This window comes from Aminobacter ciceronei (assembly GCF_014138625.1).
Classification (GTDB): Bacteria; Pseudomonadota; Alphaproteobacteria; order Rhizobiales; family Rhizobiaceae; genus Aminobacter; species Aminobacter ciceronei.
On the sequence record NZ_JACJHY010000006.1, the window covers coordinates 1 to 211929 of the forward strand.

Below are 211929 nucleotides of genomic sequence, written 5' to 3' on the forward strand. Positions count from 1 at the left end.
GCAGCCGCCGCCCAGAACATGAAAAAGATCGCAATCAGCCTCTGGCCAAAGCCAGAACCAAGCCTCGCATGAGGCCAAAGCCGGCTCGCAACGGCCTTGGCATCTGCTCCCCGAAATCAATCCAAAAGCTCAATCAACCCACAAAACAAAACCCCGCCGAAATTCGACGGGGTTTGTCAGCAGTCTGAGGCCGCCCGAAGGCGGCCTTTTCCAAAAATCCGGACTGCGAAACGCTTAGCGCTTCGAGAACTGGAACGAACGGCGGGCCTTGGCCTTGCCGTACTTCTTACGCTCGACGACACGGCTGTCGCGGGTCAGGAAGCCGCCCTTCTTGAGCACGCCGCGCAGCGTCGGCTCGTAGTAGGTCAGCGCCTTGGAGACGCCGTGACGAACAGCACCGGCCTGGCCCGACAGACCGCCGCCGACGACGGTGGCGATGACGTCGTACTGGCCGACGCGAGCAGCCGCAACGATCGGCTGGTTGAGGATCATCTGCAGCACGGGGCGCGCGAAGTAAGTCGCGAATTCCTTGCCGTTGACGATGATCTTGCCGGTGCCCGGCTTGATCCAGACGCGAGCAATGGCGTTCTTGCGCTTGCCGGTGGCGTAAGCGCGGCCGCTCTTGTCGAGCTTCTGGACGTGGACCGGAGCTGCCGGCTGTGCGGCTGCAGCGACGGTGCCGAGTTCTGCGAGCGAGCTGAGATCAGCCATGATTACGAGGCCTTCTTGTTCTTGGCGTTCAGCGCGCCGACGTCGAGCGTCACAGGCTGCTGGGCGACATGCGGATGGTCGGCGCCTGCATAGACGCGGAGATTCTTCATCTGGCGACGACCGAGCGGGCCACGCGGGATCATGCGCTCAACGGCCTTCTCGAGCACGCGCTCAGGGAAGCGGCCTTCGAGCAGCTGGCGCGCGGTGCGCTCCTTGATGCCGCCGGGATGGCCGGTGTGCCAGTAGTACACCTTGTCGGTGAACTTCTTGCCGGTGAACGCGACCTTGTCGGCGTTGATGATGATGACATTGTCACCGTCGTCGACGTGCGGGGTGAAGGTCGGCTTGTTCTTGCCGCGGAGGATATTGGCGACGATGGTAGCGAGACGGCCGACGACGAGACCTTCGGCGTCGATCAGCACCCACTTCTTCACCACGTCCGCAGGCTTCTGCGAAAAGGTTGTCATGGTTTTATGCTTTCGGTTCGGACCTTCAAGAGAAGGCGTTTCTTGTTGCTTTCATTGGCGTCCGGCCAAGGCCCGCCGCCAATAACAAAACGGCGGCCATTGCGGGCCGCTGCTTTGGATGGGCTTATAGGCGAGGGCTGATGGCCCGTCAAGCGAACCGAAATAGGCAGTCGTCTTGTAATGCATAGCAAAAACAAGATGTTATGGATGTGGTATTATTTTACCGCGTCGTTTGGCGCTTCGGCGGGATCGAATAGGTGCCGGTGGCGTGCGCCACGGTCTGCTGGTCCGGGCCGGCGACGATGTCGATGTCGAACACCATCAGGCTCTTGCCGAGCTTGAGAATGCGGCAGTGGCCGTCGATCGGGCCGGCTTCGGCCTTGCGCATGAAGTTGATGTTGAGATTGGTCGTCACCGACAAGGCGTCTGGTCCGGCGTGGCTCAGCACGCAGACATAGCCGCCGATGTCGGCAAGCGTGAACAGCGACGGGCCCGAGACGGTGCCGCCGGGCCGGAGATGGCGTTGGTCGGCGTTGAGGCGCACGGTGCATCCACCCGGGAAAACCTCCGTCACCTGGTAGAAGTCGTAATGTTCGTTGAGCTGAGGGTAGACCTGCTTGAGGAGATCGTTGACCTCGTTCGCCGTCATCGTCGGCGTCAGTCCGTGCTGCTCGGGCATATAGCTCTTTCCATCGACTTTCCCATCATGCGCCCGGCCCCATTTTTTAGGCTTGCCGGATGAACCGTCGAGTTCGCCACGTTCACATGGTTGGGAACCAAGTTTGTGTGCAAACGTATATGGCTGAGGCTCGACTTTGGCGATTCGTCTTTCGCCGCACTGAACTCGCTCAGGGGACACCATGGCAGAAATCGTCGCCATCAAACGTAGCACACCGGAAGGTCCGGTTTGGGCCAGTCTGGATAAGGGCGTGCTGCGTCTGGTGCTCTCCAATCCGCCGGCTAACGTGCTCTCGGTCGCGACCATGGCAGCACTTCAGGCACAGCTGGATGGCGCCATGGACGACAAGGCGATCCGGGTGATCGTCATCGCCGCCCAGGGCGGCGTGTTTTCAGCCGGCCATGACCTCAAGGAACTGACGGCGCACCGAAGCGATGCCGATCGCGGCCGCGCCTTCTTCGAGCTCACAATGTCGCGCTGCTCGGCGCTGATGCAGTCGATCGTGCGCCACCCCAAGCCTGTCATCGCCGAGGTCGACGGCCTCGCCACCGCGGCCGGCCTGCAGCTCGTCGCCAGTTGCGATCTCGCCATTGCCTCCGAGCAGTCGACCTTCTGCACGCCCGGCGTCAATATCGGCCTGTTCTGCTCGACGCCGATGGTCGCGCTCTCGCGCAACGTCTCGCGCAAGCAGGCGATGGAGATGCTTTTGACCGGTGAGACCATCGACGCCACGACAGCGCGCGACTTCGGGCTGGTCAACCGTGTCGTGCCGCGTGAATACCTGAATCACATTGTTGGCAAATATACGCAAACCATTGTTTCGAAATCGCCTTTGACGCTGAAGATCGGCAAGGAGGCGTTCTACGCCCAGGCCGAGATGAGCCTTGCCGAAGCCTATGACCATGCGGCGAAGGTGATGGTCGACAACATGCTGGCAAAGGATGCCGAGGAGGGGATTGGCGCATTCATCGACAAGCGCCAGGCCGACTGGACAGGAGAATAGGTTTGGAACAACGCCTTTCGCTTGTGACACTTGGAGTGGACGATCTCGGCCGCGCCGTGCGCTTCTATGAAGCAATGGGGCTCAGGCGGAACCAGTCGATCACCGAGGGTGTCGCCTTCTTCCAGATGGGGGGCATCGTGCTCGGTCTCTGGAGCCGCGACCAGTTGGCTGCCGACGCCGGCGTTCCCGGCGGCAAGGGCGGTTTCTCCGGTGTGTCGATTGCCTACAACACGCGCTCCGAGGCGGAGGTCGACGAGATCCTGGCGACGGCCGAAAGGGCAGGCGGCCGCATCGTCAAGCCGGCGCAGCGCGCCTTCTGGGGCGGCTGGTACGGCTATTTCGCCGATACCGAAGGCCATTTGTGGGAAGTGGCCCACAATCCCGATTTCCCGATCGCCGAGGATGGCTCGATCTCGCTGCCGTGACGTTTGCGCTCGCTTTCGAAAGCCGGTATCCAGTGCCGTTGAACGAGGCGGCCATGAACAACGACAGATGAACCACGACAGCTACGACAACGCCTACATCGCCGGAATTCTGAATGCGGTGAAGACGATCGCCGTCGTCGGCGCGTCGGCTAATGACGTCAGGCCGAGCTACTTCGTCACCAAATATCTGATCGACAAGGGCTACGAGGTCTTTCCGGTCAATCCCGGACATGCCGGCAAGGACATCCTTGGCCGCATGACATATGCCAGCCTTGCCGACATCCCCGCGCCGATCGACATGGTCGATGTTTTCAGGGCGTCGCCTGCCGTGCCAGGCATCGTCGACGAGGTGCTCAAGCTCGATCCGCTGCCCAAGGTGATCTGGACGCAGTTGACCGTTCGCCATGACGAGGCCGCCGCGCGCGCTGAGGCCGCGGGCATCAAGGTCGTCATGAACCGCTGCCCCAAGATCGAATATGCGCGGCTTGCCGGCGAAATCGGCTGGAACGGCGTCAATTCCGGCGTGCTCTCCTCGAAGCGCCCTGTCATGCGCGAGGGTTTCCAGAGTTTCGGCATCCGCGCAAAATAGTCCGGCATTCGTCCGGGTTTTTGCAATGCCGCGCAAATAATCTCTGCCTGCCGCGGCAGATGTGAAATTTTCGTCTTTGCTTTCCGCCGCGGCCTTGGCCAAAGATGCCAGCTGATTTGACGAACCTATTCTTTGGAGGAAAAAGATGTCCCAGCGCGCACCTGGTTTCAACACGCTTGCCGTCCACGCCGGCGCCAAGCCCGATCCGGCAACCGGCGCACGCGCCACGCCGATCTACCAGACGACGTCCTATGTCTTCGACGATGCCGACCACGCAGCCTCGCTGTTTGGGCTCAAGGCCTTCGGCAACATCTACACCCGCATCATGAACCCGACCCAGGCCGTGCTCGAGGAGCGCATCGCAGCGCTTGAAGGCGGCACGGCGGCGCTTGCCACCGCCTCCGGTCACGCCGCCCAGCTTTTGGTGTTCCACAACCTGATGCGCCCGGGCGACAATTTCGTCGCCGCGACCCGCCTCTATGGCGGCTCGATCAACCAGTTCGGCCATGCCTTCAAGAATTTCGGCTGGGAAGCGCGCTGGGCCGACACCAACGACATCTCGAGCTTCGACAAGCAGATCGACGGCAAGACCAAGGCGATCTTCATCGAGAGCCTGGCCAATCCCGGCGGCACCTTCGTCGACATCGAGAAGATCGCCGACATCGCCCGCAAGCACGGCCTGCCGCTGATCGTCGACAACACGCTGGCAAGCCCCTACCTCATCCGCCCGATCGAGCATGGCGCCGACATCGTCGTCCATTCGCTGACCAAGTTCATCGGCGGCCATGGCAACTCGATCGGCGGCGTCATCGTCGACGGCGGCACCTTCGACTGGTCGAAGTCGGGCAAGTATCCGATGCTGTCGGAACCGCGGCCCGAATATGGCGGCGTCGTGCTGCACGAGACCTTTGGCAACTTCGCCTTCGCCATTGCCGCCCGCGTGCTCGGCCTGCGCGACCTCGGCCCCGCCATTTCGCCGTTCAACTCGTTCCTGATCCTCACCGGCCTCGAGACCCTGCCGCTGCGCATGCAGCGCCATTGCGACAATGCGCTGACCGTCGCCGGCTGGCTGTCCGACCACCCCAAGGTCGAATGGGTGGCCTATCCCGGCCTCAAGAGCGACAAGAACCATGCGTTGATGAAGAAGTATTCGCCCAATGGCGCCGGCGCGGTCTTCACCTTCGGCCTCAAGGGCGGCTACGAAGCGGGCGTCAAGTTCGTCGAGGGCCTGGAGCTGTTCTCGCACCTCGCCAATATCGGCGACACCAAGTCGCTGGTCATCCATCCCGCCTCGACAACCCATCGCCAGCTCTCCGACGAGCAGAAGATCGCCGCAGGCGCCGGACCCGACGTCGTCCGCCTCTCGGTCGGCATCGAGGATGTCAGCGACATCATCGCCGACCTCGAGCAGGCGCTGGCCAAGGCCTGACCGGCCGTGCAAGACTTGGCCCCGGCAGCACGTGCTGCCGGGGCCCTTTGCTGTTTGGGAGTGCGATCTTGCCGCTGTTTCTGACCATCGACGTCAATGGCATCGAGCCGGAAGCAGGCGCGCCGGCAGGCGGCCGTCTGATTTCGGGAGACCCGAAATTCACCACCTGGAATGCCGAGGAGGCAGACGGCGGGCTCTATGCCGGCATCTGGCAGTCGACGCCGGGCAAATGGCGCATCGAATATGACGAATGGGAGTTCTGCCACATCCTGTCGGGTGTCTCCGTCATCTCGGAGGAGGGCGGCGAGGCCCGCACGGTGCGGGCCGGCGACAGCTTCGTCCTCAGGCCCGGCTTCAAAGGAAGCTGGGAAGTGCTTGAAACGACTCGCAAGCAGTATGTGATCCGGCTCTGAGCGTCAGCTTCGCCCCGCATCGAATTTTTCCGACGCCGATGCCAGCGCGTCGATCTCGTTGGCACATAGCAGCGGCTTCAGCGCCTCGAACTTCTCCGCGGGCCATTCGTAGACCTTGAGCGCCAGCAATCTGTCGACAACGGCCTGCGCAAAACGCGTCTTGATCGGCACGGCCGGATTTCCGGCAACGATCGTGTAGGGCGCCACGTCCTTGGTCACGATCGCGCCCGAGGCGATGATGGCGCCTTCACCGACGGTCACGCCCGGCATGATCATGGCGCGCATGCCGATCCAGGCGCCATCGCCGATGATCGTGTCACCCTTGCCGGCATAGGCATCCAGAATGAACTCCGGGAACGGATAGAGACTGAACCAGTCGGTGCGGTGCGTGTGGTTGCCGCCCAGCAGGATCACCGCTTCTGCGCCGATGCAGACATAGTCGCCGATGTGGAGCTGGTCGATCGGCCAGGCCGGCTGCCATGCCTTGAGGCTGTAGGCGTCGCCATAGAGATACCGCACCACGCTGTCCTCGAACGATCCCGACCAGGCATCGCTGTAGTAGCTGTGCGTGCCGCGAACATGGATGTTCGGATTGGTGACGGTCTCGTGCAGCAGTTCCACCTTGGACCAGTGCCTGGCGTCGTTTTTCATTGCTTTAGATCCTCGGGGCGCACCCCAGCCACTCAGGCTTTGGTGGCGAATACATGAAGCCAGTCGGTTGGCTGGCGGTCGTAGCCGCTGCCTCTGCGGCTGGTGATTTCGATTTGCCCGTTCCAGCCGCGGTCGCCATATGCGCCTGCCAGCCATTCCGGGGAAGGGTAGTTGTAGTACCTCCCGAAGCGGTCACGCCCCTCGGCCTCGCCCGCCTTGAAGCTTGCATAAAACACCCCTCCGCGGACCAGTGCCCGCTGAACACGGGAAATGATTGCCGGTAGATGTTCGCGCGGCACATGCAGCAGGCAGGCATTGGCCCACACGCCGTCATAGGCGTCGATTTCGTCGATGTCGTCAAACAGAAGGACCTTGACGGTTCGGCCAAGGCGTCTCGCGGCCGCCGCCGCGATTGCCTCCGTACCATCTGACGGCGTTACGTCGAAGCCCTCGGCAAGCATGGTCTCGCTGTCTTGTCCCGCGCCGCATCCGAGTTCCAGCACGCGGCCGCCGGCGGGCAGGCGGGCCATGAAGTCGTGGAGACGGTGCCTGCTCGCCGGCTGGCCCCTTGCCGTGTAGGTTTCTGCCTCGTTCGAGTAGAACCGGATCGTTTCCTGGTCTTTGGCTTCCCTCACGATCGCTCCGATAGCTGGTGTCCGCAAAACAGGCCATCGAGATCGTCATCAAGGCCGGATATCCGCTCAACCGACAGCCGAGCGTCATTTGAGAGGAGCCACTACCGCAGCAGGCATGGAAAGTTCCAGTGCCGAGCATTGAGCCAGCTGTCGCAGCGAAAGTTAGCAATAGCTGAAATCACGGGTGTTCACCGGCCTTGCGCAATGGTGAGGCGGCATCCTATTTACAGGGCAAAGCCTCTGAACCGATTCTGCCCGTCCGGCGCCGGAATCCCCTCACGATAAAGGGACAGTCGATGAAGAACCCCGTCGAAACATACATGAACCTCGTTCCGATGGTGGTCGAGCAGACCAATCGCGGCGAGCGCGCCTACGATATCTTCTCGCGCCTGCTCAAGGAGCGCATCATCTTCATCACCGGTCCGGTCGAGGACGGCATGGCGACGCTTGTCTGCGCCCAGTTGCTGTTCCTCGAGGCCGAGAACCCGAAGAAAGAGATCAATCTCTACATCAACTCGCCGGGCGGCGTGGTGACCTCGGGCATGGCGATCTACGACACCATGCAGTTCATCAAGCCGGCGGTATCGACGCTGTGCATCGGCCAGGCCGCCTCGATGGGCTCGCTGCTGCTCTGCGCCGGCCACAAGGACATGCGCTTCGCAACCCCGAACGCCCGCATCATGGTGCACCAGCCCTCCGGCGGTTTCTCCGGCCAGGCTTCGGACATCGAACGCCACGCCCAGGACATCATCAAGCTCAAGCGTCGCCTCAACGAGGTCTACGTCAAGCACACCGGCAAGGACTATGACACCATTGAACGGACGCTCGACCGCGACCATTTCATGACTGCCGACGAGGCGCGTGACTTCGGTTTGATCGACAAGGTCATCGAAAGCCGCGACGTCGCTGAGGGTGCCACGGCTTCGTGATTGGACGCTGCGACCTGCCTGCAGGGCCACATCTCGCATTTTTGAGGTGCCCTGCGGCATTTCGGACACATTTTGCTGTTCCCTCGATGGAAGCGTCGGCCTACGTTAAGGTGGCGTTGAGCTTCGACGGCTTAGCGTTGTTCAAGGGTGCCGCGACTCGTTGCAGCGACTTCTGGAATGTGAGTGTACGGAAATCGTTGCGGCGGCCAGGGAATGGCGGTGGCGGCGTCCGTCGTTAGATTGCATATGCGCCCCGGAGCCAGACCTTCGGCCGGGCGGCAGTGAAAGGACTTGGACAAGATGAGCAAGGTCAGCAACGGCGGCGGCGACTCCAAGAACACGCTCTATTGCTCGTTCTGCGGCAAGAGCCAGCATGAGGTACGCAAACTCATCGCCGGCCCGACCGTCTTCATCTGCGACGAATGCGTCGAACTGTGCATGGACATCATCCGCGAGGAGAACAAGACCTCGATGGTGAAGTCGCGCGAGGGCGTGCCGACACCGCAGGAAATCCTCAAGGTTCTGGACGACTACGTCATTGGCCAGCCCCACGCCAAGCGCGTGCTGTCGGTGGCCGTCCACAATCACTACAAGCGTCTCGCGCACGCTTCGAAGAGCAACGACGTCGAGTTGGCGAAGTCCAACATCCTGCTGATCGGCCCGACCGGCTGCGGCAAGACGCTGCTGGCCCAGACGCTCGCCCGCATCATCGACGTGCCGTTCACCATGGCGGATGCGACGACGCTGACCGAGGCCGGTTATGTCGGTGAGGATGTCGAGAACATCATTCTCAAGCTGCTGCAGTCGGCCGACTACAATGTCGAGCGCGCCCAGCGCGGCATCGTCTACATCGACGAAATCGACAAGATCAGCCGCAAGTCGGACAATCCCTCGATCACCCGCGACGTCTCGGGCGAGGGCGTCCAGCAGGCACTGCTGAAGATCATGGAAGGTACAGTCGCTTCCGTGCCGCCCCAGGGTGGCCGCAAGCACCCGCAGCAGGAGTTCCTGCAGGTCGACACCGCCAACATCCTGTTCATCTGCGGCGGCGCCTTCGCCGGCCTCGACCGCATCATCTCGGATCGCGGCCGCAAGACATCGATCGGCTTCGGCGCCAATGTCGCTTCGCCTGAGGACCGCCGCACCGGCGACCTGTTCCGCCAGGTTGAACCAGAGGATCTGCTGAAGTTTGGCCTGATCCCCGAATTCGTCGGCCGTCTGCCCGTGCTGGCGACGCTCGAGGACCTCGACGAGCCGGCGCTGATCCAGATCCTGACCGAGCCGAAGAACGCCCTGGTCAAGCAGTACCAGCGCCTGTTCGAGATGGAAAATGTCGACCTGACGTTCCACGAGAACGCACTCTCGGCGATCGCCAAGCGCGCCATCGAGCGCAAGACGGGCGCCCGCGGCCTGCGTTCGATCATGGAAGCGATCCTGCTCGACACCATGTTCGAGCTTCCGGCGCTGGAAGGCGTCCAGGAAGTCGTGATCTCGGAAGAGGTGGTGACCGGCAGCGCAAGGCCGCTCTACATCTACTCCGAACAGAAGGAAAAGAAGGGCAGCGTCAGCGCCTGAGGCTTGGCGACCCAAGGCTTGGCGACCCAAGGCTTGGCGACCCAAGGCTTGGCGAATTGCCTGCCGCATGATGCGGCGATACGAACTACCGCTCCAGCGAACGGCGCCCCAGCGGCGCCGTTCCGCATTCTGGGGCTTCATTTTGGGACTTCAGGGAAACGTGTGCCATACCTGTTGGGGATTGGCCTTGATGTTTACCCGGCGAAGCTCCAACTAACGGAGAAGAGGCGATGGGTGGGTTTTCGTGCTGTAATGCCGCGCGGTAATCGGCGGTAGGCGGAACCGTCCATGGTCGTTAATATGAGATTCGCGGTTGGCGCTCGCGCGGCTGCGAAATGAAAGGTTGGACAATGGCCAAAATATCCCGCTCTTCCAGCGAAGGTACCTTCGCAGTCCTGCCGTTGCGCGACATCGTCGTGTTCCCGCACATGATCGTCCCGCTGTTCGTGGGCCGTGAAAAGTCGATCAAGGCCCTGGAAGAGGTGATGGGTCAGGAAAAGCAGATCTTGCTTGCGACCCAGATGAATGCCGCCGACGACGATCCCGAGCCCGATGCGATCTACGACATCGGCACGCTTGCCAACGTGTTGCAACTGCTGAAGCTGCCCGACGGCACCGTCAAGGTGCTGGTCGAAGGCACGACGCGCGCCAAGATTCAGTCCTTCACCGACAAGTCCGACTTCCACGAGGCCCACGCGCTCATCCTAAGCGAGCCGGAAGAGGAAGAGGTCGAGGTTGAGGCGCTGGCGCGTTCGGTGGTTTCCGACTTCGAAAACTACGTCAAGCTGAACAAGAAGATTTCGCCCGAAGTGGTTGGTGCTGCCAGCCAGATCGAGGACTATTCCAAGCTCGCCGACACGGTGGCCTCGCATCTCGCGATCAAGATCACCGAGAAGCAGGAGATGCTCGGCACGCTGTCCGTCAAGGAGCGGCTCGAGAAGGCGATGGGCTTCATGGAAGCCGAAATCTCCGTCCTGCAGGTGGAAAAGCGCATCCGCAGCCGCGTCAAGCGGCAGATGGAGAAGACCCAGCGCGAGTACTATCTCAACGAGCAGATGAAGGCGATCCAGAAGGAGCTCGGCGAGGGCGAGGACGGCCGCGACGAGGCTGCCGAGATCGAGGCGCGCATCAAGAAGACCAAGCTGACGAAGGAGGCCCGCGAAAAGGCGGATGCCGAGCTCAAGAAGCTGCGGTCGATGTCGCCGATGTCGGCCGAAGCCACCGTCGTGCGCAACTATCTCGACTGGATCCTGTCGATCCCGTGGGGCAAGAACTCCAAGGTCAAGCAGGACCTGCACTTTGCCCAGGAGGTGCTCGACACCGACCACTACGGCCTCGACAAGGTCAAGGACCGCATCGTCGAGTATCTCGCCGTGCAGAGCCGCCAGAAGAAGCTGAAGGGGCCGATCCTGTGCCTCGTCGGTCCTCCCGGCGTCGGCAAGACCTCGCTCGGCAAGTCGATCGCCAAGGCGACCGGCCGCGAGTTCGTGCGCATGGCGCTCGGCGGCGTGCGTGACGAGGCCGAGATCCGCGGTCACCGCCGCACCTATATCGGCTCGATGCCCGGCAAGGTCATCCAGTCGATGAAGAAGGCGAAGAAGTCCAACCCGCTCTTCCTGCTCGACGAGATCGACAAGATGGGCCAGGACTTCCGCGGCGATCCGTCGTCGGCGCTGCTCGAGGTGCTCGATCCGGAACAGAACGCAACGTTCATGGACCATTACCTCGAGGTCGAATACGACCTGTCGAGCGTGATGTTCGTGACGACGGCGAACACGCTGAACATCCCTGCGCCCTTGATGGACCGCATGGAGATCATCCGTATCGCCGGTTACACCGAGGACGAGAAGGTCGAGATCGCCAAGCGGCACCTGATGCCGAAGGTCGTCCGCGACCACGCGCTCCAGCCCAAGGAGTTCTCGGTTTCCGAAGATGCGATCCGTGCCGTGATCCAGCTCTACACACGTGAAGCCGGCGTGCGCAGCCTCGAGCGCGAGCTGATGAAGCTCGGGCGCAAGGCCGTCACCGAGATCATCAAGACCAAGAAGAAGTCGGTGAAGGTCACCGCTGCCAATCTGGACGATTATCTCGGCGTGCAGCGCTATCGCTTCGGCCAGGTCGAAGGCGAAGATCAGGTCGGCGTGGTCACCGGGCTTGCCTGGACCGAGGTCGGCGGCGAACTGCTGACGATCGAAGGCGTGATGATGCCCGGCAAGGGCAAGATGACGGTCACCGGCAACCTGCGCGACGTCATGAAGGAGTCGATCTCGGCTGCGGCATCCTATGTCCGTAGCCGTGCCCTCGACTTCGGCGTCGAGCCGCCGCTGTTCGACAAGCGCGACATCCACGTGCACCTGCCCGAGGGCGCCACGCCTAAGGACGGTCCGTCCGCAGGTGCCGCCATGGCCACCGCGATCGTTTCGATCCTGACCGGCATTCCTGTCAGGGCCGACGTCGCGATGACCGGCGAGATCACGCTGCGCGGTCGCATCCTGCCGATCGGCGGGCTGAAGGAGAAGCTGCTTGCAGCCCTGCGCGGCGGCATCAAGAAGGTGCTGATCCCGGAAGACAACGCCAAGGATCTGGCGGAGATTCCGGAAAACGTGAAGAGCGGCATGGAGATCATCCCGGTTTCGCGGGTTGGCGAAGTGTTGCGTCACGCACTCGTCAGGATGCCGGAGCCGATCGAGTGGACCGAACCGGTCGATGTTCCCGCGGCCAAGTCGGATGCCGGCGAGGATGCCGGCAAGGGCTTCGCTCATTAGTTGTATCTAAAGTCGCCGTCAAAACAAAAAGCCGGGCTCGCGCCCGGCTTTTTCATGTGAAAAAACCCCGGAATTCCGGGCTTTTTGCCCCTTTTCGACTTGGTTGTGCTCGAAGTTTTTCCTAAAGTCCGTGTCCTACCGGCTGAGTCTAATGTCCCGGTTTTCTCATGGAAGGGAATTTGAATGAACAAGAACGAACTAGTGTCCGCCGTCGCCGAAGCTTCCAAGCTTTCCAAGGGCGATGCGCAGTCCGCAGTTGATGCGGTGTTCTCCGTCATCACCGGCGAACTGAAGAATGGCGGCGATGTCCGGCTTGTCGGTTTCGGAAATTTCACCGTGTCAAAACGCGCGGAGTCGACCGGCCGCAACCCGCAGACCGGCGCAGAAGTGAAGATCCCGGCTCGCACCGTGCCGAAGTTCTCGGCCGGCAAGGGCCTCAAGGACGCGGTCAACTGATCGCTTTCCGGCCAATATACTGATCGAAAAGCCGGGCTTGCCCGGCTTTTCTTTTGCCTGAAGCCAGGCGCGCGGCGGGTGGTCTCGCGCTTCAGTAGACCTGGGTTTTCGACCGGCTGATGAAGAAGCCATGGCCGTCATTGCGGCTGCAGCGCAGCCCGGATCTGTCCGACGTGCAGCTGAAGGGGCCCTTCCTCCAACTGTTGCCATAGTCGAGCGTGTGCGAGCCGTCGCAGCATCCGCTGTCGCCAACATTCTGATAACGCTTGGCTTTTCCCGATTTGCCGAGGATGAACCTGAGATAGGTCGGCTCGATGCGATCGCAGCCGAGCTCCGGCCCGCCATCTTCGGGTTCGTAGACGTCCGAGCCGCCTACCGGCGTGTACTGGCAGCCGACATTGCCAGAGGGCATGTTGAAATAGACGAGGCCGCCGTCGGCCGGGAAGCTCTGTTCCGCAGCCTTTGCATCGATCGAGATCAGGGCGATCACCGCCACCAGCACAGAACGCATCGCCCCTCCAGCGCAACTCCAACGTCCCAAGGCGCAAGATTGCACCGGAACGCGGCAGGTCGACAATGGGGCGTTGATGGGGGGCCCGGGTTCAACAAAAATGGGCCGCTGCGGCGGCCCTTTGCGAGTTTGGCTGTATTGGCAAGCGCTCAGGCCTTGACCAGGAATGCCTCGCGCGGCAGGTCCGACAGCACCTCGGCGCGGTTGCCGCGGAGGATGACGATCTCTTCCAGGCGCAGTCCGAAGCGGCCCTGCAGATAGATGCCGGGCTCGATCGAGAACACGTTGCCCTCCTGCAGGATCGTTTCCGACGTGCCGGTGATATAGGGCTGCTCGTGAATGTCGATGCCCAGGCCGTGGCCGGTGCGGTGCAGGAAGTTCGGACCGTAGCCGGCGGCGGTGATGACGTCGCGGGCGGCCTTGTCGACCTCCTTGGCGGCAACGCCGGGCTTTGCGGCGGCGATTGCTGCCTGTACGGCACGCTCAAGCACGCCGTGCACCTCGTCAAAACCTTCCGGCTTGTCGCCGAACACGCCGACGCGGGTCATGTCGGAGGGATAACCGTCCTTGCGGCCGCCGATATCGATCAGCACGGCCTCGTTCGCCTTGAGCTTGCGGTCGCCGGTGTGATGGTGCGGGAAGGCGCCGTTCTCGCCGAAGCAGACGCTGACGAATTCTCCGGTCGCACCATTGGCTGTGTAGAAGTCACGGATGGCCTTGCCGACCTCGAGTTCGGTCACGCCTTCCCTGAGCGCGGCGAAGCCTGCCTTCATGGCACCGTCATTGAGCACTGCGTTCATCTTGAGCAGCGCATATTCGGCCTCGTCCTTCTTGCCGCGCAGGAAGCTCACCGTATCGTTCAGGAAGCTGCGCGCAGCACCGGGCAGGGCATCGAGCGCAAGCAGCGCGAAATCGGCGCGCATGGTCTCGTCGAGGGCAACCGAGACGGTGCCGCCCTTGAGGCCACAATCGGCGAGAAGCTGCACCAAGGCCGCCTGCGGACCATCGGCATCGGCCCAGGGATAGAAGGGCAATTTGGTGAAGGGGCGCTGGCTGTCGGCATTCAGCGCCGGCATCAGGAAGCCGGCATGCGTCTGCGACACGATCAAAAGCACCGGGCGTTCGTCGCCATGCGGCGACATGCCTGCGAGCCAGACAAGGTGCGAGGAGGGGCCGACGACCACCAGGTCGGTTCCCGTCTCAGCCATGCGCTCGCGCAGCCGCGCCATCCGCTCTTCGTACATCGTCTCTGCCTTCTTCGGATTTGGGGAGGGGTAATGTAAGGTGAGGGCGATGGGACCGCCCGCAAATGGGCGGTCCCTGCCAGGCCGGTTCGTCAGTTCTTCTTGACGAGGCGGTAATAGACGAAGTCGGAGGTTGCGCCGTTGACATAGCCTTCGACGTTCTTGGCACGCGCCACCTGGGTCGCGGCCTGGAACATGACGACGATCGGCGACTTCTCCTGCACCTTCTTCTGCAGGTCGACATACATTGCGCTGCGCTTGGCCGGATCGGCCTCGGCGAGAGCTGCCTTGGTCTCGTTGTTCAGCTCTTCCGGAACCGCCCAGCTGTTACGCCAGGTGGTGGTCGACTGGTAGTTTCCGTCGGAGTTGTCGGTGTTGTAGGCAAAAGCCTTGGCGTTGGAGTGCGGGTCCATGAAATCGGGACCCCAGTACAGCAGCATCGCCTCATGTGTGCGGGCGCGGTACTTGGTGATCACCTGCGAGCCGGTGCCCGGTACGATGTCGAAGTTGATGCCGGCTTCGGCGAAGCTTGCCTGCAGCGACTGCGCCATGTCGGTGAACGGCGTCGAATTGATGACGTCGAGCGTCACCTTGATCGGCGTCTTGATGCCGGCGTCAGCCAGGATCTGCTTCGCCTTGGCCGGATCGTAGCTGTAGGGCGTCTCGTCGAGCGAGCCCGGGAAGCCCTTCGGCCAGAAGGCCTGGTGCGTCTGCATCTGGCCCTTCAGGAACGTGTCGGTCATGCCCTTGTAGTTGACCAGGTAGCGGGCGGCGTCCCAGACGGCCGGCGGTGTCAGCGACTCCGTCTTCTGGTTGAACGACAGGAAGTGCACGGCCGCCTGCGGATAGGTCTCGGTGGTTACCTTGTCGCTGCCGGCAAGCGTTGCGATCTGGTCCGAGGTCAGGTTCTTGGCCATGTCGACGTCGCCCGACTGCAGCAGCAGTTGCTGGGTCGCGGCTTCGGCGACGTGGCGGATGATGACGCCCTTGATGGCTGGCGCGCCGTTGAAATAGTCGGGGTTGGCGGTCAGGTTGATCAGCTCGCCGGGGCGGAACGCCTTGAGCACGAACGGGCCGGTGCCGGCCGAGTTCGACTTCAGCCAGGCGTTGCCCATGTCGCCATTGGCCTCGTTGGCCTGCAGCGTCACCGCGTCGACGATCGAACCCGGACGGGCGGCCAGCACGTTAAGCACGAAGGCCGAAGCGAAGTCGCCGGCATATTTGATGACGACCTTGTTGCCGTCGGCCTTGACCATCGAATCGAAATTCTCGGGCGTCCAGCCGAGCTGGGTCAGGATGAAGGCCGGTGCCTTGTTCAGCACGATGACACGCTTGAACGAATAGACCACGTCCTCGGCGCGCAGCGGGTTGCCCGAGGTGAACTTGACGCCGTCGCGCAGCGTGAATGTGATGGTCTTGTTGGCGTCGTCGACGGTCCATTCCTTGGCGAGGCCGGCGGCCAGCGTCTTGGTGTCGGCGGCGTCGTACTGGACGAGGCGGTCATAGGTCTGGGAGACATATTCGCCCGACGAGAACTCGTAGGCCTCGGCCGGGTCGATGCTGACGATGTCGTCGATGTTCTGTGCCACCACGAGCACGCCTGCGGGCGTGGCTGCAAGGCTGATGGCGGGCGTCATCGGCATCGCCAGCGCCGCGGCGAGCAGCGCGGCTTTGAACAGTTTCATCATTTTCTCTCCTTTTTGGTTCCCGTTGTCTTCTCTTCGGCCCGTGAACCGCGCAGGGCCGGATGCTCCGTGCGCGACCTGAACATCGGCAAGGTGCCGGTCCACAGCATGCGCGCGAACTGTTGGGTGTCGTTCGACCAGGAATGCGGACGATTGCCGCGGAAATGCAGGCTGTCGCCGGCCGAAAGCACCATCTCTTCGTCCTCGAGGCGCTGGGTGATCGAGCCTTCGAGGATGAACAGGATTTCCTCGCCTTCATGGCTGACCGTCTCGGAGCGGTAACCCGGCGGGACATTGAGGACGAAGGACGAGAGCACGTTGCCGGTGAAGTCGGCGGCGATGCGCTCATAGACGATCGACGAGCCGTCGACCGAGAATCGGTTGCGCTCGGCCGCGCGGGTCAATCCGTCCTCGGCGCTGGGCGTGGCGATGAAATAATCCACACCCACGTCGAGGCTGCGGGCGATCTGGGCGAGGGTGCCGAGCGAGGGGGTGGCATGATCGCGTTCGACCTGGCTGAGGTAACCGACCGAAATGCCTGCGGCGTCACACAATTCCTGCAATGTCATCGACAGCTGGCGGCGGCGGGCACGGATCAGCGCGCCAACCTTGGGCTGGCTCGACGGCGTGTTTTTGCTGGCCTCCGAGGACACGCTTTTTTGCTCCCATCAAAATTTTTTTGATCTAACCAAAATTTTTTGTATAGTCCAAGCAGAATTTTGCTCGACAGAAAACATCCGTGCCGCATCCGCGACGCGGCCAATGTGGTAGGAACAAAGACCGCGTGGCATCAGAAACCTCTACCGCCGCCAAGGCGCTTCCAACAGGGCCTGGCGGCTCGTCGCCCAATGCGCGGCACGCCTGGAAAACGGTGAAGGGCCTGCTCGGCGTCATCGTCGCCGTTGCCTTCACCTTCCTCGGCCTCCTTGCCATCACCTTCTTCATCGGCCGCGTCGTGCCGATCGACCCGGTTCTCGCCGTCGTCGGCGACCGCGCCCCGCGCGCCGTCTACGAGGCTGTGCGCATCGAGATGGGGCTGGACAAGCCGCTGATCGTCCAGTTCTTCCACTATGTCGGCAATGTGCTGACGGGTGACCTCGGCATGTCGGTGTCGACGGGCCGACCGGTCGCCGAGGATCTGGCCCGCGTCTTCCCGGCAACGCTGGAGATGGCGACGATCGGCATCATCATCGGCGTGCTGATGGGCGTGCCGATGGGCGTTTATGCCGCCAGCCGCCAGGGCAGCCTGCTCGACCAGGTCATCCGTGTCGTCGGCCTGCTCGGCTATTCGGTGCCGGCGTTCTGGCTCGGCCTCGTTGGTCTCGCGCTGTTCTATGCCAAGCTGCAATGGGTCGGCGGTCCCGGCCGCATCGACATCTTCTACGATGGCCTCGTCGAGCCGGTCACCGGCCTGCTTCTGATCGACAGCCTCATTGCCGGCGACACCGAGATCTTCGTCAACGCGCTGACCCATATCGCGCTGCCGGCTGCGGTGCTCGGCTTCTTCAGCCTTGCCTACATCGCCCGTATGACGCGCTCCTTCATGCTCGACCAGCTGGCGCAGGAATATGTCACCACCGCCCGCGTCAAGGGCGTGTCGGAGAGGCTGGTGCTGTGGCGCCATGCCTTCCGGCCGATCCTTGTGCCGCTGATCACCGTCATCGGCCTGTCCTATGCCGGCCTGCTCGAAGGCTCGGTCATGATCGAGACCGTGTTCTCGTGGCCGGGCATCGGCAACTACCTGACGACAGCGCTGCTCAATGCCGACATGAACGCCGTTCTGGGCGCGACGCTGGTCATCGGCGCCGTCTTCATCGGCATCAACAAGATTTCGGACGTGCTCTACCGCGTCCTCGACCCGAGGGCACGCTGATGGCTACTGGACGTGACTGGCTTCTCGACGATTCGCCGTCCTCGCGCCTGCAGGCCCGGCTTGGCCGCAGCTACCGGCTGAGCCGCGCGCTGGCGCGCAATCCGCTCGCCATGGTCGGCGCGGTCATTGTGCTGACGCTGATCCTGGTGGCGCTGTTCGCGCCCTGGATCGCCACCCATTCGCCTGTCGGCCAGGATCTCGCCATGCGGCTCAAGCCGCCGAGCTGGGACAACTGGATGGGCACCGACGAGCTTGGCCGCGACATCTGGAGCCGTGTCGTCTACGGCGCGCGCATCACGCTGATGATCGTGGCGCTGGTGGCAGTCCTTGCCGCGCCCGTCGGCCTGATCATCGGCGCCGTCGCCGGCTATTTCGGCGGCTGGGTCGATCGCATCCTGATGGGCATCACCGACATCTTCCTGTCGATGCCGAAGCTGATCCTGGCACTGGCATTCGTGGCAGCACTTGGACCCGGCATCCAGAACGCCATCATCGCCATCGCGATTGCGACCTGGCCCGGCTATGCCCGCATCGCCCGCGCCGAAACCCTGACCATTCGCAATTCGGAGTTCGTTGCCGCCGTCGAGCTGCAGGGCGCTTCGTCGTTCCGCGTCATCGTCAACCACATCCTGCCGCTCTGCACCTCCTCGATGATCATCCGCGTCACGCTCGACATGGCCGGCATCATCCTGACCGCCGCCGGCCTCGGCTTCATCGGCCTCGGCGCCCAGCCGCCGCTGCCGGAATGGGGCGCGATGATCTCCCGCGGCCGCTCCTTCATCCTCGACCAGTGGTGGGTGGCGACGATGCCCGGCTTTGCCATCGTCATCGTCAGTCTCGGCTTCTGTTTCCTCGGCGACGGCCTGCGCGATGTGCTCGACCCCAAGCATGGAGATCGGCAATGAACGCGCTGCTTGAAATCCGCAACCTGAAGGTCACGTTCCCGACGGCGCGTGGTCCTGTCGACGTGGTCAAGGGCCTGTCGCTGACGCTCGGCCGTGAGCGCCTCGGCATCGTCGGCGAGAGCGGCTCCGGCAAGTCGATGACCGGCCGCTCGATCCTGCGGCTGATCCGCTCGCCCGGCCGGGTCACCGCAGATGAGATGACCTTCAACGGCACCGACCTCCTGTCGCTGTCGGAAAAGCAGATGCGCTCGATCCGCGGCGCGCGCATTTCTATGGTGATGCAGGACCCGAAATTCTCGCTCAACCCGGTCATGACCATCGGCGATCAGATCGCCGAGGCATTGCTGACCCACCAGAATCTGGCGCGCAGCGACATCCGCAGCCGCACGTTCGCCATGCTGGAAGCGGTGCGCATCAACGATCCGGAGCGGGTGCTCGGCCTCTACCCGCACGAGGTCTCGGGCGGCATGGGCCAGCGCGTCATGATCGCGATGATGCTCATCCCGGAGCCCGATCTTCTGATTGCCGACGAGCCGACCTCGGCGCTCGACGTCTCGGTCCAGGCCCAGGTGCTCGAAATCATCGACGACCTGGTCAAGCGCAAGGGCATGGGGCTGATCCTGATCAGCCACGACCTCGACCTCGTCTCGGCCTATTGCGACCGCATCCTGGTGATGCGGAGCGGCGAGGTGGTCGAGGAGTGCGATGCCGGCGAGCTCAGGAACGCCAGGCATCCCTATACGCAGGGCTTGCTCGCCTCGATCCCGCGCCTCGACGAGAGCCGCGACGAGCTTCCTGTCCTCGAACGTACTGGGGCTTCGACATGACGGCGCTGGCGATCGACAATCTCGACATCTCCTATGGCGATTCGAAGGTCACCCACGGCATCGGCTTCGAAGTCGCCGAGGGCGAGAGCTTTGCGCTTGTCGGCGAGAGCGGCTCGGGCAAGACCACCGTGCTCAAGGCCATTGCCGGCATGGCCAAAAGCTGGACCGGCTCGATCTCGGTCTTCGGCGAGCCGCGCACCCATGGCATCGACCGTGCTTTTGCCAGGCAATGCCAGATGGTGTTCCAGGACCCCTATGGTTCGCTGCATCCGCGCAAGACTGTCGATGCGACGCTGAGCGAGCCGCTGACCATCCACGGCATCGGCAACAGCGGCGAGCGCGTCGACGAGGTGATGCAGTCGGTCGGCCTCGACCGCCGCTTCCGCTTCCGTTTTCCGCACCAGCTCTCGGGCGGCCAGCGCCAGCGCGTGGCGATTGCCCGTGCGCTGATCCTCAAGCCGAGGATGCTGTTGCTGGACGAGCCGACCTCGGCGCTCGACGTCTCGGTGCAGGCGGAAATCCTCAATTTGCTCAAGCGCCTGCGCCGCGAGCAGGGGCTGACCTATCTGATGGTCACGCACAATCTGCCCGTCGTGTCGTTCCTGTGCGACCGCCTTGCCGTGATGCGCCATGGCCGGGTCGTCGAGGTAGCTGATGTCGACCAGCTCAAGCGCGGCGAACTCGTCGATCCCTATTCGCGCGAACTGACCAGGTTCAGCGCGTCTCTTCCCAAGACTTGAAATAGAGGTACACCATGACAGAGACCAATTTCGCCGGGGCGCTGGCCGCCTTCGATGCCGCAATTGCGACCACATCAGAGGTCGAGGGCGTGTGGGCGGCGCTGCAGGCTCTGGCCGACGTGATCGTCGGCGCCAAGCTGTTCACCGTGATGAAGCTCGACTGGGCGACCGAAGTTTCGGGCCGCACCTACACCAGCCATCCCGATGCCTATCCCGTCTCGGGCACCAAGCCGATCAACCGCACCCACTGGTTCGAGACGATCCACGTCCAGCGTAAGCCCTTCGTCGCCAACACCATCAAGGACATTGCCGACGTCTTCCCCGATCACGAGCTGATCTGGTCGCTCGGCTGCGGTTCGGTGCTCAACTGGCCGGTCTTTGTCGGCGACACCATGCTGGGCACCGTCAACATGCTGCATGAAGAGCATTATTACACGCCGGCGCGCGTCGAAGCCGCCAGGCAGCTGTCGCTGGCCGCCAAGGCTGCCTTCCTCGCCGTCGAGCATCTCGAACGCCGCTAGAACCAGATTGATGCCGGGCCGTCTGTCGGCCCGGCTCTAAGGCATGATCCCGAAGAGCGGGACCGGTTTTCGGAAAAGATCATGCGACGGCAAAAAGACAGAGCCCCGTTCCGGTTCATCGGAATGGAACAGGCTTTAATGACTGCTGACCAGTGCCGGGATCGGAAGCCTGGCACTGGCTTCGTCAAGGATCGAGAAGCTGTAGCGGCCGGCCTGGTCGCGCTCGACCGAATAGGTCAGCCGGTCGGCGATGCGGTTGTCCTTGTCGAAGGTCAGGACGCGGGGCTTGAGCGCGGTGATCTCGCTTTCGTTCAGATAGACGGAATTGCAGATGATGACCTGGTCGCCAGCCTGGCATGTGCGGGCGGCAGCGCCATTGAGGATGCAGCAGCGTGAGCCGCGCTCGCCGAGGATGACATAGGTCGAGATCCGCGCGCCGGAGCTCTTGTTCCAGATCTCGACGAACTCCATCGGCAGAATGCCGGCTTCTTCGCAATGATCGGGGTCGAGCGTGATCGAGCCGTGATAATTGAGGTTGGCTTCTGTGACATGGATGCCGTGCAGCTTGCCGGCGACGATCTTGCGCATTGTTCCTCCCTGATCCGCCAGCCGGCGCGACGCTACATTCCAACCACCAACGCACCGCCGGTCATGCCGGCGCCTGCCGCCGAGAGCAAAAGCGTCTCGCCCGGCCGGAACGGCATAGTCCGATGCGCCAGGGCCAGCGACAGCGGGATCGTCGCCGCCGACGAATTGCCGTAGTCGGCGATCGTCTTGACGATCCTGTCGTCGGCGATGCCGAGCGACTTGCCCACCGCATTGAAGATGCGGGCATTGGCCTGGTGCGGCACGAAGCGGCTGACGGCTGATGTCTCCAGGCCTGCCGCAGCAAGCGCCTCCGTGGAGCAACGGCTCATCATCTCGACCGCCTTGGCGAACACCGCGCGTCCATCTGCGATGGTCATGCGCGTCTCTGTGATGTCGAGTTCGTCCGAGAAGGGCCGGTTGCTGCCGCCGGCGGGGATCTGGATCAAGCCGTAGCCGCCGCCATCGGCGGAAACGGACGCACCCAGAATGCCGTGGCCCGCGTCGTCGGAAGGCGTCAGCACGACCGCTCCGGCAGCGTCCGCAAACAGCACGCTACTTGCCCGCTCGGCCGGATTGATGCGGCGGCTCAGGATGTTGGCGGCGATGACGATCGCCGGCTTGTTGTGCAGCCGCACGAAACCGTCGGCGAAGGTCAGCGCATAGATGAAACCGGCGCAGGCGCCGGCGAGGTCGATGCCGCCCGACCTGGCGAGGCCGAGCTTATGCGCCACCAGAGGTGCGCTCGGCGGCAACAGGTGGTCGGGCGTCGAGGTGGCGAGCAAAAGCAGGCCGACATCCTCGCGCGCGATTTCAGCCTGCTGCAGCGCCATCTCCCCGGCATGTGCCGCGAGGTCGGACAAAGTGTCCTCAGGCTCGGCCCAGTAGCGCGAGCGGATGCCGGTGCGGCCTTCGATCCAACCGGCATCGAGGCCGAGGCTCGCCTCGATTTCGGCGTTCTCGACCTTGCGGCCCGGCACATGGTGGCCGAAGGCTGAAATGCGCGCGGTCCGGCTCATCCGCTCTTCGCCAGCTCGGCGGCCTCGTCGACGGCGTCATAGAGCCGGTCGAGCTCGGCTGCGGTGACGCAATAGGGTGGCAGTACGTAGATGACGTTGCCGAGCGGGCGGACCAGGTGGCCGCGCTCGAGGAAGAATGCGCGCAGCTTCGGCCCGACTTCGGCGAGATAACCTGCCTTGCCGACAAGCAGGTCGACGGCGGCGATGGTGCCGGCCGTCCGAACATTCTCAAAACGTGCATCGCCGTTGAAGCGCGCGATCTTCTCCGCCTGCATCTTCGACAAGGCCGCCACACGCTCAGTCACCGGCTCGTCGCGCCAGATCCCGACATTGGCGAGGGCCGCAGCGCAGGCGATGGGGTTCGCGGTGTAGGAGCTCGAATGAAAGAAGGTCTTGGCGCGATCGGTGGAGAAATGCGCCCGGAAGATCGCGTCGGTGGCGAGCGTCGCTGCCAGCGGCACCGAGCCGCCGGTCAGGCCCTTCGATGTGCAGAGAATGTCGGGCGAGATGCCAGCCTGTTCGCAGGCGAACATGGTTCCGGTGCGGCCCCATCCGGTCATCACCTCGTCGGCGATGAACAGCGTGCCGGACTTTTCGGCGATGCGCTTGAGCTCGGTCAGCACCCGGGCCGGATAGATCAGCATGCCGCCGGCGCCGAGCACCAAGGGTTCGACGATGACGGCAGCAGCCTTGCCGTCGCGGGTCAAAGCCTCGAAGCGGTCGAGCGTCTCCTGTTCGCGGCCGGCTGCGGGGAAGGGGATGGTGTCGACCTCGAACAGCAGCGGGTCGTAGGCGGCGTTGAACACGCCGCGTTCGCCGACGCTCATCGTGCCGATGGTGTCGCCATGATAGCTGTGCTCCATCACGACGAGGCGCGAGCGCGGAGAACCATTGTTGCGGTGGAAACCGAGCGCCATCTTCAGCGCGACCTCGACGCTGGTCGAGCCGCTGTCGGAAAAAAACACCCAGTCGAGGCCTGAGGGCGCCATCTCGACAAGTGCCGAGGCCAATTTTTCCGCTGGCTCGTGGGTCAGGCCGGCGAAGATGACCTGATCGAGTGTTTCGGTGGCATTTCGGATCGCCTCGACGATTTTCGGATGGCGGTGGCCATGGGTGATGACCCACCAGGAGGAGATCGCGTCGAGGATGCGCTTGCCCTCTGTCGTTTCGACATAGGCGCCCTCGGTGCGCGCGATGACGGGCGGCACGGGCTCGGCGGCGTGCTGGGTGAAGGGATGCCAGACGGCGGAACGGCTCATGGCTTTGCCTGCAAGAACTGGGCCTCCAGGAAGTCGGCCGCGTTGAAGCTCGTCCGCATGGCCTCGGCGAGCGTTTCGGGCGTCAGCGGGTCGAGCCGGGGCAGGCGGCCAAGCACACGCACATTGCCCATCTCGGCGATGGTGCGCTGGGTGTCTGCCATCTCGTCGCCGATGAAGGCGACGCCCAGCAGCGGCACCGAGCGGGCGCGCAGCGCCTCGATGGACAAAAGCGTGTGGTTGATCGTGCCGAGGCCGGTGCGGGCGCAGAGTACCACCGGTGCCGCCCAGCGCGCGAAGACGTCGATGTAGAGCGTGCGCCGGTTGACCGGCACCATCAGCCCGCCGGCGCCTTCAACGACCAGTGGCCGTGCGGTGGCGGGCAGGGCGAGCGCGTCGGTGTCGATTTCGACGCCGTCGAGTTCGGCAGCGCGGTGCGGCGACAGCGGCTCCTTCAGCCGCCACGCCTCGGGCAGCATCCGTTCAGGCGCAAGGCCGGCGAGGCGTGTCACGATCTCGCTGTCGGTCTCTTCCTTGATGCCCGACTGCACCGGCTTCCAGTAGACGCCGTCGAGCAGGGCGGTCAGGCCCGCGGCGAAGACGGTCTTGCCGATGCCGGTGTCGGTGCCGGTGACCACGATCGTGGGCTGCGCCGTCATTGCGAGCATTCCTCTTGAAGGGCTGCAAACAGCGAGGAAACATCGTCCTCGCCGATATTGAGCGTCAGCGAGATTCTCAGCCGCGCCGTGCCCTCGGGCACTGTCGGCGGGCGGATGCCGCGGACGTCGAAGCCGCGCGCCTGCAGCGCTTCGGCAAGCTGCATGGCGCGCGCATTGTCGCCGATGACGATGGGCAGGATCTGCGATCCGCTCGGCACAAAGCCAAGCGTCTCCGCCTTGTCGCCGGCGAGCTTCACCAGCCGGGCCAGCCGCTCGCGCCGCTCTGGTTCGTCGGCGACGATGTCGAGTGCCGTGGCAGACGCCACCGCCATCAACGGCGAGGGCGCCGTGGCATAGATGAAGGGCCGGCAGCGGTTGACGAGATAGTCGCACAAAACCGCCGAGGCCGTGACCAGCGCGCCCGATGCGCCCAGCGCCTTGCCGCATGTGTGCAGCACGACGACATTGTCGCGGCCTTCGAGATGGTGAGCCAGCCCGCGCCCCTCGGGGCCATAGACGCCCGTCGCGTGCGCCTCGTCGACGAACAGGAAGGCCTCGTGCCGGTCGGCGACGGCGGCGAGGTCGTCGAGCGGGGCGAAATCGCCATCCATCGAATAAAGGCTTTCGGTGACGATCCAGGCACGTCCGCTGCCGCCGCCCGTGCGCCAGCTCCGGATGGCGTCGTCCACAGCGCTGGCGTCATTGTGCTTTGCTTCCACCACCTCGGCGCGGCCGGCGCGCGCGCCTTCATGGGCGCTGGCATGGATCAGCTCGTCGAGCACGATCAGATCGCCTTTTTGCGGCAAGGTGGTGAGCACGGCGAAATTGGCGACATAACCGCCGCCGAAGAACAGCGCCCGTTCGGCGCCGAAGAAGCTCGCGGCCTTCTCTTCCAGTGCCTCATGCTCGGGGTCGTTGCCGCGCAACAGCCGCGAGCCGGTGGCGCCGACCGATGTACCGTTGGCGAGGGCAGTGGCAACCGCATCGGCCATGCGCTTGCTGCGGGCCAGCCCGAGATAGTCGTTGGAAGCGAAATCGAGCCCGGCACGGCCGCTCAGCGCACGCAGCCGACTCTTGCGGGCCAGCCCGCGCAGGCTGGCCTCGTAGCGGTCGAGCAAAGCCCGCCCTGTCACCCCGCGTCGAGCTCCATCGGCTGGATGCCGAGACGACGGAACAACGCCGTGTCCTTGTCTTCGCCGGGGTTTTCGGCGGTCAAAAGCGTGTCGCCGACGAAGATCGAGTTGGCACCGGCAAAGAAACACAGCGCCTGCATCTCGTCGCTCATCGCCGTGCGGCCGGCTGACAGGCGCACATGCGACTTCGGCATCATGATGCGGGCAAGTGCGATGGTGCGGACGAATTCGATCGGCTCGATCGGATCAGCTTCGCCGAGCGGCGTGCCCTCGATCGGGATCAGCATGTTGATCGGCACCGAGTCGGGATGCTCGGGCAGGTTGGCGAGCGTCAACAGCATGTCGACGCGGTCGGCCTTCTCCTCGCCCATGCCGACGATGCCGCCGCAGCAGACCTTGATGCCGCTGTCGCGGACATTGGCCAGCGTATCCAGCCGGTCGGCGAAGGTGCGGGTGGTGATGATCTCGTTGTAGTAGCGCTCGGAGGTGTCGATGTTGTGGTTGTAATAGTCGAGTCCGGCCTGCTTCAGGCGCTGGGCCTGGCCGAGATCGAGCATGCCGAGCGTCATGCAGGTCTCCATGCCGAGTTCCTTGACGCCTTCGATCATGGCGACGACGGCATCCATGTCGCGCTCCTTGGGGCTGCGCCAGGCTGCACCCATGCAATAGCGCGTGGCGCCGCCGTCCTTGGCCTTCTTCGCCTCGGCCAAAACACGCTGCACCTCCATCAGCTTGGAGGCCTTGAGGCCGGATTCATGCCGCGACGACTGGCTGCAATAGCCGCAATCCTCGGGGCAGCCGCCTGTCTTGATCGACAGCAGGCGCGACATCTGCACCCGGTTGGGGTCGAAATTCTCGCGATGGACGGTCTGTGCCCGAAACAGCAGGTCGTTGAAGGGCGAATCGTAGATCGCCTGGGCTTCCGCGCGGCTCCACTGCGGACGCGCGGCATTGATCTCGGTTGCGGCTGCGTTCAGGTGCAAATCGGCGTTCATGCGCTCTCCATTGCCAAGACGTGTCCTTGCCATCCCCACCCGGGGCGGGACCTTTGCCCCGGTCAGGGTGCCGTGTCCAGTCCTATATCGAGGATCGGTGCGCTGTGGGTCAGCCAACCTACGGAAATCAGGTCGACACCGCTGGCGGCGATGGCGGGGGCGGTGGCGAGGTTGACCCGGCCCGAGGCTTCGGTGATCGCCCGTCCGGCGACCATTTTGACGGCCGTGGTCAAGGTATCAGGGGACATGTTGTCGAGCAGGACGGCGTCGACACCGAGTTTCAGCACGTCGTCCAGCTGTTCCAGCGTGTCGACCTCGACCTCGATCTTCACCAGATGGCCGACATTGGCCCGGGCGCGCTCGATGGCCGGGCGAACACCGCCCGAAATGGCGATGTGGTTGTCCTTGATCAGCACCGCGTCGTCGAGGCCGAAGCGATGGTTGGAGCCGCCGCCGCAGCGCACGGCGTATTTCTCCAGCGGGCGCAGGCCGGGCGTGGTTTTCCGGGTGCAGACGATGCGCGCTCTATGGCCGGCAACCGCATCGACGATGCCTGCCGTGGCGGTGGCGATGCCGCTGAGATGGGACAGGAAGTTCAGCGCCACGCGTTCGCCGGTCAGCAAGCCACGCGCAGGCCCGCTGAGTGTGGCGATGACGTCGCCCGGAACCAGGCGGCTGCCGTCGGGTTTCTCGACCTTCATCTCGATTGCGGGCTCGATCAGGCTGAAGGCAAGCGCTGCCAGGTCGAGACCAGCCACGACGCCCTGCTGGCGCGAGGCGAGCACGACTGTCGCCCGGTGGTCCGCCGGCACGATGGCATCTGTGGTGATGTCGCCGGCGCGGCCGAGGTCTTCCAGCAGGGCGGCGCGCACCAGTGGCTCGAGCATGATCCGGGGCAGGGGGGTGAGGTGCATCGTCAGGCGCTCCGGGCAATGGGCAAGAAATCGAGCGAGGCCGCGGCCTGCTGTGCCGCGTCGAGCGTGATGCGCGATCGGCGCGCCGCGGCGCTGCGCAGGGGGAAGTCGCTGCGGCTATGGGCGCCGCGGCTTTCCTCGCGGCCGAGCGCCGAGACGGCCATCATCAGCGCCACGGCGGCGGGATCGGCTGCCGGCGAATTGCCGCTGGCAATCGGTAGCAGTGCCGCAACTGCCTCGCGCAGGCTTTCGCCGTCGCGCAAGACGCCCAGCGAGGACGAGACGATGTCGCATGCAAAAGCCGGATCGGGGCGTACAGGCACCGGCGGCAAGGCGTTTGCCACATGGTGCGTATCGGCGGAGGCGGCGACGCTGCGTGCCACCCAGCCGGCCACGACGACGGCTTCGGTCAGCGAGTTGCTGGCCAGCCGGTTGGCGCCATGCAACCCGGATGAGGCGACCTCGCCGCAGGCCCACAGGCCAGGCACGGTGCTGCGGCCTTCGCGGTCCACCGCCACGCCGCCCATGTGATAATGCGCGGCGGGACGCACCGGGATCGGCTCGCGCGCGGGGTCGATCCCGGCGTCGTTGCAGTAGCCCGCAATCGTCGGAAAGCGGTCGGCAAAACCTGCGCCGAGGCAGGCCCGGGCGTCGAGAAACACCCGGTGGCCGCGGGCGAGATGGCGATGGACGCCGCGCGCAACCGCATCGCGCGTGGCAAGCTCGGCGCCCGGCAGCTCGGCGAGGAAGCGCCGTCCGGTTTCGTCGATCAGTACAGCGCCTTCGCCGCGCACCGCCTCGCTGACCAGCCGCATCGGCCGCAGCACGCCGTCGAGCGCGGTCGGGTGGAACTGGACGAATTCGAGGTCGGCAAATGCTGCGCCTGCGCGCGCTGCGAGCGCCAGGCCCTGGCCGAAGCAGCCGAGCGGGTTCGTCGTGTCGCGAAACAATGCGCCGACCCCGCCCGTGGCGAGCACGACGCGGCCGGTGGCGAGCGCCATGCTGCCGGTGCCGCCGGCGGCGAGAACGCCTGCGATGACACCGTTTTCGACGAGCAGCCGGCGCGCCGCGAAGCCTTCCACGACTGATATCGACGCGGTGTTGCGGACAGCGGTCACAAGCGCGCGCATCAGTTCGCGTCCGGTCGCCGCCCCTGCCGCGTGCACGATGCGCCTGCGCGCATGGGCGGCTTCGAGCCCAAGCTGCAGGGTGCCGCCGGCATCGCGATCGAAGGCGACGCCCAGCGCGGCGAGCCTGTCGATGGCCCGTGGCGCCGCCTCGACGATCCTGCGGACGATTGCCTCGTCGCACAGGCCGTCGCCGGCAGCCAGCGTGTCGGCGAGATGCAGTTCCGGCGAGTCGTCGTTGCCCATTGCCGCCGCGAGCCCGCCTTGCGCGATCGCGCTCGAGGCGTCGCTGCCCAGCGGGGCTGCGGACAGCAACACGACCGGCTCCGGCGCCAGCTCGAGCGCCGTCATCAGGCCGGCGAGCCCGCCGCCGATGATGACGGGGCGTCCGGCCAGGCGGGCGACGTCGGTCATACCGCAAGCATCCGTTCGACGGCGAGGCGGGCGCGCTCGGCGACGGCCGGGTCGATGGTCACGGCGTGTTGGTTGCGTTCGAGGGCGGAGCGGATATTGCCGAGCGTGATCAGCTTCATGTGCGGGCACAGATTGCACGGCCGGATGAACTCGACGTCGGGATGGTCGACGGCGACGTTGTCGCTCATCGAGCATTCCGTCACCAGGACGACGCGGGCCGGCTTCTCACGGCCGACATAGTCGGACATCGCGGCCGTCGAGCCGGCGAAATCGGCTTCGGCAACGACCTCGGGCGGGCATTCCGGGTGGGCCAGCACGGTAACGCCGGGATGGGCGGCGCGCATCTCGCGGATGTCTTCGGGCGTGAAGCGCTCATGCACCTCGCAATGGCCTTTCCAGGCAATGATCTCGACGTCGGTCTGGGCGGCGATGTTCTGCGCCAGATATTCGTCGGGCAGCATCAGCACGCGCGGCACGCCGAGCGATTCCACTACCGCCTTGGCATTGCCCGAAGTGCAGCAGATGTCCGATTCCGCCTTCACCGCGGCCGACGTGTTGACATAGGTGACAACAGGCACGCCGGGATAACGCTGGCGCAGCAGGCGGATGTCTTCGGGCGTGATCGAATCGGCCAGCGAGCAGCCGGCGCCCATGTCGGGGATCAGCACCGTCTTGGACGGGTTCAGCAGCTTGGCGGTCTCGGCCATGAAATGCACGCCGGCGAGCACGATGACGTCGGCCTCTACCTCCATCGCCTTGCGCGCAAGCGCCAGGCTGTCGCCGACGATGTCGGCGACACAATGGAAAATTTCCGGTGTCTGGTAGTTGTGCGCCAGGATGACGGCGTTGCGCTCGCGTTTGAGGCGCAGGATGGCGTCGATGTCATCGGAAAAGACCGGCCACTCGATGGCGGGAATGACGCGCTGGACGCGGTCATAGAGCGAGGCGGCGGAAGGGGTCATGCCAGACATCGTTGCTCCTATTATGCTCGAACTGAGTATAATTGGGGCATATGCTTAGCATGAGCATAAGCTCTGTCAAGCCGCGAATTGGCTATTTGGTGCCGGCGACCAGACGTTCGTCGAGCACGGCGTGGCGGAAACGGAACAGTTTCGCCGGGCGTCCACCGGTGTCGGCGCTCATTTCGCCGGTTTCCTCGACCAGGTCCTGCTGCTCGATAAGGCGGCGGAAATTCTGCTTGTGCACGGTAACGCCTGCCAGTGCTTCGACCGCGCGCTGCAACTGCAGCAGCGTGAAGGCCGGCGGCATCAGCTCGAACACGACGGGGCGATATTTGATCTTGGTCCGGAGGCGGCCGATGCCGGTGGCGAGGATTCGCCTGTGATCGCCGGTCATGGTCCGGCCCGGCACGGCAGGGGCATTCGTGTCGCCTTTCGCGCGCACCGCCTCTTCGACCAGACCTGCCTCGAACAGCAACTCGTAGCGCTGCAGCACCAGCTCTTCGTTCCAGTGACGGTCGTCGAAGCCGAAAGCGCCGGCGGCGCGGCGCAGCCGGTTCTGCCGCTTGTCCTGTTGCTCGGCAGCATCAGCCCACTGACGCAGGCGCGGCACGATGATGTCGTCGATAATTGCGGGCGCGCCCGTACGGTGGTCTTCCCAGGGGAAGAATTCGTACCAGTTGCGCCAGCTGCCCGGCGGCGTGCGGTGCGAGGGCTCTTCGCGCGTCAGGCCGAGATAGCTGATCGAAATCACCCGACGGGTGGCTTCCTCGATGCTGCGGTCGCGGTCGGCGAAGGTGTAGAGCTGCTCGATGTATCCAAGCGGGTGGCCGGTCTGCTGCTCCACCCAGTCGCGCAGTCCCGATTGCAGCGAACGATGGCCAAGCGCGAATGGGCCCGAGGGCAGGGTGGTGCCCTCCTTGACGGTGAGCACGACAGGATTTCCGTTGGGGGCCGCGACGAGCACCGCAATCAGATCCGCGCTGATCGCACGACGCTCAGCTGCACCTTCCTTGTCCGCCCCTGGTGTCTTCAGCATCTTGCCCTTCGTCGATTTCCGGCTGCAATCGGAAAGCCAGATGGACCAAAGGTCAACACCCAATTGCCTGCCGCCGACCTTCATCACATCAAGTGTTTGATGGTTATTGGCCTGCAAAGCCAAGAAAATCCACATGCCGAAGGGGATTACCGCGTGACGATGGGTAAAGCTGTCTCGCCGGGCTGACAAGAAGCTGACGCGTGTGTGGGGAAATGCTGAACAGCCCCGAAAGCAGCATCGATACCAAGGACATCGCTTTGCTTGGCCGAGAGGTCTTCTACGTCGGCAGCCACGCTGCAACTGCCTGAGGCCAGTCGCTCAGCGGAGAGCCTGGCCACTGCTGCCGGGGCTGCAGGCCCCGTCGCGCATCTTGGTCGAGTGCGCGTCCCGGGACCACCCGCCCCGGGACGCGTGTCTCCTTTGTCGATCAGTCCGTCGGCATCTTGCAGTCGGCGGCGTAGCTGTCGCTGTGCGCCGTCAGCACCTTGCTCTCGGTCTTGAGCACCATCTTGCCGTCAGCGCCCTTTTCCGCCTTGAGCGAATACCAGTCCTGCACCGGATGCTGGTTGGGGCCGAACTTGAACGAACCGCGGACCGACGGGATTTCAGACGTCAGCAGCGCCTTGCGGAAGGCCGGCAGGTCGTCGACATCAGACTTTTCCAGGCCGGTGCCGATCAGAAGTGCCGCGTCATAGCCCTGGGCGGCGTAGTAGGTGATCGGACGGTCGCCGAACTTGGCCTTCCAGGCCGTGACGAAGTCCTTGTTCACAGGATTGTCGAAGTCGTCGTTCCAGTGGCTGGTGACCTTCACGCCGAGCGCGGCGTCGCCGACGGCACCGACGATGACCTGGTCGAGGGACGCCGGATGGACGACCATCGGGATGTCCTTGAGCAGGCCGGCCTGCTGGTACTGGCGCATGAAGGCGATGCCGAGGCCGCCCGGCTCGAACTCGTAGACGACGTCGGGTTTGGCGGCTCGGATCTGCGCCATCTCGGCGGCGAAGTCGGTCTGGTCGAGGCCGGTGTAGGTCTCGCCGACGACCTCGCCCTTGTAGAAGCGCTTGAAGGCGCCCATCGTTTCCTTGCCGGCCTGGTAGTTCGGCGCGATCAGGAAGGCCTTCTTGTAACCGAGCGACTGGGCAAGGGCGCCGGCGCTTTCGCCCTGGCTGTCGTCCTGCCACGAACTGACGAAATAGTTCGGGTGGCATTCCTTGCCGGCGAAGGTGGCGGATGCGGTGTTGGCGCTGACATAGATCGCGTCGCCGTCGAGAATGTCGGGCAGGGCGGCGAAGGCGACGTTGGCGAACACCATGCCGGTGAACAGCTTGATGCCCTGCTCGGACAGCATCTTGTCGGCGATCTGCTTGGCATTGCCCGGCTTCAGGCTGTCGTCCTCGACCACCAGTTCGACCGCCTTGCCGCCGAGCTGGCCCTGGTTGGCATCGATGGCGAGCTGGAAGCCGTCGCGGATGTCCTGGCCGAGATAGCCGGCGGGACCCGAAAGCGTCGTGATCATGCCGATCTTGAGCGGGTCCTCGGCATAGGCCGCACTGACCGACAAAGCCAGGACGGCGGCCGACAAGATTCCCTTGAAATGCATCAGATTATTCCTCTTCCCCAAAATTCCCGACCGCTCGGGCAAAGCCTCCGCAATCCTCGATCGCGGGCTGTGCCGGCCGTCGCAGTGGACGCTTCAAAGGGAGGGGCAGCAGGGCAGGCGGACGCTGCCCGTCGCCGGCGCATCAGCTCGCCGGTCGTCGTCGGGCAGAAACCGCAGGCAACAGCTGCTCCTCCGCAGTGTTGTCCAATCGCCCAAGCTTGGCCCAACCAGCATTCCGGTAAATGGAAAACTCGTCATCCAGCCATGACGTCTGGGAATATCAATCGTCCAGCGATTACTTATACGTCATGGCGCGCCAGGTCGGCGGCGGTGCGGCGCAGCGTCTCCACCAGCACTTCGGCCGCCGGCGACAGCCGCGCATTGGTCCGGGTGGTGATGCCCATCGGCATGGCCGTGGCGCGCAAGGTCACCGGCAGGATGACGATGGCGCCGGCGGCAGCCTCGCGGCGCGCCACCTGGGCGGGGAACACGCCGAGATAGTCGGCATCGATCAAAAGCGCCCGATTGGTCAGAAGCGAAACGGAATCCACCGCATGCGACGGCGGCTCGAGGCCTTCCTCGCGAAAGGCGATGTCGATCTGGCGGCGCAGGCTGGTTTCCTGTGGCGGCAGGATCCACTCCCAGCCAATCAGGTCGGCGAGGCTGAGCGCGCTGCGCTCGGCCAGCGGATGACCGCGGCGCGCGACGACACAGGCAATGTCGTCCATCAGCGTCTCCTGCACGACATTCAGCCGGTCGCGCTGCTCGGACAGGCGCCCGACCACCATGTCCAGCTCGCCGGCGCGCAAGGCCGGGATCAGCACGTCGTTGGTGCCCTCGACGATCTTGACCACCAGCTTGGGCCGTTCCTTGCGCAGCCGGGCGATGGCCGTCGGCAGCAATTCGGCCGAGGCCGACAGCAAGGTGCCGATGGCGACGCGGCCGCCGGTGCCGTCGCGCAGGTCGGCGAGATGCTCTTCGGCATGCGCCAACTGGGTGATGACGAGGCGCGCGTGCTCGGCCAGCGTGTCGCCGAACATCGTTGGCACGACGCCGCGATTGGTGCGGTCGAACAGCCTCGCCTTGGTCAGCGCCTCGATTTCCTGCAGCGCCTTGGTCACCGCCGACTGGGTCATGTTCAGCCGCTTGGCGGCGCGCACCAGATTGCCCTCTTCGACGATCGCCACGACCATGCGCAAATGGCGGATGGTGAGACGGCTGGTGACGAGTTTCATCGGAGCCTCACTTTCAAGTCGTTATGCCAGATTGATATTCCAAATCCTCATAGGAATTTCCAGAGAATTCACTTGTCTGAATGTCCAATCGCTGGAAACTTGGCTGGAGGAGGCGTTGGCGGCGCAAGGCGTTGCCAGCGCGCGGAGGCATTTTCGGCCTGAGGCGCCCCATTGCGGCCAGGCCCCAGACGTCGGCAGGATCTGCCGCACGGGGAGGACAATCCAGACATGACCGACAAAACCGGAACCAGGCGCCATGCGGAGATCGCAGGCGCTGGAATTGGCGGGCTCACCACGGCTGCCGCACTCGCCCAGCGCGGCTGGTCGGTGACGGTGCACGAGCGCGCGCCGAACCTGCGCACCTTTGGCGCCGGCATCTACATCTGGAGCAACGGCCTGCGCGTGTTGAAGGCCATCGGCGCTTATGACCAGGCCGTCGTCGGCGCCCATATCGGCCCGCAGTTCCACACCCGTGACCATGACAACACGACGATGGAGGAAATCCCCATCAACGGCCAGGGCGACGCCAGGCTGATCACCATCCTGCGCGAGCAGCTCATCAATTCACTGGTCGATACCTGCCGCCGCAGCGGCGTCGAGATCCTGACCAATTCGGAAGCGGTCGGCGCGACGCCGGAGGGCGAGCTGCTGCTCGCCGACGGCACGCGACGCAAGGCCGACCTCGTCGTCGGCGCCGACGGCATCAACTCGAAGCTGCGCGACTCGCTCGACCTGATGATGTACCGCAAGCATCTCGGCTATGGCGCCATCCGCATGCTGATCGGCCGCGACGACGCCGACGTGCCGGCAGAGGACCGCGACCGCTACATCGAATATTTCACCGGCACCCGCCGCATACTCTACACGCCGGCCAGCGCCACCGATCTCTATGTCGCGCTGTGCTGCGCCGCCGACGATGCGGCAGCGCTCAAGGTTCCGGCCGACCGCGCGCTGTGGACCCAATCCTTCCCGCATCTCGCCCATCTGGTCTCGCGCTTCGGCGATGCCGGCCGCTGGGACGCCTTCGAGGTGGTCAAGCTCAAGAAGTGGAGCAAGGGCCGCACGGCGATCCTGGGTGACGCAGCACACGCCATGCCGCCATATCTCGGCCAGGGCGGCGGTTGCGCCCTGATGAACGGCCTCGGGCTTGCCGCCGCCGTGGCCGATGCGCCCGACATCGAGCAGGCGCTTGCTGCCTGGGAAGAGCGCGAACGCCCGATCACCGAACATACGCAAGACACCGCCGAGCGGCTCGGCGACATGAATTTCTGGCCCGACGAATTGCGCTCCGAGGTGATGAAGATCACCGGCAAGAGCCGCGAACTCGGCGCCGAGCGCATGAAGACGGCGCGTTATCAGCCGACCGCCACCGAGCCGCTCGCCTGACCAGCAAACATCGGGTGCTGTGCGCCCCAGACTTCGGAGACTTCAGATGAAATCCATCCAGATCGGCGCCAACACGCTGTCCTACGACGAGGCAGGCGAGGGCGAGGTTCTCTTGTTGCTGTCGGGCTGGTGCCAGGACCACCGCCTGTTCAAGACGCTGGCGCCCGAACTCGCCAAGACCCATCGCGTCATCCGCCTGGACTGGCGCGGCCATGGCGAGCATCGCGAGCATGACGGCGACTTCACCGTCGACGACCAGGCGTCCGACGTCGCAGCCTTCCTCGACAAGATGAACATCGACAGGCTGGTGCCGGTGTCGACCTCGCATGGCGGCTGGGCCAATATCGAGGTGACCGATCGTCTTGATGTGGCGCGCATCCCGCGCACCGTCGTCATCGACTGGATCCAGACCACGCCGAACGAAGACTTCTTCCGTATGATCGACCACATCCAGGATCGCACCAACTGGGAAAACGGCCGCGGCGATTTCTTCAACTACTGGATCGGCGACACCGAGAACCAGGACATCGTCAATCACGTCAACAACGAGATGGCCAAATACAGCTTCGAAATGTGGGCGCGGTCCGGCCGCGAGATCGGCAAGGCCTACCGCAAATGGGGCAACCCGATGCAGCGCATGGCGGCACTGAAGGACAAGCGTCCGATCACCCACATCTATTCGCAGCCTTTCGAGCCGGAATATGCTGAGGCGCAGCTCGATTTCGCTGCCGGCAACGACTGGTACAAGCCCAACAAGCTGCCCGGGAGAACGCACTTCCCTACGCTCGAGCAGCCCAAGGTGGTGGCCGACACCATCCGTGCCTTCGTCGCCTGACAGGAGGTGTGCATGAGCGTGCTTGCCGAAGAAGCCAACTGGCCGCGTGACGTCCTCGACCGCGACTATGGCGCGCGGGCGTCCGTGACGCCCGAGGTCTTCGAGGCGGCAATGCGTGACTACCGAAGCCGTTCCGAGGAGATGCGGGACCATGCCACGCATCTCGACGTCGTCTACGACGAAGAGAGCGGCCAGACGATCGACATCTACGGCACCTCAGGCGAGGCGCGGCCGGTGTTCGTGTTCATCCATGGCGGCTACTGGCGCATGCTCTCCAAGCACGATTCCGCCTTCATGGCTGATATGCTGGCGACGAACGGCATCGCCACCGCCGTGGTCGATTACCGGCTGGCGCCCGAGGCGTCGCTCGACGAGATCGTGCGCGAGGTCAGGGCGGCGATCAGCTTCCTGTGGAAGAATGGCCGTGCGTTCGGCATCGATCCTGCACGCATCCATGTCGGCGGCAGCTCGGCCGGCGGACATCTGACCGGAGCGGTGCTCTCGCGCGGCTGGCATGACGAGGCAGGTGTGCCGGAGAACGTCATCAAGGGCGCGCTGCCGATCAGCGGCCTGTTCCAGCTCGCGCCGATCTCGAGATCCTTCGTGCAGGACTGGATCAAGCTGGACGACGCGGCGGTGAAACGGCTGAGCCCCGCCGCCAACCTGCCCAGGGTCGGCTGCCCGATCGTCGTTGCCTATGCCGATGGCGAGCCCGACGGCTTCCGGCGGCAATCGACCGCATATGACCAGATGTGGCGCGAGGCTGGTTTTGCCTCCGAGCTGATGGAAATCCCCGGCCGAAATCATTTCGATGTCCTGCTCGACCTTGCCTCGGAGGACACGGTCCTGTCTCAGGCCTTGCTCCGCCTGATCAAGGGCTGAGCCTTAGCTGGCGTCGCGCGGCGTCAATTGCTGCGCGTAGCGGCGCACGACACTGGCAAAGGCCGAGACGGCAGGCGACACCGAGCGCCCGGTGGCGTGGATCAGCGACACCTCGCGCGAGATGGTCGGTTCGGCCAAGGGCTTGCCGGCGACCTTCCTGAACCGCGCCGCCGCCAGCGCATAGGTGGGCAGAACGGCGATGCCGAGGCCGGCTTCGACAAGCGCGATGGCCGTCGTCACCTGCGTCACCTCGAAGGCCGGCTTGAACGGCATCTGCGCCATCTCGAAGCCGACCTCGACCAAGAGCCGGATGCCGCTGTCGCGCGTCAGCGTGATCAGCGGCTGGTCCGCCAGGGCCGCCCATCTGACCGTCTCCGCGCCAAAGAACGGACTGCGGTGGTCGCAGAACAGCATCAGGCTGTCGCGCACCAAAGACAGCCTTTCTATGCCGTCCTCGGCCGGAGAAAAGGTGCCGAGGCCGCAATCGGCCTGGCCGCTGCGCACGCTGTCGACAATCTGCTCGGTGCCGACGTCGGCAAGTTGCACCGATATGCCGGGATAGCTCTTCTGGAACTCGGCAATCGCCTGCGGCAGCACCACCGAGGCGAGCAGCGGCGGCGCGGCAATGCGCAGGCGTCCGCGCCGGCGTTCGGCCAGCATGTGCACGCCTTCCACCGCATGCTCCAGTTCCTCGATCACCTTGGTTGCAGAGTTCTGGAACTCGCGGCCGGCATCGGTCAGCTCGACCCGCCGCGTGGTGCGGTCGAACAGGCGCACCGACAGTTCCGCCTCGAGATCGCGGATTGCCTGCGACAGCGCCGGCTGCGCCGTGCCCAGCCGCTTCGAGGCGCGCGAAAAGCTGCCGAGCTCGGCGACCGCCAGGAATTGCTGGATCTGCTTGATGGTGATCTTCACTGATGTCTCCGCGCACGGCTCCGGCGGCCGGCCTCTTGCGTCGCAAACTTATACAGAAAACAGTCTTAATTTATCAGATAAATCCATCTTGTCGATATAATGGTTTCCGTCGATGTTGGCACCAAGACGCACGGGCCGCTGCCCGGAACCGTCGAACTGATGCCAATTGCGAAGCCGAGGCGCCCGATGTCCAACTACCCCGATCTCCAGCTTTACATCGGCGGCGCCTGGCGGCGGACGGCGGAAACGCTGCCTGTCATCAACCCGGCTGACGAGAGCGTGATCGGCGCTGTTCCCGTCGCATCCACCGGAGATCTCGACGCTGCGCTCGAAGCCGCCGAGCGCGGTTTTGCCGTCTGGCGCAAGACCTCGCCCGCCCGCCGCGCCGAGGTGCTGCGCAAGGCGGCTGCACTTCTGCGCGAGCGCATCAACGAGGTTGCCACCGACATCACCCGCGAGCACGGCAAGCCGTTCCAGCAGGCGCGCCTCGAAGTCATTCGCGGCGCCGAGTTCTTCGAATGGGATGCCGGCGAAGCGCAGCGCACCTATGGTCGCGTTATCCCGAGCGAACCGGGCATCCGCTACATCGTCCATCACCAGCCGATCGGCACTGTGGCGGCGTTCTCGCCATGGAATTTCCCGATGAGCCAGCCGGCGCGCAAGATCGCCGGCGCCCTGGCCGCCGGCTGCTCGATCATCATCAAGGCCGCCGAGGAGACCCCGGCAGGCTGCCTGCACATCGCACGCGCCTTCCATGATGCTGGCCTGCCGGCTGGCGTGCTCAACCTCGTCTTCGGCATTCCGGCGCAGATTTCCGAATATCTCATCCCGCAGGAGCAGGTGCGCCTGATTGCCTTCACCGGCTCGACCGCCGTCGGCAGGACGCTGACCGGCCTTGCGTCCCGTTATGTCAAGCCGACGCTGATGGAGCTCGGCGGCCACGCCCCTGTCATCGTCTGCGACGACGCCGATCCGGTGAAGGCCGGCATTGCCTCGGCCATCCGAAAGGTGCGCAATTCCGGCCAGGTCTGCACCTCGCCGACGCGGTTCTTCGTCCATGAGAGCGTCTACAAGCCGTTCACCGAGGCCTTCATCGAGCGCGCCCGCGCCGTCAAGGTCGGCAACGGACTGGAAGAGGGTGTCGAAATGGGCCCGGTGGCCAACCATCGCCGCGTCGAGGCGATGGAAATGCTGGTCGCCGACGCCGTCTCGAAGGGCGCCAAGCTTCTGCTCGGCGGCGAGCGGCCGCGCAACAGCGGTTATTTCTATCCGCCGACGGTCCTCGCCGATCTGCCCGGCGATGCCCGTGTCATGCGCGAGGAGCCGTTCGGCCCGCTGGCGGTGATCAATCCCGTCTCCTCGCTCGAAGAGGCGATCGAGAAGGCCAATGGCGTGCCTTTCGGCCTCGCCGCCTACGCCTTCACCAATTCGGCCGCCAATGTCGACCAGATCACCGACGATCTGGAAGCCGGCAACGTCTCGATCAACACGCTGGAGGCCTCGGTCGCCGAGACGCCGTTCGGCGGTGTCAAGGAGAGCGGTTTCGGTCGCGAAGGCGGCGCCGAAGGCATCCTGCACTACACCGTGATCAAGAACGTTTCGCACCGCATGGCAATCTAGCCGAAGCCCGCAATCGCCTCGTAAAGGTTCGCATTCGATGAAGTACGACAAGAAGACCGCCAAGGCCCATTCGAGGGCGACGATGAAGGGCATCTGGGCTGCCGCCCTGATGCCGTTCAAGGACGACCTCTCGATCGACGAGGACGGTTTCCGCAGCAATGTCGATCACTGGATCGGCGACCTCGGTATTGACGGCTTCTTCATTGCCGGCAAGCAGGGCGAGTTCTTCTCGATGTCGCTCGACGAGCGCAAGCGTTGCTTCGACCTCGCCGTCGACGCCTGCGCCGGCCGCGCCCAGACCATCATGTCCTGCTCCGACCAGAACATGGACGTCGTCATCGACCTCGCCAAGCACGCCCAGAAATGCGGCGCCGACTACATCGTCGTGCACGCGCCGATCCTGCATTTCTTCAAGGAGCAGGACGAGACGCTGCTCAACTACTATCGCACCATCGCCGACAAGGTGGACATCGGCATAGCCCTCTGGAGCCATCCCGACAGCGGCTATCTGATGAGCCCCGAACTGTGCAACAAGCTCGCCGACATCGAGAACGTGGTCGCCATCAAGTATTCGGTGCCGCGGCCGATGTATTCCGAACTGACCCGGCTTGCCGGCGACCGCATCCTCGTCAGCACCGCCTCAGAGGAGGAGTGGCTGGACAACATCCTCGAGCTCAACTGGCAGCTCTATCTCTGCTCGTCGCCGCCTTATCTGATCCAGACCAAGCACGACAGGCGCATGCGCGAATACACCGACCTTGCCTTGTCAGGCAAAGCCGAGGAAGCACGCCGCATCCGCGACAGCCTCGACCCGGTGCGCGCAGCACTCAAGAACACGCGCCCGGCCGAGAAGCCGCATTCGCACCAGAAGTACTGGCAGGAGCTTCTGGGGCAGGCAGGTGGACGCGTGCGTCCGCCGCTGCTCGAACTGACCGAGGACGAAAAGCGCGCCACCCGCGCCGCCTTCGAGGCATGTGGGCTGAAGACTTCAGCCTGACCGATCAATCCGACGCTCGCGCGCCGACCCAAAGGAGGAACGACAATGACCAGACGCCTTTCGGCCTTCAGCTTCTCGAAGTGGATCGACGAGCACGCCCACCTGCTCAAGCCGCCGGTCGGCAACCAGCAGATCTGGGAAGACGCCGACCTGATGGTGACTGTCGTCGGCGGCCCCAACAAGCGCACCGACTATCACGACGATCCGGTCGAGGAGTTCTTCTACCAGCTCAAGGGCGACATGATGCTCAAGGTGGTGGACAACGGCAATTTCTACGACGTGCCGATCCGCGAGGGCGAGATTTTCCTGCTGCCGCCGCATGTGCGCCACTCGCCGCAGCGTCCGCAGGAAGGCTCCATAGGCCTGGTCGTCGAGCCCAAGCGCAATGACGGCCTGCTCGACGCCTTCGAATGGTACTGCTTCGAGTGCAACGGGCTGGTCAAGCGCGTCGAGGTCACGCTGAAGAGCATCGTCCGCGACCTGCCGCCGATCTATCAGGCGTTCTACGCCGACGAGAAGGCGCGCACCTGCCCGCAATGCGGCGCGCTGCATCCGGGCAAGACCCCGCCGGAAGGCTGGGTGAAGCTCTAATCCGACCGCATTGTCACAACGGTTCGCCCAGGAGTGGGCCGCTCCAGCTCAGGATCCAGGCATGAAACTGAAGTCTTCGCTCATGGCCTTCGCGGCTGCGTCGCTTTTCGCCCCGGGGGCACTTGCACAAGACCCGGTCAAGATCGGTATGATCACGACGCTTTCCGGACCGGCTGGCTATCTCGGCCAGGACGTGCGCGACGGTTTTCAGCTGGCGATCGACATGGAAGGCGGCAAGCTTGGTGGTGTGCCTGTCACCGTGCTGGTGGAGGACGATGGCCTCAAGCCAGGAAATGGCCGGCAGATCGCCGACAAGTTTCTGAACGACGAGGGCGTGAAGCTGTTCACCGGCATCGTCTTCTCGAACGTAGCTGGTGCGACGGTGCCCGAGATCGTCGACGCTGACGCGATCTTCGTCAGCCCCAATGCGGGCCCGTCCGAATTCGCCGGCAAGGGATGCCACCCCAACTACTTCGTTCTCTCGTGGCTGACCGACACGATGCAGGGCAGTGCAGGCCAGAATGCCACCGATCTCGGCTACACCAAGGCCTTCGTGCTGGCACCCAACTATCAGGCCGGCAAGGACGCCATCGCCGGTTTCAAGCGCTACTTCAAGGGCGAGATTTCGGGTGAGATCTATACGCGTCTCGACCAGACTGACTTTGCCGCCGAGATGGCGCAGATCAAGGCGGTTAATCCGGACGTTGTGTTCCAGTTCCAGCCTGGCGGCCTGGGTATCGCCTTCCTGCGTCAATACCAGCAGTCGGGTTTGCTCGGTGCCGTGCCAATGGTCATTGCCGAGCCGTCGATGGACCACGCCATCCTCAAGGCCGTGGGTGAGGCGGCTGCAGGTTTGAACGTATCGGGTTCATGGAACACCGACTTGGACAACGAGACCAATCGCGAGTTCGTCGCCAAGTTCGCAGACACCTACAAGCGCACGCCGACCATGTATGCGGCGCAGGGCTATGATACGGCGCTCGCCATCGCCTCGGCGCTCAAGCAGACGGAAGGCGATGTCGAGGACATCGAGGCCTTCCGTGCGGCGCTGCTCAAGACCGAGTTCAAAACTACACGCGGCAGCTTCAGCTTCGGCAAGAACCAGCATCCGGTTCAGGACTGGTACGCCATGCAGGTGGTCAAGGACGCCGCCGGCGAGATGACTCTCAAGACCCGCAAGAAGCTGATGAGCGCGCATGGCGATCCGTTCGCCGGCGAATGCGACCTTTGAGGCGGCTTGCGGCATGAAGGTCACGCGTCAGCGCATAGGTGAACTTGGCATCGAACTGGAACAGCTTCACGCTGGTCCAGTCACGGTGACCTGCATTCCCGGCATGGCCAATGTCGCCTGGCCGGCAAAGGCGATCTTCGCGGGGCTTTCCCGCGAGGATCTGGAAGCCGCTGCCAGGCGCTCGCCCGCAGGCACTGTCGATCCGGAAGCCGAGACAGTGGCGCTCAGCTTCAACTGCTATGTCGTCGAGACGTCTGATTACGTCGCGCTGATCGACGGCGGCATCGGTGACGGCAAGGAGCGGCCGCACCGGCCGGCCTGGCATCGCCGCGAAACCCAGTTCCTCCAGACCTTGTCTGCGCTCGGCATTTCGCCCGAGCGCGTCGACATCGTCATCAACACGCATCTGCACGCCGACCATGTCGGCTGGAACACGAGGCGGGAAGGCGAAACCTGGCGGCCGACCTTTCCAAATGCGCGCTACGTCGTCGCCCAGACCGAACTAACCCACTGGACCAAGGTCCACGAGGCCTCGGTCGACGGCAATACGCTGCATGGCGCCTTCGCGGATAGCGTGTTGCCCATCATCCGGTCGGTCGGCTTCGAGGCGGTGGCTTCGGACGCCGAGGTGGCGGCAGGCCTGCGGCTGAAGCCGGCGCCGGGACATTCGCCCGGCATGGTGGTGGTCGCGCTCGACACTGAAGAGTGCGAGGTGCTGTTCCTGGCCGACGCCGTGCATCATCCGTTGCAGCTCGGTGACGACGGCATCGTCTGCAACTTCTGTGAGGATCCGGTCGAGGCGCGGACGACGCGGATCGGCCTGCTCACCGAGGCCGCCGCCAACGCGACCGTGCTTGCGCCCTACCACTTTCCCGCCCCTGTCTTCGGCCGGCTCAAGGCAGAGGCGGCTTCGTTCCTGTTCGTGCCTCTCGACATCGAGGCAACCGACCGGCTTGCGACCGACCTGGCAATCAACAATGCGCGCTGAAATGCGCCGATCAGAGGAGAACTGAGGATGAACGTGAGGACAACACTTCTTGCCGCATCGATCGCAGCCTTTGCGACGTTTCCGGCAATGGCTGCCGATCCCGTCAAGATTGGCATGATCACCACGCTGTCAGGCCCTGCCGGTTATCTCGGCCAGGACATCCGCGACGGCTTCATGCTGGCGCTGGAGGAGGGCAAGCTTGGTGGCGTGCCGGTCGAGCTGGTTGTCGAGGATGACGGGCTGAAGCCCGGCCAGGGCAAGCAGATCGCCGAGCGCTTCATGGGCGAGCAAGGCATCAAGCTGTTCACCGGCATCGTCTTCTCCAATGTCGCCGGCGCCACCGTTCCCGACATCGTCGACAACGACGCCTTCTATGTCAGCCCCAACGCCGCGCCGTCGAACATGGCCGGCAAGGAGTGCAACCCGAACTATTTCGTCGTCTCCTGGCAGAACGACAGCCTGCATGAGAGCGCCGGCCAGAACGCCACCAATCTCGGCTACAAGAAGGCCTTCGTGCTGGCCCCGAACTACCAGGCCGGCAAGGATGCCATCGCCGGCTTCAAGCGTTACTTCAAGGGCGAGATCGCGGGCGAAATCTACACCCGCCTCGACCAGACCGATTTCGCCGCTGAACTCGCCCAGGTTCGCGCCGCCAAGCCGGACGTGGTGTTCCAGTTCCACCCCGGCGGCCTCGGCATCACCTTCCTGCGCCAGTACGAGCAGTCGGGCCTGATGAAGGAAATCCCGATGGTCGTGGCCGAGCCGTCGATGGATGGCGTCACTCTTGCCGCCGTTGGCGATGCCGCCATCGGCCTCAACGTGACCAGCCACTGGAACGCGGACTTCGACAACGCCGCCAACAAGAAGTTCATGGACGCCTGGAACAAGGCCTACGACCGTCCCGTCACCTATTACGCATCGCAAGGCTACGATGCCGCCCTGGCTTACGCCTCGGCGCTGAAGGCCACCGGCGGCAGCCTCGATGATGCCGACGCCTTCCGCGATGCCCTGCGCAAGGCCGACTTCGAATCCGTGCGCGGCAAGTTCGCCTTCGGCCCCAACCAGCACCCGGTGCAGAACTGGTACGCGCTGAAGGTCGAGAAGGGCGATGACGGCAAGCCGATGCTGAAGACCGTCGGCGAGGTCCTCAAGGACCATGGCGACGCCTATGCCGCCGAGTGCAAGTTGTAACCTCTATCGGCTCGCGACGGCGGGCGGCAGCGGTGCCGTCCGCCAGTTTCCCCGTTTTTCCAATCGAAGCGACAGGCGATGACGCTCTTCCTCGAACAAATGCTGAATGGCGTGCAATTCGGCGTCATGCTTTTCCTGCTGGCAGCCGGCCTGACGCTGATCTTCGGCATCATGGGCGTGATCAATCTGGCGCATGGCTCGATCTACATGATCGGCGCCTATGCCGGCACATGGGCGGCCGCAGAGACCGGCTCATTCTGGCTCGGCATTCCGGCAGCGCTTGCGGCCGCAGCCGTCACCGGTGCCGCGATCGAATTCCTCGTCGTGCGCAGGCTTTACCAGCGCGACCATCTCGACCAGGTGCTGGCGACCTTCGGCCTGATCCTGATCTTCAACCAGACCATCACCATCCTGTTCGGGCGCCAGCCGCTGTTCGTGTCGATGCCCGAAATGCTCGGCGGGTCGGTCGAGCTTCTGCCCGGGCTGGTCTATCCGGTGTACCGCCTGGCGATCATCGCCGTCGGCCTGCTGGTGGCGCTCGGGCTCTATCTGCTGATCAACAAGACCCGCATCGGCATGCTGGTCCGCGCCGGCTCGACCAATCGCGAGATGGTGCGCGCGCTCGGCGTCGACATCCGTCTGCTCTACACGCTGGTCTTTGGCCTTGGCGCGCTTCTGGCCGGTCTCGCCGGCTTCATGGCCGGTCCGATCCTCGCCGTCCAGGTCGGCATGGGTGAGCAGATACTGATCACCACCTTCGTCGTCGTCGTCATCGGCGGTGTCGGCTCGATCCGCGGCGCCTTTTTCGCCAGCCTCATCCTCGGCGTCGTCGACACCGGCCTGCGCGCCTATCTGCCGGGCCTTTTGCGCCAGGTCATGGTCGGCCCGGAAGCCGATGCGCTCGGCGCCGGCATCTCGTCGATGGGCATCTATCTCTTGATGGCGATCGTCCTCCTCATCAGGCCGAAGGGCCTGTTCATCCGAAATTCCTGAACCAGGCGCCGACATGCCCATGGAAAAGTCACTCAAGCGACCCGCCTTGCTTGCCGGCGTGCTGATCGCACTGATCGCACTGCCCGCGGTCGCCGACGCAACCGGCTATGCCGCGCTGACGTCGCTCGCAACCCGCGTGCTGATCTACGGCATTGCCGCCGCCAGCCTCAATTTCGTGCTCGGCTATGGCGGTATGGTCAGCTTCGGCCACGCCGCGTTCTTCGGCATCGGCGGCTATGTCGTCGGCATCCTCTACCAGCATTATTCGCTGGGCGAGCCGCTGTTCGGCTTCATCCCCGGCACCAACCAGCTGTTGATCACCATTCCGGTCGCGCTGGTGATATCAGGCCTGATGGCAGCGCTCATCGGCGCACTTTCTCTGCGCACCGGCGGCGTGCAGTTCATCATGATCACGCTCGCCTTCGCGCAGATGCTGTTCTTCCTGTTCGTCTCGCTGAAAACCTATGGCGGCGACGACGGCCTGATCATCCGCCGGGCCAACGAACTGCCGGGCCTCAACATGCGCGACAAGCAGACCGTCTATTATGTCTGCCTTACGGTCACGGTGGCGTTCTTCTTCGTCCTGTGGCGCATCGTCAATTCGCGCTTCGGCAACGTCATCGTCGGCCTGCGCCAGAGCGAAAAGCGCATGGCCGCGATCGGCCTGCCGGCCTACCGCTACAAGCTGATGGCCTTCGTCATCTCGGGCATGGGCTGCGGCCTTGCCGGCGCGCTGATGGCCAATTTCCTGCGTTATGCCAGCCCCGACATGATTCACTGGACCAAGTCGGGCGAACTGATGGTGATGGTCATCCTCGGCGGCGTCGGCACGCTGTTCGGCCCGCTGCTCGGCGCCGCCGTGTTCATCGTGCTCGAATCGATCCTCGCCTCATGGACGGAGAACTGGCAGCTCGGCCTCGGCCTGATCCTGTTGTTCGTCGTGCTCTACACACAAGGCGGCGTCCAGGGGCTGGGCACCAGGCTTTTCGGGAGGCGCGCATGACTCCGGTCCTCAACGTCCAGGGCATGGTCAAGCGTTTCGGCGGCCTGCTTGCCACCGATCACGTCGACCTGACCGTCAAGCCGGGCGAGATCCACGCCCTGATCGGCCCCAATGGCGCCGGCAAGACGACGCTGATCTCGCAGCTGATGGGCGAGCTCAGGCAGAACGAGGGCACGATCGAGCTCGATGGTGTGCCGATCACCACGCTGCCGACTGCCAGGCGCGTGTCGATGGGCCTGGCGCGCACCTTCCAGATCACCTGCCTGCTGCCCGACTACACCGTGCTCGACAATGTCGCCATTGCCGTCCAGGTGCGGCAGGGCCACAGCTTCCGCTTCTGGGGCAACGTCCGCCACGAGCACCAGCTCGGTGAAAGCGCCCGCGGCTTCCTCGATGCTGCCGGTCTTGGCGACCGGGCCGGCGAACTTGTCGCAAACCTGTCGCATGGAGAGCAGAAGCAGCTCGAGCTTGCCGTGGCGCTGGCCACAAAGCCGCGCCTGTTGCTGCTCGACGAGCCGATGGCAGGCCTTGGCCATGTCGAGAGCCAGCAGATGATCGAGATGCTGCGGGGTCTCAGGAGCCAGGTCTCGATGCTGCTCGTCGAGCATGACATGGAGGCGGTGTTCGCGCTGGCCGACCGCATCTCGGTGCTGGTCTATGGCCGCATCATCGCCACCGGCACCGTCGACGAAATCAGGGACAATCCCGAGGTTCGCACTGCCTATCTGGGGGAGGGAGACGAGTTATGCTGAGCGTCGCCGGACTGCAGTCGGCCTATGGCCGCAGCCAGGTGCTTTTCGACGTCGCGCTCGAGATCGGCGATGGCGAGGTGGTGACGCTGCTCGGCCGCAACGGCATGGGCAAGACCACCACCGTCAAGTCGATCATGGGGCTGCTCAAGCCGCTGTCGGGCGAAGTACGATTCACCGGTCGCGACGTCTGCGGCGCCACGCCCGAGACGGTCGCCCGGCTCGGCGTCGGCCTGGTGCCCGAGGGGCGACAGACCTTCTCGACACTGACGGTCCGTGAAAATCTCGTTGCCACCGCCGCCAATCGTCTCGGCCGCAAGGACCCGTGGACGCTGGAACGCGTCTATGCGCTGTTTCCAAGGCTGAAGGAGCGCGCCGGGCAGGCTGCCGGAACCCTGTCGGGTGGCGAGCAGCAGATGCTTGTCGTCGGCCGCGCGCTGATGACCAATCCCAAGCTGCTCATCCTCGACGAGGCGACCGAGGGCCTGGCGCCGGTCATCCGTGCCGAAATCTGGGGCTGCATCGAGGCGCTCAAGGCGGAAGGGCAGTCGATCCTTTTGATCGACAAGAACCTCAACGTGCTGAAGCGCCTGGCCGACCGCCACTATATCCTCGAAAAGGGCCGCACCGTCTGGTCCGGCACCGGCGAGGACCTGACCAACAATGCCGAGCTGGTGCAGAGCTATGTCGGTCTCTGAGTCTCGCCGGTTGCGGCTGTGCTTCGTCGGTTGGGGGGCGATCGCCTCGCGGGTGGGCGAGCTGCTCGCCGAGCGGCAGCCGGCGGGCGTGGAGATCGTGGCGGTTGCCGTGCGCGATCCCCAGCGCCAGCGCACCGCGCTGCCGCAAGGTGCGCGCCTGATCGGCGGGCCGGACGAGCTCGCCGGGCTCGACGTCGACATGGTGATCGAGGTGGCCGGCCGCCCGGCGGTCGCCATCTGGGGCGAGGCGGCCTTGCGCCATGCGTCAAGTTTCGTCGTGTCCTCGGCAAGCGCATTCACCGATGACGCGCTGCTTGGCCTTCTCCTGGCTGTCGCCGAGAAAACGGGCAGCCGCATCGTCGTTCCCTCGGGCGCGCTCGGCGAACTTGGCGCGCTCGCTGCTGCCTCGGCGCTGCCGCTGGACGAGGTCCAGCACACGATCGTCAAGCCGCCGCTTGCCTGGAAGGGCACCCGGGCCGCCGAGATGATCGACCTGGACAGGCTGGCCAGACGCATCGAGTTCTTTGCCGGCACGGCGCGCCAGGCTGCGGAGGCATTTCCGCAGAATGCAAACGTCGCCGTCATCTCGGCCTTGTCGGGCATCGGCCTGGACCGTACGCGCGTCGTGCTGGTCGCCGATCCCTCGGCCGCGCGCAACATCCACGAGATCAGTGCCGCCGGCGCCTTCGGCAAGCTCGATCTGAGACTGGAGAACGAGCCGCTGAGGACCAATCCGAAGTCCTCCGAGATGACTGCGCTCAGCCTTGTGCGCCTGATCGAAAACGCGGTTGCGCCGTTGGTGCGCTGAGCGCCAAGCCAGGGTTCTGCCCGCGCGCCGAGGCGACGATTTCCTCTGCTGGTTGCCTTCTACCTGATGATGAGCGTGTTGCGCACCGGGATGGTGTCATCGAACGACATCTGGACGCCGGTGCCGGAGCCCGCATCGACGGCGTGGACGTGCAGATGCGGTTCGGTGCTGTTGCCGGAATTTCCGACCTGGCCGATCGGAGCGCCGGCAACGACCCTGTCGCCGGCCGCGACCGCAACGCTGCCCTTGCGCAGATGGGCAAGCTCGACATTGAGATCGCCGCAGGACACCACGACATGGTTGCCGGCGGCATTGTCGCGGTCGGCCGCCGGTGGTGCAAGGTCGGGCAGCCCGTCCACCGCGGCAAGGATCGTGCCTTCGCACGGGCTGACCACCGTCTTGCCGAAGACGACATAACGCGCGGGATCGTCCGGCAGCAGCCCCGACGCCCGGAACCCCAGTGCGTTGACGGCGGTGATGTCGAGGGCATGCCGTTGTGCGGCGTGGTCGCTGTGATGGTTGAGCACGCCGATCGTGCCGCCATGCGCGACCACGAAGTGCCCGCCCTCGAGCGGAAAAGTGAAGTCGCGCGGATCGTGCAGGCCGACAACACCGATCATGACATTGGCGAGTGCGGCGCCGAAAACCACTACCGAGGCCAATGCCGCGATATGCCTGCTGGAGATCGGGGAGCCGTCCGCGGGCAGCCAGGGCTTGCGCAGGTGTCGCCAGGCCGAGACCGCAGCCACAGTCGCGAACAGGCCGACCAGCGCGATGCGGCTCCACATCCCGGCAATGTCCCATCGCGCCACGATCACGACCAAGGTCACCAGCACAGCACTTTCAACCAGCACCAGCAGCCAGCCCAGTCGGCTGGGCTCGTCGAGCCGCCACAATCGCCAGCAAAGGGCGAGCGGCACGGCGAGGGAGACGAAGGACATCACGGCGACGACAGCAAACATCGCCTGGAGATAGGAAGCGGGGGCAGCGTTGCGAGGGTGAATTGTGGGCGCGCGATCACGGCAATATGCGCGCTGGTTCCTGGGTCGCAGCAGTCATCAGGGCTCTGATTCCGCCTTGCTACAGGGCAGCGGGTGCTGGAGTTTCGGCAAAGAACGCAACCAGCAGATCGCTGACCTCGCGAGGCTTGTCCACTGTCAGCGTATGTCCGGCCTGTGCCAGCAGCGAAACTTTGCAGGCTGGAGCATTGGCGCGGATACGCGCCGCTGCTTTGTTGACGTCGTAGAGCGCATCATCTTGCCCCAGCAGGAACAGGGTTCGCGCCGGCAAACGTTGCAGATCCTCTGCTGACAGCCTTGGCGGCGGCGGTGGGCTCTGCCGCTGCGACTGCCAGCGCGTGACGAAATCCTGCATGACCAGCCCAGTCGGTTGCGGCGCGTGCGGCGATGAGATCAGGCGATAAAAGCTGCGAATCCTGGAGTCTGTTGGAGCAATGGTCGCCACAACCGCCCTCAGCATGAAGCTCAAACGCAGCGGCTCGATAGGGGCGGCGCGAGCAATGCCAGTCCTGACACGCGTTCGGGGTGTTTGAGCGCAAAATCGGCGGCCAACCATGAGCCGAAAGACGCACCCGCCAGCGCCGTTTGTCCAAGACCGATGCCGTCGAGCACTTGCGCCAGCCAGCGGACATGGCCGCCCGATGCATAGGCTGGTCGCGCGCCTGTGCTCCTGCCGACGTCGCCGATGATGTCGAGAGCATAGACGCGGAACGTCGCAGCGAGCGCAGTGATGTTGTGAAACCACATCGTCGCGTTGCCACCCCCGCCATGCAGCAGCACCAGCGGAGACGCCGTCGGATTGCCGGAAGCGATGAGATGGGCCTTGCCGAATTCGGTATCGATGAAACGGCTTTCATAAGATACCGGCCATCGCGCCAGCAGTGCATCATAGTCGTCAAGAACCCTGTCCCTGGCCGCGTCGGATTTGAAGGGCGACTGAACTGGCATCAGAAATTCTCCCAAAGCTTGCGGCGGCAGCCAAAGCTGCTTCATGCTGTCGAGTTGTTCGAGGGTGTAAAACAGCGTCAATTTGCTCATATGGCGCCATCAACATTGCGAGTTCATTGCGGTTCTTGCCTTGCCAACTGCCGATGCACACACCGTGGATTGTGAAATGCACCGTTCCGCGGACGAGGCGAATGCGCCCGGCCAAAATCAAGGATCTGCAGGGGCTATTGCGAAAGGCTGATCAATCAGACAGGCAGTCGCTTGGCAGACAAAGCCGCATTTCGAAGAGATGCGGCCTGCCTTTCCAATGTCGCGTCAACGGCTTTCGCTTCCGGCTATGACGCTGCCTTGCCCAGGGCCTTGCGTGCGTCCTCGACCAGCCAGGCCGGGGCGCTGACGCCGGGCTTTGCGGGCAGGTAGACAAGCTGGATCGGCCCGCCTTCCTCAAGCTCTGCCCATTTGCTGCTGGCCACCGTGGCCGCCCGGCGATGCTCGACCCCGTCGGCTCCGACATAGGAAAAGGCGATCCGCCGCCCCATTGATCCGGCCTTGCCCGTCCCGGTGCGGAATTTCCTGACCACAATGCCTGTCACCGGCAGGCCATGACGCGCCAGCTCGCCAAACTGCATGCCGCGCCACACCAGCGCGCCGACAATGGCAAGCGTGATGATGATGACCGGCAGGAAGGCATAGAGGAGAAAGCCCATGGCGGCAGTCTAGCGCCGAGTTTGGGGGAGGCAACGTGGAGATGCCGATGTCGCCTGGGCGATGCCATGCCGGCAGTTGCCGCCTTGTCAGGTCCGGCACTTCGCACATCCAGCCGCGAAGCCAGAAATCATCGCAATATCAGAAGGAAAATGGTGGGCGATGACGGGCTCGAACCGCCGACATCTTCGGTGTAAACGAAGCGCTCTACCAACTGAGCTAATCGCCCCAACCGGGCGGACCAATAAGCGGTTCGCCTGTGATCCGCAAGTTCAAATGCATGCCGTTGCGGCAGGTCGAGGCGTCGGAAAGCCCGGTTTTGTGGACATCGAAAAATAGACGACAAAGTTTGTCGATTATCTCTTCGATGTCGCTTGACACTCCCCATCGAACCCCGTAATTCACCGCCAACGACGCGGCGCCCAGCGCCAACGTCCAGAGCGCGGGTGTAGCTCAGTCGGTTAGAGTGCCGGCCTGTCACGCCGGAGGTCGCGGGTTCGAGCCCCGTCACTCGCGCCAGTTTTTCAAAGGCTTAGCCTTTGCCGACTGATCCTCTAGATGAAGGTTTCAATGCCTTCCCTGAAGGTGCCGGGAACTGAGGATCCATCCCAATCTCCACACATATCCGCGCAGCCGCATGTCGTCGATATGCAACTGCGAATCGCGTCGATGGAACGGTCCATCGCCGGCGATTCGTGCCGGCAGGAGAATCACCCTGTGGGACTGTTTTTTCGCTCGCGCCTTTTTGCGGAATGATTCTCTACTTCGCGCAGATTCGCCGAGCACACGGCACCGGATGCATGAAGCGCGCGACAGGGGGATGCCTGAGCCTGTGGATGACCGGCGGCTGCCTCGGCTCAGAGATACTGGCCGAGCTTCTTGCCGGTCTTGATGAAGCGCAGCGGGTCGACCGCCTCGCCGTCGCGCCGCACTTCGTAGTGCAGATGCGGGCCTGTCGAGCGGCCGCTGCTGCCGACCTCGCCGATTTCGTCGCCAACCGCGATCTCCTGGTCGGGGGCGACGAGGATCTTGCTGAGATGGGCGTAGCGTGTGGTGAAGCCGCCGCCATGGTCGATCTCGACCATGCGGCCGTAGCCGCCGTTCCAGCCCGCCTTGGTGACGATACCTGCGGCCGTGGCGCGCGCGGGCGAGCCGTAGGGGGCGCGGAAGTCCATGCCGGAATGGAGGGCGGGCGTGCCGATCAGCGGGTCGGTGCGGACCCCGAAGGTGCTCGAGATCGAGCGGCCGGCGGCCGGATTGGCGAGCGGCAGCTTGCGTGCTTCCGTCTTGAGGCGGTCCAGCATGTCGAGCGCTGCGTCGAGCTCCTTGACCTTGCTTTCGAAGGCGATTGGGCTGTCGAAGGCCATCGGGTTGTCGAGTGGCACCAGCGGGCCACCCACGCCCGTTTTGCCGAGTTCCCCCGATTTTTCCGTGGAGACGGGCAGGCCGGCATTCTCCAGTGCGTCGGTGATCGCACCTGCGGTCTGGTAGGCGTTATCGGCAAGTGCGCCGATGCGCTTTGCCTGATCGTCCTCGATGCTGCGCAGCGACTTGTTGATGGCGACGAACAATTTGTCGGCCCGGTCGGCCCGGCTTTCGCCATCGGGCTCGGCGGTCCGTGTCGACCAGAACGAGAACGGGCGCACCGCTGCAGTGTCGGCCGCCGCGTAGGCGAGGGGTTGATCGATCGTGGGCGTGATGTCGGCGCGTTCGTCGGTCTTGCCGGCGGGCGCGGCGTCAGTCACCTCTGAGGCTGCCGCCTTGTCGAGGACCGGGCCAAGCCTGACATTGCGCTGGCTGAGCTGCGATTGCCGTTCGAGCAGTTCGCTGACCTTGGTTTCCATCAATTGCTGGTCGAGCAACTGGCGGCTGGTGATGCGGTCGACCTGGGCGCGCAGGGCCGAGATACGGTCTTCGTAAGCGTGCTGCATGCGCGCCTGGCGGGCGGTCGCGGCACCGATCAGGTCGTCGCGTAGCACGAGATAGGACGTGGCCGTGAGGTAACCAATGGCGATCGCGGCGAGCGCCGAACCGGCTGCTGCGGCCACCCATGGGCGTATTGTGAAGTGCCGGATCTCGTTGCCGCGTGCAATGATGACGGTATGGGGCTCTTTGCGCCTGCCGAAAACGGCGGCCTGATTTGCTGCTTTCACCGGACCGAACTCTCATCACCAACAGCGACGATCCGATTACACATTATTAGGGTTAACAAAGCTTTGCCCGCATCGGCCCGGCGGCCTGCTTCCCGGATGGGCAACGACAAGAAAAACCCGCCACAAAAAGATATGGCGGGTTCCTGTCTGTCCAAGTCATGCGATGAAAATCTTGCGCCGGATATGATAACGCAACACTATACGCGACCGGACTTTATTTTGATATTGTCGACTGGTCCCGATCTAACGTAGGAAAAGCCAGAGCAGGATGATGATGGGGATGGGAATGCCAAGCATCCAGAGGATGACGCTGCGGAACATCTTTCTTCTCCCGTTGATGGTCGTCTGGATGAGAACGTCGGGAGCGGGCATCGGTTCCGCAGCGGGCGATTTTCGCTAGAGCGCCTTCACCGCCTCCAGCACTTCGGCGGCATGGCCTGATACCTTCACCTTGCGCCAGATCCTCGCGATCTTGCCGTCGGCACCGATCAGGAAGGTTGAGCGTTCGACGCCCATATACTTTCGGCCATACATGGATTTTTCGGTCCACACGCCATAGGCCTCGAGCGCCTTTCGCTCTTCGTCGGCAACCAGATCGATGCCAATTTGGTGCTTGGCCTTGAATTTGTCGTGTTTCTTGGCGCTGTCGGGCGAAACACCGATGACCACCGCGCCAGCCTTTTCGAACTGAGGCTTGAGCTGGGTGAAGTCGATCGCCTGGGCGGTGCAGCCCGAGGTATCGTCCTTGGGATAGAAATAGAGGACAACAGGTTTGCCGCCGAAGTCGGAAAGCGTCAGAATGCCCCCGCCGTCGCGCGGCAGCGTGAATTGCGGGGCGGTTTGGCCTGTCTCGAGTTCAGACATATCGATACCCTTGTTTGAAGTTACGGGGTGAGCCGGCAAGGATGTCAGGTTAAGAATGCCGGACTTGGATTCGTCCACGACCGAAACGACTACGGGACATAGCGTGGATCAGGAAGTGCCCCGGCACGAGAAAATCCGGTTCAGGCGCGATGAGATTACCGATCTCGGCGCCATGCCGTCGGCTGCGGGCCAGGAACTGCCGCGTCCACGTATCTCCGTGCGGCGGCGTGCCGGCCATTGCGCGCTTGCCGCGGTGGCTGTCCTTGGCTCGCTCGTGCTTCTGGCAATCATCGCCATCGAAGCGCTCAGCTACTCCGGTTTCGGCCAGGACAGGCTGCGTGCAGAGGCTGAACATGCCATCGAGGGCCTTGCCGGCGTCGATGTCGACGTCTCGATGGGGCAGGCGCGGCTGACGCTCGATGGCCTCAGGCTGATCGCGGTCGAGGTTCCCGACGTCAGGCTCACCCGCGCGGATGGCTCGCCCATGGCCGAAGCCGGCCTGATGCGCTTCGGCATCCGGCTCGTGCCGTTGCTCACCGGCAATGTCCGCCTCGGCAATGCCGGCATTTCCGATGCAAGGATCGTCGTCGATGCGATGCCGGCCGGCGGCGGTTCGGACTGGAGTTCCGTGCTGCGCAACGAGCAGGGCCTCGTCGATCCGCAGAAGCTGCTGGACGAGACGTTCCGGGGCATTCGCCGCGGCTTTGACGCGGTCCAGTTCGATGCGATGCGCGAAATCGCGCTCGGCAATGTCGATTTCGTCCTGCCTTCCGGCGGTGAGGTCAAAGTCGTGCGCGTCATCGACGCTTCGCTCGCCAAGACCCGCTCTGGCGAGCTGCGTATCGCTGCCAATTTCGACGTCGATGGCCGCGATGTCGAATTGGCCGCCGCGGCCCGGCGCGACAGCGCCGCCAATCGGGTCGCAGCCCTCGATGCGACCGTGTCGATGAGCGACCCCTTCGCCGGCAAGGCCGACATTCCGGCAGCCAAGGCAAGCCGCATCGGCTCTGCCGAACTGACGATCACCGGACAGGAGGGCATCGGCGGCGACGGTTCCGAACTGATCGCCAAAGGTTCGATCGGCAAATCCACATTGGATCTGCACGAACGCGGCCAGCTTGTCGGCGACGTCACCGTCGACCTTCGCCTTGCCGGCGGCGAAAACAAGCTCGACATCCGCAAGCTGCTGGTCTCGACCGGCCGTTCGACATTCGATTTCACCGGCGGCTTCGGCCCGCGCCCGGCGACCGGCAATGCTTCCGACAATCCAGCCTATCGCTTCGAGCTGATCAGCCGCGACTCGCGCCTGGCGCCTGATGAATCGCCCGAGCCGGCGCTCAGTTTCCTGGCGCGGATCGCCGGCACCTACGACGTGGTCACCAACACGCTCGCTGCCGAGCAGATCGGCCTGAAATCAGGACCGGGCGGCGAGGCGCTCGGCAAGGCGTCGGTGCAGTTCGTCGACGGCAAGGCGCCCGGCATCTTTGTCGCCTTCACCATCCATGACATGTCGGTCGCGCATGTGAAGCAGCTGTGGCCGTGGTTTTCGGCCCGCAATGCCCGGCTCTGGGTGCTGCACAATCTCTATGGCGGCCGTGTCGTCGACGGCAACGTGCAGTTCGACGTCAGGCCCGACCGTCTCGGCAACGGCGTGCCGCTCAACGCCCAGGAAGTGTTCGGTCGTTTCGAGATCGACGGCTCGCGCTTCGACGTCGCCGGCCGCATTCCGCCCATTCGCGATGCCAGGGGCATCGTCGAGTTCCACGGCAACGACGTCGACGTGTCCTTGTCCCAGGGCACCGTCTTCATGCCCAGCGGCCGTACCGTCGCCGCCAGCAACGGCACGCTGAAGGTCGTCAAGGCCAATGTCATGCCGGTCATCGGCTCGCTCGATATCGATGTCGATGGCAGCGCCGATGCAATCGCGGAACTCGCTTCCTATGAGCCGATCAATGCCATGCGCCACGTCGGCATCCTGCCGGAGGAGCTGACGGGCGACGTCACCGGCAACGTCAAGGCCGACATTCCGCTCACCAGCGGCATCGACACCGACAAGCTCGATTGGAAGGTGGCGCTCGATTATGACGGCCTGGCTGTGGCCAAGGAGTTCGACGGCCAGAAGCTGTCCGACGCCGACGGCAACATCACCGTCACACCAGACAAGGCCGTCATCGTTGCCAAGGGCAAGCTCAATGGTGTTCCGGCGGAACTCGACCTTGTCGAGCCGCTGCGCGACAATGGCATCGATAAGCAACGCAATGTCCAGTTCGTGCTCGACGACAAGGCACGCAACGCGCTTGTTCCCGGCCTGTCCGACATGCTCTCGGGAACCATCAAGGTCGATGTCGAACAGCCCGAACCCGGCAAGCGCCACATCGTGGCCGACCTGACCGCGGCCAGGCTCGATCTGCCATGGGTCGGCTGGAGCAAGGGGCCGGGCATATCAGCCGAGGTGTCGTTCACCATGACGTCGGATGGCGACAGGTCGACGCTGTCCGACTTCAACCTCGACGGAAAGACATTCACCATCACGGGCGACGTCGCGCTCGCCAATGGCAGCCTGTCTTCGGCGCGCTTCAACAAGGTGCAGCTCAACCGCGGCGACGACGTCGCGGTCAACATCAAGCGCTCGGGCAAGGGTTTTGCGGTCCAGGTCAAGGGCAACTCGCTCGATGCGCGCGCGCTGATCAAGCAGTTCATGTCCGACGTCGACAGTGCGACGAAATCAGCCGGTTCAAACTCCATTTCGGTCACTGCCAATGTCGACACTCTGGTCGGCTTCAGCGGCGAGAAGCTTTCGGGCGTTACGCTCGAGTATTCGGGCTCCGGCTCAAAGGTCGGCGGGCTCAAGGTCGACGCGACAGCCAGTTCCGGTGGCCAGATCACCGTCAGCAACGTGCTTCAGGGCGGTGGCCGCCGCCTCGACGTGCGATCCGCTGACGCCGGCGCCATCCTGCGCTTCCTTGACGTCTATGCCCGCATGCAGGGCGGATCGCTGGCGCTCGCGCTGGAATCCTCAGGCGACGGGCCACTCAAGGGCCAGGTCGATGTGCGCGAATTCGTCGTCGTCGATGAACCGAGGCTGGCCTCGATCGTCGCCAGCAAGCCGGCCGGCGACAATCGCAGCCTTAACCAGGCGATGCGTAAGGACATCGACGTCTCCAAGGTGAGGTTCGAACGCGGTTTCGCCCAGATCGACAAGCGCTCGAAGTACCTGGCATTGGACAAAGGCGTCCTGCGCGGGCCGCTGATCGGGACGACGTTCCAGGGCACGCTCTACGACCAGCAGGGCCAGATGAACATGACCGGCACCTTCATGCCGGCCTATGGCCTCAACCGCATCTTTGGCGAGCTGCCGCTTGTCGGGGTCATTTTGGGCAACGGACGCGACGGCGGCCTGATTGGCGTTACCTACAAACTCTCGGGCGATGCCAACGCGCCCAAGCTGCACGTCAATCCGCTGTCCGCGATCGCGCCCGGTATCTTCCGGTCGATCTTCGAATACTGAGCACGCAGGCGGCACCTGTCCCCAGACATGAAAATGGCCGGCATTGCCGGCCATCTCGGTTCCTGCGGGGGGCGTTACGCCGGGCGTTGATTACGCCAGGCGTTGATTACGCCGGGCGCACCAGAATGTGCTTCTTCTTGCCGAGCGACAGCTTGACCACGCCTTCCGGCGTCAGGTCGGCGGTCGTCACCGCGCGACGCTCGTCGCTGACCGACTGGTCGTTGATGCGCACAGCACCGCCCTGGACGTGACGGCGTGCTTCGCCGTTCGAAGCGGCCAACCCGGCGCGAACGACAAGCGACAGCAGCCCGATGCCGGCCTTCAGCTCGTCGCCTGGCACCTCGACCGTCGGCAGCGTATCGGCGAGCGCGCCTTCCTCGAAGGTCTTCCGCGCCGTCTCGGCCGACTGTTCGGCTGCCGCGCGGCCGTGCAGCATCGCGGTCACCTCGGTCGCCAGCACCTTCTTGGCGTCGTTGATCTCCGAGCCGCCAAGGGCTGCCAGGCGCGCGATCTCGTCGAGCGGCATCGCCGTGTATAGCTTCAGGAAGCGCTCGACATCGGCGTCCTCGGTGTTGCGCCAGTACTGCCAGAAATCATAAGGCGACAGCATGTCGGCATTGAGCCAGACGGCTCCGTTCATCGACTTGCCCATCTTGGCGCCGGACGAGGTCGTCAAGAGCGGCGAGGTCAGCGCGTAGAGCTGCGGCGTACCGAGGCGGTGGCCCAGGTCGATGCCGTTGACGATGTTGCCCCACTGGTCGGAGCCGCCCATCTGCAGGCGCAGGCCGTAGCGCTTGTTGAGCTCGACGAAGTCGTAAGCCTGCAGGATCATGTAGTTGAATTCGAGGAACGACAGCGACTGCTCGCGGTCGAGGCGCTGCTTGACGGAATCGAAGCTCAGCATGCGGTTGACCGAGAAATGCTGGCCGACATCGCGCAGGAATTCGAGATAGTTGAGCGGCAGCAGCCACTCGGCGTTGTTGACCATCATCGCATCGCGCGGACCGTCGCCGAAGGTCAGGTAGTTCGAAAACACCTGCTTGATGCCGTCGATGTTGGACTGGATCAATTCGGGCGTCATCAGCTTGCGCGCCTCGTCCTTGAAGGACGGGTCGCCGACCATGCCGGTGCCGCCGCCCATCAGCGGCACGGGGCGATGGCCGGTCTTCTGCATCCAGTACAGCATCATGATCTGGATCAGGCCGCCGGCATGCAGGCTCGACGCCGTCGGATCGAAGCCGATATAGGCCGACACGGTTTCCTTGCGGAACAGATCGTCGAGGCCGGCGTCATCCGAGGTCTGGTGGATGAAGCCGCGCTCGGAAAGGGTGCGCAGGAAATCGGACTTGAAGGCGGACATGGTTTCTCTCTCGGCGGACGATTGGTACGGCAGATCCGGCTTTGGATCGGCGACGCCAGCGCTTTAGCATCTGAAGTGCCAGAATCACAAGGATTGCCAACCGTCAGCGGCGTCCCTTGTGGTGCCGGAAACGACTGCGGTGCATGGATGGACGCCAACATGACGGATGAAACGGTTCTCGAGACACCACGGCTGTTGCTCCGGACGTGGCGCGACACCGACCTGGACGATCTCGTCTGGCTGCATTCGCAGGTGCAGGCGTCGCGCTATCTGTCGATCACCGGCCAGCCCTGGACACGCGACGAGGCTGCCGGCCGCATGAGGGGCTGGGCCGAGGAATACCGGCTGCACGGCATCACCAAACTCAAGCTGCAGCGGCGCGAGGACGCGCGCTTCGTCGGTCGCGCCGGTTTCTCCATGTTCGCCGCTACCGGCCAGTTCGAACTCGGTTATGCCATTGCCCCGCAATTCTGGGGCAATGGCTACGCCACCGAGATAGCCGCAGCCCTGGCCAACTTCTTCTTCGACCGCAGGATAGGCGATCACTTCATCGCCTTTGCCCATGTCGACAACGCGACGTCGCTGAACGTGCTGGAAAAGATCGGCATGCGCTTCCAGCACACCGGACCGATGAACGGGCTTGAGGCCCACGTCTACACCATGAGCAGCACCGACCCGCGGAAGCGCTAGGCGGTCCTGCCGCCAGCGTCAGGGGACTTCATCAAAGTTTCACCGAGGCGTCACCTGCCCGACATGGCCCGGACCTAGCTGGAGGGCGTTCCTTCAACCAATCGGGGTCCAACATGCGACGCTCTCTCTATCTGGCTGCGGCTGTTCTCGCGCTTACCACCGCCTCCGCCTTCGCGGAGGAGACGGAATTCAAGGCAACGCTTGCCGGTCACGCCATCCTGCCGGCGAACACGATCATTGCTTCACCCGAAAACGCGCCGGAGCACCTGCGCAGCTCGGGCAAGTTCACCACGCCCGACCGCAAGCGCGCCGAAGGCCTCGGCACTGTGCCGGGCAAGGACGGCGTGCGCCCGACCGGCTTGTCGCTGCCTTTCGACGGCCAGCCCGTCCAGGGCTTCTCCGGCATCAAGGCCGTCGGCGACGGCACGTTCTGGTCGCTGTCGGACAACGGCTTCGGCAACAAGCTGAACTCCACCGACGCTGCTCTGATGCTGCACCACGTCTCATTCGATTGGGACAAGGGCACGATGAACCGCATCAAGACCCTGTTCCTGACCGATCCCGACCGCAAGGCGCCGTTCCCGATCGTGCTCGAAGGCTCCGACACCCGCTTCCTCACCGGTGGTGATTTCGACGTCGAATCGATCCAGCCGGTCGCTGATGGCTTCTGGGTCGGCGAGGAGTTCGGCCCGTATGTGCTGAAGTTCGATCTCGACGGCAAGCTGACCGACGTCATCGACACCGTTGCCGAAGGCGAGCCCGTCCGTTCGCCCGACCATCCGACGCTGACCCTGCCGGGCAATCCGGTCGCCAAGAATCCGGTCTTCAACCTCAAGCGTTCGGGTGGTTATGAAGGCCTTGCCATGTCCAAGGACGGCTCCAGGCTTTTCGGCATGCTCGAAGGGCCGCGCTACATGGCCGACGGCGAAGTCGAGAAGGTCGACGGCAAGACGGCGCTGCGCGTCATCGAGTTCGATGCCGCCAAGAAGGAATGGACCGGCCGTAGCTGGCTCTATCCGCTGGCCGACGGCGGCGAGGCGATCGGCGATTTCAACATGATCAGCGCCACCGACGCACTCGTCATCGAGCGCGACAACGGCGCCGGCACCGCCGACAAGGCCTGCGCAGACGCCAACGCCCCTAAGCCCGACTGCTTCGCTCGCGCGGCCAAGGTCAAGCGCATCTACAAGATCGAGATGACTGACGACAATGTCGGCAAGGCCGTGCGCAAGGTCGGCTACATCGACCTCATGAAGATTGCCGACCCCGACAACAAGAAGCGCCAGGGCGGCGGCGAGGGCTTTTATGATATGCCCTTCGTCACCATCGAGAATGTCGATCTCGTCGACGAGAGCCACATCGTCGTCGGCAACGACAACAACCTGCCGTTCTCGGCCGGCCGCTCGCTCGACAAGGCTGACGACAACGAATTCGTCCTGCTTGAAGTTGGCGACTTCCTGAAGGCCAAGTAAGGCAACATCCGGGCCGCCTTGGCGGCCCGGATTCATTCTATGAGATTCCGACCCCAAGTGGCTTTCGGTACAACAGGAATCCGTCGTCCGGCTTCTCGGCCTGACGGACAAAGCCGCAGCTTTCGACGCAGGCGATGGAGGCGAGATTGTCGTTTTCGATTTGGCCGTCGATATGGGTGTAACGGCCGCTGACATGCGCGACCAAGGCCGCCAGCACACGTTTGCCAAGCCCTCGGCCGCGTTGGCTGGGGTCGAGCACGATCAGCAGGCTGATGCCGCCGTCGTCCTGCTCGTCATATTGCAACACGGCAAGCGGAGTGTCGCTCGCACCATGCGTGGCCACGACAAGATGGGCCGGACTTGCCGGATCCGTGACATAGGCGAACCAGTCCGTGCCGGGGAAGTCGACGCGCCGTGCCACCTCGGCATCATCGAACCACGCCACATAAGCTGCTAGCTCGTCGCTGCGAAACGGCCGGAAGCTGATCCCGTTCATGCCTCAGGACGCCTGCGCCAGGTGCAGCAGAGGAAATGGCTTTCCCTGGCCGTCGCGTTCGGAGCGCCCGACCTGCCTGAAGCCGCATTTCAGATAGAAGGCGACGCCACCCGGGTTCTGCTCGTTCACGTCGACCGCAAGCGGCCCCTTCAGCCGGCCGACATGCTCGATCAGCGCCCTGCCGATGCCTTTGCCATGCTGGCTGGTGCTGACGAACAGCATTTCGACCTTTGGGCCGTCCAGACCGATGAAGCCGACGGGCTTGCCATCGCTGTCCTCCGCCACCAGCACCTCGACGGCGGGCAGATAGTCGTCGCGAACGAGCGGACGGAAGAACTGAATGTCGTCTTCGCCGAGGAAGTGATGTGTGGCACGCACGGCATCCTCCCAGATGGCGACGAGCACGGCATTGTCGGCCGCGACGCGGGGACGGATGTTCATGAGAGGCTCCAGGTCGAAAGGGCTATTCGCCCGCGAGCCCGCCATACTGGCGGACCAGTTGCGCCATGCCGCCGGCCGGCTTCTGCTCGGCCTCTATGCCTTCAGCGACGCCGATGCGGTCGCCGACGGGCCGGTTCTGGCTGACCTTCCATTTGCCGTCGATGGCGGTGATGTCGATTTCGAGCCCGATGATGCCCTTCAGTTGGGCTGCGATGTAGGCATCAGGCGCGTCGGAGACCTGCCAGGGCTCGGTCCGCCCGGCTTCCTGGCTGGCGGTGAGCGCGGCGATCTGCCCGGCAAGCCAGTCCTTGTCGTCGATGACACGCGCCATGCCGCGCACCTGCACAGTCGCATAGTTCCAGGTCGGAACGACCTTGCCGGTTTCGCGCTTGGTTTCGTACCAGGATGGGGTGACGTATGCGTCCTCGCCCTGGAACACCACCAGCACCGGCATGTCAGGCGTTTCAGCCAGCAACTGCCATTGCGGGTTGGCGCGGGCGAGATGCGCTCGCAGCCGTCCATTCGGGCCGATGTCGGCGTCGAGCAGAAATGGCAGCGGATTTGCCACCGGGCCTTCCGATCCGTTGCAGATCAGAAGGCCGAGCGGATGGTTGCGGATCAGCGCATGCAAAACGTCCAGCCTGGTCTCGCGAAACAGCGGGGGCTGGTACATGCGCGGAACTCCTCTTAGCGCAGGCGCTTCGGACGCGGGTCCGAAAGCTCGCCGGCGAGACGGCGGTCGAGATACTCGGCGCACTCGTCGATCACCAGTTCCGGGTCGTTGCCGAAGAAGTGGTTGGCACCGGGGAGCGTCTTCTGGGTGATGGTGATGCCCTTCTGCGTGTGCAGCTTGTCGACCAGGCCCTGCACGTCCTTCGGCGGCGCCACCTTGTCGGCGTCGCCATGGATGATCAGGCCCGACGACGGGCAGGGTGCCAGGAACGAGAAATCATAGGTGTTGGGCTGCGGCGCCACCGAGATGAAACCTTCGATCTCCGGGCGGCGCATCAGAAGCTGCATGCCGATCCAGGCGCCGAAGGAATAACCGGCGACCCAGCAGCTCTTCGAGTCAGGATGCAGCGACTGCACCCAATCGAGTGCGGCAGCCGCATCCGACAGTTCGCCGGTGCCGTGGTCGAATTCGCCCTGGCTGCGGCCGATGCCGCGGAAGTTGAAGCGCAGCGTGGTGAAATCGCGCTTCTGGAACATGTAGAAGAGGTCGTACACGATCTTGTTGTTCATCGTGCCGCCAAACTGCGGGTGCGGATGCAGTATGATGGCAATCGGCGCGTTCTTTTCCTTGGACGGCTGATAACGACCTTCCAGGCGACCCGCCGGACCGGTAAAAATGACCTCTGGCATAAACTACTCCACTTGACGCAAGGCCGATGAAACAATCCTGTGCCCAGCCTTGACGCGAGGGACGCGTCTTCTTAGAAGCTAGTTTAGAACTGTTCAAAACTGGGTGGCGAAACCGCCCATTTGGCAAAGCGGGTAGATAGGACGGCTGGCCTTGGAATTTCAAGGAAATTGCGCGTCCTCCCATCCGAACATGATTTGACAGGGCAAAAACCAGGAAAATGGCCGGACCGCGCGCCTATCTCGACTACAATGCCAGTGCGCCGCTGCTGCCCGCAGCGCGTGCCGCCGTGGTCGCGGCGCTCGAAGTCGAGGCCAACCCGTCGTCGGTTCACAGCGAGGGCAGGGCCGCCCGCAAGATCATCGAGGATGCCAGGCGCGATGTCGCCGCCCTCGTCGGCGCCAGGCCTGAACATGTCGTCTTTACCTCTGGTGCCACCGAAGCCGCGACAACGCTTTTGTCGCCCGACTGGCGCATGGGGCGCGGCGCGGTGCGCATGTCGCGCCTCCATGTCACCGAGGCCGATCATCCTTGCGTGCTGAATGGCGGCCGTTTCCCGGCGGAGCGGGTTGCCCGTCTTGGCGTCGATGGCAACGGCATCGTCGACCTTGCTGCCCTGGAAGCCGCACTCGCCGCCCACGACAAGTCGGAAGGCCTGCCGCTGGTGGCGATCCACGCCGCCAACAACGAGACCGGCGTCATTCAGCCCATCCGCGCCATTGCTGAACTGGTGAAGGTGGCTGGCGGGGTGCTGGTGCTCGACGCCGTCCAGGCTGCGGGCCGCATTCCTCTCGATATGTTAGAGGGTTATGCCGACTATCTGATTCTTTCCTCGCACAAGATCGGCGGCCCCAAGGGTGCCGGCGCGATCGTCGCTCAAGCCGATCTGATGATGCCGGCACCTCTGGTGACGGGCGGCGGTCAGGAAAAGGGCCATCGCGGCGGCACCGAGAACCTGCCAGCGATATCTGGATTTGGCGCTGCCGCGCGCACCGCTCTGGACGGGCTGGCCGGGATCGGCGAGGTCCGGGCCCTGCGCGATCGCCTCGAAGAGACGGTTCTGCGGCTTGTTTCCGATGCGGAAATCTTCGGAAAGGCAGTCGAACGGCTTGCCAACACGACATTCTTCGCTATTCCGGGCGTCAAGGCTGAGACGGCACAGATCGCCTTCGATCTCGCAGGCGTTGCGCTCTCGGCAGGTTCCGCGTGCTCGTCGGGCAAGGTCGGCCCCAGCCATGTGCTGAAGGCGATGGGCTTTGCCGACAATCTGGGTGCGCTGCGCGTGTCGATTGGCCGGCAGACGTCCGAGGCGGACGTGGAGAAATTCGAAACGGCCCTGGCGGCGCTTCTTTCGCGCCGCACGGACCGTACCAAGGCCGCCTGATCGGCGGAAATTTGGCCCAACGGCCAGTGAACGGGTGTGTCAGGGACGCCAAAGGCATCCTTCCGGGTGAATTCCGGGCAAAAACACACTATATGGAACTTACGCCGCTCCAGCGGTGCCATAGTTTGAAAACTGTCGGGCCTTGACCCCGGCGTGGATGGAGAACGCTTATGCCTGCTGTGCAGGAAACGATCGAGCAGGTCCGCAAGATCGACGTCGACCAATACAAATACGGCTTCGAATCGTTCATCGAGATGGACAAGGCCCCCAAGGGCCTGAGCGAAGACATTGTCCGCTTCATCTCGGCCAAGAAGGGCGAACCGGAATGGATGCTCGAATGGCGCCTCGGTGCCTATCGCCGCTGGCAGACGCTTGAAGAGCCGAACTGGGCGCGCGTCGACTATCCCAAGATCGACTTCCAGGACATCTACTTCTATGCCGCTCCCAAGAGCACGCCCGGACCGACCTCGCTGGACGAAGTCGATCCCGAGATTCTGAAGGTCTACGAAAAGCTCGGCATTCCGCTCCGCGAGCAGGAAATCCTCGCCGGCGTTCAGAAGCAAGCGGCCCCGGTCGACGAACTGGCGGATGAAGAGGCTGGCGACAACGTCTACAAATCGGGCCGCGTCGCCGTCGACGCCGTGTTCGATTCGGTTTCCGTCGTCACCACCTTCAAGGACGAGCTGGCCAAGGCCGGCGTCATCTTCTGCTCGATCTCGGAAGCCATCCGCGAGCACCCGGAACTGGTGAAGAAATATCTCGGTTCGGTCGTTCCGACCTCCGACAACTATTATGCGACGCTGAATTCGGCCGTCTTCACCGACGGATCGTTTGTGTTCGTGCCCAAGGGCGTGCGTTGCCCGATGGAGCTGTCGACCTATTTCCGCATCAACGAGAAGAACACCGGCCAGTTCGAGCGCACGCTGATCATTGCCGAGGAAGGGGCTTATGTCTCCTATCTCGAGGGCTGCACCGCACCCCAGCGCGACGAGAACCAGCTTCACGCCGCCGTGGTCGAACTGGTTGCGCTCGACGATGCCGAGATCAAATATTCGACCGTGCAGAACTGGTACCCGGGCGACGCCCAGGGCAAGGGCGGCATCTACAACTTCGTCACCAAGCGCGGCGACTGCCGTGGCGACCGTTCGAAGATCTCGTGGACCCAGGTCGAAACCGGTTCGGCCATCACCTGGAAGTACCCGTCCTGCATCCTGCGCGGCGATGACTCCCGCGGCGAGTTCTATTCGATCGCGGTGTCGAACGGCTACCAGCAGGTCGACAGCGGCACCAAGATGATTCATCTCGGCAAGAACACGTCGAGCCGCATCATCTCCAAGGGCATTGCCGCCGGTTTCTCGCAGAATACCTATCGCGGCCAGGTTTCGGCCCACCGCAAGGCGACCAACGCGCGCAACTTCACCCAGTGCGACAGCTTGCTGATCGGCAATCAGTGCGGCGCGCATACCGTGCCCTATATCGAGGCGAAGAACTCGTCGGCGCAGTTCGAGCACGAAGCGACCACCTCGAAGATTTCTGACGACCAGAAGTTCTACGTCATGCAGCGCGGCATTCCCGAGGAGGAGGCCATCGCGCTGATCGTCAACGGCTTCGTCAAGGAAGTCATCCAGGAACTGCCGATGGAATTCGCCGTCGAGGCGCAGAAGCTCATCGGCATCAGCCTGGAAGGAAGCGTCGGCTGATGGATCCGGTGTCGACGGTCTTCTACGCAGTTGTTTGCGGCGGGCTCGCCGCAATGGCACCGTCGTTCCAGTCGCGCGCCGCGCGGCTGGTCGTAGGCACCGTCACCGGCATCATCGCTGCAACTCTCTTGCCGTTGCTGCGGCGCGCATTCGGAATCTGACCGGCGCGCCGGCAACGTCTTTGACAGGAATTGCGCCGCCCGCCCGGCGCCTGAAGTGAAGAAAGCTGAACGAAAATGCTTGAGATCAAGAACCTGCATGCCCGTATCGCCGACAGCGGCATCGAGATCATCCGCGGCCTGAACCTGACGGTGAAGGCAGGCGAAGTCGCAGCCATCATGGGCCCCAACGGCTCGGGCAAGTCGACACTGTCCTACATCCTCGCCGGCCGCGACGACTATGAGGTGACCGAGGGCGAGATCCTCTACAACGGCGAGTCGATCCTCGAGATGGACCCGGCCGAGCGCGCCGCCAAGGGCATCTTCCTGGCCTTCCAGTATCCGATGGAGATACCGGGCGTTGCCACGATGGAGTTCCTCAAGGTGGCGATGAACTCGCAGCGCAAGGCGCGTGGCGAAGAGCCGCTGAAGATCCCGGACTTTCTCAAGCGCGTGAAGGAAGCCGCTGCCTCGCTCGACATGGACATCAACATGCTCAAGCGTCCGGTCAATGTCGGCTTCTCCGGCGGTGAGAAGAAGCGCGCCGAGATTCTGCAGATGAAGTTGCTCGAGCCGCAGCTCTGCGTGCTCGACGAGACCGACTCCGGGCTCGACATCGATGCGCTGAAGATCGTCTCCGACGGCGTCAACGCACTGCGTTCGCCCGACCGCGCGGTGGTCGTCATAACCCACTACCAGCGCCTGCTCGACCACATCGTTCCCGATACCGTCCATGTGCTCTACAAAGGCCAGGTCATCAAGTCGGGCGACAAGTCGCTGGCGCTCGAACTCGAAGAGAACGGCTACGCCGGGATCATCGAAGAGGCGGCTTGAGGTGTCGACCATGAACATGCGTGCTGAAATCCAGCGCACCCCCGCGGAGGCGGCGCTTGTCGACGCCTTCGGCGAGCGGCTGTCGCTGCTTCCCGGCGATGGCGCCATTATGGTCAAGCGCGACGACGCCATCGAGCAGGTCAAGGCCGGCCTGCCGACGCGCCGCGTCGAATCCTGGCACTACACCGATCTGCGCCGCCTTCTGGCTAACGTTCCCGCCTTCGACGCCAGCGTCAAGGCCAAGTCGGTCGCCCCGCTGATCGAAGGTTCGACCGTGCTGTCGCTTGCCAATGGCGTGTCGCAGGCGGTGTCGAGCATCGAGGGCGTTACCCTCCAGCGTCTTGCCGACAAGCTCACCGACGGCAGCTATGCCGCGGCGCTCGTCACCTACGGTACCGATGACGCCATCGGCGCCATCAACACCGCCTTTGTCGCTGACGGCTATTTCGTCGACATCGAAGCAGGCGTCCAGCTGGACAAGCCGGTCGAACTGCAGAACCTCCAGGCCGGCGGCCAGAGCCATGTGCGTCTACCGGTGCGTGTCGGTGCCGGCGCCAAGGCGACCATCGTCGAGCGCCAGACGGGCGAGGGCGCTGGCCTCGTCAGCTCCGTCAGCCAGCTTCTGGTCGGCGACGATGCCGAGGTGCTGTGGCTGATCGTCCAGGACCAGCCGGAGACGGCGACCCATCTCGCCCAGTTCAAGGCCGAACTCGGCAAGAACGCCAAGCTGACCCTGTTCGTGATGAATGCCGGCGGCAAGCTCGTCCGCCAGGAGGTCATCGTCAAGGCGTCAGGTGAAGGCGCCGACTTCAAGCTGCGCGGCGTCAACCTGCTCGCCGGCGACAGCCATGTCGACGTCACCATGGTGCTCGACCACGCCGTGCCGCACACCTCCTCGACCGAAGTGGTGCGCAATGTCGTCACCGGCCGCGCCAAGGGCGTGTTCCAGGGCCGTATCAACGTGCACCAGATCGCCCAGAAGACCGACGCCCGCATGGCCTGCAACACGCTGTTGTTGTCCGACGACGGCGAGTTTTCGACCAAGCCGGAGCTGGAGATCTTCGCCGACGACGTCGCCTGCGGTCATGGCGCCACCGTCACCGAGATCGACCACAACCATCTGTTCTATCTGATGGCGCGCGGCATCGACGAGAAGTCGGCCCGGGGCCTGCTGATCCGCGCCTTCCTGGCCGAGGTCATCGAGGAACTCGAGGACGAAAGCGTCGTCGATCCGCTGGAAGAGCTGCTGAGCAACTGGTTTGCGACGCATGGCTGAGGCCTGATCCTTCTCCCCTTGCCAGGGGAGAAGGTCCGGCACAGCTGATGACGGCAAGGGCATGAAGATGGACAACAAAGTCGAAGCCAGCACCTATGACGTAGAGGCGATCCGCCGGGACTTCCCGATCCTGTCGCGCGAAGTCTATGGCAAGCCGCTCGTCTATCTCGACAATGGTGCTTCGGCCCAGAAACCGCAGGTCGTCATCGACGCCATCACCCACGCCTATTCCAACGAATACGCCAACGTCCATCGCGGCCTGCATTTCCTCTCCAATGCCGCGACCGATGCCTATGAGAAGGCGCGCGAGAGCGTTCGCCGCTACCTCAACGCGCCCAATGTCGACCAGATCGTCTTCACCTCCAACGCCACCTCGGCGATCAACACCGTTGCCTATGGCTACGGCATGCCCAATATCGGTGAGGGCGACGAGATCGTGCTGTCGATCATGGAGCACCACTCCAACATCGTGCCCTGGCATTTCATCAGGGAACGCCAGGGCGCCAAGCTGGTTTGGGTGCCGGTCGACGACCTCGGCGCGTTCCATGTCGAGGAATTCGAGAAGCGCCTGACCGACCGGACCAAGCTGGTTGCGATCACCCATATGTCGAACGCGCTCGGCACGGTGACGCCGATCAAGGAGATCTGCCGCATCGCGCATGCGCGCGGCATCCCGGTTCTTGTCGACGGCAGCCAGAGTGCCGTCCACATGCCGATCGACGTGCAGGATCTCGACTGCGACTTCTTCGTCATGACTGGCCACAAGCTCTACGGCCCCTCTGGCATTGGCGTGCTCTACGGCAAGCGCGAGCTGCTCGAGCGCATGCGCCCGTTCCATGGCGGCGGCGAAATGATCGTCGAAGTGACCGAGGACATAGTTACCTACAACGAGCCGCCGCATCGCTTCGAGGCCGGCACGCCGCCGATCGTCCAGGCGATCGGCCTCGGTGCCGCGCTCGACTACATCGGCGGCATCGGCCGCGAGCGCATCGCAGCACACGAGGCGATGCTGCGCGATTACGCCCATGAGCGGCTGCGCTCGATCAACTCGCTGCGCATCTTCGGCGACGCGCCCGGCAAGGGCGCCATCGTTTCCTTCGAGCTGCAGGGCATCCACGCCCATGACGTGTCGATGGTCATCGACCGCCAGGGCGTTGCCGTGCGCGCCGGCACCCACTGCGCCCAGCCGCTGTTGAAACGCTTCGGCGTCACCTCCACATGCAGGGCATCCTTTGGCATGTACAACACCAAGGCCGAGATCGACGTCCTGGCCGAGGCGCTTGAAAAAGCACGGAAATTCTTCGGATGAGCACCATGGAAGACGTTATCGCAGCGACCACCGACGGGACCGCTCCCGAAACCGGCGGCAACGGCGTCGTGTCGGCCTCGGCCATTCCGGCGGACGAACTGGCGCGGCTGACCGACGACATCGTCTCGGCGCTGAAGACGGTCTATGACCCCGAAATCCCTGCCGACATCTACGAACTCGGCCTCGTCTACAAGATCGACATCGAGGACGACCGCACCGTCAAGATCGACATGACGCTGACCGCTCCGGGCTGCCCGGTGGCAGGCGAAATGCCCGGCTGGGTGCAGAACGCCGTCGGCGCCGTCGAGGGCGTGTCGGGCGTCGAGGTCAATATGACCTTCGATCCGCCATGGACGCCCGACCGCATGTCGGAGGAAGCCCAGGTCGCGGTGGGCTGGTATTGATGAGCGAGTTGGCAGCCGCGAACGGCGTGTTCGTCGACTGCTATGTTCGTGTCTTGTCGCTGCCTGCTGACGGAATCCGCTATGGCTCTGACGAGGAAGCCTTTCGGAAAACTGCGATCGGTCGCATATGTCGAATCGTGGAGCCGTACGAAGGTACGTCGGACGATGGGCTTCGCATCCGTACGGGAGAGTTTCGCGCTCACTACGCCATTCTGTCTCGCCACGGGATAGAGGGGTACTCGCTCTATCTGGGCGCAGGCGACGTGCAAGTCGTCGCTCCGACCGAGGAGATGCTGCTCCTGTACAGCGATGACATTTGGCAGCTCGTCGCTCCACACGGCGAAACGCAAGACACGCATACTTACGACAAGCTGGTCGCCGCTTTCGGATTGGTGGACCTGTGACCTATGCCCGCAAGATCGTCTTGCAGCTGCCGGTCAGCCGACCACAGGCAATTGGGCCCTTTGTGGAGCAGTGCTTGCGAGACGGCGTCTCCCTCATCGCGGTCGTGGGAGAGAATGCAAAAGACGTAGAAGATCAGATCGACGCACTCGTTGTCGGCGATGGTTCAGATTCAAGTCGTTTCGTTGTGACCACGGCGCATCAGGGCGAAGCGGTAGAGGATGTGTTGGAGTTCGCATCACATTTTGGAACCGACGCCGATAAGGTGCAGCTTGTCAGAATCTAGCCGAACAACTGGAAATTGGATGCCTTGCATCACGCGAGACATTTCACCATCTTAAGGAAGAATCATCCGGCAGGCCTTGAACCTGCAAGGAATGGAGCAGGAAGAAACATGGGACGCTTCGCCGTCATCTCAATGACCGACCGGGCCGCCGACCGCGTGCGCGAGATCATGGCCACCCGTGAGAATGCCAAGGGCATCCGCCTCGGCATCAAGAAGGGCGGCTGCGCCGGCATGGAATATACGGTCGACCTAGTGACCGAGCCGAACCCCAAGGACGACCACATCGAGCGCGACGGCGCCCATGTCTATGTCGCTCCTGAAGCCGCGCTCTTCCTGTTCGGCACGCAGATGGACTTCGAGGTGACCACCCTGCGCACCGGCTTCACCTTCAACAATCCGAACCAGAGCTCGGCCTGCGGCTGCGGTGAGTCGGTCGAGCTGAAGCCCGCCGACCTGAAGGCGCTCGCCGAAGCGCGCGCGCAGGCCTGATCCGGGAGGTCTGCCGCCAATCCGAGAGGGCTGCGCCCAATCCGAGAGGTTTGCCAATGAGCGACGAAGCCATCCGCGAGACCTTCTCCGGCCTTGGCGATGTCACCATCCGCAAGATGTTCGGCGGCAAGGGCATCTATCACGACGGCCTGATCGTCGGCGTAGAGGTGCGTGGCGAAATCCTGCTCAAGGCCGATGCGGTGAGCGCGCCCGATTTCGAGGCGGCGGGGGCAACGCGCTGGACCGATGCCGGCGGGCGACCGGTCAATATGCCCTATTGGACAATCCCCGAAAGCGCCATCGACGATCCTGATGAAATGACCGTGTGGGCGCGCAAGGCGTTCGAGGCGGCACTGCGCAGCAAGAAATAACTTCACATCTCGCCGGGCGGCACGAAGAAGCAGTTCTCGTGCTCTTCGGTCGGATGCAGGCAGATGTGATAGTTGCCGTCGCTCGAGGGGATTTCCGAGCCATAGGGTACGAAATAGCGGTTATGGTGCGTCACCTTGCGGTGATCGCCGGGTTCCAGCACGATCGACCAGCCGCCGCCATTCTCCTTGACTGACTTCTCGGGAATGGCCTGGCACTCGCCATGTTCGATGTCGCCATGGCAGCAGGCCGGCGGATAGTTCCAGCCTGAAGCCGCCCGATGCGCCGAAGCCGGGGCGGTCATGACAGACAATGCCAGCAACGCAAACGCTACGGCAGCGCAGCAGCGCGCGAATGCCTGCATGCTGAGAAGTCGGCAACGCCCGCCACTGTCGGACATCACGCAAACCCCGATGATGCCGCCGGGCAATCCCGGACGGCAGGCTGGCCGCGCCGCATCTTAAGCCTGCTTGTTCGGAATGTATATTATGAAGCGCTAATATTGGCGTGGATGCGGTTCACGCCTTGGCCAGCGCGATCGCCACCTTGGCCGCCAGCCGCGCATTGTTCTCGACCAAGGCGACGTTGGTCTTCAAGCTGGCGCCGTTGGTCAGTTCGAGAATCTTGGCCAGCAGGAACGGCGTCACCGCCTTGCCCGAGATGTTTTGCGCCTCGGCCGCCTTCTGGGCCGCTTCGATGTAGCCGGCCATCGTTTCAGTCGGGATCTCGTCGCTCTCCGGCACCGGGTTGGCGACCAAAAGGCCGCCGTCGAGGCCGAGTGCTGCGCGCGTCGCATGCAGGCGGGCGATCTTGTCAGCTGTGTCGAGGCGCAGCGGTGCCGCATAGGGCGACTTGCGCGACCAGAAGGCCGGCACGATGTCGGAGCCGTAGGCGACAACAGGCACGCCGCGCGTCTCCAGCACTTCCAACGTCTTTTCGATGTCGAGGATCGCCTTGGCGCCGGCCGAGACCACGATGACAGGCGTGCGCGCCAGCTCGTCGAGGTCGGCCGAGATGTCAAAGCTCTTCTCGGCGCCCTTGTGCACGCCGCCGATGCCGCCGGTCGCGAACACCTTGATGCCGGCGAGATGGGCCGCGATCATCGTCGCCGCCACGGTCGTGCCGCCGGTGCGGCCTTCGGCAACCGCATAGGCGATGTCGGCGCGCGACAGCTTCATTGCGCCGCCGGTCATGGCCAGCGATTCGCGCTCGCCGTCCGACAGGCCGATCTTGATGCGGCCGCCGATGACGGCGATCGTTGCGGGCACCGCACCTTCGTCCGAGATGATCTTCTCGACATTGGCCGCCATAGCCGAATTGTCGGGATAGGGCATGCCGTGGGTGATGATGGTGCTTTCGAGCGCGACAACCGGCTTGCCGGCGGCAAGAGCCGCGGCGACGGGCGCGTGGATGTCGATGAAGGGGCGGGCGGTTTCAGGCGTCATGTTGGTCTCCTTGGTCCGCGTCATGCCATTTCCCGGGCTTGCGGCACAAGGGCCAGCGCCGCGTCAAAGTCTGCCTGGGCGAGATCGGGCACCGCCGAGGCACTCTCTATGGCCAGCACGGCTGCAGCAATGCCCTCGCGCAGCGCCCGCTCGAGCGGCAGGCCGCGCAGAAGCGCCACCGTCGTTACCCCCGCCAGCGCGTCGCCGGCGCCGGTCACGTCGACGATCCAGCGTGGGGCAGGCGGTGTGATCTCGATCAGGCCGGCGGCGTCATAGGCAAAGACCGAGCTGCCGCCTGCCGTGACGACGCCGCGCATGAGCCCCGTGGCGCGCAGGCCGCGGGCGAAGGCGTCGGGCGTGGAATCGGCAGCGACATCAGCCAGCACCGCCGCCTCGCGCCGGTTCATGTAGAGGCAGGAGAGCTTGCCGAGGATCGGCGCCAGCCGCACCGCCTTGGCGGGCGAAATCGCAATGGCAAACAGCGGCTTGTCGGCAATCTCGCCGAGCCTGGTCAGCGCTGCTTCGGGCAGGTTGGCGTCGCACAGCACGGCATCCGTGCCGGCGATCGCCTCACGCGTCTTGGCGCGCCTGAGCTGCTTGGCGAAGGCAAGTTCGTAGAGGCTCATGTCTGCCAGTGCCGCGACCACGTCGCCGTCGCGGTCGAGCAGGGCGGTGTAGCTCGGCGTCGCCCGGTCGAGGAAGATGGCCGACAGGTCCTCGATGCCGTTGGCCGCGATCTCCGACGCCACGGCGTCGCCGGCCGCGTCGCCGCCGCGCACCGACATCAAGGCGCCGGTCGCCCCGCGACGCACTGCACCCCGCAACGCATTGAAAGCGCCGCCGCCAACCTCCTCGCTCATCGAGCCGGGGATCGAGGCGCCCGCCACGAACGGTGCCGTCATGCGGCCGCGCCGGTCGACATGGGCGCCTCCGATGGCAAGGATCTTGGGTGACGTCATGATGCAGGTGTCCGGCAGAGGTTTCGGGCGTGGAAGTTAGTGTCTGGCGAGGCGGGCGGCAACCGAATCGCGGCGCGGGCGGATTTTCACGGCGGCGTGTCGCGCCATATGCGACATCGCATCACGTGCAGCTTTAAAACAAAAAAAGAACACGCATGTGATTAAACATAAATATCAGTAAGTTGACTGCTCTTGCCAAATGAGAACAAAACAGATACAAAATTATATCGGTACCGGATCTGCCGGCCTTCATTGACGACCACGGGGTGATGTATCATGGCTCAGAATTCATTGCGGCTTGTAGAGGATAATTCGGTGGACAAATCCAAGGCTCTGGACGCGGCGCTGTCGCAGATCGAACGCGCCTTCGGCAAGGGCTCGATCATGCGCCTGGGCGCCAATGAGCAGGTTGTCGAGATCGGAACGGTCTCCACCGGCTCGCTCGGCCTCGACATCGCTCTTGGCGTCGGCGGCCTGCCGCGCGGACGCATCATCGAAATCTACGGGCCGGAAAGCTCGGGCAAGACGACGCTCGCTTTGCACACCGTGGCCGAAGCCCAGAAGAAGGGCGGCATCTGCGCCTTCGTCGACGCCGAACACGCGCTCGACCCGGTCTATGCCCGCAAGCTCGGCGTCGATCTCGAGAACCTGCTGATCTCGCAGCCCGACACGGGCGAGCAGGCGCTGGAGATCTGCGATACGCTGGTGCGTTCCGGCGCCATCGACGTGCTGGTCGTCGACTCGGTTGCAGCGCTGACGCCGCGCGCCGAGATCGAGGGTGAGATGGGCGAGTCGCTGCCCGGCCTGCAGGCCCGACTGATGAGCCAGGCGCTGCGCAAGCTGACGGCCTCGATCTCGCGCTCCAACACCATGGTCATCTTCATCAACCAGATCCGCATGAAGATCGGCGTCATGTACGGCTCGCCGGAGACCACCACCGGCGGCAACGCGCTCAAGTTCTATGCTTCGGTCCGCCTCGACATCCGCCGCATCGGCTCGGTCAAGGACCGCGACGAGGTCGTCGGCAACCAGACCCGCGTCAAGGTGGTCAAGAACAAGCTGGCCCCGCCCTTCAAGCAGGTCGAGTTTGACATCATGTATGGCGAAGGCGTGTCCAAGACCGGCGAGCTCGTCGATCTCGGCGTCAAGGCCGGCGTTGTCGAGAAGTCGGGCGCCTGGTTCTCCTACAATTCGCAGCGGCTCGGCCAGGGACGCGAGAACGCCAAGCTGTTCCTGCGCAACAATCCCGACGCGGCGCGTGAGATCGAACAGCTGCTCAGGCAGAATGCCGGTCTGATCGCCGAGAAGTTCCTCGAGAACGGCTCGCGCGAGGAAGACGACGGCGACGAAGCTGGCGCGATGTAGGCGCATTCGGGGCCGGTCCGGCGAACGCTGGACCAGACCCAAGACAGACGATCTGAGCGACCGCCGGCCATTGTGCCGGCGGTTTGCGTTTGTGAAGACGGCTTCGCTGATCGGGCGGCGGAATTGCGGGCTATTGCCGGTCCGGTGTTTCTGGACAGGGTTAAGGTGGGCGGCTAAAAGGCCAGTTCCAATTTCCGCCTGCAAAGGGCGGGGTGCATCTGTTCAGGGCGGCGATCAAAGGCGGCAATATGAGTGGCGTGAACGAGATCAGGTCGACATTTCTCGACTACTTCAAGAAGAACGGACACGAGGTCGTAGCCTCCAGTCCGCTCGTCCCGCGCAATGACCCGACCTTGATGTTCACCAATGCCGGCATGGTGCAGTTCAAGAATGTCTTCACCGGGCTCGAGACGCGCTCCTATTCGCGCGCCGCAACCGCGCAGAAGAGCGTGCGCGCCGGCGGCAAGCACAACGACCTCGACAATGTCGGCTACACCGCGCGCCATCTCACCTTCTTCGAGATGCTCGGCAACTTCTCCTTTGGCGACTATTTCAAGGAGCAGGCGATCGAGCTTGCCTGGAACCTGATCACCAAGGAGTACGGGCTCAAGAAGGACAAGCTGCTCGTCACCGTCTATCACACCGACGACGAGGCGGCCGACCACTGGAAGAAGATCGCCGGCTTCACCGACGACCGCATCATTCGCATCGCCACCTCGGACAATTTCTGGGCGATGGGCGATACCGGCCCGTGCGGCCCGTGCTCGGAAATCTTCATCGACCGCGGCGAGCACATCTGGGGCGGCCCTCCCGGCAGCCCCGAGGAGGATGGCGACCGCTTCCTCGAATTCTGGAACCTCGTCTTCATGCAATATGAGCAGGTGACGAAGGAAGAGCGCATCTCGCTGCCGCGCCCGTCCATCGACACCGGCATGGGCCTCGAGCGCATGGCCTCGATCCTGCAGGGCGTCGAGACCGTGTTCGAGACAGACCTGTTCCGCACCTTGATCGATGCCGCGTCCTCGGCGATCGGCCGTGGCCCGGATGACAGCAATGTCGCCTCCTACCGCGTCATGGCCGATCACCTGCGTTCGTCCTGCTTCCTCGTCGCCGATGGCGTGCTGCCCTCGAATGAGGGCCGTGGCTATGTGCTGCGCCGCATCATGCGCCGCGCCATGCGTCATGCGCAGCTTCTCGGCGCGCAGGAGCCGATGATGTGGAAACTGGTGCCTGCACTCATCCGCGAGATGGGGCAGGCCTATCCCGAGCTCGTCCGTGGCGAAGCACTCATCACCGAGACGCTCAAGCTCGAAGAGACCCGCTTCCGCAAGACGCTCGCCCGCGGCCTGGGCCTGCTGGCGGACGCCACCGAGACGCTGGGCTCGGGCGACATGCTCGACGGCGAAACCGCCTTCAAGCTTTACGACACCTACGGCTTCCCGCTCGACCTGACGCAGGACGCATTGCGCCAGCGCAGCATTTCGGTGGATCTCGCCGGCTTCACCGATGCGATGGAGCGGCAGAAGGCCGAGGCGCGCGCCAACTGGGCGGGCTCCGGCGAGGCTGCGACCGAGGTCGTCTGGTTCTCCGTCCGCGAAAAGACCGGCGCCACCGAATTCCTCGGCTATGAGACCGAGCAGGCCGAAGGCGTGATCCTGTCGCTGCTCAAGGACGGCGCCGTTGTCGATGCCGTGAACGAGGGCGACATCGTCGCCATCGTCGTCAACCAGACGCCGTTCTACGGCGAGTCGGGCGGCCAGATGGGCGACACCGGCACCATTTCAGGCGAAGGCTTCGCCGTCGAGGTGACCGACACCCAGAAGAAGGCCGACGGCCTGTTCGTTCATTACGGCAAGGTCACCAAGGGCAAGCTCAAGACGGGCGCTGCCGTCGAGCTCAAGGTCGACCACAACAGGCGGACGCGTTTGCGGTCGAACCACTCGGCAACCCACTTGATCCACGAGGCGCTGCGCGAGGTGCTCGGCACTCATGTCGCGCAGAAGGGCTCGCTGGTTGCGCCTGAGCGCCTGCGCTTCGACATCTCGCACAACAAGCCGATCTCGGCCGAGGAACTCGAGGAAGTCGAGCGCATGTCGAACGAGATCGTGGTCCAGAACAGCCCCGTCAACACGCGCCTGATGAGCGTCGACGATGCCATTGCCGAGGGCGCGATGGCGCTGTTCGGCGAAAAATATGGCGACGAGGTTCGGGTCGTCTCGATGGGCACCGGCCTGCATGGTGCCAAGGCCAACCGTCCCTATTCGGTCGAGCTGTGCGGCGGCACCCATGTCCGCTCCACCGGCGACATCGGCCTGGTGCGCATCGTCTCCGACAGCGCCGTCGCTGCCGGCGTGCGTCGCATCGAGGCGCTGACCGGCGAGGCGGCGCGTCGTCACCTCGACGAGCAGGACCGCCGCCTGAAGACGGTCGCAGCAGCACTGAAGGTGTCGCCCGCCGACGTGCTGTCGCGTGTCGAAGCCCTGGTCGATGAACGCAAGAAGCTTGAACGCGAGCTGACCGAAGCGCGCAAGCGGCTCGCCATGGGTGGCGGGCAGGGCGGTTCCGCCGATGCGGTGCGCGAGATATCTGGCGTGAAGTATCTCGGCAAAGTTGTGTCAGGCGTCGACCCCAAGGACCTCAAGGGCTTGGCCGACGAAAGCAAGGCCGGCCTCGGTTCGGGCGTGGTGACGCTGATCGGCGTGTCGGAAGATGGCAAGGCCAGCGCTGTCGTGGCTGTCACGGCCGATCTCGTCGACCGCCTCAGTGCCGTCGACCTGGTTCGCGTCGCATCCGCAGCCCTTGGCGGCAAGGGCGGCGGCGGCCGTCCGGACATGGCCCAGGCCGGTGGCCCCGACGCCACCAAGGCCGACGAGGCTGTCGAGGCTGTCGCCCAGGCAATGGCCGGCTGATCCTGGATCAGGCTTAGGAATCGACAGGGCGGGAGCTTCGGCCCCCGCCCTTTTCATTTGGCCGTCTCGACGTCCAGGTCGCTGGCCGGCGGATCAGTCTTCAGCGGATCAGTCTTCAAAAGCAGCGACAAATTCGACCTTGATCCGGTCGGGATCTTCGATGAACAGTGCGTAATAGTCGCTGCCGCCATTGGCGAAGGGATAACGCTCGTCATAGAGGCAGGGAATGCCGTTGTCCCGGCAGACCTGCCTGAGCCTGTCGACGGTCGTCCTGTCTTCCACGCGAAAGGCCAGATGATTGAGGCCAACGCCGGACCGGTGATAGGGCCGATGGGCGTGCTTCTCGGCCACCTGCACGAAGGTCAAATAGGCATGGTTGCCGTGGGCGAGCGTGAAGCCATCGTTCCAGCGCCCGGTTTCCTCATAGCCGATCTGCGCGAGAAGAGACGCCCAGAAGGCATGCGATCTCTCCAGGTTCGACACATAGATTTCGACGTGATGCAGCATCGGCTTGGCCCCTGAACGCTGTTTGCCTGCAATCTCAAGCTGTATCGCTTCCAGTCCTCATCCGCTATCCCATTGGCCTGGGGGATTGTCATGCGGCAGGCGTGCGGGACCTCCGGTTTGAACTCAGCAGGATTTGTCAAATCAGGCTATGTTTCTGTCCGGCCGATCGATTTGCAAAGGGTTTGGCATGAACGGTGAAACGGCATGGGCAGTCTATGAAACCCGCCTGAGAAGGGTTTCGGCTCACATCCACGCGCATCTCGACGAGGAGCTGGATATGGACTGCCTGGCCGACATCGCCTGCATGTCGAGCTACCACTGGCACAGGATCTACCGCGCCATCTACGGTGAAACGGCTGCCGCCACGGTCAAGCGCCTCAGGCTGCACCGCGCCGCCGGCGACATCGTGGGGACGGATCTGACTGTCCTGGAGATTGCGAAACGGTCCGGCTATCCCAACGTCCAGTCGTTCAACCGCATCTTCAAGGCCGTCTACGGCATGCCGCCGGCGCGCTACCGGAGGGAGGGAAGCCACAAGCTCTTCGAAACCCACAGAGGAAAGGCTTCCCACATGTTCGACGTTCAGATCCGCACCATATCCGACACCAGCCTCGTCGGCGTTCCCCATCAGGGCTCCTACATGCAGATCGGCAAGGCCTTCGAGCAGCTGTTCGGCACGCTCTACGCCCGCGGCCAGGCGCGGCCCGACATGCGCATGATCGGTATCTATCTCGACGCCCCCGATCTCGTTGCCGAGGACAGACTGCGCTCGGTCGCCTGCGTCAGCGCCGATGCGTCGGCACCTGCCGCCGCACCGCTCGAGCGCCGCGCCATCCAGGGCGGCGAATACGCCGTGCTGCGCCACAAGGGGCCGTATGCCGAGATGCACATGGCCTACAAATGGCTCTATGCCGAATGGTTGCCGAAATCGGGTCGCCAACTGCGCGACGCGCTGATGTTCGAGGAATACCTCAACAACCCGCGCGACGTGGCGCCATCAGAGCTCCTGACCGACATCCACCTGCCGTTGGCCTGAGTTGGGGGCGCAGGGAAATCCGGCGGTCGTCAAATAAACTCGCGGCCACCGGTATATTGACGGCGAAGCCGCCGGATCACCCACTTGTGGAGCGGCTGGTTCCGCCGGCGATGGAGAAAGACTGTCTCGCCGAATGGCTGTTCGCCTGGCTCGTTCTGCCATGGACCAAACTGCGACGGATCGGGAAACAGCGCTGCGTTGTGTCTCTTCGCAAGGATCGTCAGCACCGACTGGTCATGTCGATGGTCGACGAAGCCAGGCAGGTTCGGAAGCCCGTGTATGTTCGGGGCATCAGTGAGACATGCCTCGCTTGTCATGGCTTCGGAAAGGCGTGACACAAACTGCCTTGCTTCCGGCCCAGCCCGGTAAAGCTGAATGCCGCCTACGAGTTGCGGCAGCGACCAGAACTCATCGGTGTCGGCGTTCAGCTCGACAAAGCAATCGCGCTTTGTCCATGTCGACTGCAGCATCGCGCTGCCCATCTGGAAGAGACAAACAGGGTGTTTTTCAGCCAGCGCGATGAGCGGCGCGGGGTCGGCGATGAATGTCATGGCGATGTCGGTGTAGAGAACCAGCGTGCCATCCGGCACGCTGTTCAGTACATCCATGATGACAAATGGCTTCCAGAGCCAATAGCCCGCACCGCGTCGTGCGCTCATTATGGCCGGGTAACGTTGCGCCAAATCGCGCAGCACAGGATGGTCCGGTGTGTAGACAACGGTATCAAGGCCGAACCGGCATGCCGTCTTTGCTAGCAATTTGCTGGCCTGTGAATAGTTCGCGGTCGCAAACGTCACATGAACGGCATGCACTGGGTTCGGCCTTGTCTTTTTGCAGATCAGCCCATCGCCTTCTGCAGGTTCTCGTCGATCTTGTCGAGGAAACCGGTGGTCGACAGCCAGGGCTGGTCGGGGCCAATCAGCAGCGACAGGTCCTTGGTCATGAAGCCGCTTTCAACCGTCTGGATGCAGACGCGTTCCAGCGTCTCGGAGAAACGCTTCAGATCGGCGTTGTCGTCGAGCTTGGCGCGGTGGGCGAGGCCACGGGTCCAGGCGAAGATCGAGGCGATCGAGTTGGTCGAGGTTTCCTCGCCCTTCTGGTGCTGACGGTAGTGGCGGGTGACGGTGCCGTGGGCAGCTTCAGCTTCCACCGTCTTGCCATCCGGGGTCATCAGCACCGAAGTCATCAGGCCGAGCGAGCCGAAGCCCTGGGCCACGGTGTCGGACTGCACGTCGCCGTCATAGTTCTTGCACGCCCAGACATAACCGCCCGACCACTTCAGGCTCGAAGCCACCATGTCGTCGATGAGGCGGTGTTCGTACCAGAGCTTGCGCGCCTTGAACTCGGCCTCGAATTCCTTCTCGTAGACCTCCTGGAAGATGTCCTTGAAGCGGCCGTCATAGGCCTTGAGAATGGTGTTCTTGGTCGACAGATAGACCGGATAGTTGCGCAGCAGGCCGTAGTTCAGCGAGGCGCGGGCGAATTCGCGGATCGACTCGTCGAGGTTGTACATGGCCATCGCCACGCCGGCGCCCGGGGCGTCGAACACGTCGTGCTCGATCACCTGGCCGTCGTCGCCGACGAACTTGATCGACAGCTTGCCCTTGCCCGGGAACTTGAAGTCGGTTGCCTTGTACTGGTCGCCGAAGGCATGACGGCCGACGATGATCGGCTTGGTCCAGCCCGGAACCAGGCGCGGCACGTTCTTCATGATGATCGGCTCGCGGAAGATCGTGCCGCCGAGGATGTTGCGGATCGTGCCGTTGGGCGACTTCCACATCTTCTTGAGCTTGAACTCCTCGACGCGCTGCTCGTCAGGCGTGATGGTGGCGCACTTCACGCCGACGCCGTGCTTGTTGATGGCGTTGGCAGCGTCGATGGTCACCTGGTCGTTGGTGGCGTCGCGGTGTTCGATGCCGAGGTCGTAATATTCGAGGTCGATGTCGAGATAGGGGTGGATCAGCTTGTCCTTGATGAACTGCCAGATGATGCGGGTCATCTCGTCGCCGTCGAGTTCGACGACGGGCTTGGCCACCTTGATCTTCGCCATAGGAAATTGCCTCTTTTTGCCTGGAACCAGCCGGTCCCGGAGGGTTCACGATTGGGAGTGCGGCCCCTATACCAAAGCGAATCGGACGGCGCAAATGATTGCGATTGCGACCTTCGGCCTGTTTGCTGACATTGTATGAAATGCCTGGCTGCGACGTTGGCCGTCGCTGGTGCCGCAGGTCATTTTTGCCTGGCTGAGCCCGTCTTCGGCGGCATCGGCCCGACGAAGCGCGACGCCATGGCGATCCAGCTCTCGATCGCCCGGTCGTCCAGCTTATCAGGCGCCACCATGATGAAGCCTTTCATCTCGCGGCCGGTGAAGTCCATTCGCCTGGCGCCCGGCAAGGCGAGAGCCGCGGGCTCCTGTTCCTCACCGACGCGCACCAGCAAGGCGCCGTCCTTCAGCGTGCCGACCATCATGTTGCCGTTGAGCGTGAAGCAGGTGCCGCCGAACATACGGATTTCGCCGACATTGGGATCGTCGCCGACAAAGGCCAGGATCTGTTCCGCGAGATCGTCCGCCATGGCTCGCCCTTACCGGAACTTCATTTTCGCGCGCGAATATGTCAGGGACGCGCAAAAGGCGCAATTCTCGGTTCAATCGCAACAATGTCAGAAAACCCCATGCCAACAGCGGCCCCCGTGATCATCCTCGTCGAGCCGCAGCTCGGCGAGAACATCGGCATGGTGGCGCGCGCCATGGCCAATTTCAGCCTCGGCGAACTGCGCCTGGTCAATCCACGCGACGGCTGGCCGAACGAGAAGGCGCGCTCCGCTGCCAGCAACGCCGATCACGTCATCGACGCCGTCGTGGTCTTCCCCGACCTCGCATCGGCGGTTGCCGACCTCAACTTCGTCTTCGCCACCACCGCGCGCGAGCGTGACGGCTTCAAGGAAGTGCGCGGTCCCGTCGAGGCCGGCCGCATGCTGCGCGGCCGCGCCGCGTCAGGTCTTCGCACCGGCATACTGTTCGGGCGCGAGCGTTTCGGTCTCTACAACGAGGAAGTGAGCCTGGCCGACGAGATCGTCACCTTCCCGGTCGATCCCAGATTTGCCTCGCTCAACATCGCCCAGGCGGTGCTGTTGATGTCCTATGAGTGGATGAAATCAGGTCTGGAAGATGAGACCCAGACCAATTTCTCTGGCCCGGAAATGAAGCCGGCGACCAAGGACGAGTTGCACGGCCTGTTCAATCACCTCGAATCCGCCCTCGAGGCGCGCGGCTATTTCCGCCCGGCGACCAAGAAGCCGAAGATGGTCGACAATCTGCGCTCGGTGCTGACCCGGGCCGGCTTCTTCTCCCCCGAGCTCAAGGTGCTGCGCGGCGTCGTTGCCTCGCTCGACTATTTCTCGCCCAAGGAGCCGCGCGGCAAGGGTTATCCCGAACGCAAGGCCAGGGTTGACCTCGCCGCCCATTCGGGTGGCGCCGGCAGCGACGAGGACGACACGCCGCCGGTCGGCGGCAGAGGGCTCGACAATGACTGACCGCCCGATCCTGATGTTCGATTCCGGCATTGGCGGGCTGACCGTGCTGCGCGAGGCGCGTGTGCTGATGCCCGACCGCCGCTTTGTCTATGTCGCCGATGATGCGGCATTTCCTTATGGCAACTGGGAGGAGCCGGCGCTCAAGCAGCGCATCCTTGGCCTGTTCGACGAATTGCTCGAGCGCTTCAAGCCCGAGCTGTCGGTCATTCCCTGCAATACCGCCTCGACGCTGGTCATCGAGGCGATCCGCGAGCGTTTTCCCGACCACCCATTCGTCGGCACAGTGCCGGCCATCAAGCCGGCGGCCGAGCGCACCTGTTCGGGCCTGGTTTCGGTGCTGGCCACGCCGGGCACGGTGAAGCGCCAGTACACGCGCGACCTCATTACCCAATGGGCGTCGAAGTGCCATGTCCGCCTCGTCGGCAGCCACAGGCTGGCAGCCTTGGCCGAGACCTACATGCGCGAGGGTTTCGTCGATGAACAGGCGGTAGCCGAGGAAATCGCCCCGTGCTTCGTCGAGCAGGACGGCCGCCGCACCGACATCGTCGTGCTTGCCTGCACGCATTATCCTTTCCTGGTCAACCGCATGCGCAAGACAGCGCCCTGGCCGGTCGACTGGATCGATCCGGCCGAGGCGATCGCGCGCCGCGCGCTGTCCTTGCTCGACGGTTCGCGCGAGTGGCGCGACGACGCCGGCCGCGACATCGCCGTCTTCACCTCGAAGCGCACCGATTTTGCGACGCGCCGGCTGATGCAGGGCTTTGGACTGACGGTCGAAGGAACATGACGGCCCGGCAGGCGTTTTCCAAACCCGAGAGGTCCAAAGGCCCAGAGGTAAGGAGAAACGCCATGCCAGCCGTATCCAAAGCCCAGCAGAAAGCCGCTGGAGCAGCCCTCGCCGCCAAGCGCGGCGAGATCAAGAAGAGCGAACTCGTCGGCGCATCGAAGGAAATGTACGAATCGATGACCGAAAAGGAACTCGAGGAGTTCGCCGAGACCAGCCACAAGGGTTTGCCGGAGCACAGGACAAAGCACTGAGGTCCGGCAAACCCGTCGGGCACTGAGCCTCGGCGAGCCGATCAGTAGCCGACGGTGAAGCGCTTGCCCGTATGCTCAGGCGTTTCGGCCTCGTTGACGATGGCGACGGCCAGGTCTTCCACCGAGATGTGGCTTTCGCCATTGGCATCGAACACCGGCTGGTCGCCACCTGTGCGGAATTTTGCGGTGCGTGCGCCCGGGGCCATCATGATTGCCGGCGACAGGAACGACCATTCCAGACCGGTCTCGCCGCGCAGGGCCGCAAGGGCGTCGCGCGCGGCGCGTGCACCGTCCTTGTAGGCTTCGGGGAAGTGCGGGCCGTCGACCAGCTGTTTGCCGTCGATTTCGAGGCTGCCAGCGCCACCGACGACGATGACGCGCTTGCCGGCGGCCTTTGCGGCTGCGACGATCGCCTTCGAGCCGGCGAGATGCTTGGCATAGATCTCCGGATCGCCCCAGCCGCCATTGAAGGCGGAGACGACGACGTCGCTGCCCGAGATCGCGGCCTTCAGCGCGTCGATGTCGTTGACGTCGGCTTTGACAGCGGTGACGCCGTCGAGGGCGGCGACCTTGGACGGGGTGCGCACGATGGCCGTGACCTCGTGGTCACGCGAAGCGGCTTCCTTGAGCACCGCGTTGCCGACGAAGCCGGATGCGCCGATGAGAGCGAGTTTCATGATCTTCTCCTTGTTCGCCTGCTTTGCCATTTCAGGCGAATGCAGGTATGATTTGTAATCAGGTTACCAACGATAACCATATAGATCGAACCGAAGAGGGCGAAAAGAACGCATGATTTCGTGCCCAGGTTACGTCAGAGGAACCACATGAACGCCCCGACAAAACCCACAACCGCGGTGCCGCTGCTTCACACCACCCCCGGCTTCGAAACCGACGGCCGCAGCACATGCCCGATCCGCGAGGTGCTCGACCGTGTCGGCGACACCTGGAGCATCCTCGTCATCATCAATCTCCAGGAGCAGCCGGTGCGCTTCAACGCGCTCAAGCGCGCGATCGAAGGCATCTCGCAGCGCATGCTGACGGTCACCCTGCGTTCGCTGGAGCGTGACGGGCTGGTCACCCGGACGGTGCGGCCGACAACCCCGCCGGAGGTGGAATACGGGCTGACCGAGCTCGGCCAGTCGCTTGCCGTGCCGATCGCGTCGCTCGGCGGCTGGGCCGCAAGCAATCGTGACAACATGCGCCAGGCGCGGGAGGCGTTCGATCTCGGTACCTGAGCCGCGCAGGAATCGGAATGCGGCGCCCGGATTGAGCGCATAGCGTCGGCCTCCAACAACAACGGAGCGCCGCCATGAAGCCAAGCCCTATCGTTTCGCGCCTGGACTGGACGCGAATCCTCAGTGAGCTCGACGAGTTTGGTGTCGCGCCGACCGGTCCGCTGCTCGACAACGAGACCTGCCAGGCCTTGCGCGCGCTCTATGACCGCGACGCGCAATTCCGCAGCCGCATCGTCATGCAGCGTCATGGTTTTGGGGCGGGGGAGTACAAATACTTCGCCAACCCGCTTCCTGAAGTGATCTCGGGCCTGCGCCACGGCTTCTATGAGCACCTTGCGCCCTTCGCCAATGGCTGGAACGAGCGCATGGGGCTCGCCAGGCGTTATCCCTGCGAACTTGACGCTTTCCTTGCCGAATGCCACGCCGACGGCCAGACCAGGCCGACGCCGCTTCTCCTGAAATACGGTGCCGGCGACTACAACTGCCTGCACCAGGACGTCTATGGCGAGCACCTGTTTCCGGTCCAGTTGGTGATTCTGCTCTCCGACCCGCAATCCGAATTCGCAGGCGGCGAATTCGTCATGACCGAGCAGCGTCCGCGCATGCAGTCGCGCGCCGAGGTGGTTCCGCTCGGCATCGGCCATGGCGCTCTGTTCGCCGTCAACGACCGGCCCAAGGCTGGTTCGCGCGGCGACTATCGGGTAAAGATGCGCCACGGCGTCAGCCGCATCCGCTCTGGCGAGCGCTTCACGCTCGGCATCATCTTCCATGATGCGAAGTGAGCCGGCTGCCTTGGAAGCGTTGACATTGCAGCCGGTTTCGCCTAGTTAGCCGCCAACGCCGGGCCGAAACGCCCGGTGTTTCATTTGACGTGTCCCGTGGACCTTTTCCGCAATGCGTGCGTGGAAGATCCTGTCAGGCTCCGAAAACGGGGGCCAGAGGAGGGCGCGTTTTCCTCGCCTGGAACGTGAAGTTCCGGGTGCAACGTTTTGAAGGGAAATGCGATGAGCAAGCGCGAATCCGCTAAGTACAAAATCGATCGCCGTCTTGGCGAGAACATCTGGGGCCGTCCGAAGTCCCCGGTCAACAAGCGTGAATACGGCCCCGGCCAGCACGGCCAGCGCCGCAAGGGCAAGCTCTCGGACTTCGGTCTGCAGCTGCGCGCCAAGCAGAAGCTGAAGGGTCACTACGGCGACGTTTCGGAAAAGCAGTTCCGCAAGACCTATGAAGAGGCAAACCGCCGCAAGGGCGACACCTCCGAGAACCTGATCGGCCTGCTCGAGTCGCGTCTGGATGCGGTCGTCTACCGTGCCAAGTTCGTGCCGACCATTTTCGCTGCCCGTCAGTTCGTCAACCACGGCCACGTCAACGTCAACGGCAAGCGCACCAACATCTCGTCCTACCGCTGCAAGGCTGGCGACGTGATCGAAGTCCGCGAGAAGTCGAAGCAGCTGGTCATCGTTCTCGAGTCGGTTGGTCTCGCCGAGCGTGACGTTCCTGACTACATCGAAGTCGATCACAACAAGATGGTCGCGACCTTCGCCCGCGTTCCCGGCCTGTCGGACGTTCCGTACGCAGTGCAGATGGAACCGAACCTCGTCGTCGAATTCTATTCACGCTAATCCCCAGAGCGCGGTGCTTCGCGCCGCGTTCAATCTCGCTGCCTTGGGCGCATCTTGGCGATGCGACGGGATAGCATCGAATTTCAAAGGGCGGCCGGCAACGGCCGCTCTTTTCGTTTGGGGGGCATGTCTTGCGCGCCGCCTGAATTTGCGGAATACCGCTGACGGCAGCGCTGTCCCGTATCTGCGCGCCGTGGATTGAAGGACCAGACCGATGGGCATTCACGAACAGGACGCGCTGGCCGAGCCTGCGGAGGGTGCATTCCCGCTCTATCGCGATGCCCCGTCCTCGGTCGAGTTCAACAAGCTGCGCAAGCGACTGCTGCGCCAGACGCGCCAGGCGATCGAAGACTATGCCATGGCCAGGTCAGGCGAGCGCTGGCTGGTGGCGCTGTCGGGCGGCAAGGATTCCTATGGCCTGCTCGCGGTCCTGATGGATCTCAAATGGCGCGGCCTGCTGTCGGTCGATCTGCTCGCCTGCAATCTCGACCAGGGCCAGCCCAACTTCCCCAAGAACGTGCTGCCCGATTATCTCAATGCCAATGGCATCGCCCATCGCATCGAATATCGCGACACCTATTCGGTCGTTACCCAGAAACTGCCGGAGGGCAGCACCTATTGTTCACTGTGCTCGCGGCTCAGGCGAGGGCACCTCTACCGCATCGCGCGTGAGGAGGGCTGTTCCTCGCTGGTGCTCGGCCACCATCGCGAGGACATTCTCGAGACCTTCTTCATGAATCTGTTCCATGGCGGACGCCTCGCCGCCATGCCGCCCAAGCTGCTCAATGACGAGGGCGACGTCATGGTTCTGAGGCCCCTGGCCTTCTGCGCCGAGGCCGACATGGCCAAATTCGCCGAGGGCATGAAGTTTCCGATCATCCCCTGCGACCTCTGCGGCAGCCAGGAAGGCCTGCAGCGCAACGCCATGAAGGCGATGCTGGACGATATCGAAAAGCGCATGCCGGGCCGCAAGGACACCATGCTGCGGGCGCTGTCCAACACCCGTCCGTCGCATCTGCTCGATCGCAAGCTGTTCGATTTCACCAGCCTGATGGCTGGCTGAGGTCGACAGGGTCACCAAAACGAACAGCCCGAAAACCTTGAGGTTTTCGGGCTGTTTCTATTTCAGAGGCTGTACGTCGTCGACGCTGTCAGTGGACCTCGGCAACTGCCGGCTTCGGATCGTGCTGGCCGCGGAACAGCTTGCCCTTCTCGGCAATCAGCACCATCACCAGGCCAATCGAGGCGACGCTGCAGAAACCGATCGCCAGCGGCACCGTCGTGCCATCGAAGGATTGGCCAATGGCCGCACCGATCATGCCACCGCCCAGGGTCTGCATGAAACCCTGCACCGAGGATGCCGTGCCGGCGATATGGCCGAGCGGCTCCATCGAGATCGAGTTGAAGTTGGAGCCGATCCAGCCGAACTGGAACATCGCCAGAGCAAACAGCACGATGAAGGCTGGAAACGGCACCGGCCCGGTCAGCGACCAGACGAGCCAGATCGCACTCACCAGCAGGAAGCCGATCAGGGCGCCGTGCGACAGCTTGCGCATGCCGAATTTGACGACGAGACGCGAGTTGAGGAACGACGACACCGACATCATGCCGGCAATGGCCGCAAACACTGCCGGGAACCACACGCCGAGCCCGTAGAGGCCGACATAGACCTGCTGCGCCGAGTTGATGAAGCCGAACAGTGCGCCGAAGATGGTCATCGAGGCCAGCGTGTACCACAGCGACATGCGCGTGGTGAGCACGGTGCGGAAGCCCCGGGCGATCGACATCACCGACAGCGGCCGCCGGTCCTCGGGATGCATCGTCTCAGGCAGGCGGATCGCCGCCCACAGCGTGATCGCCAGCGCCGACACCGCCATGACGATGAAAATCATGTGCCATTCCGAAAACAGCATGACGATCTGCCCCATGGCGGGCGCCACCACCGGCACGACCATGAACACCATGAAGATCAGCGACATGATCTCGGCCATCTGCCGCCCGCCGAAGCGATCGCGCACCACGGACACCGCAATGACGCGCGTCGACGCAGCACCTATGCCCTGGACGAAGCGCAGCAAAAGCAGCGTTTCGAAGCTTGGCGCGAATGCCGCCGCGAAGGCCGCAAGCACATAGATGCCGAGGCCGAACAGCAGCGGCTTGCGCCGGCCAAACTGGTCGGAGATCGGGCCATAGGCCAGCAGCGCCAGTGCGAGGCCGGCGAAATAGGCGGTAATCACATATTGCCGGTGGTTCTCGCTCTCGACGTTGAGGGCAGCGCCGATCTGCTGCAGCGCCGGCAGCATGATGTCGACGGCAAGCGCGTTGACGGCCATCAATGCGGCGGCCAGCGCGATGAATTCCCAACGCGGAATCGGAAATGCGTCCTGACGGACGCTGGGAGCGACTTTCTGTTCCATTCGGAATCCAATTCAAACGGAAATGCGCCGGGCAAGCCGGCGCATTTGCCACAAACGGGACCCCGGAACAGGCCGGAGCCGGTAATTCTTAGGTCAGGCGGCGCCCTTGACGCTCACGCCCTTCTCTTCCAGGAACGACTGCAGTTCGCCGGCCTGGAACATCTCGCGGATGATGTCGCAACCGCCGACGAACTCACCCTTGACGTAGAGCTGGGGGATGGTCGGCCAGTTGGAATAGTCCTTGATGCCCTGGCGAAGCTCGTTCGAGGTCAGGACGTTGACGCCCTTGTAGTCGACCCCGAGGTAGTCGAGGATCTGGACGACCTGGCCGGAAAAGCCGCACTGCGGGAAGCCGGGCGTGCCCTTCATGAAAACCACGACATCCTGGCTCTTCACTTCGCTATCGATGTATTCGTTGATTCCGCTCATGGCGCACCTAAACCTCAGATCTGGCCGGCGGACCGGCAATGTTCGTTAGACTGCTAGCATCTGCCACTATGTGGTTGCAACAGTCGAGCATTCCAAGCGTCGGGTCGACCCGAAATCCGGAAATGTGACCTTTTTGCCGTGCAGCACCTGCGTTGCGGCGTCAGTCAGCTGCTGCGGCGTGCCTTCGAGCGCGAGCGGACCGTGCGCTTGCGGCTGGTCTGCTTCTTGGCTGGCCTCAAAAGCTTCTCGATCTGGCGCAGCGTGGCCGAACTTGTCGACGTCGTCCGCTTGCGGCGGCGGGCGCGCTTCGAGGTGCTCGACGGCTTCTTCAGAATGTCCTTCAGCACGCCGTCGACGACGCCTTGGACCAGGTCGTTGATCAATGACATCAGCGCGCGCCCCTGTTCTGTGGAATGTCCCGGATAAAAGATCGGGCGATCGATGTCGAGGGCCTCGGCCTTCTGGCCTACTTGATCGCCCGCACGCAGATGAACCCAGGCGAATGGCTGAGCTCGGCAAAGTGTTCGGGGTCGACGGCGGCCATCTCGGCCACCGGCAGCGGTTCGACAAAACGGTCGAGACGCCAGCCGGCATCGCTCAGGCCGTTCAAAATGTCTTGCAGCGGGCGACGGTAGGATTCGACGTAAGGCCTGGGCTCGCCAAAGCCGCCCCAATGCAGGCCCCAGCGGTTGGTCGTGAAGTAGTTGGCATCGCGGCGTGCGCGGGGATCGGCCCAGTCACGCATCGGGTGGCCCATCGAGAACACCAGACGGCCTCCGCTGCGCGTAATGCGATGAAACTCGGCGAAGACAGGCTTGAGGTCTTCGACATAGTCGAGCGCCAGCGAACACAGGATCGCGTCGGTGCTGCCGCTCGCCAGCCAATTCAGGGGCCTGGCCAGATCGCCTTGGTGGAACGCGACGTCGAGACCGGCGCAGCGCTTGCGCGCCAGTTCCAGCATTTCGGGCGTGATGTCGAAGCCGCGGACCCGGGCGCCGCCGCGCGCCAGCTTTTCCGAGCAGATGCCGGAGCCGCAGCCGGCATCGACCACGTCGAGCCCGGCGACATCGCCGAGCAGGGCCAGCGACGCCGGCCGCTCGTACAGTGCGTTGTGGGGCTTGGTGGGGGCTGCCGCGTCGTAGCGCTCGGCAAAAGTCGAGTAGGCGCGGCGCCCTACGTGATTGTCATCCGGGCGCCGCGTCATGGGAGCGCAGACCCTTATTCGGGAATGCTGGTCTGTAGGGCGAGTGCGTGCAGCACGCCGCCCATATTGCCCTTCAGCGCGTCGTAGACCATCTGGTGCTGCTGCACGCGGGTCTTGCCGCGGAAGCTTTCCGAGACGACCTCGGCGGCGTAGTGGTCGCCATCGCCGGCGAGATCGCGGATGGTCACCCGGGCATCCGGAATGCCGTCCTTGATCATCCGCTCGATGTCGTGTGCGTCCATTGCCATGTTGTCGTTCCCGCTCAGTTGTCCATGAAGCGAGGGAACCAGGATTCGTGAGCCGAGGTCAACTCGTCGACGCTCACCGCCCGTGCCTCGCCCAGCGTCAGTTCCTTGCCGCCGGTCGTTCCGATCCACGGCGCGTGGATGCCGAGCGCCTTGGCTTCGTTCCACAATTCCTGCATCTCGGCCGACTGCGGGTCAAGCTTGACGGTGACCAGGTAACGGCCCTGGTCCTCGCCGAAGAACACCGGGATCGGGTTGGTGCCGCTGAGGCCCGGAACAGTCGCCCCGATGCCGGACGCCATCGCCATTTCGGCAAGGGCTACGGCAAGGCCGCCGTCCGACAGATCATGCACGGCAGTGGCCATGCCGCCGCGGATCAGCTTGCGCACGAAGTCGCCGACCTTCTTCTCATGTTCGAGGTCGACCGACGGCGGCGGGCCGTCGGTGCGGCCGTGCAGGTCGCGCATGTAGATCGACTGTGCCAGGTGGCTGCCCCATTGGGCCGGGCCGCCGACCAGCAGGATCACTTCGCCTTCCCGAGCGAAGCAGGCCTTGGCCATCTTCGACCAGTCGTCGATCAGGCCGACGCCGCCGATGGTCGGTGTGGGCAGGATGCCCTGGCCGTTGGTCTCGTTGTAGAGCGAGACATTGCCGGAGACGATCGGGAAGCCGAGCGCGCGGCAGGCATCGCCGATGCCGGTCACTGCGCGCACGAACTGGCCCATGATCTCAGGGCGTTCGGGATTGCCGAAATTGAGGTTGTCGGTAGCGGCGAGCGGCACGGCGCCGGTCGCGGTCAGGTTGCGCCAGCATTCGGCGACCGCCTGCTTGCCGCCCTCATAGGGGTCGGCCTCGCAATAGCGCGGCGTCACGTCTGACGAGAACGCCAGCGCCTTGGTGGCGTGGCCCTCGACACGCACCACGCCTGCGTCGCCGCCGGGGCGCTGCAGCGTGTTGCCCTGGATCATCGTGTCATACTGCTCGTAGACCCAGCGGCGCGACGAAAGATCTGGACCGCCGAGCATCTTGAGCAGTGCGTCGGCGACATCGGCTTGTGGTATGTCGTCGTCAGCCAGCGGCGCGCGCTTGGCCGGCTCGACCCACGGGCGATCATATTCGGGCGCCTCGTCACCGAGCTCCTTGATCGGCAAATTGGCGACTTCGACGCCCTGGTGGATGACGCGGAAACGCAAATCGTCAGTGGTCTTGCCGACGATGGCGAAATCGAGGTCCCACTTGACGAAAATCGCCTCGGCTTCCTTCTCCTTCTCGGGACGCAGCACCATGAGCATGCGCTCCTGGCTTTCCGACAGCATCATCTCGTAGGCGCTCATGCGCTCTTCGCGCACCGGAACCTTGTCGAGGTCGAGCTCGATGCCGAGGTCACCCTTGGCGCCCATCTCGACGGCCGAGCAGGTCAGGCCGGCGGCACCCATGTCCTGGATGGCGATGACGGCGCCTGAAGCCATCAGCTCGAGGCAGGCCTCGAGCAGGCATTTTTCGGTGAATGGATCGCCGACCTGCACGGTCGGGCGCTTCTCGTCGATCTTGTCGTCAAACTCGGCCGAGGCCATGGTCGCACCACCGACGCCGTCACGGCCGGTCTTGGCGCCGAGATAGACGACCGGCAGGCCGACACCCTTGGCCTGCGACAGGAATATGCCGTCGGTCCTGGCGAGGCCGGCGGCAAAGGCGTTGACCAGGATGTTGCCATTGTAGCGGGCATCGAAATTGACTTCGCCGCCGACGGTCGGCACGCCGAAGGCGTTGCCATAGCCGCCGACGCCGGCAACTACGCCCGAGACCAGGTGGCGGGTCTTGGGGTGGTCGGGCGCACCGAAGCGCAGGGCGTTCATCGAGGCAACCGGGCGGGCGCCCATGGTGAAGACGTCACGCAGGATGCCGCCGACACCGGTCGCAGCCCCCTGATAGGGCTCTATGTAGGAGGGGTGGTTGTGGCTCTCCATCTTGAAGACCACGCAGTCGCCGTCGCCGATGTCGACGACGCCGGCGTTTTCGCCGGGGCCCTGGATGACGACGTCACCCTTGGTCGGCAGCGTGCGCAGCCACTTCTTCGACGACTTGTAGGAGCAGTGCTCGTTCCACATCGCCGAGAAGATGCCGAGTTCGGTAAAGCTCGGCTCGCGCCCGACAAGGTCGAGGATGCGCTGGTATTCGTCCGGCTTGAGCCCGTGCGCGGCGATGAGTTCGCCGGTGATCTTCACGTCATTCTGAATGGTCATCGTAGATCGCAGAATCCGTTGGGGAGCGTTGGTGGCTCCATAGCGCATGATTGCGCCGGGATATACCGCCAATGGCCAGAAAGTCACCCTTTCTGGCACGGAAACGGCCATCCGCCCGAGATCTCAGGGTTTCAGCCGAAGCTGTCGTAGCCGGCGTCACCCTCGTCGAGCAGGCGGCGCAGCTTGATCAGCCCGCCCTCGACCTCGCTGCGCGTGCGCGGTGCCGAAATGCCGATCCGGACGCGGTGGAAAACCTGGTCGGAGCGGCCGGCCTTGAACTCGTCCTCGTCGTCGACCAGCACGCCCTGGCCATAGGCGGCATTCTTGAATGTCCCTGAATTCCAAGGCTCCGGCAGGGCCAGCCAGACGAAGGGGATGTTGGCGGCGATGTTGAAGTCGCTGCCGTCGAGCGTCTTGCGCACGATGTCGAGGCGCGCATTGATCTCGGCGATGGAGCGGGCGCGAATGGCGGCGGCTTCGCCTGACAGCACCAGTTGCGCGCACAGTTCCGCCAGAAGGTACGGCATGCCGCCGGTGACCATCTTGTGGGCGACGCGGATACTGTGCCGGAAATGCGCCGGGCACGACAACCAGCCGCCGCGTACGCCGGCGGCGACAGATTTCGACAGACCGCCGACGACGAAGACCCGCTCGGGTGCAAATTCCGCCAATAGCGGCGTGCGATCATCGGTCAGGGCGCCATACAGATCGTCCTCGATCAGCAGCACATTGTACCTGCGCGCGACGTCGGCGATCGCGGCGCGACGCTCGGCCGGCATGGTCGCGCCGGTCGGGTTCTGCACTGTCGGCATCAGGAAGGCGACCTTCGGATGCTTCTGTGCGCAGACGGCCTCGAAATCAGCGGGGTCGATGCCGTGTGCGTCCGACCGGACAAGCGCCATGCGGCGCCCGACCAGTCCGGCGCTGCGCGCCACTTGCGTATAGGTCAGGTGCTCGAACACGATGAAGTCGCCCGGCTGCGTCACCGCCGCGATGATCGAAACGATCGCCGCATGCGCGCCGAGCGTCGGCACGATCGTGTCGGGCGAAGGAGCAAAGCCATTGCGGCCCAGCCAGGCGCTGCCGGCCCTGAACCAGTGCTCGGGGAAGTTCCGGGCATAGCTCGCGACGTCGTCGGGAAAGTCGCGGCAGATCGCCGAGGTGATTGTCTCGATTGTACTGTTCTGCCCGACATTGGGCGCAGCCGTGCTGTCGAAATGCAGCTTGCCCGCCGGCGCCTCGACTGGCCGCGATCCCTCATGGGGCAGGGACGCGGGCTCGATGATGGAGGGCTGGATGCCGTTGCGCTCCAGCACATAGGTACCGCGGCCGACCTCGCCGCTGACCAGCCCGCGTTCGCGCAGCAGCGCGTAGGCGCGACCGACAGTACCGATGGTCACTCCGATGTCGTAGGCCAAGTCGCGCTGCGGCGGCAGCTTGGCACCGGAAGCGAGTATGCCGTTGTCGATATCGTGCTCGATCCGCTCGGCCAGCCTGAGATAGAGCGGGCCGGAGCCGGAGGAGAGGTCGGGAAGCCAAATTGTCATGGTGACAATTCCTAAATTGCTATCGTCGTTGAGTCAATTCATAGCATTGATCGTCACAAATAGACACAATGTGGACAGCAAAAATGAGTACAATCGATGCAATTGGCGGAGTTGCCACGGCTGCATCTCCGCACGGGAAGCGCAGCGGTATACGCGGCTTCGTGCGCTGGCTGGCGTTTTGCATGGAGCGCCGGCGCACCAGGCTGGCGCTGCTGGAGCTGACCGACGACCAGCTCGCCGATATCGGAATTTCGCGCTGCGACGCCTATCGCGAAGGGCTACGCCCCTTCTACGACTAGAGCGCCGTGCGTCCGTGAGGACGCATAAGTGGGCGCTCTCGATCCTTGCGTTTTCGCATCGGACTTTTCGAAAGCCGGGTTCGGCTTTCGGGCCGATGCGGCCCACTCCCATGGTCACGGGCCGTCACGACCCACTGACGGTTCGGTTCAGGTGGAGGCGCGCCCCTGGTGCCTCCACCTCTTTTGCCCCGAGGCGGGCACGAGAGGCGGGTAATTGACGATTTGTCGGTCCGTCAGGCGGCCGAGCCGCAGGACGCGTCGCCGCTGCGCCAGCGATTGATGTCAGATGTGATCCGGCTGCCGAGCGCTTCGCTCATCAGCGGGCCGAACACCTGGACCTGGCTGGAATTGCCCTGTGCCTGCACGACCAGCAGCGGGCGCGCGCCATACTGCTTGGCCGGCACGAGCAGGAACCGCGGCGTGCCGCCGAAATTGTTCAGCTCATTGGCCATCTGGTACTTCTTGAAGGCCGGATCCTTGCTGGCGAACCAGCATTTGTGCGCAGCGATCGCCACCTGTTCCATCGAACGCAGCGAAGCGCTCTTGCCGGATGACGAGGGCGGCGGCGTCTTCGGGCCGGAATTGCAGGCGGCGAGGCCGATGACCGCGGCCGTTGCCGCCAGAATCCGCAGAGTCTTCATGCGCCGATACCAGCCTTTTCAGAGGGTGAGGGGAGGAGGTTCGCTCAGGCTGCCTTGGGCAGCCCGAGTGCGCTCTCGAACAACGCGCGGCCATCGTCGCCGCCATGCGCTGCCTCGATCAGGTTTTCCGGATGCGGCATCAGTCCGAGCACGTTGCCCTTGTCATTGATGATGCCGGCAATGTCGTTGATCGAGCCGTTCGGGTTGGTGCCCTCGGCGTAGCGGACCACGACCTGGCCTTCGCCCTCGATGCGCGCCAGCGTCTCGGGATCGGCAAAGTAGTTGCCGTCGTGATGCGCCACCGGGCAGCGGATGATCTGGCCGGCCGCGTAGTTGCGCGTAAAGGCGGTGTTGGCGTTGGCGATCTCGAGCTTTACTTCGCGGCAGACGAACTTCAGCGAAGCGTTGCGCATCAGGGCGCCCGGCAGCAGGCCGGCCTCGACCAGGATCTGGAAGCCGTTGCAGACGCCGACGACCTGCACGCCCTTGGCGGCCTTCTCGGCCACCGCGCGCATCACCGGCATGCGGGCTGCGATCGCGCCGCAACGCAGATAGTCGCCGAAGGAGAAGCCGCCGGGAATGGCGATCAGGTCGACATCGGGGATTTCGGTGTCGGTCTGCCAGACGGTAACGGGCGCGGTGCCCGAAATCTTTGTCAGCGCCGCGATCATGTCGCGGTCGCGGTTCAGGCCGGGGAGGAGAACGACCGCTGATTTCACGTCAGGCAATCTCCACTGCGTAATTCTCGATCACCGTGTTCGCCAGAAGCTTCTCGCACATGGCGTTGAGGTCGGCTTCCGCCTTGGCCTTGTCGGCGCCGTCGATTTCGACGTCGAAGACCTTGCCCTGGCGTACCGAACCGACGCCGCCGAAGCCGAGGCCGTCGAGCGCATGTTCGATAGCCTTGCCTTGGGGGTCGAGCACGCCGTTCTTGAGGGTGACGGTGACGCGGGCCTTGATCACGGGCATTTCACTCCGGAGCAGAAATGGAAAACAGTCGGGCGCGAAGTTACTCGCGCCCGTGCTTGGATTTGTCAGTGCTTGACGAGGACCGGCCCGGTCGGACGGGGCGTCTCGTTCTCGTTCATGATGCCGAGACGGCGCGCCACTTCCTGATAGGCTTCGACCAGCCCGCCCATGTCGCGGCGGAAGCGGTCCTTGTCGAGCTTGTCCTGGGTGGCGACGTCCCACAGGCGGCAGCTGTCGGGCGAAATCTCGTCGGCGACCACGATGCGCATCATGTCGCCCTCGAACAGGCGGCCGCATTCGATCTTGAAGTCGACCAACTGGATACCGACGCCCATGAACAGGCCGGAGAGGAAGTCGTTGACGCGAATGGCCAGCGCCATGATGTCGTCGATTTCCTGCGGGCTCGCCCAGCCGAAGGCCGTGACATGCTCTTCGGAGACCATCGGGTCGTCGAGCGCGTCGGCCTTGTAGTAGAACTCGATGATCGAGCGCGGCAACACGGTGCCTTCCTCGATGCCGAGGCGCTTGGCCAGCGAGCCGGCGGCGACGTTGCGGACAACGACCTCGAGCGGGATGATCTCGACTTCCTTGATCAGCTGCTCGCGCATGTTGAGCCGACGGATGAAGTGGGTCGGAATGCCCATGCGGTTCAGGTGGTTGAAGATGTGCTCGGAAATGCGGTTGTTGAGCACGCCCTTGCCGTCGACGACTTCATGCTTCTTCTTGTTGAAAGCGGTGGCATCGTCCTTGAAAAACTGGATCAGGGTACCCGGCTCGGGGCCTTCATAAAGGATCTTGGCCTTGCCTTCGTAGATGCGGCGGCGACTCTTCATTTGATTGTTTCTCTGGTTGGAAGGGTGGACGGCAAGCTACCGGTCCCTTTCTCACGCCGCAAAGCCGCGGCGGCTGTGGGTTTCAAGGCCGGTCTCTATCTTAATCGGGCCAATTGCTCAATCATCATTTCCTGCCAATTAACGCCTTTTGCTGCGGAAATGCCGCACCGCACAGGCAAACAGCTCAAAAGAGACGTATTGACCGGGCGGCGGGCTTTTGGTTTGAGGAAGTCGATATCATATGCACCGGAAGTCGAATCGATTTCCCACTCCCTGGAGGATTGCCATGAGCAACATGAAGGACCGCGAAGAAGGTTTTGAGCGCAAGTTCGTCTTCGACGAAGAACTGCGCTTCAAGGCAAATGCGCGGCGCAACAAGGCGCTCGGCCTCTGGGCTGCCGAAAAGCTTGGCAAGTCGGGTGCCGACGCCGAGGCCTACGCCAAGGAAGTCGTGGTTTCCGACATCGAGGAAGCCGGCGACCATGACGTCTTCCGCAAGATCCGCGCTGATTTCGACGCCGCCGGCGTCGACCAGTCCGATCATCAGATCCGCCGCACCATGGACGAGTTGATGGCGCAGGCGATCGACCAGATCAAGAACACCTGATCAAGACCAAATGCTGGATGCCGGGGCGCGAGTTTCTGCAGCCCTGGACCAACGAACCGCCCGCATCCCGGGCGGTTTTTTGTTTGCGCCGACGCCAGCTTCCGGTTGAAATGGCTACGACCTGAGGGAGAGAAAGATGTCGCTTGCCGAGAGACTGCACGCCAACGAGACCATCATCACCGCCTGGTCCGGCGTGCCGGATGCGCTGACGGTCGAAATCCTTGCCGGGCAAGGCTTCGATGCCGTCACCCTCGACATGCAGCATGGCGGCCACAATGAAGACAGCGTGCTGCGCTCGATCGCGCCGGTGCTCCGGGCGGGCAAGCATTCGATCGTCCGGGTTCCGGTTGGCCGATTCGACATGGCGAGCCGCGCGCTCGACTTTGGTGCCGAGGCGGTCATCGCGCCGATGGTCAATTCGGTCGAGGATGCCCGGCGCTTTGCCGCCGCGATGAAATATCCGCCGCTCGGCGAACGCTCCTGGGGCCCAACCTTCGCAGCACCGCGTCACGGCAGCAAGGATTCGGTCAAGTGGCTGAAGGAAAGCAATGCCCGCACCGTTTCCTTTGCCATGGTCGAGACCCATGCGGCGGTTGCCGTGCTCGACGGCATCCTGGAAACGCCCGGCATCGACGGCATCTTCCTTGGGCCGGGTGATTTCTCCATCGCCTGGACGAAGGGCGAGACGATCAACTCGACACTCGAAGCGATGATGGAAACGGTCGCCGATGTCGGCAGGCGGACCCGTGCCGCCGGCAAGCATGCCGGCATCTACGTCACCGATCCCAGGATCGCGGGGCGTTTCGTCGACATGGGTTACCAGGTGCTGGCGACAGGCTCCGAGCACCAGCTGATCGCGGCCGGCGCCGCGGGTCTTCTGGCGGACCTCAAGAAGTCTTTGGGCTAGCTTTCCAGCCGCGACAGGAACTGCGCGAATACCATCGATCCCTCCGGCCACGGCCCATGGCCGGAATCGGCGTTGATGTGGCCTGAATCGCCGGCATCTATGAACAGCGATCCCCAGGCCGCGGCGATGTCCTCGGCGACGTCGAGCGCGCAATAGGGGTCGTTGCGGCTGGCGACGACGACCGACGGAAACGGCAGCGGATCGCGCGGGTAGGGGCCGAAGGTCATCAGGTGCTTCGGCTTGAGGGCCGGGTTGGACACATCAGGCGGCGCCACGAAGAACGCGCCGGCGACGGGTTTCCTGAATTCGGGAATGGCGTGAATGACCGTCGGGATGCCGAGCGAGTGGGCAACAAGCACCACCGGCCGCTCCGCCGCGTTCACTGCCTTGACGACCTTGTCCGTCCAGTCCCCGCGGACCGGCTTCGACCACTCGTCCTGCTCGACACGGCGTGCGGTCGACAGCTTTTCTTCCCAGCGGCTCTGCCAGTGGGCGGGCCCCGAATTGGTGTATCCGGGCACGATGATGATATCGGCGTCTTTTACCTTCATGTCGCGGATGTAGCGATCCGATCTTGCTGGTGCAAGACGGGGCAGCTCACAGTTCCATGTGCACGATCTCGATCGGGTCGCCACCGACACCATGGGAGAAATAGCCTCGCTCGATCGCGCGAAAGCCGTGGCGGAGATAGAAGCCCTCGGCATTGACAGTCGATTCTACCCGCACCGGCCCTTCATGGTTCCTTCGTGCATTCCGGATGCCGATTTCGAGCAGTTTTTTGCCGAGACCTGATCCTGCCGCGTCGGCAACAAGGAACAGCCGCGTCACCTCACCTGGCTCGGAATCGACGAAGCCGACGATCCTGTCGCCTCGCTCGGCAACAACCATCAGCCCTTTGGCAATGAGGGCTTCGTAAGTGTCCGGCGTCCGATCGCCCATCCATCCGGCAATCTGTTCGGCGGAATAGTGCTCCTTCGCCAGCTCACGCACGGAATGTCGCGTCACGTCAAACACCGCTCGTCCGTCCCCGCTCCGTGCCGGCCTGAGCGTTGTTGTATGTTCATTGTCGTTCATGACGTGCACCACGATCGCATTTATGAGCCGGACAGGTAGCCGGCCTGGGATGGGATTGTCTCCGGTGTTTGCCGACTGGCACAACGGAACTGTTGCCGACGATCCAGAGCCGGTCGCGCAATTTTTTGCAACATGTGCCGGAAGCAGAGCGGCCACTACTACGCTGCAACCAATATCAATGACGACATGGTCGATATCGAAGGCGGTGAGAACGTGACGTGGTTTGCCGCGTCAAGCTTCGCCCGGCGCGGCTTCTGCAGTCGTTGCGGCTCGGTGATGCTCTGGAAGCCGAACGACGAAGGCTACGTTTCGATCATGGCCGGTTCGTTCGAGGAGCCGTCGTCGCTGGTTGGCGGCTATCACATCTTCATCGCCGACAAAGGCTCATATTACGAGATCGATGACGACTTGCCGCGATACGAACGGTCGTCGCCTTCGCTCAAAGTGCTGGAGGATTGAACGGGAGACTGACGATCGTTGTCAATTGTTGAACGCTTCGTCGTGGTTCGGCGCTCTGCTCGAAACAGTGAGGAGCGCGTATATTTCAGGGCAAGGAGACATGACATGACCTCGTTGCCCACACTTTTCATTTCGCATGGCGGCCCCGACATCGTTTTGGCCGACACGCCGGCGCGCCATTATCTCGAAGGCCTCTCGGGTCTTGTCGAGAAGCCCAAAGCCATTGTGATCGTCTCGGCGCATTTCGAGACCGACGGCGTCGCCGTCGTGACGGACCCCAAGCCGGGCATGATATACGATTTCGGCGGCTTCGCGCCCGAGCTCTACAAGATGATCTATCCGGCCGTCGGCGAACCTGCCCTGGCCGAAAGAGTGTTCGGCATGCTCGATCAAGCCGGCCTGAAGCCGCATACGTTCGAGAAGCGCGGCTATGACCACGGCACATGGACGCCGCTCAAGCTGGCGTTCCCCGACGCCGACATTCCCGTGGTTCAGGTGTCGATCGACCCTAGTCGCGATGCCGCTTGGCATCATGCCATCGGCAAGGCGCTGGCGTCATTGCGCCACGAAGGCGTACTGCTGATCGGCTCAGGCCACATCACCCACAATCTGCGCGCCTATTTCAGTCGGCTTCGGCGCGGAGCCGAACCCGATCCCGCGCTGGCCGGCAAGGTGCATGCGTTCACCGAATGGTTCGCCGACAGGCTGGCGCTCGGCGATACCGAAGCGCTGCTGCACTGGAAGGACAAGGCGCCTTTCCCTGGGGAGAACCACCCGACCGACGAACATCTGATGCCGATCTTCTTCGCTTACGGTGCGGCAGGTGAGGGTGCGAAGGGCCGTCGCGTGCACGATTCGGTCGATCACGGCTTCTTTGCCAACGATTCATATCTGTTCGACTGAGCGTCGAGCCGCTAAATGATGCCGCTTCGATCGAACTGAAAGGGCATTCCATGGAGCGGCTGGTCAAGGCTTTCCAGAACTCGGTGCGGGCATTCTCGCGACTGATCCGCTCCGAGGCGGCATTTCAGCAGGAAATCATGCTGCTCGTCGCAGCCCTGCCGATCGGCTGGTTCGTGGCAGGCACCTGGGGCGGCTACGCGCTGCTGATCGGATCGATCCTGTTCCTGATCACAGTCGAGGTGCTGAACACCGGCATCGAGGCGGCGTGCGACGCCGTCAGCCGCGAATTCAACATCGACATCCAACTTGCCAAGGACTGCGGCTCGCTCGCCGTGCTGATCTCGATCGTCATCGTGCTGGGCGTCTGGGTCTACGCCATCGCCGAGCGCCTGGCCGGGCTTCCGATCTGAAGGTCGCGTACCTACATGTCGGTTACCAAAGGAGACCGACATGGCTGACAAGGCCGATATCCACCTCGAGACGCGCGCCGGCCTGCCGGAGGACCTGCGTTGGCTCGTCGCCAAGTATCCGCGCGAGGACTGGCGCGCCCACGACAACGTCCATGGCATGGCCTCGATGTGGCTGCAGCGTCACGACATGTTCCGCGAGCTGGGCGGCATGCTGACCGCAGGAATTGGCGATTATCGCGAGGGCCGCATGGACGCGCAGCAATTCGCCCGCTGGTTCGCGCCGCGGCTGAACCATTTCCTCGGCAATCTCGATGGCCACCACAATGTCGAGGACCATCACTATTTTCCTGTCTTCGCCAAGGCTGAAAGCCGGCTGAAGCGAGGCTTCGAGATCCTCGACGCCGACCATCACCTGATCCATGAGGCGCTGGAGCGCAATGCAGACTCGGCCAACGCGTTCATCCAGGCGCTGCAGGAAAATGAGGACAAGCAACGCTTTGCCGCCGACGCCTATGCCGACGAGAATGCGCGGCTTGTCGCCATGCTGACGCGGCATCTGGATGACGAGGAAGACCTGATCATCCCGCTCATTCTCGATCGCGGCGACCGGGAACTGGTGGGCTCGGACTAATCCTTCGGCTGCCTGCGGGCGATGTGGCGGGCCAGGAGCCAGGTTCCCAGCGCCACGGCGATGCCGATGCCAAGTCCGAGAAACAGCCGGTGGTGCGCCTTCAGCGTGTCGCCGAGGATGTGCTCGGCACCGAGGCCGAATACGTAGCCGAGGCTGACGAAGATGCCGGCCCAGACGAGCGCCGACAGGCCGTTGAGGGCCAGAAACAGCGAGACCGGGATGCGCGACAGGCCTGCGGCGATACCGCCGGCCAGTCGCATGCCGTAGACGTAGCGGTTGCCGAGCACGAACAGGTTGGGATGCGCCTGCACCAGGCGGAAGGCATGGCTGAAGCCAGGCCTGCGGCGCAGCAATCGCACCCATTTGTGGTTGGAGAACCGCCGTCCAAGGATGAAGAACAGCGTGTCGCCGAGAAAGGCGCCTGTCGCGGCCACGGCAAAGGCGCTCCACGGTTCGAAAAACCGCTGATGGGCGAAGAAGCCGCCGAGGATGGCAAAGCTCTCGCCTTCGGCCATGCAGCCGATGAAGACGGCGAGAAGCCCGAAGCGCTCGACGAGGTGGTGAAGGGTTTCGATCATCGAGCGGGCGACTGAGGTGCGGAGGAGTCGGCAATGCGCTGGACCTGGACAGTCAGCTGCTGCACCTGCTCGCGCAGCAGAATGATCTCCTGGAAGCGGATCTCATCAAGTTTCTCGTGCAGCGCCATGATCTCGATCTCGGCCTTCAGGTTGACGGCATAGTCGTGCGAGGCATCGATGCGGTCGCGCTCGGCCTGCCGGTTCTGCGACATCATGATGATCGGTGCCTGGATCGCCGCCAACATCGACAGCACAAGATTGAGGAAGATGAATGGGTAGGGATCGAACGAGCCGAATCCCAGCAGCCAGGCATTGAGCACCGTCCAGACGACGAGGAAACCCAGGAAGCCGAGGATGAAGCTCCAGGAGCCGCCGACGCGGGCGATGCCGTCCGCCAGTCGTTCGCCCCGGCTTTCGCTGTGAGCGACGCTGTCATTGACGTTGAGGGAAACCGGTTTGCGATCAATCGCGCTCTGCAGGACCTTGTGCTCGAGTTCGCTCAAATGCTCCGGTGCGCGCTTCAGCCATCTTCCGGCAAGGTCAGCCACAGTCTTGTTCATTTGCACGCCCCCGCTTTCCAACCGGCTGCTTGGCAGCCACGAATCCTTATATGAAGATGGCTGGCGATGTCGCCAAGATGAGGTTGCGGGGGAATGGAATGATGGACTTCGCCAGGATCAGGGCGCGCGCTGAGGAGCGCAAGGGCGGCGATGCGGTGCTGAAGTCGCTGCTGGGGCCGGCGTTCGACAATACGACGCTTGCCAAGGTCCCTGACGACCGGATCCTGTCGACGATGGCGGAGCGTGTTTTTGCCGCCGGTTTCGTCTGGCGTGTCATCGAGCAGAAATGGCCCGGCTTCGAGGAGGCTTTCCTTCATTTCGAGCCGAAGCGGCTTCTGTTCCAGCCCGATGACTTCTGGCACGACCTCGCCTCCGACAAGCGCATCGTGCGCAATCCGCAAAAGATCCGCTCGGTGCGCGACAACGCCGCCTTCGTCGAACGCGTCTCGCAGGAGCATGGCAGCTTCGGCAGGTTCCTTGCGGCATGGCCGGCCGACGACCAGGTCGGGCTGACGGGCTATCTGGGCAAGCACGGCAGCAGACTCGGCGGCAACACCGGTCAATATCTGTTGCGCTGGCTGGGCTGGGACACGTTCATCCTGTCACAAGACATGATCCTGGCCCTGCGCGACGCGGGTCTCGACATCGGCGAGGCAGCGTCCTCCACGAAGGATCAGGCCAAGGTGCAGGCTCAGATCAACGAATGGGCAAAGGCGACCAAGCTGCCGCGGGCGCATATCTCGCGCATCCTCTCCATGTCGATCGGCGTCAACCGTCCAGCCGAGGAACTGGCGAGCTACATGGGCGAATGATGGCCCAACCGAACTCGATTGCCCGACTTCACAACGCAGGCTAAACCGCTGACATGACGAAAAAATCTCCCGACATCCTGCGCATCGCCGTTGCCCAGCTCAACCCGACGGTCGGCGACATCAACGGCAATCTCGCCAAGGCGCGCGAGGCGAGGGCGGACGCGGCGCGACAGGGTGCCGATCTGGTGTTGTTCACCGAACTTTTCCTCGCCGGTTATCCGCCGGAGGACCTGGTGCTCAAGCCGGCCTTCCTGGCTGCCTGCGAGCGTGCGGCGGAAGATTTCGCCAAGGACACATCGGACAATGGCCCCGGCGTCATCATCGGCGTGCCGCTCAAGCGCAAGAGCGGCGTGCACAACGCGGTCGTCGTTGCCGATGGCGGCAAGATCGTTGCCGAGCGCTTCAAGGTCGACCTGCCCAACTATGGCGAGTTTGACGAAAAGCGTGTGTTCCAGCCCGGTCCCGACATGCCGGGTCCGATCAATTTCCGTGGCGTTCGCATCGGTATCCCGATCTGCGAGGACATCTGGGGTGAGCTCGGCGTCTGCGAGACGCTGGCCGAGAGTGGTGCTGAAATCCTGCTCGTGCCCAACGGCTCACCCTATTATCGCGCCAAGATGGACGTGCGCCATCAGGTGGCGATCCGTCAGGTGATCGAGAGCGGCCTGCCGCTGCTCTATGCCAACCAGCTCGGCGGGCAGGACGAACTCGTCTTCGACGGCGCCTCCTTCGCCATCAACGCCGACCATTCGCTGGCGTTCCAGATGAGCCAGTTCGAAGAGACGGTGGCGATGACAACCTGGAAGCGCGGCGACGAAGGCTGGGCCTGCGTCGAAGGGCCAATGTCGAAAATCCCCGAGCGCGAGGAGGCCGATTATCGCGCCTGCCTGCTGGGCCTGCGCGACTACGTCAACAAGAACGGCTTCAAGAACGTCGTGCTTGGCCTTTCCGGCGGCATCGATTCGGCGATCTGCGCGGCACTCGCCGTCGACGCGCTCGGCGAGGAGCGGCTCAGGGCGATCATGATGCCTTATCGCTATACCTCGAAGGATTCGCTCAAGGACGCCGAGGATTGCGCCCGGGCGCTCGGCTGCCGTTACGACATCGTGCCCATCCATGAGCCGGTCGACGGTTTCTCGCATGCGCTGACGCAGCTGTTCGAGGGCACCAAGGAAGGCATCACCGAAGAGAACCTGCAGAGCCGCGCCCGCGGCACGATCCTGATGGCGGTGTCCAACAAGTTCGGCTCGATGGTGGTGACGACCGGCAACAAGAGCGAGATGTCGGTCGGCTATGCCACGCTCTATGGCGACATGAATGGCGGCTTCAATCCGATCAAGGACCTCTACAAGATGCAGGTCTATGCGCTGTCGCGCTGGCGCAACACGCATGTGCCGCCGGGCGCGCTCGGCCCCTCGGGCGAGGTCATTCCGAAAAACATCATCGACAAGGCGCCGTCTGCGGAACTCAGGCCCAACCAGACCGACCAGGATTCGCTGCCGCCCTATCCGGTGCTCGACGACATCCTCGAATGCCTGGTCGAGAACGAGATGGGCGTCGACGACATCGTCTCCCGCGGTCATGATCGCGATACGGTCCACAAGATAGAGCACCTGCTCTACATCGCCGAATACAAGAGGCGGCAGGCAGCACCCGGGGTGAAGATCACCAGGAAGAATTTCGGCCGCGACCGCCGCTACCCGATCACGAACAGATTCAGGGATCGTGGCTAAGTCGCTGGAACTGAACTGAAAACCGCCAGCAGACCGGAGGGTTCATGACCGAGGTCGAGATCAGTTTCGACGTGTCGCGCATCGACTTCGACAAGACGTCGGACGTCATCAAGGCGAGCTATTGGGGCGAGGGCCGGACCGACGACATCCATCGCCGGGCCTTCGACAATTCGCTGTGCCTGGGCGCTTATATCGACGGCGAGCAGGTCGGTTTCGCCCGCGCCATCACCGACTATGCCTGCTTTGCCTATGTCGCCGACGTCATCGTCTGGCCTGAGCGGCGCGGCCTCGGCATCGGCAAGAAGCTGATCCAAGCGCTCATCGACCATCCTGAGCTTGCGAGCGTGACCGGCTTCTCGCTCAGAACCTCGGACGCGCACAGCCTCTATGAACAATTCGGCTTCGTGACCTCGACTGACGGCATGTACATGCGCCTGTCGAGGCAGCCGGCAGCCCAAGGATAGACCAGAGGCGTGTCCTACATCTCCTTCGTTCGGGACAATCCGCGCTGGCTGGCCGGCGGGTTCCTGCTCACCTTCTTTTCGACCTTCGGCATGACCTCGTTCATCGCGCTGTCGGCCGGTGACATCCGTCGCGATTATGGGCTGTCCCATGGCGAGTTCGGCACGCTTTACATGGTCGCCACGCTGGCCAGCGCCTTGAGCCTGCCGCGGCTCGGCCAGATCGTCGATCGCTACAGCGCACAGAAGGTGGCGTTGTTCATCGTGCCGATGCTGGCGCTGGCGAGTGCATCGATGGCACTGTCGCAACACCTCGTCATCCTGTTCGTCGCCATCTATCTGCTGCGGCTGTTTGGCCAGGGCATGATGGTGCACACCGCCTACACCGCAACCGCGCGCTGGTTTTCGGCGCAAAGGGGGCGCGCGCTGTCGACCGTCATCCTCGGCCACAACGCCGGCGACGCTATCATCCCGATGGGTTTCGTGCTGATCGCCGCCTCCGTTGGCTGGCGCAACGGCTGGCTGCTTGCGGCAGCAATGATTGCCTTCATCGCCCTGCCGGCGATCGTGCTGCTTGTCGCCGTGGACCGTAAGCCGCGCTCGTCCGATCCCGTGGCACGCCAGATCGACGCGCGCGACTGGACGCGCGCCGAGGTGGTTCGCGATCCGATCTTCTACGTGCTGCTGCTCGGCGTCATGGCGCCGGGGCTGATCGTGACGACCTTGTTCTTCCACCAGGTCTATCTGGTGGAATTGCGTGGCTGGTCGCTCGAGGTCTTTGCCTCATCCTTTCTGGTGACGGCGGTGGTCAACGCCGCCTTCACGCTTGTCGTCGGCCAGCTCATCGACCGCTTTTCCGGCGTCTCGCTGCTGCCCTTCGTGCTCTTGCCTCTGGGGCTGGCCTGCCTGGTGCTGGGCCTTGTCGACGCGCAGTGGAGCGCCTTCGGCTTCATGGCGCTGCTCGGCATCTCGAATGGCCTGTCGACGACGCTGTTCGGTGCCATATGGCCCGAAGTCTATGGCCTCAGGCACCTTGGCTCGATCAGGGCGCTGATCGTTTCTGCCGGCGTGTTCGCCTCGGCAATCGGGCCGGGCCTGACCGGGTTCCTGATCGACGGCGGCGTCAGCTACCCCGGCCAGATCGTGGCGATGGCGGTCTACTGCTTGGCCATTTCCTTTGTTCTGCTGTTGGCTTCGCGGCGGATCCGCGCGCGAAGCCATGTTCAGCCGGCACCAGCCGTGGTTGGCGTTTAGCCGACTACTTCCCGGATATGCTCTCCACGGTCTCGCGGCGGTCATAGACGTGGTCGACGATACCCCAATCCCTGGCTTCCTCCGCCGTGAAGAAGTAATCGCGGTCGAGCACGCGCGCCACTTCTTCCTCGGTGCGCCCGCAATGCTCGGCATAGAGCCTGGTCATGCGCCGCTTGAGCTTGATGATGTCTTCGGCATGGCGCTCGATGTCGGAGGCTTGGCCACGGAAGCCGCCGGAGGGCTGGTGCAGGATTACGCTCGCATTGGGCAGGGCGATGCGCCTGCCGGGTGCGCCGGCCATCAGCAGGAACGAGCCCATCGAGCCCGCCGTGCCCATGCACAAAGTAGATACGGGGCAGCGGATGAACTGCATCGTGTCATAGATGGCAAAGCCGCTGGTGACCACGCCGCCCGGGGAGTTGATGTAGAACGAGATTTCGCGGGTAGGGTTTTCCGACTCAAGGAACAGCAGCTGCGCGCAGATCAGCGAGGCCGAATTGTCGTCGACCTCGCCATTGAGGAAGACGATCCGCTCGCGCAGCAGCCGGGAAAAAATGTCGAAGGAGCGTTCGCCGCGCGGCGATTGTTCCACCACCATAGGGACGAGTTGCATCGTGTCGCGCATGCGCGAATTTCCTTTCATCAATGGAGACTGTTTGGGCTTAGGCGGCGGCGCGCATCAGCGGCGGGCTGTTCGAATTCGCCGGCGAAGCAATGGTCCTGGCCGTCTCGACGCTATGGGTCAGGCGGAACCACGTGCCGCCGTCCGGCTGCGCTTCGAGGTCGAAAGTCACGACCGTTTCGGGTTCGCTCACCGTTGCGTCGTTCCAGGCGTAGCGAACGCGCGAGAACGGCAGAGCCTCGATGATGCGGTAGGCCGGGCCGGTCGTATCAGCGGTGACCTTGTCGGCCGCCGGCACATCGAGCCAGGTTGCGACGAACTCCGGTACCGTCAGCGCGCGCCAGACCTTTTCAGGCGTCGCTTCCAGTTCGCATTCGACGACGATGGTGTCGTCTGTCTCTTCCTGCCTTTGGGCGTCCGTCATTGGTCCATCTCCTTGAGCAGTGTCTTCAGCCTCTCGACACGTTCCGGCCAGAAGCTGCGATAGCGGGTGAGCCAGTCGAAAAGCGGCCGCAGCCCGTCGGGGTTGACGCTGTAGTTCACATGCCGGCCGGCACGCGCTTCCTTGATCAAGCCTGCGCCGCGCAGCACGGCGATGTGCTGTGAGATCGCTGGCTGTGAAATCTCCAGCCCCTGGCGTAGTTCCGTCGCGTTTTTCTCGCCTGCCGTCAGTCGGTCCAGTACGGCACGGCGGGTGGGATCGGACAGGGCGCGGAATATCTCGGATTCGTTCATGGAAATGAGATAAGCATGGACTTATCTGTTGCGCAAGTGCCACCCAATGATGCCTGCGAAACTGGCACAACAGGCTTCGGTCCAGCGCGGGGGTTGGCTAAGCAAAAATGCTTCGATATAAGCAAATTCTTCGCGGCCACTAACAGGGAGGTCTGAATGCCAGAATATGACATGTCCTCCCGGGGTTCACGCCGAGGTCGTTGACCTCGCGAACCACCTTCGGCGTCCCTTTTATCTGACGCTGCCGTACCGCGACTTCCTGATTCAGCAAGAATTATTCGTCGCGCCTTTGAACATCTTTTTTCCAGGGGTGGCGTCGGGTTTCGGCGCCTCAACGCATCATGGCTCGTTTTCGTATCGACCTGCGCGGCGGCGCTTTCCGCAGCGTTCTGGGTTTCACTTTCAGGCACTGGCAACGCCAACCGGCCCGGCTCGTCGTTATCTCGGCGGCCGTGCTCATTTCGACGATGGCCGACGTGTTGACGCCGCTCTATTCGGGCCGGCTGATCGACGCCGTCGCCAGTAGCGCGGCGACTGACGAGGTGGCATGGAATGCGGCGCTCGCCGCGTTCTTCACCTTGCTGGCACTTGCCACTGGCTCGCTGGTGTTCCGCCACATCGCCTTTGCCGGCATCATCGAGTTGACGCTCAAGATGATGTCCGACATCGCCCAGGATGCGTTCCACCGCGTCCAGCGCTTCTCGACCGACTGGCACGCCAACAGCTTCGCCGGCTCGACGGTGCGCAAGGTGACGCGCGGCATGTGGGCGCTCGACCTGCTCAACGACACGCTGCTGGTGGCGCTGCTGCCGTCCTTCGTGATGCTTGTCGGCTCGACCATCCTGCTGGGATGGCACTGGCCGATGATGGGCCTGATCATTGCCGTGGGCTCGCTGATCTTCATTACCCAGACGGTGGTGATGTCGCTCGGTTTCGTCGCCCCGGCGGCCAGCCTTGCCAACAGCTGGGACACGCGTCTCGGCGGCTCCTTGGCCGACGCCGTCAGCTGCAATTCGGTGGTCAAGGCCTTTGGCGCCGAGGAGCGTGAGGAAGGGCGTCTCGCCAAGGTGATCGCCAAGTGGCGTCACCGCACGGGGCGCACCTGGATGCGCGGAACGATCAACGGTACGTCGCAGAACATCACGCTGGTTCTGCTGCGCGCCGCGATCATCGGCTTCGCCCTTTTCCTGTGGTCAAGCGGGCAGGCCAGCGCAGGCGATATCGCCTTCGTGCTGACCTCGTTCTTCCTGCTCCAAGGCTATCTGCGCGATGTCGGCATGCACATCCGCAACCTGCAGCGTTCGGTCAATGACATGGAGGAACTCGTCGACATCCAGGGCCAGCCTCTCGGTGTGGCCGATCGGCCTGGCGCCAAGCCGATCCAGATCGGCGACGGCGGCATCGAGTTCAAGCATGTGACGTTCCACTACGGCACGCATGCGAACCCGCTCTACCGGGACTTCTCGGTGTCGATCAAACCAGGCGAGCGCGTCGGTCTCGTCGGCCATTCCGGTTCGGGCAAGACGACCTTCGTCAAGCTGATCCAGCGGCTGTACGATGTCGGCGGCGGCAAGATCACCATCGACGGGCAGGACATCGCCAAGGCGACACAGTCGTCGCTGCGTTCGCAGATCGCGATCGTGCAGCAGGAGCCGATCCTGTTCCACCGCTCGCTGGCCGAGAACATCGCCTACAGCAGGCCGGGCGCGACGCAGGCCGATATCGAGCGCGCGGCAAAGCTCGCCAGCGCGCACGAATTCATCCAGCGTCTGCCCAAGGGTTATGGCACGCTGGTCGGTGAGCGTGGCGTCAAGCTGTCGGGCGGCGAGCGCCAGCGCGTGGCGATTGCCCGTGCCTTCCTGGCCGATGCGCCGATCCTGATTCTCGACGAGGCGACATCCAGCCTCGATTCGGAATCGGAGGTGCTGATCCAGCAGGCGATGGAGCGCCTGATGGTCGGGCGCACGACGCTGATCATCGCGCACCGGTTGTCGACGGTGAGGGCGCTCGATCGGCTGCTCGTCTTCGATCGCGGAGAGATCGTCGAGGAGGGCCGGCACGAGGCGCTGGTACGCCGCGAAGGCGGCATCTACCGCCGCCTGTTCGAACGCCAGGCGCTGGAGCTCACCAAAGGGCTCGTCTAGATCTGGAGCGGGCCGCGAGAGATCGCGGCCCGTTCGTCATGCTGAAGCGGCCCGCAAGAAGATGTAGCCCCATTGGTCGGCTTCCATTCGCGCTCTGGTTGCTTTATTTCTGGTGCAGAGGTGCGGGGGCGCCGCCTTGTCAACGCAAAAGCCATCCGCTACGCCCCGATCATGACAGTTACAGTTCGCTTCGCCCCTTCGCCCACCGGCCGCATCCACATCGGCAATGCGCGCACCGCCTTGTTCAATTGGCTCTTCGCCCTCAAGCACAAGGGGCGGTTTGTCCAGCGCTTCGACGACACCGATGTCGAGCGCTCGCGCCAGGAATTCGCAGACTCCATTCTCTACGACCTGCACTGGCTCGGCATCTTTCCCGACCAGACCGAATACCAGTCGCGCCGCTTTGCCAGCTACGACGCCGCCGTCGACAAGCTCAAGGCATCAGGCGTGCTCTATCCCTGCTATGAGACGCCCGAGGAGCTCGACCTGCGCCGCAAGGTGCGGCGGACGCGCGGCCTGCCGCCGGTCTATGGCCGCGAGGCGCTGAAGCTCACCGATGCCGAGCGCCTGTCCTACGAACATGACGGGCGCAGACCGCACTGGCGTTTCCTGCTGCCCAATTTCGTCTCCGATCCGTTCGAGACCCAGCGCACCGACGTCCATTGGACCGACATCGTGCGCGGCGAGGAGACTGTCGATCTGGCGTCGCTGTCCGATCCGGTGCTGGTGCGCGAGGACGGAACCTATCTCTACACGCTGCCATCGGTTGTCGACGATATCGAGATGGAGATCACCCACGTCATCCGTGGCGACGACCATGTCACCAACACCGGTGTTCAGATCGCGCTGTTCCGCGCGCTCGGCGCCGAGCCTCCTGTTTTCGGTCACCACAATCTGCTGACGACGGCTTCCGGCGAGGGCCTGTCCAAGCGCACAGGTGCGCTGTCGATCGAGAGCCTGCGCGACGGCGGCATCGAACCGATGTCGGTTGCCTCGCTCGCCGTGCTTGTCGGCACGTCGGAGAATGTCACCGCGGTGCCCAACCTTCGCGACCTTGCCGAAAAGTTCGATCCGGCCGCGACCTCGAAATCGGCGGCGAAGTTCGATCCTGAGGAACTGGTGGTGCTCAATCGGGCGCTGCTGCACCACATGTCCTTTGACGAGGTGCGTGATCGCCTGATGGTGCTCGGTGTCAGCGGCAACCATGCCGAAGCGTTCTGGATGGCCGTTCGCGGCAATCTTGACAGGCTCCAGGACGCCGTGGCGTGGTGGCGCATCCTGCGCGAAGGGCCGCAGCCGGCTGTCGAGATCGCCGACGAGGACCGCGAATTCGTTGGTCAGGCGCTCGACCTTCTGCCCGAAGAGCCGTGGGACGGCAATGTCTGGAAGGACTGGACGGCCAAGGTGAAGAAAGCGACCGGCCGCAAGGGCAAGGCGCTGTTCATGCCGCTCAGGCTGGCGCTCACCGGTCTTGAGTCGGGCCCGGAACTCGCAGATCTGTTGCCGCTTGTGGGTCGGGAAGGAACGTTGGCCCGACGGCCCTGACCTTGCGGTTGGGATCTGGTGCCGGACGAGGCACCACCGGCGCCTGCGGCTCCTCCACCGGCCTGGCCTGCGGGGTGCTCGGTACCGGGCGTCCTTCGCCGGCGATGACCGAAAAATTCCTGTCCAGGCTGACATTGCAGCCGCAGGCCGGAACGCGCGGCAGGTCGAGGCGCTTGTAGCGATAGGCTGTCGCAAGATTGCGGTAGGGCTGGCCGGAGCGGGCTGAAACCATGCTCTCCTGTGGCTGGCCGGCATTGAGGTGATAAAACAGCTCGATCTCGGTTCCAGGGCAGCTGGCTTCGCAATTCTTCTCGTCGCGCTGGAAATCCGAGACATCGGCTGCATTCGACATCGGGAAGAAGTATCCGTCGCAGGTGCGCACGCACAAGGTACGGTATTCGCCCAAGCCTTGTTGCTGGCTGCGGCCGATGACGATGTGCTGCGGATAGCTTTCATTGAAGCTCAGGCTGGTCGCCTCGCCGCCGCGGATGACGATCGCGCCGGCTTGCTCCGTCGCGGGATCGTTGCCTGCGCCTTCTTCCGTCTTCTCGCCCTGGTCGTTGCAACCCGCGAATTGCATCGCATCAAGGATGCGGATGCGCTCGCGCCGGACGTTCCTGTTCGGTTGCGCGGTCTGGCTGTCGAGCTTGCCGAGATTGTCCTGCATCTCAGCGATCTTGGCATTCAGCGCGGCGCACTGAGCGATGACGTCGCCCGAGATCGCCCTGTCGCAGCCAAGGTCGGAAGCCCTGATGCGGGCGAGGTCGATCTGGTCTTGCTGGGTGGTGGCAGCGGCGGCGAATTCATCCGGCTGGATGAAGCTCCCGCTCTCCCGCGTCGGCAAGTTGGCCAACTGGACCTCGAGTTCCAGGCATTCCGCCGACACGGCGAATGCAGATCCGGTGGTCAGCAACGACACGGCGACCGCGGCCAGCAAGGCGATGGCTGGCCGCTTTACCGGGAATTTGCTTCTGCCGCGCCCGAACATCCCGCTTTCCATCGACCTGCCGCGCGACGCGCGGAACATGCCTCGGCTCGAACCCTAGCGCCGACGAGGTTAACCGTTTCTTTGGAAACGGCTAACCCGTGCCCGATCAGGACGCAGCACTTGCGCGCTGCGACGCTTCGACGACGGCGAGTGCCGTCATGTTGACGATGCCGCGCGAGGTAACAGAAGGCGTCAGGATGTGTGCCGGCTGGGCGGTGCCGAGCAGGATCGGCCCGACATGCAGCGCGTCCATCATCGTCTTGACTGTGGTCAGCGCGATGTTTGCGGCGTCGAGATTGGGGAAGACCAGCAGGTTGGCTTCGCCCTTCAGCGTCGAATGCGGATAGACGCGCTGGCGCAGCACTTCCGACAGGGCGGAATCGCCATGCATTTCGCCGTCGCTGGCTAGTTCCGGCGCGATGCGCTTCAGGATCGCCGCCGCCGCCCGCATCTTCTGGGCGCTTTGCGAGTCGCGGGAGCCGAAATTCGAATGCGACAGCAAGGCCGCCTTGGGCTCGATGCCGAAACGACGGATCTCGTCGGCCGCCAGCATCGTCATCTCGGCGATCTCTTCGGCAGTCGGGTCGACGGTCACGTAGGTGTCGGTGAAGAACAGCACGCCGCGCTGCGAGATCAGCATCGACAGCGCCGACAGATCGCGATCCTTGACGCCGTCGCGGGCGCCGACGATCAGCGTGACGTTGCGCAGGTGCCGCTCAAAACGGCCTTCCAGGCCGCAGATCATGGCATCGGCATCGCCGCGCTTCAGCGCAATCGCCGCTATGACCGTGTTGTTGGTGCGCACCATGGTGCGCGCCGCCTCGGGCGTGATGCCCTGGCGGCCGCCGAGGTCGATCAGGTGGTCGACATAGTGACGGTAGCGTGGATCATCCTCGGGATTGATGATGTCGAAGTCGACAGCCGGCCGGATGCGCAGACCGTAGCGCTTGATGCGGACCTCGATGACATGCGGACGCCCGATCAGGATCGGCTTGGCCAGCCCTTCCTCCAGCACCACCTGGGCGGCGCGCAGCACGCGCTCGTCTTCGCCGTCGGCGTAGATGACACGCTTGGATGTTGCCTGCTTGGCGTTGGAGAAGATCGGCTTCATCACCAGGCCGGAGCGGAAGACGAAGCGGCTGAGCTTGTCGACATAGGCGTTGAAGTCGGCGATCGGGCGGGTCGCCACGCCGGTTTCGCAGGCCGCCTTGGCAACGGCAGGCGCGATCCTGAGGATCAGCCTGGGGTCGAAGGGCGAGGGGATCAGGAAGTCGGGGCCGAAGGTCGGCGTCTCGCCGGAATAGGCGCGCGCCGCGACGTCGGAAGGTTCTTCGCGCGCGAGCGCAGCAATTGCGCGCACGGCAGCCATCTTCATTTCTTCATTGATGGCACGCGCGCCGCAATCGAGCGCGCCGCGGAAGATGTAGGGGAAGCACAGGACGTTGTTGACCTGGTTCGGGAAATCAGAGCGTCCGGTGCAGATCATCGCGTCGGGACGGGCGGCACGCGCCACTTCCGGCATGATCTCGGGATTCGGGTTGGCCAGCGCCAGGATCAGCGGCTTGTCCGCCATCTCCGACAGCAGTTCCGGCTTCAGCACACCGGCTGCCGACAGGCCGAGGAAGACGTCTGCGCCGCCGATGACATCAGCCAGGACGCGCGCGTTGGTGTCCTTGACGTATGGGTCCTTCCAGCGGTCCATCTCCTCGACGCGGCCCTTGTGGGCGACGCCGAAACGGTCGGTGACCCAGATGTTCTCGACCTTGGCGCCGAGCGACACCAGCAGGTTGAGGCAGGCGAGTGCCGCGGCACCTGCGCCCGAGGTGACGATCTTGACGTCCTCGATTTTCTTGCCGGCGAGTTCCAGGCCGTTGAGAACGGCGGCCGCGACGATGATCGCGGTGCCGTGCTGGTCGTCATGGAAGACCGGGATGCGCATCTTGGCCTTGAGCTGCTCCTCGACTTCGAAGCACTCTGGGGCCTTGATGTCCTCGAGGTTGATGCCGCCGAAGGTCGGTTCGAGTGCCGCGATCGTGCTCACCATCTGCCCGATCTCGGGCGCGTCGATCTCGATGTCGAAAACGTCGATGCCGGCGAATTTCTTGAACAGAACGGCCTTGCCTTCCATCACCGGCTTGGATGCCAGCGGGCCGATATTGCCGAGACCGAGCACGGCTGTGCCATTGGAAATCACGGCGACCAGATTGGCGCGGCCGGTATAGTCGGCGGCGGTCTCGGGATCATCCTTGATGGCGAGGCAAGGGGCGGCGACGCCGGGCGAATAGGCCAGCGCCAGGTCGCGCTGGTTGCCGAGCGGCTTGGTCGCCTGAATCTCGAGCTTGCCGGGAATGGGGTGCTTGTGGAAGAAGAGCGCGGCCTGATCCAGATCGGACAGTGCTTCCTTCTTCTTGTCTTCCCCAGCCATGTCCCGCTCCTTCAGAATCCAACAGCAAAGGCCGTTATTAGCACGGCCAGCACGATTTTCGAGGCTTCAACGGCCAAATGGACGTTGAATCACTTTCAAGCGCCGGAACTGCAATCATTCCAGCGACTTGCGGGTGGCGGTTGAGAGATTGATTCGGTCTTTTGTGAGGCTTGGCTGAAACAGCGCGTCCTTGCGACGCGCTGTTGGCTGCCTTTGGGATAGGTTCGTGCCGCCGAGAGCCTAGAATGAGCTCACGTAAAGCCCGCCGTCGACAGGAATGTTCTGGCCGGTCATGTAGCCTGCATGGGTCGAGCACAGGAAGGCGCAGATCTGGCCGAATTCTTCCGGCGTACCGAGGCGGCCGGCTGGTATGCCGGCGCTGAGGCGGGCGCGGCGCGCATCACCTTCCGCCGGATCCTCGATGCTGCCGGGCTCGTGCGGGCCGCGCAGGCGGTCGGTGTCGAGCTTGCCGGGCAGCATGTTGTTGATGGTGACGTTGCGGTCGGCGACAGTGCGCGCAACGCCTGCCAGGAAGGCTGTCAGGCCGGCGCGGGCGCCGGAGGACAGGTCGAGGCCGGGGATGGGCGTGTAGACCGACAACGAGGTGATGTTGACGATGCGGCCGAAGCCACGCGCCGCCATGCCGTCGATGACAGCTTTGATCAACTCGATGGGCGTGACCATGTTGTTGGTGACGCCGGCAAGGATCTTCTCGCGGTCGAGCTCTCGGAAGTCACGGTAGGGCGGACCGCCATTGTTGTTGACCAGAATGTCGGGGTCAGGGCAGGCGGCGAGCAGGGTCTTCTGGATCGCCGGATCGGAGATGTCGCCGACGATTTCGGTGACCGGCACGCCGTAGCGTTGACGAATTTCGGTTGCCGTGCGGTTCAGGATGCCGGCGTCGCGGCCGTTGAGGAACAGCTCACAGCCGGCTTCGGCCAGCGCCATCGCGCAGCCCTTGCCAAGGCCCTTGCTCGAGGCGCAGACGATTGCCTTCTTCCCGCTGATGCCGAGATCCATGATCGTTCTCCTGTCGGTGATGACCCAGCCTAGAACTGCCCGGCCAAAGCCGCAACCGTCATACGGCTGTTGCATGAATCTGGGCATAGCCACGGCAAAAGCAACGGGTCGATTGCCATGTCCGGCACGAGCACACGCAATTTTCGCACGCTGTTCATCTCAGATGTGCATCTGGGATCGAAGGGAGCGAAGGCCGATTTCCTGATCGACTTCCTGCGTCACCACGAGGCCGAGAAGATCTTCCTCGTCGGCGATATTGTCGATGGTTGGCGCCTGCGCCGGTCCTGGCATTGGCCGCAGACACACAACGACGTCGTCCAGAAATTGCTGCGCCAGGCGCGCAAGGGCACCGAAATCACCTACATCGCCGGCAATCATGACGAGTTCGCCCGCAATTTCCAGGGCGTGCATTTCGGCGGCATCGTCGTTGCCGATCGGGCCATCCACGAGGCGGCCGACGGCAAGCGTTTCCTGGTCATCCATGGCGATCAGTTCGACGCGGTGGTGCAGAACGCCCGCTGGCTCGCCTATCTCGGCGACTTCGCCTATGACGCGGCGATGGCGATGAACCGGCTGGTGGCGCGCTTCCGCCGCACCTTCGGCATGCCATACTGGTCGTTTTCGTCCTGGGCCAAGGTCCGGGTCAAGAAGGCCGTCAACTTCATCGGCGCCTTTCAGGACGTGCTGACCGAGGAAGCGCGGCGTTCGGACGTGGACGGCGTCATCTGCGGCCACATCCACCATCCGACGATCGAGAATTTCGACGGCATCCAGTACATCAACACCGGCGACTGGGTCGAAAACTGCACGGCGGTCGCCGAGGATTTTGATGGCAGCTTCGTCATCCTGCACTGGCCGCACGTGCTGGCGGGCAAGCTGGTCAACGAACCCTTCGTGCCGATGGTCGTCGATCAGCGCGCCGACAAAGCAGCCGCCTGAACGGAACGACATCGATGTGCAGCTCCAGATATGCCTCGCGCCCATGGCGGGATGGACCAGGTCATGCGGCAATTGCCGCGCCGCGCGTTGCCGAGACGCTGCTAAGACGGGCACGGCGGCTCGGCGCGCACCACTTGCCGATGGAAGCGCAGGCCATGCCGCGCCTTGGCCGATAAGGCCGTGGCAACTGGCCCAAGCTTTGGGTAAATGCTCGGCCCCGTTGGCTTTCGTGGCGTGGCCGCCCATGGTAAGGGATCAGGCAAATCGGTGAGGCTTGGTTGGTTCGGGTCGCGCCCGGACACACTTACCCACCATGACATTACCGCCACTCACGCCAGAGCAGCAGGTCAAGCCACGACGCTTTGAACTGCGAATCTCCCTGCTTTTCGCAGCGCTTTTCGTGCCGATGGGCGTGCATCTGCCGTATTTTCCGCTGTGGCTCGAAGCCAAGGGGTTCGATCCCGAGCAGATCGCTATCGTGCTGTCGGCGCCAATGTTCCTGCGCGTCATCACAACTCCATTGATCGCGGCCATGGCCGATCGTGCCAAGGACCGCGCCAACGTCTTCATCTTCCTGGCTGCATCGTCCTTGCTTCTGTCGCTCGGCTACTTCCTCGAGCCGACCTACCTCATCGTCTTGGCCGTCTCGCTGGCGCTGGCGGTGGTGTGGACGCCGCATTCGCCGATAGCCGATTCGCTTGCGCTCTCAGGTGTCCGCCGCTTCGGATCGGACTATGCCGCCATGCGCATCTGGGGGTCGATCGCCTTTCTCGCCGGCAGCCTTGGCGCAGGCTTCATCCTGTCGCTGACCGGTGCGGACACGGTGCCGGCGATCATCTCGATCGGCCTGCTCGGCTGCTTCCTGATGTCGTTCATCTCACCGCGCCTTGGCCGACCGCGCAAGGCCTCACCGCTCTCGGCGACCGACATGCAGGCGGCGCCAAAGCTGTTCAACCGCTATTTCCTGCTGATGGCCGGCGGCACCGGCGTCATCATCGGCAGCCACGGCTTTCTCTATGGCTTCGTGTCGATCTACTGGAAGTCGCTCGGCATCAACGAGACGATCGTCGGGTTGCTGTGGAGCTGGGGCGTGGCGGCCGAAATCGTCATGTTCATGTTTTTCACGCGGCTGTTCGGCAACAGATCGACGGCACTGGTGCTCGTTCTGGCGGGCGCAGGCGCTATCGTCCGCTGGGTAGCATACCCGTTGATCTGGCCGCTCGGCCTGGGTGTACCTGGCTTCTTTGCCGTCCAGAGCCTGCACGCAGTGTCGACAGCGCTGGTTCTGATTGGCGTGCAGAAGCTGATCGCCGAGTCGGTTCCGGAAGAGCGCACGGGCGCTGCCCAGGGTGTTGCCTATTTCGCCAACGGCATGTCGATGGCGATCGTGACGCTGCTGTCCGGTCCGCTCTACCAGCGCTTCGGCGTCGACGGCTTCTATTTCATGGCGGCGGTCGCCGCCTGCGCCATCGTGCTTGTACTGCTTGCATCCCGCTCAGCCCCAAAGTTCGGGCAGGGGCGGCGACACCATTGAACCCTCGTAGACAAGCCCCGGCGAACGGTCGCGCGCCAGGAGCAGCGGGCCGTCGAGGTCGACGAACTCGGCGCCCTGGGCGAGCAGCACCGCAGGCGCCATGGCGAGCGAAGTGCCGACCATGCAGCCGACCATCACCTGGAACCCGAGCGTGCGGGCCTGGTCGCGCAGTTCGAGTGCTGCCGTCAGCCCACCCGACTTGTCGAGCTTGATGTTGACGGCGTCGTAGCGGCCCTTGAGCTCGGCGAGATCGGCGGCGATGTGGACGCTCTCGTCGGCGCAGATCGGCACAGGATGTGGGATGCGGCCGAGGATCTGGTCGGCGCCGGCGGGCAGCGGCTGTTCGATAAGCGCGATGCCGAGCTGGGCGGCAGCGGCAAGGTTCTCGGCGATGTTGGCATCGGTCCAGCCTTCATTGGCGTCGAGGATGATGCGGCTGTCGGGGGCGGCTTCGGTGACCGCGCGGATGCGGGCGATGTCGTTGTCGCCGCCGATCTTGACCTTGAGCAACGGCCGCGCCGCGTTGGCGCGGGCCTGGGCTGCCATAGTCTCGGGTTCGCCGAGCGACAGCGTGTAGGCGGTCTCGAGCGCCAGCGGCGCAGCAATGCCGAGCCTGTCCTTGACCGGCACGCCGCTCAACTTCGCTTCCAGGTCCCAGAGCGCGCAGTCGACGGCGTTGCGCGCTGCACCGGCTGACATCAGCGTCAGAAGGTCGGTGCGCGAAGCACCGTCCTCGATGGCGTGGCGCGCCTGTTCGATCGCCTCAGCCACGCCAGCCATGGTCTCGCCATAACGCTTGTAGGGCACGCACTCGCCGCGTCCGATGACGCCTGATTCGGCGATTTCGCAGGTGATGACCTCGGCTTCGGTCTTGGAACCGCGTGAGATGGTGAACGTTCCGGCGATGGGAAAACGCTCGTCAACGACCGAAAGGACACGCGTCATGAAAATCTGCTCCGTTCAACTGCTTGGCGCGGCTGCGAAAATCGACATGCCGCAGCCGACGCGTTAAGTAGTGTGCCATGTTGACCATCGGCAAACGGGAAGCAAGCGGCGGGGCAGCCGACGGCCGAGATCACCGACCGCAGGTTGCTGTGGCGGAGCGTGAAGGCGTGCTCGCCTGTGTGTTCACCGGGATCTGGACCACCCGCACCGTTGCCTTCGTCGACGCCGAGATGCGCAATATCGAAGCCCGCAAGGGCTACAAGACCCTGGCGCTCGACCTCGGCGGCATCGAGAAGATCGACACCGCCGGCGCCTGGGTCATCGACAGGCTCGTCAGCGCCAATGAGAAGAAGGGCGTCGAGGTCAGGATGGAAGGCCACAGCGAGGTGGCCAAGATCCTGCTGGGCGCCGTCAGCGAGGCCGTGCGGCGCGAGGGCGAATCTGCCCCGGCTGGTCCGCCCAACATCGTCATGCGCATGCTTGAGGCTGTAGGCCGCCGCGTCTACGAGATGCGCGACGACTTCCTGTCCTCGATGAACATCCTTGGCGCAACAATTCGCGGCGCCCAGATGAAGCTCGGCCGTGGCCATGCGGTCAATCCGGCCGCCATCTTCAACCAGATCGACCGCATGGGCGTCGGCGCCATTCCCGTCGTCGTACTGATGTCGGCAATCGTCGGCGCCATCGTCGCCCAGCAGGGCGCCTACCAGCTTGCCTATTTCGGCGCCGATATCTTCGTCGTCGACTTGGTCGGTGTGCTGGTGTTGCGCGAACTCGGCGTGCTGATGACCGCGATCATGATCGCAGGCCGCTCGGGCAGCGCCATCACCGCCGAGATCGGCTCGATGAAGATGCGCGAAGAGGTCGACGCGCTGACGGTCATCGGGCTCAATCCCATCGGCGTGCTCGTGTTCCCGCGCCTCGTTGCCCTGGTCATTGCGCTTCCATGCCTCACCATCATCGCCAATTTCGCAGCGCTTGGCGGCGGCATGCTGGCGGCATGGCTCTATTCGGACATTCCGATTGCCGCCTTCATCGACCGCCTGCGCCTGGCAATCGACCTCAGCACCATCTTCGCCGGGCTGATCAAGGCGCCGTTCATGGCGCTCATCATCGGCACCATCGCTTCCGTCGAGGGCATGAAGGTCGGCGGCAGCGCTGAATCGCTTGGCCGCCACGTCACCGCGTCGGTGGTCAAGGCCATCTTCGTCGTCATCATCCTCGATGGCCTGTTTGCCATGTTCTACGCAGCGATCAACTTCTGACATGGCAAACCGGACACAGACTATCGAGGCGGAGAGCCAAAGCCAGGACGCCAGGGGCGAGGTGTTGCTGTCGGTGCGCGACCTGACGGTGGCCTTTGGCGACAAGGTCATTCTCGAAGATCTCGATCTCGACATCAGGCGCGGCGAGATTCTCGGCTTCGTCGGCGCGTCGGGCGCCGGCAAGTCTGTGCTGTTGCGCACGGTGCTAGGCCTGATCCGCAAGCAATCCGGCACAATCGAGCTGTTCGGCGTCGATCTCGAGCAGGCCAGCGAGGAGGAGCGGCTCAGGATCGACATGCGGCTCGGCATGCTGTTCCAGCATGGCGCGCTGTTTTCGGCGCTGACCGTGCTGGAAAACGTGCAGGTGCCGATGCGCGAATATCTCGACCTGCCGAAACAGCTGATGGACGAGCTCGCCATGCTCAAGATCGAGCTTGTCGGCCTGCCGCCTGACGCGGCCCGCAAGTTTCCCTCCGAGCTGTCCGGCGGCATGATCAAGCGCGCGGCACTGGCGCGCGCGCTGGCGCTCGACCCTGACATCGTCTTCCTCGACGAGCCGACGTCGGGTCTCGATCCCATCGGCGCGGCCGAGTTCGACGAATTGGTCGGCAAGATGCGCGATACGATGGGGCTCACCGTCTACATGGTCACCCACGATCTCGACAGCCTGTTTTCGGTTTGCGACCGGGTTGCGGTGCTGGGCAACAAGAAGGTGCTCGTCGAAGGCACGATTGAAGACATGCTGAAGAGCGAAGAGCCGTGGGTAAGGTCGTATTTCCGCGGAAAACGCGCGCGGCAGCTTGATCTTGCCGCAAGAGCATAGAATGGAATGATGTGATGGAGACCAGGGCAAACTACGTCATTGTCGGCATCTTCACGCTGTTTGCCGTTCTGGCCGCCTTTGCGTTCGTCTATTGGACGGCGGCAATCGGTGAACGCGGCGAGACGGCAACGTTGCGAGTCCGTATTCCCGGCTCCGCGTCGGGCCTGGCCAGGGGCAGCTTCGTGCTGTTCAACGGCGTCAAGGTCGGCGACGTCCGGCGCGTCTATCTCGACATTTCCAATCCCCAGGTGGCGATCGCCGACGCCGAGATCGACAAGCTGACGCCGATCACCCGGTCGACACAGGCGGATATCGGCCTCGCCGGCCTGACGGGACAGGCCAATATCGAGCTCAAGGGTGCCAACATCAAGGAGCCCAACCTGCTCGACCAGGCCGAGGCGGAGGGCAAGATCGCCGAGATCGTTGCCAATCCGTCCGCCGTGACCAATCTGCTGCAGACGGCGCAGGACATCTTCAAGCGCGCCGACGCCGTGTTGAACAATCTGGAAGGCTTCACCAACGACGTCCGCGGGCCGCTGACCGAGACCGTCGGCAACGCCCAGAAATTCTCCGAGTCGCTGGCGCGAAATGCCGATGGCGTCGACAAGTTCCTGGCGAGCGTGAGCGCGCTGTCGGAGCAACTTTCGGCGGTGTCGGGCAAGCTCGACGGCACGATCGAGGCGGCGGAAGGCCTGCTCAAGTCGGTCGACCGCGACAAGGTCAAGAACATCGTCGCCAGTGTCGATACGTTCACCAAGAACCTGAGCGCCCAGAGCGACCAGCTCGACGGCATCGTCAAGGGCGTCAACACCGCGGTCGCCTCGATCAACGATTTCGCCCAGAAGACGCAGCAGACGCTGACCAAGGTCGATGGCGTGCTCGATGGCGTCGATGCGGCCAGCGTGCGCGAATCGCTCGACAACATCCGCAAGGCCAGCGAAAGCGCCAACCAGGCCGCGGCCGACGTCGCCAAGGTCACCGAAAAGTTCGGCGACCGTGCCGACGATATCGACCAGATCATTACGGACGCCAAGCAGCTGGCGTCGCGCCTCAACGCCGCTTCGGTGCGCGTCGACGGCGTCATGGCCAAGGTCGACAAGCTGCTCGGCTCGGGCGAGGCGGAGGGCGTCATGTCGGACGCCAGCGCCACCTTGAAGTCGTTCAAGCAGGTGGCCGACACGCTGAATTCGCGGCTCGCGACGATCATGGACGGCCTGTCCCGCTTCTCCGGCCAGGGGCTGCGCGACGTCGACGCGCTGGTGCAGGACTCCAGGCGTTCGATCAGCCGCATCGAACAGGCCATTTCCGACCTGGAGCGCAATCCGCAACGCATCATCACCGGCGGCGAGGGCTCGGTGCGCGAGTTTGACGGCCGGGTGCGTCGTTGACATCGCCGGCATGCAATCGCATGAAGGCAAATGAGGGGTGTTCGCGCGCGGCGCGGGTGAGTCTGTTTCGGGGACAGCACGTGAAGGCTGCTAGATCAACTTTGCTGCTGACCGCAGTCACGCTTGCGCTGTCCGGCTGCACCTCGTTGTTCGTCAGTACGCCGCCGCCGCTCGACACCTACGAGCTGACTGCGCCCGCTGTCGACGGCCGTAACGGCCCGAGCCGCCGCCAGATCCTGATTGCCGAACCGTCGGCGCTCAAATCGCTGGATGGCCAGAGCATCGTCATCAAGCCATCGCCCGGGTCGATACAGTTCCTCAAGGGGGCGCAGTGGTCGGACAGGCTGCCGCGCATCGTCCAGGCACGGCTCGCCGAAACCTTCCAGCGCGCCGGCGGCTATATCGGCGTCGGCAAGCCGGGCGAGGGCCTGGCCATCGACTATCAGGTGATCGTCGAGCTGCGCAGCTTCGAGATCAAGGTCGGCGGCGGCGAACGCGCCGACGTCGAGCTGTTCGTCAGGCTGCTCAACGACCGCAACGGTCAGGTGCGCGCGTCGCGCGTCTTCACTGCGAGCGCCCCGGTTTCCGGCAGCGGCAACGATGCCTATGCGGCGGCGCTCGACAGCGCATTCGGCCAGGCCGCTACCGAAATCGTCAAATGGACTGAGACGCTGATCTGACCAGGTCGGTAGGGAATGAGGCACTAGGGCAGTAAGGGCAGTAGGTTCCCGAATTCTTCCGGTCTGCTCGCCTGGGTTCTTGACGCTTCCTTTCCAACGTGGCGCGCATCTCTCAATGCAACATTCGGCTGCCAAATCGGCGCAGGCCCCGGCGCTTGCCATGTGACCCAGCGCAGATCAACGCCACAAATCCCAACTTCAGACAGCAAAAGGGCAGTAGGTTACCCCACTGCCCCATTTCCTTATTGCCATACTGCCCTCACGGGCCGCGGCAGCCTTACTTCAGGCGGCCGGCCGCATGCGCGAGCATCGTGTAGACCTTACCGGTATCCGAGGTCAGATAGGTCTTGGTCATGATGCTGTCGCGGTCGTTGCGCGAGACGTCCTTCAGCAGCTTCTCGAAGTCGTCGCAATAGCGGTCGACGGCCGAGCGGAACTCGCCATCCGACTGATATTTACGGCGGATCTCGTCGAAGGTCTGCTGACCCTTGAGCGTGTAGAGGCGGCGGGTGAAGACGTCGCGCTCGCCGCGGCGATAGCGGTCCCAAAGCTCGATCGAGGCGTCGTGGTCGATGGCGCGGGCGATGTCGACCGACAGCGAGTTGAGCGACTCTACGACGTGCAGCGGCGAACGCTGGGCAGGCACGGCGCGTGGTTCTGCCTGGGCGGCGCCACGGGTCAGCTGCTCTTCGCGTGAAGCACCGGTCAACAGATCGCGGACCCAACCGCCCTGCTGCTGGCCGCCACGGCTGGCGGCCGGTTCACGTGCCGGCTGCTGCTGCGGGGCAGGAGTGGCCGGGCGCTCGATGTCGAGCGTTCCGCGCAGACCGGCGCCACCAAGCGGCACCTGGGGTGCCGGCGTTTCGCGACGCTGCTCGGGCTGCGGCGCGGGGCGACGCGGCGCCGGCTGCTGCGCAGGGCGCAGCGAGGCATCGGAGACATCGACGCCGCGGCCCGACTTGGCGACGATCGCCGACAGTTCCTTGAGCGCGTTGATCTGCTCGGAAACCGCGCGGCGGATGGCCGTCGTCGATTCCTTGGCTTCCTCAGGCATGTCGAGCACGCCCTTCTTGAGCTCGGCGCGGGTGCTTTCGAGCTCGGTCTTGATCGAGCCTGCGGTGCGGCGCATGTCCTCGGTGGCGTCGGCGAAACGCTTGGTCGCCGTCTCGACGACGTCGGAGATCGCCGCACGGATCTTGTCCGCCGACTCCATCGTCTTGCCTTCGGCGTTTTCCAGCGTCTGGCCAACCAGGCGCTCGAACGACTGCATGACGCGCTCGAGGTCTTCCGACTTCTTGACCAGGCCGACAGCCAGGTCTTCCAGCGACGACTGGCGCTCAAGCGTGTGCTCGAGGTTGCTCTGCGCCGAGGACAACAGGTTGGAAGCGCTCGACAGCAGGCGGCTGTGCTCGTCGAACTTGGTGGCGATGGACGCCACCTCGCGCAATGTGCTGGACGACAGGTCGGTCAGGCGATTGGTGTTCGAGTCGACCAGGCGGGCGGCGCTCGAGAAGGTCTGAGCGGCCTTTTCGGTGGTGTTGGCGAAGTTCGAGGTGCTGCTGGTCAGGCGCTCGTCGACATTGGCGAGGTTTGCCGTCGCCTGGTCGATGAGGTTGCCCAGCTGCGCGCTCGACGTCGTCATGCGGCCGATCAGGTCGGCGACGCTTTCGGCGAGCGTCGAACGTGCACCCTCGACAGCCGACAGCGTCTCGGCCGTGCGGTTGGCGAGCGCGTCGACGAGAGCGGCGTTTTCCGAACGCAGCTTTTCGGTGGCACGTGCGGTCGCTTCTTCCATCGAGCGGTGAAGCTCGCTGCCGCTTTCGGCGAAGCGGTCGACCAGCGGGCGCGCCGTCTCGTCGAGGATCTTGGCGATCTCGTTCGAGCGTTCGGTCAGCATCGCGTTGAGTTCACGCGTGTTGGTGCCAATGGTGCGTGCAGCTTCGTTGGTGCTCTGGCCGATATGCTGGCCGACGGCGGTGAAGGTCTCGGCGATGACGTTGGCACGGGCGACAAGCTGTGCCTCGGCCTGGGTGACCTGTTCGTTGAGCTTCTGGCCCATCGATTCCGCGCCATAGGCGAGGCGGTTCTCGGCGCTCGACAGATGTTCGCCGATACGGGCTGCGACGCTTTCGGCGCCGGCAGCCAGGCGCTCATCGACATTGGCAAGCGTTTCTTCGATGGCGCGGGCGCGGGCATCGAGATCGGCCGAGGTGCGATGGGCGCGGGCAACGACGCGCTGTTCGGTCTCGTTGAAGGCGCTGGCGATCAGTGCCGCATGCTCGCCGATGCCCGAAGTGCTCTCGGTGACGCGGGCGGCAAGCTGGCGTCCTGCCTCGTCGAAGGCCTGGCCGATTTCCGATGCGCGGCCGAGCAAGGCCTCTGACGTCTGGTCGACGCGTGCAGCGATGCGGCTGTCGGCTTCGTCGAAGGCGCGGCTGATCTCGGCAGCGCGGCCAAGTAGCGTTTCCGCTGTCTGGTCGACGCGTGCAGCGATGCGGCCGTCGGCTTCTTCGAAGGTCCGGCTGATTTCGGCGGCGCGCCCAAGCAGCGATTCTGCCGTACGGTCGACACGGGCAGCGATGCGGCCGTCGGCTTCTTCGAAGGTACGGCCGATTTCGGCGGCACGGCCGGCAAGCGTGTCGGCGGTCTGGGCCGCACGCGCCGCGAGCCTTTCGTCGGCCTCCTCGAAGTTGCGCACGATTTCGCCGGCACGGCTGCCGAGCGTCGCCGAGCTGTCGGCGACCCGAGCGGCAATACGTTCGTCGGCTGCATCGAAGATGCGGCTGAGTTCGCCGGCGCGGCTGCCCAGCGAATCCGCGCCTTCGGCGATACGGGCGGCGAGCTTCTCGTCGGCAGTGTCGAAGATGCGGCCGAGCTCGGAGGCGCGGGCGGCAAGCGCGTCAGCGGATTCGCCGATGCGCATGCCCAGGCGTTCGTCCGCGGTGTCGAAGTTGCGCAGGATGTCGCCGGCACGAGCCGACAGGGCATCCGCGGTTTCGATGGCGCGGGCGATCAGCGAGCGGTCGGCTGCGTCGAAGGTGCTGGCGATCTCGCCTGCCTTCGCCGACAGCGTGTCGGCAGTCTCTTCGGCACGCGCCAGCAGCGCGTTCGACGTTTCGTCGGCGCGGGCGGCAAGGCGACGGTCGGCGTCGTCGAAGGCACGGGCGATGTCTTCGGCCCGCGCGAGCAGGGCGCTCGATGTCTGCTCGGCACGCTCGGCAATGACGCGGTCGGCGTCGCTGAAGGCCTTGCCTGCCTCTTCGTTGAGAGCTGCGGTCACTTCCATGACCTTTTCGCGCAGGGCGCCGGCAACGAAGACGGCGCTCTTTTCGAGCACGCCGCGGACATTGTCGACACCCAGCGACAGGGCGCGTTCCATGGTGGAGGTGCGCTCTTCGATGACGCCGGTCTGGCGGCGGAAGCTCTCTTCGATCTTCTCGATATCGCCGGCAATCGCGTCGGAGATGTCGACGCGGCGTGCGGCGATCTGGTCGATGTGGCCCGATATGGCCAGGTCGATGTCACGGCGGGCTTCGCTGAGCTTGCCGAGATCCTCATCGAGTGCACGGGCCATCGTGTCGCGGCCTTCGGCGAGCTTGCCGACATGGCCGGCGACGATGTTGTCGATGGTGGCGCGGCTGTCGTTCAGCATGGCGAGATCGGCTTCGAGCGCCTTGGTCAGCGTGTCGCGGCCGGCGGCCAGCTTGTCGACCTGGCCGAGCATCATGCCGTCGATCTTGGCGAGGTCGGCTTCCAGCGCGCGGCGCAGGATGTCGCGGCCTTCTGCCAGTTTCTCGACCTGGCCGGCAACGAGGCCGTCGATGCCCGAGCGGCTTTCGGCCAGCTTGGCGAGGTCGTCTTCAAGCGCCATGGACAAGGTGCTGCGTTCGGCAACCAGGCGTTCGGCGTGGCTCGATACGAGGCCCTTGACGCTGTCGAGGTCGGCTTCGAGCGACCGGGTCAGCATGGCGCGGTCTTCGGCGAGCTTCTCCGACTGGGATGCAACGGTGTTTCGGATGGCATTGAGGTCGGCTTCGAGGGCGCGCTTGAGGATATCGCGGCCTTCGGCCAGCTTCTCGACCTGGCCGGCGACGAGGCCGTCGATTCCCGAGCGGCTTTCAGCCAGCTTGGCGAGATCATCTTCCAGCGCCTTGGACAGCGTACCGCGCTCGGCGACCAGGCGTTCGGCGTGGCTCGACACAAGGCCTTTGACGCTGTCGAGGTCGGCCTCGAGCGAACGCGACAGCATGGATCGATCCTCGGCAAGCTTTTCCGACTGTGCCGTGATCGTGCTGTGGATCGCATTGAGATCGGATTCGAGGGCGCGCTTGAGGATGTCGCGGCCTTCGGCCAGCTTTTCGACCTGCCCGGCGACGAGGCCATCGATGCCGGATCGGCTTTCGGCCAGCTTGGCGAGATCGTCTTCCAATGCCTTGGACAGGGTGCTGCGCTCGGCGATCAGCCGTTCGGCATGGCTCGACACGAGCCCCTTGACGTTGTCGAGGTCGGTCTCGAGCGCGCGCTTGAGGATGTCGCGGCCTTCGGCCAGCTTCTCGACCTGGCCAGCGACGAGACCGTCGATGCTGGCGCGGCTGTCCGCCAGCTTGGCGAGATCGGTTTCCAGCGTCTTGGAGAGCAGAGTGCGCTCGCCGGCAAGTTTTTCGGCATGGCCTTCGATCAGGCCGTGGACGTTGGCGATGTCGGTTTCCAGGCTGCGCGACAGTTCGGCGCGATCGGACGCGATCTTGGAGGAATGGCCGTCAACGAGCGCCTTGATGCCGGCGAGGTCGGTTTCGAGCGCGTTGGCCAGGATGGCGCGGCCCTCGGCGATCTTCTCGACCTGGCCGGCGACGAGGCCGTCGATGCTCGCGCGGCTGTCGGCGAGCTTTCCGAGATCAGCTTCGAGCGCACGCGACAGGATGTTGCGGCCTTCGGCCAGCTTGCCGACGTGGCCAGCGACCATTTCATCAATGTTCGTACGGGCTTGGACGAGTTTCTCGGAGTCTTCGACGAGCGCCTGGGCAAGCTGTTCACGGCCCTGGGCGAGCTGCCTGAACTGGCTGCTGAGCGTGTCGTCGATTGCCTGGCGCGACTGCTCCAGCTTGCGCATGTCGTCGTCGAGGGCACGCGTGATCAGGCTGCGGCCTTCGGCAAGCTTCTGCACCTGGAAGCCGACGGCAGCCTCGATGCTGGCGCGACCCTCGGCGAACTTGCTGAGGTCGTCGCGTAGCGCTGCTGCCATGCGGTCGCGCGCTTCGGAGAGCTTGGTGGTGTGGTCTTCCACGGCCTGCTCGATGCCGACGCGGGCCTCGGACAGACGCTGGATGTCGCCGTCGAATGCGCGCGACACCTGATGGCGGGCTGCTTCCATGCGGCCGGCGAAATCGCTGGCGCGGGCTTCGAGCATGGTCGAGGTCGAGGTGATGATGTCGGCGAGGTCGGTGCCGATCTGGGTCTTGCCCTGGTCGATCATCGCCGACAGCGAGTCACGGCCCTGGACGAAGGTGGTGGCGATTTCGCGCGCACGCTCGACCAGCGTCTCGTTGATCTGGCGGGCGCGGGCTTCGAGAGCGGCATTGAGCTTGGCAGTGCCGGTGTCGAGCGCTTCGGCGCGGGTCTGGAATTCGCCGATCAGCGCCTGGCCGCGTTCAGCCAGCGTGCGCTCGATGCCGTGCAGGCTCGCCTCGAATTCAGAGTTGATCGTCTTGGCAGCGCCGCCGAGCAGCGAGACCATGCCCGAGGTGCGGTTGTCGAGCAGGTCGGTCAGCGAGCGGGTCACCTCGTCGGTGCTCTGCGTCAGCTTGGCGATGCGGGTGTCGAGCAGGCTGGCGAAGGCTTCGCCTGAGGTCGACAGGCGGTCGCTCAGCGAATCCATGCGGTTGTCGATCGCCTCGAACAGGCCCATGCCGCCTTCGTTGATGCGGTCGATGAGCGTGTCACCGGAATTGGTGATCGTCATCGACAGCTTGGTCGAGGCATTCAGGATGCTGTCACGGATGATGTCGCTGGCCGAGCCGAGTTCGTCGCGCAGCGTCTCATGGGCGCCGGAGATCGAGGCGCGGACGCGCTCCGCGTGGGAGACGACGGCCTCGCGCTCGCTGCCGAGACCATCGACGAGCGAACGGATGCGGGCGGCGTTCTCGGAATAGGAGCGCTCGATCTGGTTGACTTCGGTGTGGACGAGCGTTTCGAGCTCGACGGCACGCGCCAGCGTGCGTTCGATGCCTTCGCCCATGGCCGCCACCTCGCGGCGCACGGCCTGGCCGACCATCATGACGCGGTCCTGTGCCATGTTTTCGGGCTCGGCGAGGCGGAAGGCGACTTCGGTCATCGACTGCGCGGCAATGCGCATTTCCTGGGCGCGGCGGATCATCGCGGCAAAAGCCCAGAACAGCGCGATCGGCACGATGGTGGCGACGAGCAGCATCAGCAGGCCGGGACGTGCCAGCGCGTCGTCGAACGAGCGGATGGTCCAGATGCTGGGCGTGACGATGCGATCGGCCAGCGCCACGGCACCGGCAACCCATGCGACCGAAACCAGGCCGACCATCCAATAGATGGTGCTCGATGCGCGGCGGTTGAGGCTGTGCAGGAGCGACTTGTAATCCTTGGCGCGATCGTCGTTCGCGGGCTTGAAGCCTTCGGGCTGCAGCGGGCGGGTTTCGACGGGGCGCAACTGGGTCGGCGGCTCGGCTGCGCGTGCCACGGGGGCGGGCTCGACCTTCGGCGCAGCAGCCTTCTGCTTGCGGCCTTCACGTGCCAATTCTTCAGCTGCCTGCGAAATCTGTGCTTCGAGATCGTCCATCGACGCGGCCATGTCGAGGCCGCCTTCGTCGCCGCTCAGGTCGAGGTCGAGCGCCTGCTCGAGCTCCTTGGCCACGTCGAGATCGAGGTTCTTTGTCGGAGTGGATTTCTTCGCCATGCCTTCGCTACCCTGTACTAAAGACGCGGATTTGCTGGACTTTTTGTCCTATTTTTGTCCGCGGCCGAGGCTCAATATGGACCGCCCGTATCGTAGTGACACAATCGGGTAAAGAAAACATGCATTCGCCCCGATACGTAAAAGTTTAAATATAAGGTTAACACTGCAGTGATTATTGGCCCCAATCCCGCACGGTTCCGGGCTTTGTCAGGTTAACGGGTTATCCACACGGACGCCCTAGCTTACCAACCCAAGGGCGAGTGGCGGGGCACGGGTTGAATGGTAACGCGCGAGACGGCTTCGATGGCTTTTGGCATGCCGGGAGGCGAATCCTCGGCATCGGTTCATGGCCGTCCGATCGACCTTGAACATCTTTCCCGGCAGACGATCGGCGACCGCGATGTCGAGCGCGAGGTGCTCGACATGTTCGTCCATCAGGCGCTCTCGGTTCGAGATGCGATCGTCAAAGCCGATCTTGCCGAGCGGCTGATGCTGTGCCACGCCCTGAAAGGTTCGGCGCGTGGCGTTGGCGCATTTCCCATTGCCGACTGCGTGGCGGCGATCGAAGCGGACCCGGACAATGTCGCTCTGATCACGCGGCTTACCCGTCTGATCGACGAGGCGCGCGACTTCATCGCCTCGTTCAGCCGCTGACGTTCGGCGGTGCCTTCCCGGGGGGCGTGCAATGGCCGCAGTAACATTTGTGGACCAGTCAGTGTAATTCCGACAGCCGGCGGCGCTATCGCACGGCAGTTGACACACACGGCGGAGTGATTATCTGCCGTGTGACCTATTTCGGGAACGAGCATGACCAAGCTGACTTACATCGCCCATGATGGCACGCGTTTCGAAGTCGAGGCCGAGAACGGCTCGACCGTGATGGAAAATGCGATCCGCAATGCCGTGCCGGGCATCGAGGCGGAATGTGGCGGCGCTTGCGCCTGCGCGACCTGCCATGTCTATGTCGATGACGCATGGACGGCGATCGTCGGCGAGCCCGAGGCAATGGAAGAAGACATGCTCGACTTCGCCTACGAGGTCCGGCCGTCGTCGCGCCTTTCCTGCCAGATCAAGGTTCGCGACGAACTCGACGGCCTGGTCGTCTCCATTCCCGAGCGCCAGGGCTGACGTTCCCAACTTGGCCTTGCTTGGCATGACAGCTGTTGTCATGCACATTTTCGAAATGCGTGCGTCAGCGGCGAGGTGGCCTTGAGCGACATCACCACAACCGACGTCCTGATCATCGGAGCCGGGCCGATCGGCCTGTTTGCGGTGTTCGAGCTCGGTCTCTTCGACATGCGCTGCCACCTTATCGACATTCTCGACCGCCCCGGCGGGCAATGCGCCGAGCTTTATCCGGAAAAGCCGATCTACGACATTCCCGGCTATCCGGTGATCGGCGCCCAGGAGCTGGTCGACAAGCTTCTGGAACAGATCGCGCCATTCAAGCCCGGTTTCACCTTCAACCGGATGGTGACTGCGCTGGAGCGGCTCGAGCATGGCAGCTTCCGCGTCACGACCGACGAGAATGAGGTCTTCGACGCCAAGGTCGTGGTGATTGCCGCCGGCGGCGGCTCGTTCCAGCCCAAGCGCCCGCCGATCCCTGGCATCGAGGCTTATGAGCAGGCCAGCGTCCGCTATGCGGTTCGGCGCATCGAGGATTTCCGCGATCAGGAGGTGGTCGTCGTTGGCGGCGGGGATTCCGCGCTCGACTGGACGCTCAACCTGGAGCCGGTGGCCAGACGCGTCACGCTGGTCCATCGGCGTCCGGAATTCCGTGCCGCGCCCGACAATGTCGGCAAGATGCATGCGCTGCGCGATGCGGGCGCCATCGACCTTGTGATCGGCCAGGTTTCAGGCCTGTCAGGCGAGGACGGCATATTGCGCTCCGTCACCGTCAAGGGAGCGGATGCCGAAACCGAGGTTGCCTGCACGCGGCTGCTGCCGTTCTTCGGCCTGACCATGAAGTTGGGGCCGGTGGCAGAATGGGGCCTCCATCTTCACGAGAACCAGATCCCGGTCGACACCGAAAAATTCGAAACGTCGGAGCCGGGAATCTTCGCCATCGGCGACATCAACTGGTACCCGGGCAAGCTCAAGCTGATCCTGTCGGGCTTTCATGAAGCCGCGCTGATGACGCAGGCTGCCAAACACATCATCAGCCCCAAGGAACGCGTCGTGTTTCAATACACGACGTCGTCGACGAGCCTGCACAAGAAGCTCGGCGTTCCTGACTGATTTTGCAGAGGCCTGGCCCTCAGTTCTTGAGCTTGCCGGCGTCGATGCGCTCCAGCCGGTAGCGCAGCAGCCTGACGATCCGGCTTTCGAAATTGATGCCTTCGATGCGGTCGAATTCCTCCTGTGCCCGGTCATGAGCATTGAGGATGCGGTTGCTCGTCGCCTTTGCCTTGGTGGCGGCGATGTCGCAGCTCTTCTGCTTGCCGATCGCCCTCAGCGCCTGTTCCAGTTCACGGGCGTGGTTCTTGGCAATGACGACGTGGCTTTCCTCGTGGCGCTTGATGTCGGAAGACAGCGTGTTCCAGATCAGCTTGACGTCCTGGGCTGCCTTGCCGTTCTGGCGCCAGCGCGGCAGGATCACCTTGGCCTTGACGGTGACCTGGGCCGAGACGATGGCGCAGCCGCCCTTGACCTCGGCGTAGCCGATGCGGCTGGTGAATTCCATCTGGGTTGCGCCCGGGTGCCTGCCGCCGGTGCTCTTGACCTCGGGCCCGCGCGTCATCAGCTGCTGCTCGATCTCGTCGAGCGTTTTGCCGGTGATGGTGAAATAGCTGTAGGATTTGGACACAGTTGCCGCCTGAACGGGTAGGCAAATGCCTCCAGCGAGTAGGGCGGCCAGGAAGAGTTGCTTCATTAGTTGCCTCTTGGCCTACCTTGCGTTAGGGGCGATGGCGGCGCAACGGAAATCGGATCGTGCCGCTGATGTGACCGTGCAGCGAGTTGAAGCTGCAAGCGTTGATATTTCGTGACGTGGTCTGTGCTCTGGAATTGTTTTGTGGCGACGGCATGACCGGCAAACGATGGCAACTGGCGCATGGGCGCCAACTCGACCTCGGCGACAGGGCGCTTGTGATGGGCATCCTCAACGTCACGCCCGACAGTTTTTCCGACGGCGGCGCGTTCGATGCGCCCGAGCGCGCGCTCGAACAGGCGCGCCGCATGGTCGCCGAAGGGGCCGTGATCATCGATGTCGGCGGTGAATCCACCCGCCCGGGCGCAGCACCTGTTTCTTCAGCCGAAGAGCAGGATCGCGTGCTGCCGATCATCGCCGCACTCGCCCGATCTGGCGATACACTGATCTCCGTCGACACCTACCGCGAGGAGACAGCGCGGCTCGCCGTTGCCGCCGGCGCGCACATCGTCAACGATGTCTGGGGCGCCCAGCGCGAGCCAGGTATTGCCCGGGTCGCAGCCGACACCGGGGCAGGGCTGGTGCTCATGCATACCGGACGCGAGCGCGACAAGCTGCCCGACGTGATCGACGACCAGTTGCTGTTCCTGCGCCGTTCGCTGGAGATCGCCCGGGAGGCCGGTGTCCAGGACGCTCAGATCGTGCTCGATCCGGGCTTCGGCTTCGCCAAGGATGCGGACGAAAATCTCGACCTGATGGCGCGTTTTTCGGAGCTGAAAGGGCTCGGTTATCCGCTGCTCGCCGGCACCTCGCGCAAGCGCTTCGTCGGCCATGTTACCGGGCGCGAAGCAGCCGACCGTGACGCGGGGACGGCGGCGACGAGCGTCATACTCCGCCTGCAGGGCGCGGATATATTTCGCGTCCATGATGTCGCAATCAACGTGGACGCGCTGGCATTCGCAGATGCTATGCTGGCGCGACAGACCAACCTGCCGGGACGCTGACCCAGATGTACCTTATCCGTATGAAAAACTGCGCCTTCTTCGCCCGGCACGGCCTGTTCGACGAAGAAGAGGCACTTGGCCAGCGCTTCTATGTCGATGCCGAGCTGACGGTCGATCCGTCGCGTCCGCTGGAGGACGATTCGATGGACAGCACCGTTGACTACGGCGTTGCCTTCCAGGTCATCGAAAAGATCATTACCGGCCAGCGGCGCTTCCTGATCGAGGCGCTGGCGCAGGAGTGCGGTCGCGCGCTCGCAGCGCGTTTCCCGCAGATCAAGCGGGCCGAAATTACGGTCCGCAAGCCGAATGCGCCCGTGCCCGGCGTCCTCGATTACGTAGAGGTGACCGTTGTCTGGCCAGGTTGAGGAGCGCGGCTTTCTCAGCCTCGGCGGCAACCTGGGCGACCCAGCGAAGTCGATGGCGTCGGCGCTGCACATGCTCGACAGTTCCGGCGGCACGCGCGTTGTGGAAGTCTCGTCTCTGCACCGCACGCCGCCTTGGGGCAAGGTCGATCAGCCCGATTTCCTGAACGTCACCGCCGAAGTCGCTACCACGCTCGCGCCGCTCGAACTGCTGAAGCTCTGCCTCGAGCTCGAGCGGCGGCTGAAGCGCGTGCGCATCGAGCGCTGGGGCCCGCGCCTCATCGACATCGACGTGCTCCTGCTGGGCAACAGCAATGTCAGCGATGTCGGACTTGAGATACCGCATCCGCGCATGCTCGACCGTGCGTTCGTCATGGTCCCGCTGGCTGAAATCGCGCCGAATCTCATGCTGGCAGGCAAGTCGGCTGCCGAATGGGCCGCCAGGCTCGACAGCGAAGGCATCGAGAGGCTCGACACCGGCCGCAACTGGTGGCGCAATCTCGGCGAATAGTCAGTGAGACTAGAGACCCAAGGCCGTGGCGATCTTCGGCGCGGCCTGGGACCAATCGTCCTCGATGACGATTCCGTCCGGCAGCGGCGGCAGAAATGCACGCATTTCACGATAGGACATCAGGTTGAACAGATGCGCGTCGGCGACGGCGTCGCGCACCGAGACCAGATTGTGCGGAATGTCGTCGACGAAGGCGACCCTGCGGCTGGTTTCGCCCCGCAACAGCCGCAGCGCGGGGCCCTTGGCCCTTTCAGTGGTCAGAAGCGGGTAGGGGAAACCCAACGCATCGAGATGCCGGCGCCTGATGTCGCGGTGGCGATGCGGCATCGCGGTCAACAGTACCACTTCCGCGCCTGCCGCGAGCCCCGCCACCGCATCGGCAGCGCCAAGTGCCGCCGTCTGCCATTCGCTCTGGGCATGAAAGAAACCGTCGAGCTGCGCCGACACCGCTTCCTGGTCCAGCGGGATCTGTGTCTTCACGTTGATGATGTTGCCGGTCAGCTTGAACGACCTGGCCGAGAAGGCCAGCCCCTGCGCATCGAGGAAGCGCATGAAGGGCACCATGAATTCGAGCAGCACCTCGTCGACGTCGAGCACCAGCAGCGGCCTGGTGTCGCGGGCCAGTTCGGCGATCTGCCGTGCTGTTTCGGGATCTTCGCTCATGCGGAACGCTCGTGATCGTCATTGCCAAGGGGAAGGGCACGCAGGGCGCTGCCTATTTCGCCCGGCGCGATGCCCACTTCCTGCGAGAAGCGCAGCAGCGTCGGCTCATGGGCGAGAATGAAGTTCAGGACGCCGGCCAGGAAGCCGGGCTCCTGCGCAGCTCGGCGGATCTGGTGCGCCTCGATGCCTGATATGGCCAGGAAGCGCGGCAGGAGTTCCGCGTCGGAGGCGACGAAGCCAAGTGCCTGGACTGCCAGCGCTTCGGCGCTTTCCTGCGATTGTTGGTTCTTCTGCATACTGGTGTTCGCCCCGATCGACCTCTGTGGGGAGTAACCGCAAGCAGCCATCGCGGCAACCGCTAAAGCGGTCGCGCAACCATCCGTGATTTGGCTTCGGTGTTTTACGTTTCGTAATGTTCTTGAGTTACGGTCGGATTCGGGGTTGGTGTGCGCATCCGGCGCGCAACAGGATTGCCGCGGGCCTGTGGCGAGCAATCGGGACGGAATTTCTATGGTCAAGAAGGTGATGATCGTCGAGGACAACGAGCTCAATATGAAGCTCTTTCGCGACCTCATCGAGGCAAGCGGCTACGAGACCGTGCGCACGCGCAACGGGCTCGAAGCGCTCGATCTTGCACGGAAGCATCGGCCGGACCTCATCCTGATGGATATCCAATTGCCCGAGGTCTCGGGCCTCGAGGTCACCAAATGGCTGAAGGAGGATGACGACCTCCACACCATCCCCGTCATTGCCGTCACCGCATTCGCCATGAAGGGCGACGAGGAGCGGATCAGGCAGGGCGGTTGCGAAGCCTACATTTCCAAGCCGATCTCGGTGCCGCGCTTTATCGAGACGATCAAATCCTATCTGGGCGATGCCTGATGTGCTCGCCGGCTCGCTCGAGGGACTAGCATGACAGCGCGCATCCTCGTCGTTGACGACATACCGGCCAATGTGAAGCTGCTCGAAGTCCGGCTTCTCGCCGAGTATTTCGAGGTGCTGACCGCCTTCAATGGACCTGATGCCATCGCCGCCTGCGAGGACGGCAAGGTCGATGTCGTGCTGCTCGACGTGATGATGCCCGGCATGGACGGTTTCGAGGTATGCCGCCGCCTGAAGGCCGATCCGGCAACCGCCCACATTCCCGTCGTCATGGTCACTGCGCTCGACCATGTCACCGACCGCGTGCGCGGCCTTGACGTCGGCGCCGACGATTTCCTGACCAAGCCTGTCAACGACCTGCAACTGATCACCCGCGTCAAGAGTCTCGTCCGTCTCAAGGTGCTGACCGACGAGCTCAGGCTGCGCGCCTCGACCACCCACAGCATCGGCATGGACGAGCTTCTGGCCCGATCCGACCTGGTCCGGGGGGAACTGCCGAAGGTCCTGCTCATCGATGAGCAAACGTCTTCCGCTGCTCATATCTGCGCGCTGCTGGATGGCGCCGCCGACGTGCAGTTGGCCGCCGATCCGCAGTCGGGGCTCTTCAACGCGGCCGAAGGTGCCTATGAGTGCATCATCGTGTCGTCAGGGTTTTCCGCGTTCGATCCGCTCAGACTGTGCTCGCAGCTCAGGTCGCTCGACCGCACGCGCTCGCTGCCGATCGTACTGCTGGTCAACAAGGAAGAGGACGACCTTACCGTTCGCGGACTCGAACTCGGCATCAACGACTATCTCGTGCGGCCGCTGGATAGGCAGGAGCTGATCGCGCGCCTGCGCACCCAGGTGCGGCGCAAGCGCTACAATGACGAGCTCAGGCAAAGCGTCAGCCAGACCATTGAGATGGCGGTGACGGATGGCCTGACCGGTCTGCATAACCGCCGCTACCTCGACAGCCACCTGCCGCGGCTGGTCGAACGTGCGGCTGCCCGTCGTCGACCGCTGTCGCTGATGATCACGGACCTCGACCGCTTCAAGCGCATCAACGACACGTTTGGCCATGACGGCGGCGACGAGGTCCTGCGTGAATTTGCACGGCGCGTGAAGAAGAGCGTGCGCGGCATTGATCTCGCTTGCCGATTCGGCGGCGAGGAATTCGTCATCGTGATGCCGGATACCGAAGGCGCGCTGGCCGAGATCGTTGCCGAACGCATCCGCTCCGAAATCGCCAGGACGCCGTTCAAGGTCGGCGGAACCGAGCAGGGCGTGTCGGTGACGGTCAGCGTCGGCGTCTCGGCGCTGGTCATGGAAGGTGACACGGTTGCCGGGCTGATGAAGCGCGCGGATCTGGCGCTTTACGACGCCAAGACACGTGGTCGCAATCGCGTGGTGGCGAGAGCGGCCTGAGCCGCAGTACGGCTTCACGGTCAAGCGCGTTAAGCTCAATCGTTTACCTTAACCCGAGCGATTCGCGAGCCGTGGTTAAGAAAGTGTTGATTTTCAAGCGATCTTGCGCGACTGTGAGATCGAGAAGAAGGACGGGCGCCGGCACGAGGAGCACAGGCCGGATAGCCCTATCGATACCCCATGATGCTCAGGTCCGCCGCATCTCCTGGGTCCGTGGGGTCGGCCGGCCGGCACTGGCACATAGTGGCCTCCTCGTACCGCTGCCAGACGCCGACCGGCCCCCTATCTCGAAATCATCCCGTTTTGACTGAGTATGGGGCAGGCGGCTTTCCGTGTGTCCTTCGATGCGTTGGCGCAAGCCGCCGTGCGGTAGACAGTCCTGAAAACGAAAACGCCGCCCGATGGGCGGCGTTTTGGAATTCCTGGAGGCAACAAGATTACTTGATCTTGGTTTCCTTGAATTCGACGTGCTTCTTCGCAACCGGGTCGTACTTGCGGAACGACAGCTTTTCCGTCTTCGTGCGGCTGTTCTTGCTCGTCACGTAGAAGAAACCGGTGTCGGCGGTCGACAGAAGCTTGATCTTGATGTTTGCAGCCTTGGCCATGATTCTCGTCCGTTAATCGTCTGGAGTTGCACCCGCCTCAGGACGGGAAAACAACCCGGACGCGGAAAACCTGCGGGACACATAAAGAACGCGCCCGGAAAGTCAAGCCTTGGAGCGCTATCGGCTCGCTTTCGCGGCAATTCGGCCCAGTCCGATGGCGATGTAGCCGCCGAAGAACACCGCCAGCGCCCAGCCGAATCCGTTCGGGCCGAAGACGTCCATGAAGATGCCGATCACCTGCGGCCCAAGGATCATGCCGAGGCCGTAGCAGAAGATGAAGGCGGCGTTGGCCGAGGCCAAGTCGCGGCCTGATAGCTGTGCGCCGAGATGCGCGAGGCCGACGGTGTAGAGTGCCGCCACCACGCCGCCCCAGACAAACAGCATGCCCGCCATCAGGTGCCAGTTGATGGTCAACAACGGCATCGCCAGCGTTCCGCCCAGACCGACGAGGGCGCAGATGAGCAGCAGGATGCGGCGATCGCCGATGCGGTCGCTCAGCATGCCGATCGGAATCTGCAGCAGGAAATTGCCGAGCCCGATCATGGTCAGCAGCATCGCTGCCTCGCCCTCGCTGTAGCCGATGCGCTGGCCGTAGATCGGGAAGAGGGCGAAGCCGCCTGTTTCCACCGCACCGAAGACGAGAACGGCGGCGGTCGCTGTCGGCACGATCCAGATGTAGCGGAAGAAGCCACCCTTGCCGCCTTCGGAGACGATCCTGGGGCTTTCGCTGCGCGCCAGCAAGACGGGAATCGCGGCGATCATGACGAAGGCGAAGGTCAGGCCGAACGGCAGGAAGCCGCTGCTGCCGATCTGCGAGAACAGCCATGGGCCGGCGGCGAAGCCGAGCGAAAGCACGGTGGCATAGATGCCGAGCACCAGGCCGCGCCGATGTGGCGGAGCACAGGTGCTGATCCAGAATTCCGACAGGATGAACAGCACTGTCAGCGCGAAATGCAGCACGGCCCGCAACGGAAACCACATCCAGAAGGACTGGGCGAAATAGAAGCCGACGAAGGCCACGGCGCCGGCGAGAATCATCGCCAGCATCGTCCAGACGACGCCGAAGCGCATGGCGATCGGCGTCGCCAGCGGGGCGGCGGCAATCGAGGCGATGCCGGCGACCGCCGTGTTGAGGCCGATCATCGAGGAGGAATAGCCGCGCGATTCGAGAATCACGCTCAACAGCGGTATGCCCAGCCCAATGGCGATGCCGACGACGCTGATCGAGGCAATGGCCGCTGAAATCGCGCGCCAGTGCACGCGTTCGACGTTTTCAGCCTCCTGAACGGTATCGGTCATGCAAAGCCCTACAGGATGTCGCGGCGGAAGTGTTGGGCAAGCATGCGGTAGAATGGCACCTCGCCACCCGGCTGGAGTCCGGGATCGACAGCTAGCCGCTGCCTCAGGTCGCCAAGCACCGACTGGGTGATCGCCGGAATGTCGGCCTGCATGGCATCTGCCAAGGGCAACCAGATCAGTTCCTCGAGCTCGTTTGTCGGTCCGCCCTGAGGCAACTCGACCGCGACGTCGCTGCGCCAGGCGGAGAGGAAGCGTGTGTCGAAACGCCTGACCCGGCCGGGAGGGGTCACCGCGCGCGCGATGAAGCGCAGGCAGCCGAGCGCAGGCGCGACGCCATGCTCGGCAAAGCCTTGCCAGTCGGCCTTGGTGGTCGAGAACGGGCCGCGCCGGCCGATCAGAAGCCCTGCTTCTTCGTAGGTTTCGCGAACAGCCGAAAGCGCGATCGCCCGGGCGCGCGCGACGCTGACCCGGCCGGTGCCGGCGCGCAGCTTGTCCTGCTCGTCGGGATGGAGCTCTTCGGCCACCTTGATGCGGCTGTCTGCCGGGTCGGTGCGGCCACCGGGAAAGACGAACTTTCCGGGCATGAAGGCATGCTTCATGTGGCGCCGGCCCATCAGCACCAGCACGTCGTCGCCCTTGCGGTCGAGCAGGATCAACGTCGCCGCGTCGCGCGGACGCAAGGGGGCTGGTCCTTTGGCCATTTCCCTGGCTTCGAGCCTGTCGAGGTCTGCTTTGCTAATGCCATCCATCGCGGCTGTCCTAACGGAATGTCGGGTTGGACGGAAGCACTTGCTTGCTCTTGGGCATTGCGCCAGCGCGGGGTCAAGCCTCGGGATGCGTTTCGATCACGTCTTCTTCGCCGCCGAAGCCGTGCATGTAGAGCGCCCATTGCATGCCGACCACGGCGCCCTTCATCGGGCGCAGCAGCGCGAGCGCGGAAACGATGGTCAGTGGTACCCAGATCAGCAGATGCTGCCATAGGGCCAGCTTGCTGGTCGCCTCGACGCCCATGAAGGCGCCGACGACGATGTGGCCGACGATGACAACCACGAGATAGGCGGGCAGGTCGTCGGCGCGATGATGGAAAATCTCCTCGTGGCAGACTTCGCATCTGTCGACAGTCTTGACGAACGACGCAAACAGCCGGCCTTGGCCGCAGTTCGGGCACTTGCAGAGCAGGCCCCGCTTGATCGCTTGCCAGACCGGCCGAGGTTCACGCGCAACCTTGTGGTGGTTGCCGCCGAATACCTGCTCTTCCATCGTCATCTCCTGCCGCGAGGTCCTCGCCGTGGCTGGGAGGCGCGGGCACGCGTTCGTTGCCCCTTGGTCTTGTGGAAGGACCGCTTGGAACCGGGCAGGGGCTTCGGTTCGGTCAGCATCTCGAAGCGCATGGCACCCGCCAGCGGCGCGATCTCGACCAGCTTGACCTCGACACGGTCGGCGAGCTGGTAGCCCTTGCCGGAGCGTTCGCCGAACAGGGCGCGGGCTGCTTCGTCGAAATGGTAATAGTCGTCACCTAGCGATGACACCGGGATGAAACCATCCGCGCCATATTGCGGCAATTGGACAAATAGTCCCGCCTTGACGACGCCGGAAATGCGCGCCTCGAATGTCTCGTCGACGCGCTCGGCCAGGAAACCCGCGACCAGCCTGTCGACGGTCTCGCGCTCTGCTGCCATGGCGCGGCGTTCCGTCTGCGAGATCAGCCCGGCGGTCTCTTCCAGCCGCGCTTCCTCCTGGGGCGTCAGGCCGCCGGCACCGAGGCCGAGCGACCCAATCAGCGCGCGATGCACGATGAGGTCGGCATAACGGCGGATCGGCGAGGTGAAATGCGCGTAGCGGCGCAAATTGAGGCCGAAGTGACCGATATTGTCGGGATTGTATTCGGCCTGGCTCTGCGAACGCAGCACCACCTCGTTGACGAGCTGCTCATTGTCGCCGCCGCGCACCTGCTCGAGGATGCCGTTGAACTGGCTTGGACGCATCGCGGCCCCACGCGCCAGCGACAGGCCGATCGTCTGCAGGAATTCGCGCAGCGATTCCTGCTTGGCCAGCGAAGGGCCGTCATGGATGCGGTAGACGAGCTTCTGCTTCTTGTTCTCCAGCGTCTCGGCAGCCGCGACGTTCGCCTGGATCATGAACTCTTCGATCAGCTTGTGGGCGTCGAGGCGATCGGGAACGATGACGCGGTCCACCGTGCCGTCCGGCTTGAGCAGGATCTTGCGTTCGGGCAGGTCGAGTTCGAGCGGCTGGCGACTGTCGCGGCCGCGCTTGAGCACGTCATAGGCGGCCCATAACGGCTTGAGGACGGTCTCCAGGATCGGCCCGGTCTTCTCATCCGGGATGCCATCGATGGCGGCTTGCGCCTGCGGATAGGCGAGGCGGGCCGAAGACCGCATCATGATGCGGTGGAAGGCGTGCCTGATCTTGCGGCCCTCGGCCGAAAACGTCATGCGCACGGCCAGCGCCGGGCGGTCGACACCTTCGCGCAGCGAGCACAGATCGTTGGAGATGCGCTCGGGCAGCATCGGCACGACGCGGTCGGGGAAGTAGACCGAGTTGCCGCGCTTCAGTGCCTCGTTGTCGAGCGCCGTGCCCGGACGGACATAGGCTGCCACGTCGGCGATAGCGACGGTGACGATGAAGCCGCCGGGGTTCTTCTCGTCGCTGTCGGCGACGGCATAGACGGCGTCGTCGTGATCCTTGGCGTCGGCGGGGTCGATGGTGACCAACGGCAGCTCGCGCCAGTCCTCGCGCTTGCCGTCTAGCGTCGCCGGTTTCACGGCCTCGGCTTCGGCGATCACGTCGGCGGGGAATATGTGGGGAATGTCGTGGGCATGGATGGCGATCATCGAGACCGCCTTCTCATTGGTCAACGAACCCAGTACCGAGACCACCTTGGCGCGCGGCAGGCCGTAACGGCTGGCCCGTTCCGGCACCACTTCGACCAGATCGCCGTCCTTGGCGCCGTTGTGGTGGTCCTTGTCGATCACCAGCTCGGGCTGGCGGCGTTCAACCGGCTCGATGCGGAAGCTGCCGTCCTTGAGGATGCGGAAAATGCCGAGCGCCGTGTCGGCGCGCTTCTCGAACATCTTCATCACGCGGGCGGTGTAGGCCGGCTCGTTGTCGTCGATATGATCGTCGACGGGGAAGGTCTTGGCCAGCACGCGGTCGCCGACGCCGGGCACAGGTCCATTGCCGCTGCGCGACAGCTTGATGGCCACGATCGGGCCGTCAGGCTGTTCGGAGGCGCGGGCCAAAAGCGTGCCTTCGGCGTCGCGGCCAAAAATGTCGAGCACGGCGACATGCGGCAACGCGCCGGCGCGGGTCAGGCGCTTGCGGCTCTTTTCCAGCAGACCTTCGTCCTGCAACTCGCGCAGCAGGTGCTTCAGCCAGATGCGGTCGTCATTCTTGAGCGCAAAGGCCTTGGCGATGTCGCGCTTGCCGCTGCGGTCAGGATTCTCGGCGATGTAGCGCAGAATCTCGTCCCGCGACGGCCGGTAGACGTCCTTGCCACGGACCTCGTCGCTTGCGGCGCGTCTGGTGCCGGCATTTCGTCCGGAAATCTTTCGCGCCACGGTCGCCTAGTCCTTCTTCTTGGCCTTGCTGGCGGCCGCTTTTTTGGTTGTGCTGGCCGCCGGCTTCTTGGCGGCTCGGGCAGGCTTCTTGGCGCCACCGCCTTTCGCCTCTTTTTCGGCGATCAGCGCGAGTGCCGTTTCCATCGTCACGGTGGCCGGATCGGTGTTCTTCGGCAAGGTAGCATTGACCTTGCCGAAATTGACATAGGCGCCGTACTTGCCGTCGCGCACGGTGACGTTGCCGCCTCCGGCGGGGTGTTCGCCGAGATCCTTCAACGCCGCCGGCGTACCGCCGCCGCGTCCGCCCTTGCCCTTGGCCTGCTTTTCGGCAAGCACCGTGACCGCGCGGTTGAGGCCGATCGAGAACACGTCCTCGATGCTTTCGAGATTGGCATAAGCGCCGTCATGCAGCACGAACGGGCCGTAGCGGCCAAGCCCGGCCGAGATCATCTTGCCCGTCTCTGGGTGCTGGCCGACATCGCGTGGCAGTGCCAGCAAGGCGAGCGCCTTTTCGTGATCGATGGACGCAGCCGCCCAGCCCTTGGGCAGGCTGGAGCGCTTGGCGTCCTTGCCGTCACCGCGCTGGATGTAGGGGCCGAAGCGGCCGCTGCGCAGCGTGATCTCTTCATTGGTGTAGGGATCGCTGCCCAGAACCTTGGTGCCGTCTTCGAGGCCGCCATTGTCGCCGTTGCCGCCGGGGCCGTCGAGCTGGCGGGTGAAGCCGCATTCGGGATAGTTGGAGCAGCCGACGAAGGCGCCGTACTTGCCGAGCTTGAGCGACAGGTTGCCGGTGCCGCATTTCGGGCAGATACGCGGGTTCGATCCGTCCTCGCGTTCCGGGAAGACCAGTGGCGCGAGTTCCTCGTTCAGCGCGTCGAGCACGTTGGTGACGCGCAGTTCCTTGATCTCATCGACCGCACCCGAGAAGTCCTTCCAGAAATCGGCCAGCACGTCGCGCCAGGCGAGCTTGCCGTCCGAGACTTCATCGAGCTTTTCCTCGAGCGAGGCGGTGAAGTCGTACTCGACATAGTGCCGGAAGAAACTCTCCATGAAGGCCGTGACCAGCCGGCCCTTGGCCTGGGGCACGAGCTTGCGGTTCTCGATCTTCACATAGTCGCGGTCCTCAAGCGTCTTGAGCGTGGCGACATAGGTCGAGGGCCGGCCGATGCCGAGCTCTTCCATCTTCTTGATGAAGCTGGCTTCGGAGTAGCGGGGCGGCGGCTCAGTGGTGTGATGGCTGGCGTCGACGCTCTCGCGCTTCAGCGTTTCGTCGGCGCGGATCTCGGGCAGGCGACGGCTTTCCTCGTCTTCCGAATCCTCGTCCTTCTGCTCGGTATAAGCGGCGATGAAGCCGTCGAAACGGGTGACCGAACCGACGGCGCGCAGGCCGGCGATTCTTGACCCGTTGCGCGCCTCGATCTCGACCGTGGTGCGCTCGATCTCGGCCGGCTGCATCTGGCTGGCAATGGCGCGCTTCCAGATCATCTCATAGAGCCGGGCCTGGTCGGCATCGAGGAATTTGCGCATCTCTGCCGGCGTGCGATTGAAGTCGGTCGGCCGAATGGCTTCGTGCGCTTCCTGGGCGTTCTTGGCCTTGGTGGTGTACTGGCGCGCCTTTTCGGGCAGGTACTTTGTGCCGAATTCCTTGGCGATGGCATTGCGTGCGGCTTCGATCGCCTCCGGCGCCATCTGGACGCCGTCGGTACGCATATAGGTGATCAGGCCGGCGGTCTCGCCACCGATCTCCATGCCTTCATAGAGGCGCTGGGCGACCTGCATGGTGCGGCTTGCCGAGAAGCCGAGGCGCGACGACGCAGCCTGCTGCAAGGTCGAGGTGGTGAAGGGCGCGCTCGGGTTGCGCCGGGTCGGCTTGGCCTCGACCGACAGCGTCTTGAAGCTTGCGCCATCGAGCATCGCCTTGATGTCATCGGCCATGGCCTGCGACGAGATGTCGAGCTTCTGCAGCTTCTTGCCGTCGAAGGCGGTCAGCCTGGCTTCAAAGTTTTCGGCACGCGGCGTGCCGAGGATGGCGGCGATCTGCCAGTATTCCTCACGCACGAAACGTTCGATCTCGGCTTCGCGGTCGCAGACGAAGCGCAAGGCCACCGACTGCACGCGGCCAGCCGAACGGGCGCCGGGCAGTTTGCGCCACAGCACAGGCGACAGGGTGAAGCCGACAAGATAGTCGAGCGCGCGGCGCGCCAGATAGGCATCGACCAGCGGCGGGTCGATCTCGCGCGGATTGGAGATGGCTTCGAGCACTGCCTGCTTGGTGATCGAGTTGAAGGCGACGCGCTTGATCGTCTTGTCCTTCAGCACGCGCTTCTGCTTCAGCACCTCGAGTACGTGCCAGGCGATGGCTTCACCTTCGCGATCCGGATCGGTTGCGAGGATCAGGCCGTCGGCTTCCTTGACCGCCTTGGCGATATCGCTGAGCCGCTTGGCCGATGCGGTGTCGACCGACCAGGACATGGCAAAATCGTCTTCCGGCTTCACCGAGCCGTCCTTGGCCGGCAAATCGCGGACATGGCCGAACGAGGCGAGAACCTTGTAGTTCCGGCCCAGGTACTTGTTGATGCTTTTCACCTTGTTCGGTGACTCGACGACAACGACGTCCATATGTGGCTGATTTTCCAGTGAAGCGCCCAAACAACGGCAAACGGCGCGTGGCGAAGATTTTCAATTCGCTCGTCACATGGCCGCGCTTTTCGGTCCGGTCAAGGGGAAGGGGGCAAAAACGACGGTGAAGAACCGGATTGCAATCCTGGGTATATTAATTCATCCTATTGCAATCTATACTAGATTTGCTGAATGTCCACCATCGCCGGTTGAGCCGGCCATTGGCGTTGAAATCGGCCTTGGTCACGCGACTCACGCGGGGCGGCAGAGGGCCCCTTCCGGACAAGCAGGCACCTGCGCAAAGGCGGGCCAAAACTCTTGATTCCATACTGTCGATGCCCGGCCAGCTCGGCATCCTGGTCGACGCCTCGTGTCGCCCCCGGCGAGCGCCCGTCACATGTCGGGCTCAACGAGCGAAACACGCCCGCCTGAATGGCGCTCGAGCCGACCGGCGAGGTCGAGCTCCAGAAGGATCATGAAGATCTGCGCCGGATGAAGCCCGGTGTGGCGGATCAATTCATCGACCTCGACGGGAACCGGGCCGAGCGCCTCGATCACCCGGGCGCGGTCGCCGTCGACGGGTGGCGGCGTCGCGGTGAAATCAGGCGGTTCCTCGAGTCTGGCCGGTGCAAAAGGCTGGCGTCCAACCAGCGGCGCCAGAGCTTCCAGCACGTCGGCAGCCTCTGTCACCAGCGTCGCGCCGTCCTTGAGCAGGCCGTTGCTGCCGGCGGCGCGTGGGTCGAGCGGCGAGCCGGGCACGGCGAAGACCAGGCGTCCCATCTCGCCGGCAAGCCGCGCGCTGATCAGCGAACCCGAACGTTGAGCCGCCTCGACGACGACAAGTCCGAGCGAAAGGCCGGCGACGATGCGATTGCGACGCGGAAAGTCCTGGGCGCGTGGCTCCCAGCCGAACGGCATTTCGGAGACGATGGCACCGCGTTCGGCGATCTCGTCGCAGAGGCCGACATTCTCGGGCGGGTAGGGGCGATCGATGCCGCCGGCCAGGACACCGACCGTGCCCGTGTCGAGGCTGCCCTGATGGGCCGCGGTGTCGATGCCGCGGGCCAGTCCCGAGATCACGCCATAGCCGTTGCGACCAAGCTCCGAGGCAAGCATGCGCGCCATCTTGATGCCGGCGAGCGAGGCGTTGCGCGCGCCGACGATGGCCACCGGCGGCAAGCCGAAGATGGCAGCGGTGCCCTTGACGGCGAGCAGCGGCGGTGGGTTGTCCATGCGCGTGAGCGTCTGCGGGTAGTCGTGCTCGCCAAGCGCAACGAAGCGCGCGCCGCATCTGCGCGCCAGCTGCATCTCCACCTCTGCCTCGGCCATCGAGGGAACCCGAACCGGGCGGTTTGCGCCGCCGGCCATCATGATTTCGGGCAGCATCTCAATTGCCGTTTCGGCGGATCCGAAGCGGTTGATCAGGTCGCGAAAACTTGCGGGGCCGACATTTGGCGTACGGATCAGGCGCAGCCAATGAAGCCGCTGCCGGTCGCTGAGATGCGGCCCGGCGGCGGCGCGGGTCATCCCTTGGACCCGATCCGCGATTCAGTGCCAGCAAGCAGACGCGAGATGTTGGCGCGGTGGCGGATGAAGACGATCAGGCTCATCAGGGCCAGCAGGCCGGCGGCCTTGGGCATGTCGATCATATAAAGAGCAATCGGCACGACGATGGCGGCAGTCAGCGCGGCGAGCGACGAGTAGCGGCTGACGAAGGCGACGAGCAGCCAGGTAACGGCGAAGGCAAGCGCGCCGAGCCCCGACAGGCCGAACAGCACGCCGAGATAGGTGGCGACGCCCTTGCCGCCCTTGAAGCCGAGCCAGATCGGATAGAGATGGCCGATGAAGGCGCCGAGGCCAGCGGCAAGGGCCGCGTCGTGGCTCCAACGCGCGGCGATGATCACCGCGACCGTGCCCTTGAGCGCGTCGAGCAGCAGCGTTGCGGCCGCCAGCTTCTTGTTGCCGGTGCGCAGGACGTTGGTGGCGCCGATATTGCCCGAGCCGATCTTGCGTACGTCGCCAAGGCCGGCCGCGCGGGTCAGCAGCAGGCCGAACGGAATCGAGCCGAGGGCGTAGCCGAATACGGCGGCCGCGATGAGCACGTGCAGGGCCGTCGGAAAGATGTCATCCGGCATCAAGGTCTGTGGTCTCCCCCGTGGCCCGTCAGGCCGAAAACACTGTGCGTCCGCCGACCAAGGTTTTCAAGACCTTGCCTTGCAGCCTCGCGCCTTCAAAGCAGGTGTTCTTGGAGCGCGAGCGGATGTCGGCCTCGCGCACCAGCCACGGCTCGCCAAGATCGACAAGCGCCAAATCTGCAATCGAACCGGGCTTCAGCGTGCCGCCCGGCAGGCCGAACAGCTTTGCCGGGGCGGTCGAAAGTGCATCGATGATGCGCAGCAGCGGCACTTCGCCATTGTGGTGCAGGCGCAAGGCCACGGCCAGCAGCGTCTCCAGGCCGATCGCGCCGACGGCGGCGTCGGCAAAGGGCAGACGCTTGGTGTCGACGTCCTGAGGGTCGTGCGAAGAAACGATCAGGTCGATTGTGCCGTCCTTCAACGCCTCGATCATGGCGATGCGGTCTTCCTCGGCGCGCAAGGGCGGCGCCAGCCGGAAGAAAGTGCGGTATTCGCCGACGTCGTTTTCGTTGAGCGACAGACTGTTGATCGAGACGCCTGCTGTGACCTTGGCGCCGTCGGCCTTTGCGCGCGAAACGGCATTTGCTGCCATCGCAGTCGAGATTTTCGCCGCGTGGTAGTTGCCGCGAGTGAGCCTGGCGAGCGCCAGGTCGCGCTCGAGCGGGATAGTCTCGGCCTCGCGCGGAATGCCCGAAAGCCCGAGCCAGCTGGCGTAGAGGCCCTCGTTCATCACGCCTGTCGAGCCGAGATCGGCGTCCTGCGTTTCGTGTGCGATCACCGCGTCGAAGTCGCGGGCATAGGTCAGCGCCCGGCGCATCATCAGTGAGCTGGCGATGGTGTGGCGGCCGTCGGTGAAGGCGACAGCACCAGCTTCGCGCAGCATGCCGAACTCGGTCATCTCATGGCCGTCGAGGCCCTTGGTTATGGCCGCGGCGGGAAAGACGTTGACCGAGGCAGTATCCTTGGCCGTGCGCAGCACGAACTCGACCAGCGCGACATTGTCGATGACAGGATCGGTATCGGGCATCATCACGATCGAGGTCACGCCGCCTGCGGCGGCCGCGATGCTGGCCGAGGCAATCGTCTCGCGATGTTCGCCGCCGGGTTCGCCGATGAAGACCCTGCCGTCGATCAGGCCGGGTATGATCGCCTTGCCTGTGCAGTCGATGACCTCGGCGCCGCCGGGAATGCCCTGATTGAGCGCATTGGCGCCTGCGGCGACGATCTTTTTGCCGTCGACGATGACGGTTGCGGTCTCATCTATGCCGCGCGAGGGGTCAATGAGGCGGGCGCGCTGGAAAACCGTGATGCTCATGCGTTCTTTCCGTCGCGATTGCGGCGCGGGTCGAGCAGCGCTTCCATCACCGCCATGCGCACGGCGACGCCCATTTCCACCTGTTCCTGGATCACGCTCTGCGGGCCGTCGGCGATCTCCGAGGCGATTTCAACGCCGCGGTTCATCGGGCCGGGGTGCATCACCAGCGCGTCGGGCTTGGCCGCCTTCAGCTTCTCGGCGTCGAGGCCGTAATAGCGGAAGTACTCGCGTACCGAAGGCACGAACGCGCCTGCCATGCGTTCGCGCTGCAGGCGCAGCATCATGACTACGTCGGCGTCCTTCAGGCCCTCGGCCATCGATTGCGTCACCTCGACGCCCATCTGGGCGATGCCGGAAGGCAGCAACGTCGAAGGAGCGACGACCTTGATGCGGGCGCCGAGCGCATTGAGCAGCAGGATGTTGGAGCGGGCGACGCGCGAATGCAGGATGTCGCCGCAGATCGCCACCGTAAGATGAGCAATGCGGCCCTTGGCGCGGCGGATGGTCAGTGCGTCGAGCAACGCCTGCGTCGGGTGCTCATGCGCGCCGTCGCCGGCATTGACCACCGAGCAGCCAACCTTTTGCGCCAACAGTGCGGCGGCACCCGCCGACTGGTGGCGAATGATCAGGATGTCGGGCCGCATCGCGTTCAGCGTCATCGCCGTGTCGATCAGCGTTTCGCCCTTCTTCACCGAAGAGCTCGCCACCGACATGTTCATGACGTCGGCGCCGAGGCGTTTTCCGGCGAGCTCGAACGACGATTGCGTGCGCGTCGAGGCTTCATAGAACAGATTGATCTGGGTTCTGCCCCGCAACGTCGAAGTCTTCTTCTCCGACTGACGCGAAATGGAGACGGCCGCGTCGGCGCGGTCGAGCAATATTTCGATGTCGAATGGAGAAAGGTCGCGGATGCCAAGAAGATGGCGGTGCGGGTAGGGCGGCAGGGACGATAGGTCTGTCATCTCAAGGCGCTGCTATAGGCTGTGCTTAGGTGACCCGCAAGCCGGCATTTCATCGATGAAAGTTCTCCCACGGGATTTTCGTCGCTTCCAAGCTGGGCCATAAGCTATCGATAAGCATTTCGGCTATAAAGCCGGCCATGGCTGCGGATTCGTGCCCGTCGCCCACACCGATGAAGGACAAGGCGTGACGCAGGACGTGCCGAACCAGCCCCCTCCGCTGACGGGCAGCAATGCCTGGCGCGGTGACCCGCTGCTGATCCAGATCGCGGAAGGCTTCTCCGATCCCGTGCGCCGTGACCTCGACGGGCTCGGCCGCTTCGTGCTGACTCATGAAGCGCAGGACCTGGCGCGGCTCGCCAACAGCGAAGTGCCGAAGCTCAGGACCCATGACCGCCAGGGCCGCCGTATCGATCAGGTCGAGTTCCATCCCGCCTATCACGCGCTGATGCGCCGCTCGATCGCGGGCGGCCTGCATTCCTCCGTCTGGGAGAATGGCGGCACCGAGACCGGCCGCCGCCACCAGGTGCGCGCGGCGCGCTTTTATCTGACAGCACAACTCGAATGCGGGCATCTGTGCCCGATCACCATGACCAATGCCTCGCTTGCTGCCTTGATGGCGAGCCCGAAGCTGTTTCGCGAATGGGCACCGCGTGTCACCACGCGTAAATATGACCAGGCGCAGAAGCCGCCGGTCGAAAAGACCGGGCTGACGCTCGGCATGGGCATGACCGAGAAGCAGGGCGGCACCGACGTGCGCGCCAACACCACCAAGGCCGAGCGTGCCGGCGGCAGTTTCTACCGGCTCACCGGTCACAAATGGTTCATGTCGGCGCCGATGTCGGATGCCTTCCTGATGTTGGCGCAGGCGCCCGAGGGGCTGTCATGCTTCCTCGTTCCGCGCATATTGAGCGACGGCTCGGCCAACGGGCTGCAGTTCCAGCGCCTGAAGGACAAGCTCGGCAACCGCTCGAATGCCTCGTCGGAAGTCGAAATCCAGGGCGCCATCGGTGACCTCGTCGGCGAACCGGGCGGCGGCATCAAGACGATCATGGACATGGTGACGCTGACGCGACTCGACTGCGCCGTCGCCTCCTCGGCGATCATGCGGGCAGGGCTTGCGGAAGCCGTCCATCATACCCGTCACCGCCAGGTGTTCGGTGCCAACCTCGTCGATCAGCCCCTGATGCAGCGCGTGCTGGCCGACATGGCGCTTGATGTCGCCGGCGCGACCGCGCTCGCCTTCCGCCTGGCACGTTCCTTTGACGAAGCGGCATCGGATCGCGGCGAGGCGGCCTTTGCCCGCGCCATGACGCCCGTCGTCAAATACTGGGTCTGCAAGATCGCGCCGGCGCTGCTCTACGAGGCGATGGAGTGCCTCGGCGGCAACGGCTATGTCGAGGAAGCGCCGCTGGCCCGCTATTATCGTGAGGCGCCGGTCAACGCGATCTGGGAGGGCTCGGGCAATGTCATGGCGCTCGACGTGCTGCGCGTTCTGCAACGGGCGCCCGGCCTGTTCGAGGACGTGCTGGCAACGCTTGAGCGTGACCTCGGTCCTGGCGGACGCAGCGTGCTCGGCGTGCTGCGTGCCGCCATGCAGGTCGCATCGTCGGACGAGGGCTCGGCGCGCATCCTGACCGAGCAGCTGGCGATCTCGGCGGCCGCTGCCGAACTGCGCCGCATGGGGGCAGGGCGGATTGCCGACGCCTTCATCGAGACCCGTCTCGCCGGCCAGTGGCGCGGCACCTACGGCATGCTCGACGCGCGCCACGATTCGCGCCTGATCATCGATACGCTCTATCCACAGGTGGGCTGACACGTTCCGGGTCACAGGCCGTCCCATTTTCGGACGGCTGCGGCCAAATTAACCTTAACAAATGGTTTACGTTGCGCGTCGCAGGCGCAGGGCCCACTGTCTTTTGCAAAGAAGCAGGAATCCCGATGCCGGTCCTTTCGAACCAGTTCCAGGGCGATGAAGCCGCCAGACCGCCGGCCAGAGGTAGCGTCTGATGCGCTATATTTTCGCCGTTTGGGCTGCGCCGCTGGTCCTGTTCTGGGGCTGGTACTTCCTGTCGATCAACGACCTCCATTTCGGTTACCCGATCCTGAGCCGCGCCCTGAACCTGGCGATCTTCGACCTCTATGGCGAATTGCTCGGCGTCGAAGCGGCCAAGATCCCGTGGATGATCGGCAAGGCCTGCATCATCGACACATTCATCCTTTTGGGAATCTGGGCGTTCCGCCGTCGCAAGCTGATTGCCGAGAAGGTGAGTGGCTGGCGCTCTAATCCCCGGCCGGAGATGCGTCGAGTGTCTGAAGCCGGTCGAGTACACCCTGCAGAATAAAGGCGGCGGCGGCCGAATCGATGCGGCCGTCACGCTTCTTGCGCGAGACGTCCATCTCGATCAGCGCGCGTTCGGCGGCGACCGTCGACAGCCGCTCATCCCAGAACAGGAACGGCAGGTCGGTCAGGTTGGCTGCGTTGCGCACGAAGGCGCGCGACTTCTGGGCGCGTGGCCCCTCGGAGCCATCCATGTTGATCGGCAGGCCGATGACGATCGCACCGGTGTTCTCCTTGGCCAGCATGGCAAGCAAGGCGGCCACGTCTAGCGTGAATTTCTTGCGGATGATGACTTGGCGCGGATGCGAGAAGGAGAGCCCGCGATCGGAGACAGCAACGCCGATCGTCTTGTCGCCGAGGTCGAGCCCGGCTAGCGTCTTTCCGCCGGCCAGCAGCCCGGGCAGTTGTTCAATCGTAACGATGGCCAAGCGGCTTTCCTCTTTGAATTGCCGGATGCGTGCGCCCGGACGGGCAGCGCAGGTCCTAACACCTTGAATTTACGTATCGGCCTCTTTGAAAGGGGCGTCGTGCGTTCTATCCTTTGGCCGGCGAAATGACGAGGAGTGCCGAAACGATGAAGCTGACCTGGTATGGACATTCGGCATTCCGGATTGAAGTCGCTGGCGCTACCATTCTGATCGACCCGTTCCTGACCGGCAATCCGTCATGGGGACAGTCCTGGGAGCAGGCCGCCGAGGGCGTCACCCATGTGCTTTTGACGCACGGCCATGACGACCATATCGGCGATGCCGCAGCGATCCTGAAGAAGACCGGCGCCATGCTCGTCGCCAATTTCGAGATCTGCATGTATCTCGTCGGCCAGGGTGTCGGCGACAAGCAGATCAATCCCGGCAACATCGGCGGCACCGTCGATTGCGGCAGCTTCACCACCACCTTCGTTGCGGCGCTGCATTCGTCGTCGGTCAGCGGGCCGAATGGCGGCAACGTCTATCTCGGCAATCCCGGCGGCCTGGTGCTGCATTTCGCCGAGGAGCGCACGCTTTATCACATGGGCGATACCGACATCTTCTCCGACATGGCGCTGATCAACGAACTGCACGAACCGGTCATCGGCCTCGTGCCGATCGGCGACCGCTTCACCATGGGCGGTGCTGTGGCGGCCCTTGCCTGCCGGCGATTCTTCAAGTTCGAAACGGTGGTGCCATGCCACTTCGCCAGCTTCCCGATCATCGACCAGACGGCGGAACAGTTCGTTGCCGGTCTCGAAGGCTCAGGCATCGAGGTCGTGCTGCCCAGGGTTGGCGTGGCGACCGACATTTGAGCTGGCGGCTGTGCCGCGAAGTGGGGTTTGACATGAAGTTCTTGCGCATTCTTTCGGTGTCCTCGCTGGCAGTGTTCGGCACGTCGGCCCATGCCGCCGACTTCATCAAGGGTGTCTATCTCCAGTCCGAGGAGCTCTGCGCCCAGGCGAAGAAGGATTCGCTGCAGTCGGTCATCGACGCCGGCAGCCTGATCCTGTCGTCGAACGGTCTCGAAAGCGTCGAGTACAATTGCGAGTTCCTCAATGTCACGCGCGCGACGCGGGCGCCTGCATGGGTCGTGACCGCCGTGTGCCAGGAGCCCGGGCATCTGTTCCCAGACACGCTCTCCATCCTCGAACTCAGCCCGACGCAACTCGAGCTCGTTTCAGTGCGCCAGGTCGATCCCGAGGGCGGCCAGACCGACAATGGCGGCACCTACGTGCTGTGCGATGGCGTCGCCATGCCATGAGCATGATCATCGATGTTGCACCGCGCCCGCCGCGCCGTTATAGCCCGACCTGACCAAATTTACCGGCTTTCCGGAGTTTTTCGATGTCCGTTGATCTCAAGACCGTCAAGCGCGTCGCGCATCTCGCCCGTATCGCAGTGAGCGAGGACGATGCCCAGCGCATGACCGGCGAATTGAACGCTATCCTCGGCTTCGTCGAGCAACTCAACGAGGTCGACGTCACGGGCGTCGAGCCAATGACGTCGGTCACGCCGATGGAGATGAAGAAGCGCGTCGATGCCGTCACCGACGGCAACAAGGCGGCCGACATCGTCGCCAACGCGCCTGCCACCGACGAGAATTTCTTCCTTGTGCCGAAAGTGGTGGAATAGGCCCTGCCGGCCAGTCCGTCGTCTCATCAAAAGCAGCTTTCGGCTGCGTGACCCCGAAGTGAATTCGCCATGACCGACCTGACCAGACTGACGATTGCCGAAGCGCGCGAGAAGCTGCGCGGCAAGGAGATCACCGCCACGGAGCTGACCGACGCCTACGTCAAGGCGATCGATCAGGCCAACGCGACCTTCAACGCGTATGTCGCCACCACGCCTGAAAAGGCGCGCGAGATGGCCAAGGCGTCCGACGCCAGGCTCGCCAGGGGCGACGGCGGTGCGCTCGAGGGCATTCCGCTCGGCATCAAGGATCTGTTCGCCACCGAAGGCGTGCATACCCAGGCCTGCAGCCATGTGCTGGACGGTTTCGAGCCGCGCTACGAATCGACGGTGACGGCCAATCTGTGGGCCGACGGTGCTGTCATGCTCGGCAAGCTCAACATGGACGAGTTCGCCATGGGCTCGTCCAACGAGACCTCCTATTACGGTCCAGTGATCAACCCGTGGCGGCGGTCGCGCACCGAGACGGTGGTGATGCCGACAACCCATCAAGGCGATGGCGGCTTCGTTGCATCAGGTGGCGCAAGGACCGCGCGCAGCTATGACAACATGCAACTTGTGCCAGGCGGCTCCTCGGGTGGCTCTGCGGCAGCCGTTTCGGCCTTCCTCTGCGCCGGTGCGACGGCCACCGACACGGGCGGCTCGATCCGCCAGCCGGCGGCCTTTACCGGCACTGTCGGCATCAAGCCGACCTATGGCCGTGTTTCGCGCTGGGGCACCGTTGCTTTCGCCTCGTCGCTCGATCAGGCCGGTCCGATCGCCCGCGACGTGCGCGACGCTGCGATCCTGCTCAAGTCGATGGCCTCCGTCGATGCCAAGGACACCACTTCGGTCGACTTGCCGGTGCCGGACTACGAAGCGGCGATCGGCAAGTCGGTCAAGGGCATGAAGATCGGCATTCCCAAGGAATACCGCGTCGACGGCATGCCCGAGGACATCGAGGCACTTTGGCAGAAGGGCATTGCCTGGCTCAGGGATGCCGGCGCCGAGATCGTCGATATCTCGCTGCCGCATACCAAATACGCGCTGCCAGCCTATTACATCGTGGCGCCTGCCGAAGCGTCGTCGAACCTCGCTCGCTATGACGGCGTCCGCTACGGCCTGCGCGTGCCGGGCAAGGACATCATAGAGATGTACGAGAACACTCGCGCCGCCGGCTTCGGCCGCGAGGTCAAGCGCCGCATCATGATCGGCACCTATGTGCTGTCGGCCGGCTATTACGACGCCTACTACCTCCAGGCGCAGAAAGTGCGCACGCTGATCAAGCGCGACTTCGAACTGGCGTTTGCCGCCGGCGTCGATGTCATCCTGACGCCGGCAACGCCTTCGGCCGCGTTCGGCGTCGCCGACGAGGACATGGCCGCAGATCCGGTCAAGATGTATCTCAACGACATCTTCACGGTGACGGTGAACATGGCCGGCCTGCCTGGCATCGCCGTCCCCGCCGGCCTCGACGGCCACGGCCTGCCGCTCGGCCTACAACTGATCGGGCGCCCGTTTGACGAAGAGACGCTGTTCCAGACCGCTCATGTCATCGAGCAGGCCGCTGGCCGTTTCCAGCCGGACAAATGGTGGTAGGCGTATAGCGCCTATCAGCCGAAGCCGGGCACGTGTCAGCTGTCCAGTCGAGCAAGTCCGGGGTCGTACTTTGCGGGCTGACATAGTAGTGGATTGGAGGGGGCTCCATTCCACTACGGACGGCATATCGGTTTGTTCTTCTATCTCTCCAAGATCTTCTGGTTCTTCGCCCAGCCGCTCAATTTCGCAATCTTCCTGCTTGCGGCCGGGCTCGTTGCCAGCTTCTTCGGGCGCCGGCGCCTCTTCCGCATTGCGACTTTCGCCTCGCTGATGATTCTGGCCCTCGCGACCTGGACCTCGCTTGGCTCGCTGATGCTCAATCCGTTGGAAGAGCGGTTCCAGCGACCAGCCCAGCCGGCCAGGGTCGACGGCATCATCGTGCTCGGTGGCGGCTTCGAGGGCGCGATCAATCTGGTGCGGGGCGGCTATGAGCTCAACAGCGGTGGCGACCGCATGGTCGAGACGGCGATCCTTGCCAGGCGCTATCCCGATGCGAAGGTCGTCATTTCAGGCGGCACAGGAACGCTGGTACTCGAAGGCGAAGGCGATGCCGACACGGCGCCGCGCCTGCTCGAAGCGCTCGGGGTGGCGCGCGACAGGCTGATTCTCGAAAACCGTTCGCGGAACACTTACGAAAATGCGCTGTTCTCCAAGGAGATGGTGACGCCAAAGCCTGGCGAGACGTGGCTGCTGGTCACCTCGGCCTTCCACATGCCGCGTTCGATGGCGCTGTTTGCCAAGGCCGGTTTCGATGTCACCGCCTGGCCTGTCGACTACCGGACATCGGGCGAAGAGGGCGTCGGCCTGTTCACCGACAACCCCGCCGATTCGCTGCAGAACACGACGATGGCGATGCGCGAATGGATCGGCCTTCTCGCCTACTGGCTGTCGGGTCGAATCGACGATCCGTTTCCAGGCCCGAAATCCTGAACCAGCACCGCCTTGCGAGCCTCGGAAAAGAACTGGCGTCTGATCAGCACCGCGAGCAGCACCACTGTGGTGACGAAGAAGACGCGCGCGTCGACGAACCAGCCGAGATAGCCGATCGAGAAAAACACGCCGCGCAGGCCGGCGTTGAAATGCTTGCCGGCCAGCTGGTTCATCCGGGTCGCCCGCATGACTGCGACGTCGATCGCCGCGTTGGGCTCGCTGCCGGGGCTGAGCTGGGGAACGGCGCCGATCAGGATCGAGCAGTAGTTGAACAGCCGGTAGGCCCAGCCGAACTTGAAGAACGAATAGGCCAGGATGACGATCAGGCCGATGACCTTGATCTCGAACAGTGGCCGTGCGGTGGCGCCTGCAAGCGGCACGTCGCTCAAGATGGCCAGAACGCGATCGGAGGCGCCAAGCAGGGCAAAGCAGCCGCCGACGGCAATCAGCGAGCTGGAGGCGAAGAAGGCGGTGCCTTGCTGCAGCCCGTTCATGATCGAGGTGTCGACGATCCTGACCTCGCGCCGAGCCATCGTCGCCATCCAGGCGGCACGTTGGGCGTTCATCGCCCGCGTCAGCGACATGCGCGTGACAATATGGCCTTCGGCGCCAAGGGCATGAAATACCCAGCCGGCGAGGAAGAACGCCAGTGCCGCGATGTCGAGAGCGCCCAATGGGCCGGTCATGGAAACGGAATCGTTGATCATCCAGTGCAGGCTAGCATGTGCGCCGCACCTATTTCGAGATCATCTGCCTGCCACGGCAGTGTCACAGGTGTTTAGAAAGCGTGAATCGTGAATTCGGCATAAGTGCCTGATTTGATTAAAAATGGATTGATGGCCGCATGGCTGCCATGCAGATTTCGCCATGCTTTGGCCATTTTTTGCAATTGCGAAGGCGCGCGCAAAGGCGTATCCAGCAGGCAACTCGGCCGCGTGCTGAGGCGGACCCACCGCCCGCTGACCGAACCACAAGGATCTTGCTAAACATCATGGATGACGGCGTTCAGAAATCCTGCTGGGGCCTTACGGCCAAGGCAGTGATTGGCTTTGCAGGTTTTCTTCTTATTGCCTGGCTGGTGAGCGGTGCCGAAACGGCAGCTGTCGTGGCCGCCGGCTGATCGAAAATCGCCAGGATTGGATACAAAAAGCGCGGCTGGGCCGCGCTTTTTTGCTATATGGCCTTGCGTTGTCAGGCGGTTTTTTCAAATGTCGCGCGCTGAGCAAACCACGTCGGATCGCGCCTAGCCACAGACGTGAAAAGGGCGGAATGATCGTATACGCGACATGAGCCGCCGACGTCGCAGGGAGTGAGATTTGTTTCTTTCGGTATTCGACCTGTTCAAGATCGGCATTGGTCCGTCGAGCTCGCACACGATGGGGCCGATGACGGCGGCCGCGCGTTTTCTTGACGAGATCCTCACCGGCGACTGGCCGCGCCCGGCCGGCGCCAAGGTCGACCGCGTCGGCGCCAGCCTGCACGGTTCGCTCGCCTATACCGGCGTCGGCCACGGAACCGACCGCGCCGTCATGCTCGGCCTCTACGGGCTGACCCCTGTCACCGTCGACCCGGACCAGACGGACGGCATCGTCGAGCAGATCTCGCGCGACAAGCGTGTGTCGCCGGAGGGCCATCCGTCCTATCGCTTCGATCCGGGCATCGATCTTGTGCTCGACAAGAAGACGCCACTGCTCGGCCACGCTAACGGCATGGCGTTTTACGCTTATGACGCGAGCGACCGCCTGCTGCTCAAGCGCATCTATTACTCCATCGGCGGCGGCTTCGTCGTTTCAGAGGAAGAGCTGCAGCGCATGAAGGCCAAGACCGCGGCTCCGGCGGCGGGCAAGCGTGTGCCCTATCCGTTTGCGAATGCCGTCGAAATGCTGGCTATGGCGTCGCGGAGCGGGCTCTCCATTGCCGAGATGAAGCGCGCCAATGAAGAAATCCACATGCAGCGCGCTGATCTCGATGCCGGTCTTGATGCCGTCTGGGACGCAATGAGCCGCTGTATCGACCGTGGCCTGTCGCAGGACGGTATCATGCCGGGCGGCCTCAAGGTTCGTCGTCGCGCCCGCCAGCTGCACGACAAGCTGCAGGAGCAGTGGAGCCAGAACCGGCCCAACCCGCTGCTTGCCAATGACTGGCTGTCGATCTACGCCATGGCCGTCAACGAAGAGAATGCCGCCGGCGGCCGTGTCGTCACGGCGCCCACCAACGGTGCTGCCGGCACGCTGCCGGCCGTCCTGCGCTACTGGCTGCATTTCCATGTCGAGGCGGACAAGGACAGCATCCGCGACTTCCTGCTGACTGCAGCCGCCGTGGGCGGCATCATCAAGACCAACGCCTCCATTTCCGGCGCCGAGGTCGGCTGCCAGGGCGAGGTCGGCTCGGCGTCGGCGATGGCGGCGGCCGGGCTGTGCGCCGTCATGGGCGGTACACCCGAGCAGGTCGAGAACGCCGCCGAGATCGCGCTCGAACACCATCTCGGCATGACCTGCGATCCCGTCGGCGGCCTTGTCCAGGTGCCGTGCATCGAGCGCAACGCGCTCGGCGCGGTCAAGGCGGTCACCGCGGCCTCGCTCGCCATCAAGGGCGACGGCAAGCATTTCGTGCCGCTCGACGCCGCCATCGAGACGATGCGCCAGACCGGCATGGACATGAGCGAGAAGTACAAGGAAACCAGCCTTGGCGGTCTCGCGGTCAACGTCGTCGAGTGCTGAGGGTGTCCGACGGGCTGGCCCAACGGGCCAGCCTGTGCAAAACCACTGGCGGCGTTGAATGCGTCTGACGGAGACGCTAGTTTTCAGCCCATGTCACTGAACATGCTAAAGCTCTGCGTCGGCTGCGACAGCGTCGAGGATCTCGAGGAATGGATCGCCTTCCGCTTGGACGAGCGCAGGCGCAATGGCGAGCCGGTGGAGCAGTTCCACACCACGCGCATGGTGCCGACCCGCGGTGCCGAACTGACGTCGGGTGGCTCGCTCTACTGGGTTATCAAGGGCAACGTTCAGTGCCGCCAGCGCTTGCTGGAAATCCGGCCCTTCACCGATGCAGAAGGCATTGGCCGTTGCCATCTCATTCTCGAGCCGACCGTTGTGCGCACCGACTGGCAGCCGCGCCGCGCCTTCCAGGGCTGGCGCTACCTCAAGCCGGTAGATGCGCCGGCCGATCTCGGCCAGGGCAATGCAGCGCTGGCCGAAATGCCGCCAAAGCTGCGGCTCGAACTTGCCGAACTCGGGCTACTCTAACTCGGGTGCCGAAGCCCGCAACGACGGGCTTGCAAGCTATCGCGCGCCGCCACATCTTCTTTGGTGATGAGCGACCAAAGCAAACCTCCGGCTACGTCAGCCAATCACCCGCCGGTCGAGCGCCGTTCGGATTCCGCGGCGATCGACGCATTCGTGCGCCAGGCGCGCGCGCTGGCCACCGGCAAGGCCAATGGTCGACTGGTGCTGGCGCTCGACGCCACGATGAGCCGGCAGCCGACCTGGGATCTCGCCTGTGAATTGCAGGGCCAGATGTTCGACGCCGTCGGCAACACCGGCAGGTTGAACGTGCAGCTTGTCTATTTCCGCGGGCTTGGCGAATGCCGGGCGTCCAAATTTGTTGCCGAGACGGCGTCACTCAAGCAGCTGATGACGTCCATCCAGTGCCGCAGCGGTCAGACGCAGGTCGGCAAGGTGCTGGCGCATGCGCTCAAGGAGACGTCGTCCGCCAAGGTCGATGCGCTGGTCTACATCGGCGATGCGATGGAAGAGAACATCGACGAACTGGCCGAAAAGGCCGGCAAACTTGGCTTGTTAGGCGTTCCGGCCTTCGTCTTCCAGGAAGGCCATGACGCAGACGCCGAGCGCGCCTTCAAGGAGATCGCGCGGCTCAGCAAGGGCGCCTGGTTCCGCTTTGACCGCAAGGCCGCGGCGACCTTGTCGAAGCTTTTGTCCGCGGTCGCCGTCTTTGCCACGGGCGGCATCAAGGCGCTGGAGGCGAGGGGCCGTCCCGAGGACATTCTGATGATCGAGCATTTGAGGAGCGGCAAGGCGCCATGACAGTTCTCGCCGTCCTCGCCGCTGTCCTGGTATTTTCGACGCTGGCCGTCACCATCTTCTTGCGCGCAGATGCGACCCAGCTCGCCAGGGCGCTGAAGATGGCAGGGCCATTGGCGCTGGGGCTGGTTGGCGTGGTTCTGTTGCTGTTGGGTCGGGCAGCCGTCGGCGGCGGCCTGATCTCCGCGGCCCTGGCCTGGTATGCGGCCGGAAGGAGGGGGGCTTCTACCAGTCGAACGCCGGGGCGGCGTTCGACCGTAAGGACCGCGGCGCTCGAAATGGAGCTTGATCACGACACAGGTGGCCTGCAGGGGTTCGTCCTGGCCGGCCACCAGGAAGGCAAGTCACTCGCCTCACTCGGCCTTACTGAACTCAAGGCACTCTACAAGGAACTGTCCGGCGATCCGGAAAGCCTACAGCTACTTGAGACCTATCTTGACGGCCGCTTTCCCGTTTGGCGAGAAGACGCGCAACCTGACCGAGACGACGGGCAGCGTGTTGCGCCAAGTTCTGGCGCCATGACTAAGGAGGAGGCCTACAAGGTCCTTGGTCTTGAAGCGGGGGCCGCCGCGGCGGATGTCCGCAAGGCGCATCGACGACTGATTCAGCGCCTGCATCCCGATCTCGGAGGCTCGTCTTTCCTCGCGGCGAGGATCAACGAAGCCAAGGACGTCCTTCTCTCCGATCATCACTAGACTCTCCTACGACACAGAACTTTCCAGGAGGTTGGGGGCGCCTACTGCGCGATGGCGTAGCAGGCGATCTTCTTCTTCTTCAGTGCGTTGCAGGCATTCCAGGCGGAGTCCTTGGATTCAAAGCCGGCAAAGCGGGCACGGAAGTAGGTCACGCCGCCCTTTTCGAAGGGCACGGTGAAGGGCGAAGCCTTGGCTAGTGCTGCTCCAGCCTGCTTTGCCGTCTTGTCGAGGATGGCACGCGCCTCGCCGTCGCTCGGCGACGACGCGACCTGGATCGCCCAGCCCGACGGGACTGACGCGGTTTTCATCTGGTCGAGGGCCTGGACGGCCGGAGCGCGCTCTTCTGCGTAGGCCTGCTCGACGCCCTCAGCGGGAGCGCGATCCTTGGCCTTGCGGATCTGGAACGGAATCTTGCCGCCGAAACGTTCGGTCGAAGCCATGGCGATCTTCGGCTCGGTGGTGCGTGCGATGACCGGCTTCGGAGCGGGCACGGCAGCAGCCACGACAACTTCGTCGCTCTCGGCGGCCTCATCGGCGGAAGCGTCGGCGACGACGATCTCCTCGGCTTCCGGGCGCATGTCGGGCGTCGGCGCATTGCGCTTGGGCAGCTGAGCCTTGGCGACCGCGACGGCCGGCATCGGCGTATCGGTCTTGGCGATCAGGTCGCCACCGCCGCGCTTCGAGGCCTGCGGCATGTAGGTCTTGATCAGTTCAGCCATCTTGTTGTCACGGCTGGCGCCGCTGGTGCCGCCGAGAACCACGGCGACGATGCGGCGGTTGCCGTCCTGCACCGACGAGACCAGGTTGAAGCCCGAGGCGCGGGTGTAGCCGGTCTTGATGCCGTCGACGCCCTTGATGCGGCCGAGCAGGCGATTGTGGTTGGCGATACGCTGGCGACCGAAGGCGAAGGAGCGCGTCGAGAAGTAGCTGTAATATTGCGGGAAATGCTCGCGCAACGCGATGCCGAGCTTGGCCATGTCGCGTGCGGTGGTGAACTGGGCGGTGTTGGGCAGGCCGTTGGCATTGCGGAACACGGTGCCCTTCATGCCTAGGCTGCGTGCCTTGGCGGTCATCATGCGGGCGAAGTTTTCTTCCGAGCCGCCGATCATTTCGCCGAGCGCGGTCGAGGCATCGTTCGCCGAGCGCGTGATGAGCGAGAGAATCGCTGCTTCGACGCTGATCGAACCGCCTGCCTTGACGCCGATCTTGGTCGGCGGCTCGGCGGCTGCGTTCTTGGAAAACACGACCTTGGTATCTTTCTGGATTCGACCCTTCGAAAGCGCCTCGAAGGTCAGATAGAGCGTCATCATCTTGGTCAGCGACGCCGGATAGCGCCGGGAATCGGCACTCGAGGAGTGAAGGGTTTCACCGGTGTTCGCATCGACGACGATCGCTGCGTAGCGACTGTCCCTGGTCGCCTTGGCTGCAGAAACAGGAGCCACCGACGCCATCCCTATGGCTGCGGCGAGGGTGAAAACCATGAACGATTTGATGGAGATGGCCGACTTGAGCACTTTACCCGGCAACGCTTGACGCACTGTTACACCCTTGAATTATTGTTGCATGTGGGGCGGCAAAGGTTCCTGCCCCGTATCGATGCACAGTAGGGTCACAGCGTTACCAATCCGTTTATGGTAACCGGCTCGTTCACACTTTTGCTTGGGCTTTAGTCTAACTTTACCGAACGGGATCGTCGCTTCGGGCGGTATGGAATGACGCGGGGTCAGTTGACATTTTGTGCGCTGCACAATATCTAGGCTGCATCGCACAATCACATAGCGCAGCGCGCGGAACCCGAAAGGATGCAGCGATGACCCAGACCTATGAAGATTTCAGCAAATACGGCAAGGACTTCGTCGACACCGGCCTGAAGAGCTTCGCTTCGCTCTCCAAGGGCGCGCAGGCGATCGCCACCGAGACGACCGACTACACCAAGAAGAGCTTCGAGGCAGGTGCTGCCACCTTCGAGAAGCTGCTCGGCGTCAAGTCGCTCGAGAAGGCCGTCGAAATCCAGACCGACTATGCCAAGCAGGCTTATGAAGGTTTTGTCGCTGAGGCGACCAAGCTCGGCGAACTTTATGCCGAACTCGCCAAGGATGCCTACAAGCCGTTTGAGTCGCTCGTCGCCAAGGCGAAGTGATCGACTGATCCCCGATTTCAGGGGGCTGGATTGAAAGATCCGGCAGATAAGACCCGGTTGCGCCCGCGCAGCCGGGTTTTTTGTTTTTCTTTTGCACAAGTGCTTCACGTTTATGGCAATTCGGGCCATGCCGCCCCCGTCACCATATTGTCAGCACGTCAGAAGGGCTTAAAATCCCCCTAATGACACCTACATGACGAAGTGTCGGAATTGATGAAGGGCAGGACCAGATTGACGACCGGCTTGGAAGCCACGAACTTCGACGTGGCGCGGATGCAGAGCGGTGACGAGGGAGGCAACGGCCCAGGCCGCGGCACCGCAGTCATTACCCGTACGAAGACCAAGACCAAGCGGCCGAGCCTCTACCGGGTGCTCATCCTCAACGACGACTACACCCCGATGGAGTTCGTCGTGCATGTGCTCGAACGCTTCTTCCAGAAGGACAGGGAGGCCGCTACCCGCATCATGCTGCATGTCCACAACCATGGCGTCGGCGAATGCGGGATCTACACGTTCGAAGTGGCCGAGACAAAGGTGTCCCAGGTCATGGATTTCGCCAGACAAAATCAGCATCCGCTGCAATGCGTGATGGAGAAGAAGTGAGGTATTGAATGCCGGCTTTCTCCCAGGGCCTCGAAAAAGCGCTGCATCAGGCGTTGACGCTCGCCAACGAGCGTCACCATGAATATGCGACGCTCGAACATCTGCTGCTCGCTCTCATCGACGACAATGAGGCAGCAGCGGTCATGCGCGCCTGCAACGTCGATCTCGACGAACTCAAGCAGACAGTGCTGACCTATATCGACACCGAGCTCGACAATCTCGTCACCGGCTATGACGAGGATTCGAAGCCGACCGCCGGTTTCCAGCGCGTCATCCAGCGCGCCGTCATCCACGTCCAGTCGTCCGGCCGCGAGGAAGTGTCCGGCGCCAACGTGCTCGTTGCGATCTTCGCCGAGCGCGAGAGCCATGCCGCCTATTTCCTGCAGGAACAGCAGATGACCCGCTACGACGCGGTCAACTACATCTCGCACGGCATCGCCAAGCGTCCCGGCGCCACCGAAACGCGCAGCCCGCGCGGCGCCGATGAGGAGCAGGGCAGCTCGAACAATGAGGCAAACGAAGAGACAGGCAAGGGCAAGAAGCAGCAGGATGCGCTGACGGCCTATTGCGTCAATCTCAACGTCAAGGCGCGGGCCGGCAAGATCGATCCGCTGATCGGCCGCGAGTCCGAGATCAACCGCACCATCCAGGTGCTGTGCCGCCGCTCTAAGAACAATCCGCTCTACGTCGGCGACCCCGGCGTGGGTAAGACTGCGATCGCCGAGGGCCTCGCCAAGCGCATCGTCGAGGGCGATGTTCCCGAAGTGCTCGAGGATGCCACCATCTTCGCGCTCGACATGGGCACGCTGCTTGCCGGCACGCGCTATCGCGGCGATTTCGAGGAACGCCTGAAGCAGGTGGTCAAGGAGCTCGAGGAGTATCCGGGCGCTGTGCTGTTCATCGACGAGATCCACACAGTCATCGGTGCGGGTGCGACATCGGGCGGCGCGATGGATGCCTCCAACCTGCTCAAGCCGGCGCTGTCGTCGGGCGCCATCCGCTGCATCGGCTCGACCACCTACAAGGAGTTCCGCCAGTTCTTCGAGAAGGACAGGGCGCTTGTCCGTCGTTTCCAGAAGATCGACGTCAACGAGCCGACCGTCGACGACGCCATCGAGATCATGAAGGGCCTCAAGCCCTATTATGAGGACTTCCACAAGGTGAAGTTCACCAACGAGGCGATCAAGGCGGCCGTCGAGCTTTCGGCACGCTACATCAACGACCGCAAGCTGCCCGACAAGGCGATCGACGTGATCGACGAGACGGGCGCGTCGCAGATGCTTTTGCCGGAAGGCAAGCGCAAGAAGACGATCGGCATCAAGGAGATCGAGGCGACGATCGCCACGATGGCGCGTATTCCGCCGAAGACCGTCTCGGCCGACGACGAAAAGGTGCTGGCCGGCCTCGAGGTCGAGCTGCAGCGCGTCGTCTATGGTCAGGACACGGCGATCACCGCGCTTACCTCGGCCATCAAGCTGGCACGTGCCGGCCTGCGCGAACCGGAGAAGCCGATCGGCTCCTACCTGTTCTCGGGCCCGACCGGTGTCGGCAAGACCGAAGTGGCAAAGCAACTCGCTCTGTCGCTCGGCGTCGAGCTGATCCGCTTCGACATGTCGGAGTATATGGAGCGCCATACCGTCAGCCGCCTGATCGGCGCGCCGCCCGGCTATGTCGGCTTCGACCAGGGTGGTCTTCTGACCGACGGCGTCGACCAGCATCCGCATTGCGTGTTGCTGCTCGACGAAGTGGAAAAGGCCCATCCCGATCTGTTCAACATCCTGTTGCAGGTCATGGACCACGGCAAGCTGACCGACCACAACGGCAAGCAGATCGACTTCCGCAATGTCATCCTGATCATGACCACCAATGCGGGCGCGTCCGACGCGCAGCGCGCGGCGATCGGTTTCGGGTCGACAAAACGCGAAGGCGACGATGTCGAGGCGATCAACAGGCTGTTCACGCCCGAGTTCCGCAACCGCCTCGATGCCATCATCCCGTTCGGCTCGCTGCCGGTGCCGGTGGTGCATCAGGTCGTGCAGAAGTTCGTCATGCAGCTGGAAGCCCAGCTTTCCGAGCGGGGCGTCACCTTCGACCTGTCGCCGGATGCCATCGCTTGGCTGGCCGAGAAGGGCTACGACGAGCGCATGGGCGCGCGTCCGCTCGGCCGCGTCATCCAGGAGCACATCAAGAAGCCGCTGGCCGACGAGGTGCTGTTCGGCAAGCTCAAGAAGGGCGGCACGGTGCGTGTCACCGTCGAGAAGAAGGAAACCGGCGAATCCGGCCTGAAACTCGAGACGGTTGCCGACGAAGTGCCAGTGAAGCCGAAGAAGGAAGATCCGGCCGATCGTCCGAAGCCCAAGAAAGCTGCTGCCAAGAAGCCGGTCGCCAAGAAGGTCGTGTCGGCGAAGCCGAAGTCCGAGCCGAAGGGCAAGGATGGCGGCAAGCGCAGCCTCGTTCCCCAATTGCCTCGAAAGGGCTGATTGGAAAAACAAGGAAGCCCCGGCAACGGGGCTTCCTTTTTGGCTGATCGAAACTGCCCGGCGGCTTGCTTCAGGCGATGACGGGGCTCTCGACGCGGTTCCGGCCGAGCCGTTTGGCACGATACAGCCAGGTGTCGGCATCCCTGATCATCTGCTCGACCGAAACTGGACCGCTTCTGGCGGTCGTCACCCCGATGCTGACGGTGGTGCTCAGGCCGGGCTCAGCCAGGGTCATGCTCGCTACCGCAGCGCGCAGGCGCTCGGCGAGGATCGTCGCGTCGCCGGCGTTCAAGTCCTGGCAGATGGCGACGAACTCTTCGCCACCATAACGGAACAGGCGGTCGCCGCTGCGCAAAGCGCCGTCCAGCGCGCGTGCAACGTCCTTGAGCACCTTGTCACCGGTGACATGGCCATACTGGTCGTTGATGCTCTTGAAGTGGTCGATGTCGATCATCAGCATGCTCACCGGCTTGCGGTCGGCCAGTGGCCGGTCGATCAGCGACTGTGCCACCGCTTCGAAATGGCCACGGTCACTGGTGCCGGTCAGCGTGTCCTTGCCGGTCTTTTCCAGCAGGTCCTCGTAGCGATGGCGGAACGTCAGCCGGTCGAAGACCTTGAGCAGCGGCTCGGGGCCGGCCAGTGCCGGACGTGTCTCGACATATCTGAGGTAGATGACGAGCATTGCGCTGTAGAGGGCCGCTGCCGCCATCTTGGCGATCCAGCCGCCGTAAAGCGCGCTGATCGGCACACCCGACACGAGATGCAGGCCAAGGAAGAACATCAACTGGTCGAAGGTGAGGACCAGAGCGGCGCTGAGGAAAATGCGCTTGAACAGGGTGTTGGCGATGCGCTGTCCGAGCTTCTCGTAGATCAGGATCAAGGCGATGCTGTCGAGGAACAGCAGGGCCGTGCCCCAGACCATCAGTACGCCCATGTCGTCAAGGAACGTCAGGTCGGGTTGATAACCCGGCATTTCCGCGACATCGCCGTAGAGGCGCAGGATCAGGGCCAGCGCCACCATCAGGCAGTTGCCGATCAGAAGCCCGTAGATCGGCTGGCGCACTGTCTCGGCATCCTCCTTGATGTAGAGCAGAAGGAACATCAGCAGCTTGCCGGAAAACATCACCGTAGAGCCGGGGGATATCAGGCCAAAGGGCAGCTGAACGAAGAAGACGGCGGCAAGATAGGTCTCGAGGAAGTGCATGACCCCAAGCACGCAAACAAAGATTCCGATGCCGAATCTGTGCCGTGAATGGAAAACCGCGGCCATGGTCACGAAGTAGATCAGCGCTTGCAGGACCAGCAGCAATGCACCTGTCATGACCTGGCTGTTCCTCGCTTCCCACCCAAAGGCCTATCTACACATTCGCGGTAGGTAAACCGTTAATATGCCGTCTCTTTCGCTGGTTGGCGCGATATGGCGCGGTCGGATCGGTGGTCACGAGGTGCAGTCGATTGCGCCAGGCGGATCGAAGCGCTGACTTGGCAGGGAGGTCATGCTATGCGCGGTTTCAATGCCTGCTGACCACGCATCTCCAACGCCGAGCCTGTCGACACGCCGCCTCTGGTATCTGCGCGGCGTTCGCGCTGCCTTCTCGATCCCCGGCCTGATCCTCGCCAGCGCCTTTATCGGCTTTGCCGGGCTTGCCAAAGAGGCCGGGCTGACGCTTGCGCAGACCGTCTTCATGGTCGGCATGGTCTGGGCTCTTCCGGCCAAGGTGGTGCTGATCGGTGCCATTCTGTCAGGCGCTTCGCTGCCGGCGGCGGCCTTTGCGGTGGCGTTGTCATCGATACGTCTGACCCCGATGGTGGTGGCATTGGTGCCGGAGCTGCGTGGGCCGAGGACGCCGCGCTGGGTGCTCTATGTCCTGTCGCACTTCGTCGCCGTCACCTCCTGGGTGCTGGCGATGGAGCGGCTGCGCGGCATCCCGCGGGAGCTTCGCACCACCTACTATGCCGGGCTCGGCTCGACGCTCGTGCTCTTCAACATGGTGGTCACGGCGATCGTCTATCTCGTCGCCGACAGCCTGCCGCCTATCGTCTCGGCGGCATTGTTCCTGCTCACGCCGATGTACTTCCTGACCTCGCTCTGGGGCTCGGCGCGCGAGCGGGCAGGGCACGTTGCCATGATCCTCGGCCTCATTCTCGGCCCGCTTCTCCACCTCGTCGTGCCCGGCTTCGACCTGCTCGGCGCCGGCTTGATCGGCGGCGGTATCGCATTTGCCTTCCACAAGCGGGCGTGGCGGAGGACATCGGCATGACCTTCGCCGCTTTCGACAACTGGTGGTGGCCGTTCCTGTTCATCCTCGTCGGCGGCTGGCTCGCCACCGACGCCTGGCGCTTCCTTGGCGTCTATCTCGGCGACCGCCTGTCGGAGGACTCGGACCTGCTTGTCCTGGTCCGCGCACTCGCCACCGCACTCGTCGCCGCGGTCATCGGCAATCTGATCGTCTTTCCAAGCGGAGCGCTTGTCGACACCGCGCTTGCCCTCCGCATCGGTGCCGCCTGCGCTGGGTTCGTTGCCTATATCTGCCTCGGGCGAAAGATTTTGGTCGGCATCGTTGCGGCCGAGGTGATCCTGCTGGTAGGGATGTGGACATCCTGAGCTGCTGGGACATTGCCCGCATTCCAGAGCCACAGCGCTGGTTCCGCTGTGTCTCGGTACATTCGCGACAGCTTAATTTCTGATGCCTAATATCCTCCAAGGGTTGGGGGGTCCACAATGACTGAACTGGACGTGACGGCGCCTGAACTCAGGCAGCGGACTGATGCCCTGCTGTCCGTCAAAATGGCGCTCGTTGGTTTGCTGATTGCGATCGATGCGCAGTGGATAGGGGCGACGGACTTCGTTTTTGACCCTGTCAGCGCGGTCAAAGTAGTTGCCGTGGTATCCGGATTGGCGTCCATATCCTGGTTCTATGCCGTAATGCGCCCGGTCGAACGCTTCCAGGTCCTGTGTGCCGAAACAGCTGTGCTGTTGGCATTCTCTGCGGCCGCGGCCGTGCTCAGCGTTCTGGTGATTCCAACGACATGCCGCTGATCGACGACCGGTTGATCACATTCGACGCTGCGTTGGGTTTCGATTGGCGTGCCTATGTCGATCTCGCATACAAGCAGGCGTTTTTTGACATTCGCGCCGGCACATCACGCTTGATCTCACTTGACCACCCCCAAGGGCTCATTGCGTTCCCGTCCTATCACTGGACGCTGTCTGTGTTGACCGTGATTGCTTTCTGGAGGGTCAGGATCTGGTTCTGGCCTGTGTTGGCGCTGAACCTTGCCGTCATTTGTCTTCCCCAGTTGACGGCGGCCATCATCTTGCCGACGCGTTGGCCGGCGTTCTTGTGGCGTTTTTGGCCTGGGGGATGGCTGAGAAGCTCTCAACGGTTGTTGAAGGCCGGCTTGCCGTGGAAGCCATCGCGTGATCTGGAGCAGGGGCTCTGAAGTAGCGGTTGAGACTACGGCGCATTCGACAGGCCGGCCGCCGAGGCAGCGCTCTCGCTGGCCTGAAACGCGCTGCGTCTGTTATGCTCCCGCCAGCGCAGCCCTGATCTTCTCTGCGTTTGCCGCCAGCACTTCAGGCTTTTCCATCACCGCCGCGTGACCCTTGGGTGCGACGCCTTCGAAGCGAGGCACGATGTGGACGTGGAGATGGAACACCGTCTGGCCGGCCGGAGCTTCGTTGAACTGCGAGATCACGATGCCGTCGGCGTCGAAAGCTTGCTGGGCGGCCCTTGCCACCTTCTGGACTGCTGCGAACAGCCGGCCGAATGTCTCGGGTTCGGCGTCGAGAAGGTTGCGCGACGGCGTCTTGGGCACCACGAGCGTATGCCCGGTGCTCTGCGGCATGACATCCATGAACGCCACCACGGCATCGTCTTCGTAGACACGATGCGAGGGGATCTCGCCGCGCAGGATCTTGGCGAAGATGTTGTTTGGATCGTAACCGGCGCTCGACATGGCCTATCCCGTTTGCTGCGATTTCGTGGTGGATGTTTCGGCGCTGGCAGGCGGAACGTCAAGCCGCGGAAGGCTGCAAGGAGCTGAGTTGAACTACATCTATCTGATCGTGGCGGTGGCCTTCGAGGTCGTTGCAACCTCCGCCCTCAAGGAAACCAACGGTTTCACGCGGCTGTGGCCATCCGTCGTAGCACTGGCCGGCTATGCCTGCGCCTTCTATTTCCTTTCCCTTGTGCTGCGCCAGGTGCCGGTCGGCATCGTCTATGCGATGTGGTGCGGTGCCGGTATCGTCTTCATCACGGCGATTGCCTGGATCTGGTTCCGCCAGACGCTCGACCTGCCGGCACTTCTCGGCATCGGGCTGATCATGGCGGGCGTCATCGTGATCAACCTCTTCTCGAAGTCGATAGCCCACTGAACCTCAGCCGCGGCGGAACGGCCCGTGATCATCGAGATACTCGCCGATCTGGGCGACCTCCCGGCGTTCGCGCTCGAGATATTCAGCGACGGCGCGGCGAAGGCCGGGGTGGACGATGTAATGCGCCGACTGCGTCGTGACGGGGCGATAGCCGCGCGCCAGCTTGTGTTCACCTTGGGCGCCGGCCTCGACGATGCGCAGCTTGCGTTCTATGGCGAAGTCGATGGCCTGGTGATAGCAGACCTCGAAATGCAGGAAGGGGTGGTCCTCGATACAGCCCCAGTTGCGGCCGTAGAGCGTGTCGGAGCCGATGAAGTTGATCGCGCCGGCGATGTAGCGGCCGCCGCGCCTGGCCATGACCAGCAGCACGTCGTCGGCCATGCGTTCGCCGATCAGCGAGAAGAATGTCCGGTTGAGGTAAGGCCGACCCCATTTGCGGCCGCCGGTGTCCATGTAGAAGGCGAAGAAGTCGTCCCAGTGCGCTTCGGTGATGTCCTTGCCGGTCAGTCGTTCGATCGAAATGCCTTCGGTCAGCGCCTCGCGCCGCTCCTTCTTCAGCGCCTTGCGCTTGCGCGAGGCCAGCGTGGCGAGAAAGTCGTCATAGGTGCCGAAGCCTTCGTTGAAGAAATGGAACTGCTGGTCGGTGCGGCGAAGGAAGCCGGTGTCGGCGAGGATGTCGACTTCGTCCGGCTCGGCGAAGGTGACATGTGCCGACGACACCCCGACGCCCTCGGCGACACTGCGCAGCGCCGTTGCCAGCGCCGCCTTGGTTACGGTTGCCGTGTTGCCGGGAACAGCCAGAAGGCGAGGGCCGGTCGCCGGCGTGAACGGTATCGAAGCCTGGAGCTTGGGATAATATCGCCCGCCGGCGCGCTCGAAAGCGTCGGCCCAGCCATGGTCGAAGACATATTCGCCCTGGCTGTGTGATTTGGCGTAGCAGGCAAGGGCACCGAGAAAGCTGCCGTCGGCCTTTTCCAGCCGGAGATGGTGGCCTTGCCAACCGGTCTTGCGTACGGCGCAGCCGGATTCCTCGAGGATGCTCAGAAAATCAAATGAAACAAACGGGTTATAGGCCGATCCTGAAGCCTTTGACGCGCCTGAGAGGCTGTTCCAGTCGTCGCGTCCGAATTCGCTGATGCTTGAGACGACGCGGACGGCGTAGTCGCCATCCGCATTCGTCGCCCCGACATCGCTCGCATTGCTCATGCGTAGTTACTTACGCTCGATAACAGCCGTTGCAAGGGTCAGGCCACCGCCAGCGCATCGGGATCAAAACCCTCGAAGGTCATCTGGTCGGCCTGCGCGAAGGTCGTCCGCACGGCGTCTTCGTCGCGCACTGTCCAGGTGATGACCGGCATGGCGAGCTTGTCGCGCACAAAGCTGACGAACCTGTTCGGCAGGTGCGTCACGGAGTAGGAAACAAACGAAATGCCGTGTGCCAGCATCGAAAAATGTGCTTCGAGCTCGTGATCCAGATCGCCCCAGGCGGTCAGTCCGGCCGGAATGCCCGGTGCGTGACGGGAGAAGTCGCGGATCAGCCAATGATCGAAGGACATGATCGCGGCCTTGCCCTTGTAGTTGCGCAAGGCCGCCGCCACGCGTTCGACGAGTTCGCCGTCATGCCCGGGAATGCCCTTGAGTTCGATGACCAGGGGTACGCGCCCGTCGACCAGTTTGAGCATTTCGGCAAGCGTCGGCACATGATCGGCGGTGCCGCCGACGCGAAGTGCCGCAAGCTCGCGTGTCGTACGCTGCCAGATGAAGCCATCCGTACCCGTCAGCCGGTTGAGCACGTCGTCATGAAACACGGCAACGTCGCCGTTGGCGGTCAGATGGACATCGCACTCGATGGCAAAGCCGCGCGCCGCTGCGCGCTCAAAGGCGGACAGCGTGTTTTCCCAGCAGGTCTTGTTGAGGTCGTGCAGGCCGCGATGAGCAATCGGGCGGGCGGTCAGCCAGGATAGGTCGGTCATGAGGCCGCTCATTCGTGCTCGATGATGGCTTCGATCTCGACGGCGGCATTCAGCGGCAGCGAGGCGACGCCGACGGCCGAACGCGCATGCTTGCCGCGGTCGCCAAGTGCCGCGACCAGGAAGTCGGACGCACCATTGGCGACGAGATGCTGCTCGGTGAAGTCCGAGGACGAAGCGACAAAGACGCTGATCTTGACAATGCGACGGATCTTTTCGAGCTCGCCAAGAGCTGCCTTTGCCTGGGCGAGGATGTTAACGGCGCACTGCTTGGCCGCCTCCTTGCCGCCTGCAACGTCGACATCGCGGCCAAGCAGGCCGGTGACGGTGAGCTTGCCGTCCTTGAGCGGCAGCTGACCGGCGGTGAAGACGAGATTGCCCGAGCCCATGAAGGGCACGTAGTTGGCGGCGGGGGCTGCGGCTTCGGGCAAGGTGATGCCAAGATCGCTTAGCCGCTTTTCGATTGTTTCGCCCATCGTCTTTCCTTATCTCTGAGTCTCGTGTGGCGGGTGAGGCTGCGCCGAAACTGCTATGTTTGCCTCGCTTCCGCCACGACTTTTTTTAAGGTGGACCATCATTCAAGGCGGCTTGTCATGGCCGCGCCGATCGGAGCCAGTGTATGCGCGCAAAGCGCCTTGTTCTTCTTGCCACCCTGTCCACCTCGCTGCTGTCCCTGACGCCAGCTCTTGCGGCTCCCGTGCTTGCGCCCCATCGCGCCGTCTATGATCTGGTGCTCGACCAGGCCTCCGACCGGTCAGGGATAACAGGCCTTTCCGGGCGCATGGTCTATGAGTTCAATGGCTCCGCTTGCGAAGGCTACACGGTCAAGTTCCGCTTCGTGACCCAGATCGCGACCAGCGAGAACACGCGGCTGACCGATCAGCAGACGACCACCTTCGAGGACGGCGAGGGCAAGACCTTCTCGTTCGTCACCAAATCCTTCGTCGATCAGAACCTCGACCGCGAGGTCAAGGGCACGGCGACGCGCGAAGCCAACGGGCTCAAGGTCGCTTTGGAAAAACCGTCGGCGGGTTCCGTCGACCTCGCGAAGACGCAGTTCCCGACCCAGCATCTCGTCGAGCTGATCGACAAGGCCGAGAAGGGCGAGACCTTTTATGAAACGAGCCTGTTCGACGGCTCCGAGGACGCCGACAAGGTGATGACCACCACCGTCATCGTCGGCAAGAAGAGCGAGGCGCCGGAGGCCGATCCGGAGCGCCCTGCGCTTGCGGCACTCGCCAAGGACAAGTTCTGGCCGGTCGACATCGCCTATTTCGACGAAAGCAAGGGCGGCGGTGAGGAAGTGCCGGAGTATCGCATCAGCTTCAAGCTGCATGAGAACGGCCTGACGCGCGACTTGGTGATGGATTACGGCGATTTCTCGATGACCGGCAAGCTGGTTAATCTATCGTTGTTTCCTGTGCCGCAAGGCGACTGCAAGCATTAGGCCGCTGTCGTGGCGGTCTATGTCGACGCGGCAATCTGGAAGTGGGTGGGCCATCGCTGGTGCCACCTGCTCGCCGACGACACCGACGAGTTGCATCGTTTCGCCGCCCAGCTCGGCCTGAAGCGTTCGTCCTATCAGGGCCCGCCCAAGACCTCGGCGCCGCATTACGACATTACAGGCTTCGAGCGTGATCGTGCCGTGCGTCTTGGCGCGATCGAATGCAGTCGCGACGAGATCGTGGCGGTGTTTCGCCGCGTGCGCGTGCGCAACTTCAAGCGCCGCGAACCCAAGGTGGTGCGGGAACCGGTGGAACAGGAGCCCGGCATGTCGCGCTGGGCGGCCGGCAGCTGATCTTCTGTTCCGAAGGGAATCGCTGCCAAGGAATCCTCTGCCTGACCAGTGGCGATCGTGCGCTTCGGGAGGCTTTGGTTGAGGCCCACAAGCACGGAAAGCCTCGATTTCCCGGGCAATCGGGCCGGTCCCGGGGTTGCGCTCACCAGCCAATACGTCTATATGCCGCCGCATTCCACACACGGACTTCGGTTTCTGTCCGGGAGAAATCCGGCTGAGACCCCCCGGTGGCGTTTCGAGCATCCAGCGAAAAGCGTCATTGTCCGTGGAGGCCAACCGGATAAGGAAATAACGATGGCACTGCCTGATTTCAGCATGCGCCAGCTTCTTGAAGCTGGTTCTCACTTCGGCCACCAGACCCACCGCTGGAACCCGAAGATGGCGCCCTACATCTATGGCGCCCGCAACAACATCCACATCATCGACCTGTCGCAGACTGTTCCGCTTCTGCACCAGGCTCTCAAGCAGGTTTCGGACGTCGTTTCGCGCGGCGGCCGCGTGCTGTTCGTCGGCACCAAGCGTCAGGCTTCGGACATCGTTGCTGACGCTGCTCAGCGTTCGGCCCAGTACTATGTCAACTCGCGTTGGCTCGGCGGCATGCTGACCAACTGGAAGACGATCTCGAACTCCATCCAGCGCCTGCGCAAGCTCGACGAGCTGCTCGCTGGCGAAGCCCACGGCTTCACCAAGAAGGAGCGCCTGAACCTCGAGCGCGAGCGCGAAAAGCTGGACAAGGCCCTCGGCGGCATCAAGGACATGGGCTCGACGCCGGACCTGATGTTCGTGATCGACACCAACAAGGAAGCCATCGCCATCCAGGAAGCCAAGCGTCTCGGCATTCCGGTTGTCGCGATCATCGATTCGAACTGCGATCCGGATAAGATCGACTTCCCGATCCCCGGCAACGACGACGCTGCCCGCGCCATCCAGCTCTACTGCGATCTGGTTGCCAAGGCTGCGATCGACGGTATCGCTCGCCAGCAGGGCGCGCTCGGTGTCGACATCGGCGCATCGGCCGAAGCCCCGGTTGAGCCTGCGCTCGACGAGACTCCGTCGACTGAAGCGCCCCAGGCGTAATCACGAAGGCCGGGAGACCGGCCTTCCTTTTCAGGATTGGGCGCAACCAGCGCCGGCGTTCGGCGCATCATCGAACCCTCGGTGGTGCGCTCGCGCATTTTGAAGCAAAGAGGCCACAATGAGCATTTCGGCAGCACAGGTTAAAGAACTCCGCGAACTCTCGGGCGCGGGTATGATGGATTGCAAGGCGGCTCTCACCGAGACCGGCGGCGACATGGAAGCCGCGGTCGACTGGCTGCGCAAGAAGGGTATCTCCAAGGCCGACAAGAAGGCCAGCCGTACCGCGGCCGAGGGCCTGGTCGGCGTCGATGCCGGCATGCGCGAAGCCGTCGTCGTCGAAGTCAACTCGGAGACCGACTTCGTTGCCCGCAACGCCGCCTTCCAGGAAATCGTCGCCAACGTGTCGAAGGTCGCTCTCGCTTATGGCGACACCGACGCTGTTGCCGCTGCGAAGTATCCGGGTTCGGACAAGTCCGTTGCCGACACTATCAAGGACGCTGTCGGCACCATTGGCGAGAACATGAGCTTCCGCCGTTCGGTCAAGCTGTCGGTTTCTGAAGGCGTCGTTGCGACCTATGTCCACAACGCGGTTGCCGACAACCTCGGCAAGCTCGGCGTGCTGGTCGCTATCGAGACCGCCGGCAATCATGACGCGGCCCGCGCCTTCGCGCGTCAGGTCGCCATGCACGTTGCTGCGACCAACCCGCTGGCCCTGACGCCCGACGAAGTCGACGCTTCTGCCGTCGAGCGCGAAAAGTCGATCTTCGCCGATCAGGCCCGCCAGTCGGGCAAGCCGGAGAACATCATCGAGAAGATGGTCGAAGGCCGCATGCGCAAGTTCTACGAGGAAGTCGTGCTGTTGAAGCAGGCTTTCGTGCTCAACCCCGACCTGACGGTCGAGGCGGCACTGAAGGACGCTGAAAAGCAGATCGGCGCGCCGGCAAAGATCACCGGCTACGTTCGCTTCGCGCTCGGTGAAGGCATCGAGAAGGAAGAGAGCGACTTCGCCGCTGAGGTCGCCGCGGCCGTCAAGGGCTAAAAAGCAGCGCTGCATCAAGCGCTTCCTGAGGATAGCCGAAGGGCGCCGCGTGACATCGCGGCGCCCTTCGTGTATCGGAACCCAAATTCAACAGCCGCGAGGAACCCATGACCGACAAGCCGCTCTACCGGCGCGTACTGCTTAAGGCGTCGGGTGAAGCCCTGATGGGCGAGCAGCATTTCGGCATCGATGTTTCCGTTGTCGACCGTATTGCCAGCGACATCGCCGAGGCGAGGGCGCTCGGCGTCGAGGTCGGCGTAGTCATTGGCGGCGGCAACATCTTCCGCGGCGTGGCAGTGGCATCCAAGGGTGGCGATCGCGTCACTGGCGACCACATGGGCATGCTTGCCACCATCATCAATTCGCTGGCTCTGCGCACCTCGCTGCACAAGCTTGGCGTTGATGCCGTGGTGCTTTCGGCGATCGCCATGCCCGAACTGTGCGAGAGCTTCTCGCAGCGCCAGGCAACCGCTTACATGGATGCCGGCAAGGTCGTGATTTTTGCCGGTGGCACGGGCAACCCATTCTTCACCACCGATTCGGCAGCGGCCCTGCGTGCCGCCGAGATTGGCGCTGACGCGCTGTTCAAGGGCACCCAGGTCGATGGTGTCTATTCGGCCGATCCCAAGAAGGACCCAGTTGCGACGCGCTTCGAACGCATCACGCACGCCGAAGTCATCACAAAAGGCCTGTCCATCATGGATACGGCCGCGATTGCTCTTGCGCGCGAAAACAACATCCCGATAATCGTCTATTCGATCCATGAAAAAGGCGGGTTCGGCGAAATATTGAAAGGTGGCGGCCGCTGCACGATTGTTACGGACGCCTGACGATTGGAACGATGGCCCCGAAATCGGGACCAAGGAGACTGCAATGAGCACGGATTACAGCGATCTTCAGCGCCGCATGGAAGGCGCCATCAACGCCTTCAAGCACGACCTCGCCTCGCTGCGCACGGGCCGTGCCTCGAGCAACCTGCTCGATCCGATCCACGTCCAGGCCTATGGCTCGTCGATGCCGCTCAACCAGGTAGCCACAGTGTCCGTGCCTGAGCCGCGCATGATCTCGGTCTCGGTCTGGGACAAGTCTATGGTCGGTGCTGTCGATCGCGCCATCCGTGAATCCAACCTCGGCTTCAACCCGATCGTCGACGGCACCAACCTGCGCATTCCGCTGCCGGAGCTCAACGAGCAGCGCCGCAAGGAACTGGTCAAGATCGCCCACACCTACGCCGAGAACGCCAAGGTCGCCACCCGCCATGTGCGCCGCGACGGCATGGACGCACTCAAGAAGGCCGAGAAGGATGGCGACATCAGCCAGGACGACCAGCGCGTCCAGTCCGACAAGGTCCAGAAGCTGACCGACGATACGATCAGCCAGATCGACAGCCTGCTCGCAGGCAAAGAAGCCGAGATCATGCAAGTCTGAGGCAGGCATACGGCCGGCCCGAAAGCGAACGGATGACTACGCCCGCGCATGTCGCGATTATCATGGACGGCAACGGTCGCTGGGCAAAAGCCCGCGGCCTGCCGCGCGTTGCGGGCCACCGGGCCGGAGTCGAGGCGTTGCGCCGCACCGTTCGTGCCGCCGCAGACCTCGGTATTTCCTGGTTGACCGTCTACGCCTTCTCCTCGGAGAACTGGTCGCGGCCCAAGTCCGAGGTCACCGACCTCATGGGGTTGCTCAAGATCTTCATTCGGCGCGATCTTGCCGAACTCCACAACAGCGGTGTGCGCGTCCAGATCATCGGCGACAGGGCCACGCTGCAGCCCGATATCCGCAGCCTGCTCGAGGAAGCCGAAACGCTGACATCGGGCAATGATGCGCTGACGCTGGTCATCGCGTTCAACTATGGCGGGCGCGACGAGATCGCGCGCGCCGCGCGCCGGCTGGCGGAAGCGGTCAAGCGTGGCGACATTTCAAGCGAGCAGATCACGCCGGAGCTGTTTGCCGAGGAACTCGACACATCGGGCATTCCTGATCCCGATCTGGTCATTCGCACCAGCGGCGAAATCCGGCTCTCCAATTTCCTGCCCTGGCAGTCGGCCTACAGCGAGCTGATCTTCCAGCCTTGCTACTGGCCGGATTTCACCCGCGAGCATCTGTCGGAGGCCTTGCGCGAATATACTGGCCGCGAACGCCGTTTTGGCGGGCTTGCAGCGCGCGACGTCGCTTCGTGACCTTGCCATGAGCAATCTCCAGCTCCGGACAATTTCAGCGATCGTGCTGGCAGCTGCTGTGCTGTTGCTGACATGGCTGGGCGGGCTGCCGTTCAGGATGCTGACCGCGGCGATAGCGCTTGCCATCTTCTACGAATGGTCGCGCATGTCGCGGCCGAACAGCGAGACAGGATGGGCTGGCGGCAACCTCAACATGCTGCCGGAAGTGTTCATCCTGATGTTCGCCGGCGCCTTGGTCGCGGGCATTCCGGCACTTGCGCTGATCATCCTGGCCGCTGTCTTCACGTTCATCCTGTGGGGGCTGGGCAAGCTGCGCAGGGCAGGGGCGTGGGAAGCTGCCGGCTTTGGCTATTCTGCGCTCTCCGGCCTGTCCCTTGCCCTGTTGCGCGGCGACGACGCGTCGGGCCTCGTCGCCATCCTGTTTCTGTTCGCGGTTGTCTGGGCGACGGACATTTTTGCCTATTTTGTCGGCCGCAAGGTCGGCGGGCCCAAGCTGGCACCGGCCATTTCGCCCGGCAAGACGCGCAGCGGCGCTGTTGGCGGCGCTGTCGGTGGTGTGGTTGCCGGACTGTTGCTCGCCAACTTTGCCGGTACGGGCAATTTGTTCCTCCTGGCCGTGATAGGCCTGCTGCTTTCGGTGATCTCGCAGGCCGGCGATCTGTTCGAATCATGGGTCAAGCGTCGGCATGGCTACAAGGATTCGGGGTCGCTGATTCCCGGCCATGGCGGCGTGATGGACCGCGTCGATGGGCTTGTCGCGGCTGCATTTGCCCTATACGTCATCGGCTGGATGTCCGGTTCCGCCGACCATCCGGCTCAGGGATTGTTTCCGGCCTGAGCGACCAAATTCAGGGGCGCAAGCCTCGGGCAAGGCGCGGTGCTGCACTTGAAGCGCCAAGGTATCTGGTTGAGGGCTTGAATTGAGCGAGTATCTTCCCGCGTTCCTGACTACGGATGGTCTCCTGATCGGCACCATCGTGCCGTTCCTGTTCGTGCTCACCATCGTCGTGTTCGTGCACGAGATGGGCCATTATCTGGTCGGCCGCTGGTGCGGTATCGGTGTGAAGGCCTTTTCGATCGGCTTCGGCCCCGAACTGCTCGGCTTCAACGATCGTCGCGGTACGCGTTGGAAGCTTTGCGCCATTCCCTTGGGCGGCTACGTCAAGTTCGTCGGCGACATGAGCGTCACCAGCAAGCCGGAGGGCGGCGGGGACGACAATCTCAGTGCCGCCGAACGTAAGATCGCGTTCCATACGCAACCAGTGTGGAAGCGCGCGGCGACCGTGTTCGCCGGACCGCTTTTCAATTTCCTGCTGACGATTGCCGTATTCACTGTGCTGTTTTCGGCTTATGGCCGCTATGTCATGGAGCCGACGGTTGCCGAGGTGCGCGCCGCCAGCCCGGCGGCGAATGCCGGTATCCAGCCGGGCGACCGATTCGTCAGTGTCGACGGCCAGCCGGTGGAAACCTTCTCCGACGTCCAGCGCATCGTCTCGGGGCGCGGTGGCGATCCGCTTACCTTCGTGATGATGCGCGACGGCAAGGAAGTCTCTGTTACGGCGACGCCCGAAGTGATGGAGCAGAAGGACGCGCTCGGCAATTCGGTCAAGGTTGCGGTCATTGGCGTCGTCAACAATGAGGAGCTGGGGCAGCCCAGGCTCATCAGCTACAGCCCAGGCGGCGCATTTGTGCAGGCGGTTTCCGAAACCGGGCACATCATCGAGCGTACCGGTCAGTTCCTGAAGCGATTCGTCGTTGGCCGGGAGGACAAGTGTCAGCTCGGTGGACCGGTCAAGATCGCCGACATGGCCGGCAAGGCGGCCCAACTGGGCTTCGTCTGGCTGGTGCAATTGGTGGCTCTTTTGTCGGTCGGCATCGGTTTTCTGAACCTTCTGCCGATTCCTCCACTCGACGGCGGCCACTTGGCGTTCTATGCAGTTGAAGCTGTCATCAGGCGCCCTGTTTCCGAGCGGGCGATGGAGGCTGTATATCGAGTGGGGATGGTTCTCGTGCTGGCGTTTATGGGCTTCGTTTTCTGGAACGACCTGTTTGGCTGCTGAAATCATGAAGAAATTTGGGGCCGGCAAGGGGTCCGTTGAGAGGGCGTTTACCATCCGGGGCGGTATGCGTGACGCGAAAGTCACGCTCGCTGAGGAAGTAAGCGCAAATTAACCAGAAGCCTTGCGTGTAGGGAAAATCCAGTTATTACGGTACGGGAAATTACCGCGACGTCCGGTTTTCTCGCCGTGGGGACTTCGAGAAAAGGTTGTAAAGGCCGACTATGAAGGCAGCACTTAAGTTTGCGAGCGCCGCGTCCGCGGTTGCTCTTTCCGCCGCTCTGGCCATTCCAGGCGCAGTGGCGGTCCAGTTTGTTGCCGTGTCAGCCGCGCAAGCGGCGGTGGTCAACCGAGTCGAAGTGCGCGGCAATCAGCGCGTCGATGCGGATACCGTCCGCAACTACATCTCCATCAAGCCCGGCAAGTCGTTCTCGAACACCGATATCGACGACGCGGTGAAGGCGCTGTTCGGCAGCGGCCTGTTCTCCGACGTCCGCATCAACCAGGTCGGCTCGACGCTTGTCGTTCAGGTTTCCGAATATCAGGTCGTCAACAACGTGCTGTTCCAGGGCAACAAGAAGCTCAAGGACGCGGCACTCGGTGGCGCCATCCAGCTCAAGCCGCGCGGCGCATTTTCACAGGCAGCGCTTGAGGCTGACACCCAGGCGATCAAGGAAGCCTACAAGCGCGTCGGTCGTGACGACGTCACCGTCGGCACACAGATCATGGATCTCGGCGAAAACCGCGTGAACGTGGTGTTCGAGATCAATGAAGGCGGCCGCACGAAGATCGCCGCGATCAATTTCGTCGGCAACGACGCCTATGGCGATCGCCGCCTCGCAGACGTCATCTCGACCAAGCGCTCGTCGTTCCTGTCGTTCATGTTGCGTGACGACATCTATGATGAAGACCGCCTGCGCGCCGACGAGGAAGCGCTGCGTCGCTTCTATTTCAATCATGGCTACGCCGACTTCCAGGTTGTTTCCGCCTTCGGCGAACTCGACGAGGCGACCAACCAGTACACCATCACGATCACCGTTGACGAAGGCCAGCGCTACACGTTTGGCGATGTGTCGGTCGAAAGCAGCATCCCCGAGGTCGACGGCGCGAGCCTGCAGCGTCTCGTCGAGACGCGCAAGGGCGATGTTTACAACGCCAAGGACGTCGAAGATTCGATCATCGCGATCACCGAGAACGTTGCCGGCGCGGGCTATGCCTTCGCCAAGGTGACGCCGCGCGGTGACCGCAATTTCGAAAACCGCACCATCTCGGTCGTCTACACCGTCGACCAGGGCGCCAAGGCTTATGTCGAGCGCATCGAAATCCGCGGCAACGAACGCACCCGCGATTTCGTGATCCGTCGCGAATTCGACGTCTCCGAAGGCGATGCCTTCAACCAGGTGCTGATCCAGCGCGCCAAGAAGCGCCTCGAGGCGCTGAACTTCTTCGAGCGTGTCGAAGTGTCGACCGCTCCCGGATCGCAGCCTGACCAGGTCGTGCTGGTTGTCGATCTGGTCGAGAAGTCGACCGGCGAGTTCTCGATCGGCGCCGGCTATTCGACCGGTGGCGACAATGCCGGCCCTTCTGTGGAAGGCTCGATCACCGAGCGCAACTTCCTCGGCCGCGGCCAGTTCATCAAGTTCTCCGCCGGTGGCGGCAAGAACTCGCGCGACTACAGCTTCTCGTTTACCGAGCCGTATTTCCTCGGTCGCCGTATCGCTGCCGGCTTTGACGTCTATCGTCAGACCCGCAAGTACGACGACAAGTACCAGAGCGACATTACGGGTGGCACCATCCGTTTCGGCCTGCCGATCACCAACAACATCTCGACGCAACTTGCCTACAACATCGCGCAAGAGAAGTATGAGTATGATGAGGACTGTCTGAGCGGCGGTGTTCTTGACCCTGCGAAGTGCACGATCTCGCCGGCGATCAAGGATGGCATCGCCAACAGTCCGTGGATCAAGTCGTCGGTCAGCGGTACGCTGGTCTACAACACCATCGACGACATGAAAAACCCGCGTAACGGCATCTACGCCAACTTCACGACCGAAGTGGCTGGTCTTGGCGGCGACGCGAAGTTCGTCAAGTTCACGGGCCGTGCGAGCTACTATCAGACGCTGTCGGAAGAGCTTGATATCGTTGGCCTCGTATCGGCTGGCGCCGGTCACATCCAGGGCTTCGGCGACGACGGCCTGCGCGTCTTCGATCACTTCAAGAACAATGATCGTATGATCCGCGGCTTCGAGTACAACGGCATCGGACCGTACGACAAGAACGGTGGCGACCATCTCGGCGGCACGACCTACTTCAATGCGTCTGCCGAAGCACAGTTCCCGATCCCGGTCGTGCCGGAGAGCTTCGGCCTGCGTGGCGCCGTCTTTGCGGATGCAGCGACGCTTTATGGTAGCAAGGTTAATGTCGCGGGCACCAACATCGTCTCGACTGACATGGAATTGCGTGCCTCGGTCGGTGTCGGTCTGCTCTGGGCTTCGCCATTCGGCCCGCTGCGCATCGACTATGCGGTACCGGTCAAGAAGCTGGACACCGACAATACGCAGGAATTCAACTTCGGCATTTCGACCCGCTTCTAATTGCGTGGTACAACGTTTCCGGGCTGTCACGGCCCGGAAACTCTTTGCCCGGCTTGGCTGGAACAGCATTTCATGACGGATCCGGTATTTTTTGTGCCGTCACGCCGCTACACGGTGGGCGAGGTGGCCGGCCTTACCGGCGCGATGCTCGTCGACCCCAAACATTCCGATATCGCCATCTCGACCATCGCAGCGGCAAGCAGCGGTGGCGATGGCGCTTTGGTGTTTGTCGACGGCAAGCGCAACGCAGCACCGCTCAAGTCGCTGCATGCTGCCGCTGTCCTGTGCACGTCTGACGTTGCCGACCTCGTGCCTGATGGCATTGCCATTCTCGTTTCGCCGCGTCCGCAGCAGGCCTTTGCCCGCATCGGCAGGCTAATTTATCCGGATGCCGAGCGCCCGGTAGGTGTGAGCGGTGAAGCAGGCATTTCGCCATTCGCCCACATTGATCCGACCGCTCATGTCGAGCCAGGCGCCGTCATCGAGGCTGGTGTGGTGATCGGCCCGAACGCGGCAGTCGGCAGCGGGACTGTGGTATCCGCTCATGCGGTCATCGGTCGTTCGACCCAGATCGGCCGCTATTGTTATGTCGGCCCGCACAGCTCGATCCAATATGCGCTTATCGGTAATGGCGTCATCATTCATGCCGGCGCCCGCATCGGCCAGGACGGCTTTGGTTTCGCCGGCGGTGCGCGCGGTCCTGAACGCATCCCGCAGATAGGCCGCGTCATCATCCAGGACAATGTCGAGATCGGCGCCAATTCGACCGTCGATCGTGGCGCCATGTCGGACACGGTCATCGGCGAAAACTCGAAGATCGACAATCTCGTGCAGATCGCCCACAACGTGCGCATTGGCCGCAATTGCGTTATTGCGGGGCTGACGGGTATTTCGGGCTCGGTTGTCGTCGGCGACAACGTGATGATGGGCGGCGGCGTCGGCCTGGCCGATCACCTGACCATCGGATCGGGGGCGCAGCTGGCAGCGCGCAGCGGCCTGATGCACGACGTGCCGGCAGGCGAAGTTTGGGCAGGATTTCCTGCAAAACCAATGAAATTGGCAATGCGCGAGTTCGCGTTGATCAGAAAAATGGCCATGGGAAAACCAAAGGGGGGTGGGAGCAGTGACTGACCAGGCGACCAGGACACTTGAAGCCGTCGACATCCTCGGCCTGCACAAGCTGCTGCCGCATCGTTACCCGTTCCTGCTGATCGATCGCATCGTCGACATCGACGGCGACGATTCCGCTGTCGGCATCAAGAACGTCACCTTCAACGAACCGCACTTCCAAGGGCATTTCCCGGGCCATCCGGTCATGCCCGGCGTGCTGATCATCGAGGCCATGGCACAGACGGCGGGCGCCATCTGCCTGCGGCTGGTCGTCGACGAAACGCCGTCGCTTGTGTACCTGATGACGGTCGACGGCGCCAAGTTCCGCAAGCCGGTCGTGCCGGGAGACCAGCTCCGCATTCACGTCAAGAAGATCAAGAAGCGCGGCAACATCCTGAAGTTCGCCTGCGACGCGCAGGTCAATGGTGCGACCGTAGCCGAAGCAGAGGTGGCCGCGATGATGGTGCCCAAGGAATAAGCAACAACTCCATGACTGAAACCTTTATCCATCCTGCCGCTGTCGTCGAAGCCGGTGCACAACTGGGTGCAGGCGTCCGCATTGGTCCTTTCTGCCATGTCAGCGCTGATGCCGTCATCGGTGACCGCGTCGAACTGTTGAGCCATGTCGCGATCCTGGGTGCAACGACGCTGGGTGAGGGCTGCACGGTGTTTCCGCAGGCAACGCTTGGCGCTGCGCCCCAGAACAACAAGCACAAGGGTGGCCGCACGACGCTCACTGTCGGCAAGAATTGCACGATGCGTGAAGGCGTGACCATGCATGTCGGCACCGACACCAGTCGAGGTGTCACGACCGTCGGCGACAACGGGCTGTTCCTCGCCTATGCGCATATTGCGCATGACTGCATCGTCGGCGACAACGTCACCATGGCCAATGTCGCGACCCTCGGCGGGCACGTCGAAGTCGGCAACAATGTCACGCTTGGTGGCCTGTGTGCCGTCCATCAGATGACGCGTATCGGTCACCATGCCTTTGCCGGCGGTGGCGCGATCATTGATGGCGACATCATCCCCTATGGCATGGTGATGGGCAATCGCGCCCGCCTGCGTGGGCTCAACGTCATCGGCATGCGCCGCTCCGGCCTGCCGCGCGCCGAGATCTTCGCCTTGCGCAAGGCCTACAAGATGATCTTCGACCCAACCCGTTCGGTGGCCGAGAGCATCCCGCTAGTCGAACGCGAATTCGCCGGCTCGCCCATCGTGCGTGACGTCCTGGATTTCATCCAGGCGCGCGGCAAGCGCCACTTCACCGTGCCGCCGCTCAGAAACGCCGTCGCCGAAGACGCCGCCGATGACGAAGGCTGAGGGCGGAAAGAGGATCAACCTTTCCGCGACCGACCGGATTGCTGTCGTTGCCGGCAGCGGTCGGCTCCCGGTCAATGTCGCCGACAGTCTCGCCGAGGCCGGGCACAAGCCTTTCATCGTTCTGATTGACGGTGAGACCGATCCCGGCACCAGCCTCTGGAGCTATGCCGGCGAGCGGCTTGCCATCGAGCAGTTCGCCTCGCTGGTGCCTTTGCTCAAGCGCCACGACATCACCCATTGCGTGCTTGCCGGTGGCATCAGCCGTCGCCCGGTGTGGCGGGCCATTCGCCCCAGCATCGCCCTGCTGCGTGTCCTGCCGCGCGCGCTTGCAGCGCTTGCCCGCGGCGACGACGGCCTGCTGCGCATCCTGGTCACGACGATCGAAGACAACGGTATCAAGGTCGTCGGCGCACATCAGGTCGTTCCGGAGCTGCTGGCCGTGGCCGGCAGCATGGGGGCGCTGGCGCCCCAGCAGAGTGACTGGGCCGACCTTCGAGCAGGCCAGGAGGCCGCACGCACGATCGGTGCGCTTGATATCGGCCAGGCGGCGGTTGCCATAGGCGGGCGCGCCATCGCACTCGAAGGCATCGAGGGCACAGACCTGTTGCTCGAACGCGTGCGCGAGCTACGCGACAATGGCCGCATTGCCGGGCGAAAGCGCGGCGTTCTGGTGAAATGCGCCAAGCCTGACCAGGAACTGCGTGCGGACTTGCCGACAATCGGCCCAGCAACGGTCGATGCTGCGCATGCAGCGGGGCTTGCCGGGATCGGCATTGAGGCCGGACGCTCACTGGTGCTCGATTATGGCGAGGTGGTCGAACGCGCCGACAGGCTCGGCTTGTTCGTCATCGGCCTGTCCGGCGAGGGAAATGAGCGATGACCCAGCCACCGCTCAAGATTGCCATCGTCGCGGGCGAGGAGTCGGGCGATCTGCTCGGCACCGATCTGGTGCAGGCGCTGCAGCGCTTGAGCGGGCGCGAGGTCAGGCTTGTCGGCACTGGCGGCCGGCATCTGCAGGAGCTTGGCCTTTCGCCGCTGTTCAATGCCAGCGAGATCGCATTGATGGGACTGACGGCGGTCATTCGCGACCTGCCGCGCCTGATCAGGCGGATTGGCCAGACCGCCCGTTTCGTCGCGGCCGAAAAGCCGGATTGCCTTGTAACCATCGACAGCCCGGATTTTTCGCTGCGCGTTGCCAGGAAAGTGCGGGCGCTCGATCCCACTATTCCTATCATCCATTACATCTGCCCGAGCGTCTGGGCCTGGCGACCGGGACGGGCCAAGGCGATGAAGCCGCATGTCGACGAGGTACTGTGCATCCTGCCGTTCGAGCCGGCCGAACTGGAGCGCCTGGGCGGCCCACATGGTACATTTGTCGGCCATCGCCTGACGACCGATCCGGGCATCGCCATTGCCGCGGCGATGCAGGAGGGAAAGGCCAATCCGGCGCCTGACCGCGAGAAGACGCTTCTACTTTTGCCGGGATCGCGCCGCAGCGAAGTGCGCAGCCTGATCGGTCCATTTGGTGAGACCGTTTCGATCCTGCGCGCACGCGGCCATCGTATGCGGCTGCTCTTGCCGACGGTGCCGCATGTCGCCGGCCTCGTCGAAGAGGCTGTCTCCACCTGGCAGCAAAAGCCGGAGATTATCCTCGATCCGCAGCACAAGTGGCAGGCCTTTGGCGAAGCCGACGCAGCCCTGATCGCATCGGGCACGGTGTCGCTGGAACTCGCGCTTGCGGGTGTGCCGATGTTGTCGTCCTACAAACTCGACACGCTGGCGCGGATGATCCAGAGCATGGTCACGGTGTGGAGTGCTGCACTGCCCAACTTGATTGCCGACAGGCCGGTCGTGCAGGAAAACTACAACGAGTATGTGCGCCCGCAATGGATGGCGCGCTATGTCGAAGGCCTGTTCGAGGATGGCGCCCTTCGACGCTGGCAGAAAGACGGTTTTGCCGAAATTGCCAGACGCATGGCGACCGAACGGCCGTCGGGCGAGATCGCTGCCGAAACGGTTCTCAAACACATCACGAAATGAAAGACACCCGCCGAGGCAATGGCCTAGCGGGTGTTTTTCAAGTCGTTCGCAGCTTCGAGCTGCGACGGCGCCGCGCGCCTGAACGAACGCGGCGCTGAAAGGCTCAGCGCTTGGCGATCGGCACGTAGTCGCGTTCGGTGGCGCCGGTGTAGAGCTGGCGCGGACGGCCGATCTTCTGGCGCGGATCCTCGATCATTTCCTTCCACTGCGCGATCCAGCCAACGGTGCGGGCGAGCGCGAACAGCACGGTGAACATGGTGGTGGGGAAGCCCAGCGCCTTCAGCGTGATGCCTGAATAGAAGTCGATGTTCGGATACAGCTTCTTCTCGATGAAATACTCGTCGGTCAGCGCGATGCGCTCGAGTTCCATTGCCACGTCGAGCATCGGATCGTCCTTGATGCCGAGCTCGCCCAGCACTTCATGCGTGGTCTTCTGCATGATCTTGGCGCGCGGATCGTAGTTTTTGTAGACGCGGTGGCCGAAACCCATCAAGCGGAACGGATCGTTCTTGTCCTTGGCGCGGGCGACGAACTCGGGAATTCGGTCGACGTGGCCGATCTCGCTGAGCATGTTGAGCGCTGCTTCATTGGCGCCGCCATGTGCGGGGCCCCACAGGCAGGCGATGCCGGCGGCGATGCAGGCGAACGGATTGGCACCCGACGAGCCGGCGAGGCGCACGGTCGAGGTCGAGGCGTTCTGTTCGTGGTCGGCGTGCAGGATGAAGATGCGCTCCATAGCGCGGGCCAGCACTGGGTTGACCTTGTACTCCTCGCACGGCACGGCAAAGCACATGTGCAGGAAGTTGGCGGCAAAGTTCAGCTCGTTCTTGGGGTAAATGAACGGCTGGCCGATGTGGTACTTGTAGGCCATCGCGGCGATCGTCGGCATCTTTGCGATCAGGCGGATCGAGGCGACCATGCGCTGGTGCGGATCGGAGATGTCGGTCGAGTCGTGATAGAAGGCCGACAGCGCGCCGACCACGCCGCACATCACCGCCATCGGGTGTGCGTCGCGGCGGAAGCCGGTGAAGAAGCGCGACATCTGCTCGTGCACCATGGTGTGGCGCGTGACGCGGTAGTCGAAGTCGTCCTTCTGCGCCTTGGTCGGCAGTTCGCCGTAGAGCAGGAGGTAGCAAACTTCGAGAAAGTCGCCGTGCTCGGCGAGCTGGTCGATCGGATAGCCGCGGTGCAGCAGGACACCGGCGTCGCCGTCGATGAAGGTGATTTCCGATTCGCAGCTTGCGGTGGAGGTGAAGCCCGGGTCGTAGGTGAATGCGCCGGTCGTTGCGTAGAGCGATGCAATGTCGATCACATCTGGTCCGACCGTTCCGCCGCGGACCTTGAACTCGTGGGTCTGGCCGCGGAACTCCAGTTTGGCGGTCGAATCAGTCATCGCATACTCCTTAGTGCTGAGTTGCCGCCTTGCGCGGCGCAATCGTCATAACAAGGCAACCCATTAGGCCCGGAACGCTTGAACTCGCTTCCCAGCTTTCCCGCTGCTTTCAAATTGACCTGTTGCCGCAATGTTGCACCGCAACAGCCTCATTTCAATGCAAAACTAGGAAAGCACTGCTGACCTAATCGATTTGATCAAAAATGCGGGCTAGACTTTCGTCGCGCCCTAGAACGGCGAGCACATCGAACACTCCGGGGGAAGTGCTCTTGCCCGTCAGGGCGGCCCGCAAAGGCTGCGCCACGCCGCCCAATTTAAGATTTTCGCGGCCGGCAAACTCGCGGATCGCGGCCTCTGCATTGGCCGCCGTCCAGTCGGCGGCAGCGACCGTCGCGAGCGCCGCATGCGCGCCCTTGAGGATATCCTTGGCTGGGCCGGCGAGCAGGCCGGCGGCCTTCTCATCGAGCGGCAGCGGACGCTGGGCAAACAGGAAGCCTGCGCCGTCAGCCAGTTCGATCAGCGTCTTGGCACGCTCCTTGAGGCCCGGCATGGCGGCAAGCAGCTGTGCCTTGCGCGTGTCGTCGAGCCCGCCGAGGATGGCATCGCCGCCGGGCAGATAGGGCAAGGTGGCAACGAAGATGTCGAACAGCTTCTTGTCGTCCATCTGGCGCATATGAACGCCGTTCAGCGCCTCGAGCTTGGCAAAGTCGAAGCGTGCCGCACCCTTGTTGACGTCCTCGATCTCGAACCAGCTGATCATGTTCTCGATGCTCATCACCTCGTCGTCGCCATGGCTCCAGCCGAGGCGGGCGAGGTAGTTGAGCAGGGCCTCAGGCAAATAGCCCATGGCGCGATAAGCATCGACGCCGAGCGCGCCATGGCGCTTGGACAGTTTTGCGCCGTCCGCACCATGGATCAGCGGGATATGCGCCATCACCGGCACGTCCCAGCCCATGGCATTGTAGATGACGGTCTGGCGCGCGGCGTTGGTCAGGTGGTCGTCGCCACGGATGATGTGGGTGACGCCCATGTCGTGATCGTCGACGACGACAGCATGCATGTAGGTCGGTACGCCGTCCGAACGCAGGATGATGAAATCGTCGAGATCCTTGTTGGGAAAGCGCACGTCACCCTGCACGCGGTCGAGCACCAGCGTCTCGCCGTCCTGCGGCGCCTTGATGCGAATGACCGGCTTGACGCCCGCCGGCGCCTCGGACGGGTCGCGGTCGCGCCAGCGGCCGTCATAGCGTGGCGGCTTGCCCTCGGCGCGCGCCTTCTCGCGCATCTCGGTCAGCTCTTCCTGCGAGGCGTAGCAATAATAGGCTTTGCCCATGCGCACGAGTTCTTCGGCCACCTCGCGATGGCGCGCCGCACGCTCGAACTGCGAAATCGGCTTACCCTCCCAGGTCAGGCCGAGCCAGGTCAGGCCCTCGAGGATCGCGGCAGTTGCGGCGTCGGTCGAGCGCTCGCGGTCGGTGTCCTCGATACGCAGCAGCATGGTGCCGCCGGTGTGGCGGGAATAAAGCCAGTTGAAGAGAGCGGTACGCGCGCCACCAATGTGCAGATAGCCGGTGGGCGAGGGGGCGAAGCGGGTGACGACAGGCATGGCGATTTCCAAGGGAAGCAGGGCGCTTGGCCGAAAACCGGCGGCGCATGGCGTTTGTGTGCGGTTGATGTAGCATAGAAGGTCTGGGGCGCAAGAGGCAGGCCCGATGGGCGACCGCATGCGGGAGGGGCAAGCCGGTAACAATCCGGTGGTCGAAGCCAGCGAGCGCGACTTGCTGACCTCTCCGGCTGTGCCTGCCGTTGCGTGGACACCACCAGCTCTGCCCGAGAGAGATGCTGCTCCTGACGCCGATGCATCGCCGTTTCAGCGAGGACACAAGTCCTGGCTACGGCAAGGATCGCAATTGCTGGTCGGTCACCGGATCACCGCACGATCCACCCTGGCCGCGATCGAAACGGAACTCGACCGCGGTGCGGCGTTCCTGCTTCTTCCGGTTTTTCTGGCCGCTGGTGCCCTGGTGTATTTCGCGCTTCCGAACGAGCCGGATCTCGCGCCGCTCGTCATTGTGTCAGCGACACCGGCCGTCCTCGCCTTCCTAACGCGCGGACGGCGGCCTGTTCACTACGCGCTGGCCGCACTCGCCGCCTCAATGCTCGGCATGGCGGGTGCAAAGTTCGAGACGGAACGCATGGCAACGAAGATGCTGGGCGCCGAGATCTCGACTGCCATCACCGGGCGAGTCGTCGAAATCGACAATCTGGACAAGGGTAGGGTGCGGCTGACGCTCGACGTTCTGGCGACCGCGCGCCCGGTCTTGCGTTATACGCCCGATCGGGTGCGGCTCGTTGCCCGCAAGCTTCCTGAGGGCGTCATGGCGGGGTCCGAGGTGACGGGTTATGTCAGGCTGATGCCGCCGTCCGGGCCTGTGCGGCCGGGCAGCTATGATTTTTCCTTCGAAAGCTATTTCGACGGCATCGGCGCCAGCGGCTTTTTCATGAAAGGCCCAGAGTTTGCTGCAACCACCCAGCCGCTGTCGGCCAGTGATCGTGCATTCGCGTCAATCGAGAATGTGCGCCAGAAGATTGCCCAGCGCATTCGCGACCGCATTGGCGGTCCGGAGGGCGAAATCGCGGCTGCCCTGGTCGTCGGCGTGAGCGGCGGCATTCCCGAGGATGTCAACGAGGCGCTGCGGCGTACCGGGCTCTACCACATCATCTCGATCTCGGGTCTGCACATGGCGATGGTCGCAGGCACGGTCATGCTTTTGATGCGGCTATGCTTCGCCGCCTTTCCCGGGTTCACCTCGCACCGGCCGGTCAAGAAGTGCGCGGCAGGCGCAGCACTGCTCGCCATCGGTGGCTATCTGTTCATTTCAGGCGCCGAGGTCGCGGCGCAACGCAGCTTCATCATGCTGGCGGTGATGCTGACGGCCGTGCTGTTCGACCGCGCAGCACTCACCATGCGCAACCTGGCGATCTCGGCCGTCGTCGTGATCATGATCTCGCCCCACGAAGTCGTCGGGCCGAGCTTCCAGATGTCGTTCGCCGCAACGGCAGCCCTCGTTGGCGCATATGCCTGGTGGTCGGATCGGCGGGAGGAGCAGGCGCTGCCGGTAGGTCAGAGATCGCAGCCGTCCAAAATCTGGCGCTGGCTTGCGACAGTTGCGATAGGTCTCGCCGCGACGTCGGTGATTGCCGGGCTCGCGACCAGCGTTTTGGGCGCATGGCATTTCCAACGTGTCTCGCCCCTCAGCCTGTTCGCCAATCTGGCAGTCAGCCCGTTTGTGTCAGTCCTGGTCATGCCCTTTGCCGTCATGGCTGGCATCTTCATGCCGCTTGGACTCGACGGCCCCTTCCTCGACACGATGGGCTTCGGCCTGAAGGCAATGATTGGCATCGCCACCTGGTTCTCCGAGCGCTCGCCGGTCGATGCGGTCGGCCTTGTCTCGTCACATGCGGTATTGTTGCTCACTGCAGCACTCGTCATCGCGTCTACGGCAACGACCTGGCTGCGCGCCGCCGCACTGCCATTCGCGGCCCTTGGGCTGCTGACGGTCGTGGAAACGGAAACGCCCAACGTTCTCGTTTCGGAAGATGGCCGCCTCGTCGGCGTCCCGGTCGACGATGGCAAGCTTGCCGTCAATCGCGTCCGGCCGAACCAGTTCACCGTCGACAACTGGCAGCGCGCGCTGGCGTCGGAAACACTTGTCACCCCGGCCCGTTCGGCCGCGAATGCAACGAACGGGACTGTCCGTTTGCCCAGCGAGACCGGCTCACAGCCAACAGCCGAGGCAGATGTCGCCGGTACGATACCCGGCAAACCAGTATCTGGAGAGCTAAACGCCGCCGGCGCGGACGCCTTCGTCTGTGACAGCGGGCTGTGCACGGTTCAACAACCGGAGGGGGCACGGATCGTCCATGCAGCGAATGCGAGCGCCGCTGCACGAGCCTGCGACAACGCGGATCTCATCGTCGTCGACGATGCCACGGCAAGCGACGTCTGCCCCGGCGTGGCCGTGCTCACCAAACGCGAGCTGGCGCGCCTTGGCAGTGCGTCGATATTCATCACAGCCGCGGCGGCTGGCGTAGATCGGGCGGTCGAGATACGCCACGCCGTGGCGGAACCGTACCGCCCGTGGCATGCGCAGCGCCAATTTTCGCGCGAGGCGAGGGGCCTTCCACCCTACAAGCGAGCGGAGATGCCCCCGAAGACACCTGCCGGGGCAACCACGGCGCACCCGAAAGCGCCGACTGCGACCACACGGTGAGTCCGAAATCTGTACCCGCCGTCGCAGAGCCGTCAGATACGGCACGATAGCAACAGGGCAGATCAGTCCGGCTTACAGATTGCAGCAGGATGGGCAGGCCGAGGTGGCGGAAACGCAGCCCGGCAATCAATAGCGGCGGATCAGGCCGACAAGCTTGCCCTGCACCTTGACCCTGTCCGGTCCGAAGATGCGGGTCTCATAGGCCGGATTGGCGGCCTCAAGAGCGATCGAGGCACCCTTGCGGCGGAAACGCTTGAGCGTCGCTTCTTCGTCGTCGACGAGGGCGACGATGATCTCACCGGGATTGGCCGTGGTCGAGCTGCGGATGACCACAGTGTCGCCGTCGAAGATGCCGGCCTCGATCATCGAGTCGCCCTTGACCTCGAGCGCGTAATGCTCGCCGCCCATGATCATGTCTGGCGGCACCGAAATCGAATGCGTCTTGTGCTGGATGGCGTCGATCGGCACACCGGCAGCGATGCGTCCCATGACGGGAATGGCAACCGCCGAAGCAACATCGTCGTCATTGCCTGCCGACATGCTGCGTGACGGCTCGGGTTTGCGGCCGAGGCTACCCTCGATGACGCTGGGCGAGAACTTCTTCGCCGCGTTGAGGCCAGGCGCGATCGAATCGGGCAGGCGCAGCACTTCAAGCGCGCGCGCCCGGTTGGGCAGACGCCTGATGAAGCCGCGTTCTTCGAGCGCCGTGATCAGGCGATGTATGCCGGACTTGGAGGCGAGGTCGAGTGCTTCCTTCATCTCGTCGAAGGACGGCGGAATACCCGCTTCCTTCAGCCGCTCGTGGATGAATAGCAAAAGCTCGTGTTGTTTGCGCGTCAGCATCGCCACCCCCGAGGAATCAGAAGAAAAACAAACCCAGAACAAACACTATCTGTTCCAGTTGTGTTCCGCAACTGTTGATATTTCGTGAAGGGTGGAAGGTGCTGCTCAGCGCAACATCATCACCTGGCAGGCGCTGCCGGCTTCGACTGCAGGCGCGAAGGGCACCCGCACGATGGCGCAGTTGGCGTCGGCCAGCGTGCGCAGCATCGAAGAGTCCTGGATCAGGTAGGGTGTGACGACGAGACCCTCAGCGGTCTCGCGCGCAATCGCGCGGACAAAGTCCTGGCGCAGGTCGTTGGCCGCCATTGCCGTGTCGAGAATGCCGTTGCGCATGTCGGGTGAATAAGGGCGGCCGCCAAGCTTCGCCAGCAGAGGTTTCAGGAAAATCTGCGAGCAGATCAGGCTGGCGACCGGATTGCCCGGCAGGCCGACGCAGCGGCTGTTGCCGAGCCGGCCGAACATCAGCGGCTTGCCCGGGCGCATCGCGATCTTCCAGAAGTTGAGATCCATGCCGAGATCGGTCAGGACACGGTGAACGAGGTCGTGGTCGCCGACCGAAGCGCCGCCCAGCGTGACGATCACATCGGCGTCGGCGGCGAGCGCCTTGGCGACCAGTGCGGAGATTGCCTCGGTGCGGTCGGCGGCGATGCCGAGATCGAGTACGCGCGCGCCAACCGACTGAACGATCGCCGCGACGCCATAGGCGTTGGAGGCGATGATCTGGTCGGGCCCGGGATTGCTGCCCGGCGGCAACAGCTCGTCGCCGGTGGCGATGATGGCGACCAGAGGCGCCCGCAGCACTTCGACGCTGGGATGATTGGCAGCTGCGATCAGCGAGAGCGCTGCCGGGTCGAGCACACGTCCTGCATCAAGGATGAGGTCGCCCTGCTTGAAGTCGAGGCCCCTGGCGCGGATGTTGCGGCCAGCAAGCGTTGGCTCGAGCACCGCGATCTCGCCATTGCCGAGATCGCGAACGTTCTCCTGAATGACGACGGTATCAGTGCCTTGTGGCACCGGTGCGCCGGTGAAGATGCGGACGCACTCGCCTGGTCCGACGGTGCCCGTGAACTGCTTGCCGGCGGGTGCCTGGCCGATAACCTTGAGCTGCGCCGGCAGTGAAGCGATGTCGGCGGCCTGGACGGCGTAGCCATCCATGGCGGAGGCGTCAAAGGGCGGCTGGGTGCGCAGGGCGTGTAGTGGAGCCGACAGCACGCGGCCTGATGCCTGGGCAAGGCCTACAGTTTCCGTGCCGCGCGGTTCGGCAGCGTCGAGCAGGCGCGCCAGGGCGTCGGCGACGGGCAGCAGCGCCATCTATTCGGCAGCCTTGTAGTCGCCCGACTTGCCGCCGGTCTTCTCGACCAGCCGGATGCCGGAGATCACCATGCCGCGATCGGCGGCCTTGGCCATGTCGTAGATGGTAAGGCAGGCGACCGAGGCAGCCGTCAGCGCTTCCATCTCGACGCCGGTCTTGCCGGTGACGCGGGCAAGCGCCGTGACGCGCAGGCCGGGCAGCGCCTCATCTGGCTCGATCTCGACCGAAACCTTGGTCAAAAGAATGGGATGGCAGAGCGGCACGAGCTCATGGGTGCGTTTGGCCGCCATGATGCCGGCGATGCGGGCGGTGCCGAGCACGTCACCCTTCTTGGCGTTGCCCGACAGGATCAACGCCAGTGTCTCCGGGCGCATGACGACATGGCCTTCGGCAATTGCCGTGCGTGTCGTCTCGGCCTTGTCGCCGACGTCGACCATGTTGGCCTCGCCGGTGGCGCCGATATGGGTGAGGGTGGTTGCCATGTCAGGCGCTTGCCAGGGCTGCGCCATCGAGCAGCGCACGCGTCGCCGAGGTCACGTCGGCCTGCCGCATCAGGCTTTCGCCGACGAGGAAACTGGAGATGCCGGATTTCTGCAGACGCAGGCAATCGGCATGCGTGAAGATGCCGCTTTCGCCGACCAGCAGCCGGTCTGCCGGCACCATCGGCGCGAGGCGCTCCGACGTGTCGAGGCTGACCTCGAATGTGCGCAGGTTGCGGTTGTTGATGCCGAGCAGGCGCGACTGAAGCTTCAGCGCGCGTTCTGTCTCTTCTTCGTCATGGACCTCGACGAGCACGTCCATGCCGATTTCGAACGCCTCATCCTCGATACGCCTGGCATCGTCGTCGCTCAGGCTCGCCATGATGATCAGGATCGCGTCCGCGCCCCAGGCACGTGCTTCGTGCACCTGGTAGGGTTCGAACATGAAGTCCTTGCGCAATGCCGGCAAGGCGCAGGCGTCGCGCGCGGCGGTCAGGAACTCCGGTGCGCCCTGGAAGGACGGCGTGTCGGTCAGCACCGACAGGCAGGCAGCGCCGCCGTCGGCATAGGCCCTGGCGAGCGCCGGCGGATCGAAGTCGGGACGGATCAGGCCTTTGGACGGGCTCGCCTTCTTGATCTCGGCGATCAGGCCAAAGCGGCTTTCACTGTGCCTGGTTTCGAGTGCCGCGAGAAAGCCGCGCGGCTTGGTGACGTCGCGGGCGCGCGCCTTGAGCTCGGCGAGCGGCAGCAGCGCCTTCGCTGCGGCGATCTCGTCGCGCTTGTAGGCTTCGATGCGGCGCAGGATATCGGCCATGTCTCTATCCGTTCGAAACGGCGACCAGTCGGTCGAGCACTGCCTTGGCGCGGCCGCTGTCGATTGCCTCGGCGGCAAGCGGCACGCCTTCGCCGATCGTTGCAGCCTTGCCGGCAACGACGAGGCCGGCACCGGCATTCATCAGCACCGTGTCGCGATAGGCACCCTTGGCACCTTCCAGAACCCCGCGCAGGGCAGCGGCATTGTAGGCGGAATCGCCGCCGCGCAGCTCTTCGCGCGTATGCTTGCTCAAGCCGACCTGTTCGGGCGCCAGCGTAAACGTGGTGATCACACCGTCCTTGAGGGCTGCGACATGGGTCTCACCCGTCGTGGTGATCTCGTCATAACCATCGCCGTGGACCACCCAGACGTGCTGGGCGCCAAGTTCCTTCAGCGTCTCGGCCACCGGACGCACCCATTCGGGCGAGAACACGCCAACCAGCTGGCGGTTGACGCCGGCGGGATTGGAGAGCGGGCCGAGCAGGTTGAAGATGGTGCGGGTGCCAAGTTCGACGCGGGTCGCGCCGACATGCTTCATCGCCGGGTGATGCGCCGGCGCGAACATGAAGCCGACGCCGGCGTCATGGATGCAGCGGCCGATCGCCTCGGGCGTGAGGTCGATGTTGACGCCAAGGGCGGTCAGAACGTCGGCGGCGCCGGTCAGCGAGGACAGGCCGCGATTGCCGTGCTTGGCGACAGGCACACCTGCGCCCGCGATGACGAAGGCCGAGGCAGTCGAGATGTTGACGCTGTGCGAACCGTCACCGCCGGTGCCGACGATGTCGATGGCATCGGCAGGGGCTTCGACGCGCAGCATCTTGTCGCGCATGGTGGCAACGGCGCCCGATATCTCGCTTACGGTCTCGCCGCGCACCCGCAGCGCCATGAGAAAGCCACCGATCTGGCCGGGCGTGGCTTCGCCCGACATGATGATGTCAAAGGCCTCGCGTGCCTCCTCGAAGGTGAGAGGGGTGCCCGCGGCGACCTTGGCGATATGCGGCTTGAGTGCGCTCATGGCGTTCCCACCGCAAGTGCGCGGGTGATCGCCGCCTGGTTGATCGTTGCTTGATACTCGCCCTGGAGCTGGGCGACGATCTGGTCGAGCAGGTCGTCCGACATGCCCGAGGCAAACTGCTTCTGCGCGTCCTCTGGCACCGCGCTCTTGTCCGCACCGGCAGGCTCGAACACTTCGGCGACCTTGAACAGAATCTGCGCATCGCCGGCAGGGGCGGGGACGATGCCAGTGCCGCCCTGGCCCATTGCAAACATCGCGGAGGCACCCTCGCGGCCAAAATCGGCATCGTCGGCCTCGCGCTTGAGGCCGCGCTTGGTCTGCTTTTCGAGCTTGAGTTCGCCGGCGATCACGTCGAGCGAGGCACCGTCCTTGAGGCGCTTCTCCAACTCGTCGGCTTTTGCCTTGAGACGCTTCGTCGCTTCGGCAGCGGTCCAGTCGGCGACGACCTTCTCGCGGACCTCGTCGAGCGTGCGGTCGCGGGCAGGCGTGATCTCGTCGACCTCGTAGAAGACGAAACCATTGGTGCCGACATTGAGCGGCGGGTTTTCGGTGCCGGCTTCGGCGGTGAAGGCCGCCTGGATCAGGTTGCGCGAGTCCGGCAGGTCGTTGACGATGGTGCCGTCTGGCTGCTGGCCGGCGCGGTCGATGGCATCGATCGTCACCATCTTGAGCTTCAGCTTGTCGGCGGCAGCCTTCATCGACTCACCTGCGGCGCGGGCGTCCTCGTAGGAGTCGTGCACGTCGAGCAGGATGCGGTTGGCTTCGGCCAGCGCCAACTCCTTGCGGATCTGGTCCTTGACCTCGTCGAAGGTCTTGACGGTTTCCGGCGTGATCTCGCTGACGCGGACCAGCACTGGGCCGAAAGCGCCCTGGACGACGTCGCTGACCTGGTTGGCCTGCAGCGCGAAGGCGGCGTCGGCGACCGCCTTGTCGGCGATCCTGTCCTTGGTCAGCGAGCCGAGGGCCACGTCAGCCGCGGTCTTGCCCTGGTCGGCGACAACCTTGTCGAAGGTCGCACCACCCTTGATCGCATCGGAAGCAGCCTTGGCCGCATCGGCGCTCAGCACAAGCTGGTCGATCTTGCGCGTCTCGGCGGTGGTGAAGTGCGACTTGTTCTTGTCGTAGTCCTGGCGCGCCTGTTCTTCGGTCACGGCTGCGGCATCCATGATGTCTTCCGGCTCGAGCTTGACGTAGCTCAGCTTGCGGAATTCAGGGGCGGCGTAGTTCTTCTTGTTTTCCTCGAACCAGGCCTTGAGCACGTCGTCGCCCGGTGCCGCGATCGGCTCGACGAGCGACTTGGGCAGCGGCAGGTAGTCGATGGTGCGATCTTCGCCGCGGTAAAGTGCGACGGCGCGCAGGAAGGTATCAGGAGCCTCGAGGCCGTCGGAAACGGCTTCGACGATTTGCTGGCGGACCGCAACCTGGGCGCGGTTCTTCAGATAGTCTTCGGGGCGCATGCCGATCTGGCGCAGGATGTATTCAAAAGCCTGGCGGTCGAACTTGCCGTCGGCGCCGCGGAAGGTCGGGTCGTCCCAGGTGAGTTCGGCGAGGCGGTCCTTGGAGAGGCCGAGGCCGAGCTTGCGTGCCTGTTCGTCGAGCACCGCACCGGCGACGAGCTGCGAAAGCACCTGGTTGTCGATGCCGAGCGCGTTGGCCTGGTCGCGGGTCAGGCGCTGGCCGAACTGCTGCGACATGACGTTCATCTGGCGGTCATAGGCGAGGCGGTATTCGACACCTGTAACATGCGTGCCGCCGGCCGTGACCACCTGGTCGCCGCCGAACTGGCTCATCATCTGACCCGAGATGCCCCAGATCGCGAAGCTGACGACGAGGAGCAGAAGCAACAGCTTCGCAACCCAGGTTCCAGCAGCACTTCGCATCGATTCGAGCATGTAACAGATCCCGTATACGCGCATTGTCGCATGCGCCTGCATGAACGAAGCGCAATAGCGCCCTTCGCCGCCAGTGTCGATTGCTTTGTGGCTTGTTTTTGGTAGTGAGGTTGCCCGAGCGAACATCGATTTCGAGGGAAGAGCACTATGACGCCAGGAATCCGCCCACTCGTTGCCGGCAACTGGAAAATGAACGGCACCAGCAACTCGCTCAACGAATTGCGCAACATTGCCGGCGGTTTCATGAGCGGCCTCGATGCCGAGACCGACGCGCTTCTGTGCGTGCCGGCGACGCTGCTTTCGCGTGCTGCCGAGATCCTGCACCGAACCCCGGTCAAGATGGGTGGCCAGGACTGCCATGCCAAGGAGAGCGGCGCCCATACCGGCGACGTTTCCGCCGAGATGCTCAAGGACGCCGGTGCCAGCCACGTTATCGTCGGTCACTCGGAGCGCCGCACCGACCATGGCGAAACCGACGAGATCGTGCGTGCCAAGGCGGAAGCGGCTTGGCGCGCAGGGCTGGTTGCCGTCATCTGTGTCGGCGAAACCCATGCCGAGCGGGAAGGCGGAACGACGCTGCAGGTATTGTCGCGCCAGATCGAAGGCTCGGTGCCGACGACGGCAACGCCTGCCAATGCTGTCATCGCCTATGAGCCGGTCTGGGCGATCGGCACCGGCTTAACGCCCACGGCTGCCGATGTCGCCGAGGCGCATGCCCATATCCGCGAACGCCTTGCCGCGAAGCTGGGGGCGTCGGCTGCCAAGATGCGCATTCTCTATGGCGGTTCGGTCAAGCCGTCCAATGCCAACGAATTGCTGGCTGTCGCCAACGTCGATGGCGCATTGGTCGGCGGCGCCAGCCTCAAGGCGGCAGATTTCCTCGGCATTGCCGACGCCTATCGCAAGCTCTGATTCACCACACGTGACCGTTGCAAAGGCAACGTGTCACCCCATATTCGGCCGGCGGGCTTGGAAATGCCTAGAAAGCATTGTATTGAGCCGCCTCCGGAGTGCCGGGCGCTTTTGTGCGCGGCCCTCCCACGTCAGGAAAGATCCCAGGAAGCGCAATGGAAACCGTCCTCATCGTCATCCACTTGATGGTCGTGCTCGCCCTTGTCGGCGTTGTGCTCCTGCAGCGCTCTGAAGGCGGCGGCCTCGGTATCGGTGGCGGATCGGGCTTTATGACGGCGCGCGGCGCTGCCAACGCGCTGACTCGCGCCACCGCCATCCTCGCGACGGTGTTTTTCGTCACGTCGCTGACGCTGTCGATCGTTGCCCGTTACGGCGCCAAGCCGACCGACATCCTCGACCGCGTACCGACTACCCAGAGTGGAACCACCGGCGGCAACGGCGTTCTCGACCAGCTCGGCGGGTCGACCGCTCCGGCTGCTCCGGCATCAGACGCCACGGCACCCGCGGCTCCCGCGACTCAGCCCGCCGAGCCTGCCGCTTCGGGCACCGAGCAGCCAGCTCCGGCCACGCCGGCAGCCCCTGCGACGCCGCAGGTTCCTAACTAACTATTTACCCTTTGCCGCAACCTGTTGTTGTTTGAACACAGTTGCGGCAAATGCCGCGTCAATCACGACAATTCGATTGGTCAGCCGGTGGTGCCTCCCTTGAGGCGCCTCCGGCTAATCTATTATAGCAGGGTTGCGGCATTCGGCGGGGGAGCCTTGGGGGCACCGCGTTTGGTCGCAAGAAAATTTCGCGTTGAACGTTCGGGATCCCTTCGCCATGCAGCTCCGCCGCATCCTTCTTGCTGGCCTTTGCGCCACTTTCATGAGCTCGACAGCCTTTGCCGCCACCTCGGCCGGCACCGTTGCGGCGCCGCAGCCTGCCGCAAGCGACGTCATCACTGTCGCCGCCAAGAGCGATGCTGCTGAACTCAAGCTGCTCAAGAAAAAGAAGAAGCCGACCGACGAGGACTTGTCGCGAATCAAGGACCTCGAAGCCAAGATCAAGGCCGATAAGGAAGTCGCCCGGCTGAAGATGCTCGAGGCCAAGAAGATGGCGATGCGGGCCGCAGCCAAGGCGAAGGCCGAACAGGCCCGCGAACTTGCCCGCCTGAAGAAGTCTGAAAAGGCTACCGCCCAGGTTGCCACCGCCTCAGCTCCGGCTCCCAAGCGCGATCTCCAGCCGCTCGCTGTGATGAAGCCGATCGAGCCACTGGCGCCCGATGTCGCGGAAGTGGCTTCTGCCGGCAACAATGGCGAGCTGCGCAGCGAGAGCCAGGATCGTCCGCGCCAGACCGGCCTGCTCGCCGGCATCTTCGGCGGCAGCGCGCCGCAGCAGTCGATGCTGCCGCAGACACGTGCGCTCGACGCCGTGCTGCAAGCCAAGCAGGCCAAGAAGCAGTTCAAGGTGAAGTCCGACTTCGAGCCGCAGGAAGTCTCGTTCTCCGGCTACGAGCGCGGCCAGATCGTCGTCGATACCGGCGCGCGCTATCTCTATCTGATCGAATCGTCGTCGACGGCGCGCCGCTATGCGATTGCGGTCGGCCGCGAAGGCCTGGAGTTCAAGGGCAAGGCCACCATCGGCGACAAGCAGGAATGGCCGCGCTGGATCCCGACCAAGGAAATGCAGGAACGCGAGCCCAAGAAGTACGGCCAGTACAAGGACGGCATGAACGGCGGGCCGGAAAACCCGCTGGGAGCGCGTGCCATCTACCTTTACCAGGGCAAGAAGGATACCCATATCCGTATCCATGGTACCAACCAGCCGCAGACGATCGGCACAAACTCTTCGAACGGTTGCTTCCGTATGGTCAACGACCACGTCATGGATCTCTACAACCGCGTGAGGATGGGCTCTGAAGTCATCGTCATGTAAGGCGTTTTCATAACGCTGATAGCGGGCCGGCGGTCACGCCGGCCTTTTTGTTTGGATGGCCTACAGGCAGCAACACTGAACAGCCAGATAGGGAAAAGTCCGACGCGGCGGATTTTTCTCTGGCGGAATCGATTTGGCCGCGTTAAGCGATGAATCCCATGGCGCGATATGTTTTTATTACCGGCGGCGTGGTCTCTTCCCTTGGAAAAGGCATAGCCGCAGCGGCCCTCGGGGCTCTTCTGCAGGCACGCGGATATCGCGTGCGCATCCGAAAACTCGATCCGTATCTCAATGTCGATCCGGGAACGATGTCGCCTTACCAGCATGGTGAGGTGTTCGTGACCGACGACGGCGCGGAAACCGATCTCGATCTGGGTCACTATGAGCGCTTCACCGGGCGTTCGGCGAACCAGAGCGACAACATCACCACCGGCCGCATCTACAAGAACATCATCGAACGCGAGCGGCGCGGCGACTATCTCGGCGCAACCGTCCAGGTCATCCCGCACGTCACGGACGAGATCAAGAACTTCATCCTCGACGGCAATGACGAGTACGACTTCGTGCTCTGCGAGATCGGCGGTACGGTGGGCGACATCGAGGCGATGCCGTTCCTCGAGGCGATCCGCCAGCTCGGCAACGACCTGCCGCGCAACAACGCTGTCTATGTCCATCTGACTTTGATGCCGTACATCCCCACCGCTGGCGAGCTCAAGACCAAGCCGACCCAGCATTCGGTCAAGGAATTGCGCTCGATCGGCATTGCGCCCGACATCCTCCTGGTGCGCGCCGACCGCGACATCCCGAAGGAAGAACGCCGCAAGCTGTCGCTGTTCTGCAATGTGCGCGAATCCGCCGTCATCCAGGCGCTCGACGTCGGCCACATCTACGACGTGCCGCTGGCCTACCATAAGGAAGGTCTGGACTCGGAAGTCCTGGCCGCCTTCGGCATCGATCCGGCACCCAAGCCGCGTCTCGACCCTTGGCAGAATGTGTCGCAGCTGATCCACAACCCGGAAGGCGAAGTTACCATCGCCGTGGTCGGCAAGTACACGGGCCTCAAGGACGCATACAAGTCGCTGATCGAGGCGCTGTCGCATGGCGGTCTCGCCAACAACGTCAAGGTCAAGCTCGACTGGATCGAAAGCGAAGTCTTCGAGAAGGAAGATCCGGCTCCATTCCTCGAAAAGGTCCACGGTATTCTGGTTCCCGGCGGCTTCGGCGAGCGAGGCTCGGAAGGCAAGATCCTGGCGGCCAAGTTCGCCCGCGAGCGCAAGGTGCCGTATTTCGGCATCTGCTTCGGCATGCAGATGGCGTGCATCGAGGCTGCCCGTTCGCTGGCCGGCATCGAGGCTGCTTCGTCGACCGAGTTCGGTTCGACCAAGGAGCCGGTCGTCGGCCTGATGACCGAATGGCTCAAGGGCAACATGCTCGAGAAGCGCAAGGCTTCGGGCGATCTCGGCGGCACGATGCGTCTCGGCGCGTTTGACGCCAAGCTTACCGAAGGCTCGAAGATCGCCGAGATCTATGGCGACACCGACATCTCCGAGCGTCACCGCCACCGCTACGAGGTCAACATCGACTACAAGGACCGCCTCGAAGAGTGCGGCCTGGTCTTTGCCGGCATGTCGCCCGACGGCGTGCTGCCCGAGACCGTCGAGTATCCCGACCATCCCTGGTTCATCGGCGTGCAATACCATCCGGAGCTGAAGAGCCGTCCGCTGGAGCCGCACCCGCTGTTTGCGAGCTTCATCGAAGCCGCTGTCGAACAGAGCCGGCTGGTCTGATATCCATGCGCGCCGACGTGAACTCGCCGGCGCGCATTTCTTTCCCCGGGTGGCCGGCCGCATGACCACCTTTGTCGCGCTGCTCTACAGCGTCGTTCTCGGACCCGGCCGTCGCCTCGTCATGTCCGACTTGCGTGACATGGCGACGGATCTCGGCCTCGAAAATCCGCGTACGCTGGTTGCAACCGGAAACCTCGTCTTCGAGGCAGAAGGCAAGACGGTTTCGGCACTGGAGCGCGAACTCGAAGCGGCGTTCGCGCCAAAATTCGGCAAGCATGTCGATATCATCGTCCGCGATGCCGCCGCCTGGCTGAAGCTCGTCGCTGCCAACCCTTTTCTCGCGGAATCCGAACTGCACGCCGATCAGGTCGGTGTCCGTGTGATGCGCGAGCCGGTGACTTCGGAAGTGATCGAGCGGCTTCGCCCCTATGCCGCCGCCGACGAAAAGCTCACCTCTGTCGACGGCGACATCTGGCTCTATTTTTCCCGCAATATGGCGTCGTCGCGGCTGCTTGGCGCTCTGACGCCCAAGCGCGCCGGTGGTGTCGGCACGTCGCGCAATTGGAACACGGTCCGCCGGCTGGGCGACATGGTGGCGTCGTAGCGCGAGCGGGGCACTCTTGCTTCACATCGGGATTTCGGGCACAGCGCAGCCATGACGAAAACCAACAGCCCGCGGCCGCTCGACCACGTGGTCCTGCCGACCGGTGACCTGACGCTGGCGCGCGACCGGCTTGCCGCACTTGGATTCAGCGTCTCGCCGCAAGGCACGCACCCGTTCGGAACCATCAATTGCTGCGTCTATCTCAGCGACGGCACCTTCCTGGAGCCGCTTGCCGTCGGTGACCGGGTCGCGGCCGACAAGGCGGTTCGTGAAGGCAACGCGTTTGTTGCGCGCGATCGTGTCTTCCGCGACGCGCATGGCGAGGAGGGCTTTTCGGCCGTTGTGTTCGGATCCGGTGACGCCGACGCCGACCATACCGCGTTCGTGGCTGCAGGCGTATCCGCAGGCAGCCGGCTCGATTTTTCGCGTCCTTTCGTCGACGCCTCGGGCAGGTCCGACGTAGCATCGTTTCGGCTGGCCTTCGCTGCCCAGCCCAATGCCGATGCCGACGCCTTCTTTTTCACCTGCGAGCGTGCCAACGTACCTGCCGTCGACCGGTCGGCGCTCCAGGCACATGCCAATGGCGCCAGACGCGTCTTGGCGATCGAGCTTGCTGCCGGAAACATCGCGGCGGCGGCCAAGTTGCTTGCGACAATCGCACGGAGTGCGGCCGACGATGCCGGCGTGGCACTCGCAAATGCGCGGCTAAGCATCCGCTACGGGCCATATGCGCCGGGCATTCGACTTGAAGCCATCGTCTTTGTCGTCGACGATCTTGCCGCGACAAGGGCGCTTCTTGTCGAACGCGCCGTCGCGCACGATCTAGACGGCCAGCGCCTTGTGGTTCCGGCTGCGCCGGGGCAGGGCGCAATCTTCATTTTCGAGGAGCAGAAATGACCAAGCCGAATGCAAATGTGACGGTCGGCAAGACCCTCTTCGCCAATGATGCGCCACTGTCGCTGATCGCCGGCCCGTGCCAGTTCGAATCGCGCCAGCATGCCTTCGACATGGCCGGCAAGCTCAAGGAACTTACCCAGAAACTCGGCATCGGCTTCGTCTACAAGTCAAGCTTCGACAAGGCCAACCGCAGCTCGCTGTCGAGCACGCGCGGCGCGGGCCTCGAAGCTGCGCTGCCCGCCTTCGCCGACCTGCGCAAGGAACTCGGTGTCACCGTCGTCACCGACGTCCACACCGAGGAGCAGTGCGCCATCGTCGCCGAAGTTGTCGACGTGCTGCAGATTCCGGCTTTCCTTAGCCGCCAGACCGACCTGCTGATTGCTGCCGCAAAAACCGGCAAGGTGGTCAACGTCAAGAAGGGCCAGTTCCTGGCGCCTTGGGACATGAAGAACGTGGTGGCAAAGGTGACCGGCTCGGGCAATCCGAACGTACTGGTGACCGAGCGCGGCACGTCGTTCGGCTACAACACGCTGGTCTCCGACATGCGCGGCCTGCCTGTCATGGCCGACATAGGCGCACCCGTGATCTTCGACGCCACCCATTCGGTGCAGCAGCCGGGCGGGCAGGGCGCCACCTCGGGCGGCGAGCGCCGCTTCGTCGAGACGCTGGCGCGGGCGGCCGTTGCCGTCGGCGTTGCCGGCGTGTTCATCGAAACACATGAAGACCCCGACAATTCGACCTCTTCGGACGGTCCCAATATGGTGCCGTTCAAGGACATGCCGGCCTTGCTCGAACGCCTGATGGCCTTCGACCGTATCGCCAAGGGCTGAGGCAGGCTGTCTGCAACTCCAGCTTGAGCCCGGCTTGCGCCGGGCGTAGGCTCGCTTCCGTGACTGAGCGTATCAGCCGGAGAGCCTCCATGTCTGTTGCCCGCGTTACCGAAATCACCTCGTCGTCGACCAAGAGCTTCAAGGACGCCATCGAAGAGGGCATCGCGCGCGCCTCGAAGACGCTCAAGAATGTCGAGGGCGCCTGGATTCAGGACCAGAAGGTCGTCGTCGAGGATGGCAAGATCGTCGCCTACCGGGTCAACATGAAAGTGACCTTCATCCTCAACGACTGAACCGCCGGCATTCCTGTCGCCGGGAAAATCGGGGAACCTCCACGCCGGGGGATCGTTAGTCCTGCATCCACAAACCAACGAGGAGCAGGATCATGACGACAGTCACTGGTCACACCAAAGCCATTCCCGCATCCAGGGTCATCGGCACCAACGTTTACAACACGTCGGGCGAGACCATCGGAACGATCGAGGACGTGATGCTCGACAAGCTGTCGAACGGCATCATGTTTGCCGTCATCGGTTTCGGCGGATTCCTGGGCATTGGCGAGCGCTACCACGCCATACCGTGGTCGACGCTGGACTTCGACAAGGGTCGCGGCGGCTATGTCGTCCCGTTTTCCAAGGAGCAGCTCAAGGCGGCACCCTCCTACTCGGTGAACGAACTGACCGAGGACGATGGCCGTCTGGCGCGCGATGCATCCTATGAACACTACCGCGTCGAGCCTTACTGGCACTAGGCGTGCTGGTGGCGAATGCCTGACAAGCAAAAAGCCCCGCCGAAGCGGGGCTCAGACTGCTGACAAACCCCTGGCGAGAGTTGGGGGTTTGTGATTCAGTGGGTGATGTTGAAGCGAGCCGGCCCTGAACAAACCGCACTTGAGAT

General features: G+C 63.6%; 219 protein-coding genes, 2 tRNA genes and 1 pseudogene. 128 read left to right on the plus strand and 94 right to left on the minus strand.

Annotation, left to right across the window (positions count from 1 at the left end; all coding sequences use genetic code 11):
* The coding region (locus HNQ95_RS33385; RefSeq protein ID WP_210283732.1) for a hypothetical protein at positions 1–188 on the plus strand (188 nt) is incomplete at its 5' end.
* 46 nt (positions 189–234) lie between these two features.
* Here HNQ95_RS33385 and rpsI read toward each other — a convergent pair.
* From rpsI to HNQ95_RS07865, 3 genes are all read right to left on the minus strand, one after another.
* The gene (gene rpsI, locus HNQ95_RS07855; protein ID WP_067962883.1) at positions 235–711 is read right to left on the minus strand and encodes a 30S ribosomal protein S9; all 477 of its coding nucleotides are present in this window, start codon (positions 709–711) and stop codon (positions 235–237) included.
* A gap of 2 nt (positions 712–713) precedes the next feature.
* On the minus strand, positions 714–1178 hold the full coding sequence (rplM, locus tag HNQ95_RS07860; RefSeq protein ID WP_067962880.1) for a 50S ribosomal protein L13: 465 nt from the start codon (positions 1176–1178) through the stop codon (positions 714–716).
* A 220-nt stretch (positions 1179–1398) separates the two neighbouring features.
* On the minus strand, positions 1399–1857 hold the full coding sequence (locus tag HNQ95_RS07865) for a PaaI family thioesterase (RefSeq protein WP_182573820.1): 459 nt from the start codon (positions 1855–1857) through the stop codon (positions 1399–1401).
* Positions 1858–2038: 181 nt separating this feature from the next.
* Between HNQ95_RS07865 and HNQ95_RS07870 the strand changes: the two genes are divergently transcribed.
* The 5 genes from HNQ95_RS07870 (at position 2039) to HNQ95_RS07890 (ending at position 5716) form a co-directional block, all read left to right on the plus strand.
* Positions 2039–2860, plus strand: coding sequence for an enoyl-CoA hydratase (locus HNQ95_RS07870; protein ID WP_182573821.1), 822 nt, complete (start codon positions 2039–2041; stop codon positions 2858–2860).
* 2 nt (positions 2861–2862) lie between these two features.
* Positions 2863–3285, plus strand: coding sequence for a VOC family protein (locus tag HNQ95_RS07875; RefSeq protein WP_067962870.1), 423 nt, complete (start codon positions 2863–2865; stop codon positions 3283–3285).
* A 67-nt stretch (positions 3286–3352) separates the two neighbouring features.
* The gene (locus tag HNQ95_RS07880) at positions 3353–3874 is read left to right on the plus strand and encodes a CoA-binding protein (RefSeq protein WP_067962867.1); all 522 of its coding nucleotides are present in this window, start codon (positions 3353–3355) and stop codon (positions 3872–3874) included.
* A gap of 145 nt (positions 3875–4019) precedes the next feature.
* Positions 4020–5303, plus strand: coding sequence for an O-acetylhomoserine aminocarboxypropyltransferase (locus HNQ95_RS07885; protein ID WP_067962865.1), 1284 nt, complete (start codon positions 4020–4022; stop codon positions 5301–5303).
* 68 nt (positions 5304–5371) lie between these two features.
* Complete coding sequence (locus HNQ95_RS07890; RefSeq protein WP_182573822.1) at positions 5372–5716, plus strand: cupin domain-containing protein; 345 nt, start codon at positions 5372–5374, stop codon at positions 5714–5716.
* A 3-nt stretch (positions 5717–5719) separates the two neighbouring features.
* On the opposite strand, the gene HNQ95_RS07895 is transcribed toward HNQ95_RS07890, so the two are convergent.
* Both HNQ95_RS07895 and HNQ95_RS07900 read right to left on the minus strand, forming a co-directional pair.
* Positions 5720–6367, minus strand: a complete 648-nt coding sequence (locus tag HNQ95_RS07895; RefSeq protein WP_182573823.1) for a CatB-related O-acetyltransferase — start codon at positions 6365–6367, stop codon at positions 5720–5722.
* Positions 6368–6399: 32 nt separating this feature from the next.
* Entirely contained in the window at positions 6400–7002 is a 603-nt protein-coding gene (locus tag HNQ95_RS07900) for a class I SAM-dependent methyltransferase (protein WP_182573824.1), read from the minus strand.
* Between the two features lie 296 nt (positions 7003–7298).
* Between HNQ95_RS07900 and HNQ95_RS07905 the strand changes: the two genes are divergently transcribed.
* The 4 genes from HNQ95_RS07905 to HNQ95_RS07920 all read left to right on the plus strand — a co-directional run bounded on the left by HNQ95_RS07905 (position 7299) and on the right by HNQ95_RS07920 (position 12727).
* A complete protein-coding gene (locus tag HNQ95_RS07905) occupies positions 7299–7931 on the plus strand; it encodes an ATP-dependent Clp protease proteolytic subunit (protein WP_067962859.1) in 633 nt (210 codons plus the stop codon).
* 300 nt (positions 7932–8231) lie between these two features.
* Positions 8232–9506 carry an ATP-dependent Clp protease ATP-binding subunit ClpX gene (gene clpX / locus HNQ95_RS07910; protein WP_067966693.1) on the plus strand — a complete coding sequence of 425 codons (1275 nt, stop codon included), beginning with the start codon at positions 8232–8234 and terminating at the stop codon, positions 9504–9506.
* 350 nt (positions 9507–9856) lie between these two features.
* Positions 9857–12271 carry an endopeptidase La gene (lon, locus tag HNQ95_RS07915; protein WP_067962855.1) on the plus strand — a complete coding sequence of 805 codons (2415 nt, stop codon included), beginning with the start codon at positions 9857–9859 and terminating at the stop codon, positions 12269–12271.
* A 183-nt stretch (positions 12272–12454) separates the two neighbouring features.
* On the plus strand, positions 12455–12727 hold the full coding sequence (locus HNQ95_RS07920; protein ID WP_018427423.1) for an HU family DNA-binding protein: 273 nt from the start codon (positions 12455–12457) through the stop codon (positions 12725–12727).
* 91 nt (positions 12728–12818) lie between these two features.
* On the opposite strand, the gene HNQ95_RS07925 is transcribed toward HNQ95_RS07920, so the two are convergent.
* The 4 genes from HNQ95_RS07925 to HNQ95_RS07940 all read right to left on the minus strand — a co-directional run bounded on the left by HNQ95_RS07925 (position 12819) and on the right by HNQ95_RS07940 (position 16820).
* Positions 12819–13238, minus strand: coding sequence for a DUF6636 domain-containing protein (locus HNQ95_RS07925; protein WP_067962853.1), 420 nt, complete (start codon positions 13236–13238; stop codon positions 12819–12821).
* A gap of 149 nt (positions 13239–13387) precedes the next feature.
* Complete coding sequence (locus HNQ95_RS07930; RefSeq protein ID WP_067962850.1) at positions 13388–14482, minus strand: M24 family metallopeptidase; 1095 nt, start codon at positions 14480–14482, stop codon at positions 13388–13390.
* Between the two features lie 92 nt (positions 14483–14574).
* Entirely contained in the window at positions 14575–16167 is a 1593-nt protein-coding gene (locus tag HNQ95_RS07935) for an ABC transporter substrate-binding protein (RefSeq protein WP_067962847.1), read from the minus strand.
* The gene (locus tag HNQ95_RS07940; protein ID WP_067962845.1) at positions 16167–16820 is read right to left on the minus strand and encodes a helix-turn-helix domain-containing protein; all 654 of its coding nucleotides are present in this window, start codon (positions 16818–16820) and stop codon (positions 16167–16169) included. The genes HNQ95_RS07935 and HNQ95_RS07940 overlap by 1 nt, the downstream gene beginning before the upstream one ends.
* Before the next feature lie 227 nt (positions 16821–17047).
* On the opposite strand from HNQ95_RS07940, the gene HNQ95_RS07945 reads away from it, so the two are divergent.
* From HNQ95_RS07945 to HNQ95_RS07965, 5 genes are read left to right on the plus strand one after another with little or no spacing between them, the layout of a single operon-like run.
* Positions 17048–18040, plus strand: a complete 993-nt coding sequence (locus HNQ95_RS07945) for an ABC transporter permease (RefSeq protein ID WP_067966690.1) — start codon at positions 17048–17050, stop codon at positions 18038–18040.
* Positions 18040–18945: an ABC transporter permease gene (locus HNQ95_RS07950; protein WP_067962843.1), complete on the plus strand. Its 906-nt coding sequence runs from the start codon at positions 18040–18042 to the stop codon at positions 18943–18945. The genes HNQ95_RS07945 and HNQ95_RS07950 overlap by 1 nt, the downstream gene beginning before the upstream one ends.
* Positions 18942–19772, plus strand: a complete 831-nt coding sequence (locus tag HNQ95_RS07955; RefSeq protein ID WP_182573825.1) for an ABC transporter ATP-binding protein — start codon at positions 18942–18944, stop codon at positions 19770–19772. The genes HNQ95_RS07950 and HNQ95_RS07955 overlap by 4 nt, the downstream gene beginning before the upstream one ends.
* The gene (locus HNQ95_RS07960) at positions 19769–20512 is read left to right on the plus strand and encodes an ABC transporter ATP-binding protein (protein ID WP_067962836.1); all 744 of its coding nucleotides are present in this window, start codon (positions 19769–19771) and stop codon (positions 20510–20512) included. The genes HNQ95_RS07955 and HNQ95_RS07960 overlap by 4 nt, the downstream gene beginning before the upstream one ends.
* Before the next feature lie 14 nt (positions 20513–20526).
* Positions 20527–21033 (plus strand): GAF domain-containing protein, encoded by a 507-nt coding sequence (locus HNQ95_RS07965; RefSeq protein ID WP_154385557.1) that lies wholly within the window; start codon positions 20527–20529, stop codon positions 21031–21033.
* A gap of 135 nt (positions 21034–21168) precedes the next feature.
* On the opposite strand, the gene panD is transcribed toward HNQ95_RS07965, so the two are convergent.
* The 10 genes from panD to HNQ95_RS08015 all read right to left on the minus strand — a co-directional run bounded on the left by panD (position 21169) and on the right by HNQ95_RS08015 (position 31133).
* Complete coding sequence (panD, locus tag HNQ95_RS07970) at positions 21169–21621, minus strand: aspartate 1-decarboxylase (RefSeq protein ID WP_067962830.1); 453 nt, start codon at positions 21619–21621, stop codon at positions 21169–21171.
* A gap of 32 nt (positions 21622–21653) precedes the next feature.
* The gene (gene bioZ / locus HNQ95_RS07975; protein WP_067962826.1) at positions 21654–22637 is read right to left on the minus strand and encodes a 3-oxopimeloyl-[acyl-carrier-protein] synthase BioZ; all 984 of its coding nucleotides are present in this window, start codon (positions 22635–22637) and stop codon (positions 21654–21656) included.
* Positions 22634–23896 carry an adenosylmethionine--8-amino-7-oxononanoate transaminase gene (locus HNQ95_RS07980; RefSeq protein WP_067962824.1) on the minus strand — a complete coding sequence of 421 codons (1263 nt, stop codon included), beginning with the start codon at positions 23894–23896 and terminating at the stop codon, positions 22634–22636. Before HNQ95_RS07980 ends, bioZ begins: the two co-directional genes overlap by 4 nt.
* Positions 23893–24552: a dethiobiotin synthase gene (bioD, locus tag HNQ95_RS07985; protein WP_067962821.1), complete on the minus strand. Its 660-nt coding sequence runs from the start codon at positions 24550–24552 to the stop codon at positions 23893–23895. The genes HNQ95_RS07980 and bioD overlap by 4 nt, the downstream gene beginning before the upstream one ends.
* Entirely contained in the window at positions 24549–25685 is a 1137-nt protein-coding gene (locus HNQ95_RS07990) for an 8-amino-7-oxononanoate synthase (protein ID WP_067962818.1), read from the minus strand. The genes bioD and HNQ95_RS07990 overlap by 4 nt, the downstream gene beginning before the upstream one ends.
* Positions 25682–26680 carry a biotin synthase BioB gene (gene bioB / locus HNQ95_RS07995; protein ID WP_067962815.1) on the minus strand — a complete coding sequence of 333 codons (999 nt, stop codon included), beginning with the start codon at positions 26678–26680 and terminating at the stop codon, positions 25682–25684. The genes HNQ95_RS07990 and bioB overlap by 4 nt, the downstream gene beginning before the upstream one ends.
* Positions 26681–26742: 62 nt before the next feature.
* Positions 26743–27594 carry a carboxylating nicotinate-nucleotide diphosphorylase gene (gene nadC / locus HNQ95_RS08000; RefSeq protein ID WP_067962812.1) on the minus strand — a complete coding sequence of 284 codons (852 nt, stop codon included), beginning with the start codon at positions 27592–27594 and terminating at the stop codon, positions 26743–26745.
* Between the two features lie 2 nt (positions 27595–27596).
* Entirely contained in the window at positions 27597–29135 is a 1539-nt protein-coding gene (locus HNQ95_RS08005) for an L-aspartate oxidase (protein WP_067962809.1), read from the minus strand.
* Complete coding sequence (gene nadA / locus HNQ95_RS08010; protein ID WP_067962805.1) at positions 29132–30106, minus strand: quinolinate synthase NadA; 975 nt, start codon at positions 30104–30106, stop codon at positions 29132–29134. The genes HNQ95_RS08005 and nadA overlap by 4 nt, the downstream gene beginning before the upstream one ends.
* Positions 30107–30188: 82 nt before the next feature.
* A complete protein-coding gene (locus tag HNQ95_RS08015; protein WP_067966686.1) occupies positions 30189–31133 on the minus strand; it encodes an NUDIX hydrolase in 945 nt (314 codons plus the stop codon).
* 63 nt (positions 31134–31196) lie between these two features.
* Here HNQ95_RS08015 and HNQ95_RS33940 point away from each other — a divergent pair, with 63 nt between their 5' ends.
* On the plus strand, positions 31197–31319 hold the full coding sequence (locus tag HNQ95_RS33940; protein ID WP_281411254.1) for a hypothetical protein: 123 nt from the start codon (positions 31197–31199) through the stop codon (positions 31317–31319).
* Positions 31320–31560: 241 nt separating this feature from the next.
* Here the strand turns inward: HNQ95_RS33940 and HNQ95_RS08020 are convergent, their stop codons facing one another.
* Positions 31561–32733, minus strand: a complete 1173-nt coding sequence (locus HNQ95_RS08020; RefSeq protein ID WP_067962802.1) for an ABC transporter substrate-binding protein — start codon at positions 32731–32733, stop codon at positions 31561–31563.
* 299 nt (positions 32734–33032) lie between these two features.
* Positions 33033–33968, minus strand: coding sequence for a LysR family transcriptional regulator (locus tag HNQ95_RS08025; protein WP_067962799.1), 936 nt, complete (start codon positions 33966–33968; stop codon positions 33033–33035).
* 228 nt (positions 33969–34196) lie between these two features.
* On the opposite strand from HNQ95_RS08025, the gene HNQ95_RS08030 reads away from it, so the two are divergent.
* Genes HNQ95_RS08030 through HNQ95_RS08040 form a run of 3 tightly spaced genes read left to right on the plus strand, consistent with a single transcriptional unit; the run spans position 34197 to position 37071 of the window.
* On the plus strand, positions 34197–35354 hold the full coding sequence (locus tag HNQ95_RS08030) for an FAD-dependent oxidoreductase (RefSeq protein WP_154385556.1): 1158 nt from the start codon (positions 34197–34199) through the stop codon (positions 35352–35354).
* Positions 35355–35400: 46 nt separating this feature from the next.
* On the plus strand, positions 35401–36189 hold the full coding sequence (locus HNQ95_RS08035) for an alpha/beta fold hydrolase (protein WP_182573826.1): 789 nt from the start codon (positions 35401–35403) through the stop codon (positions 36187–36189).
* A gap of 12 nt (positions 36190–36201) precedes the next feature.
* Positions 36202–37071: an alpha/beta hydrolase gene (locus HNQ95_RS08040; protein WP_154385554.1), complete on the plus strand. Its 870-nt coding sequence runs from the start codon at positions 36202–36204 to the stop codon at positions 37069–37071.
* A 3-nt stretch (positions 37072–37074) separates the two neighbouring features.
* Here HNQ95_RS08040 and HNQ95_RS08045 read toward each other — a convergent pair whose 3' ends face one another.
* Positions 37075–37986 (minus strand): LysR family transcriptional regulator, encoded by a 912-nt coding sequence (locus tag HNQ95_RS08045; protein ID WP_067962785.1) that lies wholly within the window; start codon positions 37984–37986, stop codon positions 37075–37077.
* Positions 37987–38172: 186 nt separating this feature from the next.
* On the opposite strand from HNQ95_RS08045, the gene HNQ95_RS08050 reads away from it, so the two are divergent.
* The 11 genes from HNQ95_RS08050 to HNQ95_RS08100 all read left to right on the plus strand — a co-directional run bounded on the left by HNQ95_RS08050 (position 38173) and on the right by HNQ95_RS08100 (position 48855).
* Positions 38173–39606, plus strand: coding sequence for an NAD-dependent succinate-semialdehyde dehydrogenase (locus HNQ95_RS08050; protein WP_154385553.1), 1434 nt, complete (start codon positions 38173–38175; stop codon positions 39604–39606).
* 37 nt (positions 39607–39643) lie between these two features.
* Complete coding sequence (locus HNQ95_RS08055) at positions 39644–40603, plus strand: dihydrodipicolinate synthase family protein (protein WP_154385552.1); 960 nt, start codon at positions 39644–39646, stop codon at positions 40601–40603.
* Between the two features lie 45 nt (positions 40604–40648).
* Positions 40649–41194, plus strand: coding sequence for a 3-hydroxyanthranilate 3,4-dioxygenase (locus HNQ95_RS08060; RefSeq protein WP_067962779.1), 546 nt, complete (start codon positions 40649–40651; stop codon positions 41192–41194).
* A 61-nt stretch (positions 41195–41255) separates the two neighbouring features.
* Entirely contained in the window at positions 41256–42425 is a 1170-nt protein-coding gene (locus HNQ95_RS08065) for an ABC transporter substrate-binding protein (RefSeq protein WP_067962776.1), read from the plus strand.
* A complete protein-coding gene (locus HNQ95_RS08070; RefSeq protein ID WP_182585779.1) occupies positions 42391–43413 on the plus strand; it encodes an MBL fold metallo-hydrolase in 1023 nt (340 codons plus the stop codon). Before HNQ95_RS08065 ends, HNQ95_RS08070 begins: the two co-directional genes overlap by 35 nt.
* 27 nt (positions 43414–43440) lie before the next feature.
* Positions 43441–44604: an ABC transporter substrate-binding protein gene (locus HNQ95_RS08075; protein WP_154385550.1), complete on the plus strand. Its 1164-nt coding sequence runs from the start codon at positions 43441–43443 to the stop codon at positions 44602–44604.
* A gap of 78 nt (positions 44605–44682) precedes the next feature.
* Positions 44683–45597, plus strand: coding sequence for a branched-chain amino acid ABC transporter permease (locus HNQ95_RS08080; RefSeq protein WP_067962766.1), 915 nt, complete (start codon positions 44683–44685; stop codon positions 45595–45597).
* A gap of 19 nt (positions 45598–45616) precedes the next feature.
* Complete coding sequence (locus HNQ95_RS08085) at positions 45617–46600, plus strand: branched-chain amino acid ABC transporter permease (protein ID WP_182573828.1); 984 nt, start codon at positions 45617–45619, stop codon at positions 46598–46600.
* On the plus strand, positions 46597–47352 hold the full coding sequence (locus tag HNQ95_RS08090; RefSeq protein ID WP_154385548.1) for an ABC transporter ATP-binding protein: 756 nt from the start codon (positions 46597–46599) through the stop codon (positions 47350–47352). The genes HNQ95_RS08085 and HNQ95_RS08090 overlap by 4 nt, the downstream gene beginning before the upstream one ends.
* Positions 47346–48047, plus strand: coding sequence for an ABC transporter ATP-binding protein (locus HNQ95_RS08095; protein ID WP_154385547.1), 702 nt, complete (start codon positions 47346–47348; stop codon positions 48045–48047). Before HNQ95_RS08090 ends, HNQ95_RS08095 begins: the two co-directional genes overlap by 7 nt.
* Positions 48034–48855 carry an aspartate dehydrogenase gene (locus HNQ95_RS08100; RefSeq protein ID WP_182573829.1) on the plus strand — a complete coding sequence of 274 codons (822 nt, stop codon included), beginning with the start codon at positions 48034–48036 and terminating at the stop codon, positions 48853–48855. The genes HNQ95_RS08095 and HNQ95_RS08100 overlap by 14 nt, the downstream gene beginning before the upstream one ends.
* A gap of 59 nt (positions 48856–48914) precedes the next feature.
* Here the strand turns inward: HNQ95_RS08100 and HNQ95_RS08105 are convergent, their stop codons facing one another.
* The 5 genes from HNQ95_RS08105 to HNQ95_RS08125 all read right to left on the minus strand — a co-directional run bounded on the left by HNQ95_RS08105 (position 48915) and on the right by HNQ95_RS08125 (position 51756).
* Positions 48915–49817: a peptidoglycan DD-metalloendopeptidase family protein gene (locus tag HNQ95_RS08105; RefSeq protein WP_182585780.1), complete on the minus strand. Its 903-nt coding sequence runs from the start codon at positions 49815–49817 to the stop codon at positions 48915–48917.
* A gap of 118 nt (positions 49818–49935) precedes the next feature.
* Positions 49936–50343, minus strand: coding sequence for an alpha/beta fold hydrolase (locus tag HNQ95_RS08110; RefSeq protein WP_182573831.1), 408 nt, complete (start codon positions 50341–50343; stop codon positions 49936–49938).
* Positions 50340–50912 (minus strand): alpha/beta fold hydrolase, encoded by a 573-nt coding sequence (locus HNQ95_RS08115; RefSeq protein WP_182585781.1) that lies wholly within the window; start codon positions 50910–50912, stop codon positions 50340–50342. The genes HNQ95_RS08110 and HNQ95_RS08115 overlap by 4 nt, the downstream gene beginning before the upstream one ends.
* A gap of 245 nt (positions 50913–51157) precedes the next feature.
* On the minus strand, positions 51158–51529 hold the full coding sequence (locus tag HNQ95_RS08120) for a DUF3592 domain-containing protein (RefSeq protein WP_182573833.1): 372 nt from the start codon (positions 51527–51529) through the stop codon (positions 51158–51160).
* A 151-nt stretch (positions 51530–51680) separates the two neighbouring features.
* Positions 51681–51756 (minus strand) — tRNA-Val (locus HNQ95_RS08125).
* Positions 51757–51969: 213 nt separating this feature from the next.
* Here HNQ95_RS08125 and HNQ95_RS08130 point away from each other — a divergent pair.
* Positions 51970–52046 (plus strand) — tRNA-Asp (locus HNQ95_RS08130).
* Positions 52047–52384: 338 nt separating this feature from the next.
* Here the strand turns inward: HNQ95_RS08130 and HNQ95_RS08135 are convergent.
* Positions 52385–53680, minus strand: coding sequence for a M23 family metallopeptidase (locus HNQ95_RS08135; protein WP_182573834.1), 1296 nt, complete (start codon positions 53678–53680; stop codon positions 52385–52387).
* Between HNQ95_RS08135 and HNQ95_RS08140 the strand changes: the two genes are divergently transcribed.
* A complete protein-coding gene (locus HNQ95_RS08140) occupies positions 53594–53932 on the plus strand; it encodes a hypothetical protein (RefSeq protein WP_182585783.1) in 339 nt (112 codons plus the stop codon). The genes HNQ95_RS08135 and HNQ95_RS08140 overlap by 87 nt on opposite strands.
* 144 nt (positions 53933–54076) lie before the next feature.
* On the opposite strand, the gene bcp is transcribed toward HNQ95_RS08140, so the two are convergent.
* A complete protein-coding gene (gene bcp, locus HNQ95_RS08145; RefSeq protein WP_067962714.1) occupies positions 54077–54544 on the minus strand; it encodes a thioredoxin-dependent thiol peroxidase in 468 nt (155 codons plus the stop codon).
* Between the two features lie 103 nt (positions 54545–54647).
* Between bcp and HNQ95_RS08150 the strand changes: the two genes are divergently transcribed.
* Positions 54648–58052, plus strand: coding sequence for a YhdP family protein (locus tag HNQ95_RS08150; RefSeq protein WP_182573835.1), 3405 nt, complete (start codon positions 54648–54650; stop codon positions 58050–58052).
* A gap of 106 nt (positions 58053–58158) precedes the next feature.
* Here the strand turns inward: HNQ95_RS08150 and tyrS are convergent, their stop codons facing one another.
* Positions 58159–59412: a tyrosine--tRNA ligase gene (gene tyrS / locus HNQ95_RS08155; protein WP_154385539.1), complete on the minus strand. Its 1254-nt coding sequence runs from the start codon at positions 59410–59412 to the stop codon at positions 58159–58161.
* Positions 59413–59571: 159 nt separating this feature from the next.
* On the opposite strand from tyrS, the gene HNQ95_RS08160 reads away from it, so the two are divergent.
* Positions 59572–60102, plus strand: coding sequence for a GNAT family N-acetyltransferase (locus HNQ95_RS08160; protein WP_154385538.1), 531 nt, complete (start codon positions 59572–59574; stop codon positions 60100–60102).
* 113 nt (positions 60103–60215) lie between these two features.
* On the plus strand, positions 60216–61574 hold the full coding sequence (locus HNQ95_RS08165) for an esterase-like activity of phytase family protein (RefSeq protein WP_182573836.1): 1359 nt from the start codon (positions 60216–60218) through the stop codon (positions 61572–61574).
* Positions 61575–61611: 37 nt separating this feature from the next.
* Here HNQ95_RS08165 and HNQ95_RS08170 read toward each other — a convergent pair whose 3' ends face one another.
* The 4 genes from HNQ95_RS08170 to HNQ95_RS08185 are packed head-to-tail and all read right to left on the minus strand — an operon-like array spanning position 61612 to position 63873.
* Complete coding sequence (locus HNQ95_RS08170; RefSeq protein WP_182573837.1) at positions 61612–62070, minus strand: GNAT family N-acetyltransferase; 459 nt, start codon at positions 62068–62070, stop codon at positions 61612–61614.
* 3 nt (positions 62071–62073) lie between these two features.
* Positions 62074–62511: an acetyltransferase gene (locus HNQ95_RS08175; RefSeq protein ID WP_182573838.1), complete on the minus strand. Its 438-nt coding sequence runs from the start codon at positions 62509–62511 to the stop codon at positions 62074–62076.
* A 22-nt stretch (positions 62512–62533) separates the two neighbouring features.
* Positions 62534–63184: an FMN-binding negative transcriptional regulator gene (locus HNQ95_RS08180; RefSeq protein ID WP_067962699.1), complete on the minus strand. Its 651-nt coding sequence runs from the start codon at positions 63182–63184 to the stop codon at positions 62534–62536.
* 14 nt (positions 63185–63198) lie between these two features.
* Positions 63199–63873, minus strand: a complete 675-nt coding sequence (locus HNQ95_RS08185; protein ID WP_067962698.1) for an alpha/beta hydrolase — start codon at positions 63871–63873, stop codon at positions 63199–63201.
* Between the two features lie 218 nt (positions 63874–64091).
* On the opposite strand from HNQ95_RS08185, the gene HNQ95_RS08190 reads away from it, so the two are divergent.
* The 11 genes from HNQ95_RS08190 (at position 64092) to HNQ95_RS08240 (ending at position 72484) form a co-directional block, all read left to right on the plus strand.
* The gene (locus HNQ95_RS08190; protein WP_182573839.1) at positions 64092–65255 is read left to right on the plus strand and encodes a cysteine desulfurase family protein; all 1164 of its coding nucleotides are present in this window, start codon (positions 64092–64094) and stop codon (positions 65253–65255) included.
* Positions 65256–65425: 170 nt separating this feature from the next.
* Entirely contained in the window at positions 65426–66955 is a 1530-nt protein-coding gene (gene sufB, locus HNQ95_RS08195; RefSeq protein WP_182573840.1) for a Fe-S cluster assembly protein SufB, read from the plus strand.
* Positions 66955–67116 carry a hypothetical protein gene (locus HNQ95_RS08200; RefSeq protein WP_154385534.1) on the plus strand — a complete coding sequence of 54 codons (162 nt, stop codon included), beginning with the start codon at positions 66955–66957 and terminating at the stop codon, positions 67114–67116. Before sufB ends, HNQ95_RS08200 begins: the two co-directional genes overlap by 1 nt.
* Positions 67117–67191: 75 nt before the next feature.
* Entirely contained in the window at positions 67192–67947 is a 756-nt protein-coding gene (gene sufC, locus HNQ95_RS08205; RefSeq protein ID WP_067962691.1) for a Fe-S cluster assembly ATPase SufC, read from the plus strand.
* A gap of 10 nt (positions 67948–67957) precedes the next feature.
* Complete coding sequence (gene sufD / locus HNQ95_RS08210) at positions 67958–69223, plus strand: Fe-S cluster assembly protein SufD (RefSeq protein WP_182573841.1); 1266 nt, start codon at positions 67958–67960, stop codon at positions 69221–69223.
* A gap of 67 nt (positions 69224–69290) precedes the next feature.
* On the plus strand, positions 69291–70532 hold the full coding sequence (locus HNQ95_RS08215) for a cysteine desulfurase (RefSeq protein ID WP_067966665.1): 1242 nt from the start codon (positions 69291–69293) through the stop codon (positions 70530–70532).
* 5 nt (positions 70533–70537) lie between these two features.
* Positions 70538–70936 carry an SUF system Fe-S cluster assembly protein gene (locus tag HNQ95_RS08220; RefSeq protein ID WP_067966668.1) on the plus strand — a complete coding sequence of 133 codons (399 nt, stop codon included), beginning with the start codon at positions 70538–70540 and terminating at the stop codon, positions 70934–70936.
* Complete coding sequence (locus tag HNQ95_RS08225; protein WP_182573842.1) at positions 70936–71340, plus strand: hypothetical protein; 405 nt, start codon at positions 70936–70938, stop codon at positions 71338–71340. The genes HNQ95_RS08220 and HNQ95_RS08225 overlap by 1 nt, the downstream gene beginning before the upstream one ends.
* On the plus strand, positions 71337–71624 hold the full coding sequence (locus tag HNQ95_RS08230) for a DUF7684 family protein (protein ID WP_157097096.1): 288 nt from the start codon (positions 71337–71339) through the stop codon (positions 71622–71624). The genes HNQ95_RS08225 and HNQ95_RS08230 overlap by 4 nt, the downstream gene beginning before the upstream one ends.
* A 108-nt stretch (positions 71625–71732) precedes the next feature.
* Positions 71733–72113 (plus strand): Fe-S cluster assembly scaffold SufA, encoded by a 381-nt coding sequence (gene sufA, locus HNQ95_RS08235; RefSeq protein ID WP_067962685.1) that lies wholly within the window; start codon positions 71733–71735, stop codon positions 72111–72113.
* Positions 72114–72169: 56 nt separating this feature from the next.
* Positions 72170–72484 carry a TfoX/Sxy family protein gene (locus tag HNQ95_RS08240; RefSeq protein WP_067962681.1) on the plus strand — a complete coding sequence of 105 codons (315 nt, stop codon included), beginning with the start codon at positions 72170–72172 and terminating at the stop codon, positions 72482–72484.
* A gap of 2 nt (positions 72485–72486) precedes the next feature.
* Here HNQ95_RS08240 and HNQ95_RS08245 read toward each other — a convergent pair whose 3' ends face one another.
* The 3 genes from HNQ95_RS08245 to HNQ95_RS08255 all read right to left on the minus strand — a co-directional run bounded on the left by HNQ95_RS08245 (position 72487) and on the right by HNQ95_RS08255 (position 74886).
* Complete coding sequence (locus tag HNQ95_RS08245; RefSeq protein ID WP_157097095.1) at positions 72487–72786, minus strand: hypothetical protein; 300 nt, start codon at positions 72784–72786, stop codon at positions 72487–72489.
* Between the two features lie 214 nt (positions 72787–73000).
* Positions 73001–73927 (minus strand): pseudouridine-5'-phosphate glycosidase, encoded by a 927-nt coding sequence (locus HNQ95_RS08250; RefSeq protein WP_067966659.1) that lies wholly within the window; start codon positions 73925–73927, stop codon positions 73001–73003.
* A gap of 20 nt (positions 73928–73947) precedes the next feature.
* Positions 73948–74886, minus strand: coding sequence for a carbohydrate kinase family protein (locus HNQ95_RS08255; RefSeq protein WP_083948601.1), 939 nt, complete (start codon positions 74884–74886; stop codon positions 73948–73950).
* A gap of 276 nt (positions 74887–75162) precedes the next feature.
* Between HNQ95_RS08255 and recA the strand changes: the two genes are divergently transcribed.
* Complete coding sequence (gene recA / locus HNQ95_RS08260; RefSeq protein WP_067962672.1) at positions 75163–76251, plus strand: recombinase RecA; 1089 nt, start codon at positions 75163–75165, stop codon at positions 76249–76251.
* Positions 76252–76499: 248 nt separating this feature from the next.
* Entirely contained in the window at positions 76500–79160 is a 2661-nt protein-coding gene (gene alaS, locus HNQ95_RS08265; RefSeq protein WP_182573843.1) for an alanine--tRNA ligase, read from the plus strand.
* A gap of 108 nt (positions 79161–79268) precedes the next feature.
* Here the strand turns inward: alaS and HNQ95_RS08270 are convergent, their stop codons facing one another.
* Positions 79269–79667, minus strand: a complete 399-nt coding sequence (locus HNQ95_RS08270) for a VOC family protein (RefSeq protein WP_067962669.1) — start codon at positions 79665–79667, stop codon at positions 79269–79271.
* A 187-nt stretch (positions 79668–79854) separates the two neighbouring features.
* On the opposite strand from HNQ95_RS08270, the gene HNQ95_RS08275 reads away from it, so the two are divergent.
* Positions 79855–80703, plus strand: a complete 849-nt coding sequence (locus HNQ95_RS08275; protein WP_182573844.1) for an AraC family transcriptional regulator — start codon at positions 79855–79857, stop codon at positions 80701–80703.
* Positions 80704–80732: 29 nt separating this feature from the next.
* Here the strand turns inward: HNQ95_RS08275 and HNQ95_RS08280 are convergent, their stop codons facing one another.
* The 3 genes from HNQ95_RS08280 to HNQ95_RS08290 form a co-directional block, all read right to left on the minus strand.
* Entirely contained in the window at positions 80733–81515 is a 783-nt protein-coding gene (locus HNQ95_RS08280; RefSeq protein ID WP_067962663.1) for a hypothetical protein, read from the minus strand.
* A 26-nt stretch (positions 81516–81541) separates the two neighbouring features.
* Positions 81542–82753, minus strand: a complete 1212-nt coding sequence (locus tag HNQ95_RS08285; RefSeq protein WP_067962660.1) for an NADP-dependent isocitrate dehydrogenase — start codon at positions 82751–82753, stop codon at positions 81542–81544.
* Between the two features lie 179 nt (positions 82754–82932).
* Positions 82933–83277 carry a TfoX/Sxy family protein gene (locus tag HNQ95_RS08290; protein ID WP_154385525.1) on the minus strand — a complete coding sequence of 115 codons (345 nt, stop codon included), beginning with the start codon at positions 83275–83277 and terminating at the stop codon, positions 82933–82935.
* A gap of 99 nt (positions 83278–83376) precedes the next feature.
* Here HNQ95_RS08290 and HNQ95_RS08295 point away from each other — a divergent pair, with 99 nt between their 5' ends.
* From HNQ95_RS08295 to HNQ95_RS08305, 3 genes are all read left to right on the plus strand, one after another.
* Positions 83377–84237, plus strand: coding sequence for an RNA methyltransferase (locus HNQ95_RS08295; RefSeq protein WP_246340630.1), 861 nt, complete (start codon positions 83377–83379; stop codon positions 84235–84237).
* Positions 84230–85024: a glutamate racemase gene (murI, locus tag HNQ95_RS08300; protein WP_067962648.1), complete on the plus strand. Its 795-nt coding sequence runs from the start codon at positions 84230–84232 to the stop codon at positions 85022–85024. Before HNQ95_RS08295 ends, murI begins: the two co-directional genes overlap by 8 nt.
* Positions 85025–85086: 62 nt before the next feature.
* Positions 85087–85275 (plus strand): DUF3008 family protein, encoded by a 189-nt coding sequence (locus HNQ95_RS08305; protein WP_067962645.1) that lies wholly within the window; start codon positions 85087–85089, stop codon positions 85273–85275.
* 41 nt (positions 85276–85316) lie between these two features.
* Here the strand turns inward: HNQ95_RS08305 and HNQ95_RS08310 are convergent, their stop codons facing one another.
* Positions 85317–85952 carry an NAD(P)-dependent oxidoreductase gene (locus tag HNQ95_RS08310; RefSeq protein WP_154385523.1) on the minus strand — a complete coding sequence of 212 codons (636 nt, stop codon included), beginning with the start codon at positions 85950–85952 and terminating at the stop codon, positions 85317–85319.
* A 147-nt stretch (positions 85953–86099) separates the two neighbouring features.
* Here HNQ95_RS08310 and HNQ95_RS08315 point away from each other — a divergent pair, with 147 nt between their 5' ends.
* The 4 genes from HNQ95_RS08315 to ttcA all read left to right on the plus strand — a co-directional run bounded on the left by HNQ95_RS08315 (position 86100) and on the right by ttcA (position 89195).
* Positions 86100–86510 (plus strand): winged helix-turn-helix transcriptional regulator, encoded by a 411-nt coding sequence (locus tag HNQ95_RS08315; RefSeq protein WP_067962642.1) that lies wholly within the window; start codon positions 86100–86102, stop codon positions 86508–86510.
* 74 nt (positions 86511–86584) lie between these two features.
* Entirely contained in the window at positions 86585–87292 is a 708-nt protein-coding gene (locus tag HNQ95_RS08320; protein WP_182573845.1) for a 2OG-Fe(II) oxygenase, read from the plus strand.
* Between the two features lie 222 nt (positions 87293–87514).
* Entirely contained in the window at positions 87515–88132 is a 618-nt protein-coding gene (gene rpsD, locus HNQ95_RS08325; RefSeq protein WP_067962637.1) for a 30S ribosomal protein S4, read from the plus strand.
* A gap of 214 nt (positions 88133–88346) precedes the next feature.
* Complete coding sequence (gene ttcA / locus HNQ95_RS08330; protein WP_182573846.1) at positions 88347–89195, plus strand: tRNA 2-thiocytidine(32) synthetase TtcA; 849 nt, start codon at positions 88347–88349, stop codon at positions 89193–89195.
* A gap of 88 nt (positions 89196–89283) precedes the next feature.
* Here the strand turns inward: ttcA and HNQ95_RS08335 are convergent, their stop codons facing one another.
* The 7 genes from HNQ95_RS08335 to HNQ95_RS08365 all read right to left on the minus strand — a co-directional run bounded on the left by HNQ95_RS08335 (position 89284) and on the right by HNQ95_RS08365 (position 96217).
* On the minus strand, positions 89284–90549 hold the full coding sequence (locus HNQ95_RS08335) for a multidrug effflux MFS transporter (protein ID WP_154386083.1): 1266 nt from the start codon (positions 90547–90549) through the stop codon (positions 89284–89286).
* Between the two features lie 93 nt (positions 90550–90642).
* Positions 90643–90978, minus strand: coding sequence for a Grx4 family monothiol glutaredoxin (gene grxD, locus HNQ95_RS08340; RefSeq protein WP_067962632.1), 336 nt, complete (start codon positions 90976–90978; stop codon positions 90643–90645).
* 164 nt (positions 90979–91142) lie between these two features.
* Positions 91143–91367: a hypothetical protein gene (locus tag HNQ95_RS08345; protein ID WP_067962630.1), complete on the minus strand. Its 225-nt coding sequence runs from the start codon at positions 91365–91367 to the stop codon at positions 91143–91145.
* Between the two features lie 77 nt (positions 91368–91444).
* Positions 91445–92182 carry a class I SAM-dependent DNA methyltransferase gene (locus HNQ95_RS08350; RefSeq protein ID WP_182573847.1) on the minus strand — a complete coding sequence of 246 codons (738 nt, stop codon included), beginning with the start codon at positions 92180–92182 and terminating at the stop codon, positions 91445–91447.
* A 14-nt stretch (positions 92183–92196) separates the two neighbouring features.
* Positions 92197–92430 carry a BolA family protein gene (locus HNQ95_RS08355; protein WP_067962623.1) on the minus strand — a complete coding sequence of 78 codons (234 nt, stop codon included), beginning with the start codon at positions 92428–92430 and terminating at the stop codon, positions 92197–92199.
* Positions 92431–92444: 14 nt separating this feature from the next.
* A complete protein-coding gene (gene purL / locus HNQ95_RS08360; RefSeq protein ID WP_182573848.1) occupies positions 92445–94670 on the minus strand; it encodes a phosphoribosylformylglycinamidine synthase subunit PurL in 2226 nt (741 codons plus the stop codon).
* Positions 94671–94801: 131 nt separating this feature from the next.
* Entirely contained in the window at positions 94802–96217 is a 1416-nt protein-coding gene (locus HNQ95_RS08365) for an aminotransferase-like domain-containing protein (protein WP_182573849.1), read from the minus strand.
* An 83-nt stretch (positions 96218–96300) separates the two neighbouring features.
* Here HNQ95_RS08365 and HNQ95_RS08370 point away from each other — a divergent pair, with 83 nt between their 5' ends.
* The gene (locus HNQ95_RS08370) at positions 96301–96516 is read left to right on the plus strand and encodes a DUF1127 domain-containing protein (protein ID WP_067962615.1); all 216 of its coding nucleotides are present in this window, start codon (positions 96301–96303) and stop codon (positions 96514–96516) included.
* A 233-nt stretch (positions 96517–96749) separates the two neighbouring features.
* On the opposite strand, the gene HNQ95_RS08375 is transcribed toward HNQ95_RS08370, so the two are convergent.
* The 4 genes from HNQ95_RS08375 to purC form a co-directional block, all read right to left on the minus strand.
* The gene (locus tag HNQ95_RS08375; protein ID WP_067962612.1) at positions 96750–97157 is read right to left on the minus strand and encodes a hypothetical protein; all 408 of its coding nucleotides are present in this window, start codon (positions 97155–97157) and stop codon (positions 96750–96752) included.
* Positions 97158–97201: 44 nt separating this feature from the next.
* A complete protein-coding gene (gene purQ / locus HNQ95_RS08380; RefSeq protein ID WP_182573850.1) occupies positions 97202–97876 on the minus strand; it encodes a phosphoribosylformylglycinamidine synthase subunit PurQ in 675 nt (224 codons plus the stop codon).
* Position 97877: 1 nt separating this feature from the next.
* Positions 97878–98120, minus strand: a complete 243-nt coding sequence (gene purS / locus HNQ95_RS08385; protein WP_067966646.1) for a phosphoribosylformylglycinamidine synthase subunit PurS — start codon at positions 98118–98120, stop codon at positions 97878–97880.
* A 71-nt stretch (positions 98121–98191) separates the two neighbouring features.
* Positions 98192–98959 carry a phosphoribosylaminoimidazolesuccinocarboxamide synthase gene (purC, locus tag HNQ95_RS08390; RefSeq protein WP_067962607.1) on the minus strand — a complete coding sequence of 256 codons (768 nt, stop codon included), beginning with the start codon at positions 98957–98959 and terminating at the stop codon, positions 98192–98194.
* A gap of 286 nt (positions 98960–99245) precedes the next feature.
* Between purC and HNQ95_RS08395 the strand changes: the two genes are divergently transcribed.
* Both HNQ95_RS08395 and HNQ95_RS08400 read left to right on the plus strand, forming a co-directional pair.
* Positions 99246–99566, plus strand: coding sequence for a DUF1476 domain-containing protein (locus HNQ95_RS08395; RefSeq protein ID WP_067962605.1), 321 nt, complete (start codon positions 99246–99248; stop codon positions 99564–99566).
* Positions 99567–99702: 136 nt separating this feature from the next.
* Positions 99703–100473 carry an HpcH/HpaI aldolase family protein gene (locus HNQ95_RS08400; RefSeq protein WP_182573851.1) on the plus strand — a complete coding sequence of 257 codons (771 nt, stop codon included), beginning with the start codon at positions 99703–99705 and terminating at the stop codon, positions 100471–100473.
* Here HNQ95_RS08400 and HNQ95_RS08405 read toward each other — a convergent pair.
* Both HNQ95_RS08405 and HNQ95_RS08410 read right to left on the minus strand, forming a co-directional pair.
* On the minus strand, positions 100470–101024 hold the full coding sequence (locus tag HNQ95_RS08405; protein ID WP_182573852.1) for an RBBP9/YdeN family alpha/beta hydrolase: 555 nt from the start codon (positions 101022–101024) through the stop codon (positions 100470–100472). The two genes, HNQ95_RS08400 and HNQ95_RS08405, sit on opposite strands and share 4 nt — an antisense overlap.
* A gap of 46 nt (positions 101025–101070) precedes the next feature.
* A complete protein-coding gene (locus tag HNQ95_RS08410; protein WP_312874156.1) occupies positions 101071–101559 on the minus strand; it encodes a GNAT family N-acetyltransferase in 489 nt (162 codons plus the stop codon).
* 108 nt (positions 101560–101667) lie between these two features.
* Here HNQ95_RS08410 and HNQ95_RS08415 point away from each other — a divergent pair, with 108 nt between their 5' ends.
* The 4 genes from HNQ95_RS08415 (at position 101668) to HNQ95_RS08430 (ending at position 103950) form a co-directional block, all read left to right on the plus strand.
* Positions 101668–102006, plus strand: coding sequence for a GFA family protein (locus tag HNQ95_RS08415; protein ID WP_465251663.1), 339 nt, complete (start codon positions 101668–101670; stop codon positions 102004–102006).
* Positions 102007–102111: 105 nt separating this feature from the next.
* Positions 102112–102909: a DODA-type extradiol aromatic ring-opening family dioxygenase gene (locus HNQ95_RS08420; RefSeq protein ID WP_067962593.1), complete on the plus strand. Its 798-nt coding sequence runs from the start codon at positions 102112–102114 to the stop codon at positions 102907–102909.
* 50 nt (positions 102910–102959) lie between these two features.
* Positions 102960–103319 carry a diacylglycerol kinase gene (locus tag HNQ95_RS08425; protein WP_067962590.1) on the plus strand — a complete coding sequence of 120 codons (360 nt, stop codon included), beginning with the start codon at positions 102960–102962 and terminating at the stop codon, positions 103317–103319.
* Positions 103320–103359: 40 nt separating this feature from the next.
* The gene (locus HNQ95_RS08430) at positions 103360–103950 is read left to right on the plus strand and encodes a hemerythrin domain-containing protein (protein ID WP_182573854.1); all 591 of its coding nucleotides are present in this window, start codon (positions 103360–103362) and stop codon (positions 103948–103950) included.
* Here HNQ95_RS08430 and HNQ95_RS08435 read toward each other — a convergent pair.
* Complete coding sequence (locus HNQ95_RS08435; RefSeq protein ID WP_067962584.1) at positions 103947–104528, minus strand: DedA family protein; 582 nt, start codon at positions 104526–104528, stop codon at positions 103947–103949. The genes HNQ95_RS08430 and HNQ95_RS08435 overlap by 4 nt on opposite strands.
* Positions 104525–105088 carry a DUF1003 domain-containing protein gene (locus HNQ95_RS08440; RefSeq protein ID WP_182573855.1) on the minus strand — a complete coding sequence of 188 codons (564 nt, stop codon included), beginning with the start codon at positions 105086–105088 and terminating at the stop codon, positions 104525–104527. The genes HNQ95_RS08435 and HNQ95_RS08440 overlap by 4 nt, the downstream gene beginning before the upstream one ends.
* A 98-nt stretch (positions 105089–105186) precedes the next feature.
* Here HNQ95_RS08440 and HNQ95_RS08445 point away from each other — a divergent pair, with 98 nt between their 5' ends.
* The 4 genes from HNQ95_RS08445 to HNQ95_RS08460 are packed head-to-tail and all read left to right on the plus strand — an operon-like array spanning position 105187 to position 109348.
* Complete coding sequence (locus HNQ95_RS08445; RefSeq protein WP_182573856.1) at positions 105187–105900, plus strand: DNA-3-methyladenine glycosylase I; 714 nt, start codon at positions 105187–105189, stop codon at positions 105898–105900.
* Positions 105901–105953: 53 nt separating this feature from the next.
* Positions 105954–107633: an NAD+ synthase gene (locus HNQ95_RS08450; protein WP_067962580.1), complete on the plus strand. Its 1680-nt coding sequence runs from the start codon at positions 105954–105956 to the stop codon at positions 107631–107633.
* 44 nt (positions 107634–107677) lie between these two features.
* The gene (locus tag HNQ95_RS08455; protein WP_182573857.1) at positions 107678–108097 is read left to right on the plus strand and encodes a GNAT family N-acetyltransferase; all 420 of its coding nucleotides are present in this window, start codon (positions 107678–107680) and stop codon (positions 108095–108097) included.
* Positions 108098–108106: 9 nt separating this feature from the next.
* A complete protein-coding gene (locus HNQ95_RS08460; protein ID WP_182573858.1) occupies positions 108107–109348 on the plus strand; it encodes an MFS transporter in 1242 nt (413 codons plus the stop codon).
* Positions 109349–109352: 4 nt separating this feature from the next.
* Here HNQ95_RS08460 and HNQ95_RS08465 read toward each other — a convergent pair whose 3' ends face one another.
* The 3 genes from HNQ95_RS08465 to HNQ95_RS08475 are packed head-to-tail and all read right to left on the minus strand — an operon-like array spanning position 109353 to position 110705.
* On the minus strand, positions 109353–109973 hold the full coding sequence (locus HNQ95_RS08465) for an ATP-dependent Clp protease proteolytic subunit (protein WP_067962570.1): 621 nt from the start codon (positions 109971–109973) through the stop codon (positions 109353–109355).
* A gap of 37 nt (positions 109974–110010) precedes the next feature.
* On the minus strand, positions 110011–110394 hold the full coding sequence (locus HNQ95_RS08470) for an SRPBCC family protein (RefSeq protein ID WP_067962567.1): 384 nt from the start codon (positions 110392–110394) through the stop codon (positions 110011–110013).
* Positions 110391–110705, minus strand: coding sequence for an ArsR/SmtB family transcription factor (locus tag HNQ95_RS08475; RefSeq protein WP_067962565.1), 315 nt, complete (start codon positions 110703–110705; stop codon positions 110391–110393). The genes HNQ95_RS08470 and HNQ95_RS08475 overlap by 4 nt, the downstream gene beginning before the upstream one ends.
* A gap of 341 nt (positions 110706–111046) precedes the next feature.
* Between HNQ95_RS08475 and HNQ95_RS08480 the strand changes: the two genes are divergently transcribed.
* Together HNQ95_RS08480 and gltX (HNQ95_RS08485) are read left to right on the plus strand one after the other, a co-directional pair.
* Positions 111047–112849, plus strand: coding sequence for an ABC transporter ATP-binding protein (locus HNQ95_RS08480; RefSeq protein WP_067962561.1), 1803 nt, complete (start codon positions 111047–111049; stop codon positions 112847–112849).
* A 171-nt stretch (positions 112850–113020) separates the two neighbouring features.
* Entirely contained in the window at positions 113021–114394 is a 1374-nt protein-coding gene (gltX, locus tag HNQ95_RS08485; RefSeq protein ID WP_067966637.1) for a glutamate--tRNA ligase, read from the plus strand.
* Here the strand turns inward: gltX (HNQ95_RS08485) and HNQ95_RS08490 are convergent.
* From HNQ95_RS08490 to HNQ95_RS08500, 3 genes are all read right to left on the minus strand, one after another.
* Positions 114312–115382: a DUF2865 domain-containing protein gene (locus tag HNQ95_RS08490; RefSeq protein WP_182585782.1), complete on the minus strand. Its 1071-nt coding sequence runs from the start codon at positions 115380–115382 to the stop codon at positions 114312–114314. The two genes, gltX (HNQ95_RS08485) and HNQ95_RS08490, sit on opposite strands and share 83 nt — an antisense overlap.
* Before the next feature lie 106 nt (positions 115383–115488).
* Positions 115489–117807, minus strand: a complete 2319-nt coding sequence (locus HNQ95_RS08495) for an NADP-dependent malic enzyme (protein ID WP_067962553.1) — start codon at positions 117805–117807, stop codon at positions 115489–115491.
* A gap of 240 nt (positions 117808–118047) precedes the next feature.
* Entirely contained in the window at positions 118048–118827 is a 780-nt protein-coding gene (locus HNQ95_RS08500; protein WP_067962544.1) for an SDR family oxidoreductase, read from the minus strand.
* A gap of 117 nt (positions 118828–118944) precedes the next feature.
* On the opposite strand from HNQ95_RS08500, the gene HNQ95_RS08505 reads away from it, so the two are divergent.
* Positions 118945–119766, plus strand: a complete 822-nt coding sequence (locus tag HNQ95_RS08505) for a UDP-2,3-diacylglucosamine diphosphatase (protein ID WP_182573859.1) — start codon at positions 118945–118947, stop codon at positions 119764–119766.
* A 313-nt stretch (positions 119767–120079) separates the two neighbouring features.
* Entirely contained in the window at positions 120080–121300 is a 1221-nt protein-coding gene (locus HNQ95_RS08510; protein WP_067962542.1) for an MFS transporter, read from the plus strand.
* Here HNQ95_RS08510 and dgcA read toward each other — a convergent pair.
* Positions 121262–122245 carry an N-acetyl-D-Glu racemase DgcA gene (gene dgcA / locus HNQ95_RS08515; RefSeq protein ID WP_067962540.1) on the minus strand — a complete coding sequence of 328 codons (984 nt, stop codon included), beginning with the start codon at positions 122243–122245 and terminating at the stop codon, positions 121262–121264. The two genes, HNQ95_RS08510 and dgcA, sit on opposite strands and share 39 nt — an antisense overlap.
* 77 nt (positions 122246–122322) lie before the next feature.
* Between dgcA and HNQ95_RS08520 the strand changes: the two genes are divergently transcribed.
* The 4 genes from HNQ95_RS08520 to HNQ95_RS08535 all read left to right on the plus strand — a co-directional run bounded on the left by HNQ95_RS08520 (position 122323) and on the right by HNQ95_RS08535 (position 126401).
* Positions 122323–123510 carry an ABC transporter permease gene (locus HNQ95_RS08520; protein WP_067962538.1) on the plus strand — a complete coding sequence of 396 codons (1188 nt, stop codon included), beginning with the start codon at positions 122323–122325 and terminating at the stop codon, positions 123508–123510.
* 1 nt (position 123511) lies between these two features.
* Positions 123512–124333, plus strand: a complete 822-nt coding sequence (locus tag HNQ95_RS08525; RefSeq protein WP_067962536.1) for an ABC transporter ATP-binding protein — start codon at positions 123512–123514, stop codon at positions 124331–124333.
* A 14-nt stretch (positions 124334–124347) separates the two neighbouring features.
* The gene (locus HNQ95_RS08530; protein WP_067962533.1) at positions 124348–125721 is read left to right on the plus strand and encodes an MlaD family protein; all 1374 of its coding nucleotides are present in this window, start codon (positions 124348–124350) and stop codon (positions 125719–125721) included.
* Between the two features lie 80 nt (positions 125722–125801).
* The gene (locus tag HNQ95_RS08535) at positions 125802–126401 is read left to right on the plus strand and encodes an ABC-type transport auxiliary lipoprotein family protein (protein WP_249925986.1); all 600 of its coding nucleotides are present in this window, start codon (positions 125802–125804) and stop codon (positions 126399–126401) included.
* A gap of 277 nt (positions 126402–126678) precedes the next feature.
* On the opposite strand, the gene HNQ95_RS08540 is transcribed toward HNQ95_RS08535, so the two are convergent.
* Positions 126679–133323, minus strand: a complete 6645-nt coding sequence (locus HNQ95_RS08540; protein WP_067962528.1) for a kinesin — start codon at positions 133321–133323, stop codon at positions 126679–126681.
* A gap of 279 nt (positions 133324–133602) precedes the next feature.
* On the opposite strand from HNQ95_RS08540, the gene HNQ95_RS08545 reads away from it, so the two are divergent.
* The 3 genes from HNQ95_RS08545 to HNQ95_RS08555 all read left to right on the plus strand — a co-directional run bounded on the left by HNQ95_RS08545 (position 133603) and on the right by HNQ95_RS08555 (position 135561).
* Positions 133603–133977, plus strand: coding sequence for an Hpt domain-containing protein (locus tag HNQ95_RS08545; RefSeq protein WP_067962524.1), 375 nt, complete (start codon positions 133603–133605; stop codon positions 133975–133977).
* Positions 133978–134130: 153 nt separating this feature from the next.
* Positions 134131–134451 (plus strand): 2Fe-2S iron-sulfur cluster-binding protein, encoded by a 321-nt coding sequence (locus HNQ95_RS08550; protein WP_067962523.1) that lies wholly within the window; start codon positions 134131–134133, stop codon positions 134449–134451.
* An 81-nt stretch (positions 134452–134532) separates the two neighbouring features.
* Positions 134533–135561: an NAD(P)/FAD-dependent oxidoreductase gene (locus HNQ95_RS08555; protein WP_182573860.1), complete on the plus strand. Its 1029-nt coding sequence runs from the start codon at positions 134533–134535 to the stop codon at positions 135559–135561.
* A gap of 19 nt (positions 135562–135580) precedes the next feature.
* Here the strand turns inward: HNQ95_RS08555 and HNQ95_RS08560 are convergent, their stop codons facing one another.
* A complete protein-coding gene (locus tag HNQ95_RS08560; RefSeq protein ID WP_154386063.1) occupies positions 135581–136195 on the minus strand; it encodes a DUF922 domain-containing Zn-dependent protease in 615 nt (204 codons plus the stop codon).
* A 152-nt stretch (positions 136196–136347) separates the two neighbouring features.
* Here HNQ95_RS08560 and folP point away from each other — a divergent pair, with 152 nt between their 5' ends.
* Genes folP through folK form a run of 3 tightly spaced genes read left to right on the plus strand, consistent with a single transcriptional unit; the run spans position 136348 to position 138069 of the window.
* Positions 136348–137196 carry a dihydropteroate synthase gene (gene folP, locus HNQ95_RS08565; protein WP_154386062.1) on the plus strand — a complete coding sequence of 283 codons (849 nt, stop codon included), beginning with the start codon at positions 136348–136350 and terminating at the stop codon, positions 137194–137196.
* Between the two features lie 5 nt (positions 137197–137201).
* The gene (gene folB, locus HNQ95_RS08570) at positions 137202–137561 is read left to right on the plus strand and encodes a dihydroneopterin aldolase (RefSeq protein ID WP_154386061.1); all 360 of its coding nucleotides are present in this window, start codon (positions 137202–137204) and stop codon (positions 137559–137561) included.
* The gene (folK, locus tag HNQ95_RS08575) at positions 137545–138069 is read left to right on the plus strand and encodes a 2-amino-4-hydroxy-6-hydroxymethyldihydropteridine diphosphokinase (RefSeq protein WP_154386060.1); all 525 of its coding nucleotides are present in this window, start codon (positions 137545–137547) and stop codon (positions 138067–138069) included. Before folB ends, folK begins: the two co-directional genes overlap by 17 nt.
* A 9-nt stretch (positions 138070–138078) precedes the next feature.
* Here the strand turns inward: folK and HNQ95_RS08580 are convergent, their stop codons facing one another.
* Positions 138079–138732: a hypothetical protein gene (locus tag HNQ95_RS08580; RefSeq protein ID WP_154386059.1), complete on the minus strand. Its 654-nt coding sequence runs from the start codon at positions 138730–138732 to the stop codon at positions 138079–138081.
* Complete coding sequence (locus HNQ95_RS08585; RefSeq protein ID WP_154386058.1) at positions 138729–139028, minus strand: DUF3572 domain-containing protein; 300 nt, start codon at positions 139026–139028, stop codon at positions 138729–138731. The genes HNQ95_RS08580 and HNQ95_RS08585 overlap by 4 nt, the downstream gene beginning before the upstream one ends.
* Positions 139029–139242: 214 nt before the next feature.
* Between HNQ95_RS08585 and HNQ95_RS08590 the strand changes: the two genes are divergently transcribed.
* Complete coding sequence (locus HNQ95_RS08590) at positions 139243–139614, plus strand: response regulator (RefSeq protein ID WP_067962504.1); 372 nt, start codon at positions 139243–139245, stop codon at positions 139612–139614.
* A 30-nt stretch (positions 139615–139644) separates the two neighbouring features.
* Positions 139645–141018, plus strand: a complete 1374-nt coding sequence (locus HNQ95_RS08595; RefSeq protein ID WP_154386057.1) for a PleD family two-component system response regulator — start codon at positions 139645–139647, stop codon at positions 141016–141018.
* Positions 141019–141455: 437 nt separating this feature from the next.
* Here the strand turns inward: HNQ95_RS08595 and rpmG are convergent, their stop codons facing one another.
* From rpmG to HNQ95_RS08645, 10 genes are all read right to left on the minus strand, one after another.
* Positions 141456–141623: a 50S ribosomal protein L33 gene (gene rpmG, locus HNQ95_RS08600; protein ID WP_019173400.1), complete on the minus strand. Its 168-nt coding sequence runs from the start codon at positions 141621–141623 to the stop codon at positions 141456–141458.
* Positions 141624–141740: 117 nt separating this feature from the next.
* Positions 141741–142883 carry an MFS transporter gene (locus HNQ95_RS08605; RefSeq protein ID WP_182573884.1) on the minus strand — a complete coding sequence of 381 codons (1143 nt, stop codon included), beginning with the start codon at positions 142881–142883 and terminating at the stop codon, positions 141741–141743.
* Between the two features lie 47 nt (positions 142884–142930).
* Positions 142931–143671, minus strand: coding sequence for an NUDIX hydrolase (locus HNQ95_RS08610; RefSeq protein WP_067962500.1), 741 nt, complete (start codon positions 143669–143671; stop codon positions 142931–142933).
* Positions 143672–143744: 73 nt separating this feature from the next.
* Complete coding sequence (locus tag HNQ95_RS08615; RefSeq protein ID WP_067962496.1) at positions 143745–144182, minus strand: DUF983 domain-containing protein; 438 nt, start codon at positions 144180–144182, stop codon at positions 143745–143747.
* A gap of 2 nt (positions 144183–144184) precedes the next feature.
* Positions 144185–146500 carry a ribonuclease R gene (gene rnr, locus HNQ95_RS08620; protein ID WP_182573861.1) on the minus strand — a complete coding sequence of 772 codons (2316 nt, stop codon included), beginning with the start codon at positions 146498–146500 and terminating at the stop codon, positions 144185–144187.
* Between the two features lie 6 nt (positions 146501–146506).
* Positions 146507–149119 (minus strand): type I DNA topoisomerase, encoded by a 2613-nt coding sequence (topA, locus tag HNQ95_RS08625; RefSeq protein WP_067962489.1) that lies wholly within the window; start codon positions 149117–149119, stop codon positions 146507–146509.
* Between the two features lie 393 nt (positions 149120–149512).
* On the minus strand, positions 149513–150646 hold the full coding sequence (gene dprA / locus HNQ95_RS08630) for a DNA-processing protein DprA (RefSeq protein ID WP_182573862.1): 1134 nt from the start codon (positions 150644–150646) through the stop codon (positions 149513–149515).
* A complete protein-coding gene (plsY, locus tag HNQ95_RS08635) occupies positions 150643–151254 on the minus strand; it encodes a glycerol-3-phosphate 1-O-acyltransferase PlsY (RefSeq protein ID WP_182573863.1) in 612 nt (203 codons plus the stop codon). Before plsY ends, dprA begins: the two co-directional genes overlap by 4 nt.
* A 28-nt stretch (positions 151255–151282) precedes the next feature.
* On the minus strand, positions 151283–152569 hold the full coding sequence (locus HNQ95_RS08640) for a dihydroorotase (RefSeq protein ID WP_182573864.1): 1287 nt from the start codon (positions 152567–152569) through the stop codon (positions 151283–151285).
* Positions 152566–153531, minus strand: a complete 966-nt coding sequence (locus HNQ95_RS08645; protein ID WP_067962480.1) for an aspartate carbamoyltransferase catalytic subunit — start codon at positions 153529–153531, stop codon at positions 152566–152568. The genes HNQ95_RS08640 and HNQ95_RS08645 overlap by 4 nt, the downstream gene beginning before the upstream one ends.
* A 184-nt stretch (positions 153532–153715) precedes the next feature.
* Between HNQ95_RS08645 and HNQ95_RS08650 the strand changes: the two genes are divergently transcribed.
* Entirely contained in the window at positions 153716–155344 is a 1629-nt protein-coding gene (locus tag HNQ95_RS08650; protein ID WP_182573865.1) for an acyl-CoA dehydrogenase family protein, read from the plus strand.
* Between the two features lie 193 nt (positions 155345–155537).
* Complete coding sequence (locus HNQ95_RS08655) at positions 155538–155873, plus strand: DUF6105 family protein (protein ID WP_182573866.1); 336 nt, start codon at positions 155538–155540, stop codon at positions 155871–155873.
* On the opposite strand, the gene ruvX is transcribed toward HNQ95_RS08655, so the two are convergent.
* Positions 155812–156297, minus strand: coding sequence for a Holliday junction resolvase RuvX (gene ruvX, locus HNQ95_RS08660; RefSeq protein WP_067962477.1), 486 nt, complete (start codon positions 156295–156297; stop codon positions 155812–155814). The genes HNQ95_RS08655 and ruvX overlap by 62 nt on opposite strands.
* Positions 156298–156443: 146 nt before the next feature.
* Here ruvX and HNQ95_RS08665 point away from each other — a divergent pair, with 146 nt between their 5' ends.
* The 5 genes from HNQ95_RS08665 (at position 156444) to HNQ95_RS08685 (ending at position 160536) form a co-directional block, all read left to right on the plus strand.
* Positions 156444–157151 (plus strand): metal-dependent hydrolase, encoded by a 708-nt coding sequence (locus HNQ95_RS08665; protein WP_182573867.1) that lies wholly within the window; start codon positions 156444–156446, stop codon positions 157149–157151.
* A gap of 32 nt (positions 157152–157183) precedes the next feature.
* The gene (locus HNQ95_RS08670; RefSeq protein WP_182573868.1) at positions 157184–157600 is read left to right on the plus strand and encodes a hypothetical protein; all 417 of its coding nucleotides are present in this window, start codon (positions 157184–157186) and stop codon (positions 157598–157600) included.
* A gap of 83 nt (positions 157601–157683) precedes the next feature.
* The gene (gene gatC, locus HNQ95_RS08675; RefSeq protein ID WP_067962472.1) at positions 157684–157971 is read left to right on the plus strand and encodes an Asp-tRNA(Asn)/Glu-tRNA(Gln) amidotransferase subunit GatC; all 288 of its coding nucleotides are present in this window, start codon (positions 157684–157686) and stop codon (positions 157969–157971) included.
* Positions 157972–158040: 69 nt separating this feature from the next.
* Complete coding sequence (locus HNQ95_RS08680) at positions 158041–159606, plus strand: amidase (RefSeq protein ID WP_182573869.1); 1566 nt, start codon at positions 158041–158043, stop codon at positions 159604–159606.
* A 132-nt stretch (positions 159607–159738) separates the two neighbouring features.
* On the plus strand, positions 159739–160536 hold the full coding sequence (locus HNQ95_RS08685; protein ID WP_154386048.1) for a YdcF family protein: 798 nt from the start codon (positions 159739–159741) through the stop codon (positions 160534–160536).
* Here the strand turns inward: HNQ95_RS08685 and HNQ95_RS08690 are convergent.
* Positions 160485–161243, minus strand: a complete 759-nt coding sequence (locus HNQ95_RS08690) for a DUF599 domain-containing protein (RefSeq protein WP_083948598.1) — start codon at positions 161241–161243, stop codon at positions 160485–160487. The genes HNQ95_RS08685 and HNQ95_RS08690 overlap by 52 nt on opposite strands.
* Before the next feature lie 284 nt (positions 161244–161527).
* On the opposite strand from HNQ95_RS08690, the gene HNQ95_RS33950 reads away from it, so the two are divergent.
* From HNQ95_RS33950 to HNQ95_RS08710, 5 genes are all read left to right on the plus strand, one after another.
* A complete protein-coding gene (locus HNQ95_RS33950) occupies positions 161528–161656 on the plus strand; it encodes a hypothetical protein (RefSeq protein WP_256438414.1) in 129 nt (42 codons plus the stop codon).
* 196 nt (positions 161657–161852) lie between these two features.
* Complete coding sequence (locus HNQ95_RS08695) at positions 161853–163256, plus strand: L-serine ammonia-lyase (protein ID WP_154386047.1); 1404 nt, start codon at positions 161853–161855, stop codon at positions 163254–163256.
* A 90-nt stretch (positions 163257–163346) separates the two neighbouring features.
* Complete coding sequence (locus HNQ95_RS08700) at positions 163347–163784, plus strand: DUF1489 family protein (protein WP_154386046.1); 438 nt, start codon at positions 163347–163349, stop codon at positions 163782–163784.
* Positions 163785–163850: 66 nt separating this feature from the next.
* Complete coding sequence (locus HNQ95_RS08705; RefSeq protein ID WP_067962457.1) at positions 163851–164582, plus strand: hypothetical protein; 732 nt, start codon at positions 163851–163853, stop codon at positions 164580–164582.
* Positions 164579–165274, plus strand: coding sequence for a DnaJ domain-containing protein (locus tag HNQ95_RS08710; protein ID WP_067962454.1), 696 nt, complete (start codon positions 164579–164581; stop codon positions 165272–165274). The genes HNQ95_RS08705 and HNQ95_RS08710 overlap by 4 nt, the downstream gene beginning before the upstream one ends.
* Positions 165275–165315: 41 nt before the next feature.
* On the opposite strand, the gene HNQ95_RS08715 is transcribed toward HNQ95_RS08710, so the two are convergent.
* A complete protein-coding gene (locus HNQ95_RS08715) occupies positions 165316–166755 on the minus strand; it encodes a D-alanyl-D-alanine carboxypeptidase (RefSeq protein ID WP_083948773.1) in 1440 nt (479 codons plus the stop codon).
* A gap of 329 nt (positions 166756–167084) precedes the next feature.
* Here HNQ95_RS08715 and HNQ95_RS08720 point away from each other — a divergent pair, with 329 nt between their 5' ends.
* The 3 genes from HNQ95_RS08720 (at position 167085) to clpA (ending at position 170497) form a co-directional block, all read left to right on the plus strand.
* Positions 167085–167414 (plus strand): phasin family protein, encoded by a 330-nt coding sequence (locus HNQ95_RS08720; RefSeq protein WP_067962446.1) that lies wholly within the window; start codon positions 167085–167087, stop codon positions 167412–167414.
* A gap of 273 nt (positions 167415–167687) precedes the next feature.
* A complete protein-coding gene (clpS, locus tag HNQ95_RS08725) occupies positions 167688–168017 on the plus strand; it encodes an ATP-dependent Clp protease adapter ClpS (RefSeq protein WP_067966623.1) in 330 nt (109 codons plus the stop codon).
* Between the two features lie 8 nt (positions 168018–168025).
* On the plus strand, positions 168026–170497 hold the full coding sequence (gene clpA, locus HNQ95_RS08730) for an ATP-dependent Clp protease ATP-binding subunit ClpA (protein ID WP_067962443.1): 2472 nt from the start codon (positions 168026–168028) through the stop codon (positions 170495–170497).
* A 70-nt stretch (positions 170498–170567) separates the two neighbouring features.
* On the opposite strand, the gene HNQ95_RS08735 is transcribed toward clpA, so the two are convergent.
* A complete protein-coding gene (locus HNQ95_RS08735; RefSeq protein WP_154386044.1) occupies positions 170568–171818 on the minus strand; it encodes a GGDEF domain-containing protein in 1251 nt (416 codons plus the stop codon).
* A gap of 193 nt (positions 171819–172011) precedes the next feature.
* Between HNQ95_RS08735 and HNQ95_RS08740 the strand changes: the two genes are divergently transcribed.
* The 4 genes from HNQ95_RS08740 (at position 172012) to HNQ95_RS08755 (ending at position 173941) form a co-directional block, all read left to right on the plus strand.
* Positions 172012–172758: an AzlC family ABC transporter permease gene (locus HNQ95_RS08740; RefSeq protein ID WP_067962437.1), complete on the plus strand. Its 747-nt coding sequence runs from the start codon at positions 172012–172014 to the stop codon at positions 172756–172758.
* Entirely contained in the window at positions 172755–173102 is a 348-nt protein-coding gene (locus HNQ95_RS08745; RefSeq protein ID WP_067966621.1) for an AzlD domain-containing protein, read from the plus strand. Before HNQ95_RS08740 ends, HNQ95_RS08745 begins: the two co-directional genes overlap by 4 nt.
* A gap of 117 nt (positions 173103–173219) precedes the next feature.
* Positions 173220–173537, plus strand: a complete 318-nt coding sequence (locus HNQ95_RS08750; RefSeq protein WP_154386043.1) for a hypothetical protein — start codon at positions 173220–173222, stop codon at positions 173535–173537.
* The gene (locus HNQ95_RS08755) at positions 173528–173941 is read left to right on the plus strand and encodes a phosphatase PAP2 family protein (protein WP_182573870.1); all 414 of its coding nucleotides are present in this window, start codon (positions 173528–173530) and stop codon (positions 173939–173941) included. Before HNQ95_RS08750 ends, HNQ95_RS08755 begins: the two co-directional genes overlap by 10 nt.
* Before the next feature lie 81 nt (positions 173942–174022).
* Here HNQ95_RS08755 and HNQ95_RS08760 read toward each other — a convergent pair whose 3' ends face one another.
* Positions 174023–174457, minus strand: coding sequence for an HIT family protein (locus HNQ95_RS08760; RefSeq protein ID WP_067962427.1), 435 nt, complete (start codon positions 174455–174457; stop codon positions 174023–174025).
* Between the two features lie 88 nt (positions 174458–174545).
* On the opposite strand from HNQ95_RS08760, the gene HNQ95_RS08765 reads away from it, so the two are divergent.
* The gene (locus tag HNQ95_RS08765) at positions 174546–174875 is read left to right on the plus strand and encodes a DMT family transporter (RefSeq protein ID WP_067966619.1); all 330 of its coding nucleotides are present in this window, start codon (positions 174546–174548) and stop codon (positions 174873–174875) included.
* Between the two features lie 3 nt (positions 174876–174878).
* On the opposite strand, the gene HNQ95_RS08770 is transcribed toward HNQ95_RS08765, so the two are convergent.
* From HNQ95_RS08770 to HNQ95_RS08780, 3 genes are read right to left on the minus strand one after another with little or no spacing between them, the layout of a single operon-like run.
* The gene (locus tag HNQ95_RS08770) at positions 174879–176081 is read right to left on the minus strand and encodes a GNAT family N-acetyltransferase (RefSeq protein ID WP_182573871.1); all 1203 of its coding nucleotides are present in this window, start codon (positions 176079–176081) and stop codon (positions 174879–174881) included.
* 38 nt (positions 176082–176119) lie between these two features.
* Positions 176120–176848: a glycerophosphodiester phosphodiesterase gene (locus HNQ95_RS08775; RefSeq protein WP_067966615.1), complete on the minus strand. Its 729-nt coding sequence runs from the start codon at positions 176846–176848 to the stop codon at positions 176120–176122.
* Between the two features lie 8 nt (positions 176849–176856).
* The gene (locus HNQ95_RS08780) at positions 176857–177321 is read right to left on the minus strand and encodes a RidA family protein (protein ID WP_182573872.1); all 465 of its coding nucleotides are present in this window, start codon (positions 177319–177321) and stop codon (positions 176857–176859) included.
* Positions 177322–177464: 143 nt separating this feature from the next.
* Here HNQ95_RS08780 and HNQ95_RS08785 point away from each other — a divergent pair, with 143 nt between their 5' ends.
* From HNQ95_RS08785 to lpxB, 15 genes and pseudogenes are all read left to right on the plus strand, one after another.
* On the plus strand, positions 177465–178292 hold the full coding sequence (locus HNQ95_RS08785; RefSeq protein WP_067962414.1) for a cell envelope integrity EipB family protein: 828 nt from the start codon (positions 177465–177467) through the stop codon (positions 178290–178292).
* 9 nt (positions 178293–178301) lie between these two features.
* Positions 178302–178574 (plus strand): annotated as a pseudogene (locus tag HNQ95_RS33595) (DUF4031 domain-containing protein); the annotation flags it as partial.
* Positions 178575–178937: 363 nt separating this feature from the next.
* Complete coding sequence (gene rpsB, locus HNQ95_RS08795) at positions 178938–179720, plus strand: 30S ribosomal protein S2 (protein ID WP_067962398.1); 783 nt, start codon at positions 178938–178940, stop codon at positions 179718–179720.
* 118 nt (positions 179721–179838) lie between these two features.
* Positions 179839–180759, plus strand: coding sequence for a translation elongation factor Ts (gene tsf / locus HNQ95_RS08800; protein WP_154386040.1), 921 nt, complete (start codon positions 179839–179841; stop codon positions 180757–180759).
* A 107-nt stretch (positions 180760–180866) separates the two neighbouring features.
* Complete coding sequence (gene pyrH, locus HNQ95_RS08805; RefSeq protein WP_182573874.1) at positions 180867–181589, plus strand: UMP kinase; 723 nt, start codon at positions 180867–180869, stop codon at positions 181587–181589.
* Positions 181590–181632: 43 nt separating this feature from the next.
* Positions 181633–182187 carry a ribosome recycling factor gene (frr, locus tag HNQ95_RS08810; protein ID WP_067962393.1) on the plus strand — a complete coding sequence of 185 codons (555 nt, stop codon included), beginning with the start codon at positions 181633–181635 and terminating at the stop codon, positions 182185–182187.
* Entirely contained in the window at positions 182184–182939 is a 756-nt protein-coding gene (locus tag HNQ95_RS08815; RefSeq protein ID WP_256441262.1) for an isoprenyl transferase, read from the plus strand. The genes frr and HNQ95_RS08815 overlap by 4 nt, the downstream gene beginning before the upstream one ends.
* 7 nt (positions 182940–182946) lie before the next feature.
* Positions 182947–183777 (plus strand): phosphatidate cytidylyltransferase, encoded by an 831-nt coding sequence (locus HNQ95_RS08820; protein ID WP_067966611.1) that lies wholly within the window; start codon positions 182947–182949, stop codon positions 183775–183777.
* Between the two features lie 82 nt (positions 183778–183859).
* The gene (gene rseP, locus HNQ95_RS08825; RefSeq protein ID WP_067962390.1) at positions 183860–184999 is read left to right on the plus strand and encodes an RIP metalloprotease RseP; all 1140 of its coding nucleotides are present in this window, start codon (positions 183860–183862) and stop codon (positions 184997–184999) included.
* Between the two features lie 221 nt (positions 185000–185220).
* The gene (gene bamA, locus HNQ95_RS08830) at positions 185221–187590 is read left to right on the plus strand and encodes an outer membrane protein assembly factor BamA (protein WP_067962386.1); all 2370 of its coding nucleotides are present in this window, start codon (positions 185221–185223) and stop codon (positions 187588–187590) included.
* A 72-nt stretch (positions 187591–187662) separates the two neighbouring features.
* Complete coding sequence (gene lpxD, locus HNQ95_RS08835) at positions 187663–188721, plus strand: UDP-3-O-(3-hydroxymyristoyl)glucosamine N-acyltransferase (protein WP_067962383.1); 1059 nt, start codon at positions 187663–187665, stop codon at positions 188719–188721.
* The gene (gene fabZ, locus HNQ95_RS08840; protein ID WP_067962382.1) at positions 188714–189178 is read left to right on the plus strand and encodes a 3-hydroxyacyl-ACP dehydratase FabZ; all 465 of its coding nucleotides are present in this window, start codon (positions 188714–188716) and stop codon (positions 189176–189178) included. The genes lpxD and fabZ overlap by 8 nt, the downstream gene beginning before the upstream one ends.
* A gap of 11 nt (positions 189179–189189) precedes the next feature.
* Positions 189190–190023: an acyl-ACP--UDP-N-acetylglucosamine O-acyltransferase gene (lpxA, locus tag HNQ95_RS08845; protein ID WP_067962379.1), complete on the plus strand. Its 834-nt coding sequence runs from the start codon at positions 189190–189192 to the stop codon at positions 190021–190023.
* A complete protein-coding gene (locus tag HNQ95_RS08850) occupies positions 190010–190903 on the plus strand; it encodes an LpxI family protein (RefSeq protein WP_067962376.1) in 894 nt (297 codons plus the stop codon). The genes lpxA and HNQ95_RS08850 overlap by 14 nt, the downstream gene beginning before the upstream one ends.
* Complete coding sequence (lpxB, locus tag HNQ95_RS08855) at positions 190900–192063, plus strand: lipid-A-disaccharide synthase (RefSeq protein WP_067962371.1); 1164 nt, start codon at positions 190900–190902, stop codon at positions 192061–192063. The genes HNQ95_RS08850 and lpxB overlap by 4 nt, the downstream gene beginning before the upstream one ends.
* Before the next feature lie 103 nt (positions 192064–192166).
* Here the strand turns inward: lpxB and gltA are convergent, their stop codons facing one another.
* Entirely contained in the window at positions 192167–193456 is a 1290-nt protein-coding gene (gene gltA, locus HNQ95_RS08860; protein WP_067962369.1) for a citrate synthase, read from the minus strand.
* 184 nt (positions 193457–193640) lie between these two features.
* Entirely contained in the window at positions 193641–195068 is a 1428-nt protein-coding gene (gene gltX / locus HNQ95_RS08865) for a glutamate--tRNA ligase (RefSeq protein ID WP_067966607.1), read from the minus strand.
* A gap of 298 nt (positions 195069–195366) precedes the next feature.
* Between gltX (HNQ95_RS08865) and HNQ95_RS08870 the strand changes: the two genes are divergently transcribed.
* On the plus strand, positions 195367–197730 hold the full coding sequence (locus HNQ95_RS08870; RefSeq protein ID WP_312874157.1) for a ComEC/Rec2 family competence protein: 2364 nt from the start codon (positions 195367–195369) through the stop codon (positions 197728–197730).
* A 126-nt stretch (positions 197731–197856) separates the two neighbouring features.
* Here HNQ95_RS08870 and lexA read toward each other — a convergent pair whose 3' ends face one another.
* From lexA to HNQ95_RS08900, 6 genes are all read right to left on the minus strand, one after another.
* Entirely contained in the window at positions 197857–198573 is a 717-nt protein-coding gene (gene lexA / locus HNQ95_RS08875) for a transcriptional repressor LexA (protein WP_067962367.1), read from the minus strand.
* Between the two features lie 105 nt (positions 198574–198678).
* The gene (locus HNQ95_RS08880) at positions 198679–199884 is read right to left on the minus strand and encodes a molybdopterin molybdotransferase MoeA (protein ID WP_182573876.1); all 1206 of its coding nucleotides are present in this window, start codon (positions 199882–199884) and stop codon (positions 198679–198681) included.
* Positions 199885–200367 carry a cyclic pyranopterin monophosphate synthase MoaC gene (gene moaC / locus HNQ95_RS08885; protein WP_182573877.1) on the minus strand — a complete coding sequence of 161 codons (483 nt, stop codon included), beginning with the start codon at positions 200365–200367 and terminating at the stop codon, positions 199885–199887. It abuts the gene before it with no gap.
* 1 nt (position 200368) lies between these two features.
* Positions 200369–201178, minus strand: a complete 810-nt coding sequence (gene trpC / locus HNQ95_RS08890; RefSeq protein WP_182573878.1) for an indole-3-glycerol phosphate synthase TrpC — start codon at positions 201176–201178, stop codon at positions 200369–200371.
* 4 nt (positions 201179–201182) lie between these two features.
* Positions 201183–202193, minus strand: coding sequence for an anthranilate phosphoribosyltransferase (trpD, locus tag HNQ95_RS08895; RefSeq protein WP_067962360.1), 1011 nt, complete (start codon positions 202191–202193; stop codon positions 201183–201185).
* Positions 202190–204085 carry a SurA N-terminal domain-containing protein gene (locus HNQ95_RS08900; protein ID WP_182573879.1) on the minus strand — a complete coding sequence of 632 codons (1896 nt, stop codon included), beginning with the start codon at positions 204083–204085 and terminating at the stop codon, positions 202190–202192. The genes trpD and HNQ95_RS08900 overlap by 4 nt, the downstream gene beginning before the upstream one ends.
* Positions 204086–204232: 147 nt before the next feature.
* Here HNQ95_RS08900 and tpiA point away from each other — a divergent pair, with 147 nt between their 5' ends.
* The 9 genes from tpiA to HNQ95_RS08945 all read left to right on the plus strand — a co-directional run bounded on the left by tpiA (position 204233) and on the right by HNQ95_RS08945 (position 211783).
* A complete protein-coding gene (gene tpiA / locus HNQ95_RS08905; protein ID WP_067962354.1) occupies positions 204233–204997 on the plus strand; it encodes a triose-phosphate isomerase in 765 nt (254 codons plus the stop codon).
* 155 nt (positions 204998–205152) lie between these two features.
* Positions 205153–205602 carry a preprotein translocase subunit SecG gene (gene secG / locus HNQ95_RS08910; protein ID WP_182573880.1) on the plus strand — a complete coding sequence of 150 codons (450 nt, stop codon included), beginning with the start codon at positions 205153–205155 and terminating at the stop codon, positions 205600–205602.
* A 262-nt stretch (positions 205603–205864) separates the two neighbouring features.
* Positions 205865–206914 carry a L,D-transpeptidase gene (locus HNQ95_RS08915; protein WP_312870920.1) on the plus strand — a complete coding sequence of 350 codons (1050 nt, stop codon included), beginning with the start codon at positions 205865–205867 and terminating at the stop codon, positions 206912–206914.
* A 149-nt stretch (positions 206915–207063) separates the two neighbouring features.
* Entirely contained in the window at positions 207064–208701 is a 1638-nt protein-coding gene (gene pyrG, locus HNQ95_RS08920; RefSeq protein WP_154386024.1) for a CTP synthase, read from the plus strand.
* A gap of 61 nt (positions 208702–208762) precedes the next feature.
* Positions 208763–209305 (plus strand): DUF1697 domain-containing protein, encoded by a 543-nt coding sequence (locus HNQ95_RS08925; RefSeq protein ID WP_182573881.1) that lies wholly within the window; start codon positions 208763–208765, stop codon positions 209303–209305.
* Positions 209306–209356: 51 nt separating this feature from the next.
* On the plus strand, positions 209357–210202 hold the full coding sequence (locus tag HNQ95_RS08930) for a VOC family protein (protein WP_182573882.1): 846 nt from the start codon (positions 209357–209359) through the stop codon (positions 210200–210202).
* The gene (gene kdsA / locus HNQ95_RS08935) at positions 210199–211032 is read left to right on the plus strand and encodes a 3-deoxy-8-phosphooctulonate synthase (protein ID WP_067962342.1); all 834 of its coding nucleotides are present in this window, start codon (positions 210199–210201) and stop codon (positions 211030–211032) included. The genes HNQ95_RS08930 and kdsA overlap by 4 nt, the downstream gene beginning before the upstream one ends.
* An 89-nt stretch (positions 211033–211121) precedes the next feature.
* Entirely contained in the window at positions 211122–211325 is a 204-nt protein-coding gene (locus HNQ95_RS08940; RefSeq protein ID WP_067962338.1) for a dodecin family protein, read from the plus strand.
* A 92-nt stretch (positions 211326–211417) separates the two neighbouring features.
* Positions 211418–211783 (plus strand): PRC-barrel domain-containing protein, encoded by a 366-nt coding sequence (locus HNQ95_RS08945; protein ID WP_067962336.1) that lies wholly within the window; start codon positions 211418–211420, stop codon positions 211781–211783.
* Positions 211784–211929 lie beyond the last annotated feature (146 nt).

What these genes read in the sequence shown, in the direction of transcription:
- rpsI (WP_067962883.1), bottom strand. Translation starts at nt 711, where the DNA reads ATGGCTGATCTCAGCTCGCTCGCAGAACTCGGCACCGTCGCTGCAGCC.
- rplM (WP_067962880.1), bottom strand. Translation starts at nt 1,178, where the DNA reads ATGACAACCTTTTCGCAGAAGCCTGCGGACGTGGTGAAGAAGTGGGTG.
- HNQ95_RS07865 (WP_182573820.1), bottom strand. Translation starts at nt 1,857, where the DNA reads ATGCCCGAGCAGCACGGACTGACGCCGACGATGACGGCGAACGAGGTC.
- HNQ95_RS07870 (WP_182573821.1), top strand. Translation starts at nt 2,039, where the DNA reads ATGGCAGAAATCGTCGCCATCAAACGTAGCACACCGGAAGGTCCGGTT.
- HNQ95_RS07880 (WP_067962867.1), top strand. Translation starts at nt 3,353, where the DNA reads ATGAACCACGACAGCTACGACAACGCCTACATCGCCGGAATTCTGAAT.
- HNQ95_RS07885 (WP_067962865.1), top strand. Translation starts at nt 4,020, where the DNA reads ATGTCCCAGCGCGCACCTGGTTTCAACACGCTTGCCGTCCACGCCGGC.
- HNQ95_RS07895 (WP_182573823.1), bottom strand. Translation starts at nt 6,367, where the DNA reads ATGAAAAACGACGCCAGGCACTGGTCCAAGGTGGAACTGCTGCACGAG.
- HNQ95_RS07905 (WP_067962859.1), top strand. Translation starts at nt 7,299, where the DNA reads ATGAAGAACCCCGTCGAAACATACATGAACCTCGTTCCGATGGTGGTC.
- clpX (WP_067966693.1), top strand. Translation starts at nt 8,232, where the DNA reads ATGAGCAAGGTCAGCAACGGCGGCGGCGACTCCAAGAACACGCTCTAT.
- lon (WP_067962855.1), top strand. Translation starts at nt 9,857, where the DNA reads ATGGCCAAAATATCCCGCTCTTCCAGCGAAGGTACCTTCGCAGTCCTG.
- HNQ95_RS07920 (WP_018427423.1), top strand. Translation starts at nt 12,455, where the DNA reads ATGAACAAGAACGAACTAGTGTCCGCCGTCGCCGAAGCTTCCAAGCTT.
- HNQ95_RS07925 (WP_067962853.1), bottom strand. Translation starts at nt 13,238, where the DNA reads ATGCGTTCTGTGCTGGTGGCGGTGATCGCCCTGATCTCGATCGATGCA.
- HNQ95_RS07930 (WP_067962850.1), bottom strand. Translation starts at nt 14,482, where the DNA reads ATGTACGAAGAGCGGATGGCGCGGCTGCGCGAGCGCATGGCTGAGACG.
- HNQ95_RS07935 (WP_067962847.1), bottom strand. Translation starts at nt 16,167, where the DNA reads ATGAAACTGTTCAAAGCCGCGCTGCTCGCCGCGGCGCTGGCGATGCCG.
- HNQ95_RS07950 (WP_067962843.1), top strand. Translation starts at nt 18,040, where the DNA reads ATGGCTACTGGACGTGACTGGCTTCTCGACGATTCGCCGTCCTCGCGC.
- HNQ95_RS07955 (WP_182573825.1), top strand. Translation starts at nt 18,942, where the DNA reads ATGAACGCGCTGCTTGAAATCCGCAACCTGAAGGTCACGTTCCCGACG.
- HNQ95_RS07960 (WP_067962836.1), top strand. Translation starts at nt 19,769, where the DNA reads ATGACGGCGCTGGCGATCGACAATCTCGACATCTCCTATGGCGATTCG.
- HNQ95_RS07965 (WP_154385557.1), top strand. Translation starts at nt 20,527, where the DNA reads ATGACAGAGACCAATTTCGCCGGGGCGCTGGCCGCCTTCGATGCCGCA.
- panD (WP_067962830.1), bottom strand. Translation starts at nt 21,621, where the DNA reads ATGCGCAAGATCGTCGCCGGCAAGCTGCACGGCATCCATGTCACAGAA.
- bioZ (WP_067962826.1), bottom strand. Translation starts at nt 22,637, where the DNA reads ATGAGCCGGACCGCGCGCATTTCAGCCTTCGGCCACCATGTGCCGGGC.
- HNQ95_RS07980 (WP_067962824.1), bottom strand. Translation starts at nt 23,896, where the DNA reads ATGAGCCGTTCCGCCGTCTGGCATCCCTTCACCCAGCACGCCGCCGAG.
- bioD (WP_067962821.1), bottom strand. Translation starts at nt 24,552, where the DNA reads ATGACGGCGCAGCCCACGATCGTGGTCACCGGCACCGACACCGGCATC.
- bioB (WP_067962815.1), bottom strand. Translation starts at nt 26,680, where the DNA reads ATGAACGCCGATTTGCACCTGAACGCAGCCGCAACCGAGATCAATGCC.
- nadC (WP_067962812.1), bottom strand. Translation starts at nt 27,594, where the DNA reads ATGCACCTCACCCCCCTGCCCCGGATCATGCTCGAGCCACTGGTGCGC.
- HNQ95_RS08005 (WP_067962809.1), bottom strand. Translation starts at nt 29,135, where the DNA reads ATGACCGACGTCGCCCGCCTGGCCGGACGCCCCGTCATCATCGGCGGC.
- nadA (WP_067962805.1), bottom strand. Translation starts at nt 30,106, where the DNA reads ATGTCTGGCATGACCCCTTCCGCCGCCTCGCTCTATGACCGCGTCCAG.
- HNQ95_RS08015 (WP_067966686.1), bottom strand. Translation starts at nt 31,133, where the DNA reads ATGCTGAAGACACCAGGGGCGGACAAGGAAGGTGCAGCTGAGCGTCGT.
- HNQ95_RS08020 (WP_067962802.1), bottom strand. Translation starts at nt 32,733, where the DNA reads ATGCATTTCAAGGGAATCTTGTCGGCCGCCGTCCTGGCTTTGTCGGTC.
- HNQ95_RS08025 (WP_067962799.1), bottom strand. Translation starts at nt 33,968, where the DNA reads ATGAAACTCGTCACCAGCCGTCTCACCATCCGCCATTTGCGCATGGTC.
- HNQ95_RS08030 (WP_154385556.1), top strand. Translation starts at nt 34,197, where the DNA reads ATGACCGACAAAACCGGAACCAGGCGCCATGCGGAGATCGCAGGCGCT.
- HNQ95_RS08035 (WP_182573826.1), top strand. Translation starts at nt 35,401, where the DNA reads ATGAAATCCATCCAGATCGGCGCCAACACGCTGTCCTACGACGAGGCA.
- HNQ95_RS08040 (WP_154385554.1), top strand. Translation starts at nt 36,202, where the DNA reads ATGAGCGTGCTTGCCGAAGAAGCCAACTGGCCGCGTGACGTCCTCGAC.
- HNQ95_RS08050 (WP_154385553.1), top strand. Translation starts at nt 38,173, where the DNA reads ATGTCCAACTACCCCGATCTCCAGCTTTACATCGGCGGCGCCTGGCGG.
- HNQ95_RS08055 (WP_154385552.1), top strand. Translation starts at nt 39,644, where the DNA reads ATGAAGTACGACAAGAAGACCGCCAAGGCCCATTCGAGGGCGACGATG.
- HNQ95_RS08060 (WP_067962779.1), top strand. Translation starts at nt 40,649, where the DNA reads ATGACCAGACGCCTTTCGGCCTTCAGCTTCTCGAAGTGGATCGACGAG.
- HNQ95_RS08065 (WP_067962776.1), top strand. Translation starts at nt 41,256, where the DNA reads ATGAAACTGAAGTCTTCGCTCATGGCCTTCGCGGCTGCGTCGCTTTTC.
- HNQ95_RS08070 (WP_182585779.1), top strand. Translation starts at nt 42,391, where the DNA reads ATGGCGATCCGTTCGCCGGCGAATGCGACCTTTGAGGCGGCTTGCGGC.
- HNQ95_RS08075 (WP_154385550.1), top strand. Translation starts at nt 43,441, where the DNA reads ATGAACGTGAGGACAACACTTCTTGCCGCATCGATCGCAGCCTTTGCG.
- HNQ95_RS08080 (WP_067962766.1), top strand. Translation starts at nt 44,683, where the DNA reads ATGACGCTCTTCCTCGAACAAATGCTGAATGGCGTGCAATTCGGCGTC.
- HNQ95_RS08085 (WP_182573828.1), top strand. Translation starts at nt 45,617, where the DNA reads ATGGAAAAGTCACTCAAGCGACCCGCCTTGCTTGCCGGCGTGCTGATC.
- HNQ95_RS08090 (WP_154385548.1), top strand. Translation starts at nt 46,597, where the DNA reads ATGACTCCGGTCCTCAACGTCCAGGGCATGGTCAAGCGTTTCGGCGGC.
- HNQ95_RS08095 (WP_154385547.1), top strand. Translation starts at nt 47,346, where the DNA reads ATGCTGAGCGTCGCCGGACTGCAGTCGGCCTATGGCCGCAGCCAGGTG.
- HNQ95_RS08100 (WP_182573829.1), top strand. Translation starts at nt 48,034, where the DNA reads ATGTCGGTCTCTGAGTCTCGCCGGTTGCGGCTGTGCTTCGTCGGTTGG.
- HNQ95_RS08105 (WP_182585780.1), bottom strand. Translation starts at nt 49,817, where the DNA reads ATGTTTGCTGTCGTCGCCGTGATGTCCTTCGTCTCCCTCGCCGTGCCG.
- HNQ95_RS08115 (WP_182585781.1), bottom strand. Translation starts at nt 50,912, where the DNA reads ATGAGCAAATTGACGCTGTTTTACACCCTCGAACAACTCGACAGCATG.
- HNQ95_RS08120 (WP_182573833.1), bottom strand. Translation starts at nt 51,529, where the DNA reads ATGGGCTTTCTCCTCTATGCCTTCCTGCCGGTCATCATCATCACGCTT.
- bcp (WP_067962714.1), bottom strand. Translation starts at nt 54,544, where the DNA reads ATGTCTGAACTCGAGACAGGCCAAACCGCCCCGCAATTCACGCTGCCG.
- tyrS (WP_154385539.1), bottom strand. Translation starts at nt 59,412, where the DNA reads ATGTCCGCCTTCAAGTCCGATTTCCTGCGCACCCTTTCCGAGCGCGGC.
- HNQ95_RS08160 (WP_154385538.1), top strand. Translation starts at nt 59,572, where the DNA reads ATGACGGATGAAACGGTTCTCGAGACACCACGGCTGTTGCTCCGGACG.
- HNQ95_RS08165 (WP_182573836.1), top strand. Translation starts at nt 60,216, where the DNA reads ATGCGACGCTCTCTCTATCTGGCTGCGGCTGTTCTCGCGCTTACCACC.
- HNQ95_RS08170 (WP_182573837.1), bottom strand. Translation starts at nt 62,070, where the DNA reads ATGAACGGGATCAGCTTCCGGCCGTTTCGCAGCGACGAGCTAGCAGCT.
- HNQ95_RS08175 (WP_182573838.1), bottom strand. Translation starts at nt 62,511, where the DNA reads ATGAACATCCGTCCCCGCGTCGCGGCCGACAATGCCGTGCTCGTCGCC.
- HNQ95_RS08180 (WP_067962699.1), bottom strand. Translation starts at nt 63,184, where the DNA reads ATGTACCAGCCCCCGCTGTTTCGCGAGACCAGGCTGGACGTTTTGCAT.
- HNQ95_RS08185 (WP_067962698.1), bottom strand. Translation starts at nt 63,873, where the DNA reads ATGCCAGAGGTCATTTTTACCGGTCCGGCGGGTCGCCTGGAAGGTCGT.
- HNQ95_RS08190 (WP_182573839.1), top strand. Translation starts at nt 64,092, where the DNA reads ATGGCCGGACCGCGCGCCTATCTCGACTACAATGCCAGTGCGCCGCTG.
- sufB (WP_182573840.1), top strand. Translation starts at nt 65,426, where the DNA reads ATGCCTGCTGTGCAGGAAACGATCGAGCAGGTCCGCAAGATCGACGTC.
- HNQ95_RS08200 (WP_154385534.1), top strand. Translation starts at nt 66,955, where the DNA reads ATGGATCCGGTGTCGACGGTCTTCTACGCAGTTGTTTGCGGCGGGCTC.
- sufC (WP_067962691.1), top strand. Translation starts at nt 67,192, where the DNA reads ATGCTTGAGATCAAGAACCTGCATGCCCGTATCGCCGACAGCGGCATC.
- sufD (WP_182573841.1), top strand. Translation starts at nt 67,958, where the DNA reads ATGAACATGCGTGCTGAAATCCAGCGCACCCCCGCGGAGGCGGCGCTT.
- HNQ95_RS08215 (WP_067966665.1), top strand. Translation starts at nt 69,291, where the DNA reads ATGGACAACAAAGTCGAAGCCAGCACCTATGACGTAGAGGCGATCCGC.
- HNQ95_RS08220 (WP_067966668.1), top strand. Translation starts at nt 70,538, where the DNA reads ATGGAAGACGTTATCGCAGCGACCACCGACGGGACCGCTCCCGAAACC.
- HNQ95_RS08225 (WP_182573842.1), top strand. Translation starts at nt 70,936, where the DNA reads ATGAGCGAGTTGGCAGCCGCGAACGGCGTGTTCGTCGACTGCTATGTT.
- sufA (WP_067962685.1), top strand. Translation starts at nt 71,733, where the DNA reads ATGGGACGCTTCGCCGTCATCTCAATGACCGACCGGGCCGCCGACCGC.
- HNQ95_RS08240 (WP_067962681.1), top strand. Translation starts at nt 72,170, where the DNA reads ATGAGCGACGAAGCCATCCGCGAGACCTTCTCCGGCCTTGGCGATGTC.
- HNQ95_RS08245 (WP_157097095.1), bottom strand. Translation starts at nt 72,786, where the DNA reads ATGACCGCCCCGGCTTCGGCGCATCGGGCGGCTTCAGGCTGGAACTAT.
- HNQ95_RS08250 (WP_067966659.1), bottom strand. Translation starts at nt 73,927, where the DNA reads ATGACGCCTGAAACCGCCCGCCCCTTCATCGACATCCACGCGCCCGTC.
- HNQ95_RS08255 (WP_083948601.1), bottom strand. Translation starts at nt 74,886, where the DNA reads ATGACGTCACCCAAGATCCTTGCCATCGGAGGCGCCCATGTCGACCGG.
- recA (WP_067962672.1), top strand. Translation starts at nt 75,163, where the DNA reads ATGGCTCAGAATTCATTGCGGCTTGTAGAGGATAATTCGGTGGACAAA.
- alaS (WP_182573843.1), top strand. Translation starts at nt 76,500, where the DNA reads ATGAGTGGCGTGAACGAGATCAGGTCGACATTTCTCGACTACTTCAAG.
- HNQ95_RS08270 (WP_067962669.1), bottom strand. Translation starts at nt 79,667, where the DNA reads ATGCTGCATCACGTCGAAATCTATGTGTCGAACCTGGAGAGATCGCAT.
- HNQ95_RS08275 (WP_182573844.1), top strand. Translation starts at nt 79,855, where the DNA reads ATGAACGGTGAAACGGCATGGGCAGTCTATGAAACCCGCCTGAGAAGG.
- HNQ95_RS08285 (WP_067962660.1), bottom strand. Translation starts at nt 82,753, where the DNA reads ATGGCGAAGATCAAGGTGGCCAAGCCCGTCGTCGAACTCGACGGCGAC.
- HNQ95_RS08290 (WP_154385525.1), bottom strand. Translation starts at nt 83,277, where the DNA reads ATGGCGGACGATCTCGCGGAACAGATCCTGGCCTTTGTCGGCGACGAT.
- HNQ95_RS08295 (WP_246340630.1), top strand. Translation starts at nt 83,377, where the DNA reads ATGCCAACAGCGGCCCCCGTGATCATCCTCGTCGAGCCGCAGCTCGGC.
- murI (WP_067962648.1), top strand. Translation starts at nt 84,230, where the DNA reads ATGACTGACCGCCCGATCCTGATGTTCGATTCCGGCATTGGCGGGCTG.
- HNQ95_RS08305 (WP_067962645.1), top strand. Translation starts at nt 85,087, where the DNA reads ATGCCAGCCGTATCCAAAGCCCAGCAGAAAGCCGCTGGAGCAGCCCTC.
- HNQ95_RS08310 (WP_154385523.1), bottom strand. Translation starts at nt 85,952, where the DNA reads ATGAAACTCGCTCTCATCGGCGCATCCGGCTTCGTCGGCAACGCGGTG.
- HNQ95_RS08315 (WP_067962642.1), top strand. Translation starts at nt 86,100, where the DNA reads ATGAACGCCCCGACAAAACCCACAACCGCGGTGCCGCTGCTTCACACC.
- HNQ95_RS08320 (WP_182573845.1), top strand. Translation starts at nt 86,585, where the DNA reads ATGAAGCCAAGCCCTATCGTTTCGCGCCTGGACTGGACGCGAATCCTC.
- rpsD (WP_067962637.1), top strand. Translation starts at nt 87,515, where the DNA reads ATGAGCAAGCGCGAATCCGCTAAGTACAAAATCGATCGCCGTCTTGGC.
- ttcA (WP_182573846.1), top strand. Translation starts at nt 88,347, where the DNA reads ATGGGCATTCACGAACAGGACGCGCTGGCCGAGCCTGCGGAGGGTGCA.
- HNQ95_RS08335 (WP_154386083.1), bottom strand. Translation starts at nt 90,549, where the DNA reads ATGGAACAGAAAGTCGCTCCCAGCGTCCGTCAGGACGCATTTCCGATT.
- grxD (WP_067962632.1), bottom strand. Translation starts at nt 90,978, where the DNA reads ATGAGCGGAATCAACGAATACATCGATAGCGAAGTGAAGAGCCAGGAT.
- HNQ95_RS08345 (WP_067962630.1), bottom strand. Translation starts at nt 91,367, where the DNA reads ATGTCATTGATCAACGACCTGGTCCAAGGCGTCGTCGACGGCGTGCTG.
- HNQ95_RS08350 (WP_182573847.1), bottom strand. Translation starts at nt 92,182, where the DNA reads ATGACGCGGCGCCCGGATGACAATCACGTAGGGCGCCGCGCCTACTCG.
- HNQ95_RS08355 (WP_067962623.1), bottom strand. Translation starts at nt 92,430, where the DNA reads ATGGCAATGGACGCACACGACATCGAGCGGATGATCAAGGACGGCATT.
- purL (WP_182573848.1), bottom strand. Translation starts at nt 94,670, where the DNA reads ATGACCATTCAGAATGACGTGAAGATCACCGGCGAACTCATCGCCGCG.
- HNQ95_RS08365 (WP_182573849.1), bottom strand. Translation starts at nt 96,217, where the DNA reads ATGACAATTTGGCTTCCCGACCTCTCCTCCGGCTCCGGCCCGCTCTAT.
- HNQ95_RS08370 (WP_067962615.1), top strand. Translation starts at nt 96,301, where the DNA reads ATGAGTACAATCGATGCAATTGGCGGAGTTGCCACGGCTGCATCTCCG.
- HNQ95_RS08375 (WP_067962612.1), bottom strand. Translation starts at nt 97,157, where the DNA reads ATGAAGACTCTGCGGATTCTGGCGGCAACGGCCGCGGTCATCGGCCTC.
- purC (WP_067962607.1), bottom strand. Translation starts at nt 98,959, where the DNA reads ATGAAGAGTCGCCGCCGCATCTACGAAGGCAAGGCCAAGATCCTTTAT.
- HNQ95_RS08395 (WP_067962605.1), top strand. Translation starts at nt 99,246, where the DNA reads ATGAGCAACATGAAGGACCGCGAAGAAGGTTTTGAGCGCAAGTTCGTC.
- HNQ95_RS08400 (WP_182573851.1), top strand. Translation starts at nt 99,703, where the DNA reads ATGTCGCTTGCCGAGAGACTGCACGCCAACGAGACCATCATCACCGCC.
- HNQ95_RS08405 (WP_182573852.1), bottom strand. Translation starts at nt 101,024, where the DNA reads ATGAAGGTAAAAGACGCCGATATCATCATCGTGCCCGGATACACCAAT.
- HNQ95_RS08420 (WP_067962593.1), top strand. Translation starts at nt 102,112, where the DNA reads ATGACCTCGTTGCCCACACTTTTCATTTCGCATGGCGGCCCCGACATC.
- HNQ95_RS08425 (WP_067962590.1), top strand. Translation starts at nt 102,960, where the DNA reads ATGGAGCGGCTGGTCAAGGCTTTCCAGAACTCGGTGCGGGCATTCTCG.
- HNQ95_RS08430 (WP_182573854.1), top strand. Translation starts at nt 103,360, where the DNA reads ATGGCTGACAAGGCCGATATCCACCTCGAGACGCGCGCCGGCCTGCCG.
- HNQ95_RS08435 (WP_067962584.1), bottom strand. Translation starts at nt 104,528, where the DNA reads ATGATCGAAACCCTTCACCACCTCGTCGAGCGCTTCGGGCTTCTCGCC.
- HNQ95_RS08440 (WP_182573855.1), bottom strand. Translation starts at nt 105,088, where the DNA reads ATGAACAAGACTGTGGCTGACCTTGCCGGAAGATGGCTGAAGCGCGCA.
- HNQ95_RS08445 (WP_182573856.1), top strand. Translation starts at nt 105,187, where the DNA reads ATGATGGACTTCGCCAGGATCAGGGCGCGCGCTGAGGAGCGCAAGGGC.
- HNQ95_RS08450 (WP_067962580.1), top strand. Translation starts at nt 105,954, where the DNA reads ATGACGAAAAAATCTCCCGACATCCTGCGCATCGCCGTTGCCCAGCTC.
- HNQ95_RS08455 (WP_182573857.1), top strand. Translation starts at nt 107,678, where the DNA reads ATGACCGAGGTCGAGATCAGTTTCGACGTGTCGCGCATCGACTTCGAC.
- HNQ95_RS08465 (WP_067962570.1), bottom strand. Translation starts at nt 109,973, where the DNA reads ATGCGCGACACGATGCAACTCGTCCCTATGGTGGTGGAACAATCGCCG.
- HNQ95_RS08470 (WP_067962567.1), bottom strand. Translation starts at nt 110,394, where the DNA reads ATGACGGACGCCCAAAGGCAGGAAGAGACAGACGACACCATCGTCGTC.
- HNQ95_RS08475 (WP_067962565.1), bottom strand. Translation starts at nt 110,705, where the DNA reads ATGAACGAATCCGAGATATTCCGCGCCCTGTCCGATCCCACCCGCCGT.
- HNQ95_RS08480 (WP_067962561.1), top strand. Translation starts at nt 111,047, where the DNA reads ATGGCTCGTTTTCGTATCGACCTGCGCGGCGGCGCTTTCCGCAGCGTT.
- gltX (WP_067966637.1), top strand. Translation starts at nt 113,021, where the DNA reads ATGACAGTTACAGTTCGCTTCGCCCCTTCGCCCACCGGCCGCATCCAC.
- HNQ95_RS08490 (WP_182585782.1), bottom strand. Translation starts at nt 115,382, where the DNA reads ATGTTCGGGCGCGGCAGAAGCAAATTCCCGGTAAAGCGGCCAGCCATC.
- HNQ95_RS08495 (WP_067962553.1), bottom strand. Translation starts at nt 117,807, where the DNA reads ATGGCTGGGGAAGACAAGAAGAAGGAAGCACTGTCCGATCTGGATCAG.
- HNQ95_RS08500 (WP_067962544.1), bottom strand. Translation starts at nt 118,827, where the DNA reads ATGGATCTCGGCATCAGCGGGAAGAAGGCAATCGTCTGCGCCTCGAGC.
- HNQ95_RS08505 (WP_182573859.1), top strand. Translation starts at nt 118,945, where the DNA reads ATGTCCGGCACGAGCACACGCAATTTTCGCACGCTGTTCATCTCAGAT.
- HNQ95_RS08510 (WP_067962542.1), top strand. Translation starts at nt 120,080, where the DNA reads ATGACATTACCGCCACTCACGCCAGAGCAGCAGGTCAAGCCACGACGC.
- dgcA (WP_067962540.1), bottom strand. Translation starts at nt 122,245, where the DNA reads ATGACGCGTGTCCTTTCGGTCGTTGACGAGCGTTTTCCCATCGCCGGA.
- HNQ95_RS08520 (WP_067962538.1), top strand. Translation starts at nt 122,323, where the DNA reads ATGTTGACCATCGGCAAACGGGAAGCAAGCGGCGGGGCAGCCGACGGC.
- HNQ95_RS08525 (WP_067962536.1), top strand. Translation starts at nt 123,512, where the DNA reads ATGGCAAACCGGACACAGACTATCGAGGCGGAGAGCCAAAGCCAGGAC.
- HNQ95_RS08530 (WP_067962533.1), top strand. Translation starts at nt 124,348, where the DNA reads ATGGAGACCAGGGCAAACTACGTCATTGTCGGCATCTTCACGCTGTTT.
- HNQ95_RS08540 (WP_067962528.1), bottom strand. Translation starts at nt 133,323, where the DNA reads ATGGCGAAGAAATCCACTCCGACAAAGAACCTCGATCTCGACGTGGCC.
- HNQ95_RS08545 (WP_067962524.1), top strand. Translation starts at nt 133,603, where the DNA reads ATGGTAACGCGCGAGACGGCTTCGATGGCTTTTGGCATGCCGGGAGGC.
- HNQ95_RS08550 (WP_067962523.1), top strand. Translation starts at nt 134,131, where the DNA reads ATGACCAAGCTGACTTACATCGCCCATGATGGCACGCGTTTCGAAGTC.
- HNQ95_RS08560 (WP_154386063.1), bottom strand. Translation starts at nt 136,195, where the DNA reads ATGAAGCAACTCTTCCTGGCCGCCCTACTCGCTGGAGGCATTTGCCTA.
- folP (WP_154386062.1), top strand. Translation starts at nt 136,348, where the DNA reads ATGACCGGCAAACGATGGCAACTGGCGCATGGGCGCCAACTCGACCTC.
- folB (WP_154386061.1), top strand. Translation starts at nt 137,202, where the DNA reads ATGTACCTTATCCGTATGAAAAACTGCGCCTTCTTCGCCCGGCACGGC.
- HNQ95_RS08580 (WP_154386059.1), bottom strand. Translation starts at nt 138,732, where the DNA reads ATGAGCGAAGATCCCGAAACAGCACGGCAGATCGCCGAACTGGCCCGC.
- HNQ95_RS08585 (WP_154386058.1), bottom strand. Translation starts at nt 139,028, where the DNA reads ATGCAGAAGAACCAACAATCGCAGGAAAGCGCCGAAGCGCTGGCAGTC.
- HNQ95_RS08590 (WP_067962504.1), top strand. Translation starts at nt 139,243, where the DNA reads ATGGTCAAGAAGGTGATGATCGTCGAGGACAACGAGCTCAATATGAAG.
- HNQ95_RS08595 (WP_154386057.1), top strand. Translation starts at nt 139,645, where the DNA reads ATGACAGCGCGCATCCTCGTCGTTGACGACATACCGGCCAATGTGAAG.
- rpmG (WP_019173400.1), bottom strand. Translation starts at nt 141,623, where the DNA reads ATGGCCAAGGCTGCAAACATCAAGATCAAGCTTCTGTCGACCGCCGAC.
- HNQ95_RS08610 (WP_067962500.1), bottom strand. Translation starts at nt 143,671, where the DNA reads ATGGATGGCATTAGCAAAGCAGACCTCGACAGGCTCGAAGCCAGGGAA.
- HNQ95_RS08615 (WP_067962496.1), bottom strand. Translation starts at nt 144,182, where the DNA reads ATGGAAGAGCAGGTATTCGGCGGCAACCACCACAAGGTTGCGCGTGAA.
- topA (WP_067962489.1), bottom strand. Translation starts at nt 149,119, where the DNA reads ATGGACGTCGTTGTCGTCGAGTCACCGAACAAGGTGAAAAGCATCAAC.
- dprA (WP_182573862.1), bottom strand. Translation starts at nt 150,646, where the DNA reads ATGACCCGCGCCGCCGCCGGGCCGCATCTCAGCGACCGGCAGCGGCTT.
- plsY (WP_182573863.1), bottom strand. Translation starts at nt 151,254, where the DNA reads ATGCCGGATGACATCTTTCCGACGGCCCTGCACGTGCTCATCGCGGCC.
- HNQ95_RS08640 (WP_182573864.1), bottom strand. Translation starts at nt 152,569, where the DNA reads ATGAGCATCACGGTTTTCCAGCGCGCCCGCCTCATTGACCCCTCGCGC.
- HNQ95_RS08645 (WP_067962480.1), bottom strand. Translation starts at nt 153,531, where the DNA reads ATGACAGACCTATCGTCCCTGCCGCCCTACCCGCACCGCCATCTTCTT.
- HNQ95_RS08655 (WP_182573866.1), top strand. Translation starts at nt 155,538, where the DNA reads ATGCGCTATATTTTCGCCGTTTGGGCTGCGCCGCTGGTCCTGTTCTGG.
- HNQ95_RS08665 (WP_182573867.1), top strand. Translation starts at nt 156,444, where the DNA reads ATGAAGCTGACCTGGTATGGACATTCGGCATTCCGGATTGAAGTCGCT.
- HNQ95_RS08670 (WP_182573868.1), top strand. Translation starts at nt 157,184, where the DNA reads ATGAAGTTCTTGCGCATTCTTTCGGTGTCCTCGCTGGCAGTGTTCGGC.
- gatC (WP_067962472.1), top strand. Translation starts at nt 157,684, where the DNA reads ATGTCCGTTGATCTCAAGACCGTCAAGCGCGTCGCGCATCTCGCCCGT.
- HNQ95_RS08680 (WP_182573869.1), top strand. Translation starts at nt 158,041, where the DNA reads ATGACCGACCTGACCAGACTGACGATTGCCGAAGCGCGCGAGAAGCTG.
- HNQ95_RS08690 (WP_083948598.1), bottom strand. Translation starts at nt 161,243, where the DNA reads ATGATCAACGATTCCGTTTCCATGACCGGCCCATTGGGCGCTCTCGAC.
- HNQ95_RS33950 (WP_256438414.1), top strand. Translation starts at nt 161,528, where the DNA reads ATGGATGACGGCGTTCAGAAATCCTGCTGGGGCCTTACGGCCAAGGCA.
- HNQ95_RS08700 (WP_154386046.1), top strand. Translation starts at nt 163,347, where the DNA reads ATGTCACTGAACATGCTAAAGCTCTGCGTCGGCTGCGACAGCGTCGAG.
- HNQ95_RS08705 (WP_067962457.1), top strand. Translation starts at nt 163,851, where the DNA reads ATGAGCGACCAAAGCAAACCTCCGGCTACGTCAGCCAATCACCCGCCG.
- HNQ95_RS08710 (WP_067962454.1), top strand. Translation starts at nt 164,579, where the DNA reads ATGACAGTTCTCGCCGTCCTCGCCGCTGTCCTGGTATTTTCGACGCTG.
- HNQ95_RS08715 (WP_083948773.1), bottom strand. Translation starts at nt 166,755, where the DNA reads ATGGTTTTCACCCTCGCCGCAGCCATAGGGATGGCGTCGGTGGCTCCT.
- HNQ95_RS08720 (WP_067962446.1), top strand. Translation starts at nt 167,085, where the DNA reads ATGACCCAGACCTATGAAGATTTCAGCAAATACGGCAAGGACTTCGTC.
- clpS (WP_067966623.1), top strand. Translation starts at nt 167,688, where the DNA reads ATGCAGAGCGGTGACGAGGGAGGCAACGGCCCAGGCCGCGGCACCGCA.
- clpA (WP_067962443.1), top strand. Translation starts at nt 168,026, where the DNA reads ATGCCGGCTTTCTCCCAGGGCCTCGAAAAAGCGCTGCATCAGGCGTTG.
- HNQ95_RS08735 (WP_154386044.1), bottom strand. Translation starts at nt 171,818, where the DNA reads ATGACAGGTGCATTGCTGCTGGTCCTGCAAGCGCTGATCTACTTCGTG.
- HNQ95_RS08740 (WP_067962437.1), top strand. Translation starts at nt 172,012, where the DNA reads ATGCCTGCTGACCACGCATCTCCAACGCCGAGCCTGTCGACACGCCGC.
- HNQ95_RS08745 (WP_067966621.1), top strand. Translation starts at nt 172,755, where the DNA reads ATGACCTTCGCCGCTTTCGACAACTGGTGGTGGCCGTTCCTGTTCATC.
- HNQ95_RS08750 (WP_154386043.1), top strand. Translation starts at nt 173,220, where the DNA reads ATGACTGAACTGGACGTGACGGCGCCTGAACTCAGGCAGCGGACTGAT.
- HNQ95_RS08755 (WP_182573870.1), top strand. Translation starts at nt 173,528, where the DNA reads ATGCCGCTGATCGACGACCGGTTGATCACATTCGACGCTGCGTTGGGT.
- HNQ95_RS08760 (WP_067962427.1), bottom strand. Translation starts at nt 174,457, where the DNA reads ATGTCGAGCGCCGGTTACGATCCAAACAACATCTTCGCCAAGATCCTG.
- HNQ95_RS08770 (WP_182573871.1), bottom strand. Translation starts at nt 176,081, where the DNA reads ATGAGCAATGCGAGCGATGTCGGGGCGACGAATGCGGATGGCGACTAC.
- HNQ95_RS08775 (WP_067966615.1), bottom strand. Translation starts at nt 176,848, where the DNA reads ATGACCGACCTATCCTGGCTGACCGCCCGCCCGATTGCTCATCGCGGC.
- HNQ95_RS08780 (WP_182573872.1), bottom strand. Translation starts at nt 177,321, where the DNA reads ATGGGCGAAACAATCGAAAAGCGGCTAAGCGATCTTGGCATCACCTTG.
- HNQ95_RS08785 (WP_067962414.1), top strand. Translation starts at nt 177,465, where the DNA reads ATGCGCGCAAAGCGCCTTGTTCTTCTTGCCACCCTGTCCACCTCGCTG.
- rpsB (WP_067962398.1), top strand. Translation starts at nt 178,938, where the DNA reads ATGGCACTGCCTGATTTCAGCATGCGCCAGCTTCTTGAAGCTGGTTCT.
- tsf (WP_154386040.1), top strand. Translation starts at nt 179,839, where the DNA reads ATGAGCATTTCGGCAGCACAGGTTAAAGAACTCCGCGAACTCTCGGGC.
- pyrH (WP_182573874.1), top strand. Translation starts at nt 180,867, where the DNA reads ATGACCGACAAGCCGCTCTACCGGCGCGTACTGCTTAAGGCGTCGGGT.
- frr (WP_067962393.1), top strand. Translation starts at nt 181,633, where the DNA reads ATGAGCACGGATTACAGCGATCTTCAGCGCCGCATGGAAGGCGCCATC.
- HNQ95_RS08820 (WP_067966611.1), top strand. Translation starts at nt 182,947, where the DNA reads ATGAGCAATCTCCAGCTCCGGACAATTTCAGCGATCGTGCTGGCAGCT.
- bamA (WP_067962386.1), top strand. Translation starts at nt 185,221, where the DNA reads ATGAAGGCAGCACTTAAGTTTGCGAGCGCCGCGTCCGCGGTTGCTCTT.
- lpxD (WP_067962383.1), top strand. Translation starts at nt 187,663, where the DNA reads ATGACGGATCCGGTATTTTTTGTGCCGTCACGCCGCTACACGGTGGGC.
- lpxA (WP_067962379.1), top strand. Translation starts at nt 189,190, where the DNA reads ATGACTGAAACCTTTATCCATCCTGCCGCTGTCGTCGAAGCCGGTGCA.
- HNQ95_RS08850 (WP_067962376.1), top strand. Translation starts at nt 190,010, where the DNA reads ATGACGAAGGCTGAGGGCGGAAAGAGGATCAACCTTTCCGCGACCGAC.
- lpxB (WP_067962371.1), top strand. Translation starts at nt 190,900, where the DNA reads ATGACCCAGCCACCGCTCAAGATTGCCATCGTCGCGGGCGAGGAGTCG.
- gltA (WP_067962369.1), bottom strand. Translation starts at nt 193,456, where the DNA reads ATGACTGATTCGACCGCCAAACTGGAGTTCCGCGGCCAGACCCACGAG.
- lexA (WP_067962367.1), bottom strand. Translation starts at nt 198,573, where the DNA reads ATGCTGACGCGCAAACAACACGAGCTTTTGCTATTCATCCACGAGCGG.
- HNQ95_RS08880 (WP_182573876.1), bottom strand. Translation starts at nt 199,884, where the DNA reads ATGGCGCTGCTGCCCGTCGCCGACGCCCTGGCGCGCCTGCTCGACGCT.
- moaC (WP_182573877.1), bottom strand. Translation starts at nt 200,367, where the DNA reads ATGGCAACCACCCTCACCCATATCGGCGCCACCGGCGAGGCCAACATG.
- trpC (WP_182573878.1), bottom strand. Translation starts at nt 201,178, where the DNA reads ATGGCCGATATCCTGCGCCGCATCGAAGCCTACAAGCGCGACGAGATC.
- trpD (WP_067962360.1), bottom strand. Translation starts at nt 202,193, where the DNA reads ATGAGCGCACTCAAGCCGCATATCGCCAAGGTCGCCGCGGGCACCCCT.
- HNQ95_RS08900 (WP_182573879.1), bottom strand. Translation starts at nt 204,085, where the DNA reads ATGCTCGAATCGATGCGAAGTGCTGCTGGAACCTGGGTTGCGAAGCTG.
- tpiA (WP_067962354.1), top strand. Translation starts at nt 204,233, where the DNA reads ATGACGCCAGGAATCCGCCCACTCGTTGCCGGCAACTGGAAAATGAAC.
- secG (WP_182573880.1), top strand. Translation starts at nt 205,153, where the DNA reads ATGGAAACCGTCCTCATCGTCATCCACTTGATGGTCGTGCTCGCCCTT.
- HNQ95_RS08915 (WP_312870920.1), top strand. Translation starts at nt 205,865, where the DNA reads ATGAGCTCGACAGCCTTTGCCGCCACCTCGGCCGGCACCGTTGCGGCG.
- pyrG (WP_154386024.1), top strand. Translation starts at nt 207,064, where the DNA reads ATGAATCCCATGGCGCGATATGTTTTTATTACCGGCGGCGTGGTCTCT.
- HNQ95_RS08925 (WP_182573881.1), top strand. Translation starts at nt 208,763, where the DNA reads ATGACCACCTTTGTCGCGCTGCTCTACAGCGTCGTTCTCGGACCCGGC.
- HNQ95_RS08930 (WP_182573882.1), top strand. Translation starts at nt 209,357, where the DNA reads ATGACGAAAACCAACAGCCCGCGGCCGCTCGACCACGTGGTCCTGCCG.
- kdsA (WP_067962342.1), top strand. Translation starts at nt 210,199, where the DNA reads ATGACCAAGCCGAATGCAAATGTGACGGTCGGCAAGACCCTCTTCGCC.
- HNQ95_RS08940 (WP_067962338.1), top strand. Translation starts at nt 211,122, where the DNA reads ATGTCTGTTGCCCGCGTTACCGAAATCACCTCGTCGTCGACCAAGAGC.
- HNQ95_RS08945 (WP_067962336.1), top strand. Translation starts at nt 211,418, where the DNA reads ATGACGACAGTCACTGGTCACACCAAAGCCATTCCCGCATCCAGGGTC.